The following is a 175648-nucleotide window of genomic DNA, read 5'->3' on the forward strand; positions in this document are numbered from 1 at the left end:
CCCGCTCCGGCGTCTCGTCCAGCAACTCCCAGGCCTGGTTGACGACCCAGCGGGCCATCGCCGCGACCAGCCCGTGGGCCGGGTAGTAGGCGCTGCCCACCCGCATCGGGAGGGTGTCGCCGACGCGGGCCAGATAACCACCCACCGCCGCCCCGTTGTCACGGTGTGCCTCGGCGGGGGCGACGGCGCCCTCCGGCGTGGTCGCGAGGGCCGACGGCACGGTGCGCGTGCGTACGCCCAGCGACAGCGGTTCCCACAGCGGACCGCGCGCGTCACGAGCCGCGCCGGGCCTGGCGACGGCGGCCTTGGTGCTGCCGGAACCGATGTCGATCCCCAGGAGGTAGGGCACGTGAGCCTCTCTTCTCGGCCGGATGGGACATCCCTTCGTACCAGACGAACCGACCTTGACCGCCCCCGTAAAAACGGCCCCGGAATCCCCTAATCCCCTAATCGGAATGAGGTCGCCGAGTACCGTACGCCTTCTGTCGATAGGGGGCTCGGCCCCGATGCCCGGGGGTTGCCTGGAACCGTACGGTTGCCCCGGCGCCGATGACCGGCGTCACGCCATGCAACACCCACAATGGAGGAAAATCTCGAATGGATGCGTCGCCGACGTTGCAGGATTTCGTCCTGGATCTTCTCTACCGTCCGGAAGCCCGGACGGCCTTCGAGGCCGACCCGCAGGCGGCCCTTCAGCAGGCGGGCCTCGGCGACATCAGCCCGGTCGACGTGCAGCAGGTGCTGCCGCTGGTCGTCGACTACGCGCCGGTCTCCGGCGTCACCGAACTCGGCGGCGTCGACGACCTCTCGCACGGGGTGGCGAACCTGGACGTGGCGGGTGCGGTCGCCCACCTCCAGACGATCACCGCGCACGCCGCGCTCTCCCCGGTCCAGAACAACCTTCAGGACCTGAACGTGGGCGTCGCGGGCGTGCACACCGCCGCGGTCGGTGTGGCCGGCGACGGCCTGCCCGACGGCTCGGTGTTCTCCGGCGGCGCCATCTCGATCCCGGGTGTCGGCAGCGTCACCACCGGTACTGTGGCCGATCTCTCCGGCGACCACGACCCGGCCCTCGACCTGGACGCCGGTGTGGCCGTCCAGGGCACGGTCGACGCGGTCCTGCCGGGCGCCGGTCAGGTTCTGCCGGACACCGACCTGCGCCCGATCGAGACGCTGGACAACGTGACGAACGTTCCGACGTCGCTCGACCTGAGCCACGTGACGGGCCTTGACGTGTCGGGCGTCGAGGGGGCAACCTCTTCGGTCGTGTCGTCTGTGGTCAAGCCGGACCTGACGGGCGATGTGGTGCACTCCGTGCACGGCACGGTCAGCGGAACGGCCGACACGGTGCACGGCGTCACCGGCGGGCTGCTCGGCGGCACCGACGTGCACGCCGACACCGACGCCGGGCACGGCGCCCTCGGCGGTCTCACCGATCTGCACCTCTGATCGGTGGCCCGGCCGGCGGACCGACGACAGGACAGGCTGGAAGGGCAGGATTGGCGAGGATGAGTAACTGGGAGGCCGGACCCACGGCGTATGCGGGTCCGACCTCCCTCATCCCGCTGAACCGGGCGATGCCCGACCCGTTGCGGGCGGCTGAGGCGCCGCTGTCCTGGCTGGACGTCATGGACTCGACCATCCGCGCGTGCACCGCGCACGGTCGCGCGGAGATCGCGAACTGGCTCGCCCGGCGCCGAACCCGGATGCTCGAACCGCAGCTGCGGGTGGTGGTCGCCGGCGCCGCCAAACAGGGCAAGAGCCAGCTTATCAACGCATTGATCAACGCGACCGTATGCGGCGTGCCCGAACACGGGGGCACGACGGTGCCGGCGGTGATCCGGCACGCCGACGCGCCCGTCGCCGACCTGGTCCGCCGTGACTCCCCCGGCGCGGACTGGGTCGGCGACGTGGCCCTGCGTGATCGGATCCCGCTGGCGCTGGAACGGCTGGACACCGCGGTCGCCCAGACCGCCGCGCGCCTGCCCGCGGCGACCCCGCTGCACGCCGACATCGGTGTGCCACGCGCCCTGCTCGCCGGCGGGCTGGTGCTGATCGACACCCCGCCGCTGATCGGGCTGCCCGGCCGCGGGACGGACGCGGTGGCCCAGGTCCGCGACCTGACCACGGGCGCCGGCGCCGACCTGGTCCTGTTCACCTGCGAGGCGAGCCGCGACCTGAGCGACGGCGAGATGACGGTGCTGACCGACCTCGCCCGCCTCTTCCCGACCCTGATGGTCGTGCTGACCAAGGCCGACTACTTCCCCGACTGGCGGCACCACCTGGCCAGCAACCGCGAGCGCCTGAGCCACGCCGGGGTGCCGGCCACCGTCGCGGCGGTGTCGGCGTCGCTGCGGCTGCACGCGGTGAAGGCCGGGGACGCCGGGCTGAACACCGAGTCGGGTTTCCCGGACCTGATCGTCCGCCTCCAGCAACTGCTCGCCGCCAAGCCTGACCAGCTGGCCACGGCCACGGCGGCGGTGCTCAGCCGTACCGTGCTCGAACGCCTCGCCAAACCGTTGCGCGCGCGACTGACCGCCGACGAGACCAGCGAGGCGTCCGAGGCGGTGGCCCGGCTGCACGCCACCCAGCGCCGGCTCGACGACCTGCGGCGCTGCGCCGGCCGCTGGCAGAACCGGCTGGCCGACGAGGTCGGCGACCTGATGTCGGACATCGAGCACGACCTGCGGGAACGCACGCGGGCGGTGCTGTCCGAGGCGGATGGGTTCTTCACCACCGCCGACCCGGCGAAGGACTGGGACGAGTTCGAGCCGTGGCTGCGGGAGTCGATCGAGGAGGCCGCCCGGACCAGCCTGAACTGGCTGGTCGACCGGGCCCAGTGGATGGCGCGGAGGGTGGCCGACGAGTTCCCGCCGGACGCCGGTGAGGTGCTGCCGGCCGAGATGTTCGCGGTGCCCGGCGATCTGAGCGACACGTCGTCCGGGCTGGAGGCGCCGCCCGTCGCCACGTTCAGCACCAGCCAGAAGCTGTTCATCGGGCTGCGCGGCTCGTACGGCGGCATCATCATGTTCGGCCTGGTCACCAGCCTCACCGGGATGTCGCTGATCAACCCGATCTCGATCGGCGGCGGCGCGCTGTTCGGCGGCAAGAGCATCCGTGACGAGAGCAAGGCGCTGCTCAAACGCCGCCAGGCCGAGGCGCGGACGGCCGTTCAGCGCCACGTCGACGAGATCTTCGTACGCCTCACCAAGGACGCCCGCGACACCGTACGCCGAATCCAGCGCACCCTGCGTGACCACTTCACGGCCGTGACCGAGGACCTGCAGGAAGCCATCGTGGAGTCCCTGCGCAGCGCCAAGGCCGACGCCGACCGCGAGGTCGCGGCCCGTGACCAGCGCGCCCGCACCGTCCAGCAGGAACTCGCCCAGCTCTCCGCCCTGTCCCAGCAGTCCCGCGCCCTGGCCGCCGGACCCAAGCGCCCCGCGATCCCCGCGCAGCGCAGCGCGTCGTGATCGAGGACGAGGAGCTGGAGCAGCGCGTCCACTGGCTGCTGGACCAGGCGAAACACGCCTACCGGGGCAACGTCGCGGCGTCCGCCGTGCTGGAGGAGACGGCCGTACGGCTGGCCGAGCCCCTGCGCCTGGCCGTCGCCGGGCCGCCCCGATCCGGCAAGTCCACCCTGGTCAACGCCCTGATCGGCGACGACGTGGCCCCCGCCACGCCCACCGACGGCCCGGTCACCTTCGTCTCCTACCAGGACGGCCCCGAGCCGCGGGCGTGGTGGTTCGCCGAGGAGCAGAGCCCACACCAGGTGTCCCTCATCCGCACCACCCCCGGCCTGCGCCTGAGCACCGGCTCAGCCGCGGCGGCCGGCGACCAGGTGCGCCGCGCCGTCGTCGAGTGGCCGAGCCGCGCGCTGCGGCGTACCCGCATCGTGGACACCCTGGGCCGCCTCGCCGAGGGCGGCGACCAGGACTCCGCGCAGCACGTCTTCCGCGAGGCCGACGCGGTGCTCTACCTGACCGGCCACCTCGACGAGTCCGACCTGAACTTCCTCTGGGCCGGCCGCGGCCTGCGCGGCCCGTCGGTCTTCCCCGTGCACGTGATCGTCGTCCTCTCCCGAGCCGACGCGGCGTCGGGCGGCCGCCCCGACGCCATGATCACCGCCCGCCAGGTGGCCCGCCGCCGGCGCCGCGAGCCGCGCGTAGGCGCCCTCTGCCAGGATGTGATCGCCGCGTCCCCCCTGATCGGGCAGGCCGCCCGCATGCTCCACGAGGACGAGTTCCGCGCTCTGGCCGACCTGGCCCGGTGGCCGCGCGCCGACGTGGACCCACACCTGCTCTCGGCCGACCGCTTCACCGCCACCGACGCGAGGCTGGGCGTCCCCGTCGAGCAACGCGACCGCCTGCTGCACCGCCTGGGCCTGGGCGGCGTACGCCTGGCCGTGACCCTGGTCCGCACGGGCTGCCACACCCGAGCCGACCTGTCCGAACGCCTCCAGGAGTACAGCGGCCTCAAGGAGCTGCAGTCAGCCGTCGCCGAACTCTTCACCGCCCGCCGAGCCACCCTGAAGGCACGATCCACCCTGACCGTCCTGGACCACCTCCTGCGCACCGATCCGCCCCCCGGCCAGGGCGACCACCTGGCCGAGATCGAACTCCTGACGACCGAGGTCCACCCCTTCCGTGAGCTACGCCTCCTGTCCGCCCTGCGTTCCGGCCGCGTTGACCTGCCCACCGAGTCCGCCGCCGAGGCCCGCCGCCTGCTGGGCGGCGCCGGCACCAGCGTCGGCGAACGCCTGAACATGCCGGCCGAGGCCTCCGCCGACGACATCTGGTCCGAGGCCTACGCCGCAGCCGACCGCTGGCGCCACGAGCCCAACCGCCCAGGCGCGACCCCCGCCCAACGCCGAGCCGCCGAGGTGGTCCTGCGCAGCTGCGACATGATCCTCGCCTGGCTGACCGAAACCAACCTCTAACGGGGCTCTGCCCCAGCCCGACGAGGCGTGTCGCGGCGGTCTGTGTGGGCGTCGGGGCTCCGGTCGCGGGATAGACGGTGACCGGTTTCCCGGTCCCGTTCGTTGAACCGCTCAAAGCGGTTGGTTGCCGTGAGGCGATCCTCAACGACCGGAGCCTTGTCATGACGCTACCGCCGGGTTCATCCGCAACCACCTCGGGTTCCCCGGTCGCCTCCAGCGCGGTCCTCGCACCGATCAGCGAAGCGTTCGTCACCGCGATCAAGTGGAAAGTGCTCCGGGGCCTCGTGCTCGGCGCGTTCGCATGCATCGCCTTGGTGATCGTCCTGCTCATCGGCGGGGCGGTGCTCAGCGCCACCGGACTGACCTTTGATCCGCATCGGTGAGCAGCTCGGCCGCGGCCAGCGCGCGCAGATCCCAGACCAGTTCCTGCCGGAAGTCGTCATGCACGTCGGCCATGGAGTGCGCGAGGACGCAGACGTGCAGCGGATCCCCTTGCTCCCCCACCGATCTCGTCCCAGATCTCCTCGAACAGGAGCCGGGCAGCCTCCCGCTCGTCGCGCTGGTGGTGCAGCTCCACCCCACGCCCGATGCGGATCATCGTCGGATCGAGAACGTCAGCCTCGGCCGCGCACCAGTGGGAGGAACACCTCGTCGGGGACGGAGGGGATGCCGCGCGTCGCGTATTCCCCGCGCAGCAGCATCATCGGCGTGCTCGCGACCCGCGGGTGCGCGGCGGTCGTGTGGCGGGCCCCCGGACGAGATCGGCCCGCCGCGACCCCACCCCGTACCCGGACCGAGATCAGCCCGACCGTGGTCACCGACGCCGCGCCGGTCTACCCCGCCGTGCTCGACGAGCTGCTCCCCGGCCACTTCGAGCCATCTGACCAGCAGCGGCTGAGGACTCGCCGCGCTTCCGGAACAGCCAATGCAACGGCGCCGTGCTGACGTCTGTGGTGCCAGTCCGACCACCTCCAGATAGGTGATGCGGCTGGGAACCACTGAGCCGGGATGGAACGGTTTGAGGCGGCCGCCGAGTGTCAGATGTGCCACGGAGGTCGGCCCACATGCGATGTCGTGTTCGACGCCTCAGATCCGGGCGGGACCAGCCGATGGGCAGGTAAGAGAGGCTCACAGCCCCGATCGCTGAGGAGGGCGAGTGTGTCTGAACATCGAGCGCATCAGGTGGCCTTCGGCCACGATGACGCTTCGATTCGGCACGCCCCTTGGCCGCCCGGCATCGACGGGGGGACTCTTGCCGCCTCGGTGCCGCAGCCTTCCCCCGACGGCACGCAGGGTGCCTCGGCATGAGCAAGCCTTCGGTCCTGTTCGTCGACGATGAACCGCGCGTTCTCGACGGACTTCGCCGCTCGCTGCGAGGCAAGCGCGGCGATTGGGACATGGCATTCGCCCCCGGCGGCGCTGAGGCCCTCGAGTTGCTGGCGCAGTCACCGTACGACGTGGTCGTGTCTGACATGCGGATGCCGGGTATGGGCGGCGCCGAGTTGCTGACCCACATCAGTGAACGTCATCCGCAGGTGGGCCGAGTCGTATTGTCCGGTCACATTGAGCCGGAAGCGACGATCCAAGTGGCGACCGCCGGCCATCGCTTCATCACCAAGCCCTCCATCCTGGAGAACGTGGTCGCCGTGATCGAGCAGCTGCTGGTCCGGACGTCCCATGGCCATGGCAGCGCAGCCCGGCGCATCGCCGGCGGGGTCCGTGCCATTCCCGCCCTGCCCGAGCACACCGAGCGGATCGTCGCCCTGCTCGCACCGGACGTCGATCTCTCGCTCACGGCACGGACGGCGATGCACGATGTCGGACTGACCGCCAAGCTGCTCCAGCTGTCGAATTCGCCGTTCTTCGGTTCCCGGCCCCGCAACTCCTCGGTCGAGTCGATAGTCCACTCGATGGGCGTCCCGATGGTGCAGGCGGTTGCCGCGGCCGGGCACGCGTTGCAGCCCACCACCGCCTGGGACCCGGCGATCGAGCGGCACCTCAAGGCGGCCTGGCGGCACGCGGTGGCGACGGCCTGCCTGGTCGAGCTCGTCGCTTCACCGGCCAATCGGCCGCACGCGCAGGCGGCCGCTCTTCTGCAGGACGTCGGACGCCTGATCTGCCTGGCCGGTGTGGCCGACGATCGCAGCGCGGGCGTCGACCTCCCCGCTCAGACGCGCGACGGCGTGCCGTTCCGCGCCGTTGGTGTGGAGCTGTTGCATCTGTGGGGTCTGCACCCGCCGATCGTCGCCGCGGTGGCAGAGCGCGACACACCGCAGTCGCCGGACGCTTCCGGACTGGGGGTGGCCGCATCGCTGCGTGCCGCCCACCTGCTGATCCAGCGGACCGAGTCAGTGTGCCCCGGCGCCGGCACCCACGACGAGGAATTGGCTCACCTACTGGCGCACCCGCAGCTGAGGGCGCAGGCCATCGATTGGCGGGCGGCCGCCGACCATGCATCGCACCGCGCCGGCCAATGGGACGGTCACCGCACGCGATGATCACCGGCGCCCTGCGGCGGCTCTACCTGGGAAGAGGAGTCATGGCACGCATTCTGGTGGTCGACGACGACCCCGCCATCCGGCAGCTGCTGACCGACGTGCTGGAGATGGACGGTTACGAGGTCAGCGTCGCCGTGGACGGTTTGGCCGCCGTCCATGCGGTGGAGGCGTACAGCCCCGACTTCGTTGTGCTGGACGTGATGATGCCGGGCCTCGACGGCTTCGGAGTGCTGAGCGCCATCCGGGCCCGGCCCGGCGAACCGGTGCCCGTCCTCATGCTGACCGCCGCAGCCGAAGTGGACGTGGACGCCCGTGCCTGGGCGAGCGGTGTCGACTACTACCTCGCCAAGCCGTTCCTCGCGGACGCTGTGCTGGACCTGATCGACGGCGTGCTGAACGACCCGGCAGGCGCCAACGACCGGTGAACAACGGACGCTCGCTGCAAATCCGGGCGCCGATCCTGCTCAAGGAAACCCCGGCGCGGCCGATAGAGGCCCCACGAGACAGCGGGCCGGTTTCAACCGCCGGCAGCTTGCTCGCGACTCGTCCAACTACTCATGGTGACTGGGAGATTGCAGCATGATACTGAGCTGCCTAACGACGACCGCCGGATACCGCCGGCGCATGGCGACGGTTGTCGTCGCCGCACTAGCGGTCACCGGCCTTCCGGTGGCTGCCGGCGCGCATCCGGCCGCCGGGGCGTGGCGCGATGTGGTGGTCACCGGCTCGGACGTCGGGGGGGCAGCACGCGCGGTCCAGGCGGCCGGTGGCCGGGTGGTGGCCGAGTTGCCGGTCGTCCGCGGCGTCGCGGCGCAACTGGCGCAGGGCAGCACTCTCGACCCGGCCTGGCTGGTCGCCCCCGCGCGGGAGATCACGGTGGCCGAAGCGGCGACACCGGCCGGTACGGACAGCGCGGCAACCGTACGCCAGATGCTCGGCCTGCCCCCGGACGGCAAGGAAGGGCGCGGGGTGACGGTGGCGGTGGTCGACACCGGTATCGCCGACGTGCCCGACCTTGCCGGGCAGGTGGCGGAGCGGGTTGACCTGACCGGTACCGGCGCTGGTGACGGCTACGGCCACGGAACGTTCATGGCCGGCCTGATCGCCGCCTCGGGTGCGGCCTCGGGCGGCGCGTACCTCGGAGTCGCGCCCGGCGCGAAGCTGATCGACGTCAAGGTCGCCGACGCCGACGGGCGCACCGACCTCGTCACGGTGCTCCGCGGCCTGCAGTGGATCAGCGACCATCGCAAGGACGTGCAGGTCGTCAACCTGTCGCTGTCGTCGAACAGTCCGCTGCCGTACCAGATCGACCCGTTGACACAGGCTCTCGAATCGTTGTGGCACCAGGGCGTCATGGTGGTCGTGCCGTCCGGCAACGACGGCCCGGGCACCGGCTCCGTGACCTCACCGGGGAACGACCCGCTGCTGCTGACCACAGGCGGCCTGGACACCGGGAGTACGGCCGGCCGGGGCGACGACGTCGTCGGTACCTGGTCGGGGCGTGGACCCACCTGGCAGGGTGACGCCAAGCCCGACCTCGTCGCGGCCGGCGGTCACGTGGTGAGCCTGCGCTCGCCGGGCAGCGTGGTCGACACGATCAACCCGCAGGCACGGGTCGGCGACGGCTATTTCCGCGGTTCCGGGACGTCGATGGCCGCCGCGGTGACCTCCGGCGTCGTCGCGGGTGTCTTGGCCGTGCAGCCCCGGCTGCGGCCGCACGCGGTGAAGGACCTCCTCACCACCACGACGTACGCGAGTGCCGGACTGAGCCGGGCGGCCGGCGGCGGCGCGGGTGGCCTGGACGCGGCCCGGGTGCTCAAGTCCGCGTCCGACTGGCGTGTCAGCAAAGCGCAGAAGCAGTACGACGCCGACACCGCCACGGTCGGGCGGGACGCTAGCCGCTGGGCGGCGTTCTCGAAGGCCGTCGTGGACGGCGACGAGGACGGTGCCGAGCGGGCGTGGATGAAGTTGACCCCGGGTTCTCGTGACTGGGCCGCCCGGGCCTGGGCGCAACTGGACCCGGCCGCACGGGCCTGGGCAGCACGGGCCTGGGCGGCACGCGCTTGGGCAGGCGCCGACAGTGAGTGGGCGGCCCGGGCGTGGGCGGCTCGGGCGTGGGCGGCTCGGGCGTGGGCGGCTCGGGCGTGGGCGGCTCGGGCGTGGGCGTCGGACGACTGGGCGGCACGCGCCTGGGCCGGCTCAGATTGGACCGCCCGAGCGTGGGCGGCCGACGACTGGGCGGCGCGGGCGTGGGCGGCCGACCGATGGAGCGCCCGCGCCTGGGCGTGGATGCCCCTGTCGTGAGCACGGTTCCGTCACCCGCCGGCCGCCCGGGTCTGTCCCGGGCGGCCGGCGCCGTGCGTTCACAGCTGGGCGATCCGATCCTGCGCCGGGTGGCGGCGGTCGTCCTGCTGGGCGCCGGGCTGGCCGTCGTGGTGATCCTGGGATTTCCGGAGCGCGGCAGCGTGTTGCGCGGACTCGGTGTGCCGACGGCGTGGCTGCTCCCCGGTCTGACGATCCTGACCTGCCTCGCCGAGATGACCGTGGTGCGGCTACGGCACGGGGAGGCCGTCGAGGAGCTCAGCCTCTACGAGGTCGCGCTGATCATCGACGTCCTGCTCCTGTCGCCCCGGGATGCCCTGATCGCCGCCGCCGCGGGGCTCGTGTTCGCCAGCGGACTGCAGCGGCGACCCGTCGTGAAGGCGCTCTTCAACGTCGGCACCTACACGGCTGCCACGTCCGTACTGATCATCATCGTGCACCTGGTGGGCGGCACGCCCGGCGTGATGACGGTGGACGTGCTGGTCGGCGTGGTGGGCGCGACGATCGCCTTCACGATGGTGAACCTGTGCTGCCTGGCCCAGGTCCTAGGCGTCATCAACGGACTGTCGCCGTGGCGGATCGTACGCTCGGAAGCCCGGCTGTCCGGATACATGGCCATCGGTACGGTGGCGACCGGGTTGACCACCGCGGAAATCGCGCTGCACGCTCCGCTGCTGCTGCCGTTCATGGCGATGCCTGCCCTCGCCGTCACCTACGCCTACCGTGCGGCGGCGCGAGAGGCCGATGAGCGGGCCCGGTCCGGCTGGCTCCTTCAGCTGTCGCACGCGCTGGCCGAGCGCGAGGACGTGGTGCGCCAGTTCCTCGTCCTTGTCCGGGAGGCCTTCGGCGCCGACCTGGCCGTCATGATGCTGGAAAACGACGACGTGGCAATCTCGGTGGACGCCGCCGAACCGGGTTCGCTGCGGCACGAGCCGATTCCGCGGCACCTCGCCGGTCTGCGCCGAACCGCCGGTCCCCTGCAGCTGTCCGAGGACCTGCCGGCAAGCCTGCGCAGGATGGTGGTGGTCCCGGTGCAGAGCGGCGGCCGCCGGTTCGGCACGGCGGCGTTCGCCACCCGTGGCCGCGACCGCGGATGGATGACGACCGGCGACATCACTTTGCTGGCCTCGCTGGCCAGCGCTCTCGCCGTGGCAATGCGCGGCGCCGAGCATCTGGACCGGCTCGTGGACGAGACCAGCAAGCTGCAGGCCGTCGTCGAGCAATCCGCCGAGGGCATCATGGTGATCGACGGCGAAGGACTGGTCGAGATGTGGAGCCGGGCGCTGGCCGAGATCACCGGCATCGACGCTGCCGCCGCCGTCGGCCGGGCGGTCACCGATGTGCTCGACGTGCCCGTCGAGGAGGAACGCCTGCTGATCATGCCGGTGTCGTTGGAGCAGCCGAGGGCGGTCGCCGAGCTCACCGCCCGCCGCCATGACGGGGAGCAGCGCCGTCTGCGACTCGCCCACTCGGCAGTCTTCACCCTCGGTGCTCTCGTCCGCGACGTGGTCGTGATCAGCGACCTCACCCGCGAGTACCGCACCGAGCGGCTCAAGTCCGACTTCATCGCCATGGTGTCGCACGAACTGCGGACCCCGTTGACGCCGATCATTGGCTACGTCGATCTGCTACGCAGCCGCGGCGAGCGGATGACTCCCCAGAAGCGACTGGATGCGTTGAACCTCATCGGGGACCGCGCCGGCCACCTCTCCAGGCTCGTGGAGGATCTGCTGCTCGCCTCGCGGTTCGGCGACAACCCCGACGACGTCTCCCTGCACGTGTCCTCGGCGGCCCACGACCTCTGCGCGCTGGTCACTCAAGCCGCCCGGGACCTCGGTTCGGCTCGCGTCCGGCTAGACCTGCCACCGGCGCCCGTCTTCGCCTACTGCGACGACGGCCGCACGCTGCAGGTGCTCGCCAACCTGATCGGCAACGGTCTCAAGTACTCCCCGGACGAGGCTGAGGTGGAGGTCAGTGTGCGGCTCGATGAGACCCACGTGCACGTCGACGTCCGAGACGCCGGCCGGGGCATTCCCGCAGACCAGCTCGAGAAGATCTTCGACAAGTTCCACCGGGTGGAGGACCCCTTGACGATGAGCACCAGCGGCACCGGCCTGGGACTGTTCATAGCGCGCCGGCTGGCCCGCGCGATGGGCGGTCACATCAGTGTCATCTCGACCCTGAACACCGGATCGGTCTTCACCCTGTCTCTCACATACGGAGAGCGCCGGCCGGACTGACAATTCGCCAAGATCGACTGCATGATCGCGCGCTGGCTGCGCGCTGAAACGAGCAGCTCAAGGCGCAGATGACCGGTCTCGCAGACAACGTTTTGCCGCTGTCGCGGGCCCGCCCGGCGCAGACCGTGACGCAGCAGGACGCAGTACGGGCAGCGGGCCGGGAGCAGACCGTGACGTCCGGCCGATCCGGATTCAAGGCGTGCCCGGGCTGGTGGCGCGGCCGCTCAGGTGCGGGGCGGCCGGGCTGCTAGGGCCGGTTGCGGGGAACCGGAACCGGTGCAGGTCGGTGATCGAGAATCCGGACGCGGTGATCGCCGTGGCGGTGTCGCGGCCGGTACGGCAGCCGGCGAACAGCAGCGGCCACAACGTCGCGTCGGCCACCCGCTGCACTCGCCGCATCCCGCCAGGACGCTCGTCCGCGACATGCTCGAAGAAACGCAGCTCACCACCGGGCCGCAGCACCCGGCGCAGCTCGGCCAGCGCGGCCGCCTGGTCGTGCGCCGCGACCCGCATCCGGACGATCGGCGGGCGGTGCTGGTCCATCTGACGGACGACGGCCTGGCGGTGACCGACCGCCTTACCGCCGATTACGAGGGCGCGGCGGCCGGCCTGTTCGCTGGGCTGCCGGCCGAGCATGTTCAGCAGTTTCTCACCATGCTCGGCACCGTCGGCGACCGCGTCTCCGCCCTGGATCCGCAGGGCTGAGCGGCGTTACTTCCCGTAGCCGCGCTTGAGCAGGAACGACGCGCCCGCGGCGTACCCGCTCTCGTCGAGGAGTTCGAAGTCGAACGCGTCGGCGAGGCGGTTGGTGATGCTGAACGCGGTGGCCACGGCGAGGGCGTCCTCGACCTGCTGCCGGGTGACGCCGGTGGCCAGTACGGTCCGCATGTCGCCGGCGTCGACGGTGCCGTCGCGGGCCAGCTTGTCGAGCATGCGCAGGGTCGCGCGCAGGCCCTCCTCGATCGGCGCGGTGTCCAGGTCGGCCAGCGCTGCCTGGACGCGGTCCGGGTCGGCGTACGCCTTCGCGGCGGTCGCGGTGTGCGCACCGACGCAGAAGGCGCACTCGTTGGCCCGGGACACCACGGCCGCCATGAGTTCCCGGTCACCGACCGACCACGCCGAAGGGCCGCGCATCGCGAGCTGAGTGAAGTGCCCGGCCGGCTTGCCGTAGAAGTCGGGGCGGTAGAAGACCAGCTTCGCGGCGTCGGGCAGCGGGCGGCCGGAGAACAGCCGGATGGTCGCGAACAGCAGCTTGGTCCCGGGCTTGTAGCCACTGTTGAGGACGTCGGGGCGCATCAGCCGGCCGCCGCCTCGTCCAAGGCGGCCAGCGCCGACGTGTACATCCGGCTCGATTGACCGACGGCAGCGGCGATCACGACCTCGAACAGCTGGTCCTCGGTGATGCCGGCAGCGCGGGCCTGATCGAAGTCGGCGTCGGTGATCCAGGTGGGGGTGATGGCAACCTTGCCGATCAGCGGCTGCAGGCCCGGGTCCACATCGGCGTTCGCGAAAGCTGCCTCCCGCTGCTGCGCCGTCGTCGTGCCCGGGCCGCGCACGACACGGTTCACCAGAGCTTGGTGCGCGGCCCGCCTGCCGTCCGCGCCCATCAGTGGTCCTCGCCGAACAGCGCGGCGTACCGGTCGAGATAGAGCGGCCAGCCCTCGTCTTTGCCGTCGGTCCCGCGGTCGTAAATGTGCCCGCCAACCTTCGGCTCGAACACGGTCTCGGTGATCGGTACCCCGAGCATGTTGTGCTCGCGCGGCTTGAAGTCGCCGAACCGATCGGTGAACACCGCAAACGCCCGCTCGATCGGCGCCCGGACGATGATCTGACGGCGCACAACCGTTACTGCTTGGGTCATGAAATCTCCTCTTGCCGCTGTTCCGCCACATCCCGGTAACCGTCCAACGCGCGGGTCCAGAACGTCTCCAGCTGATCACGCAACGCGACCAACCCGGCGGGATTCAGCCGGTACACCCGCCTCGTACCCACTGCCTGGTCGGTCACCAGCCCGGCACCCTTGAGCACCTTCAGGTGCTGCGACACCGCCGGCCGACTGATCGGCAACTCGCCGGCCAGCTCACCCACCGCACGTGGCCGTTCCGCCAAGCACTGCACGATGGCCAGCCGGCTCGGATCGCCCAGCGCCTCCCAGCCCTCCGATGCTTGGTAAGTTGACACGAACGGAAAGCTACGACTTACCGAGGCCGAACGCAAGAGTCAGGGCCGGACGCCAGATCGGTGAGGAACCGTGTCAGCGCGAGCGCGACGCCGCGCCCCCGATCGCCGAACCACGACTGGTGAATCATGACCGTCAAGGCAGCGACCGCCTGCTGCCGCTCCTCGGCCGACATGGGCGCCATCTTCGTCTCTCGAACCACCACGATGGTTGTACGAAGCTTCGCTCCCGACATGCTCACAGCAACGAAGGCCGATGAGCCCGGCCGAGCGTGGCGGGGCCACACTTGTCCGATGACCGCAACCAGTAGCCGCGAACTGAGCACCCGGGACGGTTACGTCATCCGGTACTGCCGCTGCGGGCCCGACGACGGCCCGCCGGCGAACTTCCACAACGGCAGCCCGGGCACCCGATTCCTCGCCCCGCGACTGGTCCGCCGCATCGCCGGCGACCGCGTCAGCCTGCCCGGGCTGGCGGTCAACCGGGCCCGCCGCGCGAGCCGCGGCGGGGAACACAAATCCGACCCGCGAGACGCGAGAGTGATCGCCGACCAGATCCGGTTGCGTGCCGGGGAACTGCGCCCGGTCACCGCCGATACCGACGCCGACGCCGAGCTGCGGCTGCTCGCCGGACGCCGCCGCGAACTGGTGATCGATCAGACCCGCCGCATCGGCCGGCTGCGTGACCTGCTCGCGTCCATCCACCCCGGCCTCGAACGTGTGGTGGACCCGACCAACAAGGCCGACGCCGCGCTGCTGGCCCGCCGACGAATTAACGTCCTGCACGCCGTCCTGCGCACCCGGCAGCCCTACCGAACAAACGTCGCTCTCGCCTCTTGACTCAGACATCAGGCTGCGACCAGCGCCTCGGGCGTGGAATGAGCGGTCTGGCATCTTCGCGATGCCTGACTATCATCGGCTCGACCCCGACGAGGTCGGTCCCGAGGTCGCGCAGCGACTGTGCCCGGTGTACCGGGATGCCTTCGGCGAGGAGGATCCCGAAATGATCGACGCGTTCGAGGCGTCGGTCGAGCTCGATGCGGCCCTGCCGGGGTTCGGCATGGTGGTCGCCGAGGACCGCCACCGGCCCGTCGGGTTCGCCTACGGCCACACGGTGACCGCGGACGATCGGTGGCGTCGGACGGCGTCGGTGCGCAAGGTGCTGCGCAGGGCGGACAACTTCCACGTGGTCACGTGCGCGGTCGCGCCGGGCACGGCGAACGAGCCGCAGGATGTCCGGCGCCGCCTGCTGATGGAACTGCTTGCCGACCGCGCGGAACGCCACGCCACCCTCCACCTGCTGACGGGGGACGCGACCCGCGCCGGCTACGAGATGCTGGGTTGGCGGCGCATCGGCTCGATCCGGTCCGGCGCGACGGCGACCGTCGACATCCTCGCGCTTAAGCTGTCACCCGGGTGACGCCGGCCCACAGCGCCGCCGAGAGACGGTCCAGGCTCAGTGTCTTCGAGGCCATGGGCATCGCCATTGTCCAGGCACCAGAGCATCCGGACAGATTGGGGAGCGCCGCGTGCCGGGGGTGCTGATCGCGGTCGACTTCTGACAGCATCAGCATGCCCGGGGATCAGATGACGCTGTCGGCCTGCTCTGCGATCGCGTCGATGAGCTGGGTGCCGTTGAGCAGGGACGCGTCGTTGTGGTCGGCGCCTTGGACCGCTATGACCCGCACGGGTCCTGCGGCCTTGCCGGCAACGGCCAGACTCTGCTGTGGCGCCACGATCGAGTCGGCCGTGCCGTACACGATGAGCGTGGGTACCGTGACCCGAGCGATCACCTCGGCCACTGGGAAGCGATCGCGTGCCAGCAGGCGCACCGGCAGGAACGGATAATGCTGGCGGCCTGCTGCGGGCAGATCGGTGAACGGCGACCGCAGGATCAGGCCGGCGGGCGGGTGTTTCGCCGCCAGCGCGGTCACCACCGCCGCGCCGAGGCTCTCGCCGTAGTACAGCAGCCGTTCGGCCGGTATGCCGGCCTGTTCGATGAGGAACGTCCGTGCCGCCTCGATGTCGCGGGCGAGTCCGTCCTCGCTCGGGCTGCCCGGGTTGCCGCCGTAGCCGCGGTAGTCGACCAGCAGCACGGTCAGGCCCCGGCCGGCCAGGGCGGCGGCGAGTGGGGCCCGGGCCAGCTTGTTGCCCGCGTTGCCCGGCGCGAGCAGCACCGCCAAGCGCTCGCCGGGCGTCCGCGGCGGCGGCTCGACCAGCCAGGCGGTCAGGCATAACCCGTCGGTGGTACGCAGGGTGACATCGCGCGCCCCGGGAATCACCCGAGCCGCTGCCGGCGGCGACGACCGGTCCGGAAAGTAGATGAGCCGCCGCTGCAGCAGCCCGGCCGCCGCAGCGACCAGCACCCACAGCACGAGTACGGCGAGCGCGACGCGCACGAGAGCCGACACCCTGAGCATCGTCCCATTATCAGACCGTCCCGGCTCTCGCGTGCCCGGCGTTCCCCGGTGGGATCGCTGCCGACCTCCACCATCCAGACCACCGCGCGCGGGCCGTCCACCCGACCGGTGGACAGACGGGTCCCGTCGGGCGAGCCGACGCCGAGTCGACACACTCGGTAGCTCTTCCTCCGCAGCCCGACGCCCGGAAATGCCGAATTGAGTGCACTCGATCATGACGGTTGCTGAACTACCAAAATAGCCGACAGGCTACGACAAGAGAACGGCTTCCTCTGGCTGGGGTCGACGGTTCCCGTGACGGTCGCGATGCAATGGAGGAAGAAGTAATTGGCGACGGCGGCGCCGACCAGGCCCAGCCCGAAGACGAGACACACTCACACGATGGTGGTCTGCCGGCCCAGGTCGAGGATCTCCGCGTGCTCTGGCCGGGCGGTTACAGCACGAGTACCACCGAGCCGACCGGGACCGTTCCTCTGCCGGAGTACGCGGAGGTGAATTGGCGCTCGCGCCCTTGATCGTGGCCGGCGGAAGTCGGTGGAGATCTTGCTAATACGGTACGGCTTCGTATCATAGAACGATGAGATCCATGCCGCACCGCGTGCATGAGGCGTGCATCGACCACCTCAGCGAGCAGGGTTACGCCACCTTGACCTTGGATGCGCTGGCCGAACGTTCCCGGACGCCGCTGTCGGTCCTGATCGAGCGGTGGGGTGATCGGCAGGCCGTCGTCGTCGAATCGGTCGGCGCGCTCTTGAAGGCTGGCCCGGCCGACCTGGACACCGGCGCCCTCAAGACAGACCTGATCCAGCAGGCGACCACGTTCACCCGGTCGATCGCCGGTCACTCACCACAGCTACTGGGTGCCCTGATCGAGGTGCAACGCACCGATCCGGTGGTGTGTGAACGGCTGGCCATCTACGGCGGCCATCACGGGCTGACGCTGCCGAGCGCATCGCTCGATCGTGCCCGCGCCCGGCGGGAGATCGCGCCGGACGCGATGACCAGGGGCTACGAGGACATCATCCCGCAGGTCATCGTGGCCCGTCGCGTCTCACACCAGGACGTGGACGCGGCCTTCATCGAGGAACTGGTCGACTCGGTGGTCCTCCCGACGTTTCGATATGGAGCCCGCTAGATGGAGCATGACGGCATCAGTACGGCCGAGGTCACGGTGCGAGTCAACGGGCGCAGCCAGTCGGCCGCCATCGACACCCGGACCTCGCTGCTCGACCTCGTCCGTCAGCACCTCGGGCTCACCGGCACGAAACGAGGCTGCGACCAGGGCGCCTGCGGCGCCTGCACCGTACTGATCGATGATCAGCGTGTCCTGTCCTGTCTCACCCTGGCAGTGCAGGCCGACGGTCGTGAGGTCACCACCATCGAGGGCATCGGCGACGCGGCGCAGCTGCACCGGCTGCAGTCCGCCTTCATCGACCACGACGGGTTCCAGTGCGGCTACTGCACGGCCGGTCAGATCTGCTCCGGGGTGACGCTGGCGCGGGAGGCCGCCGCGGGTGTGCCCAGCGTGGTGACCGACGACCTGCTCGCTGACGAGGTCGACCTGTCGGTCGCGGAGATCCGTGAGCGGATGAGCGGCAATCTGTGCCGGTGCGGCGCCCACAACGGCATCATCGCCGCCATCTCGGAGGTCTACGGCTCATGAGGGAATTCAGCTATGCCAGGGCCGCCGACGCCGAGGAGGCGGTGCGCCTGGCCGGGACGGGTGCGCGATACCTGGGCGGCGGGACCAACCTGGTCGACCTCATGCGTGAGGGGATCGAGACGCCGGACGCCCTGATCGACGTGTCCGGACTGGCGCAGGGGATCACCGAGACGCCCGGTGCGGGGATCGAGATCGGTGCGGCCACGAGGAACACCACCGTTGCCGCGCATCCCCGCGTCCGCCACGACTACCCGATGCTGGCCCGCGCCATCGTCAGCGGCGCCTCGGGGCAACTTCGCAATATGGCCACGGTGGGCGGGAACCTGCTGCAGCGCACACGGTGCGCGTACTTCTACGACGAGGCCGCCCGCTGCAACAAGCGGTCGCCGGGTTCCGGCTGCGATGCCCGCGAGGGCTTCCACCGGACGCACGCCGTGCTCGGTGTGAGCGAGCAGTGCATCGCGACGCATCCGTCCGACATGTGCGTCGCGTTGGTCGCGCTCGACGCGCAGGTCGACATCCTCGGTCCCGCCGGGACGCGGTCCGTGCCGCTCGAGAAGCTGCACCGCGAGCCCGGCGACACCCCGCACCTCGAGACGGTGCTCGCGTCGGCGGAACTCATCACGGCTGTCCGGCTGCCCCGGGCCACGGTCGCGGCCAACTCGACGTACCGCAAGGTCCGCGACCGCGCGAGCTATGCCTTCGCTCTGGTGTCCGTCGCCGCCGCGCTCCGCGTCGAGGACGGCACCGTGGCGGAGGTGCGGATCGCGCTCGGCGGTGTCGCGTCCCGCCCGTGGCGCGCCCACGTGGCCGAACGGGAGCTGCTGGGTGCGCCGGCCACCGCGGGGAGTTTCCGGCGCGCAGCCGAAGCCGAGTTCCGCGTTGCTCGCCCGTCCCGGGACAACGCGTTCAAGGTGAACCTGGCGCCCCGGGTGGTCGCCGACGTCCTGGAGGGCCTGATCAGATGAGCATGGTGCAGCGAGCCACCGAAGCGCTCAACCGGACGCTGCCCGACCGTGCGGTCGATCCTCTGACCACGGCGCGCCGCGTCGTCGGCCGGGCCGTGTCGCGGATCGACGGTCCGAGCAAGGTGACCGGCGGCGCGATTTTCACCGCGGACATCGACCGGCCCGGGTTGGCGTACGCGAGCTTGGTGCCCAGCCGGGTCGCCCGTGGCCGCATCCGGCACATCGACGTGACCCGGGCCGCTAACGCACCTGGCGTCATCGACGTCATCACGCACCACAACGCGCCGGCCATGGACACACCGGTGCTCATGACGCTCACTGCCAAGGGTTGCGCGTTCACCGACGTCGCTCCGCTGCAGGACGACGTCGTCCGCTGGAACGGTCAGGCGGTCGCCGTCGTGGTGGCCGAGTCGCAGGAGTGTGCCGACTCAGCCGCGCGCCTGGTCGACGTCGTGTACGACGCGGCTCCGGCCCGAACGTCGTTCCGTGGGCTGCTGTCCGAGGCGGTCTTCCCGGCCGATGTGCTCGGAGAGCCGTCCGAGGTGTCCCGCGGCGACGTCGAAAACGCGTTGTCCCAAGCCGCTCTCGTGGTGGACGAGGTCTACTCGACGCCACCGCACCACCACATGGCGATCGAACTGCACGCGACCATGGCGCAGTGGAGTCCCGGGGACAGGCTGCACGTGTGGGACTCGACGCAGGCGCTGGGCCGTACGCGGCACAGCATCGCGCACGCGGTCGGAGTGCCGGAGAAGAACGTCACGGTGACCTGCCGGGCGGTCGGGGGCGGCTTCGGCAACAAAACGGTGTGGGACCATCAGCTGCTGTGCGTGGCCGCGGCCCGGGTGACGGGACGCCCGGTCCGGCTGGTGCTGCGGCGTCAGGACGTGTTCCGGACGACCGGCGGCCGGGCGCCGACCTGGCAGCGGGTCGCCCTCGGGGCCGCTCCGGACGGGCACCTGCAGGCACTGGTCCACGACAGCGTCACGGGCATCGTGCACGAGAACTGTCCCGAGCAGGTCTCGGTGCCGGCCCGGCATCTATACGCCTCGGACACCTACCGGATCGGGCAGAAGAAGGTCGTGCTGGATGTCGTCCCCAACGCATCCATGCGGGCCCCGGGCGACTCGGTCGGGTCGTTCGCGCTCGAATCGGCCATCGACGAGCTGGCCGGTCGTCTCGGCATCGACCCCATCGAGCTGCGCAGCCGCAACGAGCCGGCCGTCGATCCCACGGAGGGGACGCGGTTCTCCAAGCGTCACCTGATGGAGGCGTACCGGCGGGGAGCCGAACGCTTCGGCTGGCCGGACCGGAACCGCGTGCCGGGGGCACGACGTGACGGCCGGTGGCTGGTCGGGCAGGGCACAGCGTCGGCGTTCTACCCCTACATCCGGATGCCCGGCGGGAAAGCCCGTATCCGGATCACCGCGGACGGTCGCGCCGTGGTGACGGCCGCGGCCAACGACATGGGCATGGGTACGGAGACCGTGCAGGTGCAGCACGCCGCCGAGCGACTCGGGCTCCCGCTGGACCGGGTGAGTTTCGAGTTCGGTGATTCGACGCTGCCGGACAGCCCGATCGCCGCGGGCTCGGCCCAGACGGCCAGCCTGGTGATCACTGTCGCCCAAGCGGCCGAGGAGCTCAAGAAGGTACTGCTCGCACGGGTGCCTCGGCATAGTGCCCTGCACGGACTCAAACCGGCCGACGTCGTCTTCCGTGACGGTGGGCTCTACCGGACGAGCGATCCGGCCCAGGGCTCTCCGTTCGAGGCGCTGGTGGGCGAGGCCGGGCACGTCGACGCCGTCGGGTCCTCGCCGTTGCTGCCGCTGGAGTTCATGAAGTACTCGATGCACGGCTACGGGGCCCATTTCTGCGAGGTCAGGGTCGATGCCACAACCGGTGAGACCCGCGTCTCGCGGTGGGTCGCCTGCATCGATGCGGGACGCATCATCAATCCGAAGACTGCGGCGAGTCAGATCCGCGGGGCGGTGATCATGGGTATCGGCAGCGCGCTGATGGAGGAGGGCCTGGTGGACAACCGGGCCGGGCGCACGGTGACCGCGTCTGCCGCGGAGTATCACGTGCCGGTCCACGCCGACGTGTGCGACATCGATGTCAGCTTCCTCGACATCCCCGATCCGTTGACACCGATGGGCGTGCACGGGGTGGGAGAGATCGGCATCGTCGGGGTCGCGGCGGCAATCGCCAATGCGGTCCACAACGCGACCGGCGTCCGGGTGCGCGACCTTCCGATCACCCTCGACAAGATCATCGACGGGGGTGTCACGCGATGAGCCCGCGAGGCCGGCCGATGGTCCCCGGACGAGGAGAGGCCATCCTCGACGTCGTCCTGACCATGGTGGCCGAGATGGGATACGCCGCCGTCACCATCGACGCGGTGGTGGCCCGCGCCCACGCCTCCAAATCGACCGTCTACCGCCGGTGGGCGGATAAGCGCGCCCTCGTCATGGCCGCGATGGGATCCGGTCCAGCGGCCCAGGCGCTCGAAATCCCGGACACCGGTTCGCTGCGGGGCGATCTGATCGAGTACGCGAGAGCGCTCGCCGCGGTCATCGACGGCTTCGAGGGCCGGCTCATGGTGGGAATGTCCCAGGCGGTGATGGACGACTCAACGCTGCGCGCCTGCGTGCAGGAACGCTCCCGACGCAGCACGCCCCAGCTCGACCGGCGAGTTCTCGAACGCGCGCGCAGGCGAGGCGAGCTGCGCACCGCCGAGCAGCCACGCATCCTCGGCGAGGTCGCCTCCTCGTTGCTCGTCTACCGCATCGTGTGCGGACTGCCCGTGGACGACCTGTTCATCGAGCACCTCGTGGACGACATCCTGCTGCCGGCGCTGTCGCAGTGAAGCCACCCGAACGCACACAGGTGCGGCCCTGACCGATCGCTCGGGACGGTGGGTGCCCGCGTGGGGCGGCGGCACCATCGGCGGGACGACCGCCGGGCTGTGGGGAGGGTGGTTCACGACGCCCACCGCCGCGACCGGCTGACCGGTACTGACCATGGGACGGGTGCGTGATCCGGGTGGTCAGGGACGCCAGACCAGGGGTCCGTCGTTCTACGCACGGATGCTTCGAAACTGTGTCCGGAGGGCGATTTGAACCCCCAGTACATGGTGAAGCTGCGTGAGAACCTGGTGCTGTCTTGAACTCGGCGGAGTGGCGGGACTTGAACCTGCGACCCCTTGTTACCAACCGCGACGATCCCGGACTTGTCGTTGATTGCCGGAACCTTGCATTGAGCTGCGGAAACGCGACCTGACGATTGTCAGCGCTGGTCACTGATTATCAGCCGTTGGCGGGGGCTTCGGGGGGTAAACGGGGGCGCTGATCAGTCCATTGAGGATCTTTATGCGGCGGACCCGCGCCACGGCGAGGTCGACGACGGCTGGCCCGGTGTCCGATGCGTTGGGTGAGAGTTGGTAACGGCTCTGGTGGGGCCGGTGTTCGTTGTAGTGCACGACGAACTCAGCCAGAACGCCCAGCAGGTGCCGCGAAGTGTAGATCAGCATCCGGTCCAGACCATCCCGGCGGACTGTGCGTACCCACCGTTCCGCATACGCATTCGCCCGCGGCGCCTGCGGTGGACCGCGCAGGACCTCGATGCCTTCACTGGTGAACACCTCGTCGAACACGTCGGTGTACTGCGCACCGAGAAACTCGGTCCAGGATGGACCGGGTGCGCCGCGGCGCACGATCCACCCCGGCCTTGGTCAGGATGGACTACACGCTGCTGGCCGCCACCCGGTAACCCAGGCCGACCAATTCGCCCTGGATCCTGCGATGACCCCAGCTTGAGTTCTCTTTCGCCAGGCGCAGCACCAGCGCCCGGATCTCCGCACGCACTGGCGGGCGACCCGGCCGGCCTCGGGGATAGGTCCAGTTCCGGGCGTTCAGGTTGCGGTGCCAGCGCAGCAGGGTGGCCGGGGTGACGAGGAACGTGGCCCACCGCGGGCGGGGCAGCAGCCGGGACAACGCCGAGAGAACCGCCCGATCGGAGGGTTCCAGGTCCAGCCGTTTTGACCTGGCGGCGCAGCACCGCGAGCTGGTGGCGAAGGACCAAGATCTCGACCTCCTTCGCCCCATCGCCGCGCATGCCCAATACGATCTACCGCAACACCTGACGCAGAACCAGGTACCCGAACGACACGACCATGCCGGACAGCCTGCCGTCCATCGAGCAACCGGCAACGCACATAACCGCGGTCAACCCTCGAAACCCTGTTGCCGAGCGGTACAAGGGTTTGTTTGTCGAGTTGCCGACCGCTCGCCACAGCGCCAGCCGAACCCACGCCGGCGGCCCGTGGCACCGCCACCTCGGCGGTAGCTGACCGTCCACGAGCCGACGCCCCTGACTCACGGATCTTGTACCACGGCTTCACGAATCGCGGCCCTTGTTTCCGTTGTTACAGTGCGTCTGAACCCACGGTGAAATCGCGCACGTGTTTGTGTGACACGTACATGTTGATTTGTTGAACGGGGGATAGACATGCGAGGTGTAGGACGGACGGCGCTCGTCGCGACCGTACTGGTCGCCACGGCGGTGCCACTGAGCGGACTGGCCCGGGCACAGGCATGTGTGCCGGGATCGGATTTCAATGGGGACGGTTGCGGCGATCTGATCGTCGCGGATCCCGACGCGACCGTCGACGGCAAGGCTCGGGCCGGCCGGGTCAACGTGGTGTACGGCGGTGAGAACGCGGCCCGGCCGCTTCTCACCCAGGGCATGACCGGCGTCGGCGACACCGCCGAGACCGACGACCGGTTCGGCGCCGTCGTGCGCGCCGCCCAGATCAACGACGACGCGTACGCCGACCTGGTGGTCGCTGTGCCGTCGGAGTCGGTCGGCAGCGCCGACGACGCCGGGGTAGTCCAGGTGATCTTCGGTTCCGCCGCGGGGCTGGGCGGCGGCAAGAGCGGCATCATTCTCCGGCAGGGCGTGTTCGGCGTGCCAGGGGCGCCGGAGGCGGGTGACCGGTTCGGCGCGTCGATCGCGGTCAACACCACCAACCTCGACGGCGAGGGGTCGCCGGCGCCGGCGATCGCGTACGGCGCGCCGGGTGAGGACCTCGGGAGTGTGTCCGACGCTGGGGCGGCGGGTCTGGTGGCGTTCGACGTCAGCACCGGTGACGTGGCGCTGACGCGCGACCTCACGCAGGATTCGCCCGGCATCAGCGGGCAGGCCGAGCCGGGTGACCGTTTCGGCGCGGCCGTCGAGGTGTTCCAGGGTCCCGGCGGGTTCGGTTGCAACGCCAGCACCGCGCAGGGCTACACGATCGTGGTCGGCGTGCCCGGCGAGGACTTGGACAGCGTCCGGGATGCCGGCATGGTGCACATCGCTCGCGGGCTCGCCACCGATACTCCGTTGTCACAGGACACGGCCGGGGTGGACGGCGTCGCCGAAACCGGTGACCAGTTCGGCGCGAGTCTCGCCCTGACGTCGTTCTGTGAGCATGACGGACCGTCGCATGTGAAGTTGGCGGTCGGTGTGCCCACCGAGGACATCGGCGCGGCGGCCGACGCCGGGGCGGTGCATCTGTTCGCGACCGACGACGAGTTGCCGCTGCTGCAACAGTGGAGCGTCAACCAGGAAACGACATCGGTGGCCGGTGCGGCCGAGGCCGGCGACCGGTTCGGCACGACCCTCGCGCTCGGCGGCCCGTGGCGGGACGACCTCGGTGAGCCGGTCGTGGTGGGCGTACCGGGTGAGGACATCGACTCGGTTGCCGACGCGGGTTTCATCCAGGTCTTCGGTGACGGGACCACCGCGCCAGGCGACGGAGACGTCGGTTTGGCGCAGTCCGACCTGGGCGACCCGGCGCAGGCCGGTGACCAGTTCGGCGCTGCGCTCGCCGCGCGCTACCAGGCGCTGTTCGTCGCAGCCCCCGACGACGTGACCTACTCGACCGGCGTGGTGCACCTGATCGGTTGGGACACGGTGTTCGGCGGCGGCGGCGCGGACACCGTGATCGCTCCTGGTGTCGACGGCGTGCCGAGCGGCGCGGTCCGGTTCGGAGCGGCGCTGGCAGCCTAGGCTAGGACCAATGCCGGGTAGCTAAGGAACCGTGGCGGGCTTCAAGAGTGTCGCGAGACGAAGGTGGCGGTGTCTCGGTATAGGGGTTTGTCACTCCAAGACAGCCTCGTACCGGGAGCCCCACCCCACAACACAGCCACTCACGGCCAGTACCGCCCGAAATTACGGTTCGGGCTACGGCGGATCCGCGCAGAGGCGAGGGCGACAGCGGCTGGCCCGGTGCGGTGCCAGCGCTGCAACGTGGCCGGGGTGACCATGAACGTTGCCTACTGCGGTCGGGACAAGAGCCGGGCCAGGGCCGAGAGCACCGCCCGATCGGAGGGTTCCAGATCCAGGCGCTTGACCTGACGGCGCAGCACCGCGACCTGGTGGCGAAGGACGAGGATCTCGATCTCCTTCGCCCGCTCGCCCCGCAGGCCCAACACGATCAACTGCAGCACCTGACGCAGGACCAGGTATCCGAAAGACACGACCATACCGGTGGCGGCCGACGTGCCGCTCAGCCGAGCTACGGGCTATTCCTCTGCGATCCCTTAGGTTCCCCAGCCTGGCGGGATGTGGCCGATGCGTACGCGCTGCGGGTGGTCACCGACGCCGACCATGGCCACCCGCTGACCGGTCGCGAAGCTGATCGCCGACACCCGGTCGGCGCCGGCCTCGGAGATCACGCAGTCGCGACCGTCCCCGCTGACCGTGGCCCAGTACGGCTTGATCGCGGTGACCAGTTCGCCCTCCTGGAGCGTGGCCCGGTTCACCACCGTCGCGTAGTCGTCCATCGTGCCGGCCACGCAGAGCTTGGTGCCGTCCGGGCTCATCGAGAGGCCGTGGTGCCGGGAGTCGTTGACGAAGGTGGTCCGGTCGTCGGAGGTGGCCGGGTTCTTCGGCAGCGTCTTCACCCGGGTGATCGCGTCCGTCGCCACGTCGTACTCGATCACGCCGTTGAAGAACGACACCTGGAAGTAGAGCTTCGTCTCGTCCGGGGAGAAGACCGCCGGGCGCACCGCGTTGGACAGGTCGTCGCGGCCGAACGCGTCGAGGCGGGAACGCAAGTCGATGGTGCGTACCGTCTGGAAGGTCGTGGTGTCCACGACCGTGATGTGCCGATCGCCCTTGGTCCAATCCCAGATCGGATCGTCGAGATCGGTGTTGACCTCGCCGATCGACATGTTCCAGAGGAACCGGCCGTCGCGGCTGAAGATGTTCTCGTGCGGCTTGTCGCTGGTGGCGAACGAGCCCACCTGCTGCCCGGTGACGATGTTCAGCACGTGCACCTTGTTCGAGGTGGAGGCGGACACCGCGACCCGCGTGCCGTCCGGTGACACCGCCATGTGGTCGGCGCGGAAGCCGGTGACCGGGAACCGCCACCGGATCGCGCCGGTGTTCAGGTCCAGCGAGACGACGTCGGCGAAGCTCGGCCGCGAGGCGACCAGCGCGGAGCCGTCAGGTGTGGTGTACATGTCGTCGACGAGCTGGTCGTGGCCTTCGCCCGGGCCGTTGCGGATGCCGAGGAAGAAGGCCAGCCGGATCGGGTTCAGGAAGATCTCGGCCAGCCGCTGGGCGCGGTCCGGCACCACGTTGATCCGGCCGATCTTCTGGTACGCGCCGGTCGACTGGATGACGTCGACGGTGCCCTCCCAGTTGTTGCCCACGAACATCACCTCCCGCAACGGGGGAGCGGCGACGGCGGGCCCGGACAGACCGGCGACGACCAAGGCGGCGGCGACCACGGTCGCCAGGGGTCTCGACATTGCGGCGCCTCCAAGTTGTTACTTTTCAGTAACACATCGAAACACCTCAACTATTAATGCGATAGTTCCTCGCGTTCAACGAGAGGGCTGATTTCTGTGGGGCGGACACAACGGACCGACCTGGTGGTCGGTGTGTTGCGCGAGATGGCGGCCGACGAGGCGGTGCTCGACGAGCTGCTGGCCGCGGCGTCCACCGAGTCACCGGTGGTCGCCCGGCTCCCGGTCAAGGAGGGGCGCCGGCACGTCGCCGTGCTGCTCGCCGCTGGGCTGGCCGCGCTGCACCGGGGCGCCGACCCGGACGAGCGTGACCTCGCCGCCGCCACCCGGCTGGGCGCCGACCGGGCGGCGCAGGGCATTCCGCTGTCCGCGCTGCTCGGCGCGATGCAGGCCAGCCGTACCCGGGCTCTGGAGATCGCGATCCAGCGCGGCCGCGGTGCCGGCATCCCGGACGACACGCTGCTGTGGGTGCTGCCCGAGCTCGACCGCAGCACCGCGGCGCTGGAACGCGGTGTGATCAACGGCTATCAGGCCGCCGAGCGGCGGCTGGCCCATGATCGGGGGCGGGCTCTTCGCCGCCTGCTGCGCGGTGACGGGGCCACGGCCGAGGAGCTGGGGGTACGCGCAGACCAGCCGCTGCACTGCGTGGTGGCGACCCCGGGCGATCGGGGCGAGCTCGGTTGTGACGTGGTGGCCGCGATCGACGGCCATCTGGCCGGGCTGGCGCCGCGTCCGCCCGCCGGCCCGGTGGCCGGTCTCGTCGTCGTCGCACCGGCCGGAACCCTGGCCCAGGCCGCCGAGCGCTATCCGGCATGCGTGGCCGCGCTCGCGACGGCCGGCGGCAACGGCGTGTTCGACCTGCTGGACCTGGCGGCCGACGTCGCACTGGCCCGCCAGCCGATGCTGGCCGGCCTGCTCGCGGGCGCGCTGCCCGCCGCCCTGCGCCCGGACGACGACTTCCACCGGGAGCTGGTTACCACCGCGCTGTCCTATCTGGACCACGGGCGGCGGCTGGATCAGGCCGCGGCGGCGCTTTTCGTGCACCCCAACACGGTTCGCTACCGGCTGGGGCGGCTGCGCGAGATCGCCGGCCCGGAGGCCGAGCCGACCGAGCTGATGACGATGCGCGAGGCCGTCCGGCTCTGGTGGGCGCTGCGGTGCTGGCTCTCCGGAAATAAACCTTAGTTTAAGATTGCGGATGCCGGAACCTCATCCGTGCAGGCGGAGGCTCGTCGACGAGGCGTTCTGCGACGGGCGGGCCGCGTCGGGCCACTGAAGCGCAACCGGGCGCGCCCAGCTCGCCATCGGGGCGGGCTGGGCGTGTTGGGTTTCTATCGGCTCCGGGTGGGCATCGGCGCGGCGAGGGCGAGGACCGCGAAGGCGAGGACCGCGGCCACCGTGCGGACGGTGTGGGCGATCTGCCAGCGATCCCGCACGTCGGCCCAGTCGGAGGGCGGGGACTGGGCGTTCCAGCCGAGCTGGTCGGAGTTGATGGGCAGGTTGACGATGAGTGTGAGGCCGAAGATGAAGACCAGGAGGGCCAGGGCGGCGACGGTCAACCATCGGGTGTTCGTCTGGAAGGTCCGGTAGACCAGCACCGCTGTGGCGATCAACGCCGGCAGGAGCGTGGCCACGGCGAGCTTGTCGAGGGAGTCGAGTTCGACCAACCGGACCTGGGTGTAGACCGTGCTGTCGAAGCTTCGCAGCGAGAGCTCCAGGACGAGGACTCCGGTGAGAAACCCGGCGAACAGACCCGCGAACACGAGGCTGGCGAAACGCGCGTACTTGGTCATGATCCTGTGTGCTTCGGGGTGAAGGCGGCGCTGTGGTCTTCCGCCCAGGTGGCGTACGTGCGCGCCGGGCGTCCCAGCAGCCGCCGCACGGTGTCGGTGGTGGGTCCGGCTTCGCGGGCGTAGTCGGCCAGCGAGCCGAGCAGCCGGTTGGGTACCTCGTCGGGCAGGCCGGCGGCGAGCATGCCGCGACGGATCTCGTCCGGTGTGGCCTCGACGAACGACAGTGTCTGGTCGAGCGCGGCGCCGAGCGCGGCGACCTTCTCCGGCTGGCTCAGCGACTGCTCGCCGGTGAGCACATACGTCTGGCCGGTGTGGTCCGGCTGGGTCAGGGCGAGGGCCGCCACCGCGGCGATGTCGCGCTCGTCGATGGTCGAGGTCCGGGCCTGCGGGTATGCCCCTCGCACGGTCCCGGTCGCCTGGATCTGCCCGGCCCAAGCGAGGGTGTTGGCGGCGAAGTCGGCGCAGCGCAGGATCGTCCAGTCCAGGCCGGACTCCTGGGCCAGGTTCTCCACCGCCTGGAACTGCTGCCGGAAGCGCGCGTGCCCGGCCGGGTACGGCACGGTCAGGGACGACAGCACGACCACCCTCGTCGTGCCCGTTTCGCGGGCGTGGGCCAGCAGGTCGACAGCGGCGGCTCCGGCGGCGCGCGGGCTGAGCAGGATGGCCTCCACGCCCTGGAGGGTGGCAACCTCGCTGGGGTGGACGAGCTGTGTGTCCGCCGGGAGGTCGGCGTGCGGGTCGCGGGTGGCGGCGGCGACCTTCGCCCCCTGCTCAACCAGTAGCCGGACGGCGTGCCTGCCGACGACGCCGGTGGCGCCCGTAACCAGGATCATGACTAAACCCTTCTCCATGTCGTATCGTATGAGACTCAAACTATCTGAGCTTTGGGGATCAAACAATATGAGTCACGTAACATCTGGGAGCGGACGCGCCCGCAGGCAACTCACCACCCAGATCAAGGACGCCCTGCGCGACCTGCACAACCAGCTGTCGACGCTCAACCGCCAGGTCGGCGTCCAACTCGCCATCAAGGACACCGACATGGACTGCCTCGATCTCATCAACCGGCACGGGCCGCTGAGCCCCAGCAACCTCGCCCGCCAGGCCGGGCTGCACCCGGCCACCATGACCGGAATCCTCGACCGGCTCGAAAACGCCGGCTGGATCGCCCGCGAACGCGACCCCGCCGACCGGCGCGCGGTCACCGTCCGGGCCCTGCCCGACCGCGGCAGCGAGATGTACCACCTGTTCGCCGGCATGAACTCGGCGATGGACTCGATCTGCGCCGACTACGACGAGCAGCAGCTCGAACTGCTCGCCGACTTCCTCCGCAGGACCACCGACGCCGGACTCACCGCGACTCGCACCCTCACCGCCGGCACCGGCCCGTCAACCACCTGACCAGCGCGATCAGTCCGTGTGGTCGCGCTGGGCCTGGGTCGTTTCGCGGAGGACGGTCCAAGCGTCGGCCACCGGACCTACGTGGGTGAGCTTGTCGGGGTTGAGCACCGTGCGGATCGCCTGGATCTGTCCGTCGAGGATGTCGAGCACCAAGGTGTTGACGACCTTGCCATCGCGGTCGCGGAGGATCGCGCCCGGCTGGCCGTTGACCTGGTGCGGCTCCACAACGCCGCCGATACGGCCGAACGGCCCGATGAGCGCGGTAAGCAACCTGGTCACGTTGCCGGCTCCGGCGATCACACCCTTGCCCCACAGCGGGGCCTTGCCCCCGCTGTCGGAGACCAGGTGAACGTCGGCGGCCAGCAGTTCGGCCAGCCCGTCGACGTCGCCCTCCCGGAACGCGTCGAAGAAACGCTCGGCGAGTTCCTCGCGTTCACGCCGGTCGGCGGAGAACCGGGGCCGGCCCGCGTCCATGTGGCGGCGCGCCCGCACCACGAGCTGGCGGCACGCCGCCTCCGACCGTCCCACGGCCGACGCGACCTCACCGAAGCCGAACCCGAACACCTCCCGCAGCACGAACACCGCCCGCTCCAGCGGGCTCAGCCGCTCCAGCAGCAGCAGGGCCGCCATCGACACCGAGTCGGCCAGCTCCGCCGACCGCTCGGGGTCCTGGTAGGGATCGGTCAGCAGCGGCTCGGGGAACCACGGCCCGACGTACTCCTCGCGCCGCACCCGCGCCGAACGCAGCACGTCGATCGAGACCCGGGTAACCACCGCCGACAGGAACGCCTTCGTCGAGGCGGGCCGTGTCGAGGATGCCGCATAGCGCAGCCAGGTCTCCTGAACCGCGTCCTCCGCCTCGCTCACACTGCCCAGAATCCGGTACGCGATCGAGAACAGCAGCGGCCGCAGCTGCTGGAACTCCTCCGCCTGACTCACGCCAACTCCTTCTCGAAGCCCTGCCGCCACGACGGGTAGCTCAGCTCCCAGCCCAGCTCCCGCTTGGCCTTGGCGTTGCTGAAACCGCGTCCCTCGGTCATCAACATCACCGCCGCCGCCCCGGCCAACGGCCGGGCCAGCCAGACCGGAACCCGCATGGGCCGTTTCGCCCCCACACACGCGGCCAGGTAAGGCAGCCATTCGTTGGCCGGAGCCGGCTCGTCGTCGACGATGTTGAACACGCCCTTCGCCTTCTGCTCCACCGCCAGCACCGTGGCGCTCGCCGCGTCGTCCAGATGCACGAACGAGCAGTGGCCGGCGCCGCTCCCGACGATCGGGAACTGCCGCTTGCGTACCGGGCCGGCCAGGTCCTCGATGGTTTCCGGCCCGTAGAACCAGCCGTAGCGAAGAACCCCGCCGCCGGCCTTGAGGACCACGTCCTCGACGTGGCCGATCGCCGCCATGCCAGGCTCCGCCGGCGTCCCCCTCATCAGGTCCAGCCCGTCCTGCTCGGTCTTCACCCAACCGCCCTCGCGGACGCCGTTCCAGCCGCCGTAGCTCTGCGCGATGACGTGGGTCACGCCGGTCGCCTCGGCGGCGGCCATCAGATGGTCCGTCCCCTCGGCGCGCAGCCGGTTGGTGCCGGCGAACCACCGATCCATGTGCTTCATGTCGGCCTTGCCCGCGTGCCCCACGGCAATCGCGGTCATCTGATGCACGATCACGTCCGGCTGAGCCCTGGCCACCGCCTCACCGACCGACGCCGCGTCCAGCCCGTCCATCACGACGCCGTCCGCGCCCAACTCCTCCAGCATGGCCAACTTCGCCGCGCTCGTCGTCGTAGCCGTCACCTGATGCCCCCGAGCCACCAGCAGCGGCACCAGCCGCCGCCCCACAACCCCGCTACCGCCCGCCACGAACACCCGCATGATCATCACCCTTCCAGATCAACATCCTGTCTCTGCGACCCGAGACGAGACAGCACGTCGGCCTGTGACATGGGCGGCAAAAGCGCTGGTCTACGTGGCGGCGAGGCGGAATCGCCGGCGGTACGCCGCGGGTTCGGGCCGGTCGGGGCTCCCGACGGCCGGTCGGGCAGAGTGGCCGTCGGTATTGCCGGCGAACGCTGTTCTCAGTCCTGCGGGTTCGCGGTCGCTTGGTCGAGGGTCCCGTGCGCCTCGATCGAGAGGTCCTGCCCGTCGGCCCAGGTCGTGAGCCGCTCGGCGTAGACCTGCTCGATCATCTGGTGGAAGCCCTGGCCGAAGAGCACCCGCAGCGGCGGCTGGTCCGAGTCGACAATCTTGAGCAGTGTCTGGGCCGCGGCGACCGGGTCACCGGCGGGCTTGCTGCCGGCCATCTGGCCGAGGCGCTGGCGCAGACCGTCGTAGGCTGGGTTGAGCTGGGCCATGTGGCCGTTGTCGAGCGGGTTCGGGTTCTTGCCCTTTCTGGTGGCGAAGCCGGCGGGCTCGATCACGGTCACCTTGATGCCGAACTCGGCGACTTCACGTGCGAGCGTTTCGTTGAGCGCTTCGACGCCCCACTTGGAGATGTGATACGCGCCGCCGAGCGGCATCGCGATCAGGCCGGCGACCGAGGATAGCTGGACGAAGTGCCCCGAGCCCTGCTCCCGCAGGTGGGGCAGCGCTGCCTGAATCACCCACACGGCGCCGAACACGTTGGTCTCGAACTGGTCGCGCAGCTCCTGTTCGGACAGTTCCTCGATCGCGCCGACCTGAGCGTAGCCGGCGTTGTTGACGACGACATCGAGGCGACCGAAGTGCTCCCTGGCCCGCTTCACGCTTTCGAAGACGGCGGCCTTGTCGGTCACGTCCATTTCAAGCGGAAGTACCGCGTCGCCGTACGTGGCGACGAGGTCGTCGAAGCTTGCCGTGTTGCGGGCGGTCGCGGCCACCCGGTCGCCGCGGGACAGAGCGGCCTCGACGAAGTTGCGGCCCAGGCCGCGCGACGAACCGGTGATGAACCAGACCTTGCTCATGATGTCGTCCTTTCGTTGGTGGTTGGCTGTTGAACATGAGATGGCGGCGGTCCGACCGCTGTGACAGTGCGTCCGCGTGACCTGTGCCACGCGCCGGTCACCAGGCGACGGGTCCCGGGCGGTCGACGAAGATGCCGGTCGGTCCGTCGGGGCCGAGAATCGCGAGCCCGATGATCGAGTCGGTGCCCTCGGTGACGGTCAGCCGGCCGGTGTGATGGTTCATGTCGGTAGCGGCGAACTTGCGGTGGGCGACCTCTCCGGGGGTGGCGATGTTGAACTTGGTCTCCGGGAGCGCATGCGCGTACCGGATGGTGATCATGTTCAGGACCGCCTTCGACGGGAAAGGGGTCGGCCTGACGCCTCTACCTGCGGGTAAGGTGCGACGGGTGGAGATCCGGTCCAGGCCGTCCCCCGCCCGCTCGCAACCGGGCGGTCACGCGCGCGCGGTCGAGGCCCTCCGGGAGTCGTATGCGGCGGTCCCGGCCGGGCGCCCGGTGCGGCTGGCCAAGCGGACCTCCAACCTCTTCCGGCAGCGCCGGTCCGGGCCGGCCACGGTCGGGTTGGACGTGGCCCGGCTCGACGGCGTGCTCAGCATCGACCCGGACGGGTCGACCGCCGACGTGCAGGGGATGTGCACGTATGAGCGGCTGGTCGACGCGACCCTGCCGCACGGCCTGATGCCGCTGGTGGTGCCGCAGTTGCGGACCATCACGCTGGGCGGGGCGGTCACCGGGCTGGGCATCGAGTCGACCTCCTTCCGGCACGGTATGCCGCACGAGTCCGTGTCCGAACTGGACATCTTCACCGGAGCCGGCGAGCTGGTCACCGCCCGGCCCTCCGGCGAGCACGCCGACCTGTTCGCCGCGTTCCCCAACTCCCAGGGCAGCCTCGGCTACGCCACCCGCCTGCGGATCGCGCTGCAACCGGTCCGGGCCCGGGTCGCGTTGCGCAACGTGCCGTTCCGCGACCTCGACGCGATGATGGCGGCGGTGGACGAGGTGATCGCCACGGGTGCCTGGGACGGCCGCCCGGTCGACGCGATGGACGGGGTGATGTTCGCGCCACAGGAGGCGTACCTGGTGCTCGGCGAGTTTACCGACTCCCCCGGTGCGACCAGCGACTACACGGGGCAGGCGATCTACTACCGGTCACTGCGGGAGCGCCGCACCGACCTGCTCTCCACGTACGACTATCTTTGGCGCTGGGACACCGACTGGTTCTGGGTGTCGCGGGCGTTCGGCGCCCAGCACCCCGCGCTGCGCCGGCTGTGGCCGGCCCGGTACCGGCGCAGCGACGTGTACCACCGCCTGCTGCGGCTGGAGGAACGCCATCAGGTGGCGGCCCGGATCGACCGCTGGCGCGGCAATCCCGTGAGGGAGCGGGTGGTGCAGGACGTGGAGCTGCCCACCGAGCGGACGGCGGAGTTCCTGCGCTGGTTCGCCGAGCGGGTGCGGATGTCCCCGGTCTGGCTGTGCCCGCTGCGGCCGCGCGAGCCCGCCGGCCCGGGCTCCGCCCGCCGTTGGCCGCTCTACCCGCTGGAGCCGGGGCGGTCGTACGTCAACGCCGGCTTCTGGGGCACGGCGGAGATCCTCCCCGGTGCCCGCGACGGCGACGTGAACCGCGCCATCGAACGGTGGGTCGCCGACTTGGAGGGGCACAAGACCCTCTATTCGGACGCGTTCTACGACCGGGAGACCTTCGACCAGTTGTACGGCGGCGACGCCTACCGGGCCGCGAAGCGGCGCTACGACCCCGATTCCCGGTTGACCGACGTATACGACAAGGTGGTGCGACGGCAATGAGCCTGACGAATCGGAAACCCATCCCCTCTCCCCGTCCCCCGTACGGCCGCGCGGTGCCCACCGTGGCCGACGTGGTGCGGGAGGTCACCAGCGAGAGCTCGACGATCCGGATCACCGGGTACGACGGCAGCGCCACCGGGCCCGCCGACTCCCCCGCCACCGTGCACATCGCCTCCGAGCGCGGGCTGTCGTACCTGATCACCGCGCCGGGCGAGCTGGGCCTGGCCCGGGCGTACGTGGCCGGCGACCTCGAACTGCCCGGTGTCCACCCGGCGGATCCGTACGACGCCCTGCGCCAGGTCAAGGCCGGCCTGCACCCGCGGGTGCCGTCGCCACGGGCCGCGGTGGCGCTGGCGCGCGGCCTGGGTTGGGAACGGTTGATGCCGCCGGCCCCGCCGCCGCAGGAGACGGTGCCGCCCTGGCGGCGGGCGGTGCGGGGACTGCGCCACTCGCGGGACCGGGACTCCGACGCGATCCAGTACCACTACGACGTGTCCAACGCCTTCTACGAGCTGGTGCTGGGCCCGACGATGACCTACACCTGCGCGGTGTACCGCGACCCGGGCGACACCCTGGAGCAGGCCCAGACGGCCAAGTACGACCTGGTCGCCACCAAGCTGGCGCTGCGGCCGGGAATGCGGCTGCTGGACGTCGGCTGCGGCTGGGGCGGCATGGTCCGGCACGCCGCCGGGAAGTACGGGGTGCGGGTGCTCGGCGTGACCCTGTCCCGCCAGCAGGCACAGTGGGCCGGGGAGGCCATCGAGCGAGAGGGACTGACGGAGCTGGCCGAGGTCCGGTGCATGGACTACCGGGACACCCCGAGCGGGCGGTTCGACGCGGTCAGCTCGATCGGCCTGACCGAGCACATCGGGGTGGCCAACTACCCCCGCTACTTCGCCGCGCTGCGGGACCGGCTGTGCCCCGGGGGCCGGCTGCTGAACCACACGATCACCCGGTCGAACAACCGGGCGCGGCACCGGTTCGGGCCGTTCATCGAGCGTTATGTCTTCCCCGACGCCGAGCTGGCGGGCCCCGGTCGGGTGATCAGCGAGGCGCACGACGCGGGGCTGGAGGTACAGCACTCGGAGAATCTGCGCCGGCACTACTCCCTGACGCTGGCCGCCTGGACCCGCAACCTGATGGACCGCTGGGACGACTGCGTGGCCGAGGTCGGGCCGGGCACCGCGCGGGTGTGGGGGCTCTACATGGCCGCCGCCCGGCTGGGATTCGACACCAACGACCTGCAGTTGCACCAGGTCCTGGCCTCCCGGACGACGGCGTCGTCCGACGACTTTCCGCTGCGGCCGGACTGGGTGGCGTAGCCGGCGTACGCCATGGGCGGTGGTGGGTCCGCCGCGCCGCACCGGCACGCGGACCCCGCCCCGCGGTCAGCCGGCGATGATCTTCTGCTCGGTGCGATCGCGCCCGGCCCCCGCGATCTTTCAGGGGCTTGGCGCGTTCGGCGATGTACCACTCGAAATTGCGGTTCGGGCTACGCTGCCTGCGAGTATTCGTTGATCTTTCCGTTGAGGATCTTCGTACGGCGGATCCGCGCAGAGGCGAGGGCGACAGCGGCTGGCCCGGTGTCCGTGGCGCTCCGGCGGCACGCTTCCGCCGGGGCGATGCCAGCGGCTCAGAGCCTCGGCGCCGACCACCCCGGAACAGGTGGAGACGACAGCCGAGCACCTTTCATTCCTGCTCGAAGGCTCGATGGCACGCGCCGGTCTGGAAGGCGAGCAGAACCGTCTGCGACGCGCCCGGACCATTGCCACTGAGCTGATGAGCAGGCTGCAACCGAATACCGCGGGGTGACAACTTTCCGAACCGTGCGGATCGGCGCCGGGTCAGTTGAACTCCATGCCCCCGTTGACGTTGAACGCTGACCCGGTGATGTTGCGGGCCTTGTCGGAGGCGAGGAAGGCGACCATCGCCGCGATGTCCTCGGGATCCTGGAGGCGGCCCAGCGCGATGCGGTCGTAGAACGTCTGCCAGACCGCATCCTGGTCCTTGCCCGCCATCGCGGACATCCTCGAGACCACGCCCTCGTGCAGGTCGGTCCGGATCACGCCGGGGCACACCGCGTTGACGGTGACATCGAAGGCGGCCAGTTCCCGCGCCATCGTCTGCGTCATGCCCACGACTGCCCACTTGGAGGCGGCGTACGGCAGGATGTTGGGCGACGCCCGCTTGGCGACCACCGACGAGATGTGGACGATGCGCCCGTACCGCCGGGCGATCATCGTGGGTGCGACCGCCTTGGTCGTCAGGAAGACGCCCTTGGCGTTGATGTCCATCACCCTGTCCCATTCCGCCTCCGTGAGCTCGTGGAACGGCGCCGGGTTCGGGCCCACGCCGGCGTTGTTGACGAGGATGCCGATCTCGCCGAGGTCGGCGCGCACCCGGCCCGCGAGGTCGTGGCTCGACAGTTCGGACCGGACGTCGTGCTCGTACGCGACGGCCTGTGCGCCGGAGAGCCGGAGGTCTTCGGCCGTCGCCTTCGCAGCGGAGGTGTCGATGTCCGCCACCGCGACCGCCGCGCCGTCATCTGCCAGCGTCTGGGCGATCGAGCGCCCCAGCCCGCGTGCGGCTCCCGTGACGATCGCGACGCGTCCGCTCAGTGGCCCGGTCACGAGACACCCCACAGCTTCTTGAAGGCGTCCTCGTAGACCGTGGGGTCGCCGAACCACGCGCCGGACTCGTACGCGGCGCTGTCCACCTGGATGTCGGCGATGGACTTCTTGGTGTAGGTGCGCAGCGGGATCTTCTCGCCGTGCTGGTCCGCCATCGGGTCCAGGCCGAGCATCTGACGAACGAGCATGTCGACCGAGGCCCACGCCTCGTAGTTGATGTCGCCGCCGGTGTCGGCGAACATGGCGCCGGATCGGATGCCCTGCAAGGCGCCCAGCGTGCCGTTGACCGACACGATCTTGACCTGGCCGGCCTTCTGCTGCTGCGTCACGCCCTGGATCGCGCCCTGGGCGACGACGTCGAACTGCGCGTACACGTAGTCGACGTCCGGGTGCTGCACCAGACCCGTGGAGACCAGCGACGGCACGTTGCCGAACTGGCTGCTGTTGATCTCCAGCTTGTACAGCTCGCAGCGGGGGCAGTTCTTCGCGAACTCCGGCTCGATGCCCTTGACCACCGAGTTCGTCGTGGCCTCGCTGTCGTTGACCGCGATCAGCAACACCTTCGCGTCCCCGCCGGAGTCGGCGATGATCTGGTCGGCGGTGATCGCGCTCTGCAGGACCTCCTGGCGGTCGAAGGCGCTGACCGCGGCCGCGTACTGCTCGGGCACCTCCTGGTTGATGTTCAGCGCGACGGTGGGGACCTTCCGATCCACGACGCTCTGGTACGCCTGCGGGGCCAGCTTGGGCGGGATCGAGTCGGTGATGATGCCGGCGGCGCCCGACGACGTGGCCTGGTTGAAACAGCTCGTGATGTCGGCGGGATTGGAGTTCCCGTTGCAGACGGTGATCGACAAACCGAGGGTGCCGGCCGCCTTCTTCAGCAGATTGGCCTGCGTCTGGAACAGCGGCGGTGCGGTCAGGATCGGGATGTAGAAGATCCGCTTGCCGCGTAGCTGCGCGGCGGCCTGGGTGACCGGTGGGAAGTCGATGCTGACCGGCGCTCCGGTCTTCGCATAGGTGTCGACGACCTGCTTGGCCGCGTTGACCTGTTCGGGGCTCGTCACGGCGCCGGACGACTTCGTCGCCTCCTGGCAGGCGCTCAGGAGGAGTGTCGTCGACACCGCGATCGCCAGTATGGTGGCGCGATTTGGGCCGGTGGTGCTCATGAGGTTTCCTTCCGGATCTGACGTCGATGCTCAGTGCGGGGGCGTGCGCCTCAGGGGCGCTGGGCGCGGCGGCGCACGAGCGTGGAGACGGTTACGGACAGCACCAGAGCGGCGCCGTAGAAGACCTGGCTGATCCAGCCGACGTACCCGAGGAGCTGGAGGCCGACGATGCCGGTGACCAGGAAGTAGATGGCCACCCACGACCCCAGTGGGTTGAACCGTCCCGGCTGGATTATCGCGGTGCCCAGGAACGTGGCGGAGAACGCCGGCAGCAGGTAGAGCTGGGACTGGCTGGCGTCGTAGCCGCCGACCGTGGAGGCGAGCAGGACGCCGCCGACCCCGCAGATGAGACCGGAGACGACGAAGGCGCCGAAGCGGATCCGGCGTACGTTGATGCCGGCCAGGCGGGCCACCTCGGGGTTGGCGCCGACGAAGCGCATGTTGCGGCCCAGCGGGGTGAACGCCAGCACGTAAGCGAGGGCGAGGGTGAGGATCACGCCGTAGTAGAAGGAGATGGGCAGTCCGAGCACGGGGTAGTTGGAGAGCTTGGCGAATTCGGTGGACAGCCCGCTGACCGCGGTGAGGTTCTCGACCTTCAGGGCGATGCCCAGCACGAGGGTGCCCATGCCGAGGGTGGTGACGATCGGGTCGATGCCGAGGAAGACGACGACGAACCCGTTCGCCGCTCCGACCGCGACCGCGGCCAGGACGGCCGCGACGCAGGCGAACCAGATGTTCTGCCCGTGCAGGACGACCAGCACGGGCACGACCGTGGCGGCGAGGCCCAGGTTGGAGGCGAACGAGAGGTCGAACTCGCCGACGACGAAGGTGCAGATCAGCGCCATGCACAGGAACACCAGCGCCTGCTGGGATCCGAAGATGGCCCGGAAGGTACCCGGGGTCGGAAACAGGTCGGGGACGAGCACGGCGTAGCAGACGGCCAGTGCCGCCCACACCGCGATGACGGAGAACCTGCTCGGCTGGATCCGTGCCGCGAGCGACGGCCGAGTTCGCGTCCCGGTCGTGGGCGGCGGTTCCGTTGCGGTCGCGGTCATGGTGGTCGGTCTCCTGACGTCGGCGCGGCGGTCAGAGGGAGTCGAGGATGTCGGCGGCGGTGAACCGTCCGGTCAGCCGGCGGTGTTCCCGGCCGTCCCGCAGCACGAGGACGTCGTCGCAGACGTAGGCGAGGTCGGTGGCTTCGACAGAACAGATCAGGACCGCGGCGCCGGCGTCGGCGGCCGCCCGGACCGCGCGCAGGATGTCCACTCGCGCGCCGACGTCGACCGCCTGCGTGGGCTCGTGCAGCAGGAGCACCTCGGGCTGGTTGAGCAGCCACTTGCCGAGCAGGAGTTTCTGCTGGTTCCCGCCGCTGAACGAGGCCGCGGGCAGGTCCGGGGCCGGCGGCGTGATCCCGAGCAGGTCGACGATCTCGGCGAACTCCCGGCGTTGCCAGCCCTTGCCGATCAGGAACGGGTTCGCGTGCCGCCGCAGCCGGGGCAGGGTGACGTTCTCCAGGGCCGTCATGGCCAGCGCCAGGCCTTCCTGGGTCCGCTGCTCGGGCACGTAGGCGAGGCCGGCGGCGATGTGCTCGGGCACGGTGCTGCGGGCGAGGTCGAGCGTGTTGTCTCGCTCGCCGGCACGGACCGTACCGGTCATGTCGGACCGGGCGCCGGCGAGCGCGGCGGCGAGGATCTCGTGGCCGGCGTCGGTCGCGCCGGTCACGCCCAGCACCTGTCCGGGCCGCAGGTCGAGGTCGAGGCCGGTCAGGGCGCCGCCGCGCAGGCCGCGGGCGGTCAACGCCGGCCGCTCGGTGCCCGGCGCGCGCGTCTGGGCGGGCAGGTCGGCGAGTTCCACCTCGCGGCCGAGCAGCAGACGGGCCAGGGCCGCCTCTGTCAGGCCGCCGGTCTCCACACCGGACGCGCGGGCGTACCCGTCCTGGAGCACGGTGACCCGGTCGGCCAGCAGCAGCACCTCGTCGAGGCGGTGGCTTACCACCAGGACCGAGGTTCCTTCGGCGGCGAGGGCCTTGACGACCTCGTAGAACTCCGGCAGCGACGCGCGCGGAAGCGACTGGGTTGACTCGTCGAAGACGATGCAGCCGCGCCCGGAGGCGTGGCTCTGCAGCGCGCGGGCGATGGCGACCAGCGCGCGCTGGCCGGGACGCAGGTCGCCGAGGCGCGCTCGGGGATCGATCGCCGATCTCAGCCGCCGCAGGGTGGCCGCCGCCTCGGCCACCTCGGTGCGCCAGTCGATCCGGCGGGTGAGGCGGTGCCGGCGCAGGCGTCCCATCCGGATGTTCTCCACGACGGTGGCGTCCTCGATCAGGCCGAGGTCCTGGTGCACGAAGGACAGTCCGTGCCGGTTGAGCTGGGCCGGCCTGGTAGGCAGGTCGAGCATCTCGCCGTCGACCCGCAGCCGGGCGCCCGGGTCGGGGGCGATCACCCCGGAGAGGATCCGGACGAGCGTGGACTTGCCCGAGCCGTTCTGGCCGACCAGGGCGTGGATCTCTCCGGGCTCCAGTTCCAGGCCCACCTCGGTGAGCACCCGGCTGGGCCCGTACGTCTTGGACGCCTGCGCGAGCGCGAGCCGCGGCGTCGCCGGAGTGGTGTCCGCGATGAGCGGTTCGAGGATCTCGCGACGATCGTTCACGTGCCCTCCTCGGCGGTCTCGACCATTCACCGGTCACTTCGGCGTCACAGGACCGTAACACCTACCGAGGTAGGTAGCACAAGGGTCGATTGGGCCGAGTCCGCTGCTTGACTGCGGTCTGACCGAGCAGCTAGCGTCCGTAATACCTACTGACGTAGGTAGCCGCAGGAAGGAAGAGCCCGTGCGTCTGGCCGGAGTGAGCCCGTTCCCCGAGGAGTTCGCCGCGCGCTATCGAGCACGGGGCTACTGGGACGACCGGCTCCTGATCGAGCACTGGGAGGACGCCTTCGACGCGTTCGGCGACCGGGTGGCGGTCGTCGACGATCAGGAGAGCTGGACCTACGCCGAGCTGGCGCGGCGATCGACCAGGCTGGCCGGCGTCCTCGTCGACATCGGCCTGGGCCCGCGCGACCGGGTGGTGGTCCAGCTTCCCAACACCAATGCCTTCGTCTGCCTCTATGTCGCGCTCCAACGCATCGGCGCGATACCGATCATGGCGCTGCCGTCGCACCGCTTCCGTGAGGTCGAGCAGTTCGTGCGGCTCTCCGGTGCGGTCGCCCTGGCCTCGACGGCACGCGCGAAGGACGCCGACTTCACCAAGATCTTCGACCGGGTCGCGGCGGACCAGCCGTCGCTGCGATGGCACATCGCCCTCGGCGCCGGCGACACCACGGGCGACAAGCGACGCCTCGACCTCGCCGAGCTGATGGCCCGATCGCCGATCGCCGCTCCGCGGGACCTCATCGACCTGCGCGCCGGCATCGATCCGGAGGACCCCGCGGTCTTCCAGCTCTCCGGCGGCACGACCGGCATTCCCAAGCTGATCCCGCGCAGCCACAACGATTACGCGTTCAACTCGCACCTCGCCGTGTCGGTCTGCGACGTCCGCCCTGGCGACGTCCTGCTGGACGTGCTACCGATCTCGCACAACCTCCCGCTCGCCTGCCCGGGACTGCAGGGCTTCCTGTTCGCCGGAGCCACCGTGGCGTTATCCACCTCCACCCGCACCGCCGACGTGTTCGCCCGCATCCAGCGCGACCGGTGCACCCACATGCACGTGGTGCCGGCCCTGCTGATCAAGCTGATCAACGACCCGGCGGCCACCGGCGCCGGCCTCGGCTCGATGCGGGTCATCCAGAGCGGCGGTCAGCGGCTGCAACCGGAGACCCGGCGCGGAGCGCAGCGGGTCTTCGCGAACGCGACCGTGCAGGAGAACTTCGGCATGGCCGAGGGGCTGCTCATGTTCGTGCGGCTCGACGACCCGGAAGAGGTGCGGATGGAGACCGTCGGGCGGCCCATCTGCGCCGACGACGAGGTTCGCCTGGTCGACGCCGACGGTCGTGACGTTCCCGACGGCGAGGTCGGCGAGCTGTGGGCGCGCGGGCCCTACACGCTGCGCGGTTACTACAACGCGCCGGAGCACAACGCACGAGCCTTCTCGCCGGACGGGTTCTACATGTCCGGAGATCTCATGTGGCGCCACCCGTCCGGCAACTACGTCGTGGCGGGCAGGACGAAGGACCTGATCAACCGGGGCGGGGAGAAGATCTCGGCGGAAGAGGTCGAGAACCTGATCCTCACCCACCCCGCCGTGCTGAACGTCGCCTGCGTCCCGGTCGATCACGAGGTGCTGGGCGAGCAGATGTGCGCCTGCGTCATTCTCCGGCCGGGCGCACGGCTGACGCTCGCGGACCTGATCGCCCATCTGACCACCTACGAGCTGGCCAAGCACAAGCTGCCCGAGCACCTGCGGATCCACGACGCGTTCCCGCTCTCGCCGGTGGGCAAGGTCTCCAAAAAGGACCTCGTGGCACAGCTACGCGCCCGGTTGGCCGATGAACTACCTACCTGAGTAGTACACTAACTCGGGATCGCACCTGTTGGCCGATCCCCGGGAGACGGGCCCGAACGATAGCGAGCAGCATGACGAACTCGGACGGCGCACCCAACGCCCTCATCCAGGCGCTTCTGGAGCTCGGCTTCACCCAATATGAAGCCAAGTGTTACGTCGGCCTGATGAGCGCCCAGCCGCAGACCGGATACCGGGTGTCCAAGACCACCGGTGTCCCCCAGCCCAAGGTGTACGAAACACTGCGCAAGCTGGTCGCGCGCGGAGTGGTCAGCGAGATCGCCGGCGATCCGACGCTGTTCAGCGCCATCCCGCCGGATGCGCTCCTGCGCCGCCTCGAGGACACCTTCGACCGCCGGCTCGAGGAGGCGAAGGCCTCGGTCCGGGCCATGGCGTCGGCCGAACTGCCCCGCGACCTGGAGTATGTGGAACGGCTGGAAGGCGTTCAGTCCGTGCTCGTCGCCGCCGGGGACGCGCTGGCCGGCGCGACCCGCCGGATCTATCTCTCGACCAGCGCCGACGAGCTGTCCCTGCTGCGGCCCGCCGTCGAGCAGGCCGTCGCACGCCAGGTCGACATCGTGATCCTGGCCTTCGGGCGAGGCAAGTTCGACATCGCCGGCGCCCGGGTGTTCCGGCACGCCTCCACCGACGGCGCGATCTTCCGGCATCACCAGGCGCGTCATGTCGCGCTCGTGGTCGACTCGCGCGAGACGGTCAACGCCATCGCCGCGGACGGCATTGAATGGCATGGCATCCGCACGTCGAGCGCGCCGGTCATCGCGGCGGTGAAAGGCTTCATCCGGCACGACATCGACCTGCAGCAGATCTTTGCCGACTTCGGGCCGCAGCTAGTGCAGGCGTACGGACCGGGGCTGCAGTTGCTGGAGAGCTATCGGCAGGACCCGGCCACCGCCGCGGAGGCGGCTCCGGCACGCGCTCGCACCCGGGCCGAGAAGCTGCGGACGGGCTGATCGAGCGGAGTCTCAGCGGCCCGCGATGCTCGCCCGCATCGCCTCGACCCCGGTGACGAAGCCGGGCAGCGTGGTCGACCAGCGCTGCGCCTCTGTCTCCAACCGCAGCGCCTCGCCATGGGCGCTCAGCTCGTCCTCCGCCCGCAGCGAGGCCACCATGCGGCGGGCCAGGTCGCGCTCGACCCCGGCGAGCCGCGCGAGCCGTCGCGCCGCGGCGGCCGCGGGCGTGTCGTCCACCGCGAGCACCAGCCCGTCGCGCAGGGCGGACTCGGCATCCCACGCCTCGGAGAGCAGGCACGCCGCGGCCGCTCGCTGATAGCCGACGGCCCGCCGCAACAACCAGAGATGTCCCCCGCCGGGATGCAGGCGCAACTGGGCGAACCGGCTCTCGAAACGCGCCCGCGGGCCGGCGAAGCGCAGGTCGCAGGCGAGCGCGAGGTTGAAGCCGGCGCCCACCGCGGCGCCGTCGACCGCGGCGGCGGTCAGCAGCGGCGACCGCAGCACCCGCAGGAAACCCTCATACACTGCCGCCACCGGACCGAAGTCACCGTCCGCCGCGCTGAGCAGGGTGTCGAGCTGAGCGCCCGCGCAGAACGCTGGACCGCGAGCGGCGATCACCACCGCGGTGACCGACTCGTCGGCCTCGGCATCGTCCAGGGCGGTGGACAGCCCGTCCACCATCGCCGTCGACAGCACGTTGCGCCGATCCGGGTCGTTCAAGGTCACCTGCGCCACGGCCGGGCCCGCCATCGTCAACTCCACCAGGGTTGTCATGGGCCGACCGTATCCTAATACCTACTTGAGTAGGTACTATCGATGCATGAAGTCTGTGGTCTTGTGCTCCGTGGTGCGGACACCGATCGGTCGGGCCGGCAAGGGCTCCCTGCGCGAGGTCCGGCCGGACGACCTGGTCGCCGGTGTGATCGCGCGGGCGGTGCGGAGCGCCGGGGTCGACCCGTCGATGATTGACGATCACGTTCTCGGAACGGGGTACCCGGAAGGGAAGCAGGGCTACAACCTGGCCCGGCGGGCCGGTCTGCTCGCCGGGCTCCCGGTGGGCCTGCCGGGGTCGACCGTCACCCGGTTCTGCGCCTCCAGCATGCAAGCGACCCGGGTGGCCGCCCACGCCATCATGACCGGGGAGGCGCTGGCCTACCTGGTGTCCGGCGTGGAGTCGGTCAGCCAGGTGGGCCGGACTCTGACCGACGAGCACCGGCATCCGGCCCTGTCCGCCGGCGGCCCGCTGCCGGATGTCTATGTGCCGATGGGGATCACCGCCGAGAACGTGGCCGCCCGGTTCGGCGTCGGCCGCGAGGAGATGGACGCCTTCGCCGTCCGCAGCCACCAGCGCGCGGTCGCGGCGGCCGCGGCCGGCTTCCACGCTCGGGAGATCCTTCCGGTGGATACGCCGGCCGGCGTGGTCGCCGCGGACGACGGCCCGCGACCGGGCACCTCCCTCGAACGGCTCGCGCAGTTGCGGCCGGTGTTCCGCGACGACGGCGTGATCACCGCGGGGAACTCCTGCCCGCTCAACGACGGCGCAGTCGCCGCCATCCTGGCCGACGAGGACTTCGCCGAGCAGCACGGGCTACCGGTGCGGGCGCGCATCGTGGCGAGCGCCGTGTCCGGCATCGACCCGGCGATGATGGGCGTCGGCCCCATCGAGGCGATCCGGACGCTGCTCGCGCGCACCAAACTCACCATGGACGACATCGACCAGGTGGAACTGAACGAAGCCTTCGCCAGCCAGGTGCTCGCGGTCAGCCGCGAGACCGGCATCGACGTCGACGGCCAGTTGAACCCGCACGGTGGCGCGCTGGCCCTGGGGCATCCGTTCGGGATGACCGGCCTGCGCCTGGTGGGGACGCTGGTAAACGGCCTGGAGGCGAACGGCGGCCGGCGCGGCATCGCGACGCTGTGCGTGGGCGGTGGCCAGGGCATGGCGATGCTCGTCGAGCGGGTGTGACGCCCCCCTCGCGGCGCGGAGGTCAGGTGGTGGCGGTGAATCCCCCGTCGACGACCACGATTTCGCCGGTGACGAACGGGTGGGAGACCAGCAGGGCGTGCACCGACTCGGCGACGTCCGCCAGTTCGACGTTGCGCCGCAGCGGGGTCTGCCGGGCCCGCCGCTCCATCAATCCGTCGTAGTTGTCGCCCAGGGTCCGTTCCATCCACTCGCCGGCGATCCATCCCGGCGCGACCGCGTTCACCCGCACCTCGGGCGCCAGCACGCGCGAGAGCGTCCGGGTTAGGGAGACCACCGCGGCCTTGGACGCGGCGTACGCCAGCGGTTGCGGCCCAGGCCGCAGGCCCACGATCGAGGCGACGTTGACGACCGCACCGCCGGTGGCACGAAGCGCCGGCGCGGCGGCGCGGGTCACCTGCACCAGGCCGCGCACGTTCACCCGGAAGACGCGGTCCCAGTCGTCCAGATCGAGACCGTCCAGATCGTCGGGCGCCGTCTCGGAGGTGGTGCCGGCATTGTTCACCAGCGCGTGCAGCGTTCCGAGCGGGGCGGCGGCACGGACCAGGGCGCGCACCGCCTCGTCGTCGGACACGTCGCCGGCCACGGCCTGGTGCTCGCCACCCAGCGCGTGGAGCTCCTCGAGAGTCTGCTGGGCGCGATCGGCCGACCGGCTGTAGTTGATGGTCACGTCGTAGCCCGCGCGGGCCAGCCGGAGCGCGCAGGCCCGGCCGATGCCGCTCGCGGAGCCGGTGACGAGGGCGCGGGGACGCGCGGAAGGACTGGTCACGATCTCTCCTCGGGTTGGCTCGCAGGCCCGGTCACAGGCCCAGCACTCGTTCGGCGTTCGCGTGGAACACCTTGTCGAGCACTTCCTGGCGGTAGCCGAGTTCGTCCCACTCGCGCAGGATCCGGTCGAACGGAATGCTCGGGTGGTCCGTACCAAACATGATCTTGTCCTGCAGGCGGGCACGGATGTCGACCCGCAGGGATTGCGGGAAATACTTCGGCGCCCAGCCGGACATCTCCCAGTAGACGTTGGCCTTGTGCAACGCGACCGCGGTCATCTCGTCCACCCACGGGAAGCCGGGATGAGCGGCGATGATCGTCAACCCCGGCAACTCCGCGGCCAGGTTGTCGATGGCCATCGGGTGGGCGTCGCTGATCTTGGCGCCCAGCCCGCCCGGCAGCCCGGCGCCCATGCCCGTGGTCCCTACGTCGATCATCACCGGCAGGCCCAGGTCGTCGATGCATTCGAAGAGGGGGCGATGGGCGGTGTCGTCGACCCGGAAATGCCCCATGATCGGGTGGAAGTGGAACCCGAGCAGGCCGTCCTCCCGCGCCGCCCGCTCCGCCTCCCGGATCGCCTCGTCACCCTTCAGCGGGTCGACGGCACCCCAGGCGCCGATGAAGACGTCCGGATGACGCGCCCGCATGGCGGCCAGTTGCTGGTTCGTGAACGGCTTGGCACCGGTCAGGAACTCGATGTCGAACCCGACCAGCACGGCCTCGAGACCAGCGGCGCGGACGTCGGCCACGACGGCGTCCTCCGCCCGGCCCACCCAGGGCTTGTTCCAGTACGTCGCCAAGGCCTCGGCGAACGGCCCCTGGGAGTCGACCCACTCCTGCGTGCCCGGATAGCAGTGGAGATCGATCCGCCGCATAACCCCTCCAGCGCTCGAATTACCTACCCTGGTAGGTACTACTAGGACGGTATAGCGAAACGTCGCGTCCGCCAAGAGGTCAGGGCCTGTTGCTCACTACGAAGGTAGGTGGCAATATCCTCGTCATGCGCAACGGTCTGCTGGTGACGGCACAGTGCGGTGACGGACTCGTCGCCGCGCTCGCCGTCGGGCAGGCGCTCTATCGCCCATCCTGGCTCCGCTCTCGGGCCGGCGCGATCGACGCGCTTCGCGCCTGGCCGGAGACCGCCGACCGGTGGCGGCAGTGGCACCCCGACGAGACCGACCGTCTCATCGGCGCCCGCCTGGTGCAGCCGCTGCAGTTCCCGGCGAAGGTGCTCTGCTCGGGCCCCAACTTCACCGATCACCTGGCCGAGATGGGCGAGAGCGGGCTCGGCGACGCGTGGCGCGGGTACTTCTTCCTCAAGCCACCCACCACGACGCTGGTGGCCGACGGCGCGGACGTGCTCGTCGACGACCTCGAGACGGCCGGGGCCGACTGGGAGGGCGAACTCGCCGTCGTCATCGGCCACGGCGGGCGGCGCATCCGCCGTGCGGACGCCCTCCGGCACGTGGCCGGCTACCTGGTCGCCAACGACATCTCCCTGCGCGGGCCGCACCGGCGCGACACTCCGGCCAGGCCCTTCCAGTGGGACTGGCTCGCCTCAAAGGGCGCCGACATGTCGCTGCCGATCGGGCCCGGCGTCGTACCGACCTGGGCAGTGACCGAACCGCAGAACCTGCGGATCCGCACCCGGGTCAACGGCGAGCTGCGCCAGGACGGCAGCACCGCGAACATGGTGCTCGGCGTCGCCGAGCTGATCGCGGATGCCAGCCGCCTGGTCACCCTCGAACCGGGTGACCTGATACTCACCGGCACGCCCGCCGGGGTGGGCGCCGGCTCCGGCCGCTTCCTCGCCGACGGCGACGTGGTCGAGATCGAGATCGAGGGGGTGGGCGCCATCCGCAACACCATCCGCCGCCGGGGACACGAGCACGAGGAGTCTCGATGAGCATCACTCACCTCCGCAGCATCGCCATCTCCGCCACCGACCCTGAGGAGCTGCGACCCTTCTACGAGGACCTTTGGGGTCTCCGTACGGTCGGCACCATCGGCGACGGCACCGTGCTGCTGCGCGCCAACGGCGCCGAGCATCACGTGCTCTCGCTGGTGCCCGGGCCCGGGCACCGGTTGGACGGCATCGGCCTGGGCGCCACCTCGCCGGCGTACGTCGACGAGCTGGCCGCGGCGCTGACCGGCGCGGGCGTCACGCTGGTCAGCGGTCCGGGCCCGCGGCCGGCCGAGATCGGTCACGGGTACGGCATCACGTTTCGGGATCCGGAAGGCCGTCTCGTCGAGGTGAGCGCGGACGTCGATACTCACGAGATCATCGCGCCGGGGACCCGACCGGGGCCGGACCGGCTCAGCCACATTGTCCTCAACTCGGTCGCCCAGCCGGAGTCGGTCGCCTTCTACACCACCCTGCTGGGCTTCAAGATCTCCGACAGCTATGAGAATGATCTTATGGTGTTCTTGCGCTGCAACGAGCTCCACCACTGCCTCGTACTGGCACCGGGCGAGTGGACCTCGCTCAACCATGTGGCCTTCGAGGTCGCCTCGGCCGACGAGGTCATGAAGGCGCTCGGCCGCATGCGCAAGGCCGGCGTCGACACCATCTGGGGCCCCGGACGGCACGGGCCAGGCGGCAACGTGTTCTGCTACTTCACCGACCCGGTCGGCAACGTCATCGAATACACGGCCGAGCTCCTCGAACTCGACGATTCCTGGGAACCGCAGGTGTGGCGGCGCACGCCGGAGAACGCCGACGTCTGGGGCACGGGCGGGGGCGTCACGCCGGACGTCATCGCCGCGATGTCGAACCCGCCCGCCGACGTTCTCGCCCAGCGGGAGCGCCGGTGAGCCGCCGCATGCGCGGCTACCTGATGCGCGCCTTCGGCACGCCGGACGTGCTGGAGCTGGTAGACGACCTGCCGGTGCCGGCGCCGGCGGCCGGGCAGGTGCTGATCCGCGTCCAGGCCATCGCCCTGGCGCGGACCAAGGACGTGGCCATGCGCGCGGGCCGCCCGCCGTTCGCGGGCCGCGTGTCCCTGCCGCACACCCCCGGGACCGAGCACGCCGGCGTGGTCGATGCGGTCGGCGCGGGTGTCGATTCCTCCCTGGTCGGCGCCCGGGTCGCGGTCTCCGCCGTGCTGACCTGCGGGACATGCCGGGTCTGCGTACGGGGACACGAGGAGGCCTGCGCCGGCTTCAGCCTGATCGGGGTGGACCGGCCCGGCAGCTATGCCGAGTACGTCGCCGTCCCCGCCGCCAACGCGTTCCGCATCCCGGACGACTTGCCGATCGCCCATGCCGCCGCGCTGGCCGCGAACGGTCCCGTGGCCCGCGCACAGCTGGAGGCCGGGCAGGTCGGCGGCGCGGACGTGGTCGCGATCATGGGAGCGGCCGGCGCCCTCGGGTCCACCGCGGCCTGCCTGGCACATCATCGCGGCGCGTCGGTCATCGCCGTCGACCGGACGGAGTCCAAGAGCAAGCTGCTGGCCGAGCTGCCGGTCGACGGCGTCTTCGACGGCGCCGACCCGGATCTCGCGGCGAAGCTGCGCGCACACACCGACGGCTGGGGCGTCGACTGCGTGGTCGACAACCTCGGCCTGGCCGACCTGTGGGACCGCTATCGGCCCGCGGTGGCCACCCTGGGGCGGATCGTCGTCTCGGGTGCGATCGGGCGGGATCCGATCCCGATGGAACTGCTGCCGTTCTATCTGCACAGCCAGTCGCTGATCGGTGTCCGCACCGGCAATCCCGCCCAGATGGCGGCGCTCTGGGCCGACGTCGCGGCGGGCTTCCGGCTCCCCGACGCCGTCGTGCGGACCATGTCGTGGACGGACATGTCGCGGGCGCACGCCAGAGTCGAGAGCGGCAATGCCGTCGCGCAGACCGTCCTGGAAATCGCATGACGAGCCCCGGCGCAAGGCCCCAGCGTTCGTAACGCGAAACAGGGTGACGCCGACACCGACCGGGGGCCCCACCCAGCGGTGGCTCACTGGTGGTCAGATTTGGTCGTCGTTGAGCACACTGCTGCTGCGCCGGATCAGATCTTCTTCCGGATCGCCCTGCGGCTGCGGGGTCGACGTGAACAGCCACAACGCGCCTAGATCAACTATCTGGCGGCCGGTGACACGTCCTTACCAACGCCCCCACCCCTGCACGATCCGAGAGACAGACCTGGCACAGCTCCCCCGATCACCGCTTCGCCAGCGTTACGGGCGGGTTACGGGCTCTTGACGGCGAGCGTCTGATTGCGTAGACATGACAGCGCAGTCACACAGGGCTGTGGCCGGCGATGGGAGGTGCCATGACGCGACTGGCGAGGCCGGGTGGAAGCCCTCCGACGCCGCGCGGCGTGGACGTCGCGCGGCTGGCCGGCGTCTCCCAGAAGACGGTGTCCAGGGTCCTCAACGACGAGCCGTATGTCTCGGCCGACGTGCGCCGGCGGGTCCTGGACGCCGCCGAGGAGCTCGGCTACCGGCGCAACCACGCGGCCCGGGCGCTGGCCTCCGGGCGGACCCGGTCGATCGGCGTGGTGACGCTCGGCACCGCCTTGTACGGGCCGGCATCGCTGCTCATGGGCATCGAGCGGGCGGTCCGGGAGGTGGGCTACACGCTGCGGGTGGCCGACACGATCGAGGGCGACCCGGGCGGCATCGCGGGCGCCCTGGCGTCGCTGCTGGACCAGGGCGTGGACGGCGTCGTCATCTCCGAGCCGATCGACGAGGGCGTCGGCCTCATCAGCGTCGACGTGCCGGTCCTGGTCCTCGGCGCGCCGCCCACCTTCGCCGCGCCGCAGGTGGTGACCGCCAGGGTCGGGGCGGGCCTGCTCGCGCGGGCCGCGACCGAGCACCTGCTGGAGTTGGGGCACGCGACCGTCCATCACCTGGCCGGCCCGCAGCGGTGGTATTCGGCACGGGACCGTCTCGCCGGCTGGCGCGAGGCGCTGCGAGCCCACGGCGCGGACGAGCCGCCGGTCGTCGAGGGCGACTGGTCGGCCGCGTCCGGCTACGCGGCGGGCCGGCAACTGGCCGGCGACGGCACCGTGACCGCGGTGTTCGCCGCGAACGACGACATGGCGATCGGTCTCATCCGCGCGCAGCTCGAGGCCGGGCGCCGGGTGCCGGAGGACATCAGCGTCGTCGGGTTGGACGACGTCCCGGTCGCCGCCTACGTCACTCCCCCGCTCACCACCGTGCGGCAGCCGTTCGACGAGGTCGCGCGGCAGGGCCTCGCGCTGCTGGTACACGTCATCGAGAAGCCGGACGTCGAGCTTCCACCGGCGGCCGACCAACCGGTCGAGCTCGTCGTCCGCGCCTCGACGGCGCCACCACCGCCCCGGCCGATCCCGGGACGTGGCCGCCGCCGAGCGATCCCCCATGCCCACGGTGGCCCGCACGGTCAGCCCGCCGGCAGCGAGGTCCCATCCACCCAGCCCTGATCAGCGTCGATCTGTCCACCTACGGTGGCACGTCGCCCGAGACCCGCACCGGCCGTCGCTGACGAGCGGCGGTAGCACCCGCGCGGACGCGCACCTCTCTCGATACCCCTTGTCCCCAGCGTGCCGTTGCCCGGCGCGCCGGTCCCCTTTGCCCTCTTGACGGGAGTTCACCATGGCCGCATCGTCCCCACAGTTCCCGATAAGCCGCCGAACCTTGCTCGCCTCGACCGGAGCGGTGTCGTTGAGTGCCGCGCTGGCCGCGTGCGGCGGCGACGGCGAGGGCGGCGGTACATCCGCCGCCGCGGCGGTGAGCCAGGCCGACATCGACAAGGCGATGTCGACCCCGACCGAGCTGACGTTCTGGACCTGGGTTCCGGACATCGCGCAAGAGGTGGCGCTGTTCGAGAAGAAGTACCCCGCCGTCAAGGTCAAGGTGGTCAACGCCGGTCAGGGCGGCCCGGCGTACACCAAGCTGCGCACGGTGTTGCAGGCCGGCACCGGTGCTCCCGACGTGGCGCAGATCGAGTTCCAGTACATCCCGACCTTCACCATCACCGACAGCCTGCTGGACCTGCGCCCGTACGGCGCGGCGGCGCTGAAGGACAAGTTCGTGGACTGGACGTGGGCGCAGGTCAGCGGGCCCAACGGCGAGGTCTGGGCGATCCCGCAGGACACCGGTCCGATGGGCATGCTGTACCGCAAGGACATCTTCGACCAGTACGGCATCCAGGTCCCGACGACCTGGGACGAGTTCGCTGCCGCGGCCCGCAAGCTCCATGCCGCCAACCCGAAGGTGTACCTGACCAACTTCGCCTCGAGTCAGCCCGCCGCGTGGCACGGGCTGTTGTGGCAGGCGGGCGGCAAGCCCTACGTGAAGTCCGACAAGAGCACCATCGCCATCCACGTCAACGACGCGCCGTCCAAGAAGCTCGCCGCGTACTGGGGCGGGCTGGCCAAGGAGGGCGTCGTCGGGATCGAGCCGGACTTCACCGATCCGTGGTTTGCCGCGCTCAACAGCGGTAAGTACGCCACCTGGCTCACCGCGGCCTGGGGACCGGTCTTCCTCTCCGGCTCGGCGAAGTCCACCTCGGGCAAGTGGCGCGCTGCCCCGCTGCCGCAGTGGGACGCGTCCACGCCGCAGTCGGGCAACTGGGGCGGTTCGACGAGCGCGGTCATCAAGTCGACCAAGAACCCGATCGCGGCGGCGGTGTTCGCCCAGTTCCTCAACGTCGACCCGGACAGCGCCATGCTGTTCGCCACCAAGCAGTTCTTCTTCCCGGCGACGAAGGCGGTGCTCGCCGACCCCGCCTACGTCGGTGACACCCCCGCCTTCTACGGCGGCCAGAAGGTCAACGAGGTCTTCGCCGAGATCAGCAGCACCGTCAACACCACGTTCCAGTGGCCGCCGTTCCTCGATCGGGTGGAGGCGGACTTCAAAGAGACCGTCGGCAAGGCCCTCACTGACAAGACCGACGCCGTCACCGCGCTCGACCAGTGGCAGACCCGGATCACCACCTTCGCCAAGGGCCAGGGCTTCACCGTCCAGTAGCAGCCGGCGGGTTCCGCGGCCGGCGCCGGCCGCGGGACCCGGCACCCTCGACCGAAAGGCCCGACGATGAGTGTCATCACCGCACGGTCTTCCCGGCGCACGGCCGGGCCGCTGTTCGTCGCCCCGTTCCTGGTGCTGTTCGTGCTGCTCTTCCTCGCCCCGCTCGGCTACGCCGCCTACCTGAGCCTCTTCGAGCACAAGCTCATCGGGGGCACGACGTTCGTCGGGCTGGACAACTACGTCACCGCCGTCAAGGACCCGCAGCTGATCCAGGGCGTGCTGCGGGTCGCGACCTTCTTCGCGATCCAGGTGCCGGTGATGCTGGTCCTGGCGCTGCTCTTCGCGCTCGCGCTGGACAGCGGCCTGGTGCGGCTGGCGCGCGTGGTCCGGCTGGGCATCTTCGTGCCCTACGCCGTACCGAGTGTGGTCGCTTCGCTCATGTGGGGCTACCTCTACGGGCCGGACTACGGCCCGTTCGCCCAGCTGGGCAAGGCGTTGCACGTGCCGGTCCCGCACTTCCTCAGCAGCGGCTGGATGCTCGGCAGCCTGGGGAACATCGTGACGTGGGAGTTCGTCGGGTACAACATGATCATTCTCTACGCCGCACTGCGCGCCATACCGCACGAGCTCTACGAGGCGGCGGCGGTCGACGGCGCCGGCGCGTGGCGGCTCGCCTGGTCCGTCAAGCTTCCCGCGCTGCGGCCGGCGCTCATGCTCACCCTGGTGTTCTCGGTCATCGGCAGCTTTCAGCTGTTCAACGAGCCGAACCTGCTGCAGCGCCTCGCCCCCGCGGTCATCGACAGTGCCTACACCGCCAACCTGTACGCCTACTCCCTCGCCTTCATCAGCCAGCAGATCAACTATGCGGCCGCGGTGTCCTTCCTCCTCGGGCTGGTCATCGTGATCGTCTCCTACGCCGTCCTGCTCACCGCGAACCGCAGGAGGACCTCATGACCACCACCGCCCCGGCCGCGCCGACCGTCGCGGCGACCGGCCGGGCACGCACCGCCCAGCGGCGCCGGTCGCCGGCCAGGCGGCGCAGCACCCCGCTGACCATCGCCATGTTCGCCGCCCTGGCGTACTTCCTGCTGCCGCTGTTCTGGTTGGCGGTGGCCTCGACGAAGAGCACGCAGGACCTGTTCAGCACGTTCGGACTGTGGTTCTCCCGGGCACCGCAGCTGCTGTCGAACATCCGGGCGACGCTGACCCACAACGACGGGGTCTTCCTGCAATGGATGCTCAACACCATGCTGTACGCGGTCGTCAGCGCGGTCGGGGCCGCGCTGCTGGCGGCCGCCGCCGGGTACGGGTTCGCCAAGTTCCGGTTCCGTGGCGACCGCGCCGGATTCAACCTGGTGCTCGGCGCCATCATGGTGCCGACCACCGCCCTGGCGATACCGACGTACCTGCTGTTCGCGCAGGTCGGCCTGGTCAACACGCCCTGGGCCGTGATCCTGCCCTCGCTGGTCAGCCCCTTCGGCCTGTACCTCATGCGCGTCTATGCGCAGGACGCCGTCCCGGACAGTCTCATCGAGGCCGCCCGCATCGACGGTGCCGGCGAGGCCCAGATCTTCTTCCGGATCGCCCTGCGGCTGCTGGCTCCCGGGCTGGTGACCGTGGTGCTCTTCACCCTCGTCTCGACCTGGAACAACTACTTCCTCCCGCTCATCATGCTCAGCGACCCCAGCCTGTACCCGATCACCGTCGGCCTCTCCTCCTGGGCCGCCCAGACCGCAGGGGGCGGATCCGGCGCGAACAGCGAGACGGTCGTGCTCGTGGTGACCGGGTCCATGCTCTCGATCGTCCCGCTCGTCGTGGCCTTCCTGCTGCTGCAGCGTTACTGGCAGAGCGGGCTGGCCACCGGCAGCGTCAAACAATGACCGACCGCTCTACCTCGGAGGTTCCCCCCATGGCGGTGCTCCCTGCCCGCGTCCTCTTCGGCGCCGCGTACTACGTCGAGTACCGGCCCTACGAGCGGCTCAAGACCGACCTCGACCTGATGCTCGAGGCCCGCTTCACCGTCATCCGGGTCGGCGAGTCGGTCTGGTCGACCTGGGAACCGGAGAACGGACGGTTCAACCTCGAGTGGCTCCAGCCGGTGCTCGACGGCGCACACGAACGCGGCATCTCCGTCATCCTCGGCACACCCACCTACGCCGTGCCGCCGTGGCTCGCCCGGCAGTACCCGGAGATCGCCGGCGAGCGGGCCACCGGGCAGCGCATCGGATGGGGCGCGCGGCAGGAGGTCGACTTCACCCACCCGGGCTTCCGGTTCCACGCCGAGCGGGTCATCCGGCAGATCGTCGGCCGGTATGCCGGCCACCCCGCGGTCATCGGGTTCCAGGTGGACAACGAGCCCGGCAACGAACTGTTGCACAACCACGGCGTCTTCCAGCGATTCGTGGACCACCTGCGCACCACCTACGGCGACGTCGAGACCCTCAACCGCGAATGGGGCCTGGTCTACTGGTCCCACCGCCTCTCCACCTGGGCGGACCTGTGGACCCCGGACGGCAACGCCCAGCCCCAGTACGACGTCGCCTGGCGGGCGTTCCAGGCCCGCCAGACGACCGAGTTCATCGGCTGGCAGGCCGGCATCGTCCGGGAGTACGCGCGCGGCGACCAGTTCGTCACCACGTGCATCTCCTACGGCCGGCCCGCGGTGCACGACGACGAGTTGACCGAACGCCTCGACGTCGCCGCCGGCAACCCGTACTACGTCATGCAGGACGCCCTGGCGCTGCCGGACCGCGACCACGACGACGTCGTACAGCATTGGAAGACCACCGGGGTGTGGGCGCTGTACCAGACCGCGGACCGGATGTTCTCGTCGCGCCAGGCGCCGTTCCTGGTCACCGAGACCAACGCCACGTCCATCGGCATGCCGTGGGACAACCGGCCGGCGTACGACGGCCAGTGGCGGCAGGCGGCCTGGGCGCTCGTCGCGCGCGGGGCGCAGATGATCGAGTACTGGCACTGGCACACGCTGCACTTCGGCACGGAGACCTACTGGGGCGGGATCCTTCCGCACAGCGGCCGGCCGGGCCGCACGTACGCGGAGCTGTCCCGCCTCGGCGCGGAACTGGACGCCGCCGGCCCGCTCGTCGCCGCCCTCGAACCCGACGCCGACATCACGATGGTCTACTCGATGCCGAGCAAGTGGCTCATGCAGAAGTACCCACCGCTGTCGGCCGCGGACGGTGGACCGGACGCCGCGGCGTACCACGGCATCTTTGATTCCTTCTATCGCGGCGCATTCGACGCCGGCCGGCAGGTGCGCATCGTCCACGCCGGGCAGTTGCACGACCCGAGCGGTGAGCGGGCCGGCCCGGCGCCGGAGTCGGCCGCGCGACGGCATCCGGTCCTGGTCGTCGCGGCGCTGTACGTCGCCGACGACGCGACGCTCGACTGGCTCGCCGCCTACGCGGCCGCCGGCGGCCACCTCGTGCTCGGCCCGCGGACCGGCTACGCCGACCACGAGGCCCGCGCGCGACACGAGCCGGCGCCCGGACGGCTCGTCGAGGCCGCCGGAGTCCGCTACGAGGAGTTCAGCAACCTGGTGCGCGACGTCCCGGTCCGTGCCGCCCCGGGCGGGCCGCTCGACCTGCCGGAGCGGGCGGCGGCGACGCGCTGGGCCGACGGCCTCACCGTCGTGGACGCCGATGTGCTCGTCGAGTACCACCATCCGCACTTCGGCCGCTGGCCGGCGGTCACCACCCGCCGCCACGGCGCGGGCCGGGTCACCTGCGTCGGCACGGTACCCGGACGCGACCTCGCCCAGGCCCTCGCCGCATGGCTCGCGCCGGTGCCGACCGGCGGATGGCGCCGCCTCCCGGCCTCCGTCACGGCCACCACCGCCACCTCCCCGGACGGGCGCCGGGTCCACGTCGTGCACAACTGGAGCTGGGAACCCGTCGCGGTCGAGGCGCCGGTGCCGCTGACCGACGCCCTGACCGGTGCCGCGGTCGCGCCGGGCACGGCGGTGCACCTCGGCGCGTGGGACGTGCGCGTCTTCGCGTCGGCCGCAACCGAAGCTTCTGGCTGACCCGCCGCGGGTGAATCGCGGATCAACGAAGCCGATCGTCGCGTTGCCAAGGGTTCGCGCTAGATCGTTATCGTCTCAATTCCCTCACCATAGATCTCCGGCTCGCCGGTCATGAGGTTTCCAGCGTCGCCGCATGCGACTGCCAGCGCGAAACAGGCCCGCCCCAGCCCGCCGAGCAGTTGAGTCGCGGCCGCGACCTGCCGCCACTCGGTGACTTCGAGCGGCAGCAGCGTAGCGAACTGCAGACCGACGAGCAGATCGAGATTGCGGACGACGTCCTCTGAGACAACTATGCGGGCCTCGAGGGACTGTAAGAATAACGGCGGATCTCGATCTTCAAGGGAGACGCCAGGATGACGACGGAACCTCTCGTCGAGCAGGGTCCGGCCGACGGGCCGGTGGGTGGCTAGGTCAACTACAGGCAGAGTCACAGGGGACCTTTCGGCACCGCGCCACCGAAGCCATGCGGGTACCGGCCCGCGACCAGGGCCGCTGTCTGGGCGGCAGGCCACCAACGGATACCGGCTGGTCGACGCCGGCCCGCACCCGACACCCAGCCATGCCCGCTGGGGACGCCAGCGACAACAGCTCGACCCCGACCCGGTTACCGCCGCGCACGTACGGTGGATCTTCGCGCGGCGCCTGCAAGGACGCAGCATGAGCGGCATCGCACGCGACCTAAACGAGCGCGCAGTGCCCTGCCCATCCGAGTACGAGCGGAACCGCAACCGGCACCGCCACGCGACCGGCTGGTCCGTGACCACAATCAAGGCCATCTTGGGCAACCCCCGCTACACCGGGCGGCAGGTCTGGAACCGGCAAGCCGTGCACCATCACCCTGACGACGGCCGCACAGTTGCGGGCGGAGTCGCAGTGGGCCTACAAGCGGCCGGCGTATCGCTGCCGGCACGGCCACCGCGGCGCCCGCAGCCGCGACGCCGATCGCCCGTTCCACGCCCGCGAAGACAGGCTCCTGACGGCGATCGCCGTGCAACTCGATATCCGCACCGGTAAAGGCCAAACCCTATGGCCCGATGCCGATATCGCCGCCTATCTACAAACCCATGGATTAACGGTGCGCTGCGCCCGCGACAGGGCGTCGTTAACCGATTCGATGAGCTGGCGTACGAGTACCCAGCTCATCATCCGGGAAAGCACGCGCCGCCTCCGCGATCAACGCGGCGGTAACAAGCACAGATCGGAATGCCTGATCGCTGGATCCCGTTCTCGGCGTGGTGAGTGAGCGGGCTGTTGTGGCGCTGCTGTTGATCACGTCCGTGGCGAGGGTGCTCGACCGTGTGCATCGGCTCAGCTTTCGGCCCGGGTGACCTGTCCAAGGAGCTGTTGCACGGTTGCTGCGTATCGATCGAGGGCCGCCCGGCCCGCGCGGGTGAGGCTGATCGATGTCCTGGCGGTGCCGTCGTGCCGAGACTTCACGTTGGCGATGTACCCGGCGTCCTCGAGTCGACGTAGGTGGGTGATCAGGTTGCCGGCCGTGAGGTCGAGCAGCCGTTGTAGCCTGGAAAAGGACAGGCTGTCGCTGTCGGGCAGCGTGGCCAGGGTGACCATGATGCGCAGTCGCGTCGGCACGTGGATGACGGGGTCGAGGTCTGCCTCCGGGGTGGTCACGGTCGCCGCCGGCGAGCGAGGACGACCGCCGCCAGGAGGAAGCCGCCGCCACCGGCCAGGGCTTCGATCAACAATACGGTGACTGGTCCCGTCCACGCACCGACCGCCGCGACTGCGGCCAGCCAGGCACCGAGGGCGAACATCGACCAGTCGAGCCAGATCGCGGCCGCGACCAAATAGATCACGGCGGTGATGACGACCGGTCCGGTTGCGCCCACGATGCCCATCACCTCGTCGCTGGCGCCGCGCCGCGCTAGCCCGCCCTCGATCACGAAGAGCGAGGCAAAGCCGATCGGCCAGGAAAGTCCGTAGATCCGCCCCTGCAGGGCGGAGGTACCGCCGACTCCCTTGACCGCCCGGACGACTGTGATCATTGTGACGACAACTGCCGCGGACAGCAGAACGCCGAGGAGGACGCTTGACCCGGGCGAGGGCCCGCGGTAGGGCTGCTGGCCGCGTACCGACAGCCACATCGACCCGAGACCGAGCAGCCACGCGGCGCCCCACGCGGCATACATCGCCGTCATCTTGACCTTCAGCGCATCCCGGGCGTGTTGCTCTGTTTGCCGCATCAGGGCGGCGGCTGTCCGAATGTCGAGGATCTCGTTTTCGGTCATCGCTGAATGCCTCCTGGGATAGGTGTGCCGTTGTCAGGCAGGCTCCCGAAAGCGCTTAACGGAGCGCCTGATGCAGGAATTTGAAACTTTGCGCCACAAACTTATCTCGGTTTGCGACACAAAGTCAATGGCCGGCCCTAGCCGCGGCCCCCGCACAAGTCGGCTCGGCGGCCTTGCCGCTGGACGGCGAGGATCCCCGCCACCTCCGGCGGAACTCGACGTGAACCAGGTACGGATACTCATCCCTCGGTACGCGTCGATCCATACCGTTGGCGACATGAACACGAAAGGGTTCGCCGTCGGGCTGGCCGGTGCGGTCGCCCTGGGGGGCGCCACGATCGCCACCTGGTGGCTATGGCTCGGCTCTGACACTCAGTACCAGATCGATCCGGCCACTCAGGTGGCCAGCGGGCCGTACGAGGCGCCACAGGTCGCAGGCTGCGTCCTTACCCTGATGGCGCTCGCGATCATCGGTGGCCTGCTCATCCGACCTTGGCTGGTCGTCCTCACCATGACGGCCGCGTTCGCCATCGCCTGGTCGGTGCCGGCCTCCGAGGATGAGACCGGCATGTGGGGGGTCGGGTTGGTGCTCATAGTCGTCGCGATGGCGGCCGGCACAGCCGTGCTGAGCTACGGCGCCGCGTGGCTACGCACAGCACTGCGGCGGCGGACCCCGACGGTGTGAGGGCGCGTGAGGTTCGCTGACAACCGTTACTGTCGGCCTATGTCCGGCCTCGGAGACGTGCCACCGGAGATCCTGGACCTCTGCGACCGATCTGCCGAGGGTTACCCGACACGTGCCGACACAGACTCGGTGGCCGAGACCGACCAGTTCGCCTTGCACGCGGCGGTGTCCCCAGCCGGGATTCTCCCGGGCCAGTCGCAGGACAAGGTCGCGTAGTTCGTCGCTGATTGTCGGGCGTCCGGGTCGATTCGGGTGCTTCCACAACTCGCGGGGAAGAGCGCGGACCAGGGCGGAGAGCACGGCCCGGTCTGGCCAGGACAGCCGCGGCCGGCCGACCTGGCGACGCACCACGGCGACCTCGTGACGCAGCACCAACAAACTCGGCGGCCATCGCGGCTCGCCACGCGTCATCTGCGGCAACCACCGCGGATGGCGGCCTCGCCGTGGCGTGCCCGGCCGGCAAGGACGCGGTCGGCATCGGCGCAACGGCCGCGGGCAACGGACCCGGGCAGGTGTTCCTCACCGGGGTGTTCCCCAGCGCCGACCTCCGCGGCGCCAACGCGACGGCCGCGGAGGACCAGACCGGCTACGCCGGCGCCTGGGCCGTCACCGCGTATGCGATCTGTGTCCCGTCGAGCGAGCAGCCGTACGAGGTCCACGCCGCTACCCCAGGCTTCGCCGTCGCCGGACGTGGGAGCCAGGGCATGCGGCTCGCCTGCCCGATCGGAACGACCATTCGCGGCGTGGGCGCCCAGGTCGTCGGCGGCACCGGGAAACGTGAACCTGCACGACGTACGACCGATCGCGGACATGAAGGCCAACATCGCGGCCGAGGACGACGAGGCCGGCTGGCCGCCGACGTACCAGACCCACGGATACCTCATCTGCCAGTGACCCGACGGGCGATCCATGCGATCGAGCGGGCCGGGCCCGGTGACGTGCTGGTGGTCGACGGTGGCGGGCGGGAGACCGCGCTGGCCGGCGAGCTGTTCGTCCGGCACGTCACCCCGCGGGCCGGCGCCACGACGCACCCTGCCGTGGTGGGGAGCAGGTCAGCTGTGGCGGCGTGTCCGTCCATCTGGGCGACATCGTGATCGCCGACCACGACGGCATCGTTGTGCTCGATCCGGGCGCCGCGGTCGCCCAACTCACCGCCGCCGCCGAGGTGATGGCGACCGAGGCGCGTTTCGTCGAGCGGCTGGCGGCCGGAGCATCGCTGCGCGGGTGCCTGAACCTGGCCGAGAATGTGGACCGGCTGGCCCGCGGCGAGTCGTCGGGGCTGCGGTTCACCGTCTGACAGTCGTCTGCGGGTCGTGCGAGTCCAGGAAAGCCACCAACTCGTCGAGCGCAGACGCGATGGCTGCGATGTTCGCCGCATCCAGGTGGAGCCAGTAGAAATCCAGGGGTACCAGGTACGGTGCCCGGCGCGACTCGTCGTCAGCGGTGAGTTCGTTGCACAGCTGTGCGTACGTCATCTTGACGCCGTCCATCCTGAACAGTTCACCGATCACCTCCTGCGAGGGGCCCCAGATACCCACCTTCCCGTCATCCCAGACGAACGCCTCGGTCACCCGCACCAGGTGAGCCTCCAGAAGCTCGCTGTAGAGAGGCCGGCTCAGGCCGAACGGCCGCCTCGAACGGATCTCGTTGGCGCAGTAGAAGTAGGAACAGGTGTAGTAGAGGGTGGTCATGGTGAAGAGACCCTCGTAATAGCACCAGGTGACGAAGTTCATCATTCGGTCTCTGCGATCGACCTCGTGCTTGACGGCCTCGAACCACCCGCGCGTCTGCGAGTTCTTATCGGATCCGAACTTGACCCCGATCTGGGCGAACCTGCGGCGCAATGTGTCCGCGTAGTACCGAAGCGATTCGAGGTAGCGCTGGCGCAGGTCGGCGATCGCGGCCCTCGCCTCGGCGGCCTCCTGCGCCTCGATCTGTTCCTGGATCTTCTGGATTTCTCCGACCAGGTTCGCGCGGGATGCGGCAAGGCCGGCCCGGGCGTTCGCCCGCGCCGTGTGGTAAGCGACGAGGCCGCTGATGCCGGCGACGGCCAGGCTGAACAGACCGCCGCTGGCCAGGGCCAGTCCGGAGTCGGCCATGCGGTCACTCTCCCGGGAACGTGGTGGGTCGGATGAGTCTATTGATCATCATCTACGGAGCGCCGGGTCAGATAGGTGTAGTAGCCGGATGCGGCGAAGAAGGTGTTGTCCTGGACCGCTCGGGCCTGGAAGGCGCGCCAGTCGTCAACGGTTTCCTGCGGGAGCAGACCCGATCGGGCCAGCAGCGGACCGTAGGACTCGGCCGCGGCCGGCCAGAATTGGCCGGTGCCGATGTTGGGGTAGAGCGCGCCGTCCGCCTCGACGAGCTCCAGTCCCGCGGCGGGCAGCAGCCGCGGGATGTCGCGCATGATGCGGGGGTTGGCGACGATGAGCTGGATCAGTGCGTCTTCGATCGTCCTGGCCAACGCGGGGTCGGGATAGGCGAAGGTGAGCGAGGCGTAGTCGCCGTCGAAGATGGCAACCGTGCCGCCGGGTCGGACCACGCGACGGGCCTCGCGCAGCACCTGCAGCGGATCTTCGACATGGCTGATGAGGGTGTGCAGAGTGACGATGTCGAACTCGTCGTCCACACACGGCAGGTCGTGCGCGTCGCCGACCTGGTAGGTGACGTTGTCGGATAGACCCTCGTCGCCGGTGTGCCGGCGGGCGGCGTCGAGCAGTGCGGGGCTGTGATCGACGCCGACGATCGCCGCGCCAGGCCCGAGCAGTCGGCGCAGCGTGCGCACCTCGATCCCGGTGCCGCAGCCCAGCGCCAGGATCCGTCGAGCCCCGGCGAGGGGTAGGCGCCAGAAGTAGGCCTGCGACAGGCGGGCGTAGCCCTCGTCGGTGCCGCGGAACTCCAGCCGGGCGGCGAGGGTCTCCAGAACGTTAGCGTCCAGGGTCGTGGAGAGGCGGAAGATGTCGCGGTCCGTTCTGCCGCCGGTTGCCGGCGTGGCTTCGCCGTCGGTCCGGTCGGAACCAGTGATCATCTTTCAGCCTTCCCGCTCGGGGCAGTGGACTCGACTCGAGGGTTGGCGTAAGCACCGTCGGCCGGATCGGGCAGGTCGCCTTATTGTCACGGCGGCGGTGCGTACGTGGTGGTCCGGGCCATCAGGGTCGGTGGAAAATGTTCCCGTGGAGCGGGGACCGGCCACCCGACCACCCGGCCACCCGCCAGTGATAGGCGAGCATGCCGGCCTCCACCGCCGCCAAGGCGGCCTCGATGATCTCGGCTAGTCGCGTTCAGGCCCTCCCGTTGGCTGGTAGCAGTGTCTCGGTGACCGCGTGGCGTCTGTTGTCAGCCGCTACCCGTCGTGTCCCATGTGCAGGGGGCGGAGCGAGTGGCCGATCGCGAACCTGCCGACGTTGCGTCCAACCTCCACGCCGGTGATGGTGGCGAAGCGGAAGTGGAAGCCGACCAGGACCCGCGAGTTCGCGTTCTCGGCCTCGGCCTGCGCGAAGCTGTTCCAGCAGCGTTCGGTGCCGGCAGGCACGGCGGTGGTGGACGTCATGCAGAAGCGGAAGCGGTCCTCTCCGGTGAACCGACGCAGGACCTCGGCGGCGCGCCTCCGAGGAGGCTGTGGGTCGAGGGGTAGTCGGGAAGCGCCGGTGTCGGGCGCAACGGCAGCCAGGTCGGGTCGGGGCTGGTGGCGGGGTTGCCATCCGTCTCCGCCGCCCGGATCGCCGTCACCGGCCGCCACAACGCATAGTGCCGTTTCTGGTACCAGCCGGCGATGAACCCGTCGGCCATTGCCATGGTGAGCAGGGCGAGCAGCCGCGCGGTCCGATGCAGGTCGTAGTGCCGCAGCGACGAGACGACGCTGCCGACCCGGCTCCATCCGACGGGTGAGCCCTCGGCCCAGAAGTGGGCAAGCTGCGTCTGGTCGACGCTGCGTTGCGGGCTGGTGTCCTGCCCCAGATGCTTGACCTCGTTGAAGTCCCTCGCGTACCGGGCGCTGGTCAGCTCCGGCGGTGGGCCGGGCAGGAACTGGCCGCGGTCGCGGAGCGTGAACGGGCGGACGTTGTGGAACTGGGCTTCGAGCATCGGCGCGAACGCCGGTGGGGTTGGTTCCCAGACTCCGGGGCCGGGTGTCGGGGCGAACGGGTCTGCAACGTCGAACCCGTCGTTTGCTCGGATGTCGAGCAGACGCTGGCCCACCGCCTGGCCGAGTGCCACCCCCGCGCGTTCGGCGGGGCCGTTGGGAACCTTCGCGAGCGACGCCGAGAGCTCAGCGTCCAGGGTTGTCTGGTTCGCTGGGAAGAAGAAGACGAGCACCCGGTGTGCGGCGGCCGCGGCGGCGGCCTCCGCGTCGGCCTTCCGGTCCGTGAGCGGCGACGTGTAGGTCTCGTATCGCGGCTCGGCCCCGTTGACGGCGTCGTGCTGGGCGGCGTGCATGATCGCGAGGATTCGCGAGAACCTGACCGGGTTCCCGAATGCCTGTGCGCGCGCGATCTCGTTCCAGGCGCGGACTACCTCGCCCGATCTGCGGCTGGGCTGCGGTGTCGCGATCGCAGCATTTCCAGCAATCGTTGCGAGGACCAGCCCAACGCAGGCTGCCGACACGATTCGTCCTATTCGAGACATGGCTTCTCCTGACGTCATGGGTGGGCCTTCGGCCGGCGGCTATCTCCTCGCGGGGGCTCCTCCCGCAACCGGGCGATGCCTGTGAACTCGGCCTCGTCCGCGAAGCGGCAGCAGGGCGGCCTGTCACCGAGGGCCTAGATCCTCGACGGATCGGATTCCTCCATGCGTGCTGGGCTCTCTGACGGGTTTCAACGGATGACGGGCGACGAAGCCCGCGAGTGCTTCAGCCAACCCGCGAGGGTTCTGCAGGTGCAGCATGTGCGTGGCGTCGGACAGCACGAACCGCTCGACGTTGGGCAACCATGCCTCCAGAAGTGCCTGACGCTCGTGCCATACCGGCGAAACCTCGTGGCTGCGACCGCCCAACACGGCGAGCACCGGCTGGGTGATGCGCGCTGCCTCGTCCGTGCCGAAGGCCCAGGCCTGGACGGCGGGCAGTTCCTGTTCGAAGAAGGTTGGTGCGTCGGCGACCATCCGCTCGAACGCACCGGGAAGCGCCGCATCCAGTGCCGCGCGGTAGTCATTGCCCGCCACACCACGCATCCAGACGTCGATCGCGCCGGCACGGTCTCCGGCACGGTACCGCTCCACCGCCGGCTGGGCGACCGCCCGGCCCGAGGCTGCGCGGCTGGGTACCGGCATCAGCGCCGGCTCCATCAGCACGAGGGAGCGCACCGCGTCCGGGCCGTCGAGCGCGACCTGGAGCACGATGTTGCCGCCCGACGAGTGCCCGACCAGGTGCGCACGGTCGACGGCGAGGTGTCGCATCAGATCACGGCAGTGGCGCGCGTGGTCAGCGATGCTGACCTGGCCCCACGGGTGGCTGCTGCCGGCGTATCCGACGCGGTGGTAGGCGATCAGCCGGTGCCCGGCGAGCGCAGGCTCGTCGAGGAGGGGTCGGAACCAGTCCCCGCACAGGCCCGCGTGGATGAACACAATGGGTTCGCCGTCGCCGCGGTCGACATACTCGATGGTCAGATCGTCGACGGTGGCTTGCCGCACAGCGTTACCTCCCGACGTGACGACGATTGATGCCACACCGACGCTAGAGCCGTCTTGCTACCATCGCGACGATGAAATCCCTAGGTTTGCGAACACATCGTGCTGGTCGGACGCGACGCTGAGCGCGTTCGTTTGAGCCAGCTGCTCGAGCAGGCCCGGGCGGGTACGAGCGCGGCGCTGGTGGTCCGTGGCGAACCAGGTATCGGCAAGACCGCGCTCCTCGACGACGTCGTGGCCCGCTCCCGCGGGTTCAGGGTGCTGCGGGCACGCGGTGTCGAGTCCGAGTCGGAGTTGTCGTTCGCCGGGCTGGCCGACCTGCTCCGACCCGTCGTCCGCCAACTGGACTCGCTGCCCGGGCCGCAGCGGGCGGCGCTGGCTGGCGCGTTGGCACTGGGGCCGCCGGTGTCGGGCGACCTCTTCACCGTCTGCGCCGCCACACTGACCCTGCTCGCGGACGTTGCCGACCGGTCACCGGTGCTGGCGGTCGTGGACGACGCGCCGTGGCTGGACGCACCGTCGCGGCAGGCCCTGGTGTTCCTGGCTCGGCGACTGCGGCAGGAGGGCGTGCTGTTCCTCCTCGCGGCACGCAGCGCCGACACTGTGGGCACCGAGGCGGCCGGCATCCCGGAAATCGTGCTCGGCGGGCTGGACCCGGCCGCTTCCCTGTCGTTGCTCGAATCCAGCGGCCCGATCAAAGCGGACGTCGCGCGGCGGCTGTATGGCAGCACCGGCGGCAACCCGCTCGCGTTGCTCGAAATGTCGACACTGCTCAGCGCGTCGCAACGCACGGGAGTCACACCGATCGAGGATCCGCCACCGGTCGGCGCGGCGATCGACGCCGCGTTCGCACGCCGTCTCGCCGCCCTCGGCGAGGCCACCCGCCACGCGCTGGCCATTGCCGCCGCGAGCACATCGGGCGCCATGGAAGAGATCGCGTCCGCACTCGCGGCGCTCCATTTGGACGTGGCGTCCCTGGAAGCCGCCGAGGAACACGAGCTGATCACCTTCGATGCCGGCCGGCTCACGTTCCGGCATCCGGTGCTGCGGTCGGTCTGTTACCGCGCAGTCCCCGAGCCACAACGCCGGGCCGCGCACCGCGCCCTCGCCACGGCACTGACCGGCGAACGGCGCTTCTGGCAACTGGCCGCCGCCACGCTCGGACCGGACGAACAGGTCGCGGCCGGCCTGGCCTCGGCCGCCACGGCGGCACGCCAGCGCGGCGGGCCGGCGGCCGCAGCGAGCGCGGCGGAGCGCGCCGCACGGCTGACGCCAGACGGCGACCTGCGGGGGCGCCGCCTGTTGGAGGCGGCCGACGACCTCAGCCGGGTCGGCCGGCTCGATCGTGCCCAGGCACTGCTGGCCGAGGCCATGGACCACGCTACCGATCCACTGCTGTGGGCCGACATCCAGCACCAGCGCGCACTTGTCCAGGCCCGTGGCGGCGCGGCAGCGGCAGCGGCGCGGCTGCTGGTCGCGGAGGCGCGTCGCGTCGCGCCGGCCGATCCGGTCCGTGCGGCGATGATGACGATGGCCGCCGTCCAGCCATCGTTCCAAGCCGGCGACACGGCTGAGTGCCTCGAAATCGCCCGGCGCGGGCAGGTTCTCGTCGAGCAGGCCGGGCTGCCACCGATGCCGGCCGGGCTGCCGCAGGCGATGGCGCTGCTGCTGTGCAACGAGCGCCGCACCGCGCGGCCGTTGCTGGACAGCGCGGCGGCGTGGTTGGACGACGCCGCGGACCCGTGGTCGCTGGGCCCGGTCCTGATCTTCGGCATCGGTCAGGCGTTCATGTGGCTCGAGGAGCACGAGCGCGCACGGAAACTCCTCGCCGACGGCATCGACCAGGCCCGCGCCTGGAGCACCCCGGGCCTGCTCCCCTACGGCCTGCTCGCCTTGGCTGAACTGGACTTCCGCACCGGCCACTGGCCCGCCGCCCTAGCGGCGGGGACCGAGGGCATACGGCTCGCCGAGGAGACCGATCAGGCCAGCCATGCGGCCTACGCCCACGTGATCGTGGCCCGGGTCGAGGCGGCGCTCGGGCAGCAACGGAGTTCGCGGGAGCATCTCGCCGCGGCCAGCGACCTCACCGACCGGCTGGGAGATGCCATCCTGCATTCGTGCATCGGCAGCGTCCGCGGCTTCCTCGAGGTCAGCATCGGCCGCTACGACCGGGCCATCCAGGCCCTCGAAGAGCTTTCGAGCTTCCTCGCCAAGCGGCACGCACCCGACCCGGCGGTGCTGCAATGGACGCCCGACCTCATCGAGGCGTACGCCAGGCAGGGCCGTACCAGCGATGCCCGCGCCGCCCTCGACGCCTTCGAACACGACAGTGAACGCAGCGGCAGCCGCTGGGCACGCGCCAGCGCCGCACGGTGCCGGGGACTACTCGCCGGCGACCTCGACTTCGACACTCCGTTCCATGACGCCCTCGCCACCCACGACACCCCGTTCGAGCTCGCGCGCACCGAACTCTGCCTCGGCGAGCGGTTGCGACATGCGGGCCGCCGCGTGGAGGCCCGCAGCCGCCTACACGCCGCGCACACCACCTTCGACCGGCTCCACGCCAGGCCCTGGGCTGAGCGGGCACGCGCCGAACTGCACAGCTCGGGCGAGCCGACAGGCAGCCGCACACCAGCCACGATCGAGCGCATGACGCCGCAGGAGCTGCAGGTCGCCCTCCAGGTCGCCCGCGGATCGACCAACCGCGAAGCCGCAGCCGCGCTGTTCCTCAGCCCCAAGACGGTCGAGTTCCACCTGCGCAACATCTACCGCAAGCTGGCGATCCGCTCAAGATCGGAACTGGTGCGCATCATCGTCTCGCCGGCGCCTACCTCGCAGGACGATCAACTGTGACCCAGGCCGGCGGTGGCGCTGTACCAACCCGGACTGTGATACGGGTTCGTTCACTGAACGCGATCGGATCACCGACCTGACACGCCCCGGCCATCAAGACGGTGCAGGCTCGGCGAACACCGCCCGCAGCGCCGCCGACAACGCCGGATTGTCATGGCGCGGATGCCGGTACTACAGCCCGAGATCTTGAAACCGATGGCTTGATCAGTCGTTGGTCCCGGCGTGGTGGATGCGGTCACGGTTGAGGACATCGATGGCTGGGATGCGGACCTGTCCGCGTTTGACGGACGGGTTGGGGTGGTTGTCACCAAGCCGCAGCTGGGGGCTGGGCTGCTGCGCCGCGCGCTCTCCGATCCCGGGTTGGTGTTCGGGTGGCTGGTCGGCGACTCGGGTTACGGGCGTGACCCCACGCTGCGCGCCTTCTGCCACCGGCGGGAACTGGCGTAGGTGCTGGCGGTGGCGGTGGATCTGCCTCTGGTCGGGGTGCGTGGCGAGGCGCTGCGCCCGGACGCGGTGCTGGCCGCCACCGTGCGCTCGACCGTGCCGGATGCCGGCGCGGGCTCGGGCCGCCGAGGTTGCTGGCATCCGGCAACGGTGAGCCCGCCCACCAGGACCATCGCCAGCGAGGATCTGCGCATGTGCCCATGATCTAGAGCGCATGTCGCCGGTGGGTACGGACCAGGTTCGGGACGGTAAAGCTGCGGCCTGCCGGCGCCGGCGGGAGGCGCAGCATGCTCCCACTGTTCAAGAACCTTATGGAGCCGGCCGGACTCGAACAGGCGGACCGGATGTGGCAGAACACGAACCGCATGCCCGCAGCTCAGGGCCCGGTCGTCACGATTTCACCGGTACGTCGGCGAACGGCGTGAGGACATGATCGAGCGGCCTGGAAAGACGAACCAGCGGCAACGCTGGCATCGCGCTGCCAGGCCCGCTCACTACGGGAACCGGCAATCCCTAGGCCGGGTCAGCGGGTGGCCGAGACCACCAGCATCTCGCACGGTCCGGCAAACCCGTCTGGACCCTCGAACTGGAGCAGCGCGTCCTCGATCTCGTCCCAGGCCGCCTCCCGCTCGGCCGGGGCCAGGCCGGCCAGCATTTGCTGCAATGCGCCGAACGACTCCCGCTCGAACCGGACGCAGTCTGCGGCGGAGGCCATCCGGACCGGCGACGGAACCACCTCGACGTCGACGTCGCGGAAACCGGCCTCGGTCATGACCCGTTCGGCGGCTCCCGGGGCGCCGAGGCTGAACGGCCCGGGCTGACCGGGCTGCGGCGGGGGAAGCTGTGCGCGGCGGCGGATGATGCCGATCGGGATGGAGAAGAACCCGTTCCGGTCCGCGGTCGAGTAGACGACTGCGGAGATTCGTCCGTCGGGACGCAGCGCGGTGCGCATCCCGGCCAGGGCGGTTTGCTGGTCTGGGAAGTAGATGAGGCCGACTCGGGAGATGACCGCGTCGAACGTGCCGGCGGCAACGTTGAGCCGTTCGCCGTCGAGTTCGCGGGTGGCGACGTTGGTCAGGCCTGCGTCGGTGGCCGCCTTCGCTGTGTACTCGAGGATCGTTGGCGAGATGTCGGTGGCCAGCACGTGACCGGAGGGGCCGATGCGACGGGCCGCCGCGAGACTCTGCCCGCCGGCGCCTGCGGCGACGTCCAGCACCCGGTTGCCGTCGCTGACCCGGGCTGCGTCGAGCATTCGTGCCGTGGCGTTGCCGAGCCACTCCTCGATGGTGGGACCCCACCGGTGCCACGCCTCGGCGGCCTGCTCCCACTGGGCCCGGGTGGTGGTCTTGTAGTGGATCGGATCGAAGGTGTTGGTCATGGTTTCCTCCGGAGTCGGTCGAATCGGTGTTCACCCGTACGCGCCAGAAGTCCATCCGCATCCGCTAGAACCAGACTGGCATCTCCCGAACCCGCGCTGACCGGGCCACAATGCGGGGGTGTCACGCTTCGTCGGCCGTACCGAACCGTTGGGCCGGCTGCTTGCCGCCCACCGGGCGTGCACCGCCGCCGGGCCGGACCCGCCGTGGTCTGGACTGGTCTTGGTCACCGGTGAGGCGGGGATCGGCAAGACCGCGCTGCTGAGCCGGTTTGCTGAGGCGGTCGCGGGATCCGGCGCGGTGCTGCGTGGCACCTGCTGGGACGACGACCGTGCTCCGGCCTGGTGGCCGTGGACCCAGGCATTGCGTGGTCTGCTGCACGCCCGCGAGGACCTCCGGCAGGACGCCGACCCGGCCCTGGCTGCGATCGTTCCGGAGGTGGTCGGCCCGTCGCCCGGCACCGGGCCCGACGACGCCAACCGGGTGCGCATCTTCGACGCGGTGGGCGGGCTGCTGTCCCGGGCCGTGTCTACCGCGCCAGTGGTGGTGATCCTGGACGACCTTCAGTGGGCCGACGTGTCGTCAGTGGATCTGTTGCGCTTCCTCGCCCGGCAAGCCCGGCCCGGCGGGCTGTTGCTGGTCGGCGCGTACCGGCCCGGTGAGCCACCGGCCAGCGTCGCGGCGGCGCTCGCCGATCTGTCCATCGCGGCCGAGCTGATCAATCTCCGCGGGCTGGCCCCGGAGGAGGTGGCGGACCTGGTGCGGACGGTGTCCGGAAACGACGCGGCGGCGCGCTGGGCGGCCCTGGTGCATCAGCGCAGCGCCGGGCACCCGTTCTTCGCGCGCGAGCTGTGTCACCTGTTGCAGGCTGGTGGTACCGCCGCCGGCGTGCCGGCGGCGGTGCGCGACGCCATCGGACGCCGCCTTGCCCGGCTGCCGGACGGCTGCGCGGCGCTGCTCGACGCAGCCGCGGTCGCAGGGGCCGCGCTGCTGCCGGACGTGCTGAGCGACGTCTGCTTGGAGCCGGTGGCCATGGTCGCCGACCGGATCGACTTGGTGCGGGCCGCCGGGGTGCTGGTCGACGGCGCGGACGGGGATCCGGTGCGCTTCGCCCACGACCTGTACCGCGAGACGATCTACGCGGCGCTGCCCGCGGCGCGCAGGCTCGACCTGCATGACCGGGTCGGACAGGCGTTGCAGCGTCGGCACGAGCGCGGCGGCCCGGTGTTCCCGGCCGAGCTGGCCCGGCACTTCGCTGCCGCGATCGGGCAGTCCGGACCCGGTCCGGCAGTCACCTGGGCGCACGCGGCGGCTGACGCGGACACCGCCCGGTACGCGTTCGCCGAGGCGGCCGGGCACCTGAGCCGAGTACGCGCCGCAGTCACCGACGCCGGTCGCCGGCTGACCGATGCCGACCAGATCCATCTCCTGACCCGAGAGGCCGACCTGCGGCTGCGGGCCGGGGACGCACAGGACGCGAGGGTCCTGCTTGACACCGCCTGGGAGACCGCCGCAGCCACCGGCGACGGCGACCTGCTCGGCGCGGTGGCGTTGGGCCTGGACCGGGTCGGCGCCAGGTTCGCCATGCCGCGTACCGATCTGATCGCCGCGCTGGAAGCCGCGCGGGTGGCGCTCGACGGGCAGGGAACCCCCGCCGAGGCTCAGGTGACCGCAGCGCTGGCCCGTCAGTTGCAGCACTCCGTGCCGTCCGACCGCCCGCGAGCCGGGCCGTACGCCGAGCGGGCGGCGGCGATCGCCCGCCGCCTCGAAGACCCGGCCACTCTGGCCAGTTGCCTGCTCGCCCAGCACGACACCATGTGGACACCCGGCACCGGGGGGCGACGGACCGAGATCGCCACCGAGATCGCCGCCGCCGCACGGCAGGCCGGCGACCCTGAGCGACACGCCCAGGCGCTGTTGTTGTCGGCAACCGCGCAACTGGAGAACGGCTCGGCCGGTTTCCGAGCCGCCCTCGCCGAGTACGCCCATGTGACCGGCGAGCTGCGCCAGCCGCGACATGATTACTTACTGCGAACCCGGCAGGCCGCGCTCGCGCTGCTGGAAGGCGACATCGAGGGCGGCGACCGGCTCAGCCGCGAGGCCGCAGCGCTCGGCGAAGCGGTAGGCGACAGCGACACCGGCAACGTCCGGATGTCGCAACGCCTGGAAATCGTCCGGGCCCGCTCCGACCCCGACGAACTGCGCCGGACCGCCGCCGAGGCGGTGCACTGGTGGATCGGCGCCCCGGCGCACGCACACGCGGTCGCGGCCGGCTTCCTGGCCCGGGCCGGCGATCTGGTCGCAGCCCGGCGCGAGGTCGACACGGTACTGGCGCTGGACGACTGGCGCGCCGACCGTTCGTACCTCTGGTCGGTCTTCGCGGGCGAGCTCACCGCCGCCGCGATCGCGCTCGGCGACCGGGCACTCTGCGAGCTGCTGCTGAACGACCTGATGCCGCTGGCAGACACGTGCGCGGTCAACGGCGCGCTGGTCTGCTTCATGGGTGCGCACGCGCACCGCGTCGGCTTGCTTCAGGCCGCGCTGGGTGACCCGGCACAGGCCGCCGAGTCGCTGAACCAGGCTCGCGACGTACACCGGCGGCTGGGTGCCCGGATCTGGGAGGACGAGAGTCGCCGCGCCCTGGCCGGCCTCGGCGTGCAGGCGCCCACCAGCGGCGCGACCATGCGGCGGGTCGGTGACCTATGGCAGGTCGGCTACCACGGCCGGACCGCTCACCTGCGCGACGCAAAGGGCCTCCGTGACCTGGCCGTACTCCTGGCCCGTCCCGGCACCGATGTGGCCGCGATGGAGCTGGCGGCCGAGGGCGGCCCGTCGGTGGTGGACCGGGTCGCCGACGAGCCGGTGCTGGACCTAGCCGCACTGCGGGCATACCGGCAGCGGCTGGCCGACCTCGACGACGAGCTGGCGGACGCCGGCGCCGGCGCGGACCTGGCCCGGCGGCAGCGAGCCAGCGACGAGCGGGAACGGCTACTCGCCGAGGTGCGCCACGCCACCCGACCCGGCGGCACCCTCCGCACGTTTGGCCCCACCGCGGCGGAGCGGGCCCGCAAAGCGGTCACCGCCCGGATCCGGGACGCCATCCGACGGATCGGTGCCGCGCTTCCGGACCTGGGCACCCATCTGGACCGAAATGTACGGACCGGCCACGCCTGCCGCTACGACGGTGAGCCTGCCGCCGCGGGGCACGGAGAAGGCCACTAACCGGCGGTCGCAGCGGGAGTTCGCGCCGCGGCCGGCGACACCGAATCGCAGGGGCTTCCTATTGGCAGGGATGCACTGATCTGGCTGATCGCCCGCACCCTCAGACTGCTCGGCCATCACGCGCGGCCATAGTTACAAGACCTGGACGCTCGCCTTTGCCAGCTCACGGCGCACCTAACCGAAGCGGTTCGCGTACCGCGACATCCAGTTGCACGTTTGCCCAGCTCACACGCATTGGTGGACCGGATGTGGCACAACCCGAACCGCATACCCGCAGCTCAGGGGCCCGTTTTCGTTGTCACCGGTGCGCAACCGGGCAAGGTGACGTCGCCGGGCGCAGGAAGCCTGGCTCTGGCCGAAGGACGGCGAGGAACCGCGGTCGGTGAAAGAGCAGCGACGTATCAACGTGCGCAGTCGGAGGTTGCGGACCTTCACGGGGCGCGAGCAGGCCGCCTACGGCCCGCGAAAGGGTTGGCCTGGGATGTCTGCGCCGTCAGCTCTCGTCGTTGGCGGTGGATGGAGTGCCTGCGCTGCAGGTTACGGTCATCCGCACGCTGCGGTTGCCGTGCTTGAACACGACTACCGGGGCTGAGCCTGGTCCGGCGCTCACCTGGTCGACCTTGTAGGGCTTGGTCGCGGTCCAGGACAGAAGTTGCGCGGTGGCGGCGGACGGGCAGGTTGCCCGCACTGAACCGCCGGTCGACGACAGCGTCCGTTCCTGCGGCGGGCCGCCGGTATCGGTCGGCGGAGTGGGGCCGTCGGGGTTGGGGGTCGGGTCCCGGTCCGTGGGTTGCGTGGCGCCGGGCGTCTCGGCCGGGGCACCGTCAGGGCCGGTCGGGTCGCCGGGCTGGACGATCGACCCCGCGGGGTCGGCACCCAGGGCGCTGGCGGTCGGCGGGTTTCCGCCGGGAGAAGCCGGTCCGCCGGGCAGGTTTCGGGTATCGCTGCCCGGACCAGGCGAGGCAGGCGCCGCGGGGACCGATGTGGCCGGTGCGCCGGCAGGCGGCATGGAGGCGGTCTCCGGATGCCGGCCGCCACCGGGTAGGAGCGCCCACAGCACAGTGGCGGCAGCGGCCCCCAGCACCAGCACCGCTACACCCTGCCACCTGCGACGGTGGCGAGGCGCAGGGCTCGCATCGGCGGTTGCAGATCTGGACGCAGACCTGGCGGGGGCCAGAGCAGGATTGGTTGCGGTGCTCGGGATCGAGCCGGGAGCCGGCGTCGGACCGGCGGCCACGGTGAGGCTGGTCGCCTCCGCGAACGACGAGGCGGGACCTGCCGCCGATGCGGGAATCAGGGCCCGGTCGGCGGCCGTGGACGAAGCCGATGCCGCGTCCACCGCCCGGTCCTTGATCGCGGTGGGTCCCGGGGCGGGCGCGCCGAGTGGTTCCTTACCGATCAGCACCGAGGGTTCACCGTCGACGGCCGGGCCGGGCGCGGGGTGGTCCGGCTCGTCGTCAACGACGCGTAGGCCGGCGCCGTGGGCGAGCAGGGCTGCGGCCTCGCGCGCGCTGGGCCGCAACGTGGGATCCTTGCTCAGGCACCGGTTGCACAGAGCGGTGACGTAGTCGGGCACGTGGGGCAACTGCGGCAGTGGCGTCGGATCGATGTAGACATGCGCTTCGAGCATCTTGGTGGTGGTGTCCACGCTCCACGGTGAGTGACCCGACAGCATGCGGTAGAGCAGCACACCGAGGGCGTAGACGTCGGAGGCGGGTTCCACCGCGTCGTCGAGCAGCCGTTCCGGCGCTACATACGCCGGCGTGCCGAGCACTTCGAACGCCGATCCGGCGGAACTGCTGGGCCTGGTCGCCGCGGCGATGCCGAAGTCGACGACCTTGGCGCCGACCGGCGTGACCATGACGTTGGCCGGTTTGATGTCGCGGTGCACCAGTCCGTCGGCGTGGGCGGCGGTCAGCGCCGCGGCTACCTCCGCGGCCACGCGCATCGCGACCCTCGGCGGCACCGGGCCGGCCGCCAGCCGCTGTTGAAGGGTGCTACCGCTGACAAGTTCCATCACCACGTACGGCGTGCAGGTACCGTCTTCGTTCGATTCGCCGTAGTCGTACACCTGGGCGATGTTCGGATGCGACAGCGCAGCCGCGGCCCGGGCCTCGTCTCGGATCTGGCTCCGGGACTGCGGGTCGCCGGCGTGCCGGGCGGCGAGCAGCTTCACCGCCACTGTGCGACCGAGTACTTTGTCCTGGGCCTGCCAGACGACCGCCATGCCGCCGATGCCCAGCTGTCCGATCAGTTCGTATCGGCCGCCGAGTAGCTGTTTCACCTCCATGCCGGGCAGTCTGCCCGCATCGACGGTCTTCCGCACCTCGTCGACGACTCAGAGCGTTTGTGGTCGACGCCGTAGCCGTAGAGGTGACGGTGTGCCTTCGAAGTAGCACCCTTCGTGACCACCCCCGGATGGACAACGACGCCATGACGCGCGTGTCCAAGGGGAAGTCCGTCACACGGCAGACGTTCGAAGAAGCGTTGCGGGCGCTCCACAACGAGGCCGGCTCGACGTCATTCTCCGCGCCAAGGCGCTGGCCCGCGAGCAACTGCGCAGGGAAGGCTGAACCTCCGTCAGTCCGCCACCGTGTCCAGCCACCGGTTGTACTTCAGGCGCAGGGCACGCTCGGTGCTGCCCACCGTCGCGCTGATCGCGAGCGCGATGTTCAACCAGGCCGACGCGTCGAACGGCGAGTCGAAAACACCGAACCGCTCGGTCAGCGGCGGGAACCGGGAGATCGACTCGACGGTCTGCGGGAGGCCGAGGATCAGCGGAACGAGGATCAGGACGAGGGAGACCCGGGCGATCCCACGGCTGAGCCCGGGCCGCTCGCGCTCGAGCCGGGCGCGGCGCCCCTCGGCCGAGCGGGGGTCCGGCACGAGTTGCTGCTCGGTCCCGTCGTCGGCGACGAAGTGGCACCGTCGGATGCCGAAGGCCGACGTCTGCACCTCGATCGCGCCGCCCTCGATCGGGAAGACAGCGGGGAGCCGCGCCCGCTCGTAGCGCCGTCCGTCGCGGTACAGGTGCGCTTCGGTGTCGCCGTTCTCGTTGCCCTTCAGCTGGTTGACGTCGACGGCATAGACCACCGGCCGGCCCGCGCCACTGTCCGCGGAAAGGTAGAACAGGGATCGCGACAGCGTTTGCCACCAGCGGAATCGCTTCAGCGCGCGCCCGTCGCCGGGCTTGATGCGCTGGATGGCTCGGCGCCTGCGCCATACGTCGAACATCCGGCCATTACAAGGTGTGTCCTCGGAACACGGTCAAGCCCTGTGCTCACGTGGCACGGCGCAAAGCCATCGACTGGATCAGCGCCGAGCGCAGACCTGGCAGTTCGTGGTCCACCCGATCCTTCAGCGCGCGCACCGCGGGCTTGTGCCCCCGGAGGTCACGCCACCCGAGCACGGTGCTCACATTTCCGTCGATCGCCAGCACGGCTGGCACAGCCCCGCGGACCGGGGCTGAAGGCAGTCATATCGATCCCCTGCCTAGGTGATGAGGACAGGAGGACTGTGGCGGCCCCGGAAATCGGGCGACCGGGGCCGCGGCGACGAGTCCGATGCGAGACGGTCCGAGCGCCAGGAGTCACGTCGGTCAGCGGGGTTCTGCCGGGCAGGCGATGTCGCGCTGCGGGCGTTCCCCCGTGGCCAGGAAAGCGGTCACCGTGTCGTTCGCGCACCTGTTCCGGGCGAGCAGCAGATAAGCGCCGTGGCCACCCTGGTTGACCGTCACCATGCGCGCCCGGTGGCCGAACGCCTTCCGGAGTTCTCGGGCGCCGACCAGCGGGGTCCCGGGGTCACGCAGGTTCTGCACCATGAAGACGTTCGCCGGTCCGCGATCGTCGATGCGCACCGGCCGCTCGACCGGCGCGGGCCAGTAAGCGCACGGAGTGATGTTAGCCGCGGCCGCGCCGACCAATGGGTACTTGAGCCGGTAGGCCGCGACGTCCCGCTGATAGCTAGGCACGGACCTCGGCCAGCGTGAGTCCCCGCAGAGCACGTGATGCCGGCTGGAGATCAAGTTGTCGACGTTCGCGACCGGCGGCTCAGGAGGCAGCGGCTGATTCGTGTCTAGCGCTTTCCACACCGCGGCCAACGTGGTCATGCCCAGGTCGCTGTAGAGATTGTCGAAAGTGATGCCGCGGAACAGCGAACCGTCGACTCCCTGGACCGGCTTCTTGGCCAGCCGAGCCGCGAGTTCGAAGTACTTGGCGCGCACCTGCTTCGGTGTGGTGCCCAGCCCGTACTGCGGGTTGGCCGCGGCGAACTTCGCGAAGTCCGGGAAGCGGTCGGCCGTGCCGACAGCCGTCCGCTGGAAGGCTTTGTGATCGAACCCCTGGGGACCGAGGTTGCTGTCGAGCACGAACCGGTCGCTGCGCTGGGGGAACAGCGTCGTGTAGACCGCGCCGAGATAAGTGCCGTATGACGTACCGAGGTAAGAGATCTTCGGCTCGCCCAGCGCCTCGCGGATCCGGTCCATGTCCCGCACGGTGTTGGCGGTGGTGATGTGCGGCAGCAGCGCCGCCGTCTCCGACGTGGCGCACTGCCGCGCGATCGACTTCGCGATCCGGGCGTCCTTCAGCACGTCGGCCGCGGTCTCGGGGTACGGGAAGTTACGCCGGGCGATCTGCTCCGGAGTCACGTCGCAGGTCACCGGCGCGCTGTGGCCGACACCGCGAGGGTCGAACCCGATCACGTCGTATCGGTACTGGAGGGTCAGCGGCAGCGGCTCCGGGACCGCGGCGTTGACGAGCAGGCCCGGATAGCTCAGCCCGTCGCCACCCGGACCGCCCGGGTTGGTCAGAAGCACGCCCCGGCGTTGCGAGGAGTTCTTGCTCGCCACCCGGGACACCGCGATGTCGATCTTCTTGCCGTCCGGCTCGCGGTAGTCCAGCGGGACCTGGACCGTTGTACACACCAGGGCGGGCGAGAGGACATCCGCTGGACACGGGCCCCATTTCAGCGGCGACGCACTCGGTGTCGCGGCCTCCGATATTCCGCCGACCGCAGCCGCCGTCACTGCCACGACGGCCACGGCGAGTGCCGCCGATAACGCTTTGCGCACGTGATTTCCCCACTCGACGATGCACGGGACATACGGACCGGTTCAGTGGAAACCATGTGCTGACGACATGGTCAAGAGGAGCCAGGCGACCGGCGGTGACGGGAGCTCCCGCGATACGACACCGTGTCCCGGAACACGGTCAACCCGCGACGGGGCAACGGTCGGGGTCGGCTACGGCCACGACGAGCAGGCGGCCCGCGACACGGTGGAGCGCATCCGCAAGGACGGCGGGCGGGCCTTCGCCGTGCACGCGGCATCACGAAGCTCGCGCTGGCGCGACTGCGCGACGGCGGCCGGATCATCAACGTCTCCAGCACCGCGGCCAGAGTCGGAAGCCCGGATCTGCTGGCCTACGGCGTCAGCAAGGCGGCGCTGAACTGGTTCAGCTACGACATGGCGCTGGATCTAGGCCCGCGCGGGATCACGGTCAACTCGGTGTCGCCCGGCATCGTCATGACCCGGAACAGCCAATACCTGGTCGACAATCCGGAACTCGCGGCGCAGCAGGCGGCGCGCGTCGGCCTCGGCCGGCTCGGCGAGGTGGACGACGTGGTGAGGGTCATCGCCTTCCTCGCCTCCGACGAGGGGGGCTGGGTGACCCGGTCAGGTCGTCGACGCCTCGGGCGGCACCGCGCTCTGAGCACGCCCGCCCCGGAGGTCAATCGGCGCTGGTGACGTCCTCGGCCGGCTCGGCCGCGCGCAGTTGCTCGTGCGCGCGGAGGCTGGCCCGGGTGAGCACGTCGATCTGTGCGGTGTTGTAGAGCGCGACCACGGCGTCGACGAAGGTCTGCGTGGTGACGTGCTGGCTCTTGGACAGGTGCGCGGACGGATCGTTCAGCCACGGGTAGTTGTTGAGGCTCTGGGCGATCAGCGGTGCGAGCCTCTCGGCCAGGCTCTGCCGGGTGGTCTCGTCCGCGTCCGGCGGCAGGGCGTCCAACTCCGCGTTGACGGGGTCGTTGTCGTCCTCCGCCTGCGCCGCAGGTCCGTCAAGGCATCGTCGTCGTACAGCCGGGTGTAAACGTGGATCAGTGACCTATCGGCTTCGGACAGGCGCGACGCGACCGACTCGAAGCCCGCCGGAGAGTCGGCCGGCGCGCCGTCACGCAGAATAACCGCGATGTCAGCGCGGGCCGCCCGCAGGCGCTCCATCTCGGCGGCGAGCTGGGCGTCGACCTGGCGCAACACCTCTGGGGGGACGTCGCCGTTCGACCTGGCCACACCGATCTCGGACAATGGCACCCCGAGTTCGACCAGGCGCCGGATACGCAATAGGCAGACAAGATGCGTCACGCCGTACTGCTTGTATCCGTTGTTCCGGCGTTCCGGCTCCTCGAGCAGGCCGAGCCGGTGGTAGTGCCGGATCGTGTTGACTGTGGTGCCGGCGAGCTCGGCCAGCTCCTGGGTGCTCCAGGCCACGGCAGTTCCTCCCAGGATCACACCAGGCACGCGCCGGGCGGTCCTCACCGGGGAAGCTAACACATCGATACCCATTGGTACGGAGACCGAGGCGGGGTGCGTACCGGAGGGGGATCACCTCCCCGCGCACACACCCGCCTCGCGAATCAACGAGTCGTCAGGAGGGTGCAGCGCGCGCAGTTCTGATCCGTGCCCGCACTTTCTCGAATCTGTCGGCCTCTTGCGGTCCCGGCTCCTGGCCGCCCACGCCGTTCACCTGTCGGACGCCGACATCGGCTTGCTCGCCGGCGCCGAAGTGGCGGTCGCACATTGCCCGTCGTCCAACGCGAAGCTGGGCTCCGGCGTCATGCGGCTGTCGGCCTTGCGAGCGGCGGGCGTGCCTGTCGGGCACGGCACCGACGGCCCGGCGAGCAACGATCGCCTGGACCTCTCGACGAAGCGCGGACTGCCGCTCTTCTCGCCCGGTTGACCAGCCGTGACCCGGCCACCGTGACAGCGGCGGACGCACTGTTGCTGGCCACCCGCGGAGGCGCCGCAGCCCTGGGCCGCGACGACATCGGTGCGCTCGAGGCAGGCCGGTGGGCCGATCTGGTGCACGTCGGCGTCGACGATCCCGCGTTCGCCACCGGGCTCGAAGTGCCCGACGAAGAACTCATCGCGAACCTCGTGTGGGCCGCGGGAGCCCGAACGGTCACGGATGTGTGGGTGGCAGGTGACGTGGTCGTCGCCGGATCGGAATCGATCCGCGTGGATCGACGGCAGACTCAGGCGGAGGTTGCCGCCGCTGCCTCGCGTCTGCGTGTTCCCGCCGGAGCCTCAGCGATCTGAGCGATTCAGCGTCGATGCCGGGATTTCCCCACTCCGTGGGCCGGTTTGCCGCCCGGGAGTCGATGCGCTCAGGCCACCACTGAAGAGACGACGCTCCAGACCACCGTCGTGGTCAGCGTCGTCCATAGGACGATCGCTATCGCCTGCCACAGCAGGACCCATCCGCGCGGGATGCCCGAGGCCACGAGCATGGCCGCCGTGATCTGAGTCGGGACGGCCAGCGGCCCGAGCAGGCTCGCACCGGGAACGCCGAATCGGACCAGATACCGGCGGAAGCGCTGACGGCCCTTCGACTCCGGCTTTCGTCGCTCAGGCGCCTCGGATCGATGTCCGTGAGCCAGAGCGGCGGTACGGGCTCGTGAGCTGATCAGCACCACAATCAGGACGCAAAGGAAGTTTCCCGAAGCCGCTGCGATCCCCGCGACGACCGGATTGATCCCGCCGACGACACCGATCGGCGAGGCTCCCTCGCCCTCGATGAACGGGACGGCGCCGGCCACCTGCCTGGCTTGGGCGATCGGGAAGGCCGGGGCCGGCCCCGGCGCATCAGTGAACAGCAGCGCTCGCAGATCGTCGCCCTGGTCAAGACGATCCCGCCCGGGCGGCTGCGCTACGAGCGGGGCTCCGAAGCCTTGGTGCAAGCCGATGAGACGTCCACCGCCGCCGTCTGGAACCCTTGACGCGCTCACCGAGACGGCGAACGCCATGGGGATCACCGTCGGCCGCATCCAGGTACGGCGGATCCTGCTCGACGACGGCGCCCGGTGGCGGCAGGTGCACTCCCGGGCGGTCTCGAAAGACCCTGACTTCATCCCAAAAGGACAGCCGTCATCGCCTTGTACACCCGCCCGCCCGACGACACCACGGTCATCTGCGCCGACGAGCTGACCGGGCCGAACGGGTTGTTGAAGCTGTTCACCAAAATGTCCTCGAGACGGCGCTGAACGAGGAGATGACCGAACACCTCGGCTATGAGCAGAATCAGGTCGAGGAAGGACGCGAGTCGCCGAGTGATCCATTCGGCGTTACGGGTCGCTGTGGATCGGCCCGATCTCGGGTCACTCCATCGGTTGGCGGGCGACGTGCGGGACGGTGCGTCCGGAGACGAGCCAGCCGGCCAGCGTGGCGGCGAGTGGCAGTCCGAGGGCGATGACCGCCAGATTTGTCACCGGGACCGGGGACAGCGCGCTGAGGTTCCGGGCGAATCCCGCGGTCAGACCCAGGTAGGCGCCGGCAATGCCGAGGATGGCACCGAGAACGGCGAGCCCGCCTGCGGTGGCCGCGGTTAGCGTCCGGCGGGTCCTGCCGGTGGCGCCGGTCGCGGCGAGGATGCGCAGATCCCGGCCGGCTTCGCTGCGCACCAGGCCGACGGTCATCGCGAGGATGCCGAGCGCGATGAGCACACCGGCCGCTGTGGCGCCGGACCGGAGTGCCCCGATGCCTCCCTGACGGTCCCTGACCTCGACGGTCAGGCCGGCGCCGGCCGCCGCTTCGCGGGCGGCGGCGAGTTGCTCGGTCGTGGGCGGCGCACTCGTCTCGACGAGCCAGCGGCCCGACGGGGCGACCACCCAACCCCGTTGGGTCAGAACTTCCATTGTGACGAATGTGCCCGGCAGTGACCCGTAACTGGGACCGAGGCGGGCGATATTGGTGAGGGGTTTCACCTTTGAACGGTCGGCCTCGACCTGACCGAGGAGCGCGAACTGTCCGATCTCCCTGGTGATGACGACGGTGCCGGGCGGGACGGTGGCGAGGTCGTACCGGTAGTGGGAGAGGAGCTGAGGTGTCGCGACATACACCAGGCTGACGTCCATCCAGCCATCGTCCGAGCGTTCCACGAGGGTGATCGCCTGCCGTCCGTCGAACGACGGGTCCGGCTTGCTGGCAGGGTCCAGGGCCACGTCCAGCGACGTCACCCGGGTTTCGTCGAGCACTTCGAGGATGTCGTCGACTCCCGCCCGCAACCGGTCGAGGTCGGCAGTCTCCGGGATGAACGGTCCGTCGACGTTGGCGGCCCGGATCAGCACCTGGTTGACCGGCAGGTTGCCTTCGGTGGGGGTGGCCTGCGCGGCGCTGGCGGAGGCGATGACGGTGACCGCGATCGCGATCGCGAGGCTGATCGCGGCGAGCGCGGCGCCCGAGCGGGCCCGGTAGCGGGCGAGGTCGCCGATGGCAAGACGTACGGCCACGGGGAACCGTCCGACGCACGCGGCGAGCACCTGTATCGCCAGCGGGCAGAAGAGCAGCAACCCGACCGCCACCGCAACCGTGCCGGCGACGATCAGTACAGCGTTCGTCCAGTTGACCGCGGTCTCGTCGGCCACGTCGCCCGCCGATGCGAGACAGGCGACTCCGGCGATCATGGACACCGCGGCCAGGATGGCCGCCCGGCGCGCTGGCCTCGGCTCGGGTGGCCGGCCGGAGAGGGCGCGTACGGTCGGGACGCGGGCGACGCTGCGGGCCGGCCACCACGCGGCCACCGTGCCGGCGACGATAGCGAGGAGCATCCCGCTGGCGATCAGCCACCACGGCACGTCGAATTGGTCGATGCGGTACCCGACGGCGTCCTCGACGAACGGGGCTGCGATGGCCCATCCGGCGAAACCGACGCCCGCGCCGATCACGGCCGCGACCGCCCCGACGATCGTGCCGTTGGTCAGTGTCACGAGGCGGAGTTGCTTGTCGGTCGCGCCGATCGCGGCGAGCATCCCCAGCTGGCGCATCCGGCGGTGCGCGATAACGACGAAGCTGGCCGCGGCGATCAACGCGACGAGCAGCAGCCCGACGGTCGCCACCACGAGTACGCTCACCGCCGCGATCACACCTTCGTTGCCCGGGCGTGAGCCGATGTCGATGCTGGCGCCGCTCGGGACCCGGAACGTGCGGGCCTGATCGTCGCTGGTGTCGACGAGGATCGTCACGTCGTCCGCCTCGCCTGTTCGCGACGGCGGGTCGAGTACGAACTCGTCGGCCAGGTTGCCCGGATTCTCCACGATGCCGACGACAGGCCGCGGTACGCCGTCAAGAGCCAGCGACGCGCCGATGCGCACATCGAACAGGTCGGCTATCCCGTCGGTGATCGCCACCTGGTCGCCGGTTGGATGGATTCCCTTGACAAAGGCCAGGCGGGGACCACCGAGCGGGCCGTCGGGATCCTGGGACCGATAGTCGACGGGCTCGAACAGTCCCGCCACCGGTACCCGGCTGTGGTAGATCACGTCGTGGGTGTCGAATGCGTTGCGGGCCGAGGCCACGTCAGCCTCGAGGACGCCGCGGTCGGTGTTGCCGAATCTGAAGAAGTGATTGGCTGCACCGAACTCGGCGTTGGCAGGCACCGGCGTGGTTGTGTACGCCGCTAATGCGAACCCGATCGAAGCGGCGACCCCCGCCGTGAGCAGAGCCAGGACGAGCACCTGCTGACGCCACTCGCGCCGGAACAGCCGCCATGCCCACCGGGCAACGGCTCGGCGGGCGGAGCCCCGGCCCGACATTGCCACGCCGCCGACCGACTGGTGCGACCGTGCCCGCGTCATCGGCCCGCGCCGTCGGCGAGCAGGGACTCCGGGCCGGCGGGCCGCGTGGTCTGGTCGACTACCCGGCCATCACGCAGGAACACGATGCGATCGGCCCACGATGCGAGCTGCGCGTCGTGCGTGACGACGATCCCGGCAACGCCCCGCTTGCAGGCCGCCCGCAGCAATCGCATGACGGCCTCGCCGTTGACCGAGTCCAGGGCGCCGGTCGGCTCGTCGGCAAGGATCAGACGGCGGTCGCCGACGACCGCCCGTGCGATCGCGACCCGTTGCCGCTCACCGCCGGAAAGATCGTCCGGGTAGCGGCCGGCCTCAGCGGCGAGCCCGAGTTCCGTCAGGACGGCCAGCCCGACTTCGCGTGCCGCCCGCACGCCGACGCCGTCGAGCTCGAGCGGGAGCGCGACGTTCTCCACGGCCGTCAGGCCGGCGAGCAGATTGAAGTCCTGGAAGACGTAGCCGATCGTGCGACGGCGCAGCCGCGCGCGATCGTTGTGCGACATGCTCGCCAGCGGGGAGCCGCCGACAATCACCTCGCCATCGCTGGGATCCTCCAGACTGCCGGCGATCGTCAACAGCGTGCTCTTGCCCGACCCGCTGGGCCCCATCACGGCGACCAACTCGCCGACGCTGACCGACAGGTCCACCTCGCGAAGCGCGTGCACCTCACTCGCTCCGGATCCGTACACCCGCGAAACCCGGCGAAGCTCCACCGCAGTGGTCATTTCTGGGCCTCCAACCTGGTCCGTTCGGGTTTCGCCGGCACACTGCGCTCCGCGACAGACTCGACGCGCCGCTGACTCAGCCGGACCTCGGCCGCGTCGATCCATCGCACGACGCTTTCCAGCCGGAACAGTTCGGCGTCGGCGACCAGCGACAGGCTCAGGTCGTCCGGGGCAGCGTCGGCCTTGATATGCGTGTACCTCTGCATCAGCTCCACCAGATGCCGGCGGTGGACCTGCAGCAGCCCCGACACGTCGACCCCCGGTAGCTGCACGGCCACCAGCACCTTGATGACGAGTTCGTCACGCGGCGGGTTGGCCAGATTCGGCGGGGTCCGCAGCCAGGCCGCGAGCTCGTCAGCGCCCGCCGCGGTGAGGCGGAACATCTTCTGCGGGCCGTCACGGTCTCCGCCGTCGGACTCGACCAGCTCGTCGCGCTCCAGCCGCTGCAAGGTGAGATAGACCTGGCCGACGTTGAGCGGCCACACCTCTCCAGTGCGTGACTCGAACTCCTGCCGCAACTGCAGGCCGTACTTCGCACCTTCGGTCAACAACGCGAGCAGCGCGTGCCGGACGCTCATAAGCCCGCTCCAATCAAAGAGGATACCGGGTATGATACCCGGTATACATGGTCGCGCACCACCCCGCCGGGCGACCATCCTCTTCTGCAGCTTGTGCGGCTCGTAAATCCAGCTGAGGCGTGCTGACATGCGAGATTGTCCGCCCCCGCCGGTCCGGGCCGATCTGGCGACAGTTCCTCACCACTCAGGCCCGATCGATGATCGCCTGCGACTTCTTCACGGTCGACACGGTGTTCCTCAAACGGATCTACGTGCTGTTCTTCATCGAGCTGGCCACCCGCCGCGTGCACGTGGTGGGCCTGACCGCCCATGCAACCGGCGCCTGGGTGGTCCAGCAGGCGCGGAACCTGCTCATGGACCTTGATCACCGAGCCGACGCGCTGCGGTTCTTGCCGCGTGATCGGGATAGCAAGTTCACCGCCGTGTTCGACGCGGTGTTCACCGCAGTCGGGATCGCGGTGATCCGGACGCCGCCGCAGGCGCCCCGGGCCACCGCGATCGCGGAGCGCTGGGTCGGCACCGTGCGTCGCGAGTGCACGGATCGGATGTTGATCGCGGGTGAACGTCAGCTACGTGTGGTGCTGGACGAGTACGTCCGGCACTACAACGATCATCGCCCACACCGGACACTCGGCCAGCAGCCGCCGAACCCGCCACCACTACGTTCGCCCGAGCTCGCCCTCACCGGCCCGGGACACAGCCAGAACAGCCCGGTCAACCACTCAGCCACCTTCGCGCCGGCTCCGCAAGCCACGTGGACACCAGAATTTCCGGACACCAGAGCACGGGCGATGGACATCGCCGCCCGCAACCTGCTGACCGCTGATCAGTCACCGTCGCTACTAGACGTTACCGAGCCTTCGCGCCTGATCCCGGGCGGTCTCGGGTCGTCCAGGTCGAAGCGCATACCGACCACGCGAATCATCGATCGAGTTGCTGAACCGATCCGGAACATGTTCGAACAGGAACACGACCAGACCGCCGCCGAAAGCCACGGCCAGGTGACGCCAGTCGACGAACACGGCCGGTGGCGCGGCCCAGCAGGACGTCGCGAATGACGCCGCCACCCTCTGCGGTGATCATCCCCCGAGAATGACGCTAACGATGGCCACCCGCACGGCACAGACGGCGGTCAGCGCACCGTTCAACGCGAAGACATCCGCCGCCGCAAGATCAAGAACTAACAACACGGGCCGGACCAGGAATAGCAAGGGTCTACCGCATCCTCCACGATCCTGGCCGCAGCGTTTGACCTGAGTCGCACCACGGTTCAGGGTGAAGAGTGATCTGCCGGGCCGTCACCAAGATTCCCTGGAGCCTCACGAAGGCAGTTCCTATGTGCGGAGGCGCGATGTTCACGAAGGCACCGGGTCGACAGCCTGGCATTCAGGGCCGGACCTCATCGTGAACGCATCCGCCGTCGCTGTGGTGCCCGCATGATCGGCGACGCCAGGTTCCCGGTCGAGCCGTGGCAGGTGCGGGAGACCTCGCTGGAGCTGGGCCGGCTCGCGCAGGCCGAGTCGGTGCTGGCCCTGGCGAACGGGCACATCGGCCTGCGCGGGAACCTCGACGAGGGTGAGCCGCACATCATCGCCGGCACCTACCTGAACTCCTACTACGAGCAGCGGCCGCTGCCCTATCCGGAGGGCGGCTACGGCTACCCGGAGCAGGGACAGACCGTCGTCAACGTCACCGACGGCAAGCTCATCCGGCTGATGGTCGACGACGAGCCGTTCCATGTGGCCCACGGCCGCCTGCTCGCCCACGAACGCGTCCTGGACCTGCGCGACGGCCTGCTGCGCCGCAGCGTCGACTGGGAGTCACCGGCCGGGCGCCGGGTGCGGATCCGCAGCGTCCGGCTCGTCTCCTTCACCCAGCGTGCGGTCGCCGCCGTCGACTACGAGGTCGAGGCGGTCGACCACGAGGTGCGGATCACCCTGCAGTCGGGCTTGGTGGCCAACGAGGAGCAACCCCAGCAGTCCAAGGACCCCCGGGTCGCCGCCGCGCTGGACCGCCCGCTGGTGGCGGTCGCGCAGGACACCGAGCAACACGGCGCGGTCCTGCTGCACCGCACCCGCGCCAGCGGCCTGCTGATGGCCGCCGGCATGGACCACGCGATCGAGGCGCCCGGCGCATACGACGAGGAGACCGACGTCCGCGACGACTGGGCCCGCACCACGGTGGTCACCGTGCTGCGGCCGGGCGAGCGCCTGCGGATCACCAAGTTCCTCGGGTACGCGTGGAGCTCGTCGCGCTCGCCGCAGGCGCTGCGTGACCAGGTGGCCGGCGCGCTGACCGGCGCGCGCTACGCCGGCTGGGCGGGCCTGGTCGCCGACCAGCGCGGCTACCTCGACGACTTCTGGGACGCCGCGGACGTCGAGATCGACGGCGACCTGGTATTGCAGCAGGCGGTCCGCTTCGGCCTGTTCCACGTGCTGCAGGCCGGCGCCCGCGCGGAACGGCGGGCCATCGCCGCCAAGGGGCTGACCGGCCCGGGGTACGACGGGCACGCGTTCTGGGACACCGAGGGCTTCGTCCTGCCGCTGCTGACCTACGTCGCCCCGCACGCCGCGGCCGACGCCCTGCGCTGGCGGCACAGCATCCTCGGCCAGGCAAGGCACCGGGCCGAGACCCTCGGCCTGGACGGTGCGGCGTTCCCGTGGCGCACCATCCACGGCGAGGAGTGTTCGGCGTACTGGCCGGCCGGCACCGCGGCGCTGCACCTGAACGCGGTGATCGCCCGCGCGGTCGACCGCTACCGGCAGGTGACCGGCGACGACTCGGTGGAGCAGGAGTGCGGCCTGGAGATCCTGGTGGAAACGGCCCGGCTGTGGGTGTCCCACGGCCACCACGACGCCGACGGGGTATGGCACGTCGACGGCGTCACCGGCCCGGACGAGTACAGCGGAGTCGCCGACGACAACGTCTTCACCAACCTGATGGCAGCCCGGAACCTGCGTGCCGCCGCGGCCGCGTGCGGGCGCCGGCCGGCGGCGGCCGACCGGCTCGGCGTCCGGCCGGACGAACCGCAGGCCTGGCAGGCGGCGGCCGACGCGGTGCACATACCGTACGACGAACGGCTCGGCGTGCACCCGCAGTCCGCCGGCTTCACCCGCTACGCCCCGTGGGACTTCGCCGCCGAGCACCCGGGCGAGCCGCTGATGCTGCACGCGCCGTACTTCCAGCTCTACCGCCGCCAGGTGATCAAGCAGGCCGACCTGGTGCTGGCCATGCACTGGTGCCCGGAGGAGTTCACCGCCGAGCAGAAGGCCCGCAACGTCGACTACTACGAGCGCATCACCACCCGCGACTCGTCGCTGTCCGCCTGCACCCAGGCGGTGATGTGCGCCGAGGTGGGCCACCTCGAGCTGGCCCACGACTACGCCACCGAAGCCGCCCTGGTCGACCTGCGCGACCTGCACGCCAACACCCGCGACGGGCTGCACCTGGCATCGCTAGCCGGAGCCTGGTCGGCCATCGTCGAAGGCTTCGGCGGCCTGCGCGAACACGGCAGCATGCTGGCACTGGCGCCGCGGCTGCCCCGGGGCATCACCGGGCTGCGGTTCCGGCTGCGGCACAGTGGCCGGCGGCTGCTGGTCGAGGCCGATCACGAGGCCGTGCGGGTGAGCCTGCGCGACGGCACCGACGCACGGCAGCCGATCCTGCTCTACGACGAGACGGTCGAGCTCACCGCCGGTGAGGTGGTCGAGAGACCCGTCACGGCCCTGAAACCCCTGCTGCCACAACCCGAACAGCCTCCGGGATACGCACCCGACCCGGCCACGCCGACCGGCCGCAAGAGCGATCCGGATGCCACGACCGCCGACCACCGCTGAGCCTCGTCAATCTTCGTCCCGATTCATACTAGTCTGGCCGCTGCGCCGAACCACCCTTCCTGTGTGGACGTGAGGCCAGGATCCCCCTTGGCCTGGGCCATCAGGAACTGGGTCCAGGTCGGCCCAGACCGCCGTGGTGCCGGATCCACCCCGGCGTTGGTCAGGATGGACCACACGGTGCCGGCCACCACCCGGTAACCCAGGCCGACCAGCTCGCCCTGGATCCGGCGATGCCCTCCAAAGCGGCGATCAGCGCCGTGCCAGCTTTCCGTGTCATTTCCTTTCCCCTGTTGCCGTGTAAGCGGCATAGAGAGTTGCACACGGAGTGCAGAAAAGTCTGGGTCGATGGAAAATTAAGCAGATCTTAAGACGACCGTTCGATCAAGTTTGTACAGCGGGAGACCGTCGGCTCGCCTCTAGCCCACCTCCGGATACGTGGCCGAAGGCCGGGCTGAGATCAACGACTATGCATACGTATGCCGGATATTGGCCGACGAAGCAGCGCCCGTGAGGGGTTGCGCCCGAGCCAAATCATGCCGCTACAATCTGCGCCGTCAGTGCAAATAGTGCGCTGCTCGGGAACGGATCGTGATGGCATTCCTGGTTCGCATCCGCTGTGTGATGACCGCGCTGCTCCTGACCGCAGGGGCGGTTGCCGGCTGCTCGAACGGTGACGACAGCTCGGTTCAAGGCGCGACGCCGGCCGGTGGCGTGACAACCTCGGCCGCCGCGGACGCCCCGTCCGCAGCCGCGCCCTCGTCGGACCCGTGCTCCTACCTGACGAAGGAAACCGCGGCCACAATGATCGGCGTCCAGGTCAAGTCCGTCGAGATCGCCACGGTCAACGATCACGTCTGCACCTACAAACTGGTGAACAAGCACTACCTCGACGTGCTGATCTCACCGCAGCCCAGCAAAAAGTTCTTCGACAGTGGGCGCACGTCCTACAAGAGCGTCGCGGACGTCACCGGGATTGGCGAGGACGCCTACTCCTACCAGGGCAGACGTGGGGTGACGGCGGTCAGCGCCTGGGTGCGGGACGGATTGATGATCACCGTGTCGCATTTCGACCTCGCCGCAGCTCCGCCGACGGCCGATCTGGTCAAGAGGCTGACGGCCATCGCCAAGGAGATCGCGGCCAAGGTGTAGGCCACGACGGATCCGCCGCGGCGCGCGCCGTCGGCCGGCTAGCCACGGCGGCGCAGCCGACCCACGCGGCGGAGCCTGCACTGGTCGTCGCGCTGCTCGACCCCGACCAGGCGGTCCGGGCGGCCGCCATCGGTGCCGTCGAAGCCCGCGCGTTCATGGGCGCCGATGTCAATCAGGCGGTACCGGCGCTACTCACCCTCGTCGACGACGGCGCCGTCGAGGTTCGCCGCCTGGTGTGGCGGATTTTGAAGCTCAACGCACTTAACCCACCGCAGCGCGACTGGCCCCCGCTGGTGGCTGGCCTGATCCGTGTCGCAGCGGCCGACCCTGACCCCGGGATCAGCCATCAGGCCGCCGAGATCGCGGCTCGCCTGCCGGACCCGGGTCGCGCGTAGCGGCTGGCCAGGTGGCCGACCACGGCCGTCAGACGGTGCCGCCGCTCGACCCATGCGTTACGGCTTTCGAGATCGAGGCGCCCTCACCGTCGCCCGCGATCTCTCGGACGAGGTGCAGCGCGGCGGTTTGCAGCGCCTCGGCGAACTCGCCGGCCGGCACCGGCCCGGCCAGCCCGTTCGCGAAGATGGCGGCCGTGTCGCTGGTGGACGTGTCGGTGTCGATGCTGAGCGCGTTGAAGGTCCGTTCCACCGCCGGGTGGAAGAGAGCGTCCAGCTCTGCCGCGGTCAGCGCCGCGTCGGTGCAGAGGTAGGTGAGCATGGTGTCCATGTCCGGCTCGATCATGCCGACGCCCTTGGCGATGCCGACCAGCGTCGCCTCGCCGACCCGGACGGTGGTTCGTTGGGGGCGCGTGTCGGTGGCCATGATCGCCTCGGCGGCCCGGTCGAAGTCGGCGCCCGGGATGGGCCGCGGTAGTGCGGCCAAGTTCGGCCGGAGCCGTTCCATCGGGTATCGCCGCGGCGAACCGGGAACGGGTGAACATCGCGCTGACCGCCGCCGGCACCTCGGAGGCGATCACGACGAAGTCGTCCCGGTCCCCGTCGGCCAACCCGACCCGACCGGTGTGCACCCGGAATCCCCGCGGACCAAACCCTGTCATAGCCATCCTGGATTCAACCTGCGGTGGTGTGGATAGCTCGACGGGCCTTTTCGACAGTCCCTAGTGGAACATCCTCTATTCTAGGAGGAAGATCTATGCCAGGGGCTGTCGTGATTCTGCGAGCATTTTCATCGTGCAGCCCCAGCGCCGAACGCGACAGACCTGCGTGCGATCGCTTCGTCGCCCTCCTACCGCACCTCCTGAACACCCTTTGCTGACCGCACCGCCGAGTCCCGCCCGGCTTAGCCGGGTCCGATTCCCGCCCGGATCTCCGTTAGCTTCTCGCACATGCGGATGGTTCCGGTCAGCGGCCGGGGATCATTGAGATTGCCGGCGAACCCCTGGGCATCCTTCGTCACCCTGCAATCCTGTTGGACGGACTCACCCGCATGCGGGTAGTGACCACCGGACACCCTCCACCTGGGGACCGGAAGTCTCGGCCCTGTGGCTCAGGCCGGCCGGCCTGCTCAAAGTCCTACTAACCCTTGAAATCAACCATCTAGGGTGAATCCGGCAGGGCGTCGCGGGCTGCCTTCTCGCGGGCCATCCGATCACGCAGTTCGGCGAGCTGCCGCTGGCCCTCGGCGGCGAGTTCGGCGCGTTCGTCATCGGAGAGTTGGTCGTACGTCCTGGTGAACTCGTCGACACGTGGGTTGAGCACCCGCGCGAAGACTGGCGACCGGCTTGCCTCGCGAAGACCTTGGCGCCCTTCCAGGATGTCGTCGGCGAGCCGCCGGAATTCCGGGTCGTCGCTTTTGTCCCGCAACAGCCGTAAGGAGCCCCGCAGATGCCGGGACAACGCCGGATCACCGCCGGCGACGTCCAGCAGCGGCTCTTCGTCCTTCGCCGCCACGTCAGACCGCCGGGTGGTCGTACGACCCGGCGGGCAGCGCCACCGTCTCCATGCTGACCCTCGTGCTGGTGAACCCCTCAACCCCGCCGACGAACGCTTGGACTCCGGTCAACGTGTAGTCGCAGAGGTCCACAATGTCCCCCCAGACCCCGATGGCCTTCGTCATCGTGGCGAGGGCGGCAGCGCCGGCCAGGATGGGACCGATGACAGTCCAGCCCAACGTGGCTGCCGCGGCTGCCTCCAAGCCGATCGCGATCAGCAGATCAGTCAGCATCTCCAGCAACCCTTTGACGGCGTTCGCCGTCTGGTACATCCCGTCTGCCATCAAGATGAACTCTTCGCCGAGCGACCGGAGTTCCTCCACCTGCTGGTCCAGAACAGTGGCCACCTGCGTGAAATATTCGATGGCGTTGTCGGCCGCCTTGCCGGTCCAGTCCTGTGCCATCACCTGCACGCCCAAGGTGACATTGCCCGCGAAGGAGGTGTTGAAGTCGGCCAGGTTGCGCAGGGCGAGGCCGGACTCCTGGACCGCCTTCCAGTCACCGGCGAACTGCTCGGTGACCCAATCCCAGGGATTGGCGTGAATCGTGTGCTCGGCCGCCCAGCCCAGCCAATACGAGACGCTGACGTATTGGGCGAACCCGACGATGTTCTCGGCAAGGTCGGGGACCGGATCGTAGGATCGTGGCTTGGTCAGCTCGTCGCCAGGGCTCGCCATATCCGTAACTCCCATTGCGTTTCAGTAGGTTTTATCGAGCCGTTCCGCGGCGGCCTGGTCAGTCGTCTCGTAGAAGTGGGCGGTGGAGAGGAGTTCCCAAGAGGACGCTTTCACGATCTCCATGAGGTGGAAGTAGTTGGGGGGCAGGACTTCGCGGACCCGCATGGCCGCGTCCGCCACGCTGTCGAACAGCAACCCCTGGGAGCCTTCGTACCTCAACCAGCTGCCCGAGTAGAACGCCGCCGACTCGGCGTCGTCGCCGAGCTTGCGGAGGTGGGTGCTGAAATCCTTGATGCTCTGGGGAATGACCTTGAACGACATCACGCCTCCACTTGGCCGGATCGACCCGGCTTCGCGTATCGAGCCCGGCGAACTCGTCGCCGGCCTCTCGGCGGCGCAGGGCAGACCATGCGCCGGTGCCGTACGGTCCGTGAAGAACACCCGGGCAATTGGTTGCAGGATCCTGCAATGATCGGGAGCGGCCCCCTTCCCCTGTCCGGCCTTGAGCTGGTGTGCTGTGCGGGCGTCCGGGGCCGGCCCCGATCGCATCGACATCGGGTGCGGGTTCTCCTGCACGGGTTCAGGAACGACTGCGAGGCCGTCGGAGGCGCCATGGAAGTCACGAGTCCGGTATCAGTACCGTCGTTGACCCGATGGGGTCTTTCCGCCGACGCCGATCTGGTCTACCGCGCGCTGGCCATCGTCGGGTCCATGGGTGAGACCCGGCTCGTCCGAGAGTTGGGCGTGACCCGGATCAGGGTCCGGTCGGCGGTCGACGAGCTGGTGGCACGGTCGGTGATCGAGTCCGGAACGGCACCGGGACTCCGGAGTTCGCGTGTGTGGGTGCCGGTGCCGGTGCCGGACGCGCTGCGCCAGTTACGCCGGCGGCCTGCGCCGGCTGCCCCGAAGGAGCGGTGGCGAGACCATTTCGGAGCGCTCGACGGTCTGCAGGTGCCTGCGCTGGGCAACGTGACGGTGCGGCACTGGGGCAGTCGTGCGCTGGCGCGGCGACGTGCCGCGCATCTGGTCGCGGCCGAGCGGCACGAACACCTGACGATCAGCACCGAAGAGGTGATCAGCGCGGAGTCGTGGGCCGCCGCCGTGCCGCTGGATCGGAGCCTGCTGGATCGTGGCATCCGGATGCGGGTGCTGAGCCGCCCGCCGGCCGACGGTGATCGCTCGGCTCCGCCGCGGACCATCGTGGAGGGCGCATCAGGGATCTACCGGCAGGCGGCGGCTCTGCCGCTCAAGCTCATGATCTTCGATCGCAGGGTGGCGCTGTTCCCGTCCGATCCGCTCGATCTGGAGGCCGGGTACGTAGAGGTCGACGAGCCGTCGGTGGTGCAGAGGCTGTGCCTGTTCTTTCACCGGTTGTGGACGTTCGGCCATGACCCGTTTCGGGAGGGGGTGCCCGCCATCGATCTGACCCCGCGGGAGCATGCCCTGGTCGCGTTGCTGGCCTCCGGGCATACCGACGTGTCCGCCGCAGAGCAGCTAAGCCTCAGCGCCCGCACGGTCGCCTATGCCATGCGGACGCTGATGGACCGGCTCGGGGTGGAGAACCGATTCCAGCTTGCCCTGCTGCTCGGCGCCGCGGGGGCGGCGCCGCTGCCTCCGACTGGCCCGGCCGACACACCTTCCGGAGCTGATGAGTCATGACGAGATCGCTTTCTGGCGTGGCCGTCCGCTCGGCCGCCGTGGTGGCCGCCGTTCTCCTGATCACCGGTGCGCTGCGGCCGGCGTCCGCCGAGGTCGCCGACCAGACGCCGGCCGGTGACTGGACCGTCAGCGAAACCCCGCTCGTGCCGTCGCCGGTGTCGACCACCCAGCCGGTTCGATGGAACGACGGCGGCTGTGCCACCGGGACCGTCGGCCCGCTCGAGCGAGATGCCCAGAACCATGTGATCATCCCCGCGGAGATCGTCCTCTGCCGCCCTTGGCTCGCCAAGTACTCCTTCACGATGGTGACCTTCCGGCCGGATCGGCCGACGACTCTGGCGGTCGGCTCGCGTCTGCGCCACTACGAGCCCGACGGACCGACGCAGGTCCGGGCCGCATTCGGGACCATCCCGCCGACCAGCCCGGTGGGGGTGTGTTTGATGCGCAGCCCGGCCGTTCGCCTCGCGTGCGTCAGACTCGACATCGCGGCCGATCAGGAGATGACCGCCACACCTCTCTCGACGGATGACCCGCTGGTGAACCGACCCGTCGAGTACTTCGATGACATTCTCGAACCCAGGCCCGGCACCGGCTTCTGCGCCACCTGTCTGAACATCTCAACCTGAGCGCCGGTCAGTCTTCTGTCCAACCGAGACAGCCGTTAGGTGGTCTCCACCCGGTACGCGCTCGATGGCCAGTGGACCTCAACGACCTCGCCTCCCGGCACGGCAAGCCAGCCGTGGTGGCCGAGGCCGTGTACGCGTTCACCCTGTGCCGCTCGGAAATGCGGTCGGCTACGCAGCCTGCGAGTATTCGTTGATCAACCCCGTCGAGGACCTTCCTGCGACAGACCCTTGTTGCGCCGAGATCGACGACGACGGCGGCTGGCCCGGTGTCCATGGCGTTGGGTAGGCGTTGATCGCGGCTCTGATGAGGTTTGCGCTCGTTGTAGTGCATGACGAACTCGCCCAGGACGGCGAGCAGGTGTCGCGGGTGATAGATCAGCATCCGGTCCAGACACTCCCGGCGAGCCGTGCGACGTAGACGCGGGTCAACCCGATCGTGTCGACGTGCAGGAAGTCGCAGGCCAGGATCCCCTTGGCCTGAGCGGTGAGGAACTCGGTCCAGGTCGGCCGACGCCGAGCGTAGGTCCATTTTCCGCGACCTGGTGGCGCAGGACCAGGACCTCGACCTCCTTCGACCGCTCACCACGCATGCCCAACACCATCAACTGCACCACCTGACGCAGGATCAGGTATCCGAACGACACGATCATGCCGTCAGCCTGCTACCCACCGAGCGACCGGTAGCGCACAGAACCGCAGCTCAAACCCCGGAACTCAGTCTTCGAGCGGTACAGGTTGACCAGGGCATTCAACCATCAATGCACGGCGTGTACATCGGCACCCGGCCAGCATGAACCGTCCGGCAGTGGGCGGTCAGGTGCGGGCGGGCCCGGTGCGTTGAGTGAGCTGAGACAGGCCCAGCTGGGTGAGGATCTCCTCGGCGCGGTCCCGGTCGCCCAGTTCCCACATCGTCAACGGGGTGCCCACCGTGTTTTCCAGGCGAGCGAAGACCTCCTGGCTGGCCCGCAAATGCTCGCGGGCCTCGGCGGCACGGCCACGGTTCGTCTCGGCGTGAGCCAGGGCACGCAAGGCGATCGCCTCGCTGCGCGGATCGCCGTAGCGGCGGAACGTCTCCACACTGGTGCGCAGCTCGGCGGCCGCGCGGTCGCTGTCACGCAGGCCAAGCCGGGCCAGGCCCAGCGTGAGCGAGGTGTGCGCCTCCCACATGCTGTCCTCGTGTTCGCCGAAGACCGGCAGCGCCGCCTCCAGCTCGGTGACCGCGTCGGCGTAGCGGCCGTGCTGCTGGTAGGCGTAGCCGAGGGCGCGTCGCGTGTACGCCTGCCACAGCTTGTCACCGAGGTCGGTGAAGATCTCGTGGCAGTCGCGAAAGGACGCCACGGCCACGTCCAGGGTGCCCTCGGCCACGGCCAGGCTGCCCCGGCTGAAGTGCGCCGCCGCCTCCCATTCCCGGTTGCCCAGGGCGCGGAAGCGGTCCAGGGCGTCGCGCAGGGCCCGGCCGGCCGGCTCGAACCGGGCCCGGGCGCGGTAGATGTTGCCGAGGCTGAGCAGCGACACCGCGTGCCAGCTCCACTCGCCCAGCTCGTGGAACGTCGCGGTGCAGTGCTCGAGCGCGGCGGCCGCGTCGGCCCACGGGTGGTCCTGGCCGATCTTGATCTCCAGGGTTTCCGCGATCAGGCGGTCACCGGAGCGCCGACCGGCGTAGAGCGCCACCGTGCGGGTCATGCTCCAGTTGTCCCACTGCGACCACAGCTCGAATGACATCGCCACCAGGGTCGCGGTGACCGCCCAACCGGTCCGCATGATCATCGTGGTGGTGTCGGCGCCGGCCTCGGCGAGTGACGAGCGCTGGGCCGGCAGCCAGCCGAGCGGGTAGGACGCGTCCGGCCCGTGATGGTAGGCCCGCGCCTCGTGGATGAGCCGGGACTCCATCGCGTCGAAGACGGTCAGCCAGGTGCCCAGCGCCTGCCCCATCGCGGTTTCCCGCGGGGCCGTCGAAGCGCCGGAGTGCCGCAGCTCGCGGGCGAACACGGCGACCAGCTCGTGCAGGCGGTAACGCTGCCTGCCGGCCGCGTCGCGCTGCGCCACGTCGAGGATGTGCCAGTCGACCAGGTCCTCCAGTGCGTCGGCCACCTCGGTCACCGGCGAGCCGGCCAGGGTGGCGGCCACCCAGGCCGGGAAGTCGGAGCCGCTGAGCTGGCCGAGCACCCCGAACACCTGCCGTGCGGGGGCTTCCAAGGCCTCGTACGTCAGGGCCAGGCTGGCCCGGACCGCCAGATCGCCCACCCGCAGCTCGTCGAGGCGCCGCCGCTCGTCGGCGAGGCGTCGCTCGAGCTCCCAGAGCGCCCAGTGCGGTTTGGCGGCCAGCTTCGCGCCGACGATGCGGATGGCCAACGGCAGGTGGCCGCAGAGCCCGACGATGCGGGCCGCAGCCTCGGGCTCGGCCGCCACCCGGGCCGCGCCGGCGTTGGCGGCGAGCAGCGCGGCCGACTCCTGTTCGGAGAGCACCGGCAGGGTGAGCCGGGCGGCCGGAGCCAGCGCGGCCAGCGGGCGCCGGCTGGTGACCAGCACTGAGGTGGTGGCGCCGCCCGGCACCAGCGGCCGCACTTGCGCCTCGTCGACCGCGTCGTCGAGCACCAGCAGCAGCCGCAGCGGGCCCAGGTGCGCGCGGTAGAAGTCGGTGCGGGCGGCCAGCTCGGCGGGGATCTGCGGGCGCGGCACGCCGAGCATGAGCAGCATCCGCGACTGTGCCTCCTGCGCGGTGCACGGCCGGCCGGCGGCGCCGGCCAGGCTCACGAACAACTGCCCGTCCGGGTACGCCTCGCGCAGCCCGTGGGCGACGTGGACCGCGAAGGAGGTCTTGCCGACGCCCGCGTTCCCGGTGATGGTGAGGACCGCGGCGCCGTCGCCCAGCGAGATCCGGGCCGCGGCGAGCTGCTCCTGGCGGCCGGTGAAGTCGGCGACGTCCAGCGGCAGGCTGCTGCCGGGCGACGGCACCGGCCGCACCGCCTGCTGCGGGCCCGGCGGGGCGTCGCCGCGCAGCATCGCGTCGTGCAGTTCCCGCAGGTCGGCCTCCGGCTCGATGCCCAGGTCGTCGGCCAGCGCGCGGTAGGTGCGGCGGTAGGCGGCCAGCGCGTCGGCCCGGCGCCCGCAGCGGTGCAGGGCGAGCATCAGCTGGGCACAGAACCGTTCGCGATACGGGTCCTGGTCCAGCAGGTCGGTCAGCTCCGGCACCAGCTCGCCGGCCCCGCCCAGCCGCAGGTCGGCCTCGACCCGGTGCTCGATCGCGGTGGTGCGGTAGCCCTCGAGCCGGGCGCGTTCCGCGGCGAGCACCGCCACGTCATCGAACTCGCGGAACGGCGTGCCCCGCCAGAGTTCGAGCGCGGCGGCGGCGTGTTCGCGGGCCTCGTGCGCGTCTCCGTCGGCCAGGGCGGCGCCGCTGCGCTCCACCAGGGACACGAACCGGGTGCGGTCGACCTGCTCGCCGGTGACGGCCAGCCGGTAGCCGGGCCGGCCGTTTCCGGTGACGACCTCGGGGCCGAGGGCGGAACGCAGGCGGTGGACGTACCCCCGCAGGTTTTCCCGCGCCGAAGGCGGTGGCGACGCGCCCCAGAGCACGTCGGCGAGGCCGTCGACGGACAGCATCTCGTCCGGCGAGCAGAGCATGACCGCCAGCATGAGGCGCTGTTTCGGCGGGCCGAGCGGCACCGGTTCCCCGTCGCGCCACACCTCCACGGCGCCGAGCACGTTGAAACGCACGCGCCGAAGGTATCGAACCCCGTCGTGTACGCAACACCAACCGCTCGTGTACCGGGCGTTCCTAGCGTCCCCGTTGCAAATCCCGACAACGGAAGAACGGATACACGATGTCCTCTCGAAAACTCTGGCGCGCTCTGGGGTTGGCCTCCGTCCTCGCGTTGGGCCTGGTGACCGTGCCGGCAACGGCGGCACAGGCGGTCACCCGCGACACCATCGCCTCAACCGCGAACGCCGAGATCGGCATCTCGGAGTCAGCCGGCACCTGCACCAAGTACGGGCCGTGCAGGGAGTACAGCTGGTGCGCCATGTTCGCCGAATGGGTGTGGCGCAAGGCCGGCGTCTCATCGGTGCCCAACTCCTGGGTGGCCACTGAGATCGGCCGCTGGGGCCAGGACAGCGGCCTGTTCAAGCGCAGCAACCCGCTCCCCGGTGACCTGGCGATCTACGGCGAGCCGGGATCGGGCACCGGCGGGCACGTCTCCGTGGTCTACTCCGTCAACAGCGGCGGCACCATCACCACGATCGACGGCAACTACGGCGACAAGGTCACCAAACGCACCATCGACCCGGACACCGCCCGCTCCGGCAGCCGCAACGTGCTGATCTCCGGCTACGTCTCGCCGCCCGGCGTGACCACCGAACCGGCGACGCCCGTCGTGGTCGACCGCGGAACCGCCGCGATCGTGCACAACAACGTCCTGCGTACCTTCGCCAACGGCAACGACGGCTCGCTGTGGCAGAACTTCTACAACGGCACCACCTGGACCTGGCAGGACCTCGGCGGCCGCATCACCAGCGCGCCCTCGGCGGTCGTCCACGGCACCCAGCTGCGGGTGTACGCCCGAGGCGGTGACGACTCGCTGTGGCAGAACACCTGGAACGGCACCAGCTGGACGTGGCAGGACCTGGGCGGCCGCATCACCAGCGCACCGTCGGCGGTGATGTACGGCAACGTGCTGCGGGTCTTCGCCCGCGGCGGTGACGGCGCCCTCTGGCAGAACATGTGGAACGGCACCTCGTGGACCTGGCAGGAGGTCGGCGGCAAGATCACGAGCGCACCGTCGGCGGTGGTCTACAACAACGTGCTGCGCGTCTTCGCCCGCGGCGCCGAGGGCGCCCTGTGGCAGGCGGTCTGGAACGGCAGCGCGTGGAGCTGGCAGAAGGTCGGCGGCGACATCACCAGCGCTCCGGCGGCCGTGGTGCACGGCAGCCAGCTGCGGGTGTACGCCCGCGGCGGCGACGCCGCGTTGTGGCAGAACACCTGGGACGGCACCAGCTGGACCTGGAAGGACCTGGGCGGCTCGATCAGCAGCGCCCCCTCGACCACGCTGCACGGCAGCCAGCTACGGGTGTACGCCCGCGGCGCCGACGGCTCGCTCTGGCAGAACACCTGGAACGGCACCGCCTGGACCTGGCAGGACCTCGGCGGCTCGATCCGCTGACCCCCTTTCGAGGGCGGGGGCTCACGGGGCCCCCGCCCCCCCAACCCTGGGAGACCACGCAGATGCGCAAGACTCTTTTGCTCGCCCTCATCACCGGTGCCGGCCTCACCGTCGCCCCGGCCACCCCGGCCCTCGCCGTTGCGCCGGTCGACTACCTCGCCCTCGCCGCACCGGCCGGGCAGAACGTCCAGCAGCAGTACGACATCCCCGCCTCGGTGGCCATCGCCCAGTCGATCCTGGAGTCGGGCTGGGGCGGCAGCAGGCTCACCGTCAACGACCGCAACTACTACGGCTTCAAATGCACCAGCGCGTCCGAGCCGGGCCCGATCGCGACCGGATGCCACGACTACCAGACCACCGAATGCACGCCGACCTGCCACACCGAGCACGCCTACTTCCGGGTGTACGCCTCGGCCACCGACTCATTCCGCGACTACGGCCGCCTATTGACCACCAGCTCGGCGTACGCGTCGGCGCTGCCGTACCGCCACGAGCCGGACCGCTTCATCCAGGAGGTCGCCAAGCACTACGCCACAGACCCCGACTACGCGACCAAGGTCATCAGTTTGATGAACACGTACGACCTGTACCAGTTCGACCTCATCGGCCAGCCGTCACCGATCGTGCACGACGGCGTCCTGCGCGTCTTCGCCCGCGGCACCGACGGCGCGCTCTGGCAGAACATCTGGAACGGAACCGCCTGGTCGTGGCAGGAAATCGGCGGCCAGATCACCAGCGGCCCCTCCGCGGTCCTCTTCAACGGCACACTGCGCGTCTTCGCCCGCGGCACCGACGGCACACTCAAACAGCACATCTGGACCGGCTCGGCATGGACCGTCCAGGACCTCGGCGGACAGATCACCAGCACACCATCGGCCATTGTCCACAACGGCATGCTGCGCGTCTTCGCCCGCGGCACCGACGGCTCGGTCTGGCAGAACGCCTGGAACGGCACCACCTGGAACTGGCAGGAGATCGGCGGGCGGATCACCAGCGCACCGTCGGCGGTCACCCAGGGAACCCAGCTGCGGGTGTACGCCCGCGGCGCGGACGGCAATCTGTGGCAGGACACCTGGAACGGCACCGCCTGGAGCTGGCAGCAGGTGGGCGCGGCGATCACCAGCGCACCGTCCGCGATCGTCTACAACAACGCCGTGCGAGTCTTCGTGCGCACCAGCGACGGCACCCTGCGCCAGCACATCTGGAACGGCTCCGCGTGGTCGGTGCAGTCCGTCGGCGGCCACATCACCGGCGCACCGGCCGCGGTCGTACACGGCACGCAACTGCGCGTCTACGCCCGGGGTACCGACGGCTCGCTGTGGCAGGACACATGGAACGGCAGCGTCTGGACGTGGCAGGACCTGAACGGCCAGATCAACTGATCGGACTCGCTCGGGAGAGGCTGTGCGTGTACACGCACAGCCTTTCATTTTCGTGAGCGACGAACTGCCGGTCGACTGGTCTCCTTCTGCGAGGCGCACCGGGGCCAGGCAGAGCAGGTGTTCGCGACGCTGGGGTCTGTCAAGACAACGGCTCTGGCTCAGAAACGGTGGTCGAGGCGATCGGCCTACGCGAGCAGGATGCGTTGGCGGAGGTGAGCGAAGCCGGCGCGGCCGTACATCTGCCGTTTCAGGAACTTGACCTTGGTGTTGGCGCCTTCTATAGGGCCGTTGCTGTAAGGCTGGGTCAGCCCGGCTACGACGGCGGGCAGGTCCTTGCCCAGGCCGTGGACGAAGCGGTGCAGGGTGGGGAGGTCGTCGGCGTCGACGAGGCTCATCCCGGCGTTGAGGTCGTCGCCGCGGCGGCCGGTGGCAGGTCGGCGAACTGCCCGACCCACTCGGCGAGGACGCTGAGATGCTCGCAAGCCGTGAGGAGATCTCGCACATGTTCCTGATGGTGGGCCGGGAGGTCCCTCCGCGGACGCGAAACCTCGCTCGTGCAATCGGGTCGCGGCCGTTTGCTGCGACGGGTGGGACGCCGGTGTTCATCAACCCGTTGAGGTCGGCCGGTGCGAGAGCACGCGACACGGTCGGCGAGCCGTACACCGTCGTGCAGTTGCTCGACGGTCGGCGACACGTGGTGATGGACCTGTCCTGGAGCGAGGATATTGCCGCATAACTCTATTCGACGCTGAGGGTCGGACGCTGTCTCTGTACCTGTGGCTCGGGGGATCACCTCCGCTGCATCGTCGTCCGCGTCGGGACAGGGTGTCGGTGGGCGGCTTGGTCAGCGCGATTGATTCGCGTTGATGTACCCAGCTCCGAGGACGTTCAGAAGAGCTAGCGCGTCGGCGTCTCGGGATCCTGGCGGTGCGGTGTAGAGCACGAGGTGCTGGTCGCGGTCGGTGAGGGCGAGCGAGTCGCAGTCGACGGTGATCTCGCCGACGGCCGGGTGACGGAAGGTCTTGGTGAGCATCGGCGCGGAGTGCACATCGTGCTGGTCCCACAACCGGGCGAACTCGGAGCTACCGTCGCGGAGCTCAGCGACGAGGTCGGTCACGGCGGGGTCCGACGGATACCGGGCAAGGGTGGCCCGGAGTTCCATGGCGGCATGCAGCCGGAACTCCGTGGCATCGGAGATCCCGTACAGCGGGGCGCCGGGGGGTGCCGGGCCGAGGAACGCGCGGCGCGCGAGGTTGCGGTCCCGCGGGGCGAGCGCGGCGAAGTCTTGCATGAGCGCGGCCGCGAGGTCGTTCCAGGCAAGCACCTCGAAGGTTGCCGAAGTCACGAAGGCGGCTGTCTGCGGCAGCCGTTCGAGCAACGCGAGGATGCTTGGGCGGACGTCGCGGCGGTGTAGTCCGGTGCGGCTCGGCGCGGTGCCCGCGAGGACGTGGAGATGATCGGATTCGGCGTCCGTGAGCATCAGGGCGCCGGCGATCCCGGCGAGGACCTCGCCCGACGGCCGCGGCGCCCGGCCCTGCTCGAGCCGCACGTAGTACTCGATGGAGATGTGCGCGAGGACCGCGACCTCCTCGCGGCGAAGACCCGGGGTCCGGCGTCGCGGGCCCGAGGGCAGGCCGACGTCCTCCGGGCGGAGCCGCTCGCGACGACTACGGAGAAACGCCCCTAGCTCGTGCTTGTCCATAACCCCAAGTCTGCACGCCGCGCGGCGACGGATCCTGGTACTGGCTGTGCCTGCATCCGGATCCGGACTGCCGCGACGCTGGCAGCATGACCAACGCAAGCGACATCAGCCCCATCGGCCTGCTCACCGGCAAGGTCCTGTTCATCACCGGCGCCAGCCGCGGTATCGGGGCGGCCGCGGCAAAGCTTTTCGCACGCGAAGGTGCGGCGGTCGTGCTCGCCGCCCGCAGCACCGACGCTCTCGACCGGATCGTCGCGGAGATCCGCACCGGCGGCGGCGTCGCCGACGCGGTTGCTCTCGACCTGGCCGACCGCCCGAGTATCCGCGCCGCCATCGACCGCGTCGAGGCACTGCACGGACGGCTCGACGGCGCGTTCAACAACGGCGCGACGATCCAGCAGCCCGGCCCGCTCGACACGACGAGCGACGAGGACATCGAGCAGCAGTTCGCGGTGAACTTCCGGTCGCACTGGGCAGCGATGACGGCCGAGGCCGCACTCATGCGCCGCACCGACGGTGGAGCGATCGTCAACACCTCGAGCATCGGGAGCCGCCGCGCGAACCCGGAACTCCCCGCGTACGGCGCGATGAAACGTGCGCTCAACAGCATCACCGAGACCGCCGCCGTGACCTGGAGCCGGCACGGGATCCGCGTAAACGGCATCACCCCCGGCGGCACCGCGACAGAGATGATCGACATGTGGGAAGCGGCGTCCCCGGGCGTCGTCGAGCGCATCAACGCGAGTATTCCGCTCGGTCGGATGGCCGAGCCCCGCGAAGTAGCCGAGGTGGCCGCGTGGCTGCTCAGCGACCGGGCCTCGATGGTGACCGGTGCGATCGTGCCGGTGGACGGCGGCGCCGGCGTTTGACAGGACAGGCCACCCACGCCAGCAACCCGCCCGCATGCCCCTGATCACACGCACAGTTCACCACCGCAGGGCTCGTGTTCGGGTTCGCCGGATCGGTCTCGGTTGCCATGTTCTGCTCACGGCGAACGTCGCCGTGATGGCGGCTGCCCCAGGGCTGCCCGCCGGCGAGCTCTGCTGCCCGGTGCGGGCTTGGCGGATCATTGCGTGGTGGGTGTGCCGTTCTGCCAGATGCAGGGTGAGCCGGCGGTGAGGGTGAAGTCGAAGTAGCCGCCGCGGTCATAGCCGTCCACGGTCGCGTAGTAGCCGTCGGGGGCTCCGACGTTGTAGGTGGGGTCGGGGGCGGACCGCTTGTCATTGTTGACCTTGTAGCCCTGCTGCTCCCAGTAGGTGGCCAGGGGGGTGATGATTTGGTCGCGGGTCCAGGTGGTGTTGTTCGGAGCGATGATCTTGTAGCGGTGTTCGACGAAGATCCGGCCGGCGGGGCCGTTGTCGGTGGGGTCGTCGCAGGAGTTGGTGTCGCTGCCGTCGTTGTACTGCAGCTTCGCGCCCTGAGGCAGCTGCGCGGAGGCCTCCTGGACGAGCCTTTCGACCTTCTGCAGGGCGGTGGCCTGGGTGTCGGTGGGCTGCACGTCGTCGTCCTTCCCGGTGCATCCGGTCAACGTGAGGGTGAGGGCCGCGAGCAGCGCTGTGGACGTACTCAAAAACGGTTTTGATCTCATGTCAGCTTCTCGGTCTGGCCGGTGACCACATAGGCCATGTTCTTGCGGGCGATGTTGTTGTTGTCCCAGTACTTGGAGTGGGTGGCGCCTTCATTGTCCTCATCGCCGGGGTCGCTGGTGAACACGGTGGCGCCGAAGTCGTCGCGGGTGGGGTCGTTGCCGTGGATGATGTCCCAGTCCGGGATCCTGGCGATCATGTCGTGCTCGGCGCGGGTGGCGTAGACCTGGCTGGGGTGCACACCGTGCAGGTCGGCGGCGTGGTTGACGTCGACGCCGGGCGAGCCGACGAAGACGAGCGCGTCGGCGTTGATGTTGCTGCTGGTTGCGCCGTTGCCGATGACGGTGGAGCCGTAGCTGTGCCCGAGCACCGTGTTGCGGGACGGGTTGTCGCCGTCGTGGGTGGCGCGCAGCCCGGTCTGGAAGTCGTTGAGGTCTTCGCCGCCGTCCTCGGCGTAGGAGCTGCGGCCGGCGGCGGGGATGTCGTCGGGGGCGTCGTAGCCGAGCCAGTACACGGCTGCGGTGGTTTGGGTTGGGTCGGCGAGGGCGGCGTCGGCGGCCATCCGGTCGGTCCGGGTGATGTCTCCGTTGACCTTGGACAGGTCCGAGCCAGTGCCGGGAATGTAGGTGACCACGTTGTCGGCCAGATCGGGGTTACCAACCGACACGATCGCCTTGCCGTCGTCGGCGGTGGACACCCCTAGCAGGTAGGCGCGCGGGAGTCCGGTGTCGCCGAGGCGTTTGTCGATCGCGGTCAGCCCCTTGAGTGAGCCTTCCAGGTCGGTCTGCTGGTCACCGAGGCGCATCATCTCGATGTCGTAGGAGGTCCGCGGGTCGGAGGCGTCGGGATAGACCTCCCAGATCTTGCCTTCCTCGAGCATCCGGCGCAGATACTCCTGACGGGCCTTCACCGTGTCGAGGTCGGCGCGGGTGGTCTCGCCGGCGTTGTCCAGGACGATGCGGTTGGCGATGTCGCGGCCGGACGCCGGCACCCCGTCGAGCCAGCCGATCTGCTCCGGGTTGTTCATGATCAGGTAGCGCTGCTGGCCCGCGGTCAGGGAGTCCCACCAGCGTTTGACCGCTGCGGGGTCGCTCCCCCGCGGGGGGATGGTGGCCGGGTCGACGTACGCGGCGGGGGTGCCCGCGGCGGTCGCGGTGTTCTGCGCCAGCACGGACGCTAGCCGGTTGTCGAGGTCGGCGGCCTGCCGCAGGATCGAGTCGCGCATGTGCACCAGCGAGGACAGGCTCCGCGCGGTGTACTCGTTCGAGCTGCCCGGGTCCATGCTCATCGACCCGTCACCGGCGACGGTGATGTGCAGCCCGCGGGCGTCCGCCGTCAGGCTCTGCGCCTCGGCCTTGAGTTCGGCGATGCCCTCGGCCCACTCCGCGAGGGACTGCGCGATCGTGAGCAGCGGCACGAACGAGTTGTCCAACTCCTGCCGGAGCCCGGTCAGGTGCCTGGTCGCGGCCTCGGACGCCGGCCCGGACGGCCATGCCTGTGGCAGCGACCGGGTGGCGGCGGCCAGCTCGTCCGCCTGATCCTCCAGTGCGGCGCCCAGTTTGTCCCACTGCGGGGCTGCTTGCCGGACCGGTCCGACGTCGGCTGCCAGCAGCGCCTGCCAGGTGACAGTCATCGCGGTAACCGGCCCGCGGACCGTTCATCCGCCGCCCGATACAACTCGGCGGTGTCCACCAGCGACTGGCCCGCCGTGGTGATCCGGGTCGCCAAGCCGGTCAGATACTCCGACCAGCCCGCCGCGGTGACCGCCGCCTGCGCCAGGGCCGCCCACGGTGAACCCGCCGCATTCGCCGGCGTGAGATGCGGACCGGCCCCGGCGGCCGCTCGCCGTGCGGTGTCGCCTTGCTGAACGACCTTCGCCCCTAGGGCCTTGAGCTCGGCCGTGTTGACCTGAAGCTGCCCCATGCCATCCCCCGCACAGACACCTCGAAAGCAAGAAGGCTATCAATTTCCGGCAACCTGTCCCGGCGTTCGCAAGCAGGCTTGTGGTCGCTAGCCTTCCGCCGTGCGCCGCTCATTCATGATCATCGTGCTCCTCTGCGGACCATGCGTGGCGGGCTGCTCGGATACTGCGGAGCCGCCGCCCGTGGTCACCAGTAGTTTCGACGCTCCCGCCGAGCTCGCCGGGCTGCCGATCGTGCATGACCCCGATATGAACGTCAAGCCTCAGAAATGGCAGACGTGCCGAGCCGGCCGGGCGGGTTCGTCAGATTGCGTGGGCGAGTTCGGTGAACGCTACGGCGACCCGCAGCGCGGGGCGGGCGTCGGCTCCGAGCTCGTAGTGACCGCGCCGCAGATTCTGCATGAAGGCGTGCCCAGCGATCACAACCTGGGCTGTCCGATCGATTACCGTGGCCGAGGAGATCGTCCGTAGCCGGTACGTCAGCCTGACCACCTACCGCAAGGTCGGCACCCCGGTGACCACGCCGGTCTGGCACGTACCGCACGGTGCTGAACTCTGGATCGTGACCGAAGCGGGCTCGGGCAAGGTCAAGCGGATCCGGAACAGCCCGCAGGTGCGTGTGCAGCCGCGCTCCGTACGCGGGAGGGTGGCGCCGGATGTGCCGAGCGTGACGGGAACGGCCCGGTTGCTGGACGGCGACGGGACGGCGCTGGCCCGCAAGCTGTTGGCCCGCCGATATGTCATGTCGCGGGCGGGGAACTGGTTCGCTCGCCTGCTGCGGCTACGACGCCCTCCGATGGTCGGCATGATCGTGTCGTTCTGAACGACCCCGGCGTTCCGACCGGAAAGGCCACCCGGATCGCCGCCGCCGACCAGCGCATGGGCACGGGCGCGGCTTGCCGTCGATCCTGCCGCCGTCGGTGCCGGGACGCGCGCGGGCCGAAAGGCCGCGGACCGGCCCGGCACGGCCAGGCGGCTGAGCACGCCGAACGAGCCCAGAAGGCACAGCACGCCGTACACGGTCGCGGCGAGCACGGCCTGCACCAGCCCGTAACCGAGGAACAGCGCGCCTTCGGCGGCCAGCACCCACCACGACGCCGCGGCGATCGCCGAGACGTCGGTGCTGAGCCATGCCTTCACCACGGCGGGGAGAACCAGCCAGGCGATCGAGGCGCCGACGGCGACGCCGAACGCCGACGTCGTCGCCAGCAGGTCGGCCACGCGGGTCACCACCAGCGTGACCACCCACAGCGCCGGCAGCCACAGGCCCGACCTCGACGCGCCGCACCGCCAGGCGACGACCGCGGTGAGGACGGCGCCGGGGAGGCCGATGGCGGACGAGGCGATGAGCCAGGCGTCGCCGATGTCCAGCGCGTACAGGGTCCAGGCCAGGAAGCTGATCGCTGAGTTGAGGACGGCCGGCAGGCTCACACCGGCCGCTGACCGCCGTCGCCGCATGCGCACCAGCTGCGGGACGCTGAACCCCACGGCGAGCAGCACCGTCCCGGCGCCCATGACGTGCCCGGCGGCGTCCGCCCAATCCAGTTGCGTGACGAAGGACGGTGTGGACACCGCGATCGCTCCTCTGCGACGTGCGGGGAACCATGTGTTCCCCGGCTGCGAAGAGTTGACCGCGAGCGAGTCCGGCGGCGATTGAGTAAAGAGTGCTCAACCCGCTGGGTGGTCGGGATGGGCGAGCGTGCGGGCCAGCTCGGCGCGGCTGCCTATGCCGAGCTTGATGTAGACGCGTTGCAGGTGGTTCTCGACGGTGCGCGTTGACAGGTGCAGCCGGGCGGCGATCTCGCCCGCCGTGAGTCGGCGCGCGGCGAGTTCGGCGACGTCGCGCTCCCGGGCCGTGAGGCCGGCTCCCGGTGCTCCCACCGGCGGGACGAGCCCCGGCGTCCGGACGCCGTCGACGCGGGACAGGGCGTCCTGCGCCAGACGGGTCGTGGCCGTGGCGCGGCGGCTCTGGCCCTCCGCGCGCAGGGCCACGGACGCCAGGTGTGCCACCTCGGCCGTCTCGATCGCGGCACCGATACCGGCGAAGGCCTCGGCGGCCACCGACCACGCCGCTCCCGTGTCCGCCCGCACGGCCTCCGCGTGTAGCCCAACCGCGCGGGCGAAGCCGCCCTGCACCGCCGCGGCGGACTCCGCCAGCACCGGCGCGACCGAGCGGTCCCCGAGCCGTAGCAGGTCGTGGCGCAGCAGCAGCGCCACGATCGCCTGCCCGTTCTCGTCGGCCGACGCCGCGGCATCCTGCAAGACGGCCCGGCCGGCCTCAAAGTCGCCGTCCGTGACGTGGACCCAGGCCAGGGCCCGCTGCACGAGGTCGGGCTCGAAGATCCCGACCCGCTCCGGTTCGGTGGCGGGAATCTCCGCGGCCGAGATGCGCATGGCGAGGAGATCCCCGAGGAGCGCCTCGCAAAAGCACTGCCCGGCGAGGCTCCACCGCAGGGCGCCGCCGTCGGCTAGGTCGCGGTTGAGTGCCACGGCGCGCCGGAACATGAGCCCCGCGGCCCGCACGTCCCCGGCGGCGAGGGCCACCCGCCCGCCGAGCAGGGCCGCCGTCGCCTCGCCCTCGCGGTCGCCCAGGGCGACCATGCCGGCCTCGAGCGTCCGAACGTCCTCCGCCGCCTCGGTGAGCCGCCCGGCGAAGAGCCGCGCGGTCACCCGCGGGATCAGCGCCAGCTCCGGGGTGACCGGGGCGTCTGCGGCCCTCTGGAGGAAGGTGAGTGCCTCGCCGGCCAGCCGGTCGGCGTCGTCGCACCGGCCGCTCAGCGCGAGGGCCATGCCCTCCACGTAGTCCACGCGAACGCGGAGCTGGTCGGGCAGATCGTCCCGGCCGCCACCGGTCGCCACGATCTGCTCGGCCATCGTCCGGGCGGCGCCGATCTGGCCTGCCATCAGTGACATGACGGCGGCCCGGGTGCGGATCGGCCCGGCCACGGCGGGATCGACGGCGGCGGCGGCCTCGGTCAGCACCCGCCGGGCCTCCAGCTGGCGGCCGGCGAGCACGAGCACGTGCGCTCTCGTGTCAGCCAGCCGGACGCGCTCCGCCATCGTCAGGTCCTGCCGGGCCGCCTCGTCGAGAACACCGTTGGCCTCCGGCACCCGGCCCCCGCGGAACAGCGCCTCGGCGAGCGTGATCCGCGCCTGGACCGGGCCTCCGGCGTCGATCGCCGCCCGCGCCAGCCGCTCGGTCAGCGACAGGTCGAACCTCTGGCCGGCCTGTCGCGCGGCCTCCGTGAGCAGCTCGGGCGCGACGGCGCCGTCGCTGTCGAGGGTCCACGTGGCCAGCCGGAGGATGTCGTCGCGGCGGCGGGCGCCGGTCGCCTGGACGGCGACCGCGAGATCGCGGTGCCGGCGGCGCCTGCGGGTGACCGGCAGGCCCGCGCGCACCACCTCGGCGTACAGCGGGTGGGCGAGTTGGACCACGAGCCGTCGGCCGTCCCGCGTCACGGTCACGACGCCCAGGGCCTCCAGCGTCTCGACGGCCTCGGCCCCCGTCAGCTCCTCCAGCGTCGGCAGCGGCAGCGTCCCTGCCAGCGCCAGCAGCTCGACGGCCGCCGTTTCCGGCGCGCCGAGGCCGGACAGCCGACTGCCGATCACCTCGGTCAGCCGCGCCGGTGGCGTCCAGCTCTCGCTCACCACCCATGCGCCGCCGTGAGCCGACAACGTGCCCTCCTGCAGCCCGATCCGGACGAGCTCCCGCAGGTAGAGCGGGTTGCCGCCGGTCCGCCGCGACAACGTGAGCGCCGTGCTGGCCAGCACCGGCGGGCCCAGCACGGCGTCCAGCAGGGTCCGGACGCCGTCCGGGTCGAGCGGGCCGAGGTCGACGATCTCGGCGTCGCCGTCGCGCCACAGGGACTCCACCGCGTCGGGAACGGGCGTCCCGCTGCGCGCCGTCCCCAGCAGCCGGCAGGTTCCGGTCGTGACCAGCTGGTGCAGCAGCGTGGCCGATCCCGGGTCCAGCAGCTGCAGGTCGTCCACGTGCAGGACGATGACTCGGCCGGCGGCACGGGCGTCGAGATCCTGCCGGACGGCGCCGAGCAGCGCCAGGGCATTGGGCTGCGCCTCGATCGGCGGTAGCAGGGGCGCGAGGGCCCCGAACGGGATCGTGGCCGCGGCCTGGCTGCCGGCGGCACGCAGCAGCCACACCCGCTCCGGAGCGGCGCCCGCCATGACGGCCTGGGCCAGCCGTGTCTTGCCCGTGCCGGCGGCACCGACGATGACCACCGAACCGCCCGGTGCCGCCCCCTCGGCCGGGCGAAGCACGCTGCCGGCCCGCGCCAGGGCTTCGTCCCGCCCCACCAGCGGCCACTCCGTCACCGGGACATTGTGTCGCTCCGGTGGCCCGACCGTGCTGATTTACCTATGGTTTCTGTGATGACCCGGCGCCCGCGCACACGCGGTGAGCTGAGGTTTCCCGGTTCACGGTAACGATCGTCGGCGGATTGGCTCGACCAGCCAGCTCGCGCAGACTGACCGTGGATACGGCATCGTGGCTACCCTTTGGGCCGCCGACCGGTCCGGACTTTGCAGTCCGCGGCTTGGCGCCGTCAACTTGCCGCGACGCTCCGGCGGATCACCAGCAGCGCGATGTCGTCGACCGGGTTCTCCGTGTCGATCGCTGTCATCACCTCGGCGCACACCTGGTCCGCGCTCAACCCACCCCGGACTGCGGCGACTAGTTCGCCGATTCCATCGTCGATGATCCGGTCGCGGCGCTCGACCAGGCCGTCGGTGAAGCCCACCAGCACCGCACCGCGTGCCCACGGCAGCGTCGTGGAGCGGCGCCGAGTGCGTGGCGGCTCCACGCCGACCGGCGGGTCCACCATTGCCTCAACGACAGCCGCTGAACGGCCCGGCTCAACGAGCACAGGTCGCAGATGGCCGGCCAGCGAGATCACAAACTGGCTCCGGTCCGGCGCAATCATCGCGTACAGCACAGTCGCCAGGCTGGCGGTTTCGAAGTGCCGGACCTTGCGGTCCAGCATCGACAGCGCCTCGGCCGGATCATCACAGATCAACGCGTACGCGCGTAGCGCACTGCGGATCCGGCCCATCACTACGGCTGCCTGCAGTCCGTGTCCGGTCACGTCGCCGACAACGACCCCGACCCATCCCGACGGCAACGTGAACACGTCGTACCAGTCCCCACCGACCCCAAACTCGTGACCTGGCACGAATCGCGCTGCCACCTCCATGCCCGCAAGGCTGGGCGGCGTTGCCGGCAGCAGGCTGCGCTGCAAGGCCAGCGCGGCCGTCTGCTCGAGCCGGTGCGCGCGGATCTCTCCGGCCGCGGCTGCTCGGTCGGCGACCAGTTGTAGCAGCTGCACGTCGTTGTCGGTGAACGTCCGCGGTGTGCGGCTGCCGACGTGCAACACCCCGACCAGCTCGCCGCCGGCCAGCATTGGCACGCCCAGCAGCGATCGCACGCCCGCCTCGATCAGCACCGGATTCACCACGTCACCTGGACGAATCTCGGGCAACGTGACCGGCTGGCGCAGCGCGGCGACCCGGCCGGCGAACCCGCGGCCCACCGCGATCCGGAATCCGCGTCGCACCTCCTCCTCGAGTCCTTTGGCCGCCGTCGCCACCAGCTGCTGCGCATGGCTATCCAGCAGTAATACGGCAACCGTGTCGACACCGAGCAGGTCTCGGACGCGTCCCAGCAGTTCGTCGAGCAGGTCCGCGGCGTCCAGGTGTCCGAGGGCGGCGTCGGTCACCGCCTCCAACCGGCGCAACCGCTCGTCGGCGGCCATCACCTCAACACCCGCCACGCTCAACACCCTATACATCGGCGACCAGCCGGGAACCCGGCCGAAGCCCCTGCATGTTGCCGAACCACCCTGCCCCGGTTCGCCGAATGAGCCTGCGCCGCCTGGACCGGGCCGGTACGCACGCATTGCCTTCCTTGGCAGGGTCGATCTCGGTCACGAAGGCGTCTCCGAGAGCTGACAGCCGCGCGGTGGTCCTCAGGCGTCGTGGCCCAGCGACGAGGACAGTTCCCGGTGAGCGTCGGCCTGCTCGATCAGGGTCTTGGTGTTCGCTTCATCGTTCGTGTTTCTGAACGCGTTTCGTGCTTTCGTCCTAGGCTGAGACGAAATGCTCCAATGGCCGCTCACCTCGCGGCGGGACCGAGGGCACCATGGCCGTCCTGGCTGTCACCGCGCTCTACATGATGATCTTCCTCTGGGTGTCGTGGTGCTACCTGCGCGGACGTGACCCGCTGCTCCGCGACGTAATGTGGATCTTCGCGGCGGTGGCGTTGCTGTTCGTTCTCGGCGTCGTCGGTGTGCTGGTCGGCCAGCCGCCGCGGGTGGTGGCGGTGTCGTCGTCGGCGTTGCTGTTGGCGCAGCCCTTGCTGACGTTGCGGCTGGTGGGGCGGCTGCGCCCGGTGCCGCGGTGGTTGCAGGTGTCGGCGCTGGCCGGCTGGGCGCTCAGTACGCTGCCGCTGGTGGCATTACCGAGGCCGTTGCCACCGCAGGTGGTGTGGCCGATGGTGGGCGTGTTCTTCGCCGTGGAGGCTGTCGCCGCGTGGCTGTTGACCGTCGAGGCGCGTCGCCGCGCGGGCGCCGCCCGGGTGCGGCTGGGTTATACCGCGGCAGGTACCGCTCTGTTCGGCGTGACGTTACTGATCGCCGGCGGCGGGCCGGCGATGGTCGTGTGGTCACGCTCGATGGCGGTGATCTCCGGACTGCTGTACGTCCTGGCGTTCGTGCCACCGCGACGGCTGCGCCGGAACTGGTCGCGCGAGGCCACGAACACGGTGCTGCGTCAACTGCTGGCCATACCGGCCGACGAACCGGCAGCACGTACCTGGCAGGGTTACTGCCAAGGCGCCCGGGAGATGTTCGGCGCCGACGCAGTCGTGGTGTTACTTCCTGCCACGGCCGACACCGTGCAGGTGGTGACCTGGAGCGGACTGCCATTGCCCGATCCTGAGCATGAGTACGATCAGCGAGACATCGACGAGGTATTGGCCGCCACGGCCACGATCGACGCCCTAGCTGCTGGAATCGGTACGCCGCGGGTAGCGGTCACGCTCGCCCTGGCCAGCAAAGCCCGGTTCGTGGCCGCAGCGCCGGTGCCGACCGCTGGCGGTCGCGGCGCGGTGGTGCTGCTCAGCCGATACCGCCGCTTGTTCGCCGATGACGACATCGCCTTGTTGACCGAGCTCGGTGAACAGGCCGAAGCCCTGGCGCAGCGAGCTACCGTCCTGGCGCAGCGGGCCACCGCCCTGGCCGAACAACAGCGCCTGGCAGCCATCGTGGAGTCATCCCACGACGCGATCATGTCCAAAACCCTCGACGGGGTGATCACCAGTTGGAACTCAGGCGCCGAACAGCTCTACGGCTATCAGAGCGACGAGGTCCTGGGCCGGCCCGCGGCCATGCTGTTCCCCCCAGACCAGGAAGAGACAGAAGCGCAGCTGATGGACCGCATCGCCCACAGCGAGCGCGTCGAGCAGTACGAAATTCAGCGCCGTCGTAAGGACGGCACCGTGTTCACTGTGGCGTTGACGCTGTCACCGATCACCGACCCGCACGGTCAGATCACCGGCGTCGCCTCCATCTCCCGAGACATCAGCGAGCGGCAACGCGCCGAGGCGATGTTCCGGGGCCTGCTGGAAGCGGCCCCCGACGCGATCATCGGTGTCACCCGCGACGGGACCATCACCCTGATCAACGCCCAGACCGAACGCATGTTCGGCTATCAGCGCGAAGAACTGATCGGCCAGTCGATCGACATCCTGGTCCCCGAGCGGGTACGCGCCCACCACCACCAGCAGCGCGACGCCTACTTCGCCGACCCCCAGCCCCGGCAGTTGGGTGCCGGCAAGGACCTGAACGCGGTGCGTAAAGACGGCAGCGAGTTCCCAGTCGAGATCAGCCTGTCCGCGCTGCAAACCCACCAAGGCGTGATCGTTTCCGCCGCCATCCGCGACGTCACCGAACGCCTACACGCCCAGAACGAACGCGAACGGCTGATTACCCAGGCCGAACGCGACGCGGCCGAACGGCGCCTGCAACACGCCCGCCGGCTGGAAAGCCTCGGGCAGCTCGCCGGTGGTGTGGCCCACGACTTCAACAACATCCTCGCCGTGATCGCCAATTACAGCGAACTGCTGCTCGACACCCTCGACACCCCGGCCGTCAGCACCGAGGACCTGGCCGCCGCCCGCAACGACGTCGGCCAGATTAGCCGGGCCGCCGAACGCGCCACCCGGCTGACCAAACAACTACTCGCCTTCGGCCGCCGCGACATCACCCAAGCCGAAGTCCTCAACGTCAACCACGTCATCGGCGACGTCGAGCAGATGCTGCGCCGCACCCTCGGCGAACACATCCACCTGATGACCCACCTCGACCGACAGCTGTGGCCGAACTACGCCGACGCCAGCCAGATCGAGCAGATCCTGGTCAACCTCGCCGTCAACGCCCGTGACGCGATGCCCGACGGCGGCACCCTGTCCATCGATACCACCAATGCCGTCCTCGAAGGCGAAGACGTCCGTCAAGGACCCCTGCAGCCGGGCCGATACGTGCGCATTCGGGTCAGCGACACCGGCACCGGCATGCCACCGGAGGTCATCGAACGAGCCTTCGAACCGTTCTACACCACCAAACCGCAGGGCTCCGGGACCGGACTGGGCCTGGCCACCGTCTACGGCATCGCGACCGCCGCCGGCGGCGACGTACACCTGTACTCCGAAGCTGACATCGGCACCACCATCACCATCCTGCTACCCGCGGTCGACACCCCCGCCGACGTCACCGTCACCGAGGCCGGACCCGTCATGCAGGCAGCCGCCGAACCACGACCACACGAGACCATCCTGATGGTCGAAGACGAAGACGCCCTACGCCAGGTCACCGCACGCATCCTCACCCGCGCCGGCTACGACGTCCTACCCGCGAACTGCGGCGCGCAGGCGATCCACCTCGCCCACACCCATCCCGAGCCGATCGACCTGCTCCTCACCGACGTGATCATGCCGAACATGCTGGGCAACGAAGTCGCCGCCCGCATCCAAGCCATCCGCCCCGATATTCCCGTGCTCTACATGTCCGGCTACGCCCAACCCGTCCTCACCGAAAACGGCACCCTGCCCGACGGCGTCACCATCGTCGAAAAGCCCTTCACCAGCCGCGAGCTGCTCCACAGCATCCACACCGCCCTACACCAGCGCGTAGCGCGGTGACCGACCATGGCCGCCGGCCGGCGGGCCCGCTGGTGCGCCAATGCCCGGCCGCTCGTACCCCGCGCCCTCGGCCGCTCGGTCGTAGAACCCCTGACGCGCGTCGGAGTCCTGCCGTGGACCGGCGTGATCGGACTCCAGCAGCACCTCCACCGCCGCCTTCAACACCGCAGCGTGCCGGGCATAGCCGGGCTGACGGCGCACCTTCTCCTTATCCGACGCCTTCGACGCACGCCCGATCAGCTCATTGGCCATGAACACGTCGAGCAGCCCGCAACGCATCGGACCCTCCACCGGCATGGGCTAGGGCAGGGCAGTGCCTCGGTCGGGCAGGGCCCAGACGTCGGCCAGGGACGGGTCGGCGAAGTCGGGATCGGAACGGCTCTGCAGACGGACCCGGACCATGCCGGCGGTGACGAACCGGTCCGGCACGTGCAGCCGGTACGCGGCGGTGCCGGCCTGCCGGATGGGCCGCACGTTGAGCCGGGTCGCGACCAGCCGGCCGTCGACGAAGATCCGATAGCTCTTCTGCTGCGGGTTGCCGTCGTAGGTTTCCAGGCCCTGGAGCACGAAGCCCTTCCCGGCCGTGACGGCGAGGTCGAACTCGTACCAGGCGTCGGGCACCCGGTATCCGCCGTAGCGGCGGGTCAGCCCGGCCTCGACATTCGTGCCGCTGGTCGGCGACGCGGTCAGCCGGTGGGCGTTCTCGGACGCGGGGTCGCCGAGATCGACGTGGTCCGTCGCCCCGGCCGGCGGCGTCGGGAACGACCAGTCCAGGGTGGTGGTCGCGCCGTCCACGGGTTGGCCGGCCACGACGAACGTCGCGCTCACCGGCACCTGCCCGTCGGGTTCGAAGCCGCCGGGAAAGAGCCGTGCCACACCGGTTGCCGAGCCGCCGGGCGGCACCGTGACGCGGCCGGCGCTCCTGGCCGTCCAGCCCTCGGGGCCGGCCGCGGTCACCACGCCGGTGACCGGCCGGGCGCCATGGTTGACCACGGTCAGCCGGACGTTCGCGCGGTCGCCGGCCATCTTCGCGGTGACGTGCCGGGCCGAGATGGTGGCCGGGCGCAGGGTCACCGGCACCGTCACCGAGGGCACCAGGGTCACCGGGCCGTACAGACCCGAGTCGTACGCCTGCCGGTTCTTCTCGTTGCCCTGGGTGTTGGTGACCCGGACCGCGATCGTGTTGGCGCCCTCGTGGAGCAGGTCACCGACGTCGAGCCGGTACGGCGCCCAGATCCGGTCGGCCACGTGGACGCCGTTGACGGTGACCTCGGCGACGTCGGCGACGCGGCCCAGGTCGAGGGTCCAGCCGGTGCCGGGCGGCCGGCCGGCGCCGAGGGTGACCCGGGTCGTGTAGGTGGCGCTGCCGGAGTAGTGCGGGGCCACGTCGGTCCAGCCCTGGAGCGGCCGGGTGACCGGCGCGGTCCCGTTCCCCAGGGCCATCGTCCAGTCGCCGTCGACCGGGACGACGTCCGGTACGACCACAGGCGCGCTCGTCCCCATCAGCGGCCGGTGGGCGCGGTCCTCGCCCCGGATCAGGGTGACGCCGGAGCGTTCGGTGCGGACCTGGGCGGTGAGGACGCCGCCGGCCACGCTGGTCGAGGTCACCCGGGCCGGTCCGACGACCTTGGTCACGTGCGGTCCCGGCGTGCCGCTCAGCGTGACGCCGAGCGGCGCCCGCGGGTCGAGCGTCATCGGCACCACGGTGCTGTTGCCGGTCGTGCGGTACGTGGTCGCCTCGGTGACGGCACCGGTCTCGGGGTCCCAGACGGCCGGCACGCCGGTGGCCGGGAAGGTGACGTCGACCGTGACGGGGGCGCCGCCCTCATTGAGCAGCAGGTAGCCGTCGGTGCCCGCCTCGGCGAACCGCAGCGCGCGGATACCGGTGTTCGGCGTCGACAGCGTGACGGCGGCCTGGCCGAGACCCGACGCGGCCGGGCCGGCCTGGGCGGGCCCGGCGACCGTGACGACCCGGCGGCCGCCGAGCTCGCGGATCTGCGCCATCAGCGCGCCCAGCTGGGCGTCGCGCCCGTCGACCTCCATCGCCGGCGCGGGTCCGGCGAAGACCACCTCACCACCCGAGGCGACGAACTTCCGCAGCGTCCTGGCCGCCTCGAGCGACAGGTACGCCGCCTTCGGCACGACGACGGTCGTGTACGTCATCCGTCCGACGCGGAGCGTGCCGCCGGCCACCGATGCCGGGGTCAGCACCTGCGGGTCGCCGGTGAGGGCGCCCTCGTCGAGCAGGTCGAAGTCGACCTGGGAGTCCTCGAGCGAGTTCATCGTGGCGATCCAGTCCTGGTCGGGCCCGAACCCGGCCGCGGAGCGCTGCATCGCCTCGTTGGAGCGCTGCGTCTGCAGCAGCGCGGTCGGTGCGGCGGTGCGGTGCCGGCCGAACTCCATCAGCCGGCCGGTCCAGGTGTTCACCTGGCCCATCCACGGCCACCAGGTGTTCTCCCTCATGAAGACCGGCGGGTACGGGATGCCGTCGATCCCGTCGTACGTCGTGTGGTACAGCGCCTTGTTGATCCCCCGCAGCGCCGAGATGGCGGCGCCCTCGCGCAGGTCGTCGAGCGACCTCTCCCAGCCGGTCGCGCCCATCAGCTCGTCGTACACCAGGGGCTTGCCCATCTGGTGGGCGACGCTGGCCGCGGTGCGCGGCAGGAAGCGGGCAGCGCCGTTCCCGACATCGTTGAAGATCAGATCGGTGCCCGGGATCTGCGCCCACTGATGCGCCGTCAGGAGGTTGCCCGAGTGCCGCAGCTCCTCGAGCGGACCGTGCTCGTCCCACAGCGGGTTGGAGATGATGGCGATGCCGTGGGCCTTGGTCCACTCGTACTTCGGCTTCCAGTAGGTGGCGACCCACTGGTCGGACGCCGCCCGGTAGAAGCGGCCCTTGGCCGAGGCCCCGGCTCGTCCCATGTCGTTGAACACCGACACCATCGCCCGGGCGACGGTCGTGCCGCCGTGCTCGACCCGGTCGGCGAGGGTCGGCGTCCACGGCACGGCGTTCTCGTCCGGCCGGTCACTCAGCGACGGCTCGTCGTCGGCGAAGCCCAGCAGCACCGTGCCGAAGGCCCAGCCGAACCGCTCGTGGTACTCGTCCATGATGATCTTGTCATAGAGCGCCATCGCCTCGGCGTCGAGCGTGTCGGCGTAGTTGTCGCCACGGAAGCGGTAGGTGAACGCTTCGACGCGCCAGTCGCCTGCGGGGGCGTCCCAGGTGCCGTCGTCGCTGAGGTTGCCGGTGACGTCGACGACCCGGTCGAGGTCGGTCGAGCCGGGGCCGGTCGCGGGGCGGGCGGTGACGGCGATGACGTTCTCGAGCGGCCGGACGGCGACGTCGAAGTCACCGACCGACGCCGGGTCGGTGAAGTCGTTGCGGTAGAGCGGCGATCCGCCGGGGACCCGGGTCACCGCCAGGTCGTCGAGGCGCCACTTCTGCGGTCCGTCGACGCGCATGCCGACCCCGCCGGTCGCGAACGCCGGGTCGGTGACCGGCGCGACCTCCATCCCGTCGAGGGTCGCGGAGAGCTGGTTGCCGACAGTCCGGATGCTGATCGTGTGCCGGCCGTCGGGATTCCAGCCGGGGGGTGTGGCCGAGCCCAGCCTCAGCTGCGAGAAGCTGCCGTCGACCTGCTTCCAGAAGTCGACGATGCCGGCCTTGCGGACGTCGACGAGATAGCCGTTGCGCCGATCAGGTGACCGCACCATGAACCCGGCCGTGCCTGATTCGATGGTGAAGTTCGCCTCGACGGTGTAGTCGGACCAGGTGGCGCCGTCCCGCAGCAGCGTGATGCCCGGGTAGACGGCGGCGTCGGCGACGAGCTCGCCGCCCACGTGCTGGATGCTCCCCCCGAACAGGCCGGCGAGGCCAACCCGGTGGCCGCCGGGCACGACGACGTTGCCGGCCCGGACGGCGGTCTTGACGCCGAGGTCCGGTCGCGGCAGGTACGTCTTGCCGCCGACGGTGCCGCCGTTGACGATCAGTCCCCCGGCCGCGCCGCTCGGGAACTGCGAGTCGTTGTCGAGCCAGACCTTCATGCCGAGGTCCCGGGACTTCTCCAGGACGTGTTCGACCCGCGCGAACCAGGCCGGGCTGAAGAACGGCTCGGCGTCCATCCGGAAGATGACGGTCTCGGTGAACCCGGCGTCGTGCATGTCCTGGAGCGTCCGGTCGACCTGCGCCTCAGTCTGCACCCGGTTCCAGAACCAGAGCACCGCGGGCTTCTGGGCGGTCGGCTTGGCGAAGGCGCCCACATCGAACCCCGGGATGTCGATGTCCGGCTGAGCGGCCAGCCGGGTCGCCGCGTCAACCGCCAGGGTCGCGGTCGCCGCGCCGACGGCCGGGGACGCGGTCGCCGGCACGGTGGCTCCAGTGACGGCGAGGAGTAGAGCGACGACGAGTGTGGTACCGCGGCGCAAGCGCATGGCCGAATCCGATCAGGAGGGTGACTCGGGGCTGTAACGTTTCATCGCAAGCGATCAGAGGAGACCGCGTTTGGCGGCCCAGGCGACCGCCGTGATCACCGCTGGGACGTCCAAGGCGTCGCAGATCGCCCGGGTCCGCCGGCGGAGCGTCCGTTCCGACATCCCCAACCGGCGGGCCACCGTGCCCACCGGCAGGCCTTGCGCCAGCAGGGCGAGGACGGCCACGTCGTCGTCGTCGAGGAGGCGGGGACGTTCGGCCGTGGTCGACATCCTGCCCCCTCACGAACCGCCTCGGGATCGACGTGAATCGTTTCATGGGAACGTAGCTGGACGTTTCCGCCGTGTCAACAACTCGTCACGGGGTCAGTTCCGCGACCCGGCTCCAGAGGTTCTGCGAACCGTTCACGACGACCCGGACCTGGGTGGTGGTCACCGGGGCGCGAAACGGGATCCAGCGGTTCGTGGCCGTGTTCCCGGTGATCGTCGCCTGGGTCGTCCACGTCGCACCGTCCCAGGTCTGCACATCGAAGGCGGTCAGGACGCCGTCGCGGTGCGAGACCAGGCCCACCCCGGTCAGGGGCACGGCCGTCGCCGCGGTGATTGTCAGGGTGTCCGGGTACTGGTTCTCGGTGTTGTCGTTCCAGAAGGTCGCCGGGTCGGCGTCGAGCGCGTTCCGGGGCTCGTAGGTACGGGTGGCGCCGTCGACCATGTTGGGTTCGTGGAAGCTGGAGGCCGCCGCGGTGGTGCCGGCCGGCCAGGCGCCGAAGACGGTGACGTTGATCGTGGCGGTGGCCCGGGTGCCGTCGGGCGCCCGGGCGGTGACGGTCACCGGGTAGGCGCCGCCCGGCGTCCCGGCCGGGACCGTGAGGCGCAGCGAGGCCAGCGTGGCCGTGGTGGACGGTCGCAGCGGGACGGCCGCCGGGACGGGCTCGGCCGTCCAGCCGGCCGGGACCTCGGCCGAGAGGCGCGCGTTGCCGCCGCCGGTCGAGCTGCCCTCGACCAGGACCGAGACGTCGCCGCGGTGACCGGCCGTGATCGGGGACGGATCGTCGCCGGCCGAGGTCACGGTCAGTGCCGTCACCGGGGTGCCCGGCGCCGTCACCGTGAAGGTGTAGTCGCCGGAGCCCGCGGTCATCGTCAGGACCTTGCCGGCCGCTCCGCCGACGGTCAGGCCCGGGACGGTGCCGGCCGGGCGTCCGGCCCGCCAGATCACCCGGTCGCCCTCGCGTACCGTCGAGTTCGGGCCGCCGAGCAGCGGCAGTTCGATCGTCGCGGTGCTGCCGACCGGGACGACCGCGTGGTAGGTCAGCGTGCTGCCCGACCGGCGCCAGGAACTGACCACCTTTCCGCGGACCGTGTCCTGCGAGCCGTTCACCCGGGTCAGGTCGCCGACCACGCTGGGCGCGAGGGTGAGCGTGCGCCAGCCGGCCGACTCGCGGCGGATCCCGGCCAGCTGCTCGTAGTACCACTGGCCGATCGAGCCGGCCAGGCCGATGTGGTCCTTGGACGAGGTGCCGTCCGCCGCCGACGAGTTGGTCCACTTCTCCCAGATGGTGCCGGGGCCGTTGGCCAGCATGTAGCCGAAGCTCGGGAAGTCGGTGCGCTGCGAGATGGCCAGGGCGATGTCGTTGCGGTCGTACTTGCCCAGCGCCTGGTAGACGAAGGTGGTGCCGACGAAGCCGGTGGTGACGTGGTTGCCGTGCGCGACGATGTCCTGCACCAGCTCGCGCAGCACCGCCTGCTCGTGGCCGGCCGGGACGATGCCGATGGCCAGCGGCATCGCGTACGCGAGCTGGGTGCCCGGACCGTACGTGTCGTTGGCGGGATCGAAGAACTCGGCGGTGAAGCCCGCGGTGATCTCCCCGGCCAGCCGGCGGTAGTTCGCCGCGTCGTCGGCGTGGCCCAGAACCGTGGCCATGTCGGCCAGCCGGCGGCTGTCGAGCAGGTAGAACAGCGTCTGGAAGTAGACGTGCGGGGTGCTCACGGTCGACAGCCAGTCGTCACCCCACGAGCCCGGCGCGTTGCGCACGATGTGCCGGCTGTCGCTGATCGTGGCCAGGTAGTCGACCCAGCGCTTGACGCTGTCGTAGTTGTCGCGCAGCACCGTCGGGTCGCCGTACTGCTGGTAGCTGTCCCAGACGATCTGCGGGTACGCCGTGGCCCAGGCCGGGTCGGTGAAGAAGCGGTCGCCCTCACCCTGGTCCGGCGAGACGGACGGGATGCTGCCGTTGCTGTTGGCGCTGGTCCGGATGTCGGCCAGCCATTTGGCGTACAGGGATTGCATGTCGAGGTTGGCCATCGCCTCGGCCTCGGTGTCGCCGGCGTCGCCGAGCCAGCCGCGTTTCTCCCGGGTGGGGCAGTCCAGCGGCATGCCCTGCAGGTTGTTGAGCTGGGTCCGGACCAGCGCGTCCTGAATCCGGTTGAGCAGCGAGTCGGAGGTGCTGAACGTCCCGGCCGGCGCGACGTCGGTGTGGATCACCGCCGCGGTGACGGTGAGGCCGGTGCCGGCGGGCAGCCCGGTCACCTCGGCGTAGCGGAAGCCCGCGTAGTTGAGGCGGGGCATCCAGGTCTGCTCGCCCGAGCCGTCGAAGATGTACCGGTCCTGCTGACGAGGCGGCTCGCCGTCGTTGAAGCTGATGTTCGACGTGGTCACCCGCCCGGCGCTGTCCAGCAGCTCACCCTTGGTGATGACGGCCGTGGTGCCGGCCGGCGCCGACGCCCGCAGGGTCACCTGGCCCGTGTAGTTCTGGCCGAAGTCGTAGACCTGGACACCGGCCGCCGGGGTGGTGACCCGGACCGGCTCCAGCGTGGAGACGATCCGGGTGGGCGGGCTGACGTCGGCCTCGAGCCGGGTCAGCCCGAAGGTGAGCGCCGGGTTCGCGCCGTAGAGGCTCAGCTCGGCCAGGCGGAAGGTGCAGGACGTGTCGCGGCAGGGCAACTTGGTGGCGGTGACGCGGGCGTACCGGCCCTGGCCGTCGACCGGGATCGACACCGGCGTGACGCCCGGGTTGGGCTGGTCGGCGGCGGTGCGGTCGACCAGGGTACGCGCGTTCGTGAAGTCGGCGTCGTCGTTGATCTGCACCGCGTACCGGACCGGGAAGCCGGCGCCGGGGAAGTCCCCGGCCGGATCGTTGGTGGGCCGGGCCGGGAACAGGGTGAGGCTCTTGACCGCCTGGCTCGTGCCCAGGTCGACCTGGACCCACTTGGCGCTGTCGGCGGAGGCGGCGGTGGCCGAGTGATAGCCCTGGCTGCCGTCGACCGACCGGTCGATGCCGTCCACCAGCGCGGCCCGCGACCAGCCGCAGCAGGCGGTCTCGTCGGCGGCGGTGACCGGCCGGCCCTGGGCCAGGCTCGCCGGCTTGGCCACCGGGGCGTACTCGGCGACGGCGGCCCAGCCGGACGCGTCGAACGACGGGGTGTCCCAGCCGGCGATCTGCTTGCGGGCGTCCCAGGTCTCGCCGTAGTAGAAGTCGGCGCGGACGACCGGGCCGGCCGCGCTGCGCCAGGAGCCGTCGGTGCCGATCACCGCCCGGGAACCGTCGGCGTAGGTCAGCGAGAGCTGGGCCAGGAAGGTCGGCGGGGCGTTGAACTGGCCCTGGCTCGCCATCACGCCGAGCGCGTTTGAACCGCGCCGGATCTGGCCGGTGACGTCGAAGGAGCGGTAGAGGACCCGCTTGGCGTAGTCGGTGACGGACGAGTCGAGCAGCCGCTCGGGCGCGACCACAGCGCCGTTGAGGTGCGGCTCGGCCAGGCCCTGGGCGGCGAGGTAGAGCCGGGCCCGGGCAACCGTCTTGGTGACGTCGAAAGTGCGGCGGGCCAGCGCGCCGTCGGGGACCCGCAGCCAGGAGGCCGACCAGTCCCCCACCGCCATCGGCCCGACGTCGAAGCGCTGCTGCCGTGACCACGGCGAGGCCTGTCCCCGCCGGTTCCAGGTGCGCACCGACCAGGAGTAGGTGTGGTCGGCGAGCAGCGCCGGTCCGGCGTACGCGACGCCGGTCGAGGCGTCCGAGGCGACGCGGCCGGAATCCCAGACCAGGCCGTGGTCGGAAACCTTGATCTGGTACGCGCTCTGCGCCTCGCCGCGCCGGGAGTCCCGGGGCGCCCAGGACAGGGCCGGATGCGGCGAGCCGACCAGGGCGTCGGCCGCCTGCCCGGCCACCTTCAGGGCGTTCGGGGCGGCAGCGGTGCTGGCCGGCGCCGCGGCGGCCGGTGTCGCGCCCGCTAGGACGGTGAGCAAGGCGAGAGCGGCGATGACCGGACGTCTCACGGGGTTACCTCGGCAATCCGGCTGAAGGCGCCGTTCTGGGATTGGGAAGCGGTGACGACCACGCGTACCTGGCTGGTCGAGACCGGGTCGAAGGGGATCCAGCGGTACAGGGCGCTGTTGCCGGTCACCGTGGCCCGGGTCGTCCAGGTGGCGCCGTCCCAGGTCTGCACGGTGAAGTCGGTCGGCACGCCGTCGACCAGCGAGGCGAAGCCGACGCCGTCGAGCCGCACCGGCTGCGGGGCGGTGACGGTGAGCGTGTCGGGATAGCCGCCGGACGTGTCGTCGTTCCAGAAGGTGGCCAGGGTGGCGTCGACCGCGTTGCCCGGCTCGTACGTGCGGGTCTGGCCGTTGTGCACGTTCGGCGCGTGGAAGCTGGACGCGGTCGCGGTGGTGCCGGCCGGCCAGGCGCCGAACACGAGCAGCGGCACGGTGGTGCTCGCGGTCGTCCCGGCGCCGGTCGCGGTGATGGTGGCTGACGCCGTACCCCCATGGGTGCCGGCCGGCGGCCGGACACCGACCTGGACCACCGTGCTGCCCGGGCCGTTGCGGGTGTCGATGGCGAACGGGGCCGGGGTGATGGTCCAGCCCTCGGGAGCGTTCGCGGTCACCGTGCCGCTGACCACGCGGTCGCCGGTGGCGCTGACGGTGACCGGGACGGACAGCTGCTGCCCGGCGATCACCGGGGTGGTCCCGGCCGAGGTCACCGCGACCGCCAGCGTCTCGGGGACGTTGCCGATCGCCGTGCTGACGACGCTCGCCCGCCTCGGGGTGCCGGTGAGCACGACGTACCCGTTCTCGAGCCGCGCGCCGAAGGCGTGCCCCGTCCGGCCGTCCCAGGCCAGCCGCCCGTTGACGGTGACGTTGGTGCGGGCCCCGAACGTCGGGACGTCGACCCGGGTGACGGCCCCGGCGGGCGCGTCGACCTCGGCGGTGAACGTCCGGGCCGGCTTGTCGTGCCGCCAGGCCAGCGCGATGTCCCCGAACGGCGTCCGCAGCGAGCCCTCGGTGCTCTTCAGGTCGCCGGGCTCGGGATGGATCACATACCCGCCGTCCACGGTGGTCGGGCGGATGCCGAGAACGTAGAAGGTCAGCGCCGAGGTCGGCCCGGTGGCCCAGCCGTGCGCCGCGCTCATGTACGCCCCGCCGTAGCCGAACTGCCCGTTGGCCAGGTAGCCCTCCCAGAAGGTGCTGCCGGTGCCGAGCGGCGAGTTGAGCATGTAGCCCCACTCGCGGCGGATCAGCTCCAAGGCCCGGGTGGCGTCCCCGGCGACCAGGTGGGCCTGCACCTCCAGCGAGCCCGGGAAGGTGGAGATCTGGCCGCCGTTCTCCGGGGTCGTGGCGCCGAAGGTGTTCCAGTTGGTGGTGAGCGCGGCGCTGACCCGCGCGGCCCGGTCGGCGGGCGCGAGGCCGTACCAGACGGCCAGAGCGTTGCCGTCCTGCGGGTGCAGGTCGCTGTCCGGGTTGTCGCGGTACCGGCCGGCGGCCTCGTCCCACAGGACGTCGTTCACCGCGGCCTTCAGCCGGGCCGCGGTGGTGGTCCAGGTGGCGGCGAGGGCGGTGTCCCCGCGTACGGTCGCCAGCTCGGCCCCGGTCACCAGGGTCTGATGGAGCAAGGAGTTGGCCGCGATGTTCTTGCCGCCCTGGTTGCCACGCGCCCAGTCGGCGGTGCCGCGCACGGTGAGCAGGCCGTCCGCGCCGACCTGGGCCAGGATGTAGTCGACCGCGCGCCGGTAGCCGGACCACTCGGTGTCGAGCCAAGGCCGGTCGTGGGTGTACTGGTAGTAGGTGGCCGTGCCGATCAGCGACCACAGGTGGTAGGTGTCGGAGCCGTAGAAGTTGACCTGCGGCCCGGCGTACGGCAACTGGCCCGCCGCGGTCTGGTGGTCGTAGAGGGTGGTCAGCGCGTTGCGGGTCGGCACCAAGTCGCCCAGTGAGGCGAAGGCGGTGGGCACGGAGACGCCGAGGTCGCCGGGCCACACCGTGCGGTCACGCTTGGCCCCGTCGACCAGGATCTCGCTGCCCGCGCCGACCGTGGCGCTGTTGTCCCAGCCGGTGGCCGGCGGCCCCCAGACCCGGCCGGTGTCCGGCGCGATCGTGTTGGTCTGCACGGTGTACGCCCCGGCGTACCAGATCTTGTTGAGCAGTGGATCGCTGGAGTGGAAGTGGTTGGCGTAGTCGCGCAGGTCGGTCATGGACGGCGTGAACGAGATCTCCAGCGACACCCGGTTGAGATGGATCGAGCCGGCCGACTCCGCGAACAGCGTCAGATACCGGAAGCCGCCGCGCAGTGACGCCCGCGGCATCGTCCAGGTGCCACCCGGCGTGACCTCGGTGTGCAGGGACAGGTCGGCGCCGCTGCCGCCGTTGCTGGCGTCGCTGGTGGTGCCCACGTACTGCGACGACTCGGTGAAGGCGAGGCCGAGCCGTTGACCCGGGTCACCGCCGGTGCCGAAGCGCAGGGTGACGAGCCCGCCGACCTCCCGGCCGAAGTCGTAGGTGATCGAGGAGCCGGCGCCGGTGAGCACGGCCGCGCCGGGACGCGGCTGGAGCACGGTCCCGGTGGTCCGGAACACCTGCTTCGGGGTGACCGTACGGCTCGCCGGGGCGAAGTTGTTGTGCTCCCACGGGCGGTCCGGATCCGCGGCGGCGGCCGGCGCGGGCGCCACCGCCGCGACCAGGAGCGAGGTAACGGCCAGCAGGGCGCGCCGGGTCGGCGATGCCGGTGGACGGCGTGCCCAGGAACGGCGTGAAGTCCAGCGACACCCCATCGATCTTGACCTTGCCGTACGGCTGGGTCAGCGGCGCGTCGGCGGCCAGCGCGTCCAGGCTGATCTTCAGGTAGCGGAAGCCGTGCAGGCCGTCGGCGCAGACCTTGGTCCCCTCGGCGCAACCGTGCGTGTCCGTCCAGGCGTACGGCTCGGTCTTCACCGCGACCTGGTCGGTGCCCGGCGTGATCCGGTCGCCGTTGTACGACCGGGTGAAGTCGGAGACGTCGGTTAGGTACTGCTTCGTCTCCGAGAAGGCCAGCCGCAGCCCCGGGTTCCCGGCCGAGGCGCCGGCCAGCCGCAGCACCGGGTAGCCGGCGACGACCTGGCCGAAGTCCACGGTGACGCTGGGTACGGGCTCGTCGGCGACCATCCCCGGGTAGACCTCGTTGACCCGGGTGAAGTCGCCCTTCCCGGACGACTGGACCCCGGTGACGGTGATCCGCACCTGGGTGGTCGGCACCGGCGCGGTGAACGGCACCCGCACCTGGATGGCGGTGTTGCCGGCGACCGTCGCGGCGGGCTGCCAGGCGCTGCCGCTCCACGTCTCGACGGTGAAGTCCTTGATCACCCCGTCGGGGTTCGACAGCAGCGTGATGCCCGGCAACGCCACCGCCGCCGGCGTGGTGATGGTCAGGACGTCCGGGAACGCGGCGATCGTGTCGTCGTTCCAGAACGTGTCGGTGACGCCGTCGATCGCGTTGCCGGGCTCGTACGTACGCGGCTGCCCGTCGTTGCCGTTGTTGGGCGCGTGGAACGAGGACGCGGTCGCGGTGGCGCCGGCGGCCCAGGCCGGACGGAGCGCCGGCTGCGGGCGGGACAGGGTCGTCACCCCCTTGCCGAGCAGGCCGTGCGGGTTGGTCACGGCGCCGGTCGTGTCGACGATCCGGACCGGCTTGACGGCGCGTGAGGACGGCGCGACCACGTAGCGCGCCCAGGACGGGCCGGAGCCGGCCACGGCAGGGTGGCCGTGGCGGCCAGGAGGGTGGCGACGATCGCGCCGATGGCGGTGGCGCTGCGGATCCGCATTTCCTGAACCTAGGAGCGCGCTTTCCCAGTTGCAACGTTTCACAGTGGCCGATCCCGGCCATCCGCGATCGGCGGTCACCAGGTCAGCTCAGCCGGCAGGAGTCCGGAGCCGCGGTGAGGTTGTACTCGCCGTACCAGCCGGTGCCGACCACCCGGCCGGTGCCGCTGCCGGTGTCCTGTGCCGTGCCAAAACTCGCCGCTTGGCCTGTGACCTGCGGCTCGTTTGATCAGCGTCGTCGCCGTACCGGTGCGTCGAGCGCGACGACGGGCTGGATCGTGATTCGGCGGGTGCCGGTCGAGGCTCTGGTGTGGACGGTGGGCGTTGAAGTGAGTCTCGTACTCGGCAAAGACGCTGCGAGCGTGCCGCTCGTTGTAAATCAGCACCCGGCCGGTGCACTCAGCGCGGGCGCTACGGACGAACCGTTCCGCATAGCAGTTGACCCGCGGCGTCCGCGGTGGAGTCTTGACAACCTCCACGCCTTCGGCGGCGAATACCTCGCCAAAAGCGCCGGTGAACTTCGCGTCTCGATCGCGGATCAGCAAACCGGAAGGACGCAGTTCCCTCACCCAAAATCCATGACCAGGTTGCGGGCCTGCTGGGTGGTCCACTCGGCCATCGGGTGGGCGGTGACGCCGAGGATGTGGACCCGACCAGCGGCGATCTCCATCACGACCAGCACGTACAACCGGCGCAGGGCGATGGCGTCGATATGGAAGAAGTCGGTCGCGAGCAGCCCGCAGGCCTGCGCTCGCAGGAAGGGTCCGCCACCTGGTGTCGGCCTCGCGGGGCGCCGGGCCGATCCTGGCGGCGGTGAGGATCCGGCGGATGGTGCCGGCGCCGACCCGCAGGCCGAGCCCGACGAGTTCTCCTAGCCCGCGGCGGTGCCCCCAGCCGGGATTCTCGCGGGCCAGCCGCAGGACCAGGTCGCGTATCTCGTCGCTGATCCGCGGACGTCCGGGCCGGTTGGGGTAGGTCCAGTGCCGGCTGACATGCGCGAGCAGGTTCAGCAGGTTGACGCCGTAGATGGCCAGGCTGATGAGCCGGAAGGCGGCCGCGCGGCGCGCATCCTGTGCTACCTCGACACGACCGTGTACCGCCCGGAATGCCGGCCGCCACTCGGTATCCCAGGCCGACCAGTTCGCCCTGGATCCGGCGATGGCCCCAGCGCGGATTCTCCTTCGCCAGGCGCAACACCAGCACCCGGATTGCCGCCCGCACCGGCGGACGGCCCAGCCGGCGCCGCGGATAAGTCCATTTCCCAGCGATCAGGTTGCGGTGCCAGCGCAGCAGGGTGGCTGGGGTGATCATGAACGTGGTCCACCGCGGTCGGGGCAAGAACCGGGACAGGGCCGAGAGCACCGCCCGGTCGGAAGGCTCCAGGTCCAGGCGTTTGAGCTGGCGGCGCAGCACCACGACCTGGTGGCGAAGGACCAGGATCTCGATCTCCTTCGCCCGATCGCTCCGCAGGCCCAACACGATCAACTGCAGCACCTGACGCAGGACCAGGTATCCGAACGACACGAGCATGCCGGCCAGCCTGCCGTCCATCGAACAACCGGCGACGTACAGCCGCAGGTCACCCTCGAAACCCCTATTTTCGAGCGGTACAGGGTGTCGCGGGCCTGCTGATCCTGATCGTCTCGGCCGTGGCGCGCCGACGGCGCCGCCGCAAATGGGGTTGGTTACCGGCCAAGGTCCAATCGGGAATTCGACCGACTGTGCACTGGCGACGATCAGTTACAGTGCGACAACTGTCGATGATTTGTCGGCACGGACAATCGATGACCTCGGGGGATGTCATATGAGTCAGTCGATGCCGAACTGGGCGCCGCCACCGCCAGCCCCGCGCAAGACCGCCGACCGCCTGGCGGTCGCCGTGGCCAACGCCTCCTTGCTTAGCATCGGCTACATGATGCTGCGGCGCGGCGGCTTCGCCTCCATCACGCTGCTGATCACTTTCGGGCTGCTCATGTTCGCCGTGCCGGGCTTCCACACCACGACGATCGAGATCATCGTGGTGTGCTGGTGGCTGCTGATGATCGTGCACGGTTACTGGCTGGCCGGTGGACCCGTCGACACCCGCACCAAGATCAGGCAACGGGTGGTAGGGGTCTGTTTCGCTCTGCCCGTGCTGCTCGGCCTGGGCCTGCTGCGCGCCGACGCCGGCGAGATCGGGCAGACCGTTACGGACGCACGCAACAGCGGCGACTGCACGTACGCGATGGAGAGTCTCGACAAGGTCTGGTTCGGCCTGCGCATCGCCGACGCGCCCCTGGCCGTGCGCGGCGACGCGACGGTGCAGGCGTGCCGGCAGTTGCGGGAGGCGGGGGCCGACCTCACCACAGCGTTGACAGGCAGCCCGACCGAGCTCAACCGTGGTTTCGCCAGGCTCGGCACCGTGCTGGCCGAGCGGCCGGGCCACGAGAAGATGGTCGACACCACGCTCGACGGGTTCCTCGCCGCGCTACCGGGCCCGTCGGCGTGCGGCACGACGAAGATCACCGAGTGGCTGGGCAAGCGGCCGGCGAGCAACAACACCCTGGACCGATCGGCGGAGGTCGTGCCCCGGCTGGAGCCCGCGGCGCTCACCGGATGCGCCGACTCCCACCTCGGCGGCAAGCGCTGGCAGGAGGCGCGCTCGACCTACCAGCAGCTGCTGAAGAAATACCCAGACGATCCGGGCAAGGCCAAGGCGCAGGCCGGCATCCTCAAGGCCGACATCGCCATCGAGCTGGACGAGGTGCGCAAGCGGCTGCAGGGCAGCACCGGGGAGCAGCCCGAATACTGCCGCAACCCGGCGAAGTACCGGCTGGCCAAGCCGGTCAGCAAAGGCACCAACAAGGCGCTGTTCTACGGCAACAGCAGCCAGGTCGGCAAGCTGCCGAACACGTGGAAGGTCACCGATGTCACCAAGGCCGTGCTGGTCGTCTGCGTCGGCCCCGACACCAGCGGGGCGGCCACCCGCACCTGCTCCTACCGCGGCCTGTCCGGCGGGGGCCGCCGCTATCCGGTGACCTTCCACAAGACCGCGGTGCGGGTGAGGGCATACGAGATCCGCACCGGGCGGCTGGTGTCGAACCGGACGCTGCAGTTCGGCAGTGGCGGCTGTCCTTCCTCGATCACGTATCGCACGACGCTGGGCGCCGACCTGGGGCCGCCGCGGCACATGGACGCCAAGGTCACTAACAGCGACGTCCGTATCCAGTTCCAGAAGGTCATCGTGCGCTGACGGGGCCGCCGGTCGCGGGCAGGCGGCTGATCAGCGACAGCGAATGCGGGCCGCCGGTCGGGCGGATTTCCTCCCGGAAGATCTGCTCCGAGTGACACAGGCGGCCGCTGACCGACAGCAGGTGCGCGCGCAGCACGACCAGGTCGCGGATCCCGTCGGCGATCATCCACGCGGTGGCGGCCTTGAATGCCGGCACGGTGGCGGAGAACCGCTCTCCGGACAGCCGGTCGATCGCGAGCATCTCCCCAGAGCTTGTACCGCTCGGAAATGCGGTTCGGGCTACGCTGCCTGCGAGTATTCGCTGATCAGTCCGTTGAGGATCGTCCTGCGACGGAACCGCGCCGAGGCGAGATCGGCGAAGGCCGGCCCGGTGTCCGTGGCGTTGGGCGGGCGTTGCTCGCGGCCCTGGTGGGCCGGTGCTCGTTATAGTGCACGACGAACTCACCCAGGACAGCCAGCAGATGCCTCCGGTACGGGTTCGCCCGCGGCGCTCGCGGTGGACTGCGCAGGACCTCGATGCCTTCGCCGGTGAACACCTCGTCGAACATGGTGGTGTACTTGGTGTCCCGGTCGCGGATCAGGAACTGGAACTGCCCGGCCCGCTCCCCCAGGTCCAGCATCAAGTTGCGGGCCTGCTGAGCGACCCAGGCCCCGTCCGGGTGGGCGGTCACGCCGAGGATGTGCACGCGGCGGGTGGCGATCTCCATCAGGAACAGTACGTAGATGCGGGTCAACCCGATCGTGTCGACGTACAGGAGATCGCAGGCCAGCATCCCGTTGGCCTGTGCTCTCAGGATCTGCGTCCAGGGGCTTCAATGGCCGGCATAACCCGGCGCAACGCCAAGCTCGCGACAACGCGGTGTGGAGGATTTACGGCGTGCGCCAGGGTAGATCGCTCAATGCAACAGTGCCTCGTGCCTCATCCCCTTGGGCAGGCAGCCGTCGCCCGTTATTCAACTGGCGTGCGCTCATCTTTGTCCGGTTCCCGCCGAACAGGAGAAATATAGCTTGTCTAGCGATGGGCAGGGCATGGCCGGAAGCATGAACGAGCGGGCCTCCCGCATACGCCGGACGGCTCAAACCGCCGCACTGGTGGTGGGCCTGTCGGTGCTGGTGTTCAGCGTGGTCACCAGTGTGCTCGGTGACCAGGATCGGCAAATCAGGGCTCAGGACGGCAAGCTCAGTGTGACCCTTGGCCAGCAGGCCGACGCGCTGGAAAGCCACTTCCAACAGGCCCGCATGATTGATCTGCTGCTCGCACAGAATCCGGTCTTCACCGACTTCTACGAAGCGCCCGGCACGTATCAGCAGAAGATCGACGCGGGTGGTCCGCTGGTGCAGCGGGTCAACGATGCGCTGGCATCTATCGAGCTGCTGTTCCCCGGACGGATCGGGGAGGCGTGTTTCATAGACAGCAGCGGTGCGGAGGTCGCCCGCGTGGTCGACGGGGTCGCCGCGGCCCCGGCGGACCTGTCACCAGATGAGGACAAGAACCCGTTCTTCGCCCCCACCCTTGCGCTCGGACCAGGCCGCGTCTATCAGGCCAAGAAGTACGAGTCGCCGGACACCCACAACGACGTCATCTCCAACTCGACCGTGATAACCGCGGCCGGGCACCGCGCCCTGGTGCATTTCGAGATCGCCCTCGACAGTTTCCGGATGCCACAGACCAGCGCCGGACTCGTAGCCTCAATTGTCGACGCCGACTCGCGGCGGGTGCTGGTCGACAGCCGCACTCCCGGAACTCCGGGAGCCGACCAGGAACTCGTCGACGTCACGACCGGGGCCCGGGCCAGCGGGATCACGACGGTCGGATCCCGCCGGGTGGCGTTCCGCCGGCTGGCCCCGACGGTGAACAACGCCAACTCCTGGAACGTCGCGGTGTCCGCGCCCGCCGTCACCGCCGGATGGGCGCGCGGGTTCAGCGTCGGTTCCCTGGCTCTACTCGCCATTGCCCTCTTGACGATCATCGCCGCCGGGCTCGGCGGCTGGAACCAGCTGCGCGCGACCCGCCACGCCCACCTGCACGACGCGCTGACCGGGCTGCCCAATCGGCTCCTGCTCCGCCAGCGGCTGGAGACCGCGCTGCAGACCGGCCGGCCGGCTGCGGTACTGATGATCGATCTGGAACGGTTCAGCGAGGTCAACGACCAGCTCGGCCACCACCACGGTGACCTGCTGCTGCGGCTGGTCGCCGACCGGCTGACTGCCGCCGTCCCCGCGGGCGCCACCGTCGCGCGGCTGGGCGGAGACGACTTCGTCGTCCTGCTGCCCGACACCGACCAGCCCACCGCTGAAGCGACCGCCACGAGCCTGCTCGCGGCATTGCACCGTACGTTTGAGGTCGAGGACGCTGGTCTCGACGTCGAGGCGCACATCGGGCTGGCCTTCGCGCCGGAGCACAGCGCCGATCCCGATCTAATGCTGCGCTATGCGGACAGCGCGATGCACACCGCGCAGCAGCACCACGACGGCACGCAGATCTACGACCCGGTTGTCGACCAGCACACCCCAAACCGGCTGGCGCTGCTCGGTGACCTGCGCCGCGCCCTGGAAACGGACGACCAGATCGCCGTGCACTACCAGCCCAAGGTCGGCCTGAAGAACGGCGAGCCGGTCGGCGTCGAGGCCCTCGTACGCTGGGAGAATCCGCGGCTCGGCCGGGTAGCCCCCGACCAGTTCATCCCGCTCGCCGAGACCACCACCCTCATCCACTCCCTGACCGACCGGGTCCTCGGCATCGCCGTACGCCAGGCCAAGCAGTGGCACGACGACGGCCTGCACATACCGGTCGCGGTGAACCTGTCCACCCGCTGCCTGCACGATCTGACCCTGCCCGGCCGCGTCTTCGACCTCCTCGACCAAACCGGGCTGGAGCCATCGCTGCTCGAACTCGAAATCACCGAGAGCATGGTCATGGCCGACCCGCAGCGCGCCCTCACCGTGCTCGACGCCCTGCACGCCGGCGGGATCAAACTGTCCGTCGACGACTTCGGCACCGGCCACTCCTCGATGGCCTACCTGCAGCGGCTACCCCTCGACGAACTGAAGATCGACCGCTCCTTCATCCAGCAGATGACCGCCGGCACAGGCGGCGCCGTCCTGGTGCGCACAGCCATCGGCCTCGGCCACAGCCTCGGCCTGTCGGTGGTGGCCGAAGGCATCGAGGATGCGGCCACCGCCGCGGACCTCCGCGCGCTCGGCTGCGACATCGCCCAGGGTTACCACTTCGCCAGACCCATGCCCGCCGAGGAACTGCGCGCCTGGCTACACGAACGCGACCCCGCAGCCAACGAGCTCACCACCCGATAGCCACATCGGCCGGCCGGCCCCACGTACGGTGAATCGTCTGGTGGCATATCGCCAGCAGACCGCCGGCCTGGCGCGCAAGAACTGGCTCCAGGTCGGACCGGCGGCCGGTCGGCCGGCTGGACCGCCTCGCGGGACTGCCGGCCGGCGAACGTGAGGCTCGCACATGACCAGCACGACCCTCTATTGTGTCCAGCGCCGACGACGCGGCGCGGAGAAAGCGATGGACGGTTGCCGCGGACTCGGCCCGCGTGCCTGATACCGGAACTCGTCCCACTGGCGGGTGACAATGCCGGCGAGCCCTCGACATTCGTTCGGCCACTGATCAATAGTCGACCATCAGACAGACATGGCTGACTGGTGATCCTGCTGGCCTAGCGTTTTACACGTCGCACCGGCAACGGCCCCTGGAGGGCATGTGCCAGCATCCGCAGCACTCCCAGCGGCCGACTCCGAGAAGTCGTTCCTTCCCACGATCAACCTGCCGACCGGCGGCGGCGCGCTCCGGAACATCGGCGAGACCTTCACCGTCAATCCGGCCCGCGGCACCGCCACGCTCACCATTCCGCTGGCGATCAGCGCGGGCCGCGACGGCGTGACGCCACCGCTTTCCCTCACCTACGACTCGGGCGGGGGCAATTCGCCGTTCGGGCTGGGCGTCCAGCTCAGCCTGCCGAGCATCACCCGCCGCACCCGCAAGGGGCTTCCCCGCTACACTGACGCCGACGTGTACGTCCTCTCCGGCGTCGAGGATCTCGTCCCGGTGCCGTCCCCGGCGACCCCGCATGTCGTGGCCGGCATCAACTGCATGGTCCAGCGGTTCCGCCCCCGCGTCGAGCGGGGTTTCAGCCGGATCGAGCGCTGCCGGCCGGCCGCCGGTGGCGCCGACTTCTGGCGGGTCACCTCGGCGGACAACGTGACTTCTCTGTTCGGGCACACCGCGCAAGCGCGAGTCAGCGCACCGGGAGAAGACGAGAAGGTCTTCGAATGGCTGCTCGAGTCGGTCGCCGACGATCGCGGCAACGTCACCGCCTACGACTACAAACGCGAGGACCTGGCCGGTGTCGGTCCGGGCGCGATCGCCGAGCGCCACCGCCTCGACGGTCCGCCGCCGGTGGGCCGCTATCTCAAGTCGGTCCGCTACGGCAACCGGACGCCGGGCTCGGCGGCGGACGCCGCGTTCCTGGTGGTGTTCGACTACGGCGAGCACGATCAAGACCCTTCGGCGGCACGGCCCTGGCCGGTTCGAGCCGATCCGTACTCGACATATAGGCCCACATTCGAGGTGCGTTGCCGGCGGCTGTGCCGTCGCGTGCTGATGTTCCATGACTTCCCGGCCGAGTTCGCCGACGGCCCGAACCCGCGCCTGGTGCGCGCGACCGAGTTCACCTACGACGAGAGCCCGGCGGCGACCACGCTCAGGGCGGTCACCCAGGTCGGCTTCGACCATGTCGACGGCGCCTACCAGCGCGGTGCGATGCCGCCGGTGGAATTCACGTACACGACGGCCGCACCGGACAGTACGGTTCGCGACGTCGAGCGTGAGCCGGTCGCCGACGCCAACGGCGTGTGGTGGGTCGATCTCGACGGCGATGGTCTGCCCGGCGTGCTGTCGCGTACCCCTGGGTCATGGTTCTATCAGCGCAACGCCGGCGCCGGCCGGCTGGAACCGGCGGCCGTGGTCGACGCGGTCCCGGCCATCTCGGCAGGCGAGCGCCTGCACCTCTCGGACGTCGACGGCAGTGGCCGACTGTCGCTGGTCCGCATGGGTCCGGGCACCTCGGGTCACGCCGCCCGGACCGACGAGGGGTGGGCGCCGATGCGGCCGTTCGCCAGCCAGGCGGTGGTCGACTTCGGCGACCCGGGTCTGCGCCGGATCGACCTCGACGGCGATGGGCTGGCCGACCTGATGTGCGGTGCCGGCGACGGCATCCGATGGCACCCGAGCCTCGGCGCGGGCGGCTTCGGCAAGGCTCTGCGGACGCCGGGCGGCGGTTCCGACGACGAGGACGGTCCGCGCCTCGCCCACGTCGACGAGCTGCGCGCGATCTTCCTGGCCGACATGAGTGGCGACGGCCTGGTCGATGTGGTGCGGATCCGCAACGGCGAGGTGTGTTACTGGCCGAATCTCGGGTACGGCCGGTTCGGTGCGAAGGTCACCATGGCCGGCTCGCCGGCCTTCGACTTTCCGGACCGGTTCGATCCGGGCCGGGTCAGGCTCGGTGACTTCGACGGTACCGGGCCGACCGACCTGCTCTACCTGGGTCGCGACGGCGTAGTCGGGTGGACGAACCGGTCCGGCAACAGCTTCGGCGCACCGGTGCCGGTCGGGCCGTTCCCGTCGGTCCACTCGCTGGCGCAGGTCGACGTCATCGACCTCCTCGGCACCGGCACCGCGTGTCTGGTGTGGACGTCGCCGCTCGCGACCGGAGTCCACACTCGCTATCTGGATCTGAGCCGGGGCACCGGCGTCGGCGCCGGAAGGGCCGGGTGGAAGCCGCATCTGCTGGCCGGCGTCGTGAACAACATGGGCGCGTCGACCAGCATCGAGTACGCGCCGTCGACCCGGTTCTCGATCCGGGATCGGCTCACCGGCAGTCCATGGGTCACCTGGCTGCCGTTCCCGGTCCACGTCGTCGCGTCGGTGACGACCGGCGACGGCGTGACCGGGGACTCGCTGCGCACGTCGTACGCGTACCGGCACGGTCACTTCGACGGTGTCGAGCGCGAGTTCCGGGGCTTCGGGATGGTGGAGACCACCGACACCGACGCCGCACCGGGTGGCCCGCTCGATCTGCCACCGGTGCGCACCCGGAGCTGGTTCCACCTGGGCACCTCGATCAGCCCGCTCACCGACGTCTTCGCCGGTGATCCGCTGGCGGCGCCGGTCCGGCCCGACGAGATCGACCCGGCGGCCGGCCCCGATGCGTGGCGGCAGTCGATGCGCGCGCTCGCCGGCAGCCCGCTGCGCGTCGAGCTCTACGCGGACGACGGTGTCAGCGCGCACCCGTACTCGGTCGAGCATCACCGCTACCACGTCCGTCAGATCCAGCCGGCGGACCCGAATCCGTACGCGGTCGTCTTCACCTACCCGGCGGAGACGGTGACCTACCACTACGAGCGGGTGCCGGCCGATCCCCGCATCGCGCGTCGGGTCACCCTCGCCGTCGACCCGTACGGCGTGGTCACCGACAGCCTCACCATCGGCCTTCCCCGACGCGCGGGTGGTCTGCCGGAACAGCGACAAGCGATGGTCACGTGGACTCGCCAGGACGTCGTACACACCGACACCGACACGGTGCTGCGGCTCGGTGTCGCCATCGGCAGGCGCGTCTACCAGGTCACCGATCCGGCCGTCGCCGACCTGCTGACCGCGGCGCCGGGCGACATCGTGACGGGCCTGACCGACGTTCCGTACGAGACCTCGCCGACCCCAGGCACGCCCAGCCGCCGCCTGGTCGACGCCGCCCGCACCGTGTACTGGGCCGACGAGTTGAACGCGCCGCTGCCGACCGGCCAGGTCGGCATCAGGGCGCTGCCACACCACACGCTTCGCCTGGCGTTCACGCCCGGCCTGCTGTCCGATGTGTACGGAGCAAGGGTCGACGCGGCAACACTCACCGCTGCCGGATACGTGAACGACGGCGGTGACTGGTGGGCGCCCACGGAGATCCACGGCTTCGACGCCGCCCACTTCTACTCACCGTCCTGGGTCCGGACGCCGTTCGGCAACACGTCCAGGGTCACCCGCGACGCGCACCACCTGTTCGTGATCAAGTCCTCGGCCTCCGACCGGCCCGGGCTGACCGGCCTGGTCAGCCACGCCGTCTTCGACTACCGGATCGGGGCGCCGAAGCAGGTCACCGACCCGAACGGCAACGGCGCAAAGGTCGCCTTCAATCCGCTCGGCCTGGTCGTCAAGGCCTGGTCGTTCGGCAACAAAGCGGGTGAGGGCGACCCGGATCCGTTACCGGGCAGCGTTTTCAGCTACGGCACCGATGCCTGGACGACCAGCGGCACGCCGACCTGGGCGCACGGCGAAATCCGGGAACGGCACGGCGACCCGGCGAGCCCATGGCAGCGGATGCGAACGCACTCGGACGGGTTCGGCCGGATCGCGATGACGAAGACACAGGCCGAGCCGGGTCTGGCGTGGACGTCCGACGGCGCGGGCGGTCTTGTGCTGGCCGACACCGGCGCGGCGAACCGGTGGATCGGCACCGGCCGGACCGTCTACAACAACAAGTCGCTGCCGATCGAGCAGTACGACGCCTACTTCTCCGCGACACCCGACTTCGAACGCGCGGACGCACTCGTGAAGCACAACGCCCCGGTCCTCATGCGCTACGACCCGCTGGGCCGGCTGATTCGCACCGACCTGCCGGACGGCACGCTCAGCCGGGTCGAGTTCTCCCCGTGGCACCACCTCACGTTCGACGCCAACGACAACACCAAGGACAGCACCTGGTACGCCGAACGCCAGGCCGTCGGCACCGCGCCGGAACAGGTCCGGGCCGCGGCGCTCGCGTCGGCACACGACAACACGCCGACCCGGTCCGACGCGGACACACTCGGCCGGATCGCCCGCACCACCGTCGACAACGGTTCGGGAGCGCACTTCACCACCGGGGTCGAGCGGGACATCGAAGGGCGGACGCTCGCGACCGTCGACGCGCGTGGGGTGACCGCCATGACTCACCGCTTCGACCTGATCGGTCGCACCCTGGCCGCGACCAGCGTCGACACCGGCACCCGGACCACGCTGCCCGACTGCCTGAGCGAAACGCTGCTCATGTGGACGGCGCGCGGACACGAGATCACCCACCGATACGACGCGCTGCGCCGGCCGATCGGCGTGCAGGTACGCGAGCCGGGCGCGCCCACCGCGAAAACGCTCGAGCTGACCATCTACGGCGAAGCGCACCCGAACGCGGCCGCCCAGAACATGATGGGCAGGCCCTGTCGGCACTACGACGAGGCCGGCCTGATCGCCTTCGACACCTACGACTTCCACGGCAACAGCACGTCGACCACCAGAACTCTGGCGATCGACGCGGACTGGAGCGCGCTGAGCGGTGTGCCCTTCGCCCAGCTCGACGCGGCCGGCGCCGCACACCTCGATCCCGGCGCCGTCTTCACCACCCTGAGCGGATACGACGCGCTGAACAGGCAGATCAGCCAGACCCGACCGGACGGTGACGTCATGACGACCGGCTACAACGCGGCCGGGCTCGTGGAGACGGTCAGTGCCGGCGGGCAGCCGTACATCGCCGGGGTCGACTACGACGCCCAGCGCCGCAGGGCAAAGGTCAGCTATGGCAACGGTGTCGAGTCGACGTACGAATACGACGAGCGATCACACCGGCTCATCCGGCTCACGTCGGCGAAGAACGGCACGAAGGTCCAGGATCTCGGCTACGTCTACGACCCGGTCGGCAACGTCGTCGAGGTCACCGACGGCGCGCAACAGGACACGTTCTTCGCCGGTGGACTGGCCCGGCCGGTCACCCGATACGTCTACGAACCCACCTACCGGCTGTCGAGCGCGACCGGGCGGGAACACGCCAGTCTGGGATCGCCGCCGGACACCGCCGAGCCGGCGTATGCCGGCCTGCCGCATCCGAACGACCCGAGCGCGGTGCGCACCTTCACCGAGACCTACGCGTACGACGAGGTCGGCAACATCCTCTCGATGAAACACACGGCGGGAGCGGCGGGCTCGTGGAACCGGATCTACGACTACACGCCCGGAACCAGTCAGCTGCACCGGCACACCGGCGCCGGCGGCGCGTGGCTGCCGGATTGCGGGTACGACGCCGACGGCAACGCCACGTCGATGCCCTACCTGCCCGGCGTCACGTGGGACTTCGCCAACCGGATCATCGCCATGAACCTCGGCGGCGGCGGGACGGTCGATTACACATACGACAAGACCGGGCAGCGCGTCCGTCGCGTGTGGACACATGGCGCCGTCACCGACGAGTACGTCTACATCGGCGGGTACGAACGCTACCGCCGGTACCGCAACGGCGCGGTCGAACTCGAGCGGCACACCACGCACGTCGTCGACGGCATGACCCGGATCGCGATGGTGGAGACGCTGACGGTCGACACCCACAACCCCGGCTCGGACCGGACTTCTCGGGCCCGGTTCCAGTTGAACAACCAGGTCGGCTCGGCGGTCATCGAGTGCGACCAGGCCGGCGCCGTCATCTCCTACGAGGAGTACCACCCGTTCGGGACCACATCGCTGTGGCTCGCGCGTGGTCAGAGCACGGCGAGCCGAAAGCGGTATCGCTACACCGGCAAGGAGAAGGACGCCGAGAGCGGCCTCTACTATCACGGAGCCCGCTACTACGCGCCCTGGCTGGGTCGCTGGTTCAGCCCCGACCCGGTGCCCCGCCCGAATCCGTACGTGTACTGCAGCGGCGACCCGATCGGCCGGGTCGACCCGGACGGACGCGACGACGTCAAGGTGATCTGGCTCGGCGGCCGCAAACCCGGCTACGGGCCGTTCGTCCGAGCCGAGCCGCAGCCGAAGCTGCCCATCGACGAGCACGGCAACCTCGACATGTCGGTGTTCCCGCCGAAGGCGGTGCACAACGCCGACGACATCAAGGCGATCCAGAGCACCAGCCCGGAACGGGTGCTGGGCCGGGCCACGCTGTCCCTGGTCACCGGGTTGCTGGGGGAAGGGACCGCGAGCGCGCCCACCTCCGCGGCGGTCGCCCGACGCGATGCTCTCGACACCGGGGTGAGCCCGGCCGAACAGGCGCTCAACATCGCGCTTTTCATGATCCCGGTCGAGAAGATCCTGGGGTACGTCGCGAAGGGTGCGCTCGGGGCCGCGCGGAGTGCGCTCGAATCGACGGCGAGCCGGGAATTCATGGCGTTCCTGAACGCGATCAAGACCGACTCGCGTGGCGCGCTGGCCATCCCGTTCACTGGTATGACTCCCCTCAAGCAGGGCACGGTCGCGGTCATCGCGGCGGTCAACAAGGGCCACGGCACCGTCATCCGGGACCTGTCCGCCGACGCGACACAGGCACTCGTGAACCGGTACGGCAAGGACGTGGTGGCGGACACCTTCAACAAGCACGGCATCATCGCCTCCTTCGAGGCGCTGCAACGCGTCACCGCGGGCTTCGAAGGCAAATATCAGGCGCACCACATCGTCGAGCAGAAGGTGCTCAAGGCGATCGGCCACGATCTGGCGATCTCACCCGCGGTGGTCCTGACCAAGGCGGAACACGATGTGGTCAGCGCCGCGCTGGCCAAGGCGCTGCCCGCGGACGAGATCGAACACATGACCAAGCAAGAGATCTACCAGGGCTACCTCAAGGCGTACAAGGGCCACCCGGAGTGGCTGGCCGAAGTGAAGCTCTATTTCGAACGATGAGAGTGACCACACGGAGGCCGCAATGAGCCCGCAGTCCACCGCCGAAGCGCTCGGGCTACTGTTCCAGCTCACCCAGCGGGTCACCGCCCGCGAGCTGGTCTCCGGCGCGCTGACGACGACCAGCCGGGACGCGATCCGCGCCTACCAGCAGGAGAACGGCCTGGGCGTGACCGGCGCCCTCGACGAAGCGACCGTGGCGGCGCTGCGCCAGACGCTGGCCGACCGGCCGCGGCAGATGCTGGTCGCCGGCCAGGTGAGACACGCCGATGGCACGGCCGCGCGCGGTCTCACGGTCCGCGCCGCCGACCGCGACCTCCGCCGGGAGCAGCGTCTCGGCGAGGCAGGCTGCGATGACGACGGCTACTACCTCATCGAGTACGGACCGGAACGGTTCGCGCGTGCCGACAAGGCGTCGGCAGACCTGGTGGTGCGGGTGGCCGACGGCGATCGCGTGCTGCACGACCCGGGCATCGCCGGGATCACCTTCAACGCCCCGGACGTGGCGATCGTCGACATCGATCTGGACGACCGGCCGGAGTCGGTGGAGACCGAGTACGAAGCGATTTTCCGCATCGTGACGCCACTGCTCGACGACGTGTCCCTGGACGGTCTGCGAGACGACGACCAGCACCGCGACGTGACGTTCCTGGCCGCCGAAACCGGCATCGCCGCGCACCGGATCGCCTACTTCGGAATCGCTCAGAAGCTCGCGTCGGCGCATCAGATGCCGGCCGCGTTCTTCTTCGCGCTGATCGCCGAGGACGCCCTGCTGCGCGCCGGCGGCGCGACCGGTCTGCGCACCCACGTCGACCTGAACACCCCGATCGAAACGCTGTACTGGGACGTCGTGCTTCTTGCGGCGGACACGATCAGAAGCGCGGTGGGCGCCGCCGTCCGCGAGCTCGTGGTGCCGCGTGCCATCGAAGACGGCATCGACGAGTTCCTCCGGCGCCTCGCCGAGGACGCGCCGGCCGCGCGCACCTACCTGGAACGCGACCGGCCGCAGGCGTTGATCGGCGCGCTCACCCCGCTGCTGACCCGGGGCACATTGTCCCGGATCGCCGCGCTGACCATCGAGAACTCGCTCGGTGACCTGGGCGGGCTGATCGCCGCGCTGCACGACGAAGCCGGCAGCACGGCGGATCCGGATGCCGGCGTGCTGGCCGGCGGGCTCGCGCTCGCCGACGTCCTCGGCCTCGACGGCCCGGCGATCGCCGCCGCCACCCGGCACCACGGCATCACCGGCGAGAAGGACCTGCACAAGCTAGCTCGCCTCAGCCGGGACGACTGGACGGCCGCACTCGGCGACGAGCCACTCGCCGAGCTGCACGCGTCCGCGCTGGTGGACCGGATGGCGGCGCGCTTCCCGACGGCGGCGCTCGCCGCCAACCTGGCGCGCGACACCCGGGCGTTCGGCGGCCAGCAGCCCGCGCTGACGGCGTTCTTCGACGCCAACCCCGACCTCGACTTCAACACCGCCAACATCGATCCGATGGTGCGGCGACGTCCGGTCGACGGCCTCCGGGTCGACACCCTCAAGTCGATGCAGCGGGTGTTCCGGCTCGCCCCCGCCTATTCCCAGGCGAAGTCATTGCTGGACGCCGGCATCACCTCGGCCGCCCAGATCCACTCGATGGCACAGAGCCGGTTCACCCGGCTCGCCGTCGAGAGCGGAGCGTTCACGCCGCAACAGGCGGCGGTGGCGTTCGGCAAGGCCGTCCAGATCCACGTCGCGTCCACCTTCCTGGCCGGCCAGATGCAGGCGCTCCCGGCGGCAACGACGATCACCGGGCTGTCGGAGCCGCTGCCGAGCGGCACGCTGGCCAAGGTCAGCACCGAATTCCCCAACTTCAAGAGCCTCTTCGGCACCGGCGACATCTGCGCCTGCGACGAGTGCCGCTCGGTGCACTCTGCGGCCGCGTACCTCGTCGACGTGTTGCAGTTCCTCAAGCACCGCGCGGTCGTGGACACCATCAGCGGGCCGGGTGGCGTTCAGCACATCGCCAAGGACGTCCTGTTCAAGCGCCGGCCCGACCTCGGTGACACCGATCTGAACTGTGCCAACACCAACACCGCGGTGCCGTATCTCGACCTGGTCTGTGAACTGCTCGAAGAAGCGATCGCACCGGATCCGGGATTCACCTACGGGGGCGCGCTGGCCTCCGCCGCCAACCCGGCCGGCGACCAGATCGGCCCGGTCGATCCGGTCCTGCTCGCCGCACTGCAATCGCACGGCCTCGCGTTCACCGCCGCCGCGGTGGTCTTCCCGAAGGATGTCGCCGGTGACCAGGTGGTGCGGGACGCCTCGGCGGTCGCGAAGCTGACCCCGGACGGCGCAGGCTGGCGGATCCGTGAGATGCGCCAGTCTTACGGCACCGCGGCCGAGCTCGCGGCCGCACCCAGGTATGTGAATCAGGCTGCCTATCAGACGCTGAAGACCAGCCCGATCGCGTTCGGGCTGCCGTTCGACCTGGCCCATGCGGAGGCCAGCGGCTACCTCGAACAGGCCGGCGTCGCGCGCGCCGATCTGATGCGCGCCCTGCAGATCGGCGGGGCGCCCGGCGATGCCGCGATCGCCGCCGACGCCTGGGGATTGACCGACGCCGAGCGGCTGCTCATCGTCACCGCGAACGCGGCCGGCCAGAAGACCGTCTGGCACACGCCGGGCGCGCCCGCGACCGATCTGGCCGACGTCGAGAGGTTCGTGACCCGCGCAAACATCGCCTACACCGATCTCAAGACGCTGCTGACCCTCGCCTGGCTGAACCCGGGCAGCACGCTGACCATCAAGAGCGCCGCGTCCGGCTGCGACCTGACACTCAAGACGATCGTCGGACTCGACGACGCCGCGCTGGACCGGTTCCACCGGTTCATCCGGCTGTGGCGCGCCACCGGATGGGCACCGGCCACATTGGACCGGGTCATCCGGGCGCCGCGCCTGGGCAACGGCACGCTCGACGACGCGTGCCTGATCGCGACCCGGCGGTTGCAGGACGTCGCCGACCGGCTCCGGCTCACCGTCGACACGGCCTGCGACCTCTACGACGACCTGCCGTGGATCGGCGACGACTCCCGCTACGCCGCCACTTATCTCAACAAGGCCGCGGTCGGCGCCGTTCCGGACGCGGTCACTCCGGAGCAGGTCACCGCGACCGGCGGAACCACCCCGCTGGCTGGCTTCGGCACGTACATCGCGCTCTGCCTCGGCATCACCGAGGCCGAGTTCGACGCGCTCGCCGCGACACTCCCGGCGCCGGCCAACCTCACCCTGGAAAACCTTTCGTCGCTGTACGCGCTGCGCCGGCTCGCCACCTCGGCCCGGCTCTCGATCGCCGACCTGCTGATCACGCTCGACCTGTCCGGGCTCGCACCGCTGACCGGACCGGCTGCGACGGTCACCTTCCTGGACATCCTCGCCGGCATCCGGGCGGCCGGCTTCAGCCCGGCCGACGTCCGCTACCTGATCCGCCACGAAGCCGACGACCTGACCACCAGGGAGTTGCCGGACGCCACCACCACCGCTTCCCTGATCCGGCTGCAGACGGCTTACCGGGCCGCGCGAACCGCCGGCGCCTGGACGCCGGCCGCGACCGACCCGATCGACGATCAACGCGGCGCGCTGGCGGCACTGCTCGCCACCGTGCCCGGCTGCACCACGGCCGACGTTGCCGGACTGATGCAGATCGTCGACGGGACCTGGGCGAACCCCGGCGTCACCGCGGCGGCGTTCGCCGGCCTCAAGCTGACCGGCGCGGTCGACGCCGCCGCGCTCACAACGATCCTCGGGGACATCGTCGCGGCCCCGACCGATGCCCAGCGCATCACCCTGATCCAGGACGTCGGCCGCGCGGTCAACGCCACCCGGTACGCCCGCGCCAAGCAGGCCGCCCTGGTCGCCGAGCTCACCGCCACGTTCGGCAGCGCCGCACCCCTCGTCACCGCCGCGCTCACCGGTTCGCTCGCGGCGAAGCAACTCGGCGACGTGCTCGCCGACGAGGCCCTCACCGGCCCGGTCGCCGGCGCGGCGCCGCCGGTGACACCGGCCGCATTCGACGACCAATACCGAGCTATGCGGCTGGTCAAGGCAATGCTGGGACTCGCCTCCGGCTTCGCCCTGAGCGCCGGCCGGCTCGCCTGGATGATCACCGCCAACGCGTCCCTCGGCTGGCTCGCACCCGACCGGATCCCCTACCAGACGGGCGTCACCGCGCTCACCTTCGCCGAGTGGCAGCGCCTCGCCGCCGGGGTCGCGCTCGCCACCGCGTATCCACCGGCGGTCAACGCCACCGACCCCGATCGCCCGTACACCGTCAGCGGCTTCTTCGATCTGGTCAGCGCCTCGGCGACCGTCAACGAGGTGATCGGCTACGCCGCCGCGCTGGCCGGTTGGGATCCGGCCCTGGCGAACGATCAGGCCGTGCGGCTTGGCCTGACCACCGCGGCGCTCGCCGACCCGGCAGTGGTGTCCCGGCTGGGCCGGGCCGTCGCGATGGTCCGCACCCTGGGTGTTTCCGCCACCCAGGCCGAAGACCTTGTCGCAGCGACGCTGACCCCGGCCGACGCGGCGAACCTGCGACTCAGTCTGAAAGCCCGTTACGCCGACGCCGACTGGCTCGGAGTGCTGCGCAACATCCAAGACCGGCTGCGCGAGCGCAAACGCGATGCCCTCGTGTCCTATCTGCTAGCGGCCGATCCGCGGCTGCGCACGCCGGATGACCTGTTCGACAACTTCCTCATCGATGTCGAGATGGGCGCCTGCATGCCGACCTCGCGCATCGTTCAGGCGCACGCCACCGTGCAGCTGTTCGTGCAGCGCTCGCTGATGGGTCTGGAACCGGCCTGTGTCGCCGATGTCCGCGCCGACGACGGCTGGGCGCAGTGGGAGTGGATGTCGCAGTTCCGGGTGTGGGAGGCCAACCGCAAAGTCTTCCTGTGGCCGGAGAACTGGCTGATCCCTGATGTCCGCGACGACAAGTCCGAGCAGTTCCGGGCGCTGGAGAAGACGCTCCGGCAGGATGCGCTCACCGATGTCGCGGTGGAGGACGCCACCGCCGGATATCTCGAAGGTCTCGACGACATCGCGTATCTCGAAGTGATGGCGACCTACTACCAGACCGCCACGGGGGTGATGCACGTGTTCGCCCGGACCCGGGACGGCGACGGCCGCACCTGGCTGCACCGGCAGTTCATCAAGGAACGCGCCTGGACGCCGTGGGAGACGGTGAAGCTCGACATCACCGGCGACCATCTGACCGCGTTCGAGCGCAACGGCCGGCTCGCGTTGGCCTGGCCTCTGTTCACCATCGACGCGGACACCTCGCAGCGGCTGAACCTGACCGATCCACTGCCGACCGGGCTGACGCCACCGCCGCAGAAGCGGCTGAGCATCCAGATCTGCGTGAGCGAATTCGCGAACGGTCGCTGGCGGGCGAAGAAGGTGTCGAAGAATCCGGTGCAGTGCCCGGCCGACGGCTCGTTCACGCCCAGCGGACTGCCGGACGTCAACACGCTGAACTTCCTGGTCACTGACCTCGGCGCGGTGGGACAGTCCATCGTGTGCGTCGAGGAAGACGGCAACGTGCTCGGGGCATTCGCTCTCACCGGCTGCAAGGGCTATCCGGAACCGGCGCCGGCCGCGGGCGTGAGCAGCTACCTCCTCTATCCACGTTTCCGGAACACCGATCTGGAGACCGAGAAGCACATCCTCGATCTCGCCGACCGCGGCAGCGAGCTGACCCAGCTCGACCTGATGGCCGGCGGCGGCCTGCGGATCCTGGAACGGACCCCGAACCCGGGTCGCTTCGAGATCACTCATCCGATGCAGTTCACCCGCAACGACATGCTCTTCTATGTCGTGCGACTGCTGCTGGGCGGCAGCGGAGACTCGACCTACGCTCGCGGTGACTCCAGGCAGTATCGCGTTCCGCTGCCGCTGGGCACGTTCATGCCCTACTTCTACGGCGACTACGACCGTGGTTACGTCATCGTGCCGGGTCTCTACCCGAAGCCGTTGAGCCGGGTGGACGCCGCCACCGGGTCGCACCCGACCGGCGACCGCACCTACTCCGACCTGAACCGGCTCGTCACCGACATCACCGCGCTGGTCCGCACCTACCTGGCGATCTACGAGAAGGACAAGGATCTGCCGGGCCTGACCGCCAGGCTGGTCGCCGACCCGGAGTTCATCCGGATCCGCGAGTACCTCGCCGACCTGATGAAGCGGCGGTACGGGATGCGGTTCGAGAACTTCTACCACCCACTCGTCTGCTCGCTGCGCAGGGCGCTGGGCAGCGGCGGCGTCGACGCTCTGATGCGCCGGGACGTCCAGTTGCAGCAGACCACCTTCGACTTCGAGGCGACGTTCGGCCCGACGCCCGCGGTGACCACGCCCTACCCGGTCGAGGACATCGACTTCACGCCGGCCGGCGCCTACTCCAGCTATAACTGGGAACTGTTCTTCCACCTGCCGTTCGAGATCGCCTCCCGGCTCAGCAACGACCAGCAGTTCGCGGCCGCACAGAAGTGGCTGCACTACATCTTCAATCCGGTCGGCGTCATCGACCCGGACACCGGCGGTGGTGCCGCCGCGGCGAAGGCGCCGGCGAAATACTGGATCACCAAGCCCTTCTTCCAGCGAACGGCGGCCGGCTACGCGCAAGAGCTGATCGACGCGATCAGCACCAAGATGGCCCTCGACCCGGCAGCGCTGCACATCGACGACCTGGTCTTCGCCGTCGACCAGTGGCGGACGAAACCGTTCTCGCCGTTCGTCGTGGCCCGCTCCCGCACGGTCGCCTTCCAGATCGCCACCGTCAAGGCGTACGTGCAGAACCTGATCGACTGGGCGGACAGCCAGTTCCGGCTCTTCACCCGCGAGTCGGTGACGTTCGCGACGCAGCTCTATCTGATGGCCGGGAAGCTGCTCGGCGCGAAGCCACAGATCGTGCCACCCGACGTCGAGATGCCCACCGAGACCTACAACCAACTGGAATCGTCCCTCGACATCTTCAGCAACGCCGTCGTCGACCTGGAGAACTTGATTCCCGGCTGGACTGCCGACCCGGCACCGTCCGGCCCGTGGATGCCGGCCCCGATCAGCGCGACGAGCCTGTACTTCTGCATACCGCCGAACGAAGACCTGTTGCAGCTCTGGGACACCGTCGCCGATCGGCTCTTCAAGATCCGGCACTGCCAGAACATCGACGGCGTGGAAGCCATGCTGGCGCTGTTCGCGCCGCCGGTCGATCCGGGCGCGCTCATCCGCGCACTCGCCGGCGGTGGCAGCATCGCCTCGTTCCTGGCCGGCCTGGGCGCACCGCCGCCGCACTACCGGTTCTCGGTCCTGACGCAGAAGGCGTCCGAGTTGGCCGGGCACGTCTCGACGCTCGGCAACGAGCTGCTGTCGGCGTTGGAGAAGCGGGACACCGAGAAGCTCGGCCTGATCCGGACCACCCAGGAACAGACCGTCCTCAACGCCGTCCGGGATGTCAAGACGATCGCGATCGACGGGGCGAGCGGGCAGATCACCGCGTTGCGCAAGACACGTGACATCACCCAGGCGCGCCGGGCCTACTACGCGACCCGGCCGTTCATGAACGACGACGAGTCGACCGCGTCGGACATCCACAGCGGCATCGCGATCGGCGAGGGACTTCTCACCGCCGGTTACATCCTCGCCGGCGTGCTCACCAATGTGCCCGACTTCATGCTCGGCCTGGCCGGGTTCGGTGGATCACCGGCGGCGAACGCGACCACCGGCGGCACCAAGTTCGGCAAGGCATCCGACTTCGGAACGAGGGCGGCCGCGAGTCTGCTCAAGGCGCTGGAGACGAAGGCGGCGATGACGGCCACGCAGGGCGCCTACCACCGGCGTGCCGACGACTGGGCACACCAGGTCGCCATCGCCGACAAGGAGTTGGCGCAGATCGACCAGCAGATCGCCAACGCGCAGCTCAACGTGACGATGCTGACCGATGATCTGGCCGCGCACGACAAGCAGATCGCCAACGCCGCGGCCACCCTCGACTACCTCACCGAGAAATTCACCAGCCAGGACCTGTACGAGTGGACCGTCGACCAGATCAGCTCGACCTATTTCGGCGCATACAAGCTGGCCTTCGACACCGCGAAGAAGGCCGAGCGCGCCCTCGAACACGAACTGGGCACGGACGCCGGTTTCATCCAAGGGCCCTACTGGGACAGCCTCAAGAAGGGGCTGACCGCGGCCGACGCGCTCCAGCACGACATCAAGCGGATGGAGACGGCCTATCTCGACCGGAACAAGCGTGAGCTCGAGCTGACCAAACACGTCGCGCTTACCCAGATCGATCCGGCCGCGCTGATCGCGTTGCGGACCACCGGGAAGTGTGACTTCCTGGTGCCCGAGCTGGTGTTCGATCTGGACTATCCGGGCCACTACTTCCGCCGGCTGAAGACGGTCAGCTTGTCGCTGCCCAGCGTGGTCGGTCCCTACACGACGGTCAACGCCACGTTGTCTCTCGTCAGCAACCGATACCGGGCGAAGACGTCGCTGCCGTCGTCGGGAACGCCGGCGGCGAAGTACATGGAAAGCCCGGCCGGAGACGACCGCTTCGTCTACAACATCGGTTCGATCCAGTCGATCGCGACCAGCAGTGGTGTCGCGGACAGCGGACTGTTCGAGGTGAACTTCCACGACGAGCGCTACCTGCCGTTCGAGGGCTGCGGTGCGATCAGCCGCTGGCACCTCGAGTTGCCCGGCGACTTCCGGCAGTTCGACTACGAGTCGATCAGCGACGTCATCCTGCATCTGCGCTACACGGCGCGCAGCGACGGCGGCCTCAAGACGGCGGCCGGTGCAGCGCTCGGCGACCTGGTCAACGACTTCGCGCACGCGGCCGGCGCCACCGGGCTCTTCCAGGCGCTGAGCCTGGCCGAGCAGTTTCCGGACGCCTGGTGGCAGCTCGGTCAGACGGGCGCCGCCAAACTCACCGTCGACGCGAACCACCACCTTCCCTACTGGGTGCGTGGACGCAGCCCGGTGATCGAGTCGATCACGTTCTACGCGGCGATCTCCGGGACGCCCGCCTCGCCGTCGCTCACCGTCGGTGGGACGAACCTGCCGCTGAACAAGGCTCCCGGCCTGACCGGCGTCTACCTGAGCACCGCGACCGGGATGACGCTCGGCACACCGATCACACTCGGGATGGCCATGGCGAACGTCAGCGAGATCGTGGCGGTGGTCAAGTACAAGGTGTCGTAACGACACCAGCCGATCCGGCCGACCGGTCGGATCGGCTCAGCCCGGCGCTGCCTGACCTGCAGCGGCGCGACGGCCGAGGGCGTCGATGGCGCGCACGACCATCTCGCGCACGCTGCTGTCCGTCTCGGTGCCGAGCCCTGTACCGCTCGGAAATGCGGTTCGGGCTACGCTGCCTGCGAGTATTCGCTGATCAGACCGTTGAGGATCTTCCTGCGGCGGACCCGTGCCGAGGCGAGGTCGACGAGGACGGCCGGCTCGGTGTCTGCGGCGCTGGGTGGACGTTGCTGCCGGCTGCGCGACGCTCGCACACGCCGGTCGTCGCCGACGCGGCTGCGGCCCTCGTTGAAGCCGCACGGACGGATGGCCGGTGCGACAGGCGGATCATCCAGCCAGGCCAGCTGACGCCGGCGTCCACGCGACGCGTGAAGTGGCCGTGGATCGTCGGCGCAGCTATCGCCGTGGTCATCCTGTCGACCGGCGCCGTCATCGCCTATGACCAGCTCGCCAAGGATCCCGGCGTTGCCGCGTGCGAAGCCATCCGCGACGGGCAGGTATCACCGACCACTCAAAGCAGCGACAAGGAAATGACAGAGGCGGAGTACAAGGAAGTCCGGCAGCAGTTCGCCGACTCTCGAAGCCACGACATCCGCGACCATGGCACCAAGCTCGTCGACGGCATATGGCAAGTACAAAACATGAAGGACGACGAAGCAATCGGTGCGCTCGCACTTGTCGGTCCCATGATGGAGCACCTCGCCGGCCTGCAGTCGGCATGTGCCGACGAAGGCGTCGTGTTCAACCTCTCCGGTCTCGGTGCCGACGCAAGTGCTTCCGCCGCTCCTGACCCGTTCGGCGAGGACGGCACTGGCGCACCCGCACCGACGGAAGGGTCTGCTGCGACGTCGCCGTCATTCGCATGGCCAGACGGTGTCACGGTCAAGCTCGACCGGGTAGAGGTGGTCAACCGCAAGCTCGGCTACGAAATCCCGAAGTCGAAGTCGCTCGTCAAGGTGACATTCACCTTCGGCAACACCGGCAGCGAACCCATCAAGATCGAATCAATGACGTCCTGGGTGACCGTGCTGTACGGCCCGAACCGCTCCGAGGGAGACAGCGAAGCGGGCTACAGCACTGATGATGAAGCTGAGCAGCTGTCGAATCAGGACGAGCCCACGCGGATACCCGCAGGGGGCTCAGCGCAGATGTGGCGCACGTACCAGGTACCGAACGACGGACTCGCTGCGCTTGCCGTGCAGGTGAACCCGCCATCCGCGCCAGGATCGACCGGTGTTCCCGAGCCGTACACGTTCACTGACGTGGAAAAGGTGCTGAAGCCGTAGCAGACAGACCAGCGGCCGCGACTCGCTCAGGTCAAATGCTGCGCCCGTTTCCCGATGGACGTCACGGGTGGCCTCGATGTCGCCGTCGGCGCCCTCGTGGCCCAGGTAGCGCCGGGCGAGCTCCCAGCGCTGCTCGACGGTGACGGTATCCTCGATCGCGGTGACCGGTCCCTCGACGGAGGCGTACCGATAGCCAACTGGAGCAGCTGGGCGAGCAGGTCGACCGGGTGGCGCGGCGGGTCGAGGCGTTGCCGCCGGATCTGTCCCGGGTGTTCGGCAATCGTGACCGGCAAATCATCTCGGTCGAACTGCTCAATCTCTTCGAGCTGGCGCACCGGGAGACGTGGGTGGCCCGGCCGCTGTCCGTGCTTTGCCACGACTGGTTGCGCGACATAATCCACCGCGCCCTGGTCGGCCGGGTGCGGGAGAACCTGGCCGCGTCCGGCGTCGAGGCGGACGTGAGGTGGCACCGGGCCCGCTACCAGTAGCCGGGTGAACCCCACAATCGTCAGGGAACGAGTACGACTTTGCCGATGTTGCGGCGCTCGCTGATCCGGCGGTGCGCGTCGGCGGCCTGCTCGAACGGGTACACCCCGTCGACACGCGGACGGACCGCGCCCGCGCGCCACAGGTCAAGCAGGGCCGACAACTCCTCGCGCAGCAGGTCGGCGCGGCCCCACAGGTGCCCAAGGTTGACGCCGCTCACCGTCTGGTTGCGGCCCATCATCGTGAAGGGTGTCAGCAGCGGCACGCCGGTGAGCTGACCGAGCAGCCGACGAATGTTGCGCCGCTCGCCCGTGCTGAGGTTCGCGAAGCCGTACGCGATGAGCTGCCCGACCGGGCGCAGCAGGCCGAGGCCGCGCTTCCAGTCCCGCCCACCCAGCGGGTCGAGGACGAGATCGACGCCCTCACCGCCGGTGAGCTCGCGCACCCGCGCCGCGTAGTCCTCGGTGCGGTAGTCGATCGGGTGAGTACAGCCCTCCTCGCGCAGCACCGTGTGCTTGCCTGCGGAAGCGGTGCCGAACGTGACGACCTCCGGCACCGTGCGGCACAGCTGCAGCACCGCGATGCCGACGCCACCGGCGGCCATGTGCACCAGTACCCGGGCGCCCGGACGTAGATTCGCCACCCGGAACAGCAGGTGGTACGCGGTGACGTAGTTGACCGGCAGCGCAGCCCCGTCGATGAAGCTGAGGTCATCGGGCATCGGCAGCACCCGCTCGACGGGCGCACACACGGTCTCGGCGTGGCCGCCGAAGCGCACCAGGGCGAGCACCCGCTGCCCGACCTCCAGACCGGTGACCGTGGCACCGAGGGCATCGACGACGCCGGCCACCTCATACCCCACGACGCACGGCGGCTTCGGCGCGTCCGGATAGAGACCCTGCCGGGCCATGACCTCGGCGAAGTTCAGCCCCGCGGCGCGAACCGCGATGCGCACCTCGCCCCGGTCGGGCATCGGGTCTGCACTCTCGCGTACCTCGAGAACCTCCGGTCCACCCGGCCTGGTGATCCATACAGCGCGCATCGATGCTCCAGTCCTTTGACGATCTCGCCATCCTGCCGTGGACGGTCATCTTTCGCTTCTACGCGGCACCTCGCCCGGCGCCATTCCCAGCGTCGTCGCCGTTCCATACGCCTTCAAGGCGGCCCTCCCGGCCGCGCGCGAGCTACCCGCCGGCCGACCACGCCTCAACGCTCCGCTCTCGGCGCGGGCCGGCAGCGATCAGCGCGCGGGACGCAGAAACGGCGAGGCCACGCACACGGACACGGGTGGCGGCCAAGGCGTCGGGGCCGTCCCTCAATGATCTCCGTTGGACAGGGTGTCCCACGTGAGTTCCATGGATCGGTCGGCCCGGCTCATGGTTATCGAGAAGCGCACCTCCGCGCCGGCCCCGGCGCCGCACATCGGGCAGGTGCCGTTCAGCGTCGCCGCCGAGCCGTCCTCGGTCTCGGCGGCCCGATCATCGACGCGATACTTCCATTCCACCGGGCCCTCGATGCGGGTCGCCATGCCACAGCCTGGGCACGGAACGTTGAGCACCGCATACTGCGCCCGGACGAGGCCCACCGAAACCGTCTCGCCGAGTGAGACAACCGCCGGCTCGCCGAGGCGGAAGCCCACCCGCAGATCCTCCGGGCCCCGCGTGAGCATCGGGCTCGGCTCGCCGGACGGCAGCGGATCCAGCCCCGCGGCGATCTGCCGCTCGGCGAAAAGACCGCCGAGGCGCCCGAGATCGCCACGTCCCGGGTCGTCACCCAAGCCCTTCTCGAGGGTTCGGCGCAGCCAGCCGCTCGGCGTGCACCGAGAGAGGTGGTGCAGCGGCCCGCGAAGCTCCGGCGCGTGCTTCAGCAGGTACCGGTATCCCACGAGCCTCGCCAGGCGCGACTCGTCCCGCTGAATCAGGACCCGCGAAGCGATCGCCGCGCCGACGCCGGGATCGTCGACCGTCTTCAGCCGGTCGGCGGCCGAGTCCGCGATATAGCCGACGTCGGCCAGATAGCCGACCAGAGCCCGTCGCACCTCGCCGGTCACGGCGCGGACGACGAGGCCGCCGATGAACGCCAGGCGCACGTCCGGATCGGTCTCCACGCGCGCGGCCGCCACGTACGCGTCGCTGTCCTTGTGCCAAGTCAGCGCCTTTGCCGCGACCAGCCGCACCTTCGCCCCCGGATCGCGTAGCGCCGCCTCGTAGTCCTCGCGGCCAAACCCGGCCCGGCCACGCAGCGCCTCGGCGCGGACCAGCGGTGACGGGTCAGCGAAGAAGCGGCGGCTGAACTCGGCCGTGCGCTCGATCGAGAGCACCGCCAGCAGCGCCCGCAGCCGCAGCCGCTCGTCGCCGCACGCCTCCAACTCGCGGCGCACCGGCTCGTAGCGGCTCCCGAGGTAGTAGAGCAGCACGCCTACGCGTTCGTCGTCCTCGCTCAGGTCGGACACCGCACGGCGGACCCGGTCGTCGAGGTCGCTCTGCCGGCCAAGGATGCCCCCCAGCGCCCGGGCCGCGGCGTCGCCCACAACGGCCCACTGCTCGGCCATCCCACCGGCCGTCTTCACCTCGGCCGTGTCGTGCAGCGCCATGTCGAGCAACCTGCCGACCAGTTCACGACCGCGGCCTGTCGCGGCCCGCTCCACAGCGCGCAGCCGGGTCATATCGTCCTCGCTGTGCAACTGGCCGGACGGCGACATGCCCATACCCTACTTTTGACATCCGTCGTTGCGGACTCGTAAGTGGCACACGGCCGCGATCCCTGAACCGCTAACGGCGAGAGCCCTTCAGTCCAGATACATGTCCAGCAGGACGTAGGCGCGCAGCTCGTGGAGAAGCGCGATCAGCCCGCGGTCGACAATGACGCCGTCCTGCGGCTGGAGCCCATGCCAGACACTCGATCAGGATCTCCATCGCTGTCCGGCAAGCCCAGATTCATTGTCACGCACGATCGAGGCGAGGATCGCGGCGGCTGGTCCTGCCGCATCGCCGTCCATGCTGAACCGGTGCACTCAATAGCCGCGATCCGCTCGTAAGGAAGTGGGACGGCCTGCTCGGTGGCTCGGCGGATGCGTCAGCCTCGGCCGCCCCACTACGATCCACAAGTGTCCGACAACGCGGGGCGACGGGGCTGACATGGCTGGTTACTCAGGCACGCCGCTGCACCGCAAGCTCGGCATCAAGCCGGGTCACCGAGTCGCACTGTTGGACGCGCCGACCGGTTTCGAGGCCACACTCGATGGCCTGCCCGACGGGGTCGTCATCCGGTACGGCCTGGCTTCCGACGTGCCGACCGACGTGATCGTGCTGTTCGTGACCGGACGCCACGAGTTGCAGGCCCGCCTCGACGAGGTCAGACGCGGCATGGCACAGGACGGCGGCTTCTGGGTCGCCTGGCCGAAACGAGCGTCGAAGGTGTCCACGGACGTCACCGAGGACGTCGTCCGGGAAGTCGCGCTGCCGACCGGGTTGGTCGACAACAAGGTATGTGCGATCGACGAGATTTGGTCGGGCCTGCGGCTGGTCATCCGCCGCGAAAACCGCACACCCGCCAAGTGAGACGCCTCACGCGATGCCCGGATCTGCCGCAGATAACGCGTGCGCCATCGACTGGCCGGCTTACCGTCAGCCCGCGAGCATCTCGATGCTCCCCGGGACGCGAACAACTCTGACCGCCGCCCGGATCCGAAGAGCGAGCACGGCGGGCAGTGAACGCATCGTGCGATGTGAGCACGCGGGTGTCAGGGGTCCGTTGCATTGCGGGATCGGCAGACACACTGAGCCGGTAGGACACGTTCGTCAGATCGCGTGGGCGAGTTCGGTGAACGCCGCGGCGACCTGCAGGGTTGGGGAGGCGTCGACGCCGAGTTCGTTGTGGCCGCGCCGCAGGTTCTGGATGAAGGCGTGTCCGGCGATCACGACCTGTGCGGTTCTACCAGTTTGGGGGCCGCGCATCGGTTTCAGCCGGCGCTTGAGCTGCCCGTGAACGGCCTCGACCGGGTCCCGGACGCGGCCGGTTTCGCCACGTTGAAAAAGGTTCACTTGTGACCATCCGATTCAGACACTCAGATAATCACCGATGGGCTGCGAGCCCTTCACATTCGGTCGCCTCCAGCCGCGAACCCCGTTCAATTTTTGGAAGAGCCTGTATGAGACCGCGTTATGGGGCGGCCGCGCATTGCATACTTCGGCCGTACTCTCGCCTTACAGCAAAGCATTCTTTCAATCCGGCCGACGCTGGCGCGTCACTTCACGGGCATTTTCATTCGGAACAGTTTCTCTGCATTTCGGAACGCGATCTTTTCCTTGTCTTCGCGTGGCAAATCGACTCCGCGGAACCAGTCGGTCTGCGCCTTTATGTCCGCGAACGGGTAGTCGGTTGCGAACATCACTCGATCCACGCTTATGTACTTCAGCAGGAGATCGAGCAGTTCGGTCTGGGGGAATGCGCTAGTTGTGATCCAGAAGTTGTCCTGGAAGTATTGCTCGATGGGCTTCTTGAGCGAGTTTTCGGTCGGCTCGCCCATGTCTTCGATGATCCGCTTGTAGTAGAAGGGAAGACCTTCGCCCATGTGGCCGATGATGATTTTCAGTTTGGGGAATCTGTCAAAAACCCCATACGTGATCATCCGAATGCATTGGGTCAGCACCTCCTGGTGCCAGCCATATCCAGACCCACTGAAAATGTAGTCTTGGAACTCTTGCGTGTATTCAGACCGGGTGGTGCTGTAGTAGATCTTGAAGACCTCGTCAGCTGGATAGCCGGGATGCAGGTAGATCGGCACATCGAGAGCTTGGGCACGTGCCAGCACAGGCTCGAAATCGGGATGATCGAGATACTTCTTCGTGATGTGTCCGTTGGTCAGTGCACCCAAGAAGCCATCTTCCTTAACCGAGCGTTCCAGTTCGTCCGCCGCCGCCTCCGGGCTCTGCAAGGGCAAGGTGGCGAAAGCCTCGAAGCGGCCCGGATATTTGGCGATTGGCCCGTCTACAAGTTGCCGGTTAAGACGATAGGCAAGGTCGATGCCCCTTTTCCCTGGGACATTTTGCACGGACGGTGTATGAGCAGAGAGGATTTGAACGTTGAGTCCCCCCGCGTCCATATCGCCGATGCGGCGTTCGCCTAGATCCGAAAGACCAATTTCCTCAAGGAACGCTATGTGATCCTTATTGATGGAGTTCAGCTTCAACAACGTGGGAGTCGTAAAGGTCTCCTCCGTGCCGATGAAGGGCAGGTCCTTGTCTCGCTGGTAAATGTCCGAAGTCTCGGCCGGAGTCTTGTCCGGAGTTTTGTCCGAAGTCTCGTTGTCGTTCACCGCCGAGGCAATGGCATGCGAGGACACGCCGGCACCAATGCCAAGTGCCGTGGCGGCGGCTAGAAAGCTACGGCGTCCCATGGACTTCATGTCAGTCTCTTTTCAGGTGTTTGTGTGGTACGGCATCCGTCTGCAAGATGCGTCAGATCGACCTTCGTCGTTACCAGGCGCGCCCAGGCGTCCACCCACGCCGCGGTCAGGAACGCCGTCTTGGTCAGGCCCGGATCGATCATCTGGCACCGGTACTCGTCCGAGCCGCCGCCCTCCGGCGGCGCGGACGTGCAGGCTGCGGCCAATCTCAGGTCGAGGAACCGCTCGCCCGCGTGCGCGCTGTGCGGGCCGGCCGCGGCGGGCCCCGCACTGTTGTCGGCGTGCGACCCGCAGGCGGCGACAGGGAACGCCGTCGCCAGCGCCATGGTGGACGCCCCGAACTTTGATCGCCCAGGCGGCGCTTTCCCTGACGGCGCCGCGTCGACTGCCATCACTCGCCTCCCCCTACGCACGGGTTGCCTCGCTTATCTGACGCCGACTTTCTACCGAGCGAATCTGAGACGAACGTTAGAAGTGCCGCTCAGGCCGGTTGGCCGAACCAGGTGCCCAGCGCACGCACCAGCGTGGTGGCGTCGAGGTACTGCCCGGTGGGCAAGGCCCAGGCGACACAACCGCCGGGCCGGATCAGCAAGGCGTCGACGTCCACCCGGTCCGAGCGGCGATGACGGAGTTGACCCGGTCCGGTCCACGCGGCCGCGGCGTCGCGGACCTCCGCGCGGTCGACGAGGTCCAGCAGGAGCTCACGCCCCTCACGCAGCAGGTCCGCCGACCGGGCCACCGCAGTGACGACGTCCGGGGCCGGGCCGCTCCAGGGTCAGCTTCATGTTCGGGCACAGGGTGCCGACGAGCCGCTGGTCCTCGCCCAGGTCGTACCGGACGTCCATGCCGGCGAGCACGTCGGCGACGTACCGGTGGTCGTCGAGGTCCATCAGGTCGGAGAACCTCTCCCACAGCGCCCTCGTCTGCGGGTCAGGTCGTATCAGGGCGAGCAGGGTCCGGGTCTTCTGCAGTTCCTCGGCGGTGAGCGGCTAGGCCCGCCGCGGCGGACCGTCGACCTCCACTGTGGACACCCGACTCACCCCCGAGCCCGTGCACGTACGTGCGGCGTGCAGTGAAATCCTGGCCGCGGCTTCTCCTGGTCCACCATGTCGACCACTGCCATCCGACCGGTGACGGTCGCGTCGGTGCCGGCAAGTCGAAGCCGGCGAGCCCGAGGCGTCGCAGCCGACGAGGTAGCGTGCGCTGAGTTCCCGCACGCCGCCGGTGGTCCGGACCTCGACGGTGACCTGGGTGATTGTCGTGCCGTCGGAGCGCTCGGGCGTCACCGCACGGCCCGCGCGACGAGGACGGAGGACGCTGCCTTTCCGCAGGTCACGAAGTATCTGCGGAGGCGGTTCGGGCACCGCCACATCCGGCTTCGCGCATGCCCTGACCGGTTCAGTGCTCACCCGGCCGTCGGTGGACATGGACGCCGATACTCTCAGTGATCGACAAGGGGTCCAATACCAAGTCCCGATTCAGACAGTCACGTAAGTGTTACGTCGGGCTCGGCGGGTGAAGGCGGCAAGCTCCCGGTTGAAACGCTCAGGCTCCTCGAGGTGGGGCACGTGCCCGACGCCGTCGTACCACGAGGGCTCGGCGGTCGGACAGGTGGCGGCCACGTGCTCGGCCATCGCCGGCAGCACGACGGAGTCATCACGGCCGTGGGTCACCAGCAGCGGCACTTCCAGCGCGCGCAGCACGTCGTCGTAGTCGAGCTCGCGGGTCGCCAGGTGGGCCCGGACCGCCGCCGGGACGAGGACGTTCCAGCACATCGCCGTCTGCAGGTCGTCGTCCGAGACGGGCTTGACCAGGCAGGTACGCACGAACGAACGCATCGTGGAGATCGTGGTCGGCAGGTCCTCGGAGGTCGCGCCCGCGAAGTGGTCGAGGAACCCGGGCCCGATCAGCGTGCCGAACGCGGCCTCGCCGAGCTTGACCGCGCCGTCGACGAAGTTGACGGCGCCGATCCGCTCCTGCCCATACACCCGGATGTAGTCGCCGATCACGAAGGGCCCGTAGGACCAGCCGACGAGCACCGGCCGGTTGAGGCCGAGCCGATCGATGATCGCCGCCAGGTCGTCGGCCCACAGGCGCCCGTCGGTGTAGTGCTCCGGTTCCAGCGGAGCCTCGGACATGCCGTGGCCGCGCAGGTCGTAGGCGACGAGCCGGAACTCGTCGGCGAGCACGCTGTCGTACTGCTTGCCCCAGCACAGGTGGTTCTGCGACCAGCCGTGGATGAACAGGATCGGCGGGCCGTCGGGCCTGCCCCACTCCCGTACGTGCAGCCGGAGGCCACCTCCGCCGCGCACCGTGTGCACCGTCGTCCGCCCGCTCGCCGCCTGCGTCGCTTTCCCTGCCGTCATCGCCAGCCCCCTTCTCGGTCTTCCTCTGCTGGGAATCGTGTCCGGCGGGCGGGCCACGCGCGTCGGGCGGGAGCCTCCTATTCTCCGGGCCCGGGCTTCCTATCCTGGGCCGCGCAGGTGCCTACGAGGTGCCTCCCCGGCCGGCGCGGGTCCGCGCGATACTGGCCGCGATGGAGAGTCAAGCGGCCGGGGTGTTCGTCGGACGCGCCCGTGAGCTCGCGGAGCTCACCCGGGCGCTCGACGGGGCACGGGCGGGCCGCGGTTGCACCGTCCTGGTGACGGGGGAGGCGGGGATCGGAAAATCCCGTCTCGCCGCCGAGACCGGCCGGTGCGCCCGGGCCGCGGGCTTCGAGGTGCTGGTCGGCCGCTCGATCGACCTCGTCGGCACGGAGTTGCCGTACCAGCCGTTCGTCGACGCGCTGCGTCCGCTCGGCACGGTGCCGTTGGCGGCCGGGACGGCCGGCTCGCAGGTGCGGGTGTTCGAGGAGACGCTCGCGCTGCTCGGCGAACGCGCATCGACGACGCCCGTCCTAATCGTGCTGGACGATCTGCACTGGGCCGACACATCGACGCTCGACCTCGTCGTCTTCCTGGCCCACCACCTCGGGGACCGGCGGGTGCTGCTGCTCACCACCGGCCGCCCGGACGAGCCCGCGTCGGCCGGCCGCATGGACCGGCTCACTGACGGGATCGGCCGCGCCGCCGCGGCGCTCGTACTCGGGCTCGGGCCGCTGGACGACGACGATCTCGCGGCGCTGCTGGCCACCTACCCGGCCGGCAGCGTATCCCCAGCGGTGGCGGAGGCCGTCATCGCCCGATGCGAGGGCAACCCGTTCTTCGCCGAGGAACTCCTGGCCGCCCCGGGTGAGCTGGCGGGCGATCTGCCGCCCGCGTTGCGCGACCTGCTGTTGCGGCGGGTGGCCAGACTGGACGGCCCGACCCGGAGCCTGCTGCGGCTGGCGGCGGCCGCGGGCCGCGACGTCCGGTACCCGCTGCTGCGGGCCGCTGCGTCGGCTCCCGAACGGGACCTCCGGGAGTCGTTGCGGCAGGCGACCGAGCACGGCGTGCTCGTGGCCGACCAGGCGACGAGCAGCTTCCGTTTCCGACACGCCCTGCTGGCGGAGGCGGTCTACGCGACCATCCTGCCCGGCGAGCGCGAGGAAGTGCACGCCCGGCTCGCCACCGAGCTAGCCAGCAGCGGCACGGCCGGGCCGGCGGAGCTGGCCGGCCACTGGGCGGCCGCGGGCCGGCCGCGGGAGGCGCTGGTCGCGTCGGTGGACGCGGCGCGTCAGGCAGCGGCCATCTTCGGGCTGGCCGAGGCCTACGCGCACCTCGAACGCGCCATCGCCGGCTGGCCGGCCGTGCCGGACGCGGCCCGGCTCGCGAAGATCGACCTCCCCGGGCTATGCGCCTGGGCCGCCGAGCTGGCAAGCCAGGTCCGGGCCGCGCCTCGTGCCGTCGAGCTGGCGCGCCGGGCGATCGAACTGGTCGGCGCCGGCGACACGCACCGGGCGGCGCTCCTGCACGTACGTCTCGGCGAGTACCTGTATTCGGTCGGGCGGGACAAAGCCGGCCTGGCCGCACTCGCCCGGGCGGTCGAGTTGGTGCCGGCGGACCCGCCTTCCGCCCAGCGCGCATACGCGCTCGGATCGCTGGCCGGCGGGCTGATGGTGGCATGGCGGCACGCGGAGTCGTTGCCGATCGGTGAGGAGGCGCTCGCCCTGGCCCGGCAGGTCGGGGCGCGCGAGGCGGAGGTCCGGGCACGCACCGTCCGCGGCTGCGATTTCGCATACCTCGGCCGCGGTGAGGACGGTCTCACCGAGCTTCGCCGGGCGGTGGACCTCGCCGAGGATATCGGCGACCACTGGGGGCTGGAACGGGCGTACGTGAACCTCACCGACGTCCTCACCATGCTGGGCCGGCCCGGCGAGTCAGCCCGGATCGGGCTGGCCGGGATCGAAATCCTGGGCCGGTACGGCATCGACAGCACCGTGCTCGTCGCCAACACCATCGAGGCGCGGATCGCGACCGGCGCCTGGGCCGAGGCGGACAGCCTGAGCGCGGCCGCCCTCCGGGCCACCACCGGCGACTTCCCGTACCTGCTCTGCACGCTCCGCGCCGACCTCGAACTCGGACGCGGCGACTTCGCCGCCGCGCGCGACCACCTCGCCGCCGCCGTCAACACCCTGCGCGAGGACCATGGGCAGGGCGTCTACGACATCTCCGTCGCGGAGCTGGCCCTGTGGGAACACCGCTGGCTCGACGCCCTCACCGCCGTCCGAGCCGCCCTGACGATGGCGAGCTCCGCCCAAAGCGCCCAGCTGCGCGTTTGGTTCGGCGCCAAAGGGCTGCGTGCGGAGGCCGAACTGGCCGCGCTGGCCCGCGCCCGGCGCGACTCCGGCGCGTTGCAGACCTGGCTCGGTCGCGCCCGGGAACTCATCGACAAGACCCGCCGCGAGGCCGCGGACGCTGCGGCGACGACGCCCAACGCCGGCGCCTGGCTGGCCACGGCCGAGGCGGAGTACGAACGTGCCTCCGGCATTCCCCGGCCCGAGTCGTGGTCGGCGGTTGCGACCGGCTGGGACCGGCTCGAACGCGCGCCACTCGCGGCGTACTGCCGCTGGCGTCACGCCGAGGCGCTGGTCGCGGCCGGCTCGTCCCGCACCGAGGCCACCGTTCCGCTGCGGGCGGCCTACGCCGTCGCGACCCGGCTCGGGGCGCAGCCGCTGGTGCGTGAACTCGACCTGCTCGCCCAACGGGCGCGGCTCGACCCCACGACGTCCGAGACCGGACCGTCCAGCGCCGGGCACGGCCTCCGCGAGGTCCTCGGCCTGACCGAGCGCGAGGCCGAGATTCTCACGCTGGTGGCCCGCGGCTACACCAACCGCGAGATCGCCGCGACGCTGGTCATCAGCGTCAAGACGGCGAACGTCCACATGACGCACATCCTCCGCAAGCTCGGCGTGCCCAACCGCGTCGAGGCCGCCGCGGTGGCGCACCGCCTGACCACACCACCGCTCGGCTGATCCGTTGCGACATCCACCGCTTCACGCCGACGAACTCGAAGCCTGTACCGCTCGGAAATGCGGTTCGGGCTCGGCGAGACACGGAGATCCCCGCTCACGGTCTTAGCCTCGTGGTGATTCGGCCCCGTGATCTGGACGCGGATGGGCGAGGTCGCCTACGTCGCGGTGCCACCGCCGACCGTCAGATCCTCCGCAAGCTGCTCCTTGAAGATCCCGGATCACCTACGGAGAGTAGCTAAGGCGGTCTCCATGCCAGTGACTCGCGACAGTTGAATATCGTCGTTGGATGACCACTGCCCCGAGTGAATTGCCCCCACTTGAAGGGCCGGCGGACGCGCCGCTACTGGGCGGGACAAGGTCAACGTCGCTGGCGCCTCGCCCGAGCCCAAGAGCTAGAACGGCACTGTTGCATTGAGCGATCTACCCTGGCGCACGCCGTAAATCCTCCACACCGCTTCGTCGCGACCTTGCAAACTGGATCTCGCAGGAAGCTTTGCGGCGAGCGATCTTGGTGATTGCTTAATGCAACAGAGGCGCTCGGAGAGCATATGTCTCCAGCGCAGATTGAGATCCTCTTCGCCTTCGCGTGCGCGGGAAAGCAGAAAGCTCTTCAACAGGTCAACGGGTGTCAGCCGCGTACCACGGTCGTTCATCGACTCGAAGATGCGGAAGCCGCTGTCGCGGTCGGAGGCGCGAATGCCCACTAGGGTCACCCTGGTCAGGAGCCACTCGACGAAGCTGTCCAGATCAGCGGCTTCCAGCCGGCCGTGGAGTAGTTCGCGGAGTTCGTCACTGCGCGCGGCAAGGCCGGGTTCCGCAGCGACAGGGAGTCCCCGGTGCTGGCTGGTAGTCGTCGCCGTCGTACCGCGTCATCGAGATGCCACTCTATCCGCGCTGGTGGAAGGGAGATAGCGTCCTCCGCATGCCCGATTCGACTGAGCAAACCCTCGAACAACTCGCGTTTCACGCGCCTCCCGGCGTCGAGACGCCGTCGCTCCTCGGTGAGCTGGTCAGGTGGGGCTTCGAGAACGGCGACGGGCTGGGGTACTTCTCCTGGGAGGGCGATCGCCTCGAGGACTGGTACGTGGAAGATGGTTCGCGCCGGGCGTCGGCGATCTATTCCTTCTTGCGAACCTCTGACGGGTCGAGAATCGGTTGGTGGCGCCCGGAGGGCCAGCCGCTCTCCGATGCGCCGATCGTGCTCTTCGGTGGCGAAGGCGACTTCGCGCTGCTGGGTGCGGGGCTCGAGGACTTTCTGACCCGTTGGGCCGTCAACGGTGTCGACGTTTACGACCTGAAGCCGGAGCCCGACGACGAGACCTACACCGCGAACATCGCCGCCCGGGAGCGCCTGTGCGGCTGGCTCACCCAGCGCGGCGTGAGCTGTGACGGTCCGAGACCCTCCCTGGAGGACCGCACGGCGGAAGTCGAGGCGTGGTTCACATCGTGGTCCGCCGACCGCCTGCGCTTCGCGGCTACCGACGAGAACCGCATCGCCATGGCCGCTTGCCTGCGTGACCTCATCGGCGTTCCGGTGGACCAATGGAAGCGGACGTTCGCCGATGCGATCGTCACCGCCAATCAGTGTCAGCTGTTCGGGACGCTCGTGGGCCAGCGGCCCCTGGAGGTTTCGCCCGCGATGGAGACTGCCCTCCGCCAGTTTCGCGATCGCGACGCAGCCGAGCTTCCCGAGGCCGGCCTCTGGTTTCGCGCCACGCTCAAACTCGACCCCCACGGCGTTCTCGCCGTCAGTCGCCATTACATCGATCTTCCCAACCCCAACGAGATCCAGCTGGACCTCGACGGCGTCAGAAAGGATCTCGCACGCAGGCCGCGCTCGCCCTACTGGGTACCGCGCTGGTTGAAGCCGTGACTGGCCGACCGAGTTGGAGCACCGACCCGGTGGGTGCCGAAAACTCATCCGGGCCTCTGGCCTGGCCATTCGCCTCGCTGGACGGCCGGCAGTACCTGACCGGCACCGTCATGCTGTCCGGCAGTCCGATCGAGCTGGTGCCGCACGAGGCCGTCTATGACCCGCTTTCTCGGCCGGCGACAGGTCGGTGATGTTCCGGGTGGTTCGCAGCACAGAGGTGAGCACCGGCAGGGCGGCCAGGCACAGCAGCGTCGTGGAGACGACCAACGTGGCCCGCGCGCCGACGAGGGTGGCCAGACCACCACCGGCCAAGGCGCCCACCGCACTCGCCGTGCCCACACCGAGCCGGATGGTGGCGTTCGCCTTGCCGAGCTTGTCCAGCGGGCAGGCCAACTGCCGGTACGAGTACTGCGCGATGTCGAAGAAGACGAACCGGGCCGACGAGAAGACCATGAACGCGCCCACCAGCACCAGAGCACTGCCCTTTGTCGACACCGCGGCCAGGTAGCCGGCCGGCGAGGCGAGCACCGCCAGCCACATGATCCGGGCCGAACCGACGCGGTCCATGACCTGCCTGGCGAACACGGCGGCGAGCAGGCCGCCGGCCTCACCGATGCCGAATATCACACCGACCCGGAGCGCGCTGATGCCCAGGTCGCTGACCAGGAAGTAGACCAGCACGGCGCCGCTCATGCTCAGGCAGAACACCGATCCGACCGTACAGATCGCGGTCCGGGCCAGAACGCTGTCCGCACCGACCAGCCGGAAGCCGTCACGCACCTCGGCCCGGATGTCCATCCGCTTACCGGCCGGCCGCGCGACGTCACCACGCACCCGCAGGAACAGCAGCGAAATGGCGCTGACCAGGAATGACAGCGCGTCGAGCAGGATCACCGTGGCCGCGTTGAACAGCCCGATCAGAACGGCCGCGATGCTGGGGCCGGACACCCGGGCCACCGCTTCGGTCGTACTGATCTTGGCATTGGCCTCGGTCAGGTCCGGTTTGGAGACGAAGATCGGGAAGTACGCGTGATAGGCGATGCCGAACACCACGCTCAGCACACCGGTGAGGAACGCGACCAGATACAGGTGCCACAGGTGCAACTCGCCCAGCCACGCGGTCAGCGGGATGGTCGCGAGCAGCAGGAACCGCCCGATGTCGGCCACCAACATCAGCATCCGCTTGCGGGAGCGGTCGACCAGGACCCCGGCCGGGATGGAGGTGAGCAGGTACGCGGCCGTCGAGCAGGCCAGCAGCACGCCGACCTCACCGGGACCGGCGCCCAGCAGGCCGATCGCGAGCAGCGGCAACGCCAGCCCGGTGATCGCACTGCCCATTTCGCTGACGGTCTGCCCGGTCCACAGAGCCATGAAGTTGCGGTCGCGCCAGAGCTTCGCGCCAGCCACAGAGGTTCTCCCTTGCAATCGGATGCCGGCGGCTGCGTGAGCGGCCGCTGACGGCGGCACACGATCAGTCGCGGCACCCTGCTCGGATACGAACCAAAAGCGTGATCGAACCTTCCTGGAGCACCTCATCCTGCTCGTCGAGCACCGCCAGGTGCCGGATCAGTACGGCCCGGCGCGGGTCCCGCACACTCGGGTTCGTCCCGGTAACTGTCATCCGGGGCCCGCACCACCTGACCGACCAGGATCGGCCGCCGAAGGGGGGTGTGATTCGCCGGTCAGCGCCGCGAAGGCGGCCACGTCACCGGCGGTGACTGCCCGCGAGCGGCTGTCGATCCGCTGCGCGACGGCGAAGTCCTCGAAGTGCCGGCCGGTCGCCGTCACGCCGTGCGCTCTCGCAGCGTACGCTCCTGCGCCGCCAGAACGCCGCCCATCGCATCCTCGAGGTGATGGGCATAGCTCTCGGCGAGCAGCCGCCGGGCCAGGTACCAGTTCGGGTCACCGGGCCGGAAGTAGCGATCGAGCAGGCTCTTCGCGGTTGGGCCAGGGGCGGCGCTGACTTCGGTGAGCAACCCGGCGCGGAGCGCGTCAGAGGCCGGCACCGGCTCGCGGGTGAGCACCATCCGCCGGGGCCACGCCGAGTCCCGTGTACTTGGCCAGCCGGAACAGGGCCATACCGGGCAGCCATCCCTGGTCGAGGTCGCCGCAGCAGAGCGTGGTCTGCGGGGTGGCCACGGTGAGGTCGCACGCGAGCACCAGACCGAACGCGGGCCCCAGGACCGCGCCGTCGACCGCGGCCGCGGTGGCGGTGGCCACCGTGAAGGATGCCAGCTTGCGGTTTCACCGTTCTCGGGCGTGGCGGGACCTGGCGCGGAGGGTCGTGGCCCGGTGCGCACTGTTCGGCGCGGCGCAATGCCGCGTGGGCTCAGGAAGACTCAAGCGGCGCGACGGTACTCATGGATCAGCCCGCCCAGTACGTCGACCCGTTCCACCAGCGACTGTGCGCTGGCCGCCCGACCAGCGTCAGCCGAGCGGCCGGACGTGGCGGCTGCAGATCCAGGCTTCTGTGCGGTCGAACAGTGTTGTAAAGGCGTAGGTACTCGGTCAGCACCCCGTGCAACTGGCGTTCGTTGAAGATCAGCGTCCAGTCCAGACACTCGGACCGAACCGTGCGCACCCAGCGGTCCGCGTACGCATTCGCGCGAGGCGCCCGGGGCGGAATCTTCACCACGTCGATGCCTGCCGCCGCGAAGACCGCGTCGAATGCTGCGCTGAACTTCGTATCCCGGTCCCGGATCAGGTACCGCAACCGGTGCGCTTGTTCATCCAGGTCCATCAGCAGGTTGCGGGCCTGCTGCGCGACCCACGCCCCGCAGGGGTGAGCGGTGATCCCGAGTAGGTGCACGCACCGTCGTTGGACGTCGACAACGAACAGTACGTACAGCCTGGTCAGGCCAACGGTTTCCACGGTGAAGAAATCCGTCGCCAGCTAGCCGCCAGCCTGAGTGTGCAGGAACTGGGTCCAGGTCAGCCCACCCCGCCGCGGTGCCGGCCCAAGACCACGCCGGCGCAGGCCGGCCTTGCCCTTGCCGGGCCAGATACGTCAACGCAGCGCAATCACGATCGTCGGACTTGAACCGCCGCGAGCCGAGCTGCGCGCGTGCCGCTGCGGTCTCCGACGGCGCGAACACCCGCACCGAGGACGGGAACCGCTGCTCCAACGCGCGCACCCACGACCCGTGCAACGCGCCGGTCGCCTCGATAGCAACCACCGGCGCAGCAGCACCTGCCAGCCGCTGAATCGTGCCCGTCACATCGTCCAGCCCCCGGCCGCAGCGACGACACCGACCTCGGATCCTCAAGCAGACCGGCGTCACCAGTGCTGAACCACACCCGATGCATCACCTTGCCCGGATCGATCGCCACGACCAGCGTCGAACCCGGCAACGCCTGCTGCAACAACCCTGAACCCACCCCAACCTCCTCGATGCCAACGTCGCGAACACGCTGGCACTAAAGGTCAGGAGCTATCAGCTAGTACGAACGACTCACGGATGAAGGTCTTCGGAGGTCACGTGGGCAGCCGCCGCCCAGCGCCACCTCGACTTTCTACGCCGCCCTCTGACGCTCGTTGTCCGACTTCCGTCTCCGTGGAGGGACCCGCCCGGATCGGACCTATCCTGCATGCATGCCGGTGGAGGGCGGATTCACCATCCGTGAGGACTCCCGCTGGGTCGAGGAGTCGCTGCTCATCGAGAAGGCGCTCGGCGCGGTGCTCGACGACGATCCGGCCGGGTCCTCCGACGAGATGCTGCACTTCGACTCGGCCGAGATCCGCGCGGCCGCCGCGCGGATCGCCGACGCCGAGGGGGCGGGCGCCGCGCGGACCTTGCTGCTGGGTGAACTGGCCCGACTCGTCCGCTGGGAGCGGGCGATGCGGCTGGGCCTAGCTGGCAACGATGACGCGGACCCGGAACGGCATCTCGAGGGCTTTCGCGGACATGTCGCCATGGTCGCGCTCTCGGCGGCACTCTACGGCTTCGGCGCGGGCACCTCGCCGCACCGCCTGATGGTCGACATCGTGGCCACCGGCGCGATGGAGCTCGGCGGCGCCCTGCAGCAGGTCGCGGTCCGGTCCGTCGCCTCCTGCTACCGCGCCGCCGCGCGCCCCGACCTCGCCCTGTCCATGCTGCTCCGGTCGTCCGGCGCCGATCCGGGGGACTTGCGGCTCATGCTGAACGACGCACGCAGCATCTGGGGGATGGGCGGGAGCGACCGGCTGACCGACCTGATCGCGCTCGACGAGTGGCCCGGCGACCCCACCCGGCTCGCCCGCGACCTGATCACCCGGCTGCTCGCCGAGCCCGAGCCGAGCCCGGCCGAACTCTTCGACCGGGTCGGTCGGCGTGGGCGGCTGATGGATACCGGGGACTGGGCCGGGCTGCGCGACCTGGCGACCTCCGACGTGATGTGGCTCGCGGAGTCCCACACCATGTGGCGCGCGTTGTCGGTTTTCCTGCGGATGACCGGCGCCGCCGACCAGGCCGCACTGGCCGGGCAGGTTGCCGAGCACGTCGCAGCCGAGGAGGCGGCGCCGTGAGCGTCTACGACGAGTATCTGGCCGAGCACCCGGACGAGAGGTGGACGGTTGTCCAGCTCGGCGCCGACCTGTTGACCAATCCGAGCTTCGTCGAGCCGTGCGTGCTGATCCCGGACGGCTACCTGGAGGATCTGGCCGTCGGCACGTCCGTCACCTTCGCGATGATCATGACAGCGGCCTGGGAGGCGCTGGACTCGATGGGCCGTCAAGGCCTGACCGCGGCCTTCGGCGCGCAGGCGCTCGCCGCGCTGGCGGGAAACCCGTTGCGGGCCAACGCGAGCCCGCGCCGCTATGTGCGGCTGGTTCTGGGAGCGCTGAACGCGTTCCGGGCGCGCGGGCTGACTCGGCACCAGGGACGCGCCTATGTGGAACTGGGCCGGGCGCTATCGCTGTGGGGCTGGACCGGTGATGCCCTGCGGGCGTTCGAACGTGGCCGGGTTCTGCTAGAGGACAACGGCGACGACCACGGGGCCCGGGCCGCCTACGCCCGGATGGCCGCCCTGGAGTCCCGGCTCGGGCTCTTCGAACAGGCGCTGCTGCACGCCGAGGAAGGCCGGCGGATCGGCGCCCGTCTCACCGAGCGGACCGGCATGGGCTACCTGCATCTCACGGATTTCCTGCATCATCAGCGGGTTCGCGCGCTGACCCGGCTCGGGTTCGTGACCGAGGCCGAGGCCGCGCTGGCCGAATGGCTGGGAGCGGCGTCCGGTGGCTTCGATCTCCTGCTGTGCGAGGCCGAGCTGCTGATGCGACAACGGCGCACCGGCGAGGCGATCGACGCGTATGTGCGGGCGATCGAATCGAGGTTCACCGGACTCGACGTCGCCTCGCTGGCCGAGCGCAGCCACTATGTCGAGAACGGGCTCAAGGCGTTCACCGGTTCGGTCGGCGCGGCGCTCGCGACAGGTCGGGCCGACCTCGCGGTCGCCATCCTGGCCGCGATGGACACTCGCCCCGCCGCCCGCCCGGCAGCCCATGCGGCCGCGGTCGACGGGCCGCTCCGCGTGGTCGACGACGAGCTCCGGCAGCTGGCCCGGCAGGCGACCGGCGAGGCGGTCGCGCGGAATCGTGGGGCGCTGTTCGCGCGCAACGATCGTGCCCGCATCCTGCTCGAGACCCGCGACACCGTGCTCCGGCACGGCCGCGCCGCTCGGATCGACCGCCGGACGATCGAGGACCTGGTGTCGGCGGTGCCGGCCGCCATGGCCCCGGGCGAGCTGGCGCTCTATTACGGCGTCGCGGACGACGGGAACGGCCTCGTTCTCATCGTCGATGAGGGCGGTGCCGAGCACGCGACGCTGCGCCTTCCGGCCGACGACATCGCCGGGCTGGCCCAGCGCGCACACGCCGCATGCGTCGGCCGGAGCGGCACGGAAAGCCTCGAGCAGTTGGCCAAGGTGGCCCTCGAACCGCTGGCCGACCGCCTGGCCGCGGCGACGCGGGTCTATGTGACCGCGCACGGCCCGCTGGCCGACTTCCCGTTCCACGCCGCGCCGTTCGACGGACGCCCGCTGGTGGCGTGGACCGAGGTCCGCGCCCTCCCGTCGCTCGGATCGCTGCTCGCGCGGACGCCGGCCCGGGATCCCGGCCCGGCCGGCGCCGTCGTCGTGGCCATGCGGCACCCTCGTTACGAGGTGCTGCCCGATCTCGCCGCGGTGCCGGCTGAGGTCAAGGCGGTGCGCGTGGCCTTCCCCGACGCGGTGTCCCTCGACGACGACCGGGCAACCGTCGCCGCCACCCGCGAGGCGCTCGACCGCGCGGAGGTGCTGCATCTCGCCGGGCACGCCGTCTTCGAGCCGGAACAGCCCTATCTGGCCCGTGTCCTGCTGGCCGACCGGCCGCTTTTCGCGTTCGAGGTCTATGCCGCCGGTCGTGTGCCACGGTTCGTCAACCTGAGCGGCTGCCGGGCCGGCGCCGAGCGCCGCACCATCGGCGGCGAGGGCGAAGGGCTCGCCGCGGCGTTCCTGGCCGCCGGGGCGGAGACGGTCGTCGCGCCGCTGTGGCCGATCCGCGACGACGCCGCGCTGGCCTTCAACCAGGCCCTCTATTCAGAACTCGCGCGGCCCGGGGCCGATTGGCGCGGCGCCGCCCGGACCGCTCAGCTGGCGCTGCTGGAGCAGGAGCGGTTCGCGCATCCTGGCCTGTGGGCGGCGTTTACCGTACTCGGGCGCGTCTGATCTCGGGAGGAACCATGACCGGCAACGACCGCGACGACGACGAGCGACCGGACCAGCAACCTGTGCCGTTCCCCGACCGAAACGTCTATGCGGAGGATGAGATGCCCGGCGTGCCGCTGTCCTGCTTGCGGTTCGCCTGCGCGCGCCACGACGAGGAGAAGACGATCGAGTATTACGACCCCGACGACCCGCCGCGGTGCAGCCACGGCGACCTGATGGACCGAAGGGCCGGGTGAGTCCGCTGTTCGAGGCCGGGCTCGGCGCCGTCGAGCGGTTGTTCGGCGCGCGCTTCATGCTGGTGATGCTGCTCCCGTCTCTGCTCGCGGCGATCGCCTCAGCACTGGTCGGCGTCGCCGCGGCCGGGCACACGCCGGACGATGCGGTGAAGGCCTGGCAGGCTTACAGCGCATCCGGGCAAGTGCTGCTGGGCTTCGCGGCGGCCGTCGCACTGATCACGGCGGCCTACGTGCTCACCTTCTTCCAGCTGCCCCTCCTGCGCCTGCTCGAGGGCTATTGGCCGCAATGGCCCGGGATCGACTGGCTGCGGCGGCGTCGCATCGATCGGCATCGCCGGATGGCCGAGGCCGGATGGAAGCGGGTCGACGAGCTGAATCGGGATCGGCGCGGCGGTGAGAGCGCCGTGCTCGCCAACCGGTTGCGGCTGACCTATCCGCCACCGAAGCGACTCGTCGCCGGCTGCCTGCCGACCGGCATCGGCAACCGGCTGCGGGCCGCCGAGTACTACCCGCTCGAGCGCTACGGCATCGACGCCGTGGTCATCTGGACCAGGCTGCTCCCGGTGCTCCCGGCCGAGGTCGTGGCCCGAGTGGCCGCCGGGCGTACCGCGCTGGACGGCGCCGCGTCCCTCTTCGCCCTGGCTGTGGCCTTCGGCATCGCCTGGCCGGTCGCCCTGCTGGCAACGGGTGCCCGCTGGTGGCTGACGGTGCTGTGCCTGCTCGCCTGGCCGGTCGCGGCCGCTGCGTACGCGGCCACGGCCAAGGCCGCCGTCTCCTACGGCCAGGAGGTGCGCGTCGTCTTCGACCTGCACCGCACGCTGCTGCTCAAGCACCTCGGCTGGGCCGTGCCGGCGCTCCCGGCCAAGGAGCGCGCGCTCTGGGACGACCTCACGCAGTTTTACCTGCGCAATCTCCCGATGGACGCGCCGCCGCGGGCCTGATGACCTATCGGCCGGCGGCGCGGGAAGTCGGTCTATCGGCCGGCGGCGCGGAAGTCGCAGGTATTCGGTCAACACCTGGTGTAACTGGCGTTCCTTTCAGACCAACGTCCAGTCAGACACTCGGCCCGGACGGTACGCACCCAGCGCTCCGCGTACGCGTTTCGCGCGAGGCGCCCGCGGCGGAATCTTCACCACGTCGACGCCGGCC

At 70.0% G+C, this 175648-nt stretch carries 149 protein-coding genes and 3 pseudogenes (1 of these 152 running past the window's edge); 70 read left to right on the top strand and 82 right to left on the bottom strand.

Annotation, left to right across the window (positions count from 1 at the left end):
• A protein-coding gene (locus ACZ6TI_RS36420) for an Hsp70 family protein (protein WP_465349781.1) crosses the window boundary here: on the bottom strand, positions 1–349 show its 5' portion. 680 nt of this gene lie to the left of the window's left edge; 349 of the gene's 1029 nt are visible here — the first part of the coding sequence; it begins with the start codon at positions 347–349; the stop codon falls past the left edge of the window.
• A 248-nt stretch (positions 350–597) separates the two neighbouring features.
• Between ACZ6TI_RS36420 and ACZ6TI_RS36425 the strand changes: the two genes are divergently transcribed.
• The 4 genes from ACZ6TI_RS36425 to ACZ6TI_RS36440 all read left to right on the top strand — a co-directional run bounded on the left by ACZ6TI_RS36425 (position 598) and on the right by ACZ6TI_RS36440 (position 5322).
• Positions 598–1449, top strand: coding sequence for an IniB N-terminal domain-containing protein (locus ACZ6TI_RS36425; RefSeq protein ID WP_465349782.1), 852 nt, complete (start codon positions 598–600; stop codon positions 1447–1449).
• Positions 1450–1508: 59 nt separating this feature from the next.
• Positions 1509–3473, top strand: coding sequence for a GTP-binding protein (locus ACZ6TI_RS36430; protein WP_465349783.1), 1965 nt, complete (start codon positions 1509–1511; stop codon positions 3471–3473).
• The gene (locus ACZ6TI_RS36435) at positions 3470–4939 is read left to right on the top strand and encodes a P-loop NTPase family protein (protein ID WP_465349784.1); all 1470 of its coding nucleotides are present in this window, start codon (positions 3470–3472) and stop codon (positions 4937–4939) included. Before ACZ6TI_RS36430 ends, ACZ6TI_RS36435 begins: the two co-directional genes overlap by 4 nt.
• Positions 4940–5016: 77 nt before the next feature.
• On the top strand, positions 5017–5322 hold the full coding sequence (locus ACZ6TI_RS36440) for a hypothetical protein (protein ID WP_465349785.1): 306 nt from the start codon (positions 5017–5019) through the stop codon (positions 5320–5322).
• Here the strand turns inward: ACZ6TI_RS36440 and ACZ6TI_RS36445 are convergent.
• Together ACZ6TI_RS36445 and ACZ6TI_RS36450 are read right to left on the bottom strand one after the other, a co-directional pair.
• Entirely contained in the window at positions 5285–5443 is a 159-nt protein-coding gene (locus tag ACZ6TI_RS36445; protein WP_465349786.1) for a hypothetical protein, read from the bottom strand. The two genes, ACZ6TI_RS36440 and ACZ6TI_RS36445, sit on opposite strands and share 38 nt — an antisense overlap.
• Before the next feature lie 110 nt (positions 5444–5553).
• Positions 5554–5757: a hypothetical protein gene (locus tag ACZ6TI_RS36450; RefSeq protein WP_465349787.1), complete on the bottom strand. Its 204-nt coding sequence runs from the start codon at positions 5755–5757 to the stop codon at positions 5554–5556.
• Positions 5758–6243: 486 nt separating this feature from the next.
• Here ACZ6TI_RS36450 and ACZ6TI_RS36455 point away from each other — a divergent pair, with 486 nt between their 5' ends.
• From ACZ6TI_RS36455 to ACZ6TI_RS36470, 4 genes are all read left to right on the top strand, one after another.
• Positions 6244–7437, top strand: coding sequence for an HDOD domain-containing protein (locus ACZ6TI_RS36455; protein ID WP_465349788.1), 1194 nt, complete (start codon positions 6244–6246; stop codon positions 7435–7437).
• 41 nt (positions 7438–7478) lie between these two features.
• Positions 7479–7862, top strand: coding sequence for a response regulator transcription factor (locus ACZ6TI_RS36460; RefSeq protein WP_465349789.1), 384 nt, complete (start codon positions 7479–7481; stop codon positions 7860–7862).
• A gap of 199 nt (positions 7863–8061) precedes the next feature.
• Positions 8062–9741 (top strand): S8 family peptidase, encoded by a 1680-nt coding sequence (locus ACZ6TI_RS36465; protein ID WP_465349790.1) that lies wholly within the window; start codon positions 8062–8064, stop codon positions 9739–9741.
• Positions 9738–11999, top strand: coding sequence for a sensor histidine kinase (locus ACZ6TI_RS36470; RefSeq protein WP_465349791.1), 2262 nt, complete (start codon positions 9738–9740; stop codon positions 11997–11999). The genes ACZ6TI_RS36465 and ACZ6TI_RS36470 overlap by 4 nt, the downstream gene beginning before the upstream one ends.
• Before the next feature lie 192 nt (positions 12000–12191).
• On the opposite strand, the gene ACZ6TI_RS36475 is transcribed toward ACZ6TI_RS36470, so the two are convergent.
• Positions 12192–12542, bottom strand: coding sequence for a hypothetical protein (locus ACZ6TI_RS36475; protein WP_465349792.1), 351 nt, complete (start codon positions 12540–12542; stop codon positions 12192–12194).
• Here ACZ6TI_RS36475 and ACZ6TI_RS36480 point away from each other — a divergent pair.
• Positions 12531–12704 (top strand): hypothetical protein, encoded by a 174-nt coding sequence (locus tag ACZ6TI_RS36480; protein ID WP_465349793.1) that lies wholly within the window; start codon positions 12531–12533, stop codon positions 12702–12704. The genes ACZ6TI_RS36475 and ACZ6TI_RS36480 overlap by 12 nt on opposite strands.
• A 6-nt stretch (positions 12705–12710) precedes the next feature.
• On the opposite strand, the gene ACZ6TI_RS36485 is transcribed toward ACZ6TI_RS36480, so the two are convergent.
• From ACZ6TI_RS36485 to ACZ6TI_RS36500, 4 genes are read right to left on the bottom strand one after another with little or no spacing between them, the layout of a single operon-like run.
• Entirely contained in the window at positions 12711–13295 is a 585-nt protein-coding gene (locus ACZ6TI_RS36485; RefSeq protein ID WP_465349794.1) for a carboxymuconolactone decarboxylase family protein, read from the bottom strand.
• Positions 13295–13606 carry a hypothetical protein gene (locus ACZ6TI_RS36490; RefSeq protein WP_465349795.1) on the bottom strand — a complete coding sequence of 104 codons (312 nt, stop codon included), beginning with the start codon at positions 13604–13606 and terminating at the stop codon, positions 13295–13297. Before ACZ6TI_RS36490 ends, ACZ6TI_RS36485 begins: the two co-directional genes overlap by 1 nt.
• Positions 13606–13860, bottom strand: a complete 255-nt coding sequence (locus ACZ6TI_RS36495; protein ID WP_465349796.1) for an SRPBCC family protein — start codon at positions 13858–13860, stop codon at positions 13606–13608. Before ACZ6TI_RS36495 ends, ACZ6TI_RS36490 begins: the two co-directional genes overlap by 1 nt.
• The gene (locus ACZ6TI_RS36500; protein WP_465349797.1) at positions 13857–14180 is read right to left on the bottom strand and encodes an ArsR/SmtB family transcription factor; all 324 of its coding nucleotides are present in this window, start codon (positions 14178–14180) and stop codon (positions 13857–13859) included. Before ACZ6TI_RS36500 ends, ACZ6TI_RS36495 begins: the two co-directional genes overlap by 4 nt.
• Before the next feature lie 291 nt (positions 14181–14471).
• On the opposite strand from ACZ6TI_RS36500, the gene ACZ6TI_RS36505 reads away from it, so the two are divergent.
• Positions 14472–15017 carry an IS110 family transposase gene (locus tag ACZ6TI_RS36505; RefSeq protein ID WP_465349798.1) on the top strand — a complete coding sequence of 182 codons (546 nt, stop codon included), beginning with the start codon at positions 14472–14474 and terminating at the stop codon, positions 15015–15017.
• Positions 15018–15078: 61 nt separating this feature from the next.
• Positions 15079–15597 carry a hypothetical protein gene (locus ACZ6TI_RS36510; protein WP_465349799.1) on the top strand — a complete coding sequence of 173 codons (519 nt, stop codon included), beginning with the start codon at positions 15079–15081 and terminating at the stop codon, positions 15595–15597.
• A 163-nt stretch (positions 15598–15760) separates the two neighbouring features.
• Here ACZ6TI_RS36510 and ACZ6TI_RS36515 read toward each other — a convergent pair whose 3' ends face one another.
• Positions 15761–16597 (bottom strand): alpha/beta hydrolase, encoded by an 837-nt coding sequence (locus ACZ6TI_RS36515; RefSeq protein ID WP_465349800.1) that lies wholly within the window; start codon positions 16595–16597, stop codon positions 15761–15763.
• Between the two features lie 577 nt (positions 16598–17174).
• Between ACZ6TI_RS36515 and ACZ6TI_RS36520 the strand changes: the two genes are divergently transcribed.
• Genes ACZ6TI_RS36520 through ACZ6TI_RS36540 form a run of 5 tightly spaced genes read left to right on the top strand, consistent with a single transcriptional unit; the run spans position 17175 to position 22094 of the window.
• A complete protein-coding gene (locus ACZ6TI_RS36520) occupies positions 17175–17732 on the top strand; it encodes a TetR-like C-terminal domain-containing protein (protein ID WP_465349801.1) in 558 nt (185 codons plus the stop codon).
• Positions 17733–18260 carry a 2Fe-2S iron-sulfur cluster-binding protein gene (locus tag ACZ6TI_RS36525; protein ID WP_465349802.1) on the top strand — a complete coding sequence of 176 codons (528 nt, stop codon included), beginning with the start codon at positions 17733–17735 and terminating at the stop codon, positions 18258–18260. It abuts the gene before it with no gap.
• Positions 18257–19228: an FAD binding domain-containing protein gene (locus tag ACZ6TI_RS36530; RefSeq protein ID WP_465349803.1), complete on the top strand. Its 972-nt coding sequence runs from the start codon at positions 18257–18259 to the stop codon at positions 19226–19228. Before ACZ6TI_RS36525 ends, ACZ6TI_RS36530 begins: the two co-directional genes overlap by 4 nt.
• Complete coding sequence (locus ACZ6TI_RS36535) at positions 19225–21522, top strand: xanthine dehydrogenase family protein molybdopterin-binding subunit (protein WP_465349804.1); 2298 nt, start codon at positions 19225–19227, stop codon at positions 21520–21522. Before ACZ6TI_RS36530 ends, ACZ6TI_RS36535 begins: the two co-directional genes overlap by 4 nt.
• Before the next feature lie 17 nt (positions 21523–21539).
• Entirely contained in the window at positions 21540–22094 is a 555-nt protein-coding gene (locus tag ACZ6TI_RS36540; RefSeq protein ID WP_465349927.1) for a TetR/AcrR family transcriptional regulator, read from the top strand.
• Positions 22095–22523: 429 nt separating this feature from the next.
• Here the strand turns inward: ACZ6TI_RS36540 and ACZ6TI_RS36545 are convergent, their stop codons facing one another.
• Both ACZ6TI_RS36545 and ACZ6TI_RS36550 read right to left on the bottom strand, forming a co-directional pair.
• Positions 22524–22940 (bottom strand): integrase core domain-containing protein, encoded by a 417-nt coding sequence (locus tag ACZ6TI_RS36545; protein ID WP_465349805.1) that lies wholly within the window; start codon positions 22938–22940, stop codon positions 22524–22526.
• 28 nt (positions 22941–22968) lie between these two features.
• On the bottom strand, positions 22969–23220 hold the full coding sequence (locus ACZ6TI_RS36550) for a hypothetical protein (protein WP_465349806.1): 252 nt from the start codon (positions 23218–23220) through the stop codon (positions 22969–22971).
• A 514-nt stretch (positions 23221–23734) separates the two neighbouring features.
• On the opposite strand from ACZ6TI_RS36550, the gene ACZ6TI_RS36555 reads away from it, so the two are divergent.
• Complete coding sequence (locus ACZ6TI_RS36555; protein ID WP_465349807.1) at positions 23735–25279, top strand: hypothetical protein; 1545 nt, start codon at positions 23735–23737, stop codon at positions 25277–25279.
• A gap of 266 nt (positions 25280–25545) precedes the next feature.
• Here the strand turns inward: ACZ6TI_RS36555 and ACZ6TI_RS36560 are convergent, their stop codons facing one another.
• Together ACZ6TI_RS36560 and ACZ6TI_RS36565 are read right to left on the bottom strand one after the other, a co-directional pair.
• On the bottom strand, positions 25546–25749 hold the full coding sequence (locus ACZ6TI_RS36560) for a hypothetical protein (protein WP_465349808.1): 204 nt from the start codon (positions 25747–25749) through the stop codon (positions 25546–25548).
• A 63-nt stretch (positions 25750–25812) separates the two neighbouring features.
• Positions 25813–27027, bottom strand: coding sequence for a YncE family protein (locus ACZ6TI_RS36565; protein ID WP_465349809.1), 1215 nt, complete (start codon positions 27025–27027; stop codon positions 25813–25815).
• 96 nt (positions 27028–27123) lie between these two features.
• Here ACZ6TI_RS36565 and ACZ6TI_RS36570 point away from each other — a divergent pair, with 96 nt between their 5' ends.
• The gene (locus ACZ6TI_RS36570; protein ID WP_465349810.1) at positions 27124–28209 is read left to right on the top strand and encodes a helix-turn-helix domain-containing protein; all 1086 of its coding nucleotides are present in this window, start codon (positions 27124–27126) and stop codon (positions 28207–28209) included.
• A gap of 146 nt (positions 28210–28355) precedes the next feature.
• On the opposite strand, the gene ACZ6TI_RS36575 is transcribed toward ACZ6TI_RS36570, so the two are convergent.
• Both ACZ6TI_RS36575 and ACZ6TI_RS36580 read right to left on the bottom strand, forming a co-directional pair.
• Positions 28356–28817, bottom strand: a complete 462-nt coding sequence (locus ACZ6TI_RS36575; RefSeq protein ID WP_465349811.1) for an anthrone oxygenase family protein — start codon at positions 28815–28817, stop codon at positions 28356–28358.
• On the bottom strand, positions 28814–29650 hold the full coding sequence (locus tag ACZ6TI_RS36580; RefSeq protein ID WP_465349812.1) for an NAD(P)H-binding protein: 837 nt from the start codon (positions 29648–29650) through the stop codon (positions 28814–28816). The genes ACZ6TI_RS36575 and ACZ6TI_RS36580 overlap by 4 nt, the downstream gene beginning before the upstream one ends.
• 67 nt (positions 29651–29717) lie before the next feature.
• On the opposite strand from ACZ6TI_RS36580, the gene ACZ6TI_RS36585 reads away from it, so the two are divergent.
• The gene (locus ACZ6TI_RS36585; RefSeq protein ID WP_465349813.1) at positions 29718–30218 is read left to right on the top strand and encodes a MarR family winged helix-turn-helix transcriptional regulator; all 501 of its coding nucleotides are present in this window, start codon (positions 29718–29720) and stop codon (positions 30216–30218) included.
• A 9-nt stretch (positions 30219–30227) separates the two neighbouring features.
• On the opposite strand, the gene ACZ6TI_RS36590 is transcribed toward ACZ6TI_RS36585, so the two are convergent.
• The 4 genes from ACZ6TI_RS36590 to ACZ6TI_RS36605 all read right to left on the bottom strand — a co-directional run bounded on the left by ACZ6TI_RS36590 (position 30228) and on the right by ACZ6TI_RS36605 (position 33472).
• Positions 30228–31157 carry an RNA polymerase sigma-70 factor gene (locus tag ACZ6TI_RS36590; RefSeq protein WP_465349814.1) on the bottom strand — a complete coding sequence of 310 codons (930 nt, stop codon included), beginning with the start codon at positions 31155–31157 and terminating at the stop codon, positions 30228–30230.
• Positions 31154–32086 carry an NAD-dependent epimerase/dehydratase family protein gene (locus tag ACZ6TI_RS36595; protein WP_465349815.1) on the bottom strand — a complete coding sequence of 311 codons (933 nt, stop codon included), beginning with the start codon at positions 32084–32086 and terminating at the stop codon, positions 31154–31156. Before ACZ6TI_RS36595 ends, ACZ6TI_RS36590 begins: the two co-directional genes overlap by 4 nt.
• Before the next feature lie 203 nt (positions 32087–32289).
• Complete coding sequence (locus ACZ6TI_RS36600; protein WP_465349816.1) at positions 32290–33243, bottom strand: SDR family NAD(P)-dependent oxidoreductase; 954 nt, start codon at positions 33241–33243, stop codon at positions 32290–32292.
• A 7-nt stretch (positions 33244–33250) separates the two neighbouring features.
• On the bottom strand, positions 33251–33472 hold the full coding sequence (locus ACZ6TI_RS36605) for a hypothetical protein (RefSeq protein ID WP_465349817.1): 222 nt from the start codon (positions 33470–33472) through the stop codon (positions 33251–33253).
• A gap of 73 nt (positions 33473–33545) precedes the next feature.
• On the opposite strand from ACZ6TI_RS36605, the gene ACZ6TI_RS36610 reads away from it, so the two are divergent.
• The 3 genes from ACZ6TI_RS36610 (at position 33546) to ACZ6TI_RS36620 (ending at position 36767) form a co-directional block, all read left to right on the top strand.
• Positions 33546–34955 carry an FAD-binding oxidoreductase gene (locus tag ACZ6TI_RS36610; RefSeq protein ID WP_465349928.1) on the top strand — a complete coding sequence of 470 codons (1410 nt, stop codon included), beginning with the start codon at positions 33546–33548 and terminating at the stop codon, positions 34953–34955.
• A complete protein-coding gene (locus ACZ6TI_RS36615) occupies positions 34952–36277 on the top strand; it encodes a class I SAM-dependent methyltransferase (protein ID WP_465349818.1) in 1326 nt (441 codons plus the stop codon). Before ACZ6TI_RS36610 ends, ACZ6TI_RS36615 begins: the two co-directional genes overlap by 4 nt.
• Positions 36278–36620: 343 nt before the next feature.
• Complete coding sequence (locus ACZ6TI_RS36620; RefSeq protein ID WP_465349819.1) at positions 36621–36767, top strand: hypothetical protein; 147 nt, start codon at positions 36621–36623, stop codon at positions 36765–36767.
• Positions 36768–36799: 32 nt separating this feature from the next.
• Here ACZ6TI_RS36620 and ACZ6TI_RS36625 read toward each other — a convergent pair whose 3' ends face one another.
• Genes ACZ6TI_RS36625 through ACZ6TI_RS36640 form a run of 4 tightly spaced genes read right to left on the bottom strand, consistent with a single transcriptional unit; the run spans position 36800 to position 41400 of the window.
• The gene (locus ACZ6TI_RS36625; RefSeq protein WP_465349820.1) at positions 36800–37585 is read right to left on the bottom strand and encodes an SDR family NAD(P)-dependent oxidoreductase; all 786 of its coding nucleotides are present in this window, start codon (positions 37583–37585) and stop codon (positions 36800–36802) included.
• Positions 37582–38751, bottom strand: a complete 1170-nt coding sequence (locus ACZ6TI_RS36630) for a sugar ABC transporter substrate-binding protein (RefSeq protein ID WP_465349821.1) — start codon at positions 38749–38751, stop codon at positions 37582–37584. The genes ACZ6TI_RS36625 and ACZ6TI_RS36630 overlap by 4 nt, the downstream gene beginning before the upstream one ends.
• A 50-nt stretch (positions 38752–38801) precedes the next feature.
• Positions 38802–39806 (bottom strand): ABC transporter permease, encoded by a 1005-nt coding sequence (locus ACZ6TI_RS36635; protein ID WP_465349822.1) that lies wholly within the window; start codon positions 39804–39806, stop codon positions 38802–38804.
• 31 nt (positions 39807–39837) lie between these two features.
• Positions 39838–41400, bottom strand: a complete 1563-nt coding sequence (locus ACZ6TI_RS36640) for an ATP-binding cassette domain-containing protein (protein WP_465349823.1) — start codon at positions 41398–41400, stop codon at positions 39838–39840.
• 181 nt (positions 41401–41581) lie between these two features.
• Here ACZ6TI_RS36640 and ACZ6TI_RS36645 point away from each other — a divergent pair, with 181 nt between their 5' ends.
• Entirely contained in the window at positions 41582–43252 is a 1671-nt protein-coding gene (locus ACZ6TI_RS36645; protein ID WP_465349824.1) for a (2,3-dihydroxybenzoyl)adenylate synthase, read from the top strand.
• Between the two features lie 71 nt (positions 43253–43323).
• The gene (locus ACZ6TI_RS36650; RefSeq protein ID WP_465349825.1) at positions 43324–44220 is read left to right on the top strand and encodes a TrmB family transcriptional regulator; all 897 of its coding nucleotides are present in this window, start codon (positions 43324–43326) and stop codon (positions 44218–44220) included.
• A 12-nt stretch (positions 44221–44232) separates the two neighbouring features.
• Here the strand turns inward: ACZ6TI_RS36650 and ACZ6TI_RS36655 are convergent, their stop codons facing one another.
• Positions 44233–44994, bottom strand: coding sequence for an enoyl-CoA hydratase-related protein (locus ACZ6TI_RS36655; protein ID WP_465349826.1), 762 nt, complete (start codon positions 44992–44994; stop codon positions 44233–44235).
• A 46-nt stretch (positions 44995–45040) separates the two neighbouring features.
• On the opposite strand from ACZ6TI_RS36655, the gene ACZ6TI_RS36660 reads away from it, so the two are divergent.
• Positions 45041–46186, top strand: coding sequence for a thiolase family protein (locus ACZ6TI_RS36660; RefSeq protein ID WP_465349827.1), 1146 nt, complete (start codon positions 45041–45043; stop codon positions 46184–46186).
• Between the two features lie 22 nt (positions 46187–46208).
• On the opposite strand, the gene ACZ6TI_RS36665 is transcribed toward ACZ6TI_RS36660, so the two are convergent.
• Together ACZ6TI_RS36665 and ACZ6TI_RS36670 are read right to left on the bottom strand one after the other, a co-directional pair.
• Entirely contained in the window at positions 46209–46973 is a 765-nt protein-coding gene (locus tag ACZ6TI_RS36665) for an SDR family NAD(P)-dependent oxidoreductase (RefSeq protein WP_465349828.1), read from the bottom strand.
• A gap of 31 nt (positions 46974–47004) precedes the next feature.
• Complete coding sequence (locus ACZ6TI_RS36670; RefSeq protein ID WP_465349829.1) at positions 47005–47847, bottom strand: amidohydrolase family protein; 843 nt, start codon at positions 47845–47847, stop codon at positions 47005–47007.
• A gap of 125 nt (positions 47848–47972) precedes the next feature.
• Between ACZ6TI_RS36670 and ACZ6TI_RS36675 the strand changes: the two genes are divergently transcribed.
• From ACZ6TI_RS36675 to ACZ6TI_RS36710, 8 genes are all read left to right on the top strand, one after another.
• Positions 47973–48878 carry a fumarylacetoacetate hydrolase family protein gene (locus ACZ6TI_RS36675; RefSeq protein WP_465349830.1) on the top strand — a complete coding sequence of 302 codons (906 nt, stop codon included), beginning with the start codon at positions 47973–47975 and terminating at the stop codon, positions 48876–48878.
• Entirely contained in the window at positions 48875–49786 is a 912-nt protein-coding gene (locus tag ACZ6TI_RS36680) for a VOC family protein (RefSeq protein ID WP_465349831.1), read from the top strand. Before ACZ6TI_RS36675 ends, ACZ6TI_RS36680 begins: the two co-directional genes overlap by 4 nt.
• Positions 49783–50841, top strand: a complete 1059-nt coding sequence (locus ACZ6TI_RS36685) for an alcohol dehydrogenase catalytic domain-containing protein (protein WP_465349832.1) — start codon at positions 49783–49785, stop codon at positions 50839–50841. Before ACZ6TI_RS36680 ends, ACZ6TI_RS36685 begins: the two co-directional genes overlap by 4 nt.
• Positions 50842–51239: 398 nt before the next feature.
• Positions 51240–52373 carry a LacI family DNA-binding transcriptional regulator gene (locus tag ACZ6TI_RS36690; RefSeq protein ID WP_465349833.1) on the top strand — a complete coding sequence of 378 codons (1134 nt, stop codon included), beginning with the start codon at positions 51240–51242 and terminating at the stop codon, positions 52371–52373.
• Between the two features lie 172 nt (positions 52374–52545).
• Positions 52546–53922 (top strand): extracellular solute-binding protein, encoded by a 1377-nt coding sequence (locus ACZ6TI_RS36695; protein WP_465349834.1) that lies wholly within the window; start codon positions 52546–52548, stop codon positions 53920–53922.
• 66 nt (positions 53923–53988) lie between these two features.
• Positions 53989–54876 carry a carbohydrate ABC transporter permease gene (locus tag ACZ6TI_RS36700; protein WP_465349835.1) on the top strand — a complete coding sequence of 296 codons (888 nt, stop codon included), beginning with the start codon at positions 53989–53991 and terminating at the stop codon, positions 54874–54876.
• Positions 54873–55802, top strand: a complete 930-nt coding sequence (locus ACZ6TI_RS36705; RefSeq protein WP_465349836.1) for a carbohydrate ABC transporter permease — start codon at positions 54873–54875, stop codon at positions 55800–55802. The genes ACZ6TI_RS36700 and ACZ6TI_RS36705 overlap by 4 nt, the downstream gene beginning before the upstream one ends.
• Positions 55803–55831: 29 nt before the next feature.
• The gene (locus tag ACZ6TI_RS36710) at positions 55832–57967 is read left to right on the top strand and encodes a beta-galactosidase (protein ID WP_465349837.1); all 2136 of its coding nucleotides are present in this window, start codon (positions 55832–55834) and stop codon (positions 57965–57967) included.
• A 59-nt stretch (positions 57968–58026) separates the two neighbouring features.
• On the opposite strand, the gene ACZ6TI_RS36715 is transcribed toward ACZ6TI_RS36710, so the two are convergent.
• A complete protein-coding gene (locus ACZ6TI_RS36715; RefSeq protein ID WP_465349838.1) occupies positions 58027–58398 on the bottom strand; it encodes a hypothetical protein in 372 nt (123 codons plus the stop codon).
• Positions 58399–58624: 226 nt separating this feature from the next.
• Here ACZ6TI_RS36715 and ACZ6TI_RS36720 point away from each other — a divergent pair.
• Together ACZ6TI_RS36720 and ACZ6TI_RS36725 are read left to right on the top strand one after the other, a co-directional pair.
• Positions 58625–58741 (top strand): annotated as a pseudogene (locus tag ACZ6TI_RS36720) (recombinase family protein); the annotation flags it as partial.
• 82 nt (positions 58742–58823) lie between these two features.
• On the top strand, positions 58824–59210 hold the full coding sequence (locus ACZ6TI_RS36725; RefSeq protein ID WP_465349930.1) for a hypothetical protein: 387 nt from the start codon (positions 58824–58826) through the stop codon (positions 59208–59210).
• 65 nt (positions 59211–59275) lie between these two features.
• Here the strand turns inward: ACZ6TI_RS36725 and ACZ6TI_RS36730 are convergent, their stop codons facing one another.
• Positions 59276–59596 carry a transcriptional regulator gene (locus ACZ6TI_RS36730; protein WP_465349839.1) on the bottom strand — a complete coding sequence of 107 codons (321 nt, stop codon included), beginning with the start codon at positions 59594–59596 and terminating at the stop codon, positions 59276–59278.
• The gene (locus ACZ6TI_RS36735; RefSeq protein ID WP_465349840.1) at positions 59593–60213 is read right to left on the bottom strand and encodes a hypothetical protein; all 621 of its coding nucleotides are present in this window, start codon (positions 60211–60213) and stop codon (positions 59593–59595) included. Before ACZ6TI_RS36735 ends, ACZ6TI_RS36730 begins: the two co-directional genes overlap by 4 nt.
• Positions 60214–60490: 277 nt before the next feature.
• On the opposite strand from ACZ6TI_RS36735, the gene ACZ6TI_RS36740 reads away from it, so the two are divergent.
• The 3 genes from ACZ6TI_RS36740 (at position 60491) to ACZ6TI_RS36750 (ending at position 62195) form a co-directional block, all read left to right on the top strand.
• Positions 60491–60898 (top strand): hypothetical protein, encoded by a 408-nt coding sequence (locus ACZ6TI_RS36740; protein WP_465349841.1) that lies wholly within the window; start codon positions 60491–60493, stop codon positions 60896–60898.
• Positions 60899–60937: 39 nt separating this feature from the next.
• Positions 60938–61114 carry a hypothetical protein gene (locus ACZ6TI_RS36745; RefSeq protein WP_465349842.1) on the top strand — a complete coding sequence of 59 codons (177 nt, stop codon included), beginning with the start codon at positions 60938–60940 and terminating at the stop codon, positions 61112–61114.
• An 850-nt stretch (positions 61115–61964) separates the two neighbouring features.
• The gene (locus tag ACZ6TI_RS36750) at positions 61965–62195 is read left to right on the top strand and encodes a hypothetical protein (RefSeq protein WP_465349843.1); all 231 of its coding nucleotides are present in this window, start codon (positions 61965–61967) and stop codon (positions 62193–62195) included.
• Here ACZ6TI_RS36750 and ACZ6TI_RS36755 read toward each other — a convergent pair.
• From ACZ6TI_RS36755 to ACZ6TI_RS36775, 5 genes are all read right to left on the bottom strand, one after another.
• Complete coding sequence (locus ACZ6TI_RS36755) at positions 62185–62997, bottom strand: hypothetical protein (RefSeq protein ID WP_465349844.1); 813 nt, start codon at positions 62995–62997, stop codon at positions 62185–62187. The two genes, ACZ6TI_RS36750 and ACZ6TI_RS36755, sit on opposite strands and share 11 nt — an antisense overlap.
• Before the next feature lie 38 nt (positions 62998–63035).
• Positions 63036–63926 (bottom strand): methyltransferase domain-containing protein, encoded by an 891-nt coding sequence (locus tag ACZ6TI_RS36760; protein WP_465349845.1) that lies wholly within the window; start codon positions 63924–63926, stop codon positions 63036–63038.
• Positions 63927–64241: 315 nt separating this feature from the next.
• Entirely contained in the window at positions 64242–64448 is a 207-nt protein-coding gene (locus ACZ6TI_RS36765; RefSeq protein WP_465349846.1) for a hypothetical protein, read from the bottom strand.
• Positions 64445–65332, bottom strand: a complete 888-nt coding sequence (locus tag ACZ6TI_RS36770; RefSeq protein WP_465349847.1) for a vanadium-dependent haloperoxidase — start codon at positions 65330–65332, stop codon at positions 64445–64447. Before ACZ6TI_RS36770 ends, ACZ6TI_RS36765 begins: the two co-directional genes overlap by 4 nt.
• 312 nt (positions 65333–65644) lie before the next feature.
• The gene (locus tag ACZ6TI_RS36775; protein ID WP_465349848.1) at positions 65645–66523 is read right to left on the bottom strand and encodes an alpha/beta fold hydrolase; all 879 of its coding nucleotides are present in this window, start codon (positions 66521–66523) and stop codon (positions 65645–65647) included.
• A gap of 99 nt (positions 66524–66622) precedes the next feature.
• Here ACZ6TI_RS36775 and ACZ6TI_RS36780 point away from each other — a divergent pair, with 99 nt between their 5' ends.
• The 3 genes from ACZ6TI_RS36780 (at position 66623) to ACZ6TI_RS36790 (ending at position 70021) form a co-directional block, all read left to right on the top strand.
• Complete coding sequence (locus ACZ6TI_RS36780) at positions 66623–69373, top strand: helix-turn-helix transcriptional regulator (protein ID WP_465349849.1); 2751 nt, start codon at positions 66623–66625, stop codon at positions 69371–69373.
• A 222-nt stretch (positions 69374–69595) separates the two neighbouring features.
• Positions 69596–69820 (top strand): hypothetical protein, encoded by a 225-nt coding sequence (locus tag ACZ6TI_RS36785; RefSeq protein ID WP_465349850.1) that lies wholly within the window; start codon positions 69596–69598, stop codon positions 69818–69820.
• Between the two features lie 9 nt (positions 69821–69829).
• Complete coding sequence (locus ACZ6TI_RS36790) at positions 69830–70021, top strand: hypothetical protein (RefSeq protein WP_465349851.1); 192 nt, start codon at positions 69830–69832, stop codon at positions 70019–70021.
• 319 nt (positions 70022–70340) lie between these two features.
• On the opposite strand, the gene ACZ6TI_RS36795 is transcribed toward ACZ6TI_RS36790, so the two are convergent.
• Entirely contained in the window at positions 70341–71195 is an 855-nt protein-coding gene (locus tag ACZ6TI_RS36795) for a class I SAM-dependent methyltransferase (protein WP_465349852.1), read from the bottom strand.
• A 118-nt stretch (positions 71196–71313) separates the two neighbouring features.
• Between ACZ6TI_RS36795 and ACZ6TI_RS36800 the strand changes: the two genes are divergently transcribed.
• The gene (locus tag ACZ6TI_RS36800; protein WP_465349853.1) at positions 71314–74415 is read left to right on the top strand and encodes an ATP-binding protein; all 3102 of its coding nucleotides are present in this window, start codon (positions 71314–71316) and stop codon (positions 74413–74415) included.
• Between the two features lie 493 nt (positions 74416–74908).
• On the opposite strand, the gene ACZ6TI_RS36805 is transcribed toward ACZ6TI_RS36800, so the two are convergent.
• The 4 genes from ACZ6TI_RS36805 to ACZ6TI_RS36820 form a co-directional block, all read right to left on the bottom strand.
• Positions 74909–76705 carry a serine/threonine-protein kinase gene (locus tag ACZ6TI_RS36805; protein WP_465349854.1) on the bottom strand — a complete coding sequence of 599 codons (1797 nt, stop codon included), beginning with the start codon at positions 76703–76705 and terminating at the stop codon, positions 74909–74911.
• A gap of 290 nt (positions 76706–76995) precedes the next feature.
• On the bottom strand, positions 76996–77649 hold the full coding sequence (locus ACZ6TI_RS36810; protein WP_465349855.1) for a hypothetical protein: 654 nt from the start codon (positions 77647–77649) through the stop codon (positions 76996–76998).
• Between the two features lie 46 nt (positions 77650–77695).
• Positions 77696–77854, bottom strand: a complete 159-nt coding sequence (locus ACZ6TI_RS36815; RefSeq protein ID WP_465349856.1) for a hypothetical protein — start codon at positions 77852–77854, stop codon at positions 77696–77698.
• Positions 77855–78013: 159 nt separating this feature from the next.
• Entirely contained in the window at positions 78014–79483 is a 1470-nt protein-coding gene (locus tag ACZ6TI_RS36820) for an alpha/beta hydrolase (protein WP_465349857.1), read from the bottom strand.
• Between the two features lie 123 nt (positions 79484–79606).
• Between ACZ6TI_RS36820 and ACZ6TI_RS36825 the strand changes: the two genes are divergently transcribed.
• Positions 79607–80158, top strand: coding sequence for an SDR family NAD(P)-dependent oxidoreductase (locus ACZ6TI_RS36825; protein WP_465349858.1), 552 nt, complete (start codon positions 79607–79609; stop codon positions 80156–80158).
• On the opposite strand, the gene ACZ6TI_RS36830 is transcribed toward ACZ6TI_RS36825, so the two are convergent.
• Together ACZ6TI_RS36830 and ACZ6TI_RS36835 are read right to left on the bottom strand one after the other, a co-directional pair.
• Positions 80142–80420, bottom strand: coding sequence for a hypothetical protein (locus ACZ6TI_RS36830; RefSeq protein ID WP_465349859.1), 279 nt, complete (start codon positions 80418–80420; stop codon positions 80142–80144). The two genes, ACZ6TI_RS36825 and ACZ6TI_RS36830, sit on opposite strands and share 17 nt — an antisense overlap.
• Positions 80351–80899: a MerR family transcriptional regulator gene (locus ACZ6TI_RS36835; protein WP_465349860.1), complete on the bottom strand. Its 549-nt coding sequence runs from the start codon at positions 80897–80899 to the stop codon at positions 80351–80353. Before ACZ6TI_RS36835 ends, ACZ6TI_RS36830 begins: the two co-directional genes overlap by 70 nt.
• Here ACZ6TI_RS36835 and ACZ6TI_RS36840 point away from each other — a divergent pair.
• A pseudogene (locus ACZ6TI_RS36840) lies at positions 80886–81727 on the top strand (amidohydrolase family protein). The gene ACZ6TI_RS36835 and the pseudogene ACZ6TI_RS36840 overlap by 14 nt on opposite strands.
• A gap of 68 nt (positions 81728–81795) precedes the next feature.
• On the opposite strand, the gene ACZ6TI_RS36845 reads toward ACZ6TI_RS36840, so the two are convergent.
• From ACZ6TI_RS36845 to ACZ6TI_RS36860, 4 genes are all read right to left on the bottom strand, one after another.
• Positions 81796–82434 (bottom strand): hypothetical protein, encoded by a 639-nt coding sequence (locus ACZ6TI_RS36845; protein WP_465349861.1) that lies wholly within the window; start codon positions 82432–82434, stop codon positions 81796–81798.
• A gap of 351 nt (positions 82435–82785) precedes the next feature.
• The gene (locus tag ACZ6TI_RS36850; RefSeq protein WP_465349862.1) at positions 82786–85140 is read right to left on the bottom strand and encodes an FtsX-like permease family protein; all 2355 of its coding nucleotides are present in this window, start codon (positions 85138–85140) and stop codon (positions 82786–82788) included.
• Between the two features lie 116 nt (positions 85141–85256).
• On the bottom strand, positions 85257–85982 hold the full coding sequence (locus tag ACZ6TI_RS36855; RefSeq protein WP_465349863.1) for an ABC transporter ATP-binding protein: 726 nt from the start codon (positions 85980–85982) through the stop codon (positions 85257–85259).
• Entirely contained in the window at positions 85979–86560 is a 582-nt protein-coding gene (locus tag ACZ6TI_RS36860) for a helix-turn-helix transcriptional regulator (protein WP_465349864.1), read from the bottom strand. The genes ACZ6TI_RS36855 and ACZ6TI_RS36860 overlap by 4 nt, the downstream gene beginning before the upstream one ends.
• A 293-nt stretch (positions 86561–86853) precedes the next feature.
• Here ACZ6TI_RS36860 and ACZ6TI_RS36865 point away from each other — a divergent pair, with 293 nt between their 5' ends.
• The 4 genes from ACZ6TI_RS36865 (at position 86854) to ACZ6TI_RS36880 (ending at position 91940) form a co-directional block, all read left to right on the top strand.
• Positions 86854–87618, top strand: coding sequence for an integrase core domain-containing protein (locus ACZ6TI_RS36865; RefSeq protein ID WP_465349865.1), 765 nt, complete (start codon positions 86854–86856; stop codon positions 87616–87618).
• Between the two features lie 378 nt (positions 87619–87996).
• Positions 87997–90396 carry a glycoside hydrolase family 65 protein gene (locus ACZ6TI_RS36870; protein WP_465349866.1) on the top strand — a complete coding sequence of 800 codons (2400 nt, stop codon included), beginning with the start codon at positions 87997–87999 and terminating at the stop codon, positions 90394–90396.
• Positions 90397–91017: 621 nt separating this feature from the next.
• The gene (locus ACZ6TI_RS36875) at positions 91018–91545 is read left to right on the top strand and encodes a hypothetical protein (RefSeq protein WP_465349867.1); all 528 of its coding nucleotides are present in this window, start codon (positions 91018–91020) and stop codon (positions 91543–91545) included.
• 155 nt (positions 91546–91700) lie between these two features.
• Entirely contained in the window at positions 91701–91940 is a 240-nt protein-coding gene (locus ACZ6TI_RS36880; protein WP_465349868.1) for a hypothetical protein, read from the top strand.
• Positions 91941–91968: 28 nt separating this feature from the next.
• On the opposite strand, the gene ACZ6TI_RS36885 is transcribed toward ACZ6TI_RS36880, so the two are convergent.
• The 4 genes from ACZ6TI_RS36885 to ACZ6TI_RS36900 form a co-directional block, all read right to left on the bottom strand.
• A complete protein-coding gene (locus ACZ6TI_RS36885) occupies positions 91969–92445 on the bottom strand; it encodes a bifunctional ornithine acetyltransferase/N-acetylglutamate synthase (protein ID WP_465349869.1) in 477 nt (158 codons plus the stop codon).
• A gap of 653 nt (positions 92446–93098) precedes the next feature.
• Positions 93099–93452 (bottom strand): hypothetical protein, encoded by a 354-nt coding sequence (locus ACZ6TI_RS36890; RefSeq protein WP_465349870.1) that lies wholly within the window; start codon positions 93450–93452, stop codon positions 93099–93101.
• Position 93453: 1 nt separating this feature from the next.
• Entirely contained in the window at positions 93454–94170 is a 717-nt protein-coding gene (locus tag ACZ6TI_RS36895) for a hypothetical protein (RefSeq protein WP_465349871.1), read from the bottom strand.
• A gap of 21 nt (positions 94171–94191) precedes the next feature.
• Complete coding sequence (locus ACZ6TI_RS36900) at positions 94192–94491, bottom strand: hypothetical protein (RefSeq protein WP_465349872.1); 300 nt, start codon at positions 94489–94491, stop codon at positions 94192–94194.
• 291 nt (positions 94492–94782) lie between these two features.
• On the opposite strand from ACZ6TI_RS36900, the gene ACZ6TI_RS36905 reads away from it, so the two are divergent.
• The gene (locus ACZ6TI_RS36905; protein WP_465349873.1) at positions 94783–95829 is read left to right on the top strand and encodes a helix-turn-helix transcriptional regulator; all 1047 of its coding nucleotides are present in this window, start codon (positions 94783–94785) and stop codon (positions 95827–95829) included.
• A gap of 17 nt (positions 95830–95846) precedes the next feature.
• Positions 95847–96455 carry a hypothetical protein gene (locus ACZ6TI_RS36910; RefSeq protein WP_465349874.1) on the top strand — a complete coding sequence of 203 codons (609 nt, stop codon included), beginning with the start codon at positions 95847–95849 and terminating at the stop codon, positions 96453–96455.
• Positions 96456–96462: 7 nt separating this feature from the next.
• Here ACZ6TI_RS36910 and ACZ6TI_RS36915 read toward each other — a convergent pair whose 3' ends face one another.
• Both ACZ6TI_RS36915 and ACZ6TI_RS36920 read right to left on the bottom strand, forming a co-directional pair.
• Positions 96463–96984: an integrase core domain-containing protein gene (locus ACZ6TI_RS36915; RefSeq protein WP_465349875.1), complete on the bottom strand. Its 522-nt coding sequence runs from the start codon at positions 96982–96984 to the stop codon at positions 96463–96465.
• A gap of 284 nt (positions 96985–97268) precedes the next feature.
• Positions 97269–100172 carry an AfsR/SARP family transcriptional regulator gene (locus ACZ6TI_RS36920; protein WP_465349876.1) on the bottom strand — a complete coding sequence of 968 codons (2904 nt, stop codon included), beginning with the start codon at positions 100170–100172 and terminating at the stop codon, positions 97269–97271.
• Positions 100173–100279: 107 nt separating this feature from the next.
• Between ACZ6TI_RS36920 and ACZ6TI_RS36925 the strand changes: the two genes are divergently transcribed.
• Both ACZ6TI_RS36925 and ACZ6TI_RS36930 read left to right on the top strand, forming a co-directional pair.
• A complete protein-coding gene (locus ACZ6TI_RS36925; RefSeq protein WP_465349877.1) occupies positions 100280–101614 on the top strand; it encodes a DUF8189 domain-containing protein in 1335 nt (444 codons plus the stop codon).
• Between the two features lie 62 nt (positions 101615–101676).
• Positions 101677–102996: a DUF8189 domain-containing protein gene (locus ACZ6TI_RS36930; protein WP_465349878.1), complete on the top strand. Its 1320-nt coding sequence runs from the start codon at positions 101677–101679 to the stop codon at positions 102994–102996.
• A gap of 185 nt (positions 102997–103181) precedes the next feature.
• On the opposite strand, the gene ACZ6TI_RS36935 is transcribed toward ACZ6TI_RS36930, so the two are convergent.
• The gene (locus ACZ6TI_RS36935) at positions 103182–103451 is read right to left on the bottom strand and encodes a transposase (protein WP_465349879.1); all 270 of its coding nucleotides are present in this window, start codon (positions 103449–103451) and stop codon (positions 103182–103184) included.
• Between the two features lie 389 nt (positions 103452–103840).
• Entirely contained in the window at positions 103841–104698 is an 858-nt protein-coding gene (locus ACZ6TI_RS36940; RefSeq protein WP_465349880.1) for a helix-turn-helix transcriptional regulator, read from the bottom strand.
• Between the two features lie 86 nt (positions 104699–104784).
• Between ACZ6TI_RS36940 and ACZ6TI_RS36945 the strand changes: the two genes are divergently transcribed.
• The gene (locus tag ACZ6TI_RS36945) at positions 104785–105567 is read left to right on the top strand and encodes an SDR family NAD(P)-dependent oxidoreductase (RefSeq protein WP_465349881.1); all 783 of its coding nucleotides are present in this window, start codon (positions 104785–104787) and stop codon (positions 105565–105567) included.
• 197 nt (positions 105568–105764) lie between these two features.
• Here the strand turns inward: ACZ6TI_RS36945 and ACZ6TI_RS36950 are convergent, their stop codons facing one another.
• Genes ACZ6TI_RS36950 through ACZ6TI_RS36960 form a run of 3 tightly spaced genes read right to left on the bottom strand, consistent with a single transcriptional unit; the run spans position 105765 to position 108207 of the window.
• Entirely contained in the window at positions 105765–106286 is a 522-nt protein-coding gene (locus ACZ6TI_RS36950) for a hypothetical protein (RefSeq protein WP_465349882.1), read from the bottom strand.
• Entirely contained in the window at positions 106283–107917 is a 1635-nt protein-coding gene (locus ACZ6TI_RS36955) for an alpha/beta hydrolase (RefSeq protein ID WP_465349883.1), read from the bottom strand. The genes ACZ6TI_RS36950 and ACZ6TI_RS36955 overlap by 4 nt, the downstream gene beginning before the upstream one ends.
• Complete coding sequence (locus ACZ6TI_RS36960) at positions 107914–108207, bottom strand: hypothetical protein (RefSeq protein ID WP_465349884.1); 294 nt, start codon at positions 108205–108207, stop codon at positions 107914–107916. Before ACZ6TI_RS36960 ends, ACZ6TI_RS36955 begins: the two co-directional genes overlap by 4 nt.
• A gap of 100 nt (positions 108208–108307) precedes the next feature.
• On the opposite strand from ACZ6TI_RS36960, the gene ACZ6TI_RS36965 reads away from it, so the two are divergent.
• Both ACZ6TI_RS36965 and ACZ6TI_RS36970 read left to right on the top strand, forming a co-directional pair.
• Entirely contained in the window at positions 108308–108676 is a 369-nt protein-coding gene (locus tag ACZ6TI_RS36965; protein WP_465349885.1) for a hypothetical protein, read from the top strand.
• The gene (locus ACZ6TI_RS36970) at positions 108606–109028 is read left to right on the top strand and encodes a PPOX class F420-dependent oxidoreductase (protein ID WP_465349929.1); all 423 of its coding nucleotides are present in this window, start codon (positions 108606–108608) and stop codon (positions 109026–109028) included. The genes ACZ6TI_RS36965 and ACZ6TI_RS36970 overlap by 71 nt, the downstream gene beginning before the upstream one ends.
• Positions 109029–109588: 560 nt before the next feature.
• Here the strand turns inward: ACZ6TI_RS36970 and ACZ6TI_RS36975 are convergent.
• The 3 genes and pseudogenes from ACZ6TI_RS36975 to ACZ6TI_RS36985 form a co-directional block, all read right to left on the bottom strand.
• Positions 109589–109720, bottom strand: a pseudogene (locus tag ACZ6TI_RS36975) (hypothetical protein); the annotation flags it as partial.
• Between the two features lie 153 nt (positions 109721–109873).
• Positions 109874–112534, bottom strand: a complete 2661-nt coding sequence (locus ACZ6TI_RS36980; RefSeq protein ID WP_465349886.1) for a LuxR C-terminal-related transcriptional regulator — start codon at positions 112532–112534, stop codon at positions 109874–109876.
• Between the two features lie 230 nt (positions 112535–112764).
• The gene (locus ACZ6TI_RS36985) at positions 112765–113988 is read right to left on the bottom strand and encodes a PP2C family protein-serine/threonine phosphatase (protein WP_465349887.1); all 1224 of its coding nucleotides are present in this window, start codon (positions 113986–113988) and stop codon (positions 112765–112767) included.
• A 368-nt stretch (positions 113989–114356) separates the two neighbouring features.
• On the opposite strand from ACZ6TI_RS36985, the gene ACZ6TI_RS36990 reads away from it, so the two are divergent.
• Positions 114357–117413 carry a PAS domain S-box protein gene (locus ACZ6TI_RS36990; protein WP_465349888.1) on the top strand — a complete coding sequence of 1019 codons (3057 nt, stop codon included), beginning with the start codon at positions 114357–114359 and terminating at the stop codon, positions 117411–117413.
• Here ACZ6TI_RS36990 and ACZ6TI_RS36995 read toward each other — a convergent pair.
• The 8 genes from ACZ6TI_RS36995 to ACZ6TI_RS37030 form a co-directional block, all read right to left on the bottom strand.
• A complete protein-coding gene (locus ACZ6TI_RS36995) occupies positions 117390–117692 on the bottom strand; it encodes a YwdI family protein (RefSeq protein WP_465349889.1) in 303 nt (100 codons plus the stop codon). The two genes, ACZ6TI_RS36990 and ACZ6TI_RS36995, sit on opposite strands and share 24 nt — an antisense overlap.
• Before the next feature lie 21 nt (positions 117693–117713).
• A complete protein-coding gene (locus ACZ6TI_RS37000; protein WP_465349890.1) occupies positions 117714–121781 on the bottom strand; it encodes a glycosyl hydrolase in 4068 nt (1355 codons plus the stop codon).
• A gap of 117 nt (positions 121782–121898) precedes the next feature.
• Positions 121899–122114 (bottom strand): helix-turn-helix domain-containing protein, encoded by a 216-nt coding sequence (locus ACZ6TI_RS37005; protein WP_364475130.1) that lies wholly within the window; start codon positions 122112–122114, stop codon positions 121899–121901.
• An 85-nt stretch (positions 122115–122199) separates the two neighbouring features.
• The gene (locus ACZ6TI_RS37010) at positions 122200–126111 is read right to left on the bottom strand and encodes a family 78 glycoside hydrolase catalytic domain (protein WP_465349891.1); all 3912 of its coding nucleotides are present in this window, start codon (positions 126109–126111) and stop codon (positions 122200–122202) included.
• Complete coding sequence (locus ACZ6TI_RS37015; protein ID WP_465349892.1) at positions 126108–128663, bottom strand: alpha-L-rhamnosidase-related protein; 2556 nt, start codon at positions 128661–128663, stop codon at positions 126108–126110. The genes ACZ6TI_RS37010 and ACZ6TI_RS37015 overlap by 4 nt, the downstream gene beginning before the upstream one ends.
• Positions 128548–129834, bottom strand: coding sequence for a discoidin domain-containing protein (locus ACZ6TI_RS37020; RefSeq protein ID WP_465349893.1), 1287 nt, complete (start codon positions 129832–129834; stop codon positions 128548–128550). Before ACZ6TI_RS37020 ends, ACZ6TI_RS37015 begins: the two co-directional genes overlap by 116 nt.
• Positions 129835–129980: 146 nt before the next feature.
• Entirely contained in the window at positions 129981–130472 is a 492-nt protein-coding gene (locus ACZ6TI_RS37025) for an integrase core domain-containing protein (protein ID WP_465349894.1), read from the bottom strand.
• Positions 130469–130591: a hypothetical protein gene (locus tag ACZ6TI_RS37030; RefSeq protein WP_465349895.1), complete on the bottom strand. Its 123-nt coding sequence runs from the start codon at positions 130589–130591 to the stop codon at positions 130469–130471. The genes ACZ6TI_RS37025 and ACZ6TI_RS37030 overlap by 4 nt, the downstream gene beginning before the upstream one ends.
• 734 nt (positions 130592–131325) lie before the next feature.
• Between ACZ6TI_RS37030 and ACZ6TI_RS37035 the strand changes: the two genes are divergently transcribed.
• Positions 131326–131535, top strand: a complete 210-nt coding sequence (locus ACZ6TI_RS37035; RefSeq protein WP_465349896.1) for a hypothetical protein — start codon at positions 131326–131328, stop codon at positions 131533–131535.
• A 172-nt stretch (positions 131536–131707) separates the two neighbouring features.
• A complete protein-coding gene (locus tag ACZ6TI_RS37040; protein WP_465349897.1) occupies positions 131708–133135 on the top strand; it encodes a tetratricopeptide repeat protein in 1428 nt (475 codons plus the stop codon).
• Here ACZ6TI_RS37040 and ACZ6TI_RS37045 read toward each other — a convergent pair.
• Together ACZ6TI_RS37045 and ACZ6TI_RS37050 are read right to left on the bottom strand one after the other, a co-directional pair.
• Positions 133122–133376, bottom strand: coding sequence for a hypothetical protein (locus ACZ6TI_RS37045; protein WP_465349898.1), 255 nt, complete (start codon positions 133374–133376; stop codon positions 133122–133124). The genes ACZ6TI_RS37040 and ACZ6TI_RS37045 overlap by 14 nt on opposite strands.
• Positions 133377–133440: 64 nt before the next feature.
• A complete protein-coding gene (locus tag ACZ6TI_RS37050) occupies positions 133441–133908 on the bottom strand; it encodes an integrase core domain-containing protein (protein ID WP_465349899.1) in 468 nt (155 codons plus the stop codon).
• 154 nt (positions 133909–134062) lie between these two features.
• Here ACZ6TI_RS37050 and ACZ6TI_RS37055 point away from each other — a divergent pair, with 154 nt between their 5' ends.
• The 5 genes from ACZ6TI_RS37055 (at position 134063) to ACZ6TI_RS37075 (ending at position 154912) form a co-directional block, all read left to right on the top strand.
• The gene (locus ACZ6TI_RS37055; protein ID WP_465349900.1) at positions 134063–136447 is read left to right on the top strand and encodes a putative bifunctional diguanylate cyclase/phosphodiesterase; all 2385 of its coding nucleotides are present in this window, start codon (positions 134063–134065) and stop codon (positions 136445–136447) included.
• A gap of 415 nt (positions 136448–136862) precedes the next feature.
• A complete protein-coding gene (locus tag ACZ6TI_RS37060; protein ID WP_465349901.1) occupies positions 136863–143843 on the top strand; it encodes a SpvB/TcaC N-terminal domain-containing protein in 6981 nt (2326 codons plus the stop codon).
• 22 nt (positions 143844–143865) lie between these two features.
• Positions 143866–153084, top strand: coding sequence for a Tc toxin subunit A-related protein (locus ACZ6TI_RS37065; protein WP_465349902.1), 9219 nt, complete (start codon positions 143866–143868; stop codon positions 153082–153084).
• 152 nt (positions 153085–153236) lie between these two features.
• A complete protein-coding gene (locus ACZ6TI_RS37070; protein WP_465349903.1) occupies positions 153237–154424 on the top strand; it encodes a hypothetical protein in 1188 nt (395 codons plus the stop codon).
• 227 nt (positions 154425–154651) lie between these two features.
• Positions 154652–154912 (top strand): hypothetical protein, encoded by a 261-nt coding sequence (locus ACZ6TI_RS37075; protein WP_465349904.1) that lies wholly within the window; start codon positions 154652–154654, stop codon positions 154910–154912.
• Positions 154913–154932: 20 nt separating this feature from the next.
• On the opposite strand, the gene ACZ6TI_RS37080 is transcribed toward ACZ6TI_RS37075, so the two are convergent.
• Positions 154933–155952 (bottom strand): synaptic vesicle VAT-1 family membrane protein, encoded by a 1020-nt coding sequence (locus ACZ6TI_RS37080; protein ID WP_465349905.1) that lies wholly within the window; start codon positions 155950–155952, stop codon positions 154933–154935.
• Between the two features lie 273 nt (positions 155953–156225).
• A complete protein-coding gene (locus ACZ6TI_RS37085; RefSeq protein WP_465349906.1) occupies positions 156226–157611 on the bottom strand; it encodes a HEAT repeat domain-containing protein in 1386 nt (461 codons plus the stop codon).
• Positions 157612–158116: 505 nt separating this feature from the next.
• Between ACZ6TI_RS37085 and ACZ6TI_RS37090 the strand changes: the two genes are divergently transcribed.
• Entirely contained in the window at positions 158117–158470 is a 354-nt protein-coding gene (locus tag ACZ6TI_RS37090) for a DUF3052 family protein (RefSeq protein WP_465349907.1), read from the top strand.
• Positions 158471–158710: 240 nt separating this feature from the next.
• On the opposite strand, the gene ACZ6TI_RS37095 is transcribed toward ACZ6TI_RS37090, so the two are convergent.
• From ACZ6TI_RS37095 to ACZ6TI_RS37120, 6 genes are all read right to left on the bottom strand, one after another.
• The gene (locus tag ACZ6TI_RS37095; RefSeq protein WP_465349908.1) at positions 158711–158953 is read right to left on the bottom strand and encodes a DDE-type integrase/transposase/recombinase; all 243 of its coding nucleotides are present in this window, start codon (positions 158951–158953) and stop codon (positions 158711–158713) included.
• A 203-nt stretch (positions 158954–159156) separates the two neighbouring features.
• Positions 159157–160317: an amidohydrolase family protein gene (locus tag ACZ6TI_RS37100; protein ID WP_465349909.1), complete on the bottom strand. Its 1161-nt coding sequence runs from the start codon at positions 160315–160317 to the stop codon at positions 159157–159159.
• Positions 160314–160643, bottom strand: coding sequence for a hypothetical protein (locus tag ACZ6TI_RS37105; protein WP_465349910.1), 330 nt, complete (start codon positions 160641–160643; stop codon positions 160314–160316). The genes ACZ6TI_RS37100 and ACZ6TI_RS37105 overlap by 4 nt, the downstream gene beginning before the upstream one ends.
• Before the next feature lie 155 nt (positions 160644–160798).
• On the bottom strand, positions 160799–161056 hold the full coding sequence (locus ACZ6TI_RS37110) for an aromatic-ring hydroxylase C-terminal domain-containing protein (RefSeq protein ID WP_465349911.1): 258 nt from the start codon (positions 161054–161056) through the stop codon (positions 160799–160801).
• Complete coding sequence (locus ACZ6TI_RS37115) at positions 161028–161207, bottom strand: hypothetical protein (protein ID WP_465349912.1); 180 nt, start codon at positions 161205–161207, stop codon at positions 161028–161030. Before ACZ6TI_RS37115 ends, ACZ6TI_RS37110 begins: the two co-directional genes overlap by 29 nt.
• Positions 161208–161795: 588 nt before the next feature.
• The gene (locus ACZ6TI_RS37120) at positions 161796–162683 is read right to left on the bottom strand and encodes an alpha/beta fold hydrolase (RefSeq protein WP_465349913.1); all 888 of its coding nucleotides are present in this window, start codon (positions 162681–162683) and stop codon (positions 161796–161798) included.
• Positions 162684–162853: 170 nt separating this feature from the next.
• Between ACZ6TI_RS37120 and ACZ6TI_RS37125 the strand changes: the two genes are divergently transcribed.
• Positions 162854–165709 (top strand): helix-turn-helix transcriptional regulator, encoded by a 2856-nt coding sequence (locus ACZ6TI_RS37125; RefSeq protein ID WP_465349914.1) that lies wholly within the window; start codon positions 162854–162856, stop codon positions 165707–165709.
• 392 nt (positions 165710–166101) lie between these two features.
• Here ACZ6TI_RS37125 and ACZ6TI_RS37130 read toward each other — a convergent pair whose 3' ends face one another.
• Positions 166102–166413 carry a hypothetical protein gene (locus ACZ6TI_RS37130; protein WP_465349915.1) on the bottom strand — a complete coding sequence of 104 codons (312 nt, stop codon included), beginning with the start codon at positions 166411–166413 and terminating at the stop codon, positions 166102–166104.
• Between the two features lie 218 nt (positions 166414–166631).
• Here ACZ6TI_RS37130 and ACZ6TI_RS37135 point away from each other — a divergent pair, with 218 nt between their 5' ends.
• A complete protein-coding gene (locus ACZ6TI_RS37135; RefSeq protein ID WP_465349916.1) occupies positions 166632–167582 on the top strand; it encodes a hypothetical protein in 951 nt (316 codons plus the stop codon).
• 108 nt (positions 167583–167690) lie between these two features.
• Here ACZ6TI_RS37135 and ACZ6TI_RS37140 read toward each other — a convergent pair whose 3' ends face one another.
• From ACZ6TI_RS37140 to ACZ6TI_RS37155, 4 genes are all read right to left on the bottom strand, one after another.
• The gene (locus ACZ6TI_RS37140; protein WP_465349917.1) at positions 167691–168989 is read right to left on the bottom strand and encodes an MFS transporter; all 1299 of its coding nucleotides are present in this window, start codon (positions 168987–168989) and stop codon (positions 167691–167693) included.
• A gap of 377 nt (positions 168990–169366) precedes the next feature.
• Positions 169367–169588, bottom strand: coding sequence for a hypothetical protein (locus ACZ6TI_RS37145; protein ID WP_465349918.1), 222 nt, complete (start codon positions 169586–169588; stop codon positions 169367–169369).
• Positions 169575–169802, bottom strand: coding sequence for a hypothetical protein (locus ACZ6TI_RS37150; protein ID WP_465349919.1), 228 nt, complete (start codon positions 169800–169802; stop codon positions 169575–169577). The genes ACZ6TI_RS37145 and ACZ6TI_RS37150 overlap by 14 nt, the downstream gene beginning before the upstream one ends.
• Positions 169803–169947: 145 nt before the next feature.
• Positions 169948–170391, bottom strand: a complete 444-nt coding sequence (locus ACZ6TI_RS37155; RefSeq protein WP_465349920.1) for an integrase core domain-containing protein — start codon at positions 170389–170391, stop codon at positions 169948–169950.
• Positions 170392–171174: 783 nt separating this feature from the next.
• Between ACZ6TI_RS37155 and ACZ6TI_RS37160 the strand changes: the two genes are divergently transcribed.
• Genes ACZ6TI_RS37160 through ACZ6TI_RS37175 form a run of 4 tightly spaced genes read left to right on the top strand, consistent with a single transcriptional unit; the run spans position 171175 to position 175440 of the window.
• Positions 171175–172086: a hypothetical protein gene (locus ACZ6TI_RS37160; protein WP_465349921.1), complete on the top strand. Its 912-nt coding sequence runs from the start codon at positions 171175–171177 to the stop codon at positions 172084–172086.
• Positions 172083–174263 (top strand): CHAT domain-containing protein, encoded by a 2181-nt coding sequence (locus ACZ6TI_RS37165; protein WP_465349922.1) that lies wholly within the window; start codon positions 172083–172085, stop codon positions 174261–174263. The genes ACZ6TI_RS37160 and ACZ6TI_RS37165 overlap by 4 nt, the downstream gene beginning before the upstream one ends.
• Positions 174264–174277: 14 nt before the next feature.
• On the top strand, positions 174278–174499 hold the full coding sequence (locus tag ACZ6TI_RS37170) for a hypothetical protein (protein WP_465349923.1): 222 nt from the start codon (positions 174278–174280) through the stop codon (positions 174497–174499).
• Positions 174496–175440, top strand: a complete 945-nt coding sequence (locus ACZ6TI_RS37175; RefSeq protein WP_465349924.1) for a hypothetical protein — start codon at positions 174496–174498, stop codon at positions 175438–175440. Before ACZ6TI_RS37170 ends, ACZ6TI_RS37175 begins: the two co-directional genes overlap by 4 nt.
• Positions 175441–175648: the final 208 nt, after the last annotated feature.

This window comes from Actinoplanes sp. NPDC051388 (genome assembly GCF_055586225.1).

What these genes read in the sequence shown, in the direction of transcription:
- ACZ6TI_RS36425 (WP_465349782.1), top strand. Translation starts at nt 598, where the DNA reads ATGGATGCGTCGCCGACGTTGCAGGATTTCGTCCTGGATCTTCTCTAC.
- ACZ6TI_RS36430 (WP_465349783.1), top strand. Translation starts at nt 1,509, where the DNA reads ATGAGTAACTGGGAGGCCGGACCCACGGCGTATGCGGGTCCGACCTCC.
- ACZ6TI_RS36455 (WP_465349788.1), top strand. Translation starts at nt 6,244, where the DNA reads ATGAGCAAGCCTTCGGTCCTGTTCGTCGACGATGAACCGCGCGTTCTC.
- ACZ6TI_RS36460 (WP_465349789.1), top strand. Translation starts at nt 7,479, where the DNA reads ATGGCACGCATTCTGGTGGTCGACGACGACCCCGCCATCCGGCAGCTG.
- ACZ6TI_RS36465 (WP_465349790.1), top strand. Translation starts at nt 8,062, where the DNA reads ATGGCGACGGTTGTCGTCGCCGCACTAGCGGTCACCGGCCTTCCGGTG.
- ACZ6TI_RS36475 (WP_465349792.1), bottom strand. Translation starts at nt 12,542, where the DNA reads ATGGACCAGCACCGCCCGCCGATCGTCCGGATGCGGGTCGCGGCGCAC.
- ACZ6TI_RS36485 (WP_465349794.1), bottom strand. Translation starts at nt 13,295, where the DNA reads ATGCGCCCCGACGTCCTCAACAGTGGCTACAAGCCCGGGACCAAGCTG.
- ACZ6TI_RS36490 (WP_465349795.1), bottom strand. Translation starts at nt 13,606, where the DNA reads ATGGGCGCGGACGGCAGGCGGGCCGCGCACCAAGCTCTGGTGAACCGT.
- ACZ6TI_RS36495 (WP_465349796.1), bottom strand. Translation starts at nt 13,860, where the DNA reads ATGACCCAAGCAGTAACGGTTGTGCGCCGTCAGATCATCGTCCGGGCG.
- ACZ6TI_RS36505 (WP_465349798.1), top strand. Translation starts at nt 14,472, where the DNA reads ATGACCGCAACCAGTAGCCGCGAACTGAGCACCCGGGACGGTTACGTC.
- ACZ6TI_RS36510 (WP_465349799.1), top strand. Translation starts at nt 15,079, where the DNA reads ATGCCTGACTATCATCGGCTCGACCCCGACGAGGTCGGTCCCGAGGTC.
- ACZ6TI_RS36515 (WP_465349800.1), bottom strand. Translation starts at nt 16,597, where the DNA reads ATGCTCAGGGTGTCGGCTCTCGTGCGCGTCGCGCTCGCCGTACTCGTG.
- ACZ6TI_RS36520 (WP_465349801.1), top strand. Translation starts at nt 17,175, where the DNA reads ATGAGATCCATGCCGCACCGCGTGCATGAGGCGTGCATCGACCACCTC.
- ACZ6TI_RS36525 (WP_465349802.1), top strand. Translation starts at nt 17,733, where the DNA reads ATGGAGCATGACGGCATCAGTACGGCCGAGGTCACGGTGCGAGTCAAC.
- ACZ6TI_RS36530 (WP_465349803.1), top strand. Translation starts at nt 18,257, where the DNA reads ATGAGGGAATTCAGCTATGCCAGGGCCGCCGACGCCGAGGAGGCGGTG.
- ACZ6TI_RS36535 (WP_465349804.1), top strand. Translation starts at nt 19,225, where the DNA reads ATGAGCATGGTGCAGCGAGCCACCGAAGCGCTCAACCGGACGCTGCCC.
- ACZ6TI_RS36540 (WP_465349927.1), top strand. Translation starts at nt 21,540, where the DNA reads ATGGTCCCCGGACGAGGAGAGGCCATCCTCGACGTCGTCCTGACCATG.
- ACZ6TI_RS36555 (WP_465349807.1), top strand. Translation starts at nt 23,735, where the DNA reads ATGCGAGGTGTAGGACGGACGGCGCTCGTCGCGACCGTACTGGTCGCC.
- ACZ6TI_RS36565 (WP_465349809.1), bottom strand. Translation starts at nt 27,027, where the DNA reads ATGTCGAGACCCCTGGCGACCGTGGTCGCCGCCGCCTTGGTCGTCGCC.
- ACZ6TI_RS36575 (WP_465349811.1), bottom strand. Translation starts at nt 28,817, where the DNA reads ATGACCAAGTACGCGCGTTTCGCCAGCCTCGTGTTCGCGGGTCTGTTC.
- ACZ6TI_RS36580 (WP_465349812.1), bottom strand. Translation starts at nt 29,650, where the DNA reads ATGATCCTGGTTACGGGCGCCACCGGCGTCGTCGGCAGGCACGCCGTC.
- ACZ6TI_RS36585 (WP_465349813.1), top strand. Translation starts at nt 29,718, where the DNA reads ATGAGTCACGTAACATCTGGGAGCGGACGCGCCCGCAGGCAACTCACC.
- ACZ6TI_RS36595 (WP_465349815.1), bottom strand. Translation starts at nt 32,086, where the DNA reads ATGCGGGTGTTCGTGGCGGGCGGTAGCGGGGTTGTGGGGCGGCGGCTG.
- ACZ6TI_RS36605 (WP_465349817.1), bottom strand. Translation starts at nt 33,472, where the DNA reads ATGATCACCATCCGGTACGCGCATGCGCTCCCGGAGACCAAGTTCAAC.
- ACZ6TI_RS36615 (WP_465349818.1), top strand. Translation starts at nt 34,952, where the DNA reads ATGAGCCTGACGAATCGGAAACCCATCCCCTCTCCCCGTCCCCCGTAC.
- ACZ6TI_RS36630 (WP_465349821.1), bottom strand. Translation starts at nt 38,751, where the DNA reads ATGAGCACCACCGGCCCAAATCGCGCCACCATACTGGCGATCGCGGTG.
- ACZ6TI_RS36635 (WP_465349822.1), bottom strand. Translation starts at nt 39,806, where the DNA reads ATGACCGCGACCGCAACGGAACCGCCGCCCACGACCGGGACGCGAACT.
- ACZ6TI_RS36650 (WP_465349825.1), top strand. Translation starts at nt 43,324, where the DNA reads ATGACGAACTCGGACGGCGCACCCAACGCCCTCATCCAGGCGCTTCTG.
- ACZ6TI_RS36655 (WP_465349826.1), bottom strand. Translation starts at nt 44,994, where the DNA reads ATGACAACCCTGGTGGAGTTGACGATGGCGGGCCCGGCCGTGGCGCAG.
- ACZ6TI_RS36660 (WP_465349827.1), top strand. Translation starts at nt 45,041, where the DNA reads ATGAAGTCTGTGGTCTTGTGCTCCGTGGTGCGGACACCGATCGGTCGG.
- ACZ6TI_RS36670 (WP_465349829.1), bottom strand. Translation starts at nt 47,847, where the DNA reads ATGCGGCGGATCGATCTCCACTGCTATCCGGGCACGCAGGAGTGGGTC.
- ACZ6TI_RS36675 (WP_465349830.1), top strand. Translation starts at nt 47,973, where the DNA reads ATGCGCAACGGTCTGCTGGTGACGGCACAGTGCGGTGACGGACTCGTC.
- ACZ6TI_RS36680 (WP_465349831.1), top strand. Translation starts at nt 48,875, where the DNA reads ATGAGCATCACTCACCTCCGCAGCATCGCCATCTCCGCCACCGACCCT.
- ACZ6TI_RS36690 (WP_465349833.1), top strand. Translation starts at nt 51,240, where the DNA reads ATGACGCGACTGGCGAGGCCGGGTGGAAGCCCTCCGACGCCGCGCGGC.
- ACZ6TI_RS36695 (WP_465349834.1), top strand. Translation starts at nt 52,546, where the DNA reads ATGGCCGCATCGTCCCCACAGTTCCCGATAAGCCGCCGAACCTTGCTC.
- ACZ6TI_RS36700 (WP_465349835.1), top strand. Translation starts at nt 53,989, where the DNA reads ATGAGTGTCATCACCGCACGGTCTTCCCGGCGCACGGCCGGGCCGCTG.
- ACZ6TI_RS36705 (WP_465349836.1), top strand. Translation starts at nt 54,873, where the DNA reads ATGACCACCACCGCCCCGGCCGCGCCGACCGTCGCGGCGACCGGCCGG.
- ACZ6TI_RS36710 (WP_465349837.1), top strand. Translation starts at nt 55,832, where the DNA reads ATGGCGGTGCTCCCTGCCCGCGTCCTCTTCGGCGCCGCGTACTACGTC.
- ACZ6TI_RS36735 (WP_465349840.1), bottom strand. Translation starts at nt 60,213, where the DNA reads ATGACCGAAAACGAGATCCTCGACATTCGGACAGCCGCCGCCCTGATG.
- ACZ6TI_RS36740 (WP_465349841.1), top strand. Translation starts at nt 60,491, where the DNA reads ATGAACACGAAAGGGTTCGCCGTCGGGCTGGCCGGTGCGGTCGCCCTG.
- ACZ6TI_RS36745 (WP_465349842.1), top strand. Translation starts at nt 60,938, where the DNA reads ATGTCCGGCCTCGGAGACGTGCCACCGGAGATCCTGGACCTCTGCGAC.
- ACZ6TI_RS36755 (WP_465349844.1), bottom strand. Translation starts at nt 62,997, where the DNA reads ATGGCCGACTCCGGACTGGCCCTGGCCAGCGGCGGTCTGTTCAGCCTG.
- ACZ6TI_RS36760 (WP_465349845.1), bottom strand. Translation starts at nt 63,926, where the DNA reads ATGATCACTGGTTCCGACCGGACCGACGGCGAAGCCACGCCGGCAACC.
- ACZ6TI_RS36765 (WP_465349846.1), bottom strand. Translation starts at nt 64,448, where the DNA reads ATGACGTCCACCACCGCCGTGCCTGCCGGCACCGAACGCTGCTGGAAC.
- ACZ6TI_RS36770 (WP_465349847.1), bottom strand. Translation starts at nt 65,332, where the DNA reads ATGCACGCCGCCCAGCACGACGCCGTCAACGGGGCCGAGCCGCGATAC.
- ACZ6TI_RS36795 (WP_465349852.1), bottom strand. Translation starts at nt 71,195, where the DNA reads ATGACCAACACCTTCGATCCGATCCACTACAAGACCACCACCCGGGCC.
- ACZ6TI_RS36805 (WP_465349854.1), bottom strand. Translation starts at nt 76,705, where the DNA reads ATGGAGGTGAAACAGCTACTCGGCGGCCGATACGAACTGATCGGACAG.
- ACZ6TI_RS36810 (WP_465349855.1), bottom strand. Translation starts at nt 77,649, where the DNA reads ATGTTCGACGTATGGCGCAGGCGCCGAGCCATCCAGCGCATCAAGCCC.
- ACZ6TI_RS36845 (WP_465349861.1), bottom strand. Translation starts at nt 82,434, where the DNA reads ATGGCGTTCGCCGTCTCGGTGAGCGCGTCAAGGGTTCCAGACGGCGGC.
- ACZ6TI_RS36855 (WP_465349863.1), bottom strand. Translation starts at nt 85,982, where the DNA reads ATGACCACTGCGGTGGAGCTTCGCCGGGTTTCGCGGGTGTACGGATCC.
- ACZ6TI_RS36860 (WP_465349864.1), bottom strand. Translation starts at nt 86,560, where the DNA reads ATGAGCGTCCGGCACGCGCTGCTCGCGTTGTTGACCGAAGGTGCGAAG.
- ACZ6TI_RS36870 (WP_465349866.1), top strand. Translation starts at nt 87,997, where the DNA reads ATGATCGGCGACGCCAGGTTCCCGGTCGAGCCGTGGCAGGTGCGGGAG.
- ACZ6TI_RS36875 (WP_465349867.1), top strand. Translation starts at nt 91,018, where the DNA reads ATGACCGCGCTGCTCCTGACCGCAGGGGCGGTTGCCGGCTGCTCGAAC.
- ACZ6TI_RS36880 (WP_465349868.1), top strand. Translation starts at nt 91,701, where the DNA reads ATGGGCGCCGATGTCAATCAGGCGGTACCGGCGCTACTCACCCTCGTC.
- ACZ6TI_RS36885 (WP_465349869.1), bottom strand. Translation starts at nt 92,445, where the DNA reads ATGGAACGGCTCCGGCCGAACTTGGCCGCACTACCGCGGCCCATCCCG.
- ACZ6TI_RS36895 (WP_465349871.1), bottom strand. Translation starts at nt 94,170, where the DNA reads ATGGCGAGCCCTGGCGACGAGCTGACCAAGCCACGATCCTACGATCCG.
- ACZ6TI_RS36900 (WP_465349872.1), bottom strand. Translation starts at nt 94,491, where the DNA reads ATGTCGTTCAAGGTCATTCCCCAGAGCATCAAGGATTTCAGCACCCAC.
- ACZ6TI_RS36905 (WP_465349873.1), top strand. Translation starts at nt 94,783, where the DNA reads ATGGAAGTCACGAGTCCGGTATCAGTACCGTCGTTGACCCGATGGGGT.
- ACZ6TI_RS36915 (WP_465349875.1), bottom strand. Translation starts at nt 96,984, where the DNA reads ATGGACCTACGCTCGGCGTCGGCCGACCTGGACCGAGTTCCTCACCGC.
- ACZ6TI_RS36925 (WP_465349877.1), top strand. Translation starts at nt 100,280, where the DNA reads ATGTCCTCTCGAAAACTCTGGCGCGCTCTGGGGTTGGCCTCCGTCCTC.
- ACZ6TI_RS36930 (WP_465349878.1), top strand. Translation starts at nt 101,677, where the DNA reads ATGCGCAAGACTCTTTTGCTCGCCCTCATCACCGGTGCCGGCCTCACC.
- ACZ6TI_RS36940 (WP_465349880.1), bottom strand. Translation starts at nt 104,698, where the DNA reads ATGGACAAGCACGAGCTAGGGGCGTTTCTCCGTAGTCGTCGCGAGCGG.
- ACZ6TI_RS36945 (WP_465349881.1), top strand. Translation starts at nt 104,785, where the DNA reads ATGACCAACGCAAGCGACATCAGCCCCATCGGCCTGCTCACCGGCAAG.
- ACZ6TI_RS36950 (WP_465349882.1), bottom strand. Translation starts at nt 106,286, where the DNA reads ATGAGATCAAAACCGTTTTTGAGTACGTCCACAGCGCTGCTCGCGGCC.
- ACZ6TI_RS36955 (WP_465349883.1), bottom strand. Translation starts at nt 107,917, where the DNA reads ATGACTGTCACCTGGCAGGCGCTGCTGGCAGCCGACGTCGGACCGGTC.
- ACZ6TI_RS36960 (WP_465349884.1), bottom strand. Translation starts at nt 108,207, where the DNA reads ATGGGGCAGCTTCAGGTCAACACGGCCGAGCTCAAGGCCCTAGGGGCG.
- ACZ6TI_RS36970 (WP_465349929.1), top strand. Translation starts at nt 108,606, where the DNA reads ATGAAGGCGTGCCCAGCGATCACAACCTGGGCTGTCCGATCGATTACC.
- ACZ6TI_RS36990 (WP_465349888.1), top strand. Translation starts at nt 114,357, where the DNA reads ATGGCCGTCCTGGCTGTCACCGCGCTCTACATGATGATCTTCCTCTGG.
- ACZ6TI_RS36995 (WP_465349889.1), bottom strand. Translation starts at nt 117,692, where the DNA reads ATGCGTTGCGGGCTGCTCGACGTGTTCATGGCCAATGAGCTGATCGGG.
- ACZ6TI_RS37005 (WP_364475130.1), bottom strand. Translation starts at nt 122,114, where the DNA reads ATGTCGACCACGGCCGAACGTCCCCGCCTCCTCGACGACGACGACGTG.
- ACZ6TI_RS37040 (WP_465349897.1), top strand. Translation starts at nt 131,708, where the DNA reads ATGAGTCAGTCGATGCCGAACTGGGCGCCGCCACCGCCAGCCCCGCGC.
- ACZ6TI_RS37045 (WP_465349898.1), bottom strand. Translation starts at nt 133,376, where the DNA reads ATGCTCGCGATCGACCGGCTGTCCGGAGAGCGGTTCTCCGCCACCGTG.
- ACZ6TI_RS37050 (WP_465349899.1), bottom strand. Translation starts at nt 133,908, where the DNA reads ATGCTGGCCTGCGATCTCCTGTACGTCGACACGATCGGGTTGACCCGC.
- ACZ6TI_RS37065 (WP_465349902.1), top strand. Translation starts at nt 143,866, where the DNA reads ATGAGCCCGCAGTCCACCGCCGAAGCGCTCGGGCTACTGTTCCAGCTC.
- ACZ6TI_RS37070 (WP_465349903.1), top strand. Translation starts at nt 153,237, where the DNA reads ATGCGGTTCGGGCTACGCTGCCTGCGAGTATTCGCTGATCAGACCGTT.
- ACZ6TI_RS37080 (WP_465349905.1), bottom strand. Translation starts at nt 155,952, where the DNA reads ATGCGCGCTGTATGGATCACCAGGCCGGGTGGACCGGAGGTTCTCGAG.
- ACZ6TI_RS37085 (WP_465349906.1), bottom strand. Translation starts at nt 157,611, where the DNA reads ATGTCGCCGTCCGGCCAGTTGCACAGCGAGGACGATATGACCCGGCTG.
- ACZ6TI_RS37100 (WP_465349909.1), bottom strand. Translation starts at nt 160,317, where the DNA reads ATGAAGTCCATGGGACGCCGTAGCTTTCTAGCCGCCGCCACGGCACTT.
- ACZ6TI_RS37105 (WP_465349910.1), bottom strand. Translation starts at nt 160,643, where the DNA reads ATGGCGCTGGCGACGGCGTTCCCTGTCGCCGCCTGCGGGTCGCACGCC.
- ACZ6TI_RS37115 (WP_465349912.1), bottom strand. Translation starts at nt 161,207, where the DNA reads ATGGACCTCGACGACCACCGGTACGTCGCCGACGTGCTCGCCGGCATG.
- ACZ6TI_RS37120 (WP_465349913.1), bottom strand. Translation starts at nt 162,683, where the DNA reads ATGACGGCAGGGAAAGCGACGCAGGCGGCGAGCGGGCGGACGACGGTG.
- ACZ6TI_RS37125 (WP_465349914.1), top strand. Translation starts at nt 162,854, where the DNA reads ATGGAGAGTCAAGCGGCCGGGGTGTTCGTCGGACGCGCCCGTGAGCTC.
- ACZ6TI_RS37135 (WP_465349916.1), top strand. Translation starts at nt 166,632, where the DNA reads ATGCCCGATTCGACTGAGCAAACCCTCGAACAACTCGCGTTTCACGCG.
- ACZ6TI_RS37160 (WP_465349921.1), top strand. Translation starts at nt 171,175, where the DNA reads ATGCCGGTGGAGGGCGGATTCACCATCCGTGAGGACTCCCGCTGGGTC.
- ACZ6TI_RS37170 (WP_465349923.1), top strand. Translation starts at nt 174,278, where the DNA reads ATGACCGGCAACGACCGCGACGACGACGAGCGACCGGACCAGCAACCT.